Source organism: Wolbachia endosymbiont (group A) of Cydia amplana (assembly GCF_964028495.1).
Taxonomy (GTDB): Bacteria; Pseudomonadota; Alphaproteobacteria; order Rickettsiales; family Anaplasmataceae; genus Wolbachia; species Wolbachia pipientis.
In genome coordinates this window covers 57,672-288,357 of record NZ_OZ034792.1, presented here as the reverse complement: position 1 = coordinate 288,357, position 230,686 = coordinate 57,672, and the positions used below count along the sequence as shown (strand labels likewise).

217 protein-coding genes, 9 tRNA genes, 1 rRNA gene and 3 pseudogenes (1 of these 230 running past the window's edge) are annotated in these 230,686 nt (G+C 34.9%); 103 read left to right on the top strand and 127 right to left on the bottom strand.

What is annotated here, in order from left to right; translation table 11 throughout:
- From ABWU40_RS01435 to ABWU40_RS01400, 8 genes are all read right to left on the bottom strand, one after another.
- Positions 1-400: the 5' portion of a P44/Msp2 family outer membrane protein gene (locus tag ABWU40_RS01435; protein ID WP_141456832.1), read on the bottom strand. 449 nt of this gene lie to the left of the window's left edge; the window shows 400 of its 849 coding nt (coding positions 1-400); its start codon is at positions 398-400; its stop codon lies beyond the left edge, outside the window.
- Positions 401-521: 121 nt separating this feature from the next.
- The gene (locus tag ABWU40_RS01430; RefSeq protein ID WP_155968239.1) at positions 522-2,507 is read right to left on the bottom strand and encodes a type IV secretory system conjugative DNA transfer family protein; all 1,986 of its coding nucleotides are present in this window, start codon (positions 2,505-2,507) and stop codon (positions 522-524) included.
- Between the two features lie 30 nt (positions 2,508-2,537).
- Positions 2,538-3,530: a P-type DNA transfer ATPase VirB11 gene (gene virB11, locus ABWU40_RS01425; RefSeq protein WP_141456834.1), complete on the bottom strand. Its 993-nt coding sequence runs from the start codon at positions 3,528-3,530 to the stop codon at positions 2,538-2,540.
- 1 nt (position 3,531) lies between these two features.
- Positions 3,532-5,028 carry a TrbI/VirB10 family protein gene (locus tag ABWU40_RS01420; RefSeq protein ID WP_353279241.1) on the bottom strand — a complete coding sequence of 499 codons (1,497 nt, stop codon included), beginning with the start codon at positions 5,026-5,028 and terminating at the stop codon, positions 3,532-3,534.
- A 16-nt stretch (positions 5,029-5,044) separates the two neighbouring features.
- Positions 5,045-5,845 carry a P-type conjugative transfer protein VirB9 gene (gene virB9, locus ABWU40_RS01415; protein WP_015588758.1) on the bottom strand — a complete coding sequence of 267 codons (801 nt, stop codon included), beginning with the start codon at positions 5,843-5,845 and terminating at the stop codon, positions 5,045-5,047.
- Positions 5,832-6,512 carry a virB8 family protein gene (locus ABWU40_RS01410; RefSeq protein ID WP_015588757.1) on the bottom strand — a complete coding sequence of 227 codons (681 nt, stop codon included), beginning with the start codon at positions 6,510-6,512 and terminating at the stop codon, positions 5,832-5,834. The genes virB9 (ABWU40_RS01415) and ABWU40_RS01410 overlap by 14 nt, the downstream gene beginning before the upstream one ends.
- Before the next feature lie 72 nt (positions 6,513-6,584).
- A complete protein-coding gene (locus ABWU40_RS01405) occupies positions 6,585-7,667 on the bottom strand; it encodes a GTP cyclohydrolase II (RefSeq protein ID WP_015588756.1) in 1,083 nt (360 codons plus the stop codon).
- A gap of 29 nt (positions 7,668-7,696) precedes the next feature.
- Positions 7,697-7,784, bottom strand: a tRNA-Leu gene (locus tag ABWU40_RS01400).
- 190 nt (positions 7,785-7,974) lie between these two features.
- Between ABWU40_RS01400 and ABWU40_RS01395 the strand changes: the two genes are divergently transcribed.
- The gene (locus ABWU40_RS01395; protein WP_015588755.1) at positions 7,975-9,249 is read left to right on the top strand and encodes a metallophosphoesterase; all 1,275 of its coding nucleotides are present in this window, start codon (positions 7,975-7,977) and stop codon (positions 9,247-9,249) included.
- 27 nt (positions 9,250-9,276) lie between these two features.
- Here the strand turns inward: ABWU40_RS01395 and dnaA are convergent, their stop codons facing one another.
- Positions 9,277-10,659, bottom strand: a complete 1,383-nt coding sequence (dnaA, locus tag ABWU40_RS01390; RefSeq protein WP_010962298.1) for a chromosomal replication initiator protein DnaA — start codon at positions 10,657-10,659, stop codon at positions 9,277-9,279.
- 326 nt (positions 10,660-10,985) lie between these two features.
- On the opposite strand from dnaA, the gene ABWU40_RS01385 reads away from it, so the two are divergent.
- Positions 10,986-11,723, top strand: coding sequence for a glutamine synthetase (locus ABWU40_RS01385; RefSeq protein ID WP_015589514.1), 738 nt, complete (start codon positions 10,986-10,988; stop codon positions 11,721-11,723).
- Positions 11,724-11,726: 3 nt separating this feature from the next.
- Here the strand turns inward: ABWU40_RS01385 and ABWU40_RS01380 are convergent, their stop codons facing one another.
- The gene (locus ABWU40_RS01380) at positions 11,727-12,467 is read right to left on the bottom strand and encodes a hypothetical protein (RefSeq protein WP_353279238.1); all 741 of its coding nucleotides are present in this window, start codon (positions 12,465-12,467) and stop codon (positions 11,727-11,729) included.
- 175 nt (positions 12,468-12,642) lie between these two features.
- On the opposite strand from ABWU40_RS01380, the gene ABWU40_RS01375 reads away from it, so the two are divergent.
- The 5 genes from ABWU40_RS01375 to ubiA all read left to right on the top strand — a co-directional run bounded on the left by ABWU40_RS01375 (position 12,643) and on the right by ubiA (position 20,971).
- Positions 12,643-15,717, top strand: coding sequence for an efflux RND transporter permease subunit (locus ABWU40_RS01375; RefSeq protein ID WP_353279236.1), 3,075 nt, complete (start codon positions 12,643-12,645; stop codon positions 15,715-15,717).
- 88 nt (positions 15,718-15,805) lie between these two features.
- Positions 15,806-17,368, top strand: a complete 1,563-nt coding sequence (nusA, locus tag ABWU40_RS01370) for a transcription termination factor NusA (RefSeq protein WP_015589511.1) — start codon at positions 15,806-15,808, stop codon at positions 17,366-17,368.
- A 9-nt stretch (positions 17,369-17,377) separates the two neighbouring features.
- Positions 17,378-19,702, top strand: coding sequence for a translation initiation factor IF-2 (gene infB, locus ABWU40_RS01365; RefSeq protein ID WP_353279234.1), 2,325 nt, complete (start codon positions 17,378-17,380; stop codon positions 19,700-19,702).
- A gap of 9 nt (positions 19,703-19,711) precedes the next feature.
- Positions 19,712-20,110, top strand: a complete 399-nt coding sequence (locus tag ABWU40_RS01360) for a ribosome-binding factor A (RefSeq protein WP_015589509.1) — start codon at positions 19,712-19,714, stop codon at positions 20,108-20,110.
- Positions 20,111-20,113: 3 nt separating this feature from the next.
- Complete coding sequence (gene ubiA / locus ABWU40_RS01355; protein ID WP_353279232.1) at positions 20,114-20,971, top strand: 4-hydroxybenzoate octaprenyltransferase; 858 nt, start codon at positions 20,114-20,116, stop codon at positions 20,969-20,971.
- 318 nt (positions 20,972-21,289) lie between these two features.
- Here ubiA and ABWU40_RS01350 read toward each other — a convergent pair whose 3' ends face one another.
- The 4 genes from ABWU40_RS01350 to ABWU40_RS01335 all read right to left on the bottom strand — a co-directional run bounded on the left by ABWU40_RS01350 (position 21,290) and on the right by ABWU40_RS01335 (position 24,565).
- Entirely contained in the window at positions 21,290-21,466 is a 177-nt protein-coding gene (locus ABWU40_RS01350) for a hypothetical protein (RefSeq protein WP_179945710.1), read from the bottom strand.
- 290 nt (positions 21,467-21,756) lie between these two features.
- Positions 21,757-23,235, bottom strand: coding sequence for a UbiD family decarboxylase (locus ABWU40_RS01345; RefSeq protein WP_015589507.1), 1,479 nt, complete (start codon positions 23,233-23,235; stop codon positions 21,757-21,759).
- Positions 23,236-23,322: 87 nt separating this feature from the next.
- Entirely contained in the window at positions 23,323-24,402 is a 1,080-nt protein-coding gene (locus ABWU40_RS01340) for a Fic family protein (RefSeq protein WP_141456842.1), read from the bottom strand.
- 10 nt (positions 24,403-24,412) lie between these two features.
- Positions 24,413-24,565 carry a hypothetical protein gene (locus tag ABWU40_RS01335; RefSeq protein WP_007548541.1) on the bottom strand — a complete coding sequence of 51 codons (153 nt, stop codon included), beginning with the start codon at positions 24,563-24,565 and terminating at the stop codon, positions 24,413-24,415.
- 331 nt (positions 24,566-24,896) lie between these two features.
- Between ABWU40_RS01335 and ABWU40_RS01330 the strand changes: the two genes are divergently transcribed.
- The 3 genes from ABWU40_RS01330 to ABWU40_RS01320 all read left to right on the top strand — a co-directional run bounded on the left by ABWU40_RS01330 (position 24,897) and on the right by ABWU40_RS01320 (position 27,719).
- On the top strand, positions 24,897-25,655 hold the full coding sequence (locus ABWU40_RS01330) for a DsbA family protein (RefSeq protein WP_141456844.1): 759 nt from the start codon (positions 24,897-24,899) through the stop codon (positions 25,653-25,655).
- A 220-nt stretch (positions 25,656-25,875) separates the two neighbouring features.
- Positions 25,876-27,069, top strand: a complete 1,194-nt coding sequence (locus ABWU40_RS01325; RefSeq protein ID WP_353279229.1) for a hypothetical protein — start codon at positions 25,876-25,878, stop codon at positions 27,067-27,069.
- Positions 27,070-27,122: 53 nt separating this feature from the next.
- Positions 27,123-27,719, top strand: a complete 597-nt coding sequence (locus ABWU40_RS01320; RefSeq protein ID WP_141456846.1) for a TIGR02217 family protein — start codon at positions 27,123-27,125, stop codon at positions 27,717-27,719.
- Between the two features lie 130 nt (positions 27,720-27,849).
- Here the strand turns inward: ABWU40_RS01320 and ABWU40_RS01315 are convergent, their stop codons facing one another.
- The 4 genes from ABWU40_RS01315 to purE form a co-directional block, all read right to left on the bottom strand.
- Positions 27,850-28,638: a hypothetical protein gene (locus ABWU40_RS01315; protein WP_015589502.1), complete on the bottom strand. Its 789-nt coding sequence runs from the start codon at positions 28,636-28,638 to the stop codon at positions 27,850-27,852.
- 244 nt (positions 28,639-28,882) lie between these two features.
- Complete coding sequence (locus tag ABWU40_RS01310) at positions 28,883-31,537, bottom strand: 2-oxoglutarate dehydrogenase E1 component (protein ID WP_353279227.1); 2,655 nt, start codon at positions 31,535-31,537, stop codon at positions 28,883-28,885.
- Positions 31,538-32,019: 482 nt separating this feature from the next.
- Positions 32,020-33,837, bottom strand: a complete 1,818-nt coding sequence (gene mutL / locus ABWU40_RS01305) for a DNA mismatch repair endonuclease MutL (protein ID WP_141456850.1) — start codon at positions 33,835-33,837, stop codon at positions 32,020-32,022.
- Between the two features lie 7 nt (positions 33,838-33,844).
- Positions 33,845-34,336, bottom strand: coding sequence for a 5-(carboxyamino)imidazole ribonucleotide mutase (purE, locus tag ABWU40_RS01300; protein WP_015589499.1), 492 nt, complete (start codon positions 34,334-34,336; stop codon positions 33,845-33,847).
- Between the two features lie 436 nt (positions 34,337-34,772).
- On the opposite strand from purE, the gene ABWU40_RS01295 reads away from it, so the two are divergent.
- The 9 genes from ABWU40_RS01295 (at position 34,773) to ABWU40_RS01255 (ending at position 40,566) form a co-directional block, all read left to right on the top strand.
- Positions 34,773-35,069, top strand: coding sequence for a helix-turn-helix domain-containing protein (locus ABWU40_RS01295; protein ID WP_012673420.1), 297 nt, complete (start codon positions 34,773-34,775; stop codon positions 35,067-35,069).
- Positions 35,070-35,129: 60 nt separating this feature from the next.
- Entirely contained in the window at positions 35,130-35,537 is a 408-nt protein-coding gene (rpoZ, locus tag ABWU40_RS01290) for a DNA-directed RNA polymerase subunit omega (RefSeq protein ID WP_141456852.1), read from the top strand.
- A gap of 28 nt (positions 35,538-35,565) precedes the next feature.
- Complete coding sequence (locus ABWU40_RS01285; protein ID WP_007548527.1) at positions 35,566-35,811, top strand: monovalent cation/H+ antiporter complex subunit F; 246 nt, start codon at positions 35,566-35,568, stop codon at positions 35,809-35,811.
- 6 nt (positions 35,812-35,817) lie between these two features.
- A complete protein-coding gene (gene mnhG, locus ABWU40_RS01280; protein WP_006279703.1) occupies positions 35,818-36,105 on the top strand; it encodes a monovalent cation/H(+) antiporter subunit G in 288 nt (95 codons plus the stop codon).
- 1 nt (position 36,106) lies between these two features.
- Positions 36,107-36,634, top strand: a complete 528-nt coding sequence (locus ABWU40_RS01275; protein ID WP_015589497.1) for a DUF4040 domain-containing protein — start codon at positions 36,107-36,109, stop codon at positions 36,632-36,634.
- Positions 36,627-37,046 (top strand): Na(+)/H(+) antiporter subunit B, encoded by a 420-nt coding sequence (locus ABWU40_RS01270; RefSeq protein ID WP_006279705.1) that lies wholly within the window; start codon positions 36,627-36,629, stop codon positions 37,044-37,046. Before ABWU40_RS01275 ends, ABWU40_RS01270 begins: the two co-directional genes overlap by 8 nt.
- Positions 37,043-37,354, top strand: a complete 312-nt coding sequence (locus ABWU40_RS01265; RefSeq protein WP_006279706.1) for a cation:proton antiporter subunit C — start codon at positions 37,043-37,045, stop codon at positions 37,352-37,354. Before ABWU40_RS01270 ends, ABWU40_RS01265 begins: the two co-directional genes overlap by 4 nt.
- 138 nt (positions 37,355-37,492) lie before the next feature.
- Positions 37,493-39,445 (top strand): RNA polymerase sigma factor RpoD, encoded by a 1,953-nt coding sequence (gene rpoD / locus ABWU40_RS01260; RefSeq protein WP_353279224.1) that lies wholly within the window; start codon positions 37,493-37,495, stop codon positions 39,443-39,445.
- Between the two features lie 140 nt (positions 39,446-39,585).
- On the top strand, positions 39,586-40,566 hold the full coding sequence (locus tag ABWU40_RS01255) for an SGNH/GDSL hydrolase family protein (RefSeq protein ID WP_010082050.1): 981 nt from the start codon (positions 39,586-39,588) through the stop codon (positions 40,564-40,566).
- A gap of 175 nt (positions 40,567-40,741) precedes the next feature.
- Here ABWU40_RS01255 and ABWU40_RS01250 read toward each other — a convergent pair whose 3' ends face one another.
- From ABWU40_RS01250 to carB, 4 genes are all read right to left on the bottom strand, one after another.
- Positions 40,742-41,125, bottom strand: a complete 384-nt coding sequence (locus tag ABWU40_RS01250) for a hypothetical protein (protein WP_227738574.1) — start codon at positions 41,123-41,125, stop codon at positions 40,742-40,744.
- Positions 41,076-41,336 (bottom strand): IS110 family transposase, encoded by a 261-nt coding sequence (locus ABWU40_RS01245; protein ID WP_010082049.1) that lies wholly within the window; start codon positions 41,334-41,336, stop codon positions 41,076-41,078. Before ABWU40_RS01245 ends, ABWU40_RS01250 begins: the two co-directional genes overlap by 50 nt.
- Complete coding sequence (locus ABWU40_RS01240) at positions 41,333-41,548, bottom strand: hypothetical protein (protein ID WP_006279709.1); 216 nt, start codon at positions 41,546-41,548, stop codon at positions 41,333-41,335. Before ABWU40_RS01240 ends, ABWU40_RS01245 begins: the two co-directional genes overlap by 4 nt.
- A gap of 164 nt (positions 41,549-41,712) precedes the next feature.
- Complete coding sequence (gene carB / locus ABWU40_RS01235; RefSeq protein WP_197907092.1) at positions 41,713-45,168, bottom strand: carbamoyl-phosphate synthase large subunit; 3,456 nt, start codon at positions 45,166-45,168, stop codon at positions 41,713-41,715.
- 138 nt (positions 45,169-45,306) lie between these two features.
- Here carB and ABWU40_RS01230 point away from each other — a divergent pair, with 138 nt between their 5' ends.
- On the top strand, positions 45,307-45,480 hold the full coding sequence (locus tag ABWU40_RS01230; RefSeq protein WP_167471214.1) for a hypothetical protein: 174 nt from the start codon (positions 45,307-45,309) through the stop codon (positions 45,478-45,480).
- Between the two features lie 132 nt (positions 45,481-45,612).
- On the opposite strand, the gene ABWU40_RS01225 is transcribed toward ABWU40_RS01230, so the two are convergent.
- Both ABWU40_RS01225 and ABWU40_RS01220 read right to left on the bottom strand, forming a co-directional pair.
- Entirely contained in the window at positions 45,613-46,368 is a 756-nt protein-coding gene (locus ABWU40_RS01225; protein WP_174516753.1) for an SDR family oxidoreductase, read from the bottom strand.
- Positions 46,355-47,170 (bottom strand): YihY/virulence factor BrkB family protein, encoded by an 816-nt coding sequence (locus ABWU40_RS01220; RefSeq protein WP_141456860.1) that lies wholly within the window; start codon positions 47,168-47,170, stop codon positions 46,355-46,357. Before ABWU40_RS01220 ends, ABWU40_RS01225 begins: the two co-directional genes overlap by 14 nt.
- A gap of 135 nt (positions 47,171-47,305) precedes the next feature.
- On the opposite strand from ABWU40_RS01220, the gene ABWU40_RS01215 reads away from it, so the two are divergent.
- Positions 47,306-47,626 carry a TrbC/VirB2 family protein gene (locus ABWU40_RS01215; RefSeq protein WP_353279221.1) on the top strand — a complete coding sequence of 107 codons (321 nt, stop codon included), beginning with the start codon at positions 47,306-47,308 and terminating at the stop codon, positions 47,624-47,626.
- 809 nt (positions 47,627-48,435) lie between these two features.
- Here ABWU40_RS01215 and recF read toward each other — a convergent pair.
- The 3 genes from recF to ABWU40_RS01200 all read right to left on the bottom strand — a co-directional run bounded on the left by recF (position 48,436) and on the right by ABWU40_RS01200 (position 51,611).
- A complete protein-coding gene (gene recF, locus ABWU40_RS01210; RefSeq protein WP_015589490.1) occupies positions 48,436-49,515 on the bottom strand; it encodes a DNA replication/repair protein RecF in 1,080 nt (359 codons plus the stop codon).
- 16 nt (positions 49,516-49,531) lie between these two features.
- Positions 49,532-49,999, bottom strand: a complete 468-nt coding sequence (gene bcp / locus ABWU40_RS01205) for a thioredoxin-dependent thiol peroxidase (RefSeq protein WP_015589489.1) — start codon at positions 49,997-49,999, stop codon at positions 49,532-49,534.
- Between the two features lie 184 nt (positions 50,000-50,183).
- Entirely contained in the window at positions 50,184-51,611 is a 1,428-nt protein-coding gene (locus ABWU40_RS01200; protein ID WP_015589488.1) for a sensor histidine kinase, read from the bottom strand.
- A 66-nt stretch (positions 51,612-51,677) separates the two neighbouring features.
- On the opposite strand from ABWU40_RS01200, the gene ABWU40_RS01195 reads away from it, so the two are divergent.
- The 4 genes from ABWU40_RS01195 (at position 51,678) to ABWU40_RS01180 (ending at position 54,711) form a co-directional block, all read left to right on the top strand.
- Complete coding sequence (locus ABWU40_RS01195; RefSeq protein WP_353279219.1) at positions 51,678-52,853, top strand: aspartate aminotransferase family protein; 1,176 nt, start codon at positions 51,678-51,680, stop codon at positions 52,851-52,853.
- Between the two features lie 15 nt (positions 52,854-52,868).
- A complete protein-coding gene (gene rimM / locus ABWU40_RS01190) occupies positions 52,869-53,375 on the top strand; it encodes a ribosome maturation factor RimM (protein ID WP_015589486.1) in 507 nt (168 codons plus the stop codon).
- A 62-nt stretch (positions 53,376-53,437) separates the two neighbouring features.
- Complete coding sequence (efp, locus tag ABWU40_RS01185; protein WP_012673415.1) at positions 53,438-54,004, top strand: elongation factor P; 567 nt, start codon at positions 53,438-53,440, stop codon at positions 54,002-54,004.
- An 8-nt stretch (positions 54,005-54,012) separates the two neighbouring features.
- A complete protein-coding gene (locus ABWU40_RS01180; RefSeq protein WP_015589485.1) occupies positions 54,013-54,711 on the top strand; it encodes an inositol monophosphatase family protein in 699 nt (232 codons plus the stop codon).
- Here ABWU40_RS01180 and hemA read toward each other — a convergent pair.
- From hemA to htpG, 3 genes are all read right to left on the bottom strand, one after another.
- Positions 54,703-55,905 carry a 5-aminolevulinate synthase gene (hemA, locus tag ABWU40_RS01175; RefSeq protein WP_141456861.1) on the bottom strand — a complete coding sequence of 401 codons (1,203 nt, stop codon included), beginning with the start codon at positions 55,903-55,905 and terminating at the stop codon, positions 54,703-54,705. The two genes, ABWU40_RS01180 and hemA, sit on opposite strands and share 9 nt — an antisense overlap.
- A 64-nt stretch (positions 55,906-55,969) precedes the next feature.
- Complete coding sequence (locus tag ABWU40_RS01170) at positions 55,970-59,455, bottom strand: hypothetical protein (protein WP_353279216.1); 3,486 nt, start codon at positions 59,453-59,455, stop codon at positions 55,970-55,972.
- Positions 59,456-59,493: 38 nt separating this feature from the next.
- Positions 59,494-61,389, bottom strand: coding sequence for a molecular chaperone HtpG (gene htpG, locus ABWU40_RS01165; RefSeq protein ID WP_141456863.1), 1,896 nt, complete (start codon positions 61,387-61,389; stop codon positions 59,494-59,496).
- 952 nt (positions 61,390-62,341) lie between these two features.
- Here htpG and ABWU40_RS01155 point away from each other — a divergent pair.
- A complete protein-coding gene (locus ABWU40_RS01155; RefSeq protein ID WP_215401836.1) occupies positions 62,342-62,518 on the top strand; it encodes a hypothetical protein in 177 nt (58 codons plus the stop codon).
- Between the two features lie 393 nt (positions 62,519-62,911).
- On the opposite strand, the gene ispH is transcribed toward ABWU40_RS01155, so the two are convergent.
- Entirely contained in the window at positions 62,912-63,841 is a 930-nt protein-coding gene (ispH, locus tag ABWU40_RS01150; RefSeq protein WP_015589482.1) for a 4-hydroxy-3-methylbut-2-enyl diphosphate reductase, read from the bottom strand.
- A 20-nt stretch (positions 63,842-63,861) separates the two neighbouring features.
- Here ispH and ABWU40_RS01145 point away from each other — a divergent pair, with 20 nt between their 5' ends.
- Positions 63,862-65,697 carry a peptidoglycan D,D-transpeptidase FtsI family protein gene (locus tag ABWU40_RS01145; protein WP_141456705.1) on the top strand — a complete coding sequence of 612 codons (1,836 nt, stop codon included), beginning with the start codon at positions 63,862-63,864 and terminating at the stop codon, positions 65,695-65,697.
- A 2-nt stretch (positions 65,698-65,699) separates the two neighbouring features.
- On the opposite strand, the gene ABWU40_RS01140 is transcribed toward ABWU40_RS01145, so the two are convergent.
- The gene (locus ABWU40_RS01140; protein ID WP_039963709.1) at positions 65,700-66,008 is read right to left on the bottom strand and encodes a hypothetical protein; all 309 of its coding nucleotides are present in this window, start codon (positions 66,006-66,008) and stop codon (positions 65,700-65,702) included.
- A gap of 175 nt (positions 66,009-66,183) precedes the next feature.
- Complete coding sequence (gene elbB / locus ABWU40_RS01135) at positions 66,184-66,891, bottom strand: isoprenoid biosynthesis glyoxalase ElbB (RefSeq protein ID WP_022626165.1); 708 nt, start codon at positions 66,889-66,891, stop codon at positions 66,184-66,186.
- A gap of 136 nt (positions 66,892-67,027) precedes the next feature.
- Here elbB and ABWU40_RS01130 point away from each other — a divergent pair, with 136 nt between their 5' ends.
- Complete coding sequence (locus ABWU40_RS01130) at positions 67,028-68,062, top strand: hypothetical protein (protein ID WP_015589478.1); 1,035 nt, start codon at positions 67,028-67,030, stop codon at positions 68,060-68,062.
- Positions 68,063-68,106: 44 nt separating this feature from the next.
- Here the strand turns inward: ABWU40_RS01130 and ABWU40_RS01125 are convergent, their stop codons facing one another.
- The 9 genes from ABWU40_RS01125 to ABWU40_RS01085 all read right to left on the bottom strand — a co-directional run bounded on the left by ABWU40_RS01125 (position 68,107) and on the right by ABWU40_RS01085 (position 77,437).
- On the bottom strand, positions 68,107-68,658 hold the full coding sequence (locus tag ABWU40_RS01125) for a 5-formyltetrahydrofolate cyclo-ligase (RefSeq protein WP_015589477.1): 552 nt from the start codon (positions 68,656-68,658) through the stop codon (positions 68,107-68,109).
- On the bottom strand, positions 68,642-69,262 hold the full coding sequence (locus ABWU40_RS01120) for a hypothetical protein (RefSeq protein ID WP_015589476.1): 621 nt from the start codon (positions 69,260-69,262) through the stop codon (positions 68,642-68,644). The genes ABWU40_RS01125 and ABWU40_RS01120 overlap by 17 nt, the downstream gene beginning before the upstream one ends.
- Positions 69,263-69,365: 103 nt before the next feature.
- The gene (locus tag ABWU40_RS01115; protein ID WP_141456704.1) at positions 69,366-70,511 is read right to left on the bottom strand and encodes a SurA N-terminal domain-containing protein; all 1,146 of its coding nucleotides are present in this window, start codon (positions 70,509-70,511) and stop codon (positions 69,366-69,368) included.
- 176 nt (positions 70,512-70,687) lie between these two features.
- A tRNA-Ser gene (locus ABWU40_RS01110) sits at positions 70,688-70,778 on the bottom strand.
- A 389-nt stretch (positions 70,779-71,167) separates the two neighbouring features.
- A complete protein-coding gene (ppa, locus tag ABWU40_RS01105; protein ID WP_012673395.1) occupies positions 71,168-71,683 on the bottom strand; it encodes an inorganic diphosphatase in 516 nt (171 codons plus the stop codon).
- Positions 71,684-71,745: 62 nt separating this feature from the next.
- Positions 71,746-72,969 carry a hypothetical protein gene (locus ABWU40_RS01100; RefSeq protein ID WP_015589474.1) on the bottom strand — a complete coding sequence of 408 codons (1,224 nt, stop codon included), beginning with the start codon at positions 72,967-72,969 and terminating at the stop codon, positions 71,746-71,748.
- A 640-nt stretch (positions 72,970-73,609) separates the two neighbouring features.
- Positions 73,610-74,713, bottom strand: coding sequence for a tRNA 2-thiouridine(34) synthase MnmA (gene mnmA, locus ABWU40_RS01095; protein ID WP_015589473.1), 1,104 nt, complete (start codon positions 74,711-74,713; stop codon positions 73,610-73,612).
- 202 nt (positions 74,714-74,915) lie between these two features.
- Positions 74,916-75,992 (bottom strand): rod shape-determining protein, encoded by a 1,077-nt coding sequence (locus ABWU40_RS01090; protein WP_141456703.1) that lies wholly within the window; start codon positions 75,990-75,992, stop codon positions 74,916-74,918.
- A 23-nt stretch (positions 75,993-76,015) separates the two neighbouring features.
- Positions 76,016-77,437: a Thermostable carboxypeptidase 1 gene (locus tag ABWU40_RS01085; RefSeq protein ID WP_015589471.1), complete on the bottom strand. Its 1,422-nt coding sequence runs from the start codon at positions 77,435-77,437 to the stop codon at positions 76,016-76,018.
- A gap of 275 nt (positions 77,438-77,712) precedes the next feature.
- Here ABWU40_RS01085 and ABWU40_RS01080 point away from each other — a divergent pair, with 275 nt between their 5' ends.
- The 5 genes from ABWU40_RS01080 (at position 77,713) to ABWU40_RS01060 (ending at position 82,339) form a co-directional block, all read left to right on the top strand.
- On the top strand, positions 77,713-78,192 hold the full coding sequence (locus ABWU40_RS01080; RefSeq protein ID WP_353279214.1) for an OmpA family protein: 480 nt from the start codon (positions 77,713-77,715) through the stop codon (positions 78,190-78,192).
- Between the two features lie 177 nt (positions 78,193-78,369).
- The gene (gene tilS / locus ABWU40_RS01075; RefSeq protein WP_141456701.1) at positions 78,370-79,665 is read left to right on the top strand and encodes a tRNA lysidine(34) synthetase TilS; all 1,296 of its coding nucleotides are present in this window, start codon (positions 78,370-78,372) and stop codon (positions 79,663-79,665) included.
- Positions 79,666-79,677: 12 nt separating this feature from the next.
- Entirely contained in the window at positions 79,678-81,516 is a 1,839-nt protein-coding gene (gene ftsH / locus ABWU40_RS01070; RefSeq protein ID WP_353279211.1) for an ATP-dependent zinc metalloprotease FtsH, read from the top strand.
- Between the two features lie 154 nt (positions 81,517-81,670).
- Positions 81,671-81,874 carry a hypothetical protein gene (locus ABWU40_RS01065; protein WP_264705832.1) on the top strand — a complete coding sequence of 68 codons (204 nt, stop codon included), beginning with the start codon at positions 81,671-81,673 and terminating at the stop codon, positions 81,872-81,874.
- The gene (locus tag ABWU40_RS01060; protein ID WP_353279209.1) at positions 81,875-82,339 is read left to right on the top strand and encodes a hypothetical protein; all 465 of its coding nucleotides are present in this window, start codon (positions 81,875-81,877) and stop codon (positions 82,337-82,339) included.
- On the opposite strand, the gene tmk is transcribed toward ABWU40_RS01060, so the two are convergent.
- A complete protein-coding gene (gene tmk / locus ABWU40_RS01055; RefSeq protein WP_353279420.1) occupies positions 82,332-82,922 on the bottom strand; it encodes a dTMP kinase in 591 nt (196 codons plus the stop codon). The two genes, ABWU40_RS01060 and tmk, sit on opposite strands and share 8 nt — an antisense overlap.
- Before the next feature lie 108 nt (positions 82,923-83,030).
- On the opposite strand from tmk, the gene ABWU40_RS01050 reads away from it, so the two are divergent.
- Both ABWU40_RS01050 and ABWU40_RS01045 read left to right on the top strand, forming a co-directional pair.
- The gene (locus ABWU40_RS01050; RefSeq protein ID WP_015589468.1) at positions 83,031-83,603 is read left to right on the top strand and encodes a thioredoxin family protein; all 573 of its coding nucleotides are present in this window, start codon (positions 83,031-83,033) and stop codon (positions 83,601-83,603) included.
- A 5-nt stretch (positions 83,604-83,608) separates the two neighbouring features.
- On the top strand, positions 83,609-85,327 hold the full coding sequence (locus ABWU40_RS01045; RefSeq protein WP_353279207.1) for a monovalent cation:proton antiporter-2 (CPA2) family protein: 1,719 nt from the start codon (positions 83,609-83,611) through the stop codon (positions 85,325-85,327).
- Positions 85,328-85,357: 30 nt separating this feature from the next.
- On the opposite strand, the gene ABWU40_RS01040 is transcribed toward ABWU40_RS01045, so the two are convergent.
- The 4 genes from ABWU40_RS01040 to ABWU40_RS01025 are packed head-to-tail and all read right to left on the bottom strand — an operon-like array spanning position 85,358 to position 87,636.
- A complete protein-coding gene (locus ABWU40_RS01040; protein WP_015589466.1) occupies positions 85,358-85,975 on the bottom strand; it encodes an SURF1 family protein in 618 nt (205 codons plus the stop codon).
- 1 nt (position 85,976) lies between these two features.
- Complete coding sequence (bfr, locus tag ABWU40_RS01035) at positions 85,977-86,453, bottom strand: bacterioferritin (RefSeq protein ID WP_007549093.1); 477 nt, start codon at positions 86,451-86,453, stop codon at positions 85,977-85,979.
- A 59-nt stretch (positions 86,454-86,512) separates the two neighbouring features.
- Positions 86,513-86,998, bottom strand: a complete 486-nt coding sequence (locus ABWU40_RS01030) for an RDD family protein (RefSeq protein ID WP_015589465.1) — start codon at positions 86,996-86,998, stop codon at positions 86,513-86,515.
- Complete coding sequence (locus ABWU40_RS01025) at positions 86,998-87,636, bottom strand: HAD family hydrolase (RefSeq protein WP_015589464.1); 639 nt, start codon at positions 87,634-87,636, stop codon at positions 86,998-87,000. The genes ABWU40_RS01030 and ABWU40_RS01025 overlap by 1 nt, the downstream gene beginning before the upstream one ends.
- Positions 87,637-87,787: 151 nt before the next feature.
- Between ABWU40_RS01025 and ABWU40_RS01020 the strand changes: the two genes are divergently transcribed.
- The 3 genes from ABWU40_RS01020 (at position 87,788) to ABWU40_RS01010 (ending at position 90,661) form a co-directional block, all read left to right on the top strand.
- Positions 87,788-88,621 (top strand): hypothetical protein, encoded by an 834-nt coding sequence (locus tag ABWU40_RS01020; RefSeq protein ID WP_015589463.1) that lies wholly within the window; start codon positions 87,788-87,790, stop codon positions 88,619-88,621.
- Positions 88,622-89,478: 857 nt separating this feature from the next.
- Complete coding sequence (locus ABWU40_RS01015) at positions 89,479-90,009, top strand: phospholipase D family protein (protein WP_015589462.1); 531 nt, start codon at positions 89,479-89,481, stop codon at positions 90,007-90,009.
- Between the two features lie 109 nt (positions 90,010-90,118).
- Positions 90,119-90,661, top strand: coding sequence for a hypothetical protein (locus ABWU40_RS01010; protein ID WP_006279913.1), 543 nt, complete (start codon positions 90,119-90,121; stop codon positions 90,659-90,661).
- A 338-nt stretch (positions 90,662-90,999) separates the two neighbouring features.
- Here the strand turns inward: ABWU40_RS01010 and rnc are convergent, their stop codons facing one another.
- The 17 genes from rnc to ABWU40_RS00920 form a co-directional block, all read right to left on the bottom strand.
- Entirely contained in the window at positions 91,000-91,698 is a 699-nt protein-coding gene (gene rnc / locus ABWU40_RS01000) for a ribonuclease III (RefSeq protein WP_006279914.1), read from the bottom strand.
- A 187-nt stretch (positions 91,699-91,885) separates the two neighbouring features.
- Positions 91,886-92,962, bottom strand: a complete 1,077-nt coding sequence (locus tag ABWU40_RS00995; RefSeq protein WP_015589461.1) for a quinone-dependent dihydroorotate dehydrogenase — start codon at positions 92,960-92,962, stop codon at positions 91,886-91,888.
- Positions 92,963-93,092: 130 nt separating this feature from the next.
- Positions 93,093-93,164: transfer RNA gene (locus ABWU40_RS00990), tRNA-Cys, on the bottom strand.
- 5 nt (positions 93,165-93,169) lie between these two features.
- A complete protein-coding gene (locus ABWU40_RS00985; protein WP_041573616.1) occupies positions 93,170-94,066 on the bottom strand; it encodes a class I fructose-bisphosphate aldolase in 897 nt (298 codons plus the stop codon).
- A 64-nt stretch (positions 94,067-94,130) separates the two neighbouring features.
- On the bottom strand, positions 94,131-96,437 hold the full coding sequence (locus tag ABWU40_RS00980; protein WP_141456698.1) for an AAA family ATPase: 2,307 nt from the start codon (positions 96,435-96,437) through the stop codon (positions 94,131-94,133).
- A 203-nt stretch (positions 96,438-96,640) separates the two neighbouring features.
- Entirely contained in the window at positions 96,641-97,867 is a 1,227-nt protein-coding gene (locus ABWU40_RS00975) for a DEAD/DEAH box helicase (protein ID WP_015589458.1), read from the bottom strand.
- Between the two features lie 35 nt (positions 97,868-97,902).
- A complete protein-coding gene (locus ABWU40_RS00970) occupies positions 97,903-98,154 on the bottom strand; it encodes a cold-shock protein (RefSeq protein WP_006279919.1) in 252 nt (83 codons plus the stop codon).
- A gap of 174 nt (positions 98,155-98,328) precedes the next feature.
- Positions 98,329-99,663 carry a TldD/PmbA family protein gene (locus tag ABWU40_RS00965; protein WP_010081974.1) on the bottom strand — a complete coding sequence of 445 codons (1,335 nt, stop codon included), beginning with the start codon at positions 99,661-99,663 and terminating at the stop codon, positions 98,329-98,331.
- A gap of 18 nt (positions 99,664-99,681) precedes the next feature.
- Positions 99,682-100,554: an ATP synthase F1 subunit gamma gene (gene atpG, locus ABWU40_RS00960; RefSeq protein ID WP_010081973.1), complete on the bottom strand. Its 873-nt coding sequence runs from the start codon at positions 100,552-100,554 to the stop codon at positions 99,682-99,684.
- 198 nt (positions 100,555-100,752) lie between these two features.
- Positions 100,753-101,973, bottom strand: a complete 1,221-nt coding sequence (locus ABWU40_RS00955) for a hypothetical protein (RefSeq protein WP_007548692.1) — start codon at positions 101,971-101,973, stop codon at positions 100,753-100,755.
- A complete protein-coding gene (locus ABWU40_RS00950; RefSeq protein WP_015589456.1) occupies positions 101,970-102,701 on the bottom strand; it encodes a hypothetical protein in 732 nt (243 codons plus the stop codon). The genes ABWU40_RS00955 and ABWU40_RS00950 overlap by 4 nt, the downstream gene beginning before the upstream one ends.
- The gene (locus ABWU40_RS00945) at positions 102,694-103,923 is read right to left on the bottom strand and encodes a lipoprotein-releasing ABC transporter permease subunit (protein WP_353279204.1); all 1,230 of its coding nucleotides are present in this window, start codon (positions 103,921-103,923) and stop codon (positions 102,694-102,696) included. Before ABWU40_RS00945 ends, ABWU40_RS00950 begins: the two co-directional genes overlap by 8 nt.
- A gap of 133 nt (positions 103,924-104,056) precedes the next feature.
- Positions 104,057-105,346, bottom strand: a complete 1,290-nt coding sequence (locus ABWU40_RS00940; RefSeq protein WP_015589455.1) for a sugar phosphate nucleotidyltransferase — start codon at positions 105,344-105,346, stop codon at positions 104,057-104,059.
- Between the two features lie 112 nt (positions 105,347-105,458).
- Entirely contained in the window at positions 105,459-106,697 is a 1,239-nt protein-coding gene (locus ABWU40_RS00935; RefSeq protein ID WP_141456696.1) for a hypothetical protein, read from the bottom strand.
- Between the two features lie 84 nt (positions 106,698-106,781).
- A complete protein-coding gene (sdhD, locus tag ABWU40_RS00930) occupies positions 106,782-107,138 on the bottom strand; it encodes a succinate dehydrogenase, hydrophobic membrane anchor protein (protein ID WP_010963113.1) in 357 nt (118 codons plus the stop codon).
- A complete protein-coding gene (gene sdhC, locus ABWU40_RS00925) occupies positions 107,135-107,512 on the bottom strand; it encodes a succinate dehydrogenase, cytochrome b556 subunit (RefSeq protein ID WP_015589453.1) in 378 nt (125 codons plus the stop codon). The genes sdhD and sdhC overlap by 4 nt, the downstream gene beginning before the upstream one ends.
- 100 nt (positions 107,513-107,612) lie before the next feature.
- Positions 107,613-109,117 (bottom strand): 16S ribosomal RNA (locus ABWU40_RS00920).
- A 153-nt stretch (positions 109,118-109,270) separates the two neighbouring features.
- On the opposite strand from ABWU40_RS00920, the gene ABWU40_RS00915 reads away from it, so the two are divergent.
- The 4 genes from ABWU40_RS00915 (at position 109,271) to ABWU40_RS00900 (ending at position 111,738) form a co-directional block, all read left to right on the top strand.
- Positions 109,271-109,885, top strand: a complete 615-nt coding sequence (locus ABWU40_RS00915; RefSeq protein WP_353279201.1) for a hypothetical protein — start codon at positions 109,271-109,273, stop codon at positions 109,883-109,885.
- A gap of 511 nt (positions 109,886-110,396) precedes the next feature.
- Positions 110,397-110,573 carry a hypothetical protein gene (locus ABWU40_RS06280; RefSeq protein ID WP_410529688.1) on the top strand — a complete coding sequence of 59 codons (177 nt, stop codon included), beginning with the start codon at positions 110,397-110,399 and terminating at the stop codon, positions 110,571-110,573.
- A 216-nt stretch (positions 110,574-110,789) separates the two neighbouring features.
- Positions 110,790-111,119, top strand: a complete 330-nt coding sequence (locus ABWU40_RS00905) for a transposase (RefSeq protein ID WP_141456678.1) — start codon at positions 110,790-110,792, stop codon at positions 111,117-111,119.
- On the top strand, positions 111,103-111,738 hold the full coding sequence (locus ABWU40_RS00900) for a transposase (RefSeq protein ID WP_081600764.1): 636 nt from the start codon (positions 111,103-111,105) through the stop codon (positions 111,736-111,738). The genes ABWU40_RS00905 and ABWU40_RS00900 overlap by 17 nt, the downstream gene beginning before the upstream one ends.
- 116 nt (positions 111,739-111,854) lie before the next feature.
- Here ABWU40_RS00900 and ABWU40_RS00895 read toward each other — a convergent pair whose 3' ends face one another.
- The 3 genes from ABWU40_RS00895 to ABWU40_RS00885 all read right to left on the bottom strand — a co-directional run bounded on the left by ABWU40_RS00895 (position 111,855) and on the right by ABWU40_RS00885 (position 116,119).
- Positions 111,855-112,706 (bottom strand): ParB/RepB/Spo0J family partition protein, encoded by an 852-nt coding sequence (locus tag ABWU40_RS00895; protein ID WP_006279814.1) that lies wholly within the window; start codon positions 112,704-112,706, stop codon positions 111,855-111,857.
- Positions 112,703-113,545: a ParA family protein gene (locus ABWU40_RS00890; protein ID WP_006280226.1), complete on the bottom strand. Its 843-nt coding sequence runs from the start codon at positions 113,543-113,545 to the stop codon at positions 112,703-112,705. Before ABWU40_RS00890 ends, ABWU40_RS00895 begins: the two co-directional genes overlap by 4 nt.
- A gap of 90 nt (positions 113,546-113,635) precedes the next feature.
- A complete protein-coding gene (locus ABWU40_RS00885; RefSeq protein ID WP_141456695.1) occupies positions 113,636-116,119 on the bottom strand; it encodes a response regulator in 2,484 nt (827 codons plus the stop codon).
- Between the two features lie 160 nt (positions 116,120-116,279).
- On the opposite strand from ABWU40_RS00885, the gene hemF reads away from it, so the two are divergent.
- From hemF to sucD, 8 genes are all read left to right on the top strand, one after another.
- Positions 116,280-117,104, top strand: coding sequence for an oxygen-dependent coproporphyrinogen oxidase (gene hemF / locus ABWU40_RS00880; protein WP_015589449.1), 825 nt, complete (start codon positions 116,280-116,282; stop codon positions 117,102-117,104).
- Between the two features lie 81 nt (positions 117,105-117,185).
- Positions 117,186-118,397 (top strand): ankyrin repeat domain-containing protein, encoded by a 1,212-nt coding sequence (locus tag ABWU40_RS00875; RefSeq protein WP_227738571.1) that lies wholly within the window; start codon positions 117,186-117,188, stop codon positions 118,395-118,397.
- 68 nt (positions 118,398-118,465) lie between these two features.
- A tRNA-Glu gene (locus tag ABWU40_RS00870) sits at positions 118,466-118,537 on the top strand.
- A gap of 28 nt (positions 118,538-118,565) precedes the next feature.
- Positions 118,566-119,252: a 16S rRNA (uracil(1498)-N(3))-methyltransferase gene (locus ABWU40_RS00865; RefSeq protein ID WP_015589447.1), complete on the top strand. Its 687-nt coding sequence runs from the start codon at positions 118,566-118,568 to the stop codon at positions 119,250-119,252.
- Between the two features lie 209 nt (positions 119,253-119,461).
- A tRNA-Pro gene (locus ABWU40_RS00860) sits at positions 119,462-119,535 on the top strand.
- A 199-nt stretch (positions 119,536-119,734) separates the two neighbouring features.
- Positions 119,735-119,935: a 30S ribosomal protein S21 gene (gene rpsU, locus ABWU40_RS00855; protein ID WP_006279819.1), complete on the top strand. Its 201-nt coding sequence runs from the start codon at positions 119,735-119,737 to the stop codon at positions 119,933-119,935.
- A 37-nt stretch (positions 119,936-119,972) separates the two neighbouring features.
- Complete coding sequence (gene sucC / locus ABWU40_RS00850; RefSeq protein WP_015589445.1) at positions 119,973-121,124, top strand: ADP-forming succinate--CoA ligase subunit beta; 1,152 nt, start codon at positions 119,973-119,975, stop codon at positions 121,122-121,124.
- A gap of 3 nt (positions 121,125-121,127) precedes the next feature.
- On the top strand, positions 121,128-122,003 hold the full coding sequence (sucD, locus tag ABWU40_RS00845) for a succinate--CoA ligase subunit alpha (RefSeq protein ID WP_141456694.1): 876 nt from the start codon (positions 121,128-121,130) through the stop codon (positions 122,001-122,003).
- Positions 122,004-122,011: 8 nt separating this feature from the next.
- Here sucD and dapF read toward each other — a convergent pair whose 3' ends face one another.
- Together dapF and ABWU40_RS00835 are read right to left on the bottom strand one after the other, a co-directional pair.
- Positions 122,012-122,800, bottom strand: coding sequence for a diaminopimelate epimerase (gene dapF / locus ABWU40_RS00840; protein ID WP_006279822.1), 789 nt, complete (start codon positions 122,798-122,800; stop codon positions 122,012-122,014).
- A complete protein-coding gene (locus tag ABWU40_RS00835) occupies positions 122,781-123,368 on the bottom strand; it encodes a nitroreductase family protein (protein WP_006279823.1) in 588 nt (195 codons plus the stop codon). The genes dapF and ABWU40_RS00835 overlap by 20 nt, the downstream gene beginning before the upstream one ends.
- An 85-nt stretch (positions 123,369-123,453) precedes the next feature.
- On the opposite strand from ABWU40_RS00835, the gene ABWU40_RS00830 reads away from it, so the two are divergent.
- The 6 genes from ABWU40_RS00830 (at position 123,454) to petA (ending at position 129,771) form a co-directional block, all read left to right on the top strand.
- Complete coding sequence (locus tag ABWU40_RS00830) at positions 123,454-123,981, top strand: biotin transporter BioY (protein ID WP_015589442.1); 528 nt, start codon at positions 123,454-123,456, stop codon at positions 123,979-123,981.
- On the top strand, positions 123,978-124,367 hold the full coding sequence (locus ABWU40_RS00825) for a DUF1284 domain-containing protein (protein WP_006279825.1): 390 nt from the start codon (positions 123,978-123,980) through the stop codon (positions 124,365-124,367). Before ABWU40_RS00830 ends, ABWU40_RS00825 begins: the two co-directional genes overlap by 4 nt.
- Positions 124,368-124,535: 168 nt before the next feature.
- Positions 124,536-125,411, top strand: coding sequence for a tetratricopeptide repeat protein (locus tag ABWU40_RS00820; protein ID WP_353279198.1), 876 nt, complete (start codon positions 124,536-124,538; stop codon positions 125,409-125,411).
- Positions 125,412-126,251: 840 nt separating this feature from the next.
- Positions 126,252-126,324 (top strand) — tRNA-Val (locus tag ABWU40_RS00815).
- A gap of 52 nt (positions 126,325-126,376) precedes the next feature.
- On the top strand, positions 126,377-129,085 hold the full coding sequence (gene gyrA, locus ABWU40_RS00810; protein WP_141456691.1) for a DNA gyrase subunit A: 2,709 nt from the start codon (positions 126,377-126,379) through the stop codon (positions 129,083-129,085).
- 86 nt (positions 129,086-129,171) lie between these two features.
- Positions 129,172-129,771: a ubiquinol-cytochrome c reductase iron-sulfur subunit gene (gene petA / locus ABWU40_RS00805; RefSeq protein ID WP_015589439.1), complete on the top strand. Its 600-nt coding sequence runs from the start codon at positions 129,172-129,174 to the stop codon at positions 129,769-129,771.
- A 9-nt stretch (positions 129,772-129,780) separates the two neighbouring features.
- Here the strand turns inward: petA and priA are convergent, their stop codons facing one another.
- A complete protein-coding gene (gene priA, locus ABWU40_RS00800) occupies positions 129,781-132,123 on the bottom strand; it encodes a primosomal protein N' (protein ID WP_141456690.1) in 2,343 nt (780 codons plus the stop codon).
- 144 nt (positions 132,124-132,267) lie between these two features.
- On the opposite strand from priA, the gene ABWU40_RS00795 reads away from it, so the two are divergent.
- The gene (locus tag ABWU40_RS00795; RefSeq protein ID WP_141456689.1) at positions 132,268-134,052 is read left to right on the top strand and encodes a hypothetical protein; all 1,785 of its coding nucleotides are present in this window, start codon (positions 132,268-132,270) and stop codon (positions 134,050-134,052) included.
- A 72-nt stretch (positions 134,053-134,124) separates the two neighbouring features.
- Here ABWU40_RS00795 and thyX read toward each other — a convergent pair whose 3' ends face one another.
- The 6 genes from thyX to acpP form a co-directional block, all read right to left on the bottom strand.
- Complete coding sequence (gene thyX, locus ABWU40_RS00790; RefSeq protein WP_015589436.1) at positions 134,125-134,979, bottom strand: FAD-dependent thymidylate synthase; 855 nt, start codon at positions 134,977-134,979, stop codon at positions 134,125-134,127.
- A 9-nt stretch (positions 134,980-134,988) separates the two neighbouring features.
- Entirely contained in the window at positions 134,989-136,266 is a 1,278-nt protein-coding gene (gene murA, locus ABWU40_RS00785; RefSeq protein WP_006279833.1) for a UDP-N-acetylglucosamine 1-carboxyvinyltransferase, read from the bottom strand.
- Positions 136,267-136,421: 155 nt separating this feature from the next.
- Entirely contained in the window at positions 136,422-136,865 is a 444-nt protein-coding gene (locus ABWU40_RS00780) for a CPBP family intramembrane glutamic endopeptidase (protein ID WP_231115834.1), read from the bottom strand.
- Positions 136,866-137,368: 503 nt separating this feature from the next.
- The gene (locus tag ABWU40_RS00775; protein WP_255324783.1) at positions 137,369-137,494 is read right to left on the bottom strand and encodes a hypothetical protein; all 126 of its coding nucleotides are present in this window, start codon (positions 137,492-137,494) and stop codon (positions 137,369-137,371) included.
- Between the two features lie 3 nt (positions 137,495-137,497).
- On the bottom strand, positions 137,498-138,769 hold the full coding sequence (fabF, locus tag ABWU40_RS00770; RefSeq protein WP_353279197.1) for a beta-ketoacyl-ACP synthase II: 1,272 nt from the start codon (positions 138,767-138,769) through the stop codon (positions 137,498-137,500).
- 13 nt (positions 138,770-138,782) lie between these two features.
- Positions 138,783-139,007 (bottom strand): acyl carrier protein, encoded by a 225-nt coding sequence (acpP, locus tag ABWU40_RS00765; RefSeq protein WP_213863337.1) that lies wholly within the window; start codon positions 139,005-139,007, stop codon positions 138,783-138,785.
- A gap of 181 nt (positions 139,008-139,188) precedes the next feature.
- Here acpP and ABWU40_RS00760 point away from each other — a divergent pair, with 181 nt between their 5' ends.
- The gene (locus ABWU40_RS00760; protein ID WP_141456688.1) at positions 139,189-139,980 is read left to right on the top strand and encodes a polyprenyl synthetase family protein; all 792 of its coding nucleotides are present in this window, start codon (positions 139,189-139,191) and stop codon (positions 139,978-139,980) included.
- Entirely contained in the window at positions 139,973-140,914 is a 942-nt protein-coding gene (locus ABWU40_RS00755) for an FKBP-type peptidyl-prolyl cis-trans isomerase (protein WP_015589432.1), read from the top strand. Before ABWU40_RS00760 ends, ABWU40_RS00755 begins: the two co-directional genes overlap by 8 nt.
- Positions 140,915-140,982: 68 nt before the next feature.
- Here the strand turns inward: ABWU40_RS00755 and hslU are convergent, their stop codons facing one another.
- Both hslU and hslV read right to left on the bottom strand, forming a co-directional pair.
- A complete protein-coding gene (gene hslU, locus ABWU40_RS00750; RefSeq protein WP_141456687.1) occupies positions 140,983-142,473 on the bottom strand; it encodes an ATP-dependent protease ATPase subunit HslU in 1,491 nt (496 codons plus the stop codon).
- Position 142,474: 1 nt separating this feature from the next.
- The gene (gene hslV / locus ABWU40_RS00745; RefSeq protein WP_006280198.1) at positions 142,475-143,029 is read right to left on the bottom strand and encodes an ATP-dependent protease subunit HslV; all 555 of its coding nucleotides are present in this window, start codon (positions 143,027-143,029) and stop codon (positions 142,475-142,477) included.
- Between the two features lie 115 nt (positions 143,030-143,144).
- On the opposite strand from hslV, the gene gshA reads away from it, so the two are divergent.
- On the top strand, positions 143,145-144,305 hold the full coding sequence (gshA, locus tag ABWU40_RS00740) for a glutamate--cysteine ligase (protein ID WP_015589431.1): 1,161 nt from the start codon (positions 143,145-143,147) through the stop codon (positions 144,303-144,305).
- 3 nt (positions 144,306-144,308) lie between these two features.
- On the opposite strand, the gene ABWU40_RS00735 is transcribed toward gshA, so the two are convergent.
- The 3 genes from ABWU40_RS00735 to ABWU40_RS00725 all read right to left on the bottom strand — a co-directional run bounded on the left by ABWU40_RS00735 (position 144,309) and on the right by ABWU40_RS00725 (position 146,946).
- The gene (locus ABWU40_RS00735) at positions 144,309-145,106 is read right to left on the bottom strand and encodes a hypothetical protein (RefSeq protein ID WP_006280195.1); all 798 of its coding nucleotides are present in this window, start codon (positions 145,104-145,106) and stop codon (positions 144,309-144,311) included.
- Positions 145,107-145,176: 70 nt separating this feature from the next.
- Complete coding sequence (hemH, locus tag ABWU40_RS00730) at positions 145,177-146,124, bottom strand: ferrochelatase (RefSeq protein ID WP_010082099.1); 948 nt, start codon at positions 146,122-146,124, stop codon at positions 145,177-145,179.
- Positions 146,125-146,946: a hypothetical protein gene (locus ABWU40_RS00725; protein WP_015589429.1), complete on the bottom strand. Its 822-nt coding sequence runs from the start codon at positions 146,944-146,946 to the stop codon at positions 146,125-146,127.
- 113 nt (positions 146,947-147,059) lie between these two features.
- Between ABWU40_RS00725 and ndk the strand changes: the two genes are divergently transcribed.
- Positions 147,060-147,479 carry a nucleoside-diphosphate kinase gene (gene ndk, locus ABWU40_RS00720; RefSeq protein WP_015589428.1) on the top strand — a complete coding sequence of 140 codons (420 nt, stop codon included), beginning with the start codon at positions 147,060-147,062 and terminating at the stop codon, positions 147,477-147,479.
- 311 nt (positions 147,480-147,790) lie between these two features.
- On the opposite strand, the gene ABWU40_RS00715 is transcribed toward ndk, so the two are convergent.
- A complete protein-coding gene (locus ABWU40_RS00715; RefSeq protein WP_179945710.1) occupies positions 147,791-147,967 on the bottom strand; it encodes a hypothetical protein in 177 nt (58 codons plus the stop codon).
- 552 nt (positions 147,968-148,519) lie between these two features.
- On the opposite strand from ABWU40_RS00715, the gene recR reads away from it, so the two are divergent.
- Both recR and ABWU40_RS00705 read left to right on the top strand, forming a co-directional pair.
- A complete protein-coding gene (gene recR, locus ABWU40_RS00710) occupies positions 148,520-149,125 on the top strand; it encodes a recombination mediator RecR (RefSeq protein ID WP_010963080.1) in 606 nt (201 codons plus the stop codon).
- Positions 149,126-149,128: 3 nt separating this feature from the next.
- Positions 149,129-150,349, top strand: coding sequence for a P-loop NTPase fold protein (locus ABWU40_RS00705; RefSeq protein ID WP_015589427.1), 1,221 nt, complete (start codon positions 149,129-149,131; stop codon positions 150,347-150,349).
- A gap of 45 nt (positions 150,350-150,394) precedes the next feature.
- On the opposite strand, the gene ABWU40_RS00700 is transcribed toward ABWU40_RS00705, so the two are convergent.
- Both ABWU40_RS00700 and ABWU40_RS00695 read right to left on the bottom strand, forming a co-directional pair.
- Complete coding sequence (locus ABWU40_RS00700; RefSeq protein ID WP_015589426.1) at positions 150,395-151,219, bottom strand: hypothetical protein; 825 nt, start codon at positions 151,217-151,219, stop codon at positions 150,395-150,397.
- Between the two features lie 69 nt (positions 151,220-151,288).
- Complete coding sequence (locus tag ABWU40_RS00695) at positions 151,289-152,617, bottom strand: pyruvate dehydrogenase complex dihydrolipoamide acetyltransferase (RefSeq protein ID WP_141456686.1); 1,329 nt, start codon at positions 152,615-152,617, stop codon at positions 151,289-151,291.
- Positions 152,618-152,687: 70 nt separating this feature from the next.
- Between ABWU40_RS00695 and ABWU40_RS00690 the strand changes: the two genes are divergently transcribed.
- Positions 152,688-153,179, top strand: a complete 492-nt coding sequence (locus ABWU40_RS00690) for an SH3 domain-containing protein (RefSeq protein ID WP_015589424.1) — start codon at positions 152,688-152,690, stop codon at positions 153,177-153,179.
- Between the two features lie 54 nt (positions 153,180-153,233).
- Here the strand turns inward: ABWU40_RS00690 and ABWU40_RS00685 are convergent, their stop codons facing one another.
- The 8 genes from ABWU40_RS00685 to ABWU40_RS00650 all read right to left on the bottom strand — a co-directional run bounded on the left by ABWU40_RS00685 (position 153,234) and on the right by ABWU40_RS00650 (position 162,920).
- Positions 153,234-153,671: a hypothetical protein gene (locus ABWU40_RS00685; RefSeq protein ID WP_242049510.1), complete on the bottom strand. Its 438-nt coding sequence runs from the start codon at positions 153,669-153,671 to the stop codon at positions 153,234-153,236.
- Positions 153,672-153,792: 121 nt separating this feature from the next.
- On the bottom strand, positions 153,793-156,579 hold the full coding sequence (locus tag ABWU40_RS00680; protein WP_141456685.1) for a hypothetical protein: 2,787 nt from the start codon (positions 156,577-156,579) through the stop codon (positions 153,793-153,795).
- Positions 156,560-158,914, bottom strand: coding sequence for a type VI secretion protein (locus ABWU40_RS00675; RefSeq protein WP_141456684.1), 2,355 nt, complete (start codon positions 158,912-158,914; stop codon positions 156,560-156,562). The genes ABWU40_RS00680 and ABWU40_RS00675 overlap by 20 nt, the downstream gene beginning before the upstream one ends.
- Positions 158,915-158,958: 44 nt before the next feature.
- Positions 158,959-159,333: a hypothetical protein gene (locus ABWU40_RS00670; RefSeq protein ID WP_022626145.1), complete on the bottom strand. Its 375-nt coding sequence runs from the start codon at positions 159,331-159,333 to the stop codon at positions 158,959-158,961.
- A gap of 94 nt (positions 159,334-159,427) precedes the next feature.
- Positions 159,428-160,651: a hypothetical protein gene (locus ABWU40_RS00665; protein WP_015589419.1), complete on the bottom strand. Its 1,224-nt coding sequence runs from the start codon at positions 160,649-160,651 to the stop codon at positions 159,428-159,430.
- A gap of 122 nt (positions 160,652-160,773) precedes the next feature.
- Entirely contained in the window at positions 160,774-161,802 is a 1,029-nt protein-coding gene (locus ABWU40_RS00660; protein WP_015589418.1) for an NAD(P)H-dependent flavin oxidoreductase, read from the bottom strand.
- Positions 161,803-161,807: 5 nt separating this feature from the next.
- Positions 161,808-162,329, bottom strand: a complete 522-nt coding sequence (locus ABWU40_RS00655; protein WP_015589417.1) for a cytochrome b — start codon at positions 162,327-162,329, stop codon at positions 161,808-161,810.
- Positions 162,330-162,743: 414 nt separating this feature from the next.
- Positions 162,744-162,920: a hypothetical protein gene (locus ABWU40_RS00650; protein ID WP_182309489.1), complete on the bottom strand. Its 177-nt coding sequence runs from the start codon at positions 162,918-162,920 to the stop codon at positions 162,744-162,746.
- A 509-nt stretch (positions 162,921-163,429) separates the two neighbouring features.
- Between ABWU40_RS00650 and ABWU40_RS00645 the strand changes: the two genes are divergently transcribed.
- The 5 genes from ABWU40_RS00645 (at position 163,430) to ABWU40_RS00625 (ending at position 165,918) form a co-directional block, all read left to right on the top strand.
- Positions 163,430-164,626: a phosphoglycerate kinase gene (locus ABWU40_RS00645; RefSeq protein ID WP_353279196.1), complete on the top strand. Its 1,197-nt coding sequence runs from the start codon at positions 163,430-163,432 to the stop codon at positions 164,624-164,626.
- A 49-nt stretch (positions 164,627-164,675) separates the two neighbouring features.
- A complete protein-coding gene (locus ABWU40_RS00640) occupies positions 164,676-164,963 on the top strand; it encodes a hypothetical protein (protein WP_012673373.1) in 288 nt (95 codons plus the stop codon).
- The gene (locus tag ABWU40_RS00635; RefSeq protein WP_227738569.1) at positions 164,960-165,304 is read left to right on the top strand and encodes an EndoU domain-containing protein; all 345 of its coding nucleotides are present in this window, start codon (positions 164,960-164,962) and stop codon (positions 165,302-165,304) included. Before ABWU40_RS00640 ends, ABWU40_RS00635 begins: the two co-directional genes overlap by 4 nt.
- Complete coding sequence (locus ABWU40_RS00630; protein ID WP_041573545.1) at positions 165,282-165,470, top strand: hypothetical protein; 189 nt, start codon at positions 165,282-165,284, stop codon at positions 165,468-165,470. The genes ABWU40_RS00635 and ABWU40_RS00630 overlap by 23 nt, the downstream gene beginning before the upstream one ends.
- Positions 165,471-165,567: 97 nt before the next feature.
- On the top strand, positions 165,568-165,918 hold the full coding sequence (locus tag ABWU40_RS00625) for a diacylglycerol kinase (RefSeq protein ID WP_007549043.1): 351 nt from the start codon (positions 165,568-165,570) through the stop codon (positions 165,916-165,918).
- A gap of 11 nt (positions 165,919-165,929) precedes the next feature.
- Here ABWU40_RS00625 and ABWU40_RS00620 read toward each other — a convergent pair whose 3' ends face one another.
- The 3 genes from ABWU40_RS00620 to ABWU40_RS00610 form a co-directional block, all read right to left on the bottom strand.
- Positions 165,930-166,874: an RluA family pseudouridine synthase gene (locus ABWU40_RS00620; protein WP_353279417.1), complete on the bottom strand. Its 945-nt coding sequence runs from the start codon at positions 166,872-166,874 to the stop codon at positions 165,930-165,932.
- Positions 166,865-168,562 carry a hypothetical protein gene (locus ABWU40_RS00615; protein WP_141456661.1) on the bottom strand — a complete coding sequence of 566 codons (1,698 nt, stop codon included), beginning with the start codon at positions 168,560-168,562 and terminating at the stop codon, positions 166,865-166,867. Before ABWU40_RS00615 ends, ABWU40_RS00620 begins: the two co-directional genes overlap by 10 nt.
- A gap of 61 nt (positions 168,563-168,623) precedes the next feature.
- On the bottom strand, positions 168,624-170,777 hold the full coding sequence (locus ABWU40_RS00610; RefSeq protein WP_353279195.1) for a ComEC/Rec2 family competence protein: 2,154 nt from the start codon (positions 170,775-170,777) through the stop codon (positions 168,624-168,626).
- Between the two features lie 62 nt (positions 170,778-170,839).
- Here ABWU40_RS00610 and ABWU40_RS00605 point away from each other — a divergent pair.
- Positions 170,840-170,916: transfer RNA gene (locus tag ABWU40_RS00605), tRNA-Met, on the top strand.
- Between the two features lie 3 nt (positions 170,917-170,919).
- Here the strand turns inward: ABWU40_RS00605 and pdxH are convergent.
- Both pdxH and mutM read right to left on the bottom strand, forming a co-directional pair.
- Complete coding sequence (pdxH, locus tag ABWU40_RS00600) at positions 170,920-171,513, bottom strand: pyridoxamine 5'-phosphate oxidase (RefSeq protein WP_015589412.1); 594 nt, start codon at positions 171,511-171,513, stop codon at positions 170,920-170,922.
- A 16-nt stretch (positions 171,514-171,529) separates the two neighbouring features.
- Positions 171,530-172,345 carry a bifunctional DNA-formamidopyrimidine glycosylase/DNA-(apurinic or apyrimidinic site) lyase gene (mutM, locus tag ABWU40_RS00595; RefSeq protein WP_015589411.1) on the bottom strand — a complete coding sequence of 272 codons (816 nt, stop codon included), beginning with the start codon at positions 172,343-172,345 and terminating at the stop codon, positions 171,530-171,532.
- Between the two features lie 247 nt (positions 172,346-172,592).
- On the opposite strand from mutM, the gene ABWU40_RS00590 reads away from it, so the two are divergent.
- A tRNA-Thr gene (locus ABWU40_RS00590) sits at positions 172,593-172,665 on the top strand.
- A 53-nt stretch (positions 172,666-172,718) separates the two neighbouring features.
- On the opposite strand, the gene ABWU40_RS00585 is transcribed toward ABWU40_RS00590, so the two are convergent.
- The 4 genes from ABWU40_RS00585 to ABWU40_RS00570 all read right to left on the bottom strand — a co-directional run bounded on the left by ABWU40_RS00585 (position 172,719) and on the right by ABWU40_RS00570 (position 175,203).
- The gene (locus ABWU40_RS00585) at positions 172,719-174,245 is read right to left on the bottom strand and encodes an acyl-CoA carboxylase subunit beta (protein ID WP_015589410.1); all 1,527 of its coding nucleotides are present in this window, start codon (positions 174,243-174,245) and stop codon (positions 172,719-172,721) included.
- Between the two features lie 107 nt (positions 174,246-174,352).
- Positions 174,353-174,655 carry a hypothetical protein gene (locus ABWU40_RS00580; RefSeq protein WP_231115838.1) on the bottom strand — a complete coding sequence of 101 codons (303 nt, stop codon included), beginning with the start codon at positions 174,653-174,655 and terminating at the stop codon, positions 174,353-174,355.
- A 24-nt stretch (positions 174,656-174,679) separates the two neighbouring features.
- Complete coding sequence (locus ABWU40_RS00575) at positions 174,680-175,036, bottom strand: hypothetical protein (RefSeq protein WP_227738564.1); 357 nt, start codon at positions 175,034-175,036, stop codon at positions 174,680-174,682.
- A 32-nt stretch (positions 175,037-175,068) separates the two neighbouring features.
- Complete coding sequence (locus tag ABWU40_RS00570) at positions 175,069-175,203, bottom strand: hypothetical protein (protein WP_255324782.1); 135 nt, start codon at positions 175,201-175,203, stop codon at positions 175,069-175,071.
- A gap of 154 nt (positions 175,204-175,357) precedes the next feature.
- On the opposite strand from ABWU40_RS00570, the pseudogene ABWU40_RS00565 reads away from it, so the two are divergent.
- Positions 175,358-176,501: pseudogene (locus ABWU40_RS00565) on the top strand (transposase).
- A gap of 189 nt (positions 176,502-176,690) precedes the next feature.
- Here ABWU40_RS00565 and ABWU40_RS00560 read toward each other — a convergent pair.
- The 7 genes from ABWU40_RS00560 to ABWU40_RS00530 form a co-directional block, all read right to left on the bottom strand.
- On the bottom strand, positions 176,691-177,941 hold the full coding sequence (locus ABWU40_RS00560; protein WP_141457306.1) for a citrate synthase: 1,251 nt from the start codon (positions 177,939-177,941) through the stop codon (positions 176,691-176,693).
- A gap of 80 nt (positions 177,942-178,021) precedes the next feature.
- The gene (gene rpsT, locus ABWU40_RS00555) at positions 178,022-178,291 is read right to left on the bottom strand and encodes a 30S ribosomal protein S20 (RefSeq protein WP_012673338.1); all 270 of its coding nucleotides are present in this window, start codon (positions 178,289-178,291) and stop codon (positions 178,022-178,024) included.
- A 51-nt stretch (positions 178,292-178,342) separates the two neighbouring features.
- Positions 178,343-179,068, bottom strand: coding sequence for a lysophospholipid acyltransferase family protein (locus ABWU40_RS00550; RefSeq protein WP_010963063.1), 726 nt, complete (start codon positions 179,066-179,068; stop codon positions 178,343-178,345).
- A 55-nt stretch (positions 179,069-179,123) separates the two neighbouring features.
- Positions 179,124-180,110 (bottom strand): tyrosine recombinase, encoded by a 987-nt coding sequence (locus ABWU40_RS00545; protein WP_353279194.1) that lies wholly within the window; start codon positions 180,108-180,110, stop codon positions 179,124-179,126.
- Positions 180,100-180,270: a hypothetical protein gene (locus tag ABWU40_RS00540; RefSeq protein ID WP_007549057.1), complete on the bottom strand. Its 171-nt coding sequence runs from the start codon at positions 180,268-180,270 to the stop codon at positions 180,100-180,102. The genes ABWU40_RS00545 and ABWU40_RS00540 overlap by 11 nt, the downstream gene beginning before the upstream one ends.
- Positions 180,271-180,475: 205 nt before the next feature.
- On the bottom strand, positions 180,476-181,111 hold the full coding sequence (locus tag ABWU40_RS00535) for a DnaA ATPase domain-containing protein (RefSeq protein ID WP_006280257.1): 636 nt from the start codon (positions 181,109-181,111) through the stop codon (positions 180,476-180,478).
- A gap of 129 nt (positions 181,112-181,240) precedes the next feature.
- Positions 181,241-182,305, bottom strand: coding sequence for an AI-2E family transporter (locus ABWU40_RS00530; RefSeq protein WP_141456664.1), 1,065 nt, complete (start codon positions 182,303-182,305; stop codon positions 181,241-181,243).
- A 263-nt stretch (positions 182,306-182,568) separates the two neighbouring features.
- Here ABWU40_RS00530 and ispD point away from each other — a divergent pair, with 263 nt between their 5' ends.
- Entirely contained in the window at positions 182,569-183,762 is a 1,194-nt protein-coding gene (gene ispD / locus ABWU40_RS00525) for a 2-C-methyl-D-erythritol 4-phosphate cytidylyltransferase (protein ID WP_353279193.1), read from the top strand.
- A gap of 964 nt (positions 183,763-184,726) precedes the next feature.
- Here ispD and ABWU40_RS00520 read toward each other — a convergent pair.
- Positions 184,727-185,791, bottom strand: a complete 1,065-nt coding sequence (locus ABWU40_RS00520; protein WP_141456665.1) for a 5-(carboxyamino)imidazole ribonucleotide synthase — start codon at positions 185,789-185,791, stop codon at positions 184,727-184,729.
- A gap of 99 nt (positions 185,792-185,890) precedes the next feature.
- Between ABWU40_RS00520 and apaG the strand changes: the two genes are divergently transcribed.
- Together apaG and ABWU40_RS00510 are read left to right on the top strand one after the other, a co-directional pair.
- Positions 185,891-186,292, top strand: coding sequence for a Co2+/Mg2+ efflux protein ApaG (apaG, locus tag ABWU40_RS00515; protein WP_179949601.1), 402 nt, complete (start codon positions 185,891-185,893; stop codon positions 186,290-186,292).
- Positions 186,293-186,526: 234 nt separating this feature from the next.
- Positions 186,527-187,420 carry an Rpn family recombination-promoting nuclease/putative transposase gene (locus tag ABWU40_RS00510; RefSeq protein ID WP_015589403.1) on the top strand — a complete coding sequence of 298 codons (894 nt, stop codon included), beginning with the start codon at positions 186,527-186,529 and terminating at the stop codon, positions 187,418-187,420.
- Positions 187,421-187,430: 10 nt separating this feature from the next.
- Here ABWU40_RS00510 and ABWU40_RS00505 read toward each other — a convergent pair whose 3' ends face one another.
- Complete coding sequence (locus ABWU40_RS00505) at positions 187,431-189,029, bottom strand: ABC transporter permease (RefSeq protein ID WP_015589402.1); 1,599 nt, start codon at positions 189,027-189,029, stop codon at positions 187,431-187,433.
- Positions 189,030-189,158: 129 nt separating this feature from the next.
- Here ABWU40_RS00505 and ABWU40_RS00500 point away from each other — a divergent pair, with 129 nt between their 5' ends.
- Entirely contained in the window at positions 189,159-189,965 is an 807-nt protein-coding gene (locus ABWU40_RS00500) for a rhodanese-related sulfurtransferase (RefSeq protein WP_015589401.1), read from the top strand.
- A gap of 41 nt (positions 189,966-190,006) precedes the next feature.
- Here the strand turns inward: ABWU40_RS00500 and ABWU40_RS00495 are convergent, their stop codons facing one another.
- The 3 genes and pseudogenes from ABWU40_RS00495 to terL form a co-directional block, all read right to left on the bottom strand.
- Entirely contained in the window at positions 190,007-191,425 is a 1,419-nt protein-coding gene (locus tag ABWU40_RS00495) for a leucine-rich repeat domain-containing protein (RefSeq protein ID WP_353279192.1), read from the bottom strand.
- A gap of 57 nt (positions 191,426-191,482) precedes the next feature.
- Complete coding sequence (gene topA / locus ABWU40_RS00490; protein ID WP_141456668.1) at positions 191,483-193,933, bottom strand: type I DNA topoisomerase; 2,451 nt, start codon at positions 193,931-193,933, stop codon at positions 191,483-191,485.
- A 294-nt stretch (positions 193,934-194,227) separates the two neighbouring features.
- A pseudogene (terL, locus tag ABWU40_RS00485) lies at positions 194,228-195,679 on the bottom strand (phage terminase large subunit).
- Between the two features lie 486 nt (positions 195,680-196,165).
- Between terL and ABWU40_RS00480 the strand changes: the two are divergent.
- Positions 196,166-196,342 carry a hypothetical protein gene (locus ABWU40_RS00480; protein ID WP_179945710.1) on the top strand — a complete coding sequence of 59 codons (177 nt, stop codon included), beginning with the start codon at positions 196,166-196,168 and terminating at the stop codon, positions 196,340-196,342.
- 417 nt (positions 196,343-196,759) lie between these two features.
- Positions 196,760-196,833: transfer RNA gene (locus ABWU40_RS00475), tRNA-Arg, on the top strand.
- An 8-nt stretch (positions 196,834-196,841) separates the two neighbouring features.
- On the opposite strand, the gene ABWU40_RS00470 is transcribed toward ABWU40_RS00475, so the two are convergent.
- Positions 196,842-197,792, bottom strand: a complete 951-nt coding sequence (locus ABWU40_RS00470; RefSeq protein ID WP_015589397.1) for a complex I NDUFA9 subunit family protein — start codon at positions 197,790-197,792, stop codon at positions 196,842-196,844.
- Between the two features lie 50 nt (positions 197,793-197,842).
- Entirely contained in the window at positions 197,843-199,372 is a 1,530-nt protein-coding gene (locus tag ABWU40_RS00465; protein WP_015589396.1) for a UDP-N-acetylmuramoyl-tripeptide--D-alanyl-D-alanine ligase, read from the bottom strand.
- Positions 199,373-199,555: 183 nt separating this feature from the next.
- Here ABWU40_RS00465 and ABWU40_RS00460 point away from each other — a divergent pair, with 183 nt between their 5' ends.
- From ABWU40_RS00460 to mdh, 7 genes are read left to right on the top strand one after another with little or no spacing between them, the layout of a single operon-like run.
- A complete protein-coding gene (locus ABWU40_RS00460) occupies positions 199,556-200,335 on the top strand; it encodes a hypothetical protein (protein ID WP_015589395.1) in 780 nt (259 codons plus the stop codon).
- 16 nt (positions 200,336-200,351) lie between these two features.
- A complete protein-coding gene (locus ABWU40_RS00455) occupies positions 200,352-200,609 on the top strand; it encodes a hypothetical protein (protein ID WP_006279579.1) in 258 nt (85 codons plus the stop codon).
- 3 nt (positions 200,610-200,612) lie between these two features.
- The gene (locus ABWU40_RS00450) at positions 200,613-200,981 is read left to right on the top strand and encodes an HIT domain-containing protein (protein WP_015589394.1); all 369 of its coding nucleotides are present in this window, start codon (positions 200,613-200,615) and stop codon (positions 200,979-200,981) included.
- 18 nt (positions 200,982-200,999) lie between these two features.
- Entirely contained in the window at positions 201,000-201,353 is a 354-nt protein-coding gene (locus ABWU40_RS00445; RefSeq protein ID WP_006279576.1) for an NADH-quinone oxidoreductase subunit A, read from the top strand.
- Between the two features lie 3 nt (positions 201,354-201,356).
- Positions 201,357-201,863: a NuoB/complex I 20 kDa subunit family protein gene (locus tag ABWU40_RS00440; protein WP_006279574.1), complete on the top strand. Its 507-nt coding sequence runs from the start codon at positions 201,357-201,359 to the stop codon at positions 201,861-201,863.
- Positions 201,856-202,428: an NADH-quinone oxidoreductase subunit C gene (locus tag ABWU40_RS00435; protein ID WP_007548576.1), complete on the top strand. Its 573-nt coding sequence runs from the start codon at positions 201,856-201,858 to the stop codon at positions 202,426-202,428. The genes ABWU40_RS00440 and ABWU40_RS00435 overlap by 8 nt, the downstream gene beginning before the upstream one ends.
- A gap of 3 nt (positions 202,429-202,431) precedes the next feature.
- On the top strand, positions 202,432-203,382 hold the full coding sequence (gene mdh, locus ABWU40_RS00430) for a malate dehydrogenase (protein WP_007548577.1): 951 nt from the start codon (positions 202,432-202,434) through the stop codon (positions 203,380-203,382).
- A gap of 27 nt (positions 203,383-203,409) precedes the next feature.
- Here mdh and ABWU40_RS00425 read toward each other — a convergent pair whose 3' ends face one another.
- From ABWU40_RS00425 to ABWU40_RS00415, 3 genes are read right to left on the bottom strand one after another with little or no spacing between them, the layout of a single operon-like run.
- Entirely contained in the window at positions 203,410-204,177 is a 768-nt protein-coding gene (locus tag ABWU40_RS00425; protein WP_006280340.1) for a TatD family hydrolase, read from the bottom strand.
- Positions 204,174-204,620, bottom strand: coding sequence for an RNA pyrophosphohydrolase (locus ABWU40_RS00420; RefSeq protein WP_007548581.1), 447 nt, complete (start codon positions 204,618-204,620; stop codon positions 204,174-204,176). The genes ABWU40_RS00425 and ABWU40_RS00420 overlap by 4 nt, the downstream gene beginning before the upstream one ends.
- Before the next feature lie 34 nt (positions 204,621-204,654).
- The gene (locus tag ABWU40_RS00415; RefSeq protein ID WP_141456671.1) at positions 204,655-205,272 is read right to left on the bottom strand and encodes an AAA family ATPase; all 618 of its coding nucleotides are present in this window, start codon (positions 205,270-205,272) and stop codon (positions 204,655-204,657) included.
- 173 nt (positions 205,273-205,445) lie between these two features.
- Between ABWU40_RS00415 and rsfS the strand changes: the two genes are divergently transcribed.
- The 8 genes from rsfS to ABWU40_RS00375 all read left to right on the top strand — a co-directional run bounded on the left by rsfS (position 205,446) and on the right by ABWU40_RS00375 (position 212,470).
- Entirely contained in the window at positions 205,446-205,763 is a 318-nt protein-coding gene (rsfS, locus tag ABWU40_RS00410; RefSeq protein WP_141456672.1) for a ribosome silencing factor, read from the top strand.
- The gene (locus tag ABWU40_RS00405; RefSeq protein WP_041573543.1) at positions 205,754-205,993 is read left to right on the top strand and encodes a hypothetical protein; all 240 of its coding nucleotides are present in this window, start codon (positions 205,754-205,756) and stop codon (positions 205,991-205,993) included. Before rsfS ends, ABWU40_RS00405 begins: the two co-directional genes overlap by 10 nt.
- Position 205,994: 1 nt before the next feature.
- Positions 205,995-207,245, top strand: a complete 1,251-nt coding sequence (gene tyrS, locus ABWU40_RS00400) for a tyrosine--tRNA ligase (RefSeq protein WP_007548582.1) — start codon at positions 205,995-205,997, stop codon at positions 207,243-207,245.
- 962 nt (positions 207,246-208,207) lie between these two features.
- Positions 208,208-208,537, top strand: coding sequence for an SWIM zinc finger domain-containing protein (locus tag ABWU40_RS00395; RefSeq protein WP_007548583.1), 330 nt, complete (start codon positions 208,208-208,210; stop codon positions 208,535-208,537).
- 861 nt (positions 208,538-209,398) lie between these two features.
- A complete protein-coding gene (gene ruvA, locus ABWU40_RS00390; protein WP_141456674.1) occupies positions 209,399-209,980 on the top strand; it encodes a Holliday junction branch migration protein RuvA in 582 nt (193 codons plus the stop codon).
- Entirely contained in the window at positions 209,977-210,957 is a 981-nt protein-coding gene (gene ruvB, locus ABWU40_RS00385) for a Holliday junction branch migration DNA helicase RuvB (RefSeq protein WP_015589389.1), read from the top strand. Before ruvA ends, ruvB begins: the two co-directional genes overlap by 4 nt.
- 77 nt (positions 210,958-211,034) lie before the next feature.
- Complete coding sequence (locus tag ABWU40_RS00380) at positions 211,035-211,847, top strand: hypothetical protein (RefSeq protein WP_015589388.1); 813 nt, start codon at positions 211,035-211,037, stop codon at positions 211,845-211,847.
- 116 nt (positions 211,848-211,963) lie between these two features.
- Positions 211,964-212,470 carry a DNA-3-methyladenine glycosylase gene (locus ABWU40_RS00375; protein WP_141456676.1) on the top strand — a complete coding sequence of 169 codons (507 nt, stop codon included), beginning with the start codon at positions 211,964-211,966 and terminating at the stop codon, positions 212,468-212,470.
- A gap of 21 nt (positions 212,471-212,491) precedes the next feature.
- Here ABWU40_RS00375 and purF read toward each other — a convergent pair whose 3' ends face one another.
- Genes purF through ABWU40_RS00360 form a run of 3 tightly spaced genes read right to left on the bottom strand, consistent with a single transcriptional unit; the run spans position 212,492 to position 216,526 of the window.
- Positions 212,492-213,877, bottom strand: a complete 1,386-nt coding sequence (purF, locus tag ABWU40_RS00370; protein ID WP_353279191.1) for an amidophosphoribosyltransferase — start codon at positions 213,875-213,877, stop codon at positions 212,492-212,494.
- Between the two features lie 25 nt (positions 213,878-213,902).
- Positions 213,903-215,006 (bottom strand): rod shape-determining protein RodA, encoded by a 1,104-nt coding sequence (gene rodA / locus ABWU40_RS00365; RefSeq protein ID WP_141456677.1) that lies wholly within the window; start codon positions 215,004-215,006, stop codon positions 213,903-213,905.
- A 53-nt stretch (positions 215,007-215,059) separates the two neighbouring features.
- A complete protein-coding gene (locus tag ABWU40_RS00360) occupies positions 215,060-216,526 on the bottom strand; it encodes a proton-conducting transporter membrane subunit (RefSeq protein ID WP_015589384.1) in 1,467 nt (488 codons plus the stop codon).
- 64 nt (positions 216,527-216,590) lie between these two features.
- Between ABWU40_RS00360 and ABWU40_RS00355 the strand changes: the two genes are divergently transcribed.
- The 3 genes from ABWU40_RS00355 (at position 216,591) to virB9 (ABWU40_RS00345) (ending at position 218,331) form a co-directional block, all read left to right on the top strand.
- Positions 216,591-216,905, top strand: coding sequence for an NADH-ubiquinone oxidoreductase subunit NDUFA12 family protein (locus ABWU40_RS00355; protein WP_007548590.1), 315 nt, complete (start codon positions 216,591-216,593; stop codon positions 216,903-216,905).
- A gap of 2 nt (positions 216,906-216,907) precedes the next feature.
- On the top strand, positions 216,908-217,363 hold the full coding sequence (mlaD, locus tag ABWU40_RS00350; protein WP_007548591.1) for an outer membrane lipid asymmetry maintenance protein MlaD: 456 nt from the start codon (positions 216,908-216,910) through the stop codon (positions 217,361-217,363).
- Between the two features lie 185 nt (positions 217,364-217,548).
- Positions 217,549-218,331, top strand: coding sequence for a P-type conjugative transfer protein VirB9 (gene virB9 / locus ABWU40_RS00345; protein WP_015589382.1), 783 nt, complete (start codon positions 217,549-217,551; stop codon positions 218,329-218,331).
- Between the two features lie 3 nt (positions 218,332-218,334).
- Here virB9 (ABWU40_RS00345) and ABWU40_RS00340 read toward each other — a convergent pair whose 3' ends face one another.
- On the bottom strand, positions 218,335-218,931 hold the full coding sequence (locus tag ABWU40_RS00340) for a ribonuclease HII (RefSeq protein ID WP_015589381.1): 597 nt from the start codon (positions 218,929-218,931) through the stop codon (positions 218,335-218,337).
- Positions 218,932-218,937: 6 nt separating this feature from the next.
- Positions 218,938-219,918 (bottom strand): phospho-N-acetylmuramoyl-pentapeptide-transferase, encoded by a 981-nt coding sequence (mraY, locus tag ABWU40_RS00335; protein WP_007548592.1) that lies wholly within the window; start codon positions 219,916-219,918, stop codon positions 218,938-218,940.
- A 223-nt stretch (positions 219,919-220,141) separates the two neighbouring features.
- On the opposite strand from mraY, the gene ABWU40_RS00330 reads away from it, so the two are divergent.
- From ABWU40_RS00330 to dnaN, 6 genes are all read left to right on the top strand, one after another.
- On the top strand, positions 220,142-220,471 hold the full coding sequence (locus ABWU40_RS00330; RefSeq protein ID WP_141456678.1) for a transposase: 330 nt from the start codon (positions 220,142-220,144) through the stop codon (positions 220,469-220,471).
- On the top strand, positions 220,455-221,090 hold the full coding sequence (locus ABWU40_RS00325) for a transposase (protein ID WP_081600764.1): 636 nt from the start codon (positions 220,455-220,457) through the stop codon (positions 221,088-221,090). The genes ABWU40_RS00330 and ABWU40_RS00325 overlap by 17 nt, the downstream gene beginning before the upstream one ends.
- Positions 221,091-221,470: 380 nt before the next feature.
- Entirely contained in the window at positions 221,471-222,172 is a 702-nt protein-coding gene (locus ABWU40_RS00320) for a P44/Msp2 family outer membrane protein (protein ID WP_353279190.1), read from the top strand.
- A 318-nt stretch (positions 222,173-222,490) separates the two neighbouring features.
- Complete coding sequence (locus tag ABWU40_RS00315) at positions 222,491-223,384, top strand: RNA polymerase factor sigma-32 (RefSeq protein WP_015589362.1); 894 nt, start codon at positions 222,491-222,493, stop codon at positions 223,382-223,384.
- A complete protein-coding gene (locus ABWU40_RS00310) occupies positions 223,377-223,874 on the top strand; it encodes an invasion associated locus B family protein (RefSeq protein WP_015589363.1) in 498 nt (165 codons plus the stop codon). The genes ABWU40_RS00315 and ABWU40_RS00310 overlap by 8 nt, the downstream gene beginning before the upstream one ends.
- A gap of 115 nt (positions 223,875-223,989) precedes the next feature.
- Entirely contained in the window at positions 223,990-225,147 is a 1,158-nt protein-coding gene (dnaN, locus tag ABWU40_RS00305) for a DNA polymerase III subunit beta (RefSeq protein ID WP_041573541.1), read from the top strand.
- 88 nt (positions 225,148-225,235) lie between these two features.
- Here the strand turns inward: dnaN and truA are convergent, their stop codons facing one another.
- The 4 genes and pseudogenes from truA to ABWU40_RS00285 all read right to left on the bottom strand — a co-directional run bounded on the left by truA (position 225,236) and on the right by ABWU40_RS00285 (position 228,808).
- Positions 225,236-225,973, bottom strand: coding sequence for a tRNA pseudouridine(38-40) synthase TruA (gene truA / locus ABWU40_RS00300; protein WP_141457280.1), 738 nt, complete (start codon positions 225,971-225,973; stop codon positions 225,236-225,238).
- Between the two features lie 71 nt (positions 225,974-226,044).
- Positions 226,045-226,167 (bottom strand): annotated as a pseudogene (locus ABWU40_RS00295) (IS630 transposase-related protein); the annotation flags it as partial.
- A gap of 284 nt (positions 226,168-226,451) precedes the next feature.
- Positions 226,452-227,210 carry a cytochrome c1 gene (locus ABWU40_RS00290; RefSeq protein ID WP_010963022.1) on the bottom strand — a complete coding sequence of 253 codons (759 nt, stop codon included), beginning with the start codon at positions 227,208-227,210 and terminating at the stop codon, positions 226,452-226,454.
- Positions 227,211-227,578: 368 nt separating this feature from the next.
- Entirely contained in the window at positions 227,579-228,808 is a 1,230-nt protein-coding gene (locus tag ABWU40_RS00285; protein WP_006280242.1) for a cytochrome b, read from the bottom strand.
- Between the two features lie 342 nt (positions 228,809-229,150).
- Between ABWU40_RS00285 and ABWU40_RS00280 the strand changes: the two genes are divergently transcribed.
- Positions 229,151-230,680, top strand: a complete 1,530-nt coding sequence (locus ABWU40_RS00280; RefSeq protein ID WP_353279189.1) for an N-acetylmuramoyl-L-alanine amidase — start codon at positions 229,151-229,153, stop codon at positions 230,678-230,680.
- Positions 230,681-230,686 lie beyond the last annotated feature (6 nt).

Below are 230,686 nucleotides of genomic sequence, written 5' to 3'. Positions count from 1 at the left end.
TAGGATCCTCACCAGTCTCCTTTAGGTATGAAACAGTTATTTGGCTACTTGTTAAACCAATATTATCCACTTTTACAGAAGAATACATCCCTTCCAATTCAGCCCTATAGCTGTTGTTACCCAATTCTCCTGTGTAACCAAATGCCACATTTGCAGCAAAAGGTGGATTATAATCTCCTTTATACTCACTTAGTGACTGACCTTCTGTGTTCTGAGCACCCCTGTCATTTATAGACAAATTTTTGATACCTGTAGTGCTTGTTTTTAGTACGCTTGTGTTATTTAAATATTGACCGTAATACCTACTACCAAAGTAAAACCCTTCTGTTTCACTTGCAAAAGATTGTTGTGACAACAATAAAGCAAATGCTGTAACCGCTAATGTTTTTTTACTAATCATTACTACTCCCCTAGTTAAAATAGCTAATCTAATACTAATTAATTAAAAATGGCTTAATATGAAAAAGCTAATTATTTGCATAACTTGCACTTTTCTGAGCTAAAAATAGGCAAAGTTAACCTTACTTCTCGTCATTTTTTAATTTATCCTCCTCTTCTTCGTCATCAAACCCATCATCGCTCCTATCCTCATCTTCCTCGTCATCATCTTCAAACTTATCGTCGATATCTTCATCATCAATATCTTCGTCTGCAAATTCATCTGATTCATCATATACTGCATCTTCGGTTTTAGTTTCAGCAGGATAATCAACTGAATTAGGTCCCTCAAGAACATTATTCCCCTCGTTATTAACCTTATCTTTGCTCGCAGCGGCAGAAAGAACTTTGTTTGGGTCATATGGTTCTTGTGTAGGCACACGAGTTTGTTTGAGCAGCCTTCTTGTGAAGGTGGTATCACTGTAGTACAAAATTTTCTTTGATTTAATTGGGTAAGTCGACTCTATTAAAATTATCTGATCGTCACGTGGCAACATAATAACTTCTTGAGGCAATAGCAATGCTCTCTGTATTTCAGAGATATGTAATGACCTTGAAGCAGGATTTAAATCTAAAAATTTAGGCTTATTCAACGATTCTTGTTGTACAGTTTTGTTTCCTATAAGTTGCGATATTAAATTAGCTGTTTCAATATTATTGGCTGCAAAAGTTATTCTGTAAGTCGAGTTTGACAAAAAGGAGTTCATCCCTGCTTCTTCGTATATTCCTTTGAGCTGCTCAGTATCTTGAACAATTAAGAATAACCTAACTCGATAACCACGAAAATATGCAATACCTGTTTGAAATTGCTCCATTTTTCCAAGTGTAGGAAACTCATCCATTAAAAACAATACGCCATAAGGCTCGTCATCCGATGGCAATTTTCTACATAAAAACTCAGTTGCCTGTTGGTAAAAAACCTGCATTAAAGGCCTGAGCCTAGTCAAGTTGTCAGGAGTTAAACCAACATAAACTGTAATTTTCTTCTTTTTAAAATCTAGAATATTAAAATCACTTGACGCAGTTGCAGTATCAATCAATGGGTTTGCCCACAATTCAAGTGATGAGTTCATGGTTGATACAACACCTGACCTTTCTTTATCAGCTTTTTGTAAAAAAGCTGCAATATTCATATATGCTACAGGGTGTAGTATTTTACCCATTGTATCAAGAGCAACAGCAAGATTATAAACCACGTCATCACTACGCATCGTACGCACAACTTCACCAAAAGATTTAACTTTCTCTGGTGCAGCAAGTAAGTATAATACCACTCCAACAAATAAGCTTCTTGCTTCATTCTGCCAAAAGTCTTGTTCAGGCATGATTAGGTTAGCTATTTTCTGCACATCGTCAACCATCTGCCCAGGTTTTTCACTAATCCATTGTAATGGATTGTAACAGTGACTTATTCCATCTGGCTGCGCTGGATTCCATACGTATACTTTTTGTCCTTGTCGTTCTCGCCAACCACTTGTTATTTCATAGTTTTCTAATTTTATGTCGTGTACAATTACCGAGTCAGTCCAAAATAATAAATTAGGAATTACAAAGCCAACACCCTTACCAGAACCTGTAGGTGCAAATAACAATGCATGCTGAAACCCATCAGAAATGAAGTATCCTCTTTTATCTTTACCAAGCAATAATCCCTTTTTGCTTCTTAATCCTGCTTTTCGTATGTCTTTCTCTGATGCCCACTGCGAATCTCCATGAAGTGATTCCTTCTTTTTAAATGGTCGCCACTCAATTATCCTTTCTCTTAAATTCCATAAGATAATCATTAAAACAATGATAGGCAGTGCAGAAGATATAATTAATGTGATTTTGAGCTCAAGGCTATATAACTCTGGATGATGCCAACAATATTGTATATGATCAAAAATCGTTGGCCAAAGAGCTTGAGGGAAAGGCGTCAAACTAGGATTAATTGCCTTAAAATCCACAGCATCCGGACCATCAGCAAACAGAACAAACAATATACCAGATAGATAGAAGCAAAACTCAAGTACGCTAAAAGCTACTACACCTCCTATGAGAATATTACGTAGGTGATTTCCATTACTCATAAACTACTCTTCCTTAACTTATGTATAAATTTAAGCATTTTCGCTCGCAGATCTAGTAAATAATATCTCAGAAATGCTTCTTTTGCCCCCACCGGTTCTTTTTAGCTGAATAACAATATCAATCACATTTCTAATGTATGGTATAATTTGGTCTGGAGGAATGCCAAGGTTTGCTTGCATAACCATCAGTTTTATTTGCTCAAGGGCCATTGTTGGACTATCCGCATGAAGGGTTGATATTGATCCAGGGTGACCAGTATTTATCGCCCTAAGAAAACTAAAAGCTTCCGCTCCACGGAGCTCACCAACTATTATTCTGTCTGGCCTTAAACGTAAGCACGCTTCTATCAAATCTTGAGTGGTTACTTTTGCTCTACCCTGCCCTCCTTTAGAGGCAATTAGATGGACTTTATTGGGATGATCGTTCAAAACGATTTCCCTTGCATCCTCAACAGTAATAATTCTTTCCTCATCTGGAATAGCACGCAAAGTAGCATTAGTAAAAGTAGTCTTACCAGTGGAAGTTCCACCACTAATTATAATATTTTTCTTACTTATTACAGCGTATTCTAAAAACTCTTTTATTTTTTTTTGCCTTAACAGTAAATCCAAATGACGGTCAACTGGATTATCAGTTGCTTCTGTAACAGTTTCAGAAAAAGCCCCCATTTTTTCGTAATCATCGAGTGCTAATTGCATGCTAGAAGGCTTACGAATCGACATGACTACTTTATCAGGCTCACATGCTGGCGGAAATACTATCTGTATACGATAACCATTTGGTAATGTTGCCGAAAGTAACGGCGCTTCTTCGCTAAGCTTTTGTTCTGTAGCTTGAGCAATCAGTCTGCCAAGAGATTTCAAATGGTTAAGATCGAATATTTCTAATTTTTCACACCTTACTTCACCACGATTTTCAATCCATACTTCCTTTGGCTTATTTATTGATATTTCATTTACGCCTTCTTCTTGAAATATGCCCTGTAATGGCTCCAAATATGTATCAAGTGCAGCATAGTTCATTTCATTGATTTAATATTGCCTGTGGAGGAAATACTATATCTTGGTTAACAAATACTTTCAATGCAGTGCCTTGATCAACATAAATAGTTGGTTTTTTATCTGTATATCTGCCCACTATATCTCGCATGTCTTTAGAAAAATCATTGATTGATTTCCCGATTGCTTCATCATAAACAGATTTGCTTCTTTTCTGAGTTTGCCTCAACAGTTGACGTACATCGTCTAAAGTTATACCGATATTGTCACTAGTAATTGCATCAACTCCACTAGCTCCAGAACTTTTTATCACACTTACTATTTCTTCCTTTATTATTCTCAGTAAATCCTGATCACTTTTAGCATCCCGAATTTTTTCAATAGCCCTAAGACCCAATTTCCATTTTTCGTCTCCTACCTTCCCAACTTCAGTTTTTATAGCATCCTCCAATCTCTCAACAATAGCCCCTTTGAGAGAAGAAATATCTATTTCAGTTGCAGTAATAGACTTCACTGCATCCATGGCAGTTAGCGCATCGATAAGATTAGAAGCCTTTTGCCCTATAACAGCCGAACTAATTGAAACACCAGCAAGTGCCACTGAAGAGAATAACGCACTTACTATTTTATTATCAACTATTCCCGCTATCCCTGCTCTACCAAGCTCGTCAGTACTAAGTGATGAGATGGCAACATCTATTCCATGTGGCAGAATCACTCTATTCCAGTTTATATTTACACGAGATTTAGCAACATTCGAGTCAAATGAATAACTACCTATCAATCTTGAGCCTTTAGGTATTAAAACTGTATCACCAGTTTCTGCATAAACATCTCTACTCACCATAGCACGCAGCATTCCTTGCAGATCAGAATTTATTGCAGTTTCAAGAACAGCATCAATAATTTTACCTTGAGTAATCATTAAACCAAGCTTTCCTACTCTGGTAGCTTTGCTCGACTGTGCTGAAGTGTCGGATAAAATAGCATCAGCAGCCTTGTTCTCTCCACTACTACCTGAAATTGTTAACATTTGTGCACTACGTCTGTCTCTAGGATAACCTCCGCCCCCTATTGTAGGAAACGAGGTAGGTAAATTGCTAATAACATTACTAGAAGGAAAATTTGGCTTTGGCAAAATAGGTATATTTGACACAGGGGTTTCTTTTGGTTTCTCTTCTTCTTTTTTAATTTGTTTTATTTCTGGTACGATTTGTGGTGTAGGAAGAGGAGGTAAGGGTGGTAAGGAATCGGTTATTATTCTTTCTGGAACTATTACATTATCTGGAACTTGTTCCAACTTTCCTTTAAATTCTTGAACGTTTTGCTTTGTTTCCTCTTTTTTAATAACTTCTGAATCCTCTTTATGAGAAGGACTAAAATAGAAATAATACACTACACCAACCAGAAGCACTAAAATCATAACCATCAATGCCCTATGACCTTGATTAGAGCCAACTGTTACTACCTTGTTCTCTATTTCTGACTCATCTTCTGAATTGTTACGCCTTTCTTTATTCATATTGCATGTACCACAGCTAAAGTGACCTATTTATAATTTCAACTTCATCATCTTCATAACGCATAAATAGCTTTTTATGTACCCCTTTTATTATAACATAATCATCAAATAACAGCCTTTTACAAGGTTTATCCTCCCCTTCTACAAAAATCTGAGGTATTTTATTATTATTTCTAAATTTTAAATAGGTTAAATAACCATCATCAAATAACTCAATCGGAACTATATCCGCATTACCACCTTCATCAATATATGTATAATTATACTTCGTATCATTTTCTTGTATTATTTTTTCTAGCTTGTCTGTAGTATACTGCATTTGAGTAGGTAAAGAAACCTCATCTAAATCAACATCAAATTCACCTTCTTCTTGAGGATAATAAAAACGTACTACGTAAGATATATCCTTTTCAGCAGAATAATCGTGATCCACTTTCTTAGCATTAGTGTCCAGGTATTTATCGTAGTTTGGCCTTGAGATTAAATCAAAAATGTAATTTCTTTTTTTAGTTGTCGTAATAATCATGTTAGTGCGGCTACTAACTTCAAATGGCATGATAAGCAATTTATTGTCATAAGGATTAATTTTCCAACTTGATGCATCACCAACAGCGATATTTTTAACTTTTTCTCCTTCCGCAAATTCAATATAAGAATAGTAACCCTGACTAAAAACCACCGTAAATACTTCATTAGGGCTATACACAAAAGTCTTTATTCTACTATCTACAGAAATAGGTTCATTATAATTAATGGATGCGTTTAAATTGCTACTTACAAGTAAAACTAAAACTAATAATATCCTATACATATTCATCATCTACTCTATATGAAATAACTTGAAACCCTAATGGGTTAATATATCTTTGCTGATCATTCATTTCAAGCGATGCATATCTATATGACATAATAACTATCTTATTTTTTCTTGTGGAACTTCCATCTTTCCGTATAAATTCCACAAAAAACCTCACCTGAAGAGCATCGTTACCCAATTTTTGAATCGAGCGAATTTTAAATTCATTTTTGGTATCTGAATATAAATTAAAAAGATCATCCATATTCTGCGATCCTATATAATTTCTAAATTCATTATACACATTAGATGAGGAAAACAACCTCACCTTTGTATAATAGTTATAATTATAATGATATGGATCAAAAACCTCCCTTGCTTTTATATACTCTGAAATAAAATAATCGTTCAGCGCTTCATCTGCAGAATACTGCTTTACTGTGACAGGATCAACCAATTGCACTATTCCAGATTTCTTGTCAATTTCTATAACAAATGGCTCAATAGTGCTACTTGTGCTAATTTTAAATATGACTAATATGCTGATAGAGATCGTTGCTAATAATATTAACGCAAATAAAAGTAGAATATTCCTTTGAGCAATAACTGTGCTGTAGCGGTTTGAATTCCAATTTATATCCTTATCTAACGATTCAGTACTTTTCTCTCGCTTAAAAAATCTTAGCATTTTAATATTCTTAAAAATCTTAACTTGTGTTAATAAACATAGCAAATTAACAAAGTAGTTACAACAAAAAAGCTAAAAAACTCTTAACTTATGGCCTAGCTTACCAAACTTTGTCTCCATATATGAATCGTTATATTTATTACGTTCCACAATAAGTGGTAGACACTTTGTAACCTCTATACCACTACTTTCCAATTCTGACAATTTCCTATCATTGTTTGTAAGTAATTGGATTTTGTTAATGTTCAATTTCTTAAGCATTTTAGCTGCAACAACAAAACTCCTTTCATCATCTTCAAAACCCAATATTCTATTTGCATCAACAGTATCAAGGTTATGTTCTCTTTGCATACTGTATGCTCTTAACTTATTAGTTAAACCAATACCTCTTCCATCCTGCATCAAATACAATATAATACCACTTCCAAAGTCAGCTATCATTTGAATTGCTTGATGTAACTGACTTCTGCAATCGCATGATAAGCTATCTAACAAGTCACCCGTATAGCACGAAGAATGAATTCTCACTAATGGTTCGTCATCTTTATCTGGATTGCCAATGATAATTGCATGATGTTCTCTTCCACCACTTTCGGTTCTATAAGATATGATATTTACTTCTTGAGTCTGTTTTAAAAATAATGATGTTTTGCACACTTCATATACATCCTGATTTTCTTGAAAATTATTTATGAATGACGTGTCCAGTGCAATAACGTCATTTTTCTCGCACCAATTTCGCATTTCATGGTTATTCTCAAAAGTCATATCAGCCACTAACGCGTATGGCAATAATTCTGAGAACTTAAGCAAGGCAATAGCACATTCATCTATTGTCTTTGAGCATTGCAACTCTTTTATGCAATCTTCCTTTGAACAGTTTATTAAATAGAGCAGTTCATCAAAATTATTCACCAACAGACGTTTGCTGTTATGTTCTTTATTCTGAGATATGTATTTTACCTTACTTGAAGTTAAAGTAACATATACATTACTTGATGTAAGCTTGTATTGATTAAATAAATCTCTTTCTAAAGCCTCAGCAGCAGCAAACAATAGGTAATTACTTTCATCATATATTACAATTGGCCGACCGCGCCTGATTTCGCTGATAGCTCTTTCTACCTTATTGCTACTCTGATTTCCTATAAACATTTTTACCCATATTAAACAGCGATAAAAACTGGTGCGGCCGAGAAGACTTGAACTTCCAAGGCCTTATGAGCCACAGCGACCTCAACGCTGCGTGTCTACCAATTCCACCACGGCCGCACTATATTCTAGTTTTTATATAATTATTTTAAATTACTTAATCATTTTAGAATTTTTCATCTAGAGTGTCAATCTGATACTAGAATAATTTAGAAATTGTTTGTATAATTTGATTATGAATTTTGTGATTATAAATTTTAATCATTTAAGATAACCTTACTACTAATTTTTAACTTAGGTTTTTATACAAATGAATATAGCTAATATCTTTATTTTTTTAGCTCTCTCTCTTATAACTAGCTTTCATTTCGTCCATGCACAAATATTATACACATGGTCTCAAGTTATCCCAGAAAATAAACTAAGCATACGCGCAATTACGGACAATGACATGTGTCCCATTGTTTATGTTGATGGCGAGGAAACAGAAATGCTGAATCGCAGCTCAATTAACAATGGTGATCATAACGAAACAGTTTGTGAACTGACAGTACAAACAAGTGCCAAAAACATTAGTATTGAGAATCTACGGGTTCCTATATTACCAAAAAAGGTTAATAAAATTGCTTTCATTGGTGACACGGGCTGTAGAATAAATATGTTATTTCAGCAGGAATGTAATTCGGTAGATAGCTGGCCTTTAAAAAAAAATTTAGATTCAATCGCCCTTCATAAACCAGATTTAATTATCCATGTTGGTGATTATCATTATAGACAAACAAAATGTAGAAATACAAAAAAGTGTGGCGATATTTATGGATACAATAAAGAAGTTTGGTACGCTGATTGGTTTGAGCCTGCAAAGGATATTTTATCACAATCCCCTTTCCTTTTTGTTCGTGGAAACCATGAGAGTTGTGATAGAGCTTATGAAGGATGGTTCAGGTATCTAGATTCATACCCCTTTTCGTCTGAAAAATGTGGAAACTTCGTTTCTAGTTGGTCCTTAGATGCTGGACCGATGAAATTTTTTATCTTCGACTCTTCATCCGGTGAGGATATTTTTACAACCCAAAGCACAATTGATGCTTTTGAGAGGCAATTTGATAAATTGATACAAAATAGTTCTGACAAGCCCATGTGGTTTTTAACTCATAAACCGCTTTGGAGATCTCCAAAAAAAGAATTTTTGACATTAAAAAGCCATGGTAATCTTACACAAATCGAAGCTTTTGGAGATAAATTTCCAAGCAATGTTACTACCATAGTTTCTGGCCACATTCATATAGCCCAGATTTTATTAATGGATAATGTTCCAGACCAAATTATAGTTGGAAACGGTGGTGCATCATTACACGCTCAAGATCAAGAATCTGTTTATCAAAATGTAGAATTTGACTATTTAAATGGTAAAAACTACTTAGCACACGAGGTTAGAAACTTTTTTGGCTTTGGCTTTGCAATACTAAATTTAGATGATCACGAATTTACCTTCTATAATCAACACAATAAGGAAATGTATTCTGCGAAGCTAACAGAAGATTTTAAACTTAAACGGATTAAAACTATAGTCGATTCATTTTAGGATTTGTTATTAGCTATTTTAAAAACGCTACTTAAACATTTTTTTTAATCGATTGATTTCATCAGCAAATTTTGAGTCGGTCTTTATAAAATTTTCTACTTGTTTTACTGCATGTATAACAGTAGCATGGTCTCTGCCACCAAAGTTTCTCCCAATATCTGGTAGGCTTTTTTGCGTAAATTTTTTGGCAAAATACATAGCTATTTGTCTTGGCCTTGCAAGACTGCGAAGCCTTCTATTGGATTGCATATCTGCAACCTTTATATTGAAAAATTCAGCTACTTTCTTTTGTATTTCTTCTATTGTGACTGACCTATGATTTGACCTAAGAAGATCGATTAGGGTTTCACTAGCTGATTCTACCGTCATACTTCTTCCAATTAATGAGGTATGGGTAACCTTATTTAATGCTCCTTCTAATTCTCTTATATTAGATTTTATGTTCCTTGCTAAAAACTCTAGGACATCTTTCGGAACATACATATTCATCTGCTCCACTTTTGCCTGCAATATACCAAGCCTTAATTCAAAAGTTGTTTCATTAATATCTGCCACCAACCCCCAACCGAGTCGTGATTTTATTCTTTCTTCCACTCCATCAAGATCACTAGGAGACCTATCAGCTGATATAACCAATTGTTTATTTTGGTCTATCAATGCATTGAAAGTGTGAAAAAATTCTTCTTGTGTACTATCTTTACCACTGATAAATTGCACATCATCTACCATCAATACATCTACTGATCTAAATTGCTCTTTAAATAACATAATATCTTTGCTTCGCAGCGCTGTAATATATTGGTACATGAATTTCTCTGCTGATAAATACACCACTTTTCTTTTTGCTGATGGGGAATTGACTATGTGCCAAGCTATAGCATGCATTAGATGTGTTTTACCAAGTCCCACTCCACCATATAGAAACAAAGGATTGCTGCCTAATATTGGATCTATAGATTCTGCCACACGCTTTGCCGCCGTAAATGCTAATTCATTTGGCTTTCCCACTACAAAATTATCAAAGGTGAACCTTGGATCCAGCGGCGAACCAAGATTATGATTACTTTCCTCTCTGTTTTTTAGTATAACATTAAAATTTGAATTCCTCTCCTCAATTACTTGAATATCAATAGAACGTATACTTTTATCTTCGCTTTGCCATAATGATAATATTTTTTTCATGTAATGAACTGTAATCCACTCTTTTATAAACCTTGTTGACACGGATAAAAGAACTTCCCCATTTCTGCTACTGACAAATTTTAGTGAACTCAGCCAGCTATTATATGTTGCTTCTCCATAAAGATTATAAAGACAATTTTGGATTTTTTCCCAAGTAACATTGTGATCCGTTACTGTAATAATCTGATCAAAAAACATAGTAGAAACCTTAGGGCTAGTTAAGTTCATATACCACACCAAGAAAAAAGCAATAATTAGAAAAATATAAGATAATCAATAGCCTACTGCAAAATGAAAAGCTAATACTACTTAATACATACTAAAAATTATGGTGATTTTTTGATGGGTTGTAAAGGGTATAAAAACATTAAAATTGATCATTTTTATTTCAAAAAAATGAAAAATTTGTAAATGTCGCTTGTATCGAGGATTAGAAGCATGCTATTAAAAACAGTAATACATTATGTATAAATAAGATGTTAAATTTACTGGCAAATAAGTAAAGTATTCATATAAATATAGCTAACCTAATATAGATTTACTGAAGCAAATTTATGATTATATTAAGTAATTTGAGTTGTTATGCTGTATTAGGTATTGAACTAGAGTTTTACATTGAAGGAATAGAAAAAGAATACTTATTTCTGAATAGCATCAAAAATAAAATAGCATCTCTTGAATTTTCTTGCGAGAAGGAGAATTCTACACATCAGTATGAGATAAAAAGTGGTTGTTATACGAACTCCTACAATTTAATTAAGCATTTTGAGTTAGCAAAACAATCACTTACTGAAACAGCACAAAAACTAGGTGGGAATGTTTCTTTTAAAGCAAAGCCTTATTTGGATAGAGCAGGCAGTGCATTAAATGTGCATGTTAATCTCGTGAATTCAAATAACGGTAACTTATTTTATATCAATGAGCAAAAGTACAGTGACTATCTGATTCATAGTATTGGTGGATTATGTGCAATGATGAAAAAACATATGTTGTTTTTTGCTCCAAATGATGATTCATATTTAAGATTTCAGTATCCGGATATTCACACTCCAACTACGATTAGTTGGGGAGTAAATAACAGAACTGCTGCGATAAGAATTCCCTATTTTGGCAACGATTTCAAAAGATGCCGCCTAGAGCACCGCGTTCCCGGAGCAGATTGTGACCTTGAAAAAGTACTCACAGCAATAATTGAAGGTATGGTTTTTGGTATAGAGAACAAAATTGCTCCGCCAAATAGGGTCTACGGCATTGCATCTGATCCTCAATATGAGATGGAGAGGTTAATATAACAACTATCTATCAAATCCTAATCCGTTAAACCCCTTTTGGGTAATTGGCTGTTTTAGCATTTTTTTTACATCATTATCTACATTTTTGCACTGTAATAGCAAGTCTAAAGCAGATAGTTTCTGCGTGCTTTTAGATTCAAGCTCTAGATTGCTTAACACTTGCCCAGGAAGTGGATTACCAGGCACATCGATGTGCTCAGGAAGAGGTTTCATCTGATTCTTTATAGAGCTAGAGTTATTTTGTGTAAGAGTTTTATCATTTAGCATGCTAAGAATAATTTCCTCAGGCACTACCATAGTTTTTGTATAATCAACAGGATTACTATTTTCAGCATCTATAGTCACATGAATTGGTTCGCCAAACGCATTTATAGGACCACCAAGTGATCCTTTCTCCATGCGTTCTTGTGCTCTTTTCCTTATTATTTCTTCTTCTAACTCAGTTTCAGTTTTTTCTGGTTCTTTTGCGGTATCTTTTTCTTCACCTTCATCAACACTGCTATACCCTTCATCTTCTGAAACTTTCTCTCCTGAAACACCAGTAATTTCAGGCTGTTCTTTTTTAGTTCTTATTTTATGAATCAGCGAAAGTAATAAGTAAGTAACTGCAGCAGCAGAAACGATAATGGCTATCTTTGCGGCAATGTGGATTGCTGTTAAAAATATTAAAGCTGATAAAGCTCCAGCTAATCCAGACACAATAACTTTATTTTTGCCTTTTGTTATATTTAGAATTGCCACCATAATAACCTCTCAAATACTGTTCTAGAATTATTATACAGGAATTTTCTTATACTTGCAATTTTGCGAAAATTTTAATTATTTGCATAAAGTTTTAAAGCTACACAAGGATTAATTAATATGCAATGTATCTCGACTATAATATTGTACAAACACACATATTCAGCTAACATTCAACATGCAGAGCTTACTCATAGAACGAAACAGGGCGGTGGTATTATTACTTATAGTAATTTTTATCTTCGGTTCATACGCTTATATAAAAATGCCAAGGGAAAGCAATCCTGATATACAGATTCCTATAATCAGCGTGTTTGTTGGACTTCCTGGGATTTCTGCTCAAGATAGTGAAAAGCTATTAGTGCTTCCTATAGAAAATGAACTAAGATCCATCGAAGGTGTAAGAGAATTGAGAGCTTTTGCAACTAATGATGGTGCTCACATGATACTCGAATTTGGAACAGAGTATGATAATAAAGAAGTGCTCGATAATGTTCGTTCAAAGCTTTCAAACATAAAATCGAAGTTACCTTTTGAAGCGGAATCTCCGATAATCAATGAAATAAACTTGAGCTTATTTCCGATACTCAATGTCGGCTTAATTGGTAATTTGCCAGAAAGAGCCTTAACTGAAATAGCACGCAAGCTAAAGAAAGAAATAGAATCTCTGCCAAATGTTCTCAAAGTTGAAGTGGCGGGTATGCGTAAAGAAACAGTGGAAGTTATAATTGAGCCCACAGTTCTAACAAAATATAACATTCAATCAAACGAAATATTCCAAGCTATATCAAGCAATAATAGACTAGTGGGAGCTGGATCACTGGAAAATGACACCGGTAAATATTCGATTAAAATATCAGGATTACTAAAAGATATAGAAGATATTATGAATATTCCTATTAGATCTCAAGGCGATGCAGTTTTGAGAATAAAAGATATAGCAAAAGTATACCCTAGGTTTGAAGATCACCAAGGGTTTGCTCGCATTAATGGATTACCTAGTGTCGTGCTAGAAATTTCAAAACGTAACGGAAAAAACATAATAGACACAGTAAATCAAGTAAAATACTTAATGGATAAGGCAAAAGATCAATTACCTGAAAATTTAAAAGTGGTGTACTTAAACGACCAGTCAAAAAACGTCCGCGATGTGCTTGATGACTTGGAAAACGGCATAATATTTGCTGTGTTGTTAATATTGATCATAATGATGCTTTCTATGGGAACAAGGATTGCTATTCTTGTGGCACTCTCGATACCCGGTTCCTTTCTCATTGGGATAATAGCTCTTTACTTTATGGGTATAACCTTAAATATCGTTGTGCTCTTCAGTTTAATTATGGCTGTTGGCATGCTGGTTGATGATGCAATTGTGATCAGCGAATATGCCGATAGAAAGATGATCTGCGGAATGGGCAAAGTAGAAGCCTTTCACACTTCAGTTCGTGATATGTTTTATCCGGTCTTATCATCAACGTTAACTAAATTGGCAGTGTTTTTTCCTTTACTACTCTGGCCTGATACTGTGGGAAAATTCATGCAGTATATACCAATTACAATAATTTTAACTTTAACCGGATCGCTCATTATGGCTCTGGTTTTTATACCAACACTTGGTGCAATCTTTGGAAAGCCATCAGTAACTTCAAAGGAAGAAATTGAAAAAATGAATGCTATCGAAAGTGGTGAAATAAAAAATGCTGGGCCTATAATAAGAGCTTACGTACGAATGCTAGAGAAGGTTTTGGATCATCCTAAAAAATTCGTATGTGCTACTGTATTCGTTTTGTTTTCATTTAGTGTGCTGTACTTTACTTTTGGTCCTGGAGTAAAGTTTTTTCCGAAAGTGGATTCAGATAATATTTTAATCAGTGTTAAAGCAAAAGAAAGCTTATCAGCCAAAGCACGAGATCTGATACTCAAAGAAGTGGAAGAACGCATTTTGAGCATTGAAAAAGAAATTCATGTTTCTTATGCTAGATCAGGAGCATTTTCAGACAACGTTATCGCCAGAATACAACTAGAACTTATGGATTGGCGCTTCAGGCGCAAAGCTAAGCACATACTAAATGATATAAGGAGCAGTGTGCAAGACATGAAAGGAATAATAATTAATGTTCAAGAGGAAAAGCCAGGACCGTCGGCTGACAAGCCAATACAAATCAACCTCAGCGGGAGTGCATCCAGTTTGAATTTAGCAGCAGAGAAAATTCTAGAAATTATGAACCAACCTTCATCCGGGTTTATAAATATTCAAGATAGCAGATCAGCACCTGAAATAGAGTGGAATATGAGTGTTGATAAGAATAAGGCTACAAGCTCTGAAGTAAGTGTTGCAACCATTGGCGATTTTATAAAGATGGTTACAAATGGAGTGTTGATTGGAAAATATAGACCAAATAACACGGATGAAGAAATCGATATTGTACTCCGTTTCCCTGGAAAGGATCGCAACATGAAGACTATAGACAATCTTTTTATCAATACAGTTAATGGCCCGTATCCTATGAGCAATATAGTAAAATATGCTCCCGAAAAAAAGGTAAACAAACTAAACAGGATTGATGGATTACGCACAGTGACAATCTCTGCTGACGTTGATACTGGCTATCTTGTTGATGAAAGAGTAAAGTTCATTCAGAATTCTATTGCCCAGGATTGGGACAAGGGAGTAAAAATTGATTTTAAAGGCGACAAAGAAGATCAACAAAAATCAGGAGCATTTTTGTTAAAGGCTTTTATATTAGCGATTACACTAATGATATTGGTATTAGTGACACAGTTTAATAATGTATACCATACATTTATCGTAATGACAGCAGTGTTTTTATCCACAACATGTGTGTTTTTTGTTTTCTTTCTTATCCAACAAGTTTTCGTAGTTGTTATGTGTGGAGTGGGGATAATTGCTTTGGCAGGAATTATAGTAAATAATAACATACTATTGCTTGATGCCTTTCATCACCAAATTAAGGTACACAAAAATGACATCAAGCGATGTGTAATAAACGCTGCAATTTCTCGCGTTAGGCCAATATTGCTTACCGTTGCAACCACAGTTCTTGGTTTAATACCGATGATTACCAGGTTAAATATCAATTTTTTTACGCTACAAATCACATATGATGCTCCATCAAGCCAGTGGTGGGTTGACATTTCAACAACCATAGCAAGTGGAATATTGGCTGCAACGGTTTTAACTTTATTCTTTACTCCTGCGTTGCTTGTTATACAAAAACATGAAAAAACTTGACTTAAATTAGCAATCATTTAACATTTAAGATAGTGTTCTTTGCCCGTTGGAGCTATAATTATAACTAATTACATTGGATTTATTTATTATGATTGCTAATCGTAAAAGCAGTGTTAAGCAGAAAAGTAACAAGAATAACATAGTTGGAAGCCTTGATGTAATAAAAACAGCAGGAGAGCTTTCACTTCAAAAAGGTTTAGATTTTGATGTTGTAATAAAGGCACTAGAAAGTGCTATAGAAGCAGTGGCTCATCAAAAATATGGTAGCAAAAGTAAAATTGTAGTTGATATAGATAGAAACACAGGCAAAGTTACTTCATATAGAAAACTAAAAGTTATTGATGATGAATCAAATGAAAAAGAGAATACCGAGTGTGAATCAATTACGCTTACACAAGCTAAATTAATAAAAGGAGATGCAAAAGTTGGAGATACTGTTAGTGAATTACTCTCTCTTAACACTGATCTTGCTTCAGCAAGAATTGCCCAGCAAAAGATTGCTCAAATAATTAAAGATGAAGAGTCAAAAAAGCAATATGAGGAATTTAAAGATAAGGTGGGAGAAATAAGGTATGGTATTGTTAAACAAGTAGAATATTCAGATCTTATTATAGACATAAATGGCACTAGGGCATATCTTCCATTGCGAAATTTAACTGGTGGTGAATCATTTCGTGAAGGTGATAAGGTTAAAGCTTACATACAGACTGTTAAGCGCTCTGATGATGGACGTCAAATTATTCTTTCTAGGACTCATGAAGGCTTTTTGGAGGCATTATTAAATCAAGAAATACCAGAAATTGCTGACGGATTAGTGACAATTAAAGGTATAGCTAGAGATGCTGGTTCAAGGTCTAAGGTTGCCGTTTTCTCTCCCGACAAGAACATTGATCCAGTAGGTGCTTGTGTTGGAGTTAAGGGAGATAGAATAAAAACTATTATACACGAATTAAATGGTGAAAAAATTGACGTTATAAATTACTCCTCAGATTTGGGTCAATTTGTTATTAAAGCCATTACTCCTGCAGAAGTATCGAAGGTTATTATTGATGAAAATGAAAATTGCATAGAGTTAATAGTTGCTGAAGATCAATTGAGTTTAGCGATAGGAAAAAAGGGCCAGAATGTAAGATTAGCTTCAGAGCTTGTTGGATGGAAAATTGAGATATTAAGCACTCAGCAAGAATCAGAAAGGCGAAGTAAAGAACTTAGTCAATGTTCAGCTTTATTTGCTGAAGCTTTAAACTTAGAAGAGATTATGGGTCAGCTATTGGTAACAGAAGGTTTTTCAAGTGTAGAAGACATATCTAGCGCTTCAATTAAAGAGCTTGCTTCAATAGAGGGCTTTAATGAAGATATTGCAAACGAACTTCACAATAGAGCAAATAAGTACCTGAAAGCAGAAAATGATAGAAAAATAGAAGAGCTAAAAAGTTTAGGTATGGAGGATGATGTAATCAATTTAACTTTATCAATAGACAATAAAATTGCTCTTAGTAAGCATGATATTAAGACTTTAGAGGACATAGCAGATTTATCAAGTTATGAGTTTTGCAGCATACTCTCTTCCTCATCCGATAGCAAAGAAGATCTAAAAGATACAGTAGATTCAATAATCATAGAAGCACGTAAAAAGCTTGGATTAATATAATAAAATAATATGAATAATGAAGATATCAGTGATAAAAAATTAACGCTCCAAGGTTTAAGCAAGCTTAAATTAGACCTCAATTTAAACTCTTCAGCTAGCCCAAGTACTGGAGCTACAGTAGTAAAAAAAAGAAGAAAAAAATCTCATGATGCAGAAGAACATAATTTATTTGACGAGAGTAAATTAGGTTCTTTAACAGAGAAAGAACAAATTTTCCGCATTAATGCTGTGCAGAATGCTGCTTTGCTGAAAGAAAGAAATCAGAGAGAAGAAAAAGAGAAAACAGCAAAAGAAGACAGCAATAAAGAGATTGACGAGAAAAATGAAGCGGACGCTTTATCTAAGGAAATAAATAAGCAAGTTTTAAGTAATACCCACTTAGTTGAACCAAAAGAAGATAGTATTGACCATGAGGACAACGATAAAAAGTCTTTTAAAGTCAACAAAGATATATATTCTAAGCATTCTAAACTGGTAATTGCACAGGCAATAGATGAAAAAACTGAACAACCCCCTGTATTTAAGCAAAGGTTTGGTATAAGAGGTAGAAAGTCAAAGTTTACTAAGGGTAAAAATATATCAAGAGAAGTTATTATACCAGAAAAAATAACTATCAGGGAGTTATCTATTCGCATGGCAGAAGATAGCAAGAGTGTGCTAAAAATGTTCAAAGAAGAAGTCGGTGAGAGTTATAGAGTAGATGATCTGGTGGATCCAGATATAGCATGTGAAATAGTGGAAAAATTTAATCATACGGCTAAACGAGTGAGCGATACCAACAGAGAAAAAGATTTATTTTTTATAGAAGGCAGAGAAAGCCTGCCTAAAAAACCTAAACCACCAATCGTCACTTTTATGGGACACGTCGATCATGGTAAAACCTCATTGCTCGATGCATTTCGTGAATCTAATGTTGCAGAAAGAGAGTCAGGTGGCATAACTCAACACATAGGTGCTTATCAAATAATAACAAAAGATAAGCAAAAAATTACTTTCATTGATACACCAGGACATGAAGCGTTCACTGCGATGCGTGCATGTGGTGCCAATATTACTAATATAGTTGTAATAGTAGTTGCAGCTGACGATGGAATCATGAAACAAACAGTTGAAGCAATAAATCATGCAAAAGCAGCAAATGTTTCTATTATAGTTGCTATTAATAAAATTGATAAATCTGAGCCTGGTGATGTGGAGAAAGTAATGAGTAGCTTACCTCAATATGATCTCATTCCTGAAGAGCTTGGTGGTGATGTTATGATTGTGCCAGTATCAGCAAAAAAGAAAACTAATTTAGATAAACTAGAAGAGACGATTTTGTTAATCGCTGAATTAATGAAGCTAGAAGCAATAGAAGATTGTCGAGCACTTGGATGGGTAATAGAATCCAAAATAGATAAAGCGAAAGGAATATCAGCTACATTGATAGTTGAGGAAGGAACGTTAAAGGTTGGTGATATATTGGTAGTTGGTACAACATACAGTAAAGTACGTAGTATGGTTAATCACCTTGGTCAAAGAGAAAAAGCAGCACTACCCTCCGCTCCAATTGAAATTACTGGTCTAAATGGTGTACCAAATGCTGGAGATAAATTTGTTGTTGTAAATTCTGAAAAGCAGGCGCGTGAAATTGTTGAATACAGGCTAGAGTTAATCAAGAAAAAGAAAGAAGATTTGGGCGACAATAATTTAGATATATTCAGTCGTAATAACAGCGAAACAGAAGAACTATCTGTAGTTTTAAAGTGCGATGTAACTGGTTCTATTGAAGCAATATCAAGTTCAATTGATAAACTCGGTAAAGACCAAGTGAAATTAAATATCCTACACAAAGCAGTAGGAGGGATAACAGATTCAGATGTGCTGCTTGCAGAAGCATCAAGTGCAGTAATTTTAGCTTTTAATGTAAAAGTGGACTCAAAAATAAGGGACTTGGCAAAACAAAAAGGTATAGAAATACATACTTATAACATAATATACGAGCTCATTGACGACATGAGAATGTATTTAACTAAAATGTTAAAGCCTGTTACACGAGAGGTTCGTGTTGGTTCTGCATCTGTAAGGCAAATATTTAATGTATCTAAAGCTGGTAATATCATTGGATGTTATGTAAGTGATGGAGTCATAAAAAAAGATTCTTTAATTAAGGTAGTGCGTGGTGGCAAATTGGTGCATGAAGGAAAGTTAAAAGCAATACGTAGATTTAAAGATGATGTTAAAGAAGTAGGTGTAAACTTTGAATGCGGAGTATCACTAGAGGGTAATATCGATATTAAAGTTGGAGATATTTTGGAAGCTTATCAATTAGTGCAAGAAGAAAGGGTGTTATAGTAGCTGGATATGAAAAAGGAAATTAGAAACCTAAAGATAGCATCGGTATTGCATAGAGCAATATCAAGAATTCTAATGGAAGGTAAGGTGTTCAATAAAAATGTAGCGGTATCTGACGTAAAATTAAGTAAAGATTTGAAAAAAGCAGATGTATATATTGTGTTATCTTCATTGAATATTCAAGTAGCTGACTACTTAGATCCAGAAAAAAGACGCACTGGAGATCCTTCTGAGAATAATTGTGATCTTAACACCGTTGTTAATGAAATGAACCAATCTGCATGGTCAATACGTAAATCTATACTGTGTTATGTTGATTTGCGATTTATACCTGAACTAGTTTTCAAGCCTGACTTAGCGTTCGATAATTTTGTTAATGTAAGCAAAATATTACATAATCACACTTAATTAATGCATTTCAATCGTTACTTTTCATTAATGAGGTTGCACAGTTTAACGGGTTTGTGGCTTGTGCTATTTCCCAGTTTGAGCGGTATTCTTTTAGCCTCAACTTCTCTATCGTATCAGGTTCTTTTTCTCCTTGTTTTGTTTACTATAGGTGCATTTTTAATGAGACCCGCAGGGTGCATAATCAATGATATCTTCGATAGAAAAATAGATGCGCACGTTGAACGAACAAAATATAGGCCACTTGCAAGTGGTGCATTAAACATAAAGCAGGCTTTAGCTTTACTTTCACTGCTACTGTCTATTGACCTGGTAATCTTATTATTAACTAATAAAACTACACTTATACTTGGAATAATCTCAATGTGTATGATAGCTACTTACCCTTTATTAAAGCGGTATGTTTGGTGGCCACAATTGTTCTTAGGGTTTACCTTCAATATGGGATCGCTCATGGGCTCAGCAGCAATAACAAACCAGATCAGTATAGAATCCTTGCTGTTTTATATAGGATGCGTCTTTTGGACACTTAGCTATGACACCATATACGCCCATCAAGATAAAAAAGATGATGAAAAACTCGGGATGAAATCTACCGCATTATATTTTGGTGATACAACAAAATCTTGGTTGAAAAGATTTTATTCAATATCTCTTATGACGTGGCTATATGCTGGTATTTTATCATCATTAAATAACATTTTTTATATTGCTCTACTTGCCGTAGGGTTCATATTTCACCGCCAATACAAAAATTTCAATCCTGACGATCCCAGTCAATGCATGTCCATATTTAAAAATAATTCCTACGTAGGGTTGCTTCTCTTTTTTGGCATCCTTTTAGATAGAATTATCACCTAGGTCTCAAGAGTTTTGGCTCTAATGAAGTCAATAAACTCAGGTACTCGCAGAAACGAAAATTGCTTGACACCCTTCGCCAGCGCCCTTATCATGATAGTGAAGCTATTGTATTTGCTTTCGCCAATCTGCAGATTAAAAGGTAAGGATTACTTAATGTATCGGCGTCTTATGTTCAATTTTTTGCAGTATATAGATACTGTATGTCTTTACAAAACTTCATCTACATCTAGATTTTTATCTAAATAAGCTGAACGCGCTTATAAAGCGTTACAAGACATCAAAAAATGCCAATACTCGACAGAGATAGTAAAAGACTAGCTAACTTGGGGATTCTTTGTCTTTTTTTCTGCTTAGTAAATTTCTTAAACATTTGCAGCGTAAGTTAGTTGCAATTAAAAGCGGCTGAATCTCGCTTGTCAAGCGTTTAAAACATAAAAAACGCCAATATTTTAAAGCGGATAATAACCCCAGGGCTTCTTTTGCCTTTTTTTTCATTTGGTAAATTTCTTAATATTTACAGCTAAACAACAACCGTCATCCCTAAGTATCCCGCTGCTTGTTAGCGGCTGAGATACCGCGAATGAATCGCGGTATGACGGTTCGCGGCAGGATGACGATAAGCTCGTCATCCCACTACTTGTTAGCGGCTAAGAGATACCGCGGCGGTATAGCTATAGGATGACAAAAAAAGGGCACTGTGACGAACTTAAATCACAATTATCAGTTAATGCTAATTACGGCATTATAAAAAACGCCAAACTTTTTTCTGCTTTTATGCAAGAAGTCTAGTCCATATATTCCTCCCACTTTTCCGTGACTTTTCTTACTATTTCCTCACTCATCTCAATTTTCTTTCCCCACTCTCGTTTGGTTTCAGGCGGGATTTTATTTGTCGCATCAAATCCCATTTTACCTCCAAGTCCACTTTCAGGGGAAGCAAAGTCTAAATAATCAATAGGTGCATTTTCTATCATGATTGTATCACGCACAGGGTCCATCCTCGTTGACATTGCCCACATCACTTCCTTCCAATCACGTATATTTATATCATCATCAACAACGATAATAAACTTCGTGTATAAAAATTGCTTTAGAAAGGAAAGTATGCCCATAACAATTCTTTTTGCCTGCCCTGGATAGGATTTTTTTATCGACACTACCGCTATTCTATATGAGCAACCTTCCGGTGGCAGATAAAAGTCCACTATCTCTGGAAATTGATTGATAAGAATGGGCACAAAAATTTCATTGAGTGCTTCACCAAGAATCGATGGTTCATCAGGTGGCTTGCCAGTGAAAGTGCTAAGATATATCGGGTTTTTACGCATAGTAATTGCAGTAATATTAAATTCAGGAAATTGCTCAACAGAATTATAGTAGCCGGTGTGATCTCCGTATGGCCCTTCGTCTTGATATCTATCCAAACTCACATAGCCTTCCAGAACGATTTCCGCGTGAGCTGGTACTTGAAGTGGAATAGTCCTACAATTTACCAGCTCAAGCGGCTTCTTTCGCAGCAGTCCAGCAAATTGGTATTCTGACAATGTTTCTGGCACTGGAGTTACTGCAGCAATAATCGTTGCAGGATCACTACCGATCACAGCAGCAGCAGGAAATTTCATATTTTGTTCCTTCTCTTTCCATCGTTTGTGGTGAGTTGCGCCACCTCTTTGTGCAAGCCAACGCATTAGTGTTGTTTTTTTATCTATAACCTGCATACGATATATTCCAAGATTAAAATTATCTTGCTTTTCTTTCGTGGGTCCTTTTGTTACCACAATCGGCCAGGTGATAAGTGGTGCAGGTTCATTTGGCCAGCATGTTTGAATGGGCAGTAGACTTAGGTCCACTTCATCTCCGGTTAGCACTACCTCTTGACATGGAGCCTTGCTCACGACTTTACTTCGCATCGATAACACGACTTTCAACAAAGGAAACATTTTTATAGCATCCTTAAAGTTTTTTGGCGGCTCAGGCGATTGCAAAAATGCTAAAAGTTTACCAAGATCTCTTAGTTCATCAGGATTTATGTTCAACCCCAATGCAATCCTCTTAATAGTACCAAATAAATTCACCAAAACTGGAATCGAATTTTTGCCATTTTCTGTGATAACATTTTCAAAAATGATCGCTGGCCCTTTGCTTGACAAAACTCTGCGATGAATTTCTGTCATTTCAAGAACTGTTGAAACTTCCTCCTTAATCCTAATCAGATCTTTTTTTTCTTCTAAGGCTTTGATGAAGTCGCGTAAGTTGTTGTACATATTCCAGTTTTTAAAATTTTAAGTTTATATCTAGTTTTCAAGCACTTTATTGAAATTTGACCTATGCACTGTCTAGCGAGCTTTCAGTTAATTTGAGATCAAATCTTCATATTGCTTACTAAGTTTGTATTTCCTTCCTCTATTGGAAAAATCTACAATCTTGATAAACCCCATTTCCACCCACTTTTTACAAAGTTGCGCACTAGTACGAGGCTTAAAATTAAATAGTTCGCCAACCTGACTAGCTGTAATAGCGGAAAACTCCTGGAAGAGCTCAAGAGCTTTGCGTTGTTTAGGATCAAGTTTACGTATAAGATCAGTCTGATCAGTGTGGTATTCTTCTTCATTTATACGTTGTAAAACGTTCTCAAATGAATTTGCCATACCTTCTACGAAATACTCCACCCACTTAGTGATATCTGCTTCAGCTCGTCCCATATAATAATTGTGCGATGGACCTACACTGATTGCCTCATAATAAGCTCCTAGATTCTTAGCATAATATTCTTCCAATGAATAAAGCCCTTTTAGGTCATATCCACCAAGGTGTAAAATTAATGTAGTCAACAATCTTGCAGTACGACCATTACCGTCATAGTAAGGGTGAATTGTTACAAATTGATAATGAGCAATACCTGCAATAATTGGGCAAGGCACTTGCTCACTGTCACGAATCCAATCAATCATACTGCTCATGAGCTTTGGTACATCCTTTGCTTCAGGGGGCATATAAATTATTGCACGTGTACGGCTATCACGAATAACGTTTTGACCATCACGATAAGAGGTTGGCTTCACTTTAGATTTTCCACTCGCCATTACTAGGGCATGAAGCGTTTGAATGGCTTTCTCAGTAATAGGGATCGTTCTCGCTGCCCATTGTTCAACTTGGGTTAAAGCTGCATAATATCCTTTAACCTCATTTTCATCTCTCCTATATTTTGGAAAGTGGCTTTTACCACTTAAAACCTCTTCAATCTGTTTAGGCTCAAGTCGATTTCCTTCAATCATAGTAGAATAGTGTGTGGTATAAAGCCGTGCAGTTTCACGAAGGGACGAGAGCATCGATACAGTGAGTGGCAAATGTAACACTTTTTCTTTTGCTGCTTCAATCCTCATAAGGCAATTAGCAATTTTAGAAGTAATCGTATAATTTGGCATCGGCATAATATCTGCATTACATTACTTCTATATTATGCTGATAAAATGCAGATAATACAACATTTACACGACGCCGACCATAAACAGCAATAAATTCGGCTGATTGAGAAAGAAGTTTGTCTTGTAGAATAGCTATTTCTTTTTCTCTGCCAATTATTGGTTCACTCATATGTTTATTCCGCGGAGTTTGTTGAAATTATACACAGCGGAATAAAATTATCAACTTTGTTTTACCGCCATGTTTACAGCGCGGCGGTAAAAGATAGAGCATCTCATAATTGGCTATTCTGGGGGTAGTTTGGTCACCTACATTATCAAGTCTTCTGATGAACTTTGTGACAATATACCTAATCATTGTACGTAAAGTTTGTATTCGAGGCAAAACTGACTATAAAATACACTTGATATAAATGTTTTTATATATTAACATTAGATGCTTCTTTTAATATATAGATAAATGTGTACTAAAAGTTTTATATTGTAGGTTCTTTAATAAGTATATGTCTAGAATATCGTTTTCATTGATTCTTATACTGGCAGTAGCAAGTTTACCAGTAATAAACAATTGGCTTTCACACCGCGGTCAAACCCTAACCGATGACCAAATAAGTACGAGATTAGATGATTATATCAGTAGAAATTTTGATAAGATCGTAAAAACTCTCAAAGAGGAGTCGATTAAAAGTAGTTACGCTGCTCGAGATAACGCGACTAAAGGTAAAATTTTACAGTACAAAAATGAAATATTCGACTCCGCTTATCCTTACTCAGGAAATGAAAATAGTAGTGTTATAGCTGTAGGCTTCTTTGACTATTCTTGTGGATATTGCAAAGCTATGAAGAATGATATAAAGCAGTTAATTAACGACGGTAAAATTAAGTATATCTTTAGGGATGCTCCAATACTTGGTAATGACTCTTTAAGGGCAGCAAAAAGCGCTTTAGCTGTTTACTTTATTGATAAAGAAAAATATTTCGATTTTCACTATTCTGCTTTAAGTCACAAAGGAGGATTTTCAGACGAAAGCATATTGGATATAGTGAAAAGCATAGGGATTGATGAGGACGATTTTAATGATTCCATAAAAGATAACGCGGACAAAATTGAGCAAATGATAAACAACAGTAGGCTTCTAGTAAGAGATTTGGGAGTAGGTGGTACACCTTTTTTAATAATTGGGGATAGTCTGTTTGTAGGAGCAACTGATTTAAATATACTACGCAAAAAAGTAGATGAATTAAGTCACAAGCAAGGCTAGTTTCAATTTGCCATAAAATTTTATTTTTTTTGCTTGACAACTCAAATGAACCTGAGTATAGTAACTGTGGGTGTGATAAGTAACGGCACGTAGAAGTGACACAGTAGCTCAAGAAAAGCAGGTGATGCCTATAGTCAAGCATAACCTCAGCCTGCAAAGATTGACTAATCCATTAAAAAGTGTTAAACTCAATATATAATTACCATTCTGGAGTTACAATATGAAAGAACCTAATTATACAAGAGAACCAATTGCTCTTTTTCGACAAATCAAAGAAAAGAAAAAATCAAGTAATTTATTGCATAATTTAAAGAGTGCTTATTCTAAAAAACTAAAGATAGGGGCTGCTCTAAAGACAGGGGATTGCTTTTTTGACTCCGTGGCTCAAGGGTTGAATGAGTTAAAACCTGGTCATCGTTTTACCGCAAAATCATTAAGAAAAGATTGTGCAGATTATGCTGAAAACAAAAAGGACTCACGATGGGTTTTTGATGAAATAACAAAAAATATTGCTGAAGGATATGCTGTACCTATGATAGGTTCAAATGGAAATGTAATGAAAGATAACCAGAACAATATTATACCAGACAATATTGCATCTTTTGATAGATATTTAAAAGATATTAGAAGTATGGCTACAGAAGCTAGCCTACCTATATGGGGTCGCCCAGGGATTGAAGGGAGAATGATATGTGATAAGTATGAAGTGGAGCTTGATATTTATTCAATAGAGGAAGATAGTCAAAAAGTTACAGTAACTAAAATTACAGCACATGATGATGATCTAGAAGTTTTTATACAAGGTGTGAATCTTGATCAATTAAAGATAGATAATAGTAAAAAAACTGTAGGAGTAGTGAATTACATGCAACATTTTGTACCACTCCTTAGTGGAATTTCTGAAGATATAAAAGAAGATCAACAAGTTTCTAGTGAAGCAATTCTTGGCACAGGTAAAAGAGTTCCTACTTCTGATCAATCAGAGAAAGAAGTACAACAAGAAATAATTAATATCAACACTAGTGCGCCGGTTTTACAAATTTACACAGATAAAAAAATCCCTTCCTCTCATCAGCAAGAACAAAAAACACAACAAAAAGAAATACAAAAAAAATTAATCAATAGTTACAGGAAAGAGGCTATTTATGTAATAGCTACTGTAATAACAGCTATAGCATTCACAGCATCTGCTATAGCTGCTATCATTACTCAAGCAATTCCTTTTGCATGTCTTGCTGGAACTGCTTTAGTCGCTGCATGTGTTTGTGTATATCAATTAACGCAGAGTCATAAAGACACTAACGAACTGAAAAGCGAGTTAGGAAAAGGTCAAGAAGATAATGCCCACACTTTCTTAGAGAAGGTGGGATTAAAAATGCACGATCTTATTAATAAAGCAATTTCAAAAGTTTAAGATTTTTCCTACTTTATCTACATCAACTCAACTTTATTTCTACAGGAGGGTATATGTCATTCACAGAAATTAGATTTCCAGAAAATATATCTTATGGTTCCGCTGGAGGACCGGAATTTTCCACTGACGTTGTAACAACTCATAACGGTTGTGAACAGCGCAACATCAATTGGTCTCATGCACGCACTAGATACAACATAGCTTACGGGGTCAGATCAAACGAGCAGCTACTAGAACTAATAACATTTTTTCATGCACGAAAAGGTAAAGCAATAGGGTTTCGTTTTAAGGATTGGTCGGATTTTATAGCCATCAACCAAGAGATTGGTATAGGAGATAACAAAAAAACGACTTTTCAGCTAATCAAAACTTATGTAAGTGGGGAAGATAAGCATATACGTATGATCAAAAAGCCAGTACATGGGACAGTAAAGATTTATTTAAATGGTAAAGAAGAGAGTGAATATTCAGTAAATTATTCAACGGGAGAAATAACATTCATGAAACCGCCAGTAAAAGATGCAATAATCACTGCGAGCTTCGAATTTGATGTGCCCGTGCGCTTTGATACAGATTACTTAAACGCTTCTATTGATGACTATGGAAGCAATAGCTGGAATAACATTCCACTAATAGAGGTGAAATTTTAGCTGTAAGCGAGCATAGATCTACATCATAGTAGGGCTACTAGTCACCATCAATTAAAAAAGTTAAGCACCACTGAGGCTCTATATTTAAATGAGCCTTAGTATATGCAATTATTTTAAACTTTATCACCAGCTATATACTACAATGTTGCTGAGCTTTGCTAACATTTACACTTGAAGCTTGGGGAGATTCTAGCTTAGTGCTTTCTCCTTCCTGCAAAATAGAAAGCTTCAACAATTCCTTTAGAGTTGATTTTGCAAGTGTTGTATCATCTTTGTTTAAGATGTAGTCTAGCATGTTGTTTTTCTGTAAGCGATTAACAAAATATCTATCTTCCTCATTAAGAACCTCTATCTTGTTAATACAAGATAATACTAAATCCGAATTCTTTGTTGCTAAAATTCCATTCAAAAAGATATCTAATTTTGTTTTGTCTTCAGTCAAGTCTCTAGCTAACCTATTTCTGATGTTATCATTATCAAGCACAGTGTACTCGAGGTACGAGCAAGGCTCAATAAGTATAAAGTCCTCTAAAGGCACTAGTTCTGGATAGGTGCCAGCGTAATCAAGTATGCCACACTCAGTAATACACCCTCCTTTTCTTATAACACAGCAATTGAGACGACCATGATACATTGATAACAAAGAAAAAAGACGTATTATACTTGTACCTCTATCTTTCATTTCCTCGAAAAGCTTCCTATCATTTATTAATTTGTGCAAAATGTAATCCATAGCAGGACCTGGTTTGCGGAAATGAAACATATTATTCTCTTCAAAAATGGCCTCAGCTAATTCGATAGATTTTTTATCCTCATCTACGAAAGCTTTTTCATTTCTATTTAACTGTATGATCTCAGCTTTGCTATCTCTGCGTAGACCAGTTCTCCTTATTAACATCTCAAATATTTTTGTATTCATATATATCCTATATTAGTTAAAGTAAATATTAATAATGTTTACTTTTTAAATAAAAATAAATGAAAATTTTAATAAAAATTATTTTTTTTTAATAGAATAAAAATCTTTTATATTTGCTTGAGTACCAAAAGGGCTTTATTGGTGTAATGCGTTTTCTATTGCGCCTGGCTGCAGCGCGTGATGCAACCGGATTCAAGTGTCAGCTACTTTTATAGCACCACTTCTGCTTCAATAACTGTAAATACTAAGCGATCTGTCTTAAAATCTCCTCTTGTTGCTGAGCATGGACACTAGCATAACCACATGCAGGAGATGCAGCAGCAGGTCTCGCGATACACTTAGGTCTTTTTGCTTGAATATCGAGATTGGACAACACTTCTTCTATCAATGGGTTGACAAAAAACCATCCTCCCATATTTTTTGGTTCTTCTTGACACCATATAATTTCAGCGTTTTTGTACTTTTCAAGTTCATTACTTAGTTTATCTGCAGGAAACGGATAGAATTGTTCTAAACGTATCACTGCTATATCGTTTATTTTTTGTGTTTCAAGCATTTCAATTATATCGTAATAAACTTTACCGCTGCATATTACAACTTTTCGTACTTTATCACTTGAAACTAAACCTTTTCTACATTCTGGAATCACCGTGAGGAATTTTCCTTCAAAATCGGATAAGTTAGAAACTGCTCTTTTATGACGCAGTAGTGATTTAGGTGTAAACACTACTAAAGGCTTGCGAAAGTCTCTATGCATTTGTCTGCGTAAGACATGGAAGTAATTCGCCGGAGTGGAACAATTAACTACCTGCATATTATCCTCTGCGCAGAGTTGCAAAAATCTCTCTATACGTGCGGAGCTATGCTCAGGTCCCTGTCCTTCATAACCATGAGGCAGCAATAAAACTAGACCGCTTGATCGCAACCACTTTGTTTCTGCAGATGCGATAAACTGGTCGATCATAATTTGTGCACCATTTGCAAAATCACCAAATTGCCCTTCCCAGAGCACCAGTGAATACGGGGAATCAAGACTATATCCATATTCAAAGCCCATTACAGCATACTCTGATAAAGCGCTATCTATGACCTCAAAGTGAGCTTGCTTTTCATTTATATTGTTTAGCGGAATAAACGCTTCTTCTGTTACCTGATCAACAAGCCTTGAATGACGGTGCGAGAAAGTTCCACGACCAGAGTCTTGTCCTGATAAACGCACTCCTATTCCTTCTGTGAGCAGTGATGCAAACGCAAGACTTTCGGCAGTTGCCCAGTCTATATTACTACCGGAATTTATGCTGTCTATTCTGCCATCAAGTATTTTTCTAACCTTATTGTTAATATTAAAGCTACTTGGGATGTTGCTATTTATATGTACACCTAATTTTTTCAACTCATCTGGCGGAACACCAGAATCCGTGTAGTATTCGCTCAAATCGTTCAACTTTGCTCTTCTTAATTTTGACCACACTCCACCGAACCAGTCAGCTTTTTTTGGAGTATAAGCCGCTGATTCAGCAAGACTTTTATCTAATTTTGCCCTGAACTCACTGCGCAATTTATTTACCTCATCACCACTTAATACTTTCTCTGCGATCAACTTCTCTTCATACAGTGTTCCTGGAGTTTTATGCTTTGATATTACCTTATACATGAGTGGCTGAGTGAAATTCGGTTCATCACCTTCATTATGGCCATATTTGCGGTAACATATTATGTCAATCACTACGTCCTTTTTAAATTTCTGCCTATATTCCATCGCCAGACTTGTAGCAAAACTCACAGCTTCTGGGTTATCTCCATTAACTTGAAACACTGGAGCTTCTATTGATTTTGCTACATCAGTACAGTAAAAAGAGGATCGCGCACAACACGGATTAGCAGTAAAACCAACTTGGTTATTAATAACAATGTGCACAATGCCATCTACCTTATAACCTTCAATATTGCTTAAGGTTAGAGTTTCAGCAACCACTCCTTGGCCGATGAAAGCCGCATCACCATGAATTGATATGCCAAGCACAGATCTTATATTCTGTTTTGCTCTTATTCTTCCAGCCAAAACCGGATTTACCGCTTCAAGGTGAGATGGATTAGGGCATAAACTTAAATGTATTTTCTTACCACTGGCAAGTGTTTGATCAGAAGAGTAACCAAGGTGATATTTAACATCACCGGACACCTCAAGACCACCTGGATATGCAAGATTGCCTTGAAATTCAGATAGCATTGCCGCATATTCTTTGCCCATAACTTTGGTTAGAATATTGAGTCGTCCGCGGTGAGCCATGCCAAGAACTATTTCTTCAATACTAAAAGCTGCAGAATCACTAATGATTCTCTCAATTGCAACGATAGCTGATTCCCCACCTTCGATAGAAAAACGTTTATATCCAGGAAATTTCATATGGAGAAATTGCTCGAACATCTCAGATTCAATTAAGTGCCTCAGTATTTCCTTTTTATCTTGTGAACTCAGCGTATAGGTTTGATTTTCGATCTTTTCCTGCAGCCACATCCTCTCCTCATAAGAGGAGATATGCATAAATTCAAAACCGATGTTCTTGCAGTAAATATCTCTATAGATTCCAGCGTCACTTGCCGGATATAGATTCGAATATTTCTGATAATCTACTTCCTTATTCACATTGGGTGATAACGGATTAAGATCCGCAAAAAAATGACCGTAAGATCTGAAAAAATTTGCTAAACTAGAAACTGAATCATCCACCTTAGTTACATGTTGTGCACCGCAGGTCTCCGCTTTATTAACTTCTAAATTGCTTGAAAAAATTCTATACCAATCCTCCCCGATTGATTTATCACCCTGCAAATAACGGCTATACATTTCTTCCACAAATTCTGCATTATCACCATAAAGGCAGCTTAAACTCGACATAATCACTATAAAAAGTATCAAATACTTATAAGTATAACTTAAGTTTTTTAAAAAAGAACTTTTTTAGTTTCTATACGTCATACCGCGATTTAGCTGCTTTTTAATGCAACTAACCTTTAGTCATAAATGTTTAAGAAATTTACTAAACAGAAAAAAAGGCAAAAGAAACCCTAGGGTAGCTAATTATTCACTATCCATTTTTTAAGTTGGCGTTTTTTGATGTTTTAAATAGCGTATTTCAGCTTGTATAGGTAAAAACCTAGAAATTTGATAAAGACATAGAGTGCACATAGTACAAAAAATTAAACATGAGACGCCAGATACGTTGAGTTTTTTTGTCATTTAATCTGTACAGAGAAGATAAATAAATAGCTTCACTTTCATGATAAGGGGGCTGACGGAGTTTGTCAAGGAAGTTTTTTCGTTTAATCCGTTTCTATGAGCTACTTGGATGACGAGGTTACATATTTATGGCAACCTCATTACCTACGCTCAAAAAGTTTTTCAATATCACTGAGTTTCATTTCTATATAAGTTGGTCTTCCGTGGTTGCATTGCCCGGAATATGGGGTTTTTTCCATTTGTCTCAGCAGCTCATTCATTTCATCTAACCTCATTTTTCTACCCGCTCTAATTGATCCATGACAAGCGATAGTGGCCAATATTTTGTTCACTTTATCTTCTACTGGCAATGTATCTTCTATTTCCGTTAATCTATCAATTATGTTAATTAGCATCTCTTTCACATCTATTGCTCCCAAAATTGCAGGGATTTCTTTTACTATCACTTTATTCTCTGATTTGATTTCAATATCAAAACCCATTTCAAATAACTTATCTTTATAGATTTCAATCATCTCCATTCCGGCTTGATTTTTGATTTCAACCGTTTCAGGAAGAAGTAGTTTTTGTCTTTTTATACTTGATTTTTGTTTTAGGCATTCATATACTAATCTCTCGTGGGCTGCATGCTGATCGACTATAATCAATTTGTCCCTTACCTCTGCAATAATATAAGTATTATAGACCTGACAGCGTGCAAAACCGAGCGGGTGGCTCTCTATCAAATCAACTTGCTCTAACACCTTTTTTTCTAGAACCATAGTCTCCGCTTGTGATGGTAATTTCTGTATGCCGGTATAATCAAACGATTTTGACTGTTCTGATAAGCTTTTTACTCTTTCATTTGGAGAAGCAAATTCTTTTATTAGTTGATTTTCAAAAGGACTTGGCCTTCTTTCATTTTGAACATTAGGTTTATCAAAAGGATCTGGCAATGTTGAATCCATTTTCTGGTCATGCGCTAGAAAGGTGCCTATCCTTCTTGACAATGCTTTAATTAATCCTCTTGTCACTATCTCATATATGAGCTTCTTATTCTGAAACCTTACTTCTGACTTATTTGGATGCACATTTACATCTACTTGATCATAAGGTATCTCTAAATGTAACGCTGCGAAAGGATACCTATCGCTTGGAATAAAATCATGATATGCATACCTAACTGCGCCAATAAGTAGATTATCTTTGATTGGCCTTCCATTAACAAACGTATAGATCTGAGTTGACTTACCACGATTGACGGTCGGTTTACAGATGTGTCCCGTAAGTTTAATGCCGTCTTCTTCTTCATTAATCTCCAGAGAACTGCCCTGAAATTCTTCTTCTACTTCACACAATCTATGAAATAACGAAGTCTGCTTAGCGTATTTTAAGAGCTTTTTATTACCTGAATTGAAAGTAAACCCTATATGATAGTTAATCATTGCTAGGTTATTTACAATATCAACAATGCTTTGAGTTTCTGCTCTTTCGGTTTTTAGAAATTTTAGTCTATTTGGAGTGGCAAAAAATAAATCTCGTACTTCAATATGTGTACCTTGTGATAAAGAGTAAGGAGTTTGCTCCCCTATTTTCTCTCCACCCTCATAACTTATAGACCATGCTTCATTTGCTTCTCTTGCCTTAGACGATAATTTTATCCTACTTACTGCTGCTATTGAAGGCAGAGCTTCTCCTCTAAAGCCAAGATGCTTGATTTCTATCAACTCATTGTCGCTCAATTTTGAAGTAGCATGGCGCATAAACGCAAGTTCTAAATCGTTTTTTTCTACTCCGTTACCATCATCTGTCACAATAATAAGGTTACGCCCACCACTTTCTATTTTGATCTCTATTTCTAAACTTCCAGCATCTATTGCATTTTCCACTAATTCCTTTACTACACTTGCTGGCCTTTCTATCACCTCCCCCGCTGCTATACGGTTTATGGTTTTTGTGTCTAAAAGAATTATTGCCATAGATTTATTATGAAACTGGTTTTTCTTTTACTTCTTTGGTCTGTTTCTCTCTCCACTTTTTTAACCTACCTGCAATTTCACTGTTGGAAATTGACAATATAGATACGGCAGTAATGGCAGCATTATATGCTCCATTTTCTCCTATAGACATGGTTGCAACTGGAACACCCTTTGGCATTTGAACTATAGAGAGTAGACTGTCCAGCCCATTTAATTGTTTACTATGCACAGGAACGCCGATAACTGGTAAACAAGTTAGTGACGCAACCATACCAGGTAAATGAGCTGCACCTCCTGCACCAGCTATAATAACCTTAAAACCTTCTTCTTGTGCAGATTTAGCAAAATTGAAGAGCCTTTCTGGTGTTCTATGTGCAGATATTATGAATATGTCATGTGAAACTTCTAATGCTTTTAACATATCGACGGTATGGACCATAGTAGTGTAATCTGACTCACTTCCCATAATAACAGCAATATCTTTTTTTATTTTTGTCATATTCAACACAATTTTACTTACTAACTAAATAATGTTCCAGCTAAAAAGCAACAAATATTTAAATTATATTATAAATATAATATATAGAATTCTCGTTAAAATAGAAATTTTAAAAATTTAAATAAATATTTATATTAAGATATAGAGATATAAACTTCTTATGTAAGATAAATTTATAAAATAATTATTTTTGTATTTCAAGCTTTGTAATCTTAGCTTGTTCTTTCTATAAATGGTTTTTTCAGATAGACTGATGGTAAAATGGTAATTTAAAATTACTAGAAATTTGATAAAAATATTAATATATAATCAACTTAAAGTTTTAAATATTGATATCATATAATTATTGACAAGTTACATGATATTAATATCTTGGTATATTAAATATTATGTTATAATATTTAATAAAGTTAATTGATATGTGAGTGTAAGAATTATGGAAATAATATCGTTAAATAACTTAGACAGTGCAGGAATAAAAACAAAGTTGCTTTATATAATAAATAAAATTGTAGAAAAAAATGCTTGGACTCAGGCTTTTGCAGCTGAGAAACTTGGTATTGATCAGCCAAAGGTATCACAAATTAAAAATGGTAAAATAGATGGTTTTTCTTTAGAGCGATTGTTAGGATTTCTAAAAAAACTTGATCATGAGATAACAATCACGATGACAGAAAGCCAAGAAATAAAATCTGAGGCAGAAAAAGTAAAACATGAAGTTGAATCGCAATAGATACAAAGTTGACAACTTGTTTTTTGTGATATAGTATAAAACTTATTAAGGTAGTATCTTATGGCTGAGTCTATTGTAGAAAAGTGTATAGAACGGGTAAGTAACCGTTTCAAATTGGTTCTGTTGGCAAGTCAAAGAACACATGATTTAAATACAGGGGCAAGTAATCCAATTCAAGCAGCTAAGTTTAAAGGTCATAAAAATACCATAGTTTCCTTACATGAAATAGCAGGAAAACAGGTGGATACTCATGAGCTGTTTAGCCTTTTGGTAGGTAGATGCAAGGAATACATGAAAGCAAATATGAATAATGTTTACAGCAGTAATACAAGTAAGCTAGCGAATTTATTAAATTTTTCTGATAACACAGACCTTGATGCAAGTCAAGAAAGCCAAGATTATGAAGTGGATGGTGAAATAGATGATGAAATAAATGATCAAGATGGCGATGAAGAAGTATCCGTTTAGAAATCTACTGAAGTTACATAGTCTTTAAATGATTTGCATTGCTATCTATACACTGTTGTTCTGTATGAGTGTAATGTTGTGTTGCATAGTGTCTAAGTCAAATGATGTGTACAATAAGGTTTTAGCGTTCAATAATTTCTCAACGCAAGTAGTTGTACTTATAACAGCAATATCAATCATTCTGAATAATTTTTTTTTAATTGATATAGCATTGTTGTATGCTAGCGTTAGCTTTATATCAACTATAGCACTAATGAGATTAATGTTGTTTTGATAATTTATGATAGGATCCATTTTCATATTTTTAGGTATTTGTTTGATAATTATTTCAAATATAGGGGTGATCAGATTTCCTGATTTCTATACTAGGTTACATGCAGCAGGTATTACAGATTCTAGCGGTGCAACGTTATTGTTAATTGGTTTTGCTTTGCAGAATGGATTTTCAATCAATACTGTTAAAATAGTATTATTAATTTTTATAATATGGGTAGCTAACTCAACTAATAGCTATATTTTAGCGCGCACTCATTATAAAGTTAAGAAAAAAACTGTTAAAGAAGGCTAAGGTGTTAGAAATATTAAATGTAGTGTTACTTTTGTTGTTACTAACAGTTACGGTTTTTATAGTTTTCTCGCGACATTTAGTCGTAAGTGCTGTTCTAATGTGTGTATTTAGTTCACTGATTGCGCTTATATACTTAATTATGAATGCACCTGATGTTGCAATTACTGAAGCTTCTGTTGGTGCGGGGCTCAGTACAGTTTTTACGTTTGCAGCACTCTCCTTGATAAAGAATCATAAAGTAAATCTATCTCATAACCCTATAACGCTTTTTTTTATGTTATTTCTGGCTGTATGTTTGTCATATTTTATGATTCAATTGCCAGATTTTGGCAGCCACAATGCTCCGATCCACTTGCATGTTGCTCCTTATTATGTGGAAAATACCGAAAAAGCTACCGGTATTCCTAATATAGTGACAGCTATTTTGGCAAGCTTTCGTGGTTATGACACGTTTGGAGAAACTATAGTAGTTTTTACTGCTGCGCTTTGTATAACGTTGATATTAAAAGAAGAAAAAGAAAATGATTAAAGATCCGATATTAAATGCAGTAACATTTTTGATGATACCTTTTATCATTTTATTTGGTTTATACATACAATTTCACGGTGATTACACTCCGGGTGGAGGTTTTCAAGCAGGAATAATTATTGCCTCCGGGATAATATTATATTCAATGCTATTTGGTGTATCTACAACTCTAAAAGCAATACCTTATTCTGTGATTAGATTGACTAACGTGTTAGGTATTTTAATTTATGGAGGAACGGGCGTTGCAACAACTTTACTTGGCCAAAATTTTTTATCTTATGATATCTTGTTAACCAATAATAGAACCGGTCAAAAATTAGGTATTTTTTTGGTGGAATTAGGTGTAGCATTTACTGTCTGCTCCTCTATGTTAATTATATATATAAATTTTGCTCGTAGGAAAAAACAATGACTTTATATAATTATACGATTATTATTGTATTAATGGTGCTAGGTTTATATATTATTATAAACGATAAAAATTTAATCAAGAAAATGATAGGGGTAAGCGTCTTCCAAGCATCTGTTTTGTTATTTTACATATCTCTAGGATATATAAAAAGTTCCTTGCCTCCTATATTGGTTTCAAATTTTTATTCATATAGCAATCCTATACCCCATGTTTTAATGCTTACTGCTATAGTGGTTGGAATTGCAACATTTTCAGTTGGATTATCCATAGCAGTAAAAATGGAAGAAAAGTATGGAACAATCGATTAAGACAAGTGTACATAAATTAACAGTATCTTAAACTATATGAAGTAACAAATAGCCACAAGTTAAAAGTAAAATTATAGACTTGCTCGTTGTAAGTTTGTTTGTTAATAAGAAATAAAATTATAAACTATAAAGGTAATGATGTCAACTATTAATGATGCAGAAGATAAGAAAAAAATTATCAAAGATCTGGTAACTAAGAGTATAAAAAAGGGTGGTTTTATCACCTTTGATGATATAAATGATAAATTATCAGATGAAAATTTTTCGTCTGACTTTATAGATGATGCTATATCTTTATTGCAGGATTCCGGAATTAATGTGCTTGAAAGTAGCGAAGATAAAGAAGATATTCCTTCCAACAGTGATGATAGTAAACTTGATGATGATGACACATCGCCAAATGTTACTGCAACTTTAGTACAAAATGATGATCCAGTGAGGATTTATTTACAAGACATGAGCTCCGTAAAGCTTTTATCAAGGGCAGATGAAATCGAGATAGCAAAAAAAATTGAATCTGAAAAGCATAACATGTTACGTGCAATAATTGAAACATCAGTAACATTAAAGGTGATAAAAGTATGGCGTGATGATTTAAGTAATGGAGCTCTCTTACTGAGAGAAATTATAGATCTGGATGCAATTTATAACTCTGATTTTAATGTGGTACCCAAAGAAGAAAGTGAAGAGAGTGAAGAAAGTGCTGAAGATGTTGAGGATTCTGAGGATGTTTCTGAAGATGCTGAGTACTGTAGTGATGATGAGAAAGATAGTAAAAAAAGTGATGATGAGAAAGACGGTAATAATGAAGATATAAGTTCAGTCAATTTAAATGTTTCTATTCTTGAAATGGAAAGTGACTTATTGCCAAAGGTCATAGTTGCATTGGATGAGACAATTACTTTAACAAATGAAGCGTTGATATTAAGAAAAAATTCTAAAAATTTCTCTAATGAGCTAGAAAATTTGTATAATCAAATATGGTCTATAGCATTACAAATTAAGTTAAGTGATGCTGCTGTTGCCAGAATTACACAAGAACTTTATAAGATAAATAGATCCATTACGCTTGAAGAGGCTAATCTTATTGCTGAGGCTAGAAAATACGATATCGATAGAGAAAGTTTCTATAAAGTTTATGATGACGTGCTTTTAAAGCACGAATTGAAAAAGATAAGTCTTTTAAAGATCAATGAAAATCAGTCCTCTTTTACAGGTGAATTAAAAAACAAATTTTTAAGGTTTATAGACGATAACTCTGAACATATAGCTGGTACCTTGAACGGTATTAAGCAGCATATACAGGAAGATAACGTACAAGAATTTAAGGAGCTAATCAAGAGAATACAAAAACACGAACGAGAAGTCTCTGAAGCAAAGCAAGAAATGATTAAGGCTAACTTAAGGCTAGTAGTTTCCATTGCTAAGAAGTATTCAAAAAGAGGCCTTGATCTGCTTGATTTGATACAAGAAGGCAATATTGGTCTTATGAAGGCCGTAGATAAGTTTGATTACAAACGTGGATATAAATTTTCAACTTATGGCACTTGGTGGGTAAGACAATCAATCACTAGAGCAATACCTGAGCAGTCTAAAGTAGTTAGAATACCAGTTCATATGGTGGAAATTATCAGTAAAATCAACAGAGCATTAAGAAAGATGACTCATGAGATGGGAAGAGAGCCGACGTTAGAGGAATTGAGTGTAGAACTGACAATGCCACTGGAAAGAATACGCAAAGTTATGAAAATAGCAAGGGATCCAGTAAGTCTTGAAGCTCCAACAGGAAAAGATGATAGTAGTACCTTTGGTGATTGTATAGAAGACAAGCGAGTCTCCAGGCCAGAGGATGCTGCAATACTTGCTGACTTGCGTGGCATTACAACCAATGTTCTTGCAACTTTAACACCAAAGGAAGAAAGAATTTTAAGAATGCGTTTTGGCCTTGGCAAAGATGGGAAGGAACATACCTTAGAAGAAGTAGGAAAAATTTTTAATGTAACACGTGAGAGAATTAGGCAAATAGAGGCAAAAGCACTGCGCAAGTTGAAACATCCAAGCCGTGCTAGAAAACTTAGAGGGTTCTTTTAAGTATACGTGTCAAGTTAAGAAGAAGCTGATTTTGCCCGGAAAAAGTGGAGAGCAAGTTAGGCCAAAGTTGTATAATTTCACCGCTATTTTTCTTTTTCTATGAATCTAATGAAACAACATGCTAATCTACGGTAAATATTATGACAAACAAAAATGACAATTCTAATTCAAAGTATAGAAATTTTTATGTTCTGGGTGATAGCTTATCCGATAATGGCGCAATCATTGGAATTTTAAATAATTTATCCTTTGCAAAAAGCGTAAAATTTGATGATCCTTTTTATCAAGGAAGATCTTTTAGCAATGGCCCTACTGCTGTTGAATATATAGCAAAATATTTAGATTTAGATGAATTTAAACCTGGGTGGAGTTATTCATTTTTTGGGAGATGCCACGAACAGCAAGGTCAGAATTACGCAGTTTCATATGCAACAGCATCTGAAATTTTTGACCCTATTTTTTCTTATTTCTTCAATAAATTTCGTTTAGCTAACCAGCTAGATGCGGTAATTAAACATCATCCAGATATAGGTAAAGAAGATTTATTTTGCATCATAATCGGCGGAAATGATGTTATGGTTGCCACTGCTTATGACGATACTAAAGCGGAAGAAGTGTTGGAACAAGCAGTGAGTGAAATATGTAATGCACTTAAGGTTCTAAATGAACATGGTGTTAAGCATGTAGTTGTTGCAAATGCACCTGAAGTTGGCTCAATACCAGCTTTTAATAGAGATGAAGAAGCAAGGGAACTAGCTACAAAGCTCACGGAGAGTTTCAATGCAAAACTGGCTAAAGGCTTAGATTATATGAAGAAAAGTACAAATCTTGAAATAAAAGCATTTGATCTTAACTCTAAAATGAGAAGTATGTTTAGCGAATACAAGAGCAAAGGTTTAAATTGTCAAGATGCATGCACATCGAACATTGCAGACCAAGTTGGGAGATTTAAAGAAAATATAAAAATACTCTTAAAGTTGATATTTAAAGGGGAACTTGACGTTCACTATAACCCTGGGTGTAGCAAAGAAACACTAAAGGATTATTTCTTTTTTGATTATTTCCATCCAACTGCGGAACTTCATCATGAAGTTGGTAATGAAGTGTATGAGTTGATTTGACACAGTTTTTTTGAACATATCCTTTTAAATAGTAACCAGACTGCATTCTGTGATTTTTAGCAAAACACGATCTTTCATTTGAGCTTTCTTCAATTTAAAATAAATACAGAAAATTGCTGCCTATAGCTAAACTGACTTAGATTTACCGACAATTTGAAAAACCGTCATCCCGCTACTATATAGTTATTGATATATATTTTCTTTTAAGCTCTTGGTTTTGATCGATAAATGTAATCATTTCATCTTCTAAAGTTTTAATTTGATTACGTAAAATTGCAAGAAGTTCCTCTATTTGTTTGATTATAGATGTATCAGTTACCTGTTGGATTTGGGTTTTTTGTATTTTTGCTATTTCTACAAGTTGGTTTCTACGAGATAATTTTTGTTTCAAGCAATCAATATTACCATTACTAACTGTTAAAGGAGTAACACGCATATCTGTATTATTAATATAACGTGAGATGATACTGCAGTCTATTTTATCAGTTTTTGTAGTAATACCAAGGCTTTTAGCATAGTCTCTCCCACCTTGGTTGAATGACGTACACTTCAAAACCATTGCTTAGTAAAGTATAGGCACATAATTTTTCGTATCCACCAGTTGCCTCAAGACCAATTTTGGTTACATTATGCAAACGTAAAAAGTCCAGCATTTCATCAATGGATTGTACATTGTTTTCAAATATTTTATAATGCTCAAGTGGGTGAATGTGGAGATCTAATTTACTTTTGCTAACATCAATGCCAGCAATAATGTTTGATGAATTCATAATTCCTCCGTAATAATAACATATACTGCATTTTCCAGCCTTATATACGAGCCTAAAAGCTCAATCAGTTGTTCGGAACTTTCAGTATAATAAACCAGAGAAGAGAACCTTGCTGAACAACGATTCTTATAATCAAGGGGCGTGACGGTTCCTCTTCTCTGTGTGTCTTTAATATCACTACTTTGATATTTATAAAGACTTGTTCTTAACATATAAGGGAAGTGTCCTCTAGGTAAGATTGTGGAGTATTCGTTGTAGCATTTGGCTGTTCAATTACGCTAGTTGATTCTTTAGGTATACTATTTCCTTCAAAATTTCCATCTTTTTATTATGTTCTCTTTAGCATTTTGAGAGTGAATTATTCTAGTTTTGATATTTAACCGTTTTGTATCTGCTGTAATGATTTCACTTCCAATTTGCTATTCTTTACATATTGAATTGCAAGCACTAACGCTTTACTCCCAGAAGCTGTGGTACTGTAAGCTATATTTTGCAAAATAGCAGTTCTCCTGATATCTTTGCTATCTGAAACTGATTTCACACCTTTTGAGGTATTGATCACTAGATTTATTTTTCCATCTTTGAGCATATCAACTATGTGGGGTCTGCCTTCTCTTACTTTATTTACAGCTTGTGCAGCAATGCCGTTATTGTTCAGATACGAAGCTGTGCCTTTGGTGGCATATATTTCAAAACTCAGTTCTTTCAACATTCGTACAACAGGCAATATATACTCTTTATCATCATCTTTTACTGAAACCAGAGCTGCTCCTTCTGTTGGTAACTTGTATCCTGCAGCCATGTGCACTTTTGCAAGTGCAGCTTCGAAAGATGAGTCGATTCCCATCACTTCTCCTGTTGATTTCATTTCAGGACCAAGTAAAGTATCCACTCCTGCAAAGCGGGTAAATGGAAAAACAGCAGCTTTAACTGCAAAATGATTGAAAGGCTTGTTTTCCTGATTCAATTTTTTACCCAAAATAACCTGAGTGGCAAGCTTTGCAATAGGAATATTGATTACCTTGGAAATAAAAGGAACTGTGCGACTAGCCCTTAAATTCACTTCAAGTATGTATACATCACTAGACCTCTTGCATAACTCGATTTCTGAAGGCAATTTTGTCGTCAAAGCTTGTCTGCGCTCCTCAAATACATTCGAGTATTCTGTGGTGCTCATCTGCACTTTTCCTAAAGATTTCTCATCACAAACAGGTTCTGCAAGAGGTCTATTCTCTTGAACAGCAAACTGAATGTTTATCAGACCTTTCACTTTTAATGCTAATGCTATTCTTTCAGTTTGTAGCTTAATCTCTTTTATTACTTCGTCACTCAATGTATTTGTCGGTATTGAGCATGTTGAATCGCCAGAGTGGATACCAGCTTCTTCAATGTGCTCCATGACCGCTGCAATGAAAACTTTTTCCCCATCACATACAGCATCAACGTCAACCTCAACTGCATTGACTAAAAATTTATCAAGAAGCAGCGATCCGTGTTCAAAAATTTTGGTTTGATTCAAGACATACTCTTTGAAGCTCTGAGTATCGTGTCTAATCGACATAGACTGACCGCCGAGGACATATGATGGCCTGACTACTAGTGGAAACCCCACCTTTTCTGCGTTGGTTAACGCTTCTTCTACTGAATGGCAGATAGAATTTTCAGGTTGTTTTAAATTAAGTTGCAAAGCAAGATTTTTAAATCTCATGCGATCTTCTGCAAGGTCAATAGAATCAAACGAAGTTCCCAGAATTTTGAAACCTCTCTCGTTAAGCACTTTGGCTAACTTTAAAGGTGTTTGACCGCCTATTTGAACTATTACACCAACCAGTGTGCCATTTTCTTGCTCTTTACTTAGTATTTCAAGCACATCCTCTGCAATGAGTGGTGCAAAATATAAACGATCAGCGGTATCGTAGTCAGTTGAGACAGTTTCGGGATTACAGTTGATCATTATTGTTTCATACCCCATTTCTTTGGCGGCAGAAGCTGCATGTACGCATGCATAATCAAACTCAATACCTTGACCAATGCGATTTGGACCACTTCCTAAAATGACAACCTTTTCTCGGTCAGAAATATTCGCCTCACATTCCGTTTTATTTTCAACATCACCCTCATAGCAGCCATACATATAAGCAGTGCTCGATTCAAATTCAGCTGCACAGGTGTCTACGCGTTTATAAACTTGTTTAATGCCAAATTTTTTTCTTATTTCTTCGATTTGTTTTACTCGATCTCCAGCGTGTAACGCTGGCTGGATCCCAGTGTCACGCACTGGGATGACATTAGAGGGTACTGGAATGACAGAGGTAGGTCTATTACTTAACTTTGCTAATCTTGCATCTGAAAATCCCATTTTTTTCATCTCTAACATTTCATATGCAGTCTCAGGAAGGCCGTTTTCCTTGATTTTTTGTTCAGCCAAGATGATTTGCTGTATATTTTGCAGAAACCATAAGTCATATCCTGTAATCGAATTTATTTCTTCTATGCTAATTCCGTGGCGCATTGCGTCAGCAGCAATCAGTAATCTGTTTGGTAGCAATTTTGCTAATTGAGATTTTATGTGATCAATATCAATGTTCTCAGGAAATACTTCATCAAGTCCTGTAAAATCAGTTTCAAGTGAACGGAAAGCTTTCTGTAGTGACTCATTAAAAGTGCGGCCTATAGACATCACTTCTCCCACTGATTTCATGGAGGTTGATAATTCACAATTCGTCCCCTTAAATTTCTCAAACTCAAATCGAGGAATTTTAGTGACGATATAATCAATCACTGGTTCGAATGCTGCTGGTATTATTGGAGCGCAGTCGTTACGTATTTCATCGAGCGAATAGCCGATAGCAAGTTTGGTTACAACTTTTGCAATAGGATAGCCTGTTGCTTTCGAAGCAAGTGCAGAAGAGCGAGAAACCCTTGGATTCATTTCAATTACAACGAGGCTTCCATCTTCTTTAGGATTTACTGCAAACTGAACATTTGCACCGCCGGCACTAACATCAATTTCTCTCAGCACTGCTATAGATGCATTTCTCATTTGTTGATATTCAGCATCACGCAGAGTCAAAGCAGGAGCAACCGTAATACTATCTCCGGTGTGCACTCCCATCGGATCAACATTTTCTATCGAACAGACTATTATGCAGTTATCTTTACAATCGCGGATAACTTCCATTTCATACTCTTTCCAGCCGATAATTGATTCATCTATCTGAACTTCATTTATTGGCGAAATTTTGAGAGCACTTTCTGCGATATTGAAAAACTCCTCTTTATTATATGCTATGCCACTACCTGCACCACCAAGAGTGAATGATGAACGAATGATTGCTGGTAATCCAACGTAATCCAAAGCCTTTTTTATTTGTTCTTGATTTTTTATAATGATACTTTTGGGGTATTTCAGTCCTATTTTATCCATGGATTGGCGGAATAACTCTCTATCCTCTGCTTTTTTTATTGCTTCTCTATTTACCCCTATTAATTCTACGTTGTATTTGTCTAACACTCCATCATCTGCAAGTTTTATTGCACAATTGAGCGCTGTTTGCCCGCCCATTGTTGGCAATATTGCGTCTGGCCTCTCCTTAATTATAATTTTCTCTATGATTTCAGGCAGTACCGGCTCAATATACGTCGCATCAGAAAACTCAGGATCTGTCATTATAGTTGCGGGGTTGGAGTTAACCAAAATGACTTTATAACCTTCGCTTTTTAATACTTTACAGCTTTGCGTTCCGGAATAATCAAACTCGCATGCCTGACCTATAACTATTGGGCCTGCTCCTATTACTAATATAGATTCTATATCTGTGCGTTTCGGCATAATTACAATAACGGTCTCTATTCAAGTAATGTTACCAATCTTTCCTGTATATGTGAATTTTTATTAAACCTATTAGCTAATTACTTTTAGGCTTGACGCATAACTGTACGAACATTGCAATTTGCGTGGCAGATTCCAGTGCTTGACACACAGCTGTACAAACATTCATTTTTGAAGGTAAATTGCACAGCAAATGATGTCATTCAAGTAGCTGACACTGGTTCCTTTATGACGGCAGTGCCCAGAGGTGTCATCCCAGTCTGGGATCCAGAAAACTTAACTTTAAATAAGTGGCTGCATAATAAAGACTAGATTCCAGTGTCAAGCACTGGAATGACACCATAGAGGCACTGGGATGACATCCTTCCTAGTGGAGATTACTCTCAAATCACAATGTTCATACAGTTGTGGGCTTAACGGTATCTTTGCAGATACTATGGTAATTTATTCGGGAGATTTGCTAAGCGGTAAGATTTTTCCTGATATGCCGCAGTCTTCAGAAGCTAATTCCACAAATTTATCTGTTAGTTTATCAGGTGACACCAATTCAGATCCAGGAAATGCCTGCTCACTACCCACAGGTCCTTCCGTGTATACAGCATTTACACATAATTTTGTATGTTTTGTCTCAGATGCATATATCTGCACCATTATTTCTAGTGCAACTTTACTTGCAGCATACGGCATCCAATATGGATAAGAGGAAGGAGAAAGTGTCACTTCTGAGGTCATGAATATCGCTCTTCCAGCATTAGACTTTTTTAGCATTGGATCTAAGTTTTTTAGTAAGTACCAATTGGCAGTAAAATTTGTATTCATTACGTTCTGTAGCTCTTCAATCTCACAGTCATGAATGGGGTTCAGTTTGCCTAAAATTCCAGCACACACAACTAATATATCAAGTGCTCCAGATTCTGATAATTTCAGGCTTTCTATCATGTTTGTCAGTATCTTTACATTCTCAAAGTCTAAAAGATCAAGCTGAATTAGTTTCACAGAGCCTTCTTTAAATTCTTCAAGCTCTTCAATTTCATTATATAGTGGCTTGAGATTATCAAGAGATCTTGAAATCAGAATCACACATGCACCTTCTCTTATAAACCTTTTTGCAACAGCAGAGCCTATTCCACCTGAAGCTCCGGTGATTAAAGCTACTTTACCTTCTAACTTACCCATTTCTTTCTCCTTAGCGAGATCCATTGAAATATTTTAGCTGAAAATTGAATTTTGCTCCATATATAAAAATCAAACTTAGCATATAAAAAAATAGTAATGACACTACCACACCACCTAAACTTCCATATATCAAATCCAGTTGGTCAAAGGAAGCTTTTAAGTATTGCTTAAAAGCTGAAGCAGAAATCGTCCAAAGAATAACAGCTACACAAGATCCAGGAAATACGTCTGATAAATTTTGTTTTACGTTTGGTAACATAAAATATAGCCAAGAGACTACTGTGAAAAGTACAAATTCAATAAGTAAATACCTAGTATAACTTAGCACCTGATAGGAAAAATCAATTAGCATTGGTACTAGTGTAGAAAACACTATAGTTAGAGTTATAATAAGCGTGATTACTAAAAATTGTAATATACTTAGTACTCTTCTTAATATATAAGGCGGCGAAACCGGAACTTTATAGGCCTTATTGAGTATTGTTCTAAGCCCTTCAATTGTCGATGAAGCGGTCCAAACAGCACCTACAATTGCTAAAGTTAGTAAGCTTTGCGGCGGGCCTGATATTATCTCCCTAATACGCGGCATCAAAGATGATAAAATATCCTGTGGCATGTTATCAATGATAAATACCCAGCCAATGTTGTACTGGTCTAAAAAATTTGCGAATGTTGACGCCACAGCCATTAAAACGATGAGAAAAGGAAATATTGATAACAGAATTAAAAATGATAAATACCCTGCATGCTCCACTCCATCATTATGAATTGTGTCAATCAAAGCACGATAAAGGCAATAAACGATGCTGTAAAATTTCTGTAGCACTGTAATATAGACGAACCAAGAAAAGTATTCTAAATGAAATAAAGGATACTTTTAAGCAAAAAATCCTCACCATTTACTTAAATTTAATCAAAGTAAAGGATAATCCAGCATTAAATAGAAATTATCGGAGGCGTAATGAAAAATTTTCTTCTACTTGTGGCTTTAATTCTCTCCTTTGCATTTGATGCAAATGCTACAAATACTTTTGTTGATAAAAATGATATAACATCATCGGTGATATGCAAGATAATAGGCTATACTCACGGCATAGGCGGACCGATGATCACAATAGTGATAATTGGTGCAGCTTTGCTTGCGATATTCGGCAGAATGCCATGGCCAGCGCTTTTTGCACTCGGTGCGTTCACTGCTGTGTTTTTTGGCGCTCCTGTAGTCGTTTCAAAAATAACACCAGGAGGTGTGATTTGTAAAGACGGTGCAGTAGCGGATAAGTAATAGAAATTATTGGAGGCACAAACGTAGTTTTCTTTACTTGAAATTGGTCAAGCTGAACACTTTCAGTGTCTATGAATACCTAATAAATTCTCTTTCTGTAATCATATCAGTTAAAGTTTAGATTCCAGCGTCACGCGCTGGAATGACAAGGCTTATCGTCATGCCGCCGCATACCGTCATACCGCGGTTCATTCGCGGTATCTCATCAGCTAACAAGCAGCGGAATAACGGTTGTCGTTTAGCTATGAATATTAAGAAATTTACCAAATGAAAAAAAAGGCAAAAGAAGCCCCGTGGTTGGCTAATTACTTACATTATACTTTCAAGTATGGCGTTTTTTTATTCTAAACGCTTAATAACCGCGATTCAGCTGCTTTTAAGCCGCAACTAATCTAAATTATAAACATTAAGAAATTTACTGAGCGAAAAAAAAGGCAAAGAAACCCTAGGGTGGCTAGCATTCAAATTCTCCCTTGTCAATTTGACGTTTTTTGCTATCTTAAACGCTTTGTAAGCGCGTTTCAGCTTATATAGGTAGAAACCTAGAAGTTTTATAAAGACATGAGGTGCACATAGTGCAAAAATTCAGCATGATTTACGCCAAATACATTAAGTTTTTTATCATTAATCCACTGCAGAGATTGCGAAGATAAATAAATAGCTTCAGTTTCATGATAAGGGGACTGGCGAAGTTTGTAAAGTAACTTTTGCATTTAATTTAAAGTAAAAAAAACAGAAATGTTTTGGTTTGAGGTTTAATTGCCGGAATTTACAATTGGGAGTTGCCTGTATGAGCTTTGAAAGAGGTACTATTCATTTGATAATTCAAAAAACTTGAAAGAATAAAGATAGCTATTGAAATTATCTTGATTTACATCAGTTATCCAAGTTTGACATTGAATACTTAACACTTCCTCCATTAACGCCTTTCTGTAATGTTTATCCAGATGAGACATTATATCATCAAGTAGAAGAAGTGGTGCCTTATTGTAATGAATACACCTTGCTTTTACACTGGATAAAATAATAGAAAGCAGTAATAACTTTTGTTCTCCAGTGGAGCACAGATTTATTGGTACGTTTCTTTTTTGACAAAAAACCCGGAAATTATCGTTATGCACACCAAGGGTTACTCTACCAGTCAATGAATCTTTTTCTCTGTTTTCCTTTAGACGATTCTGAAAATATTCTGCAGTATCGTCCAAAGTTAGCTGGCTGCTGAATTTCAAACTTGCCTTCGGAAAAAGCTTACTGGAATGGTTATCAATTGTATCTTGTAATATTTTTAAAACAGACGATCGCATATGTAAAATACTAACTGCATTAACGGCCATTATGTTTTCAAGACTAGAGAACCAGTTTTTGTTCAAAATGTTCTCCCTCAATAGTTTACTTCGCTCATGTTTAGCTTTTCTATATTTCATGTAGCAGCAAGTGTAATTTTCTTCAAACAGTGAAACTATACGGTCTAAAAATTTTAATCTGTCACTTGGAGAATTAAGAAGAACATAGTCCATTTGTGGAATCAGCCATATTACATTGGATATCTTATACAGAGATGAATAACTTGATTGCGTTTTTCCATCAATTTGTATTAGTTTCTTATCAAAACTCTTTGCGATACCAATTGAATTAAAATCCGTTCCATTAAAAAAATCATAGTGCACTACCCAATCTTCATTACTGAATCTATTTTGTATCTCACTGGCTTTTGCTTTTTTCATTCCATTGCTTTTAGCAAGCAACGAGATTGCTTCAAGTATATTAGTTTTACCAATACCATTTTCGCCAGTTATTACAACTGAGCTATCATCTGAATCCAGTTCAAAGTTTGAGTGGCTACGAAAATTATGTAATTTCAGCTTTTTTATGTAGCAATGGGTAGCCATTAACCTATTCTTTAGTTTATATTCTCTTTACTTCTTCCAGAACCTCATCAACATGTCCACTAACTTTTACATTTTTCCAGATCTTCACTATTTTACCTTTTTTATCTATTAAAAAAGTAGTGCGTTCTATTCCCATATACTTTTTGCCAAACATACTTTTCTCTACCCAAACACCATATTTTCCCAACATTTCAGCATTCTCATCAGAAACTAAAGAAAACGGCAGAGAGTATTTTGCTTTGAAGTTAGTGTGGCACTTAACACTATCTTTTGATACACCAATTATCACTGTGTCAAGGGAAGAAAAATCATCTATTTTATCTCTAAAGCCTTTTGCTTCCATCGTACAACCCGGAGTATCGTCTTTAGGATAAAAATAAAGAGCTACATTTTTTTTATCAAAAAATTCACTCAGTGATAAATTTTCACCAGAATCTGTTGGTAAACTAAAATCAGGTGCATTATTTCCTACTACTAACTCCATACCTTGCTCCATTAATAACGCTTCTATCTATAGTAGTATATTGTAGTCAGAGTATCAAATTTTATATATAGCTAACACAGATAAGATTCTTGATAGGGGGCTTATTGATAACTGCCTTCTCGGCTTGCCGCTTTTGATAAAGTGTGGTTTTCGTCTGATGTAAGGCCATATCAAATAGATCCTATTAAAAATCAATCGAATCTTCACATGTTTGTTCTTCATAAAAGAAGTTCAATGTTATCGTAGTACCAAGTTTCGCTTCACTTTTAATGTCAAAAGTTCCACCCATTAACTCTACTAATTTCTTGCTTAGCGGTAATCCGATGCCCGTACCTTCGTTTCTATATCCCGAATCTGCTTGGCCAAAAACAGACATAACTTTATATATATCCTGCTGCATTATTCCTATTCCATTGTCATGAAACTCAATGGTTAATAAGTTTTTTTCTATATTTTCTTTTATCACCATTCTTATTAAACCATCTTTAGGAGTAAACTTGATTGAGTTTGATAATAAATTTATTATAACTTGTTTCATTCTCTTGGAATCTGCAATGACTAATAATTGTTTATTAGTCATCTCTTTTTTTAAATTAATCCCTGCTTCTTTTAATTTAGGTAATAGCATATTTACGCATGAATCTATTATTTTGTTCAGGTTAAACTTCACTTTTTCTACTGTTAAACTACTTGATTCAGCTTTAGAAAAATCGAGCACATCATTAATTAAGGCAAGTAAGTGTGTCCCTGCATTATATATATCGTCTGCATACTCCTTGTATTGAGAGTTATCCATTGAACCTAAAGTTTCATTTTTGATCAACTCTGCAAATCCAATAATAGCATTAAGAGGTGTGCGTAATTCATGTGTAACGCTTGCAAAAAACTTTAGCTTGTTTGCATTTTCTTGCTCTAATGCCTCTTTTATCTGCTGTAATTCAATGTTAGTTTTATGTTGCTTGGCCAGCATTTTGGTATTAGAAAAGTGCAAATAGAACATTATTAATATTAAAATTATTAATAATAAGCCTAAAAATATTAAAAATAGGCCATATGCTATAACATAAGAATTATTGTAGCTTCGAAGAATCTTCAAAAAAAACGACGGCTTAGCGCTATTTTCATGGAATATAGGGAAAATAGAAGTTAATGTATTTCCTGTAGTATAAAGTATTTCTTGGTTACTTAATAATTTATCAATTTCATCGTTTGTAAGTAACTGTTCATAATCATAATCTTGAGTGTTAAAATTACTGAATATTATTCTGCCGTTTTGATCATACAGTATTAAGCTGAAATCCTTTACTTTGCTCACTGATTGTAATAATTCAGCACGCAGTTTTACTAGTTGGTTTATGTAGTCAAAATTTTTGTATTTAATGTGATGCTTTTCTATTAGTAAATAATGGTATTTTTTTATTATACCATTTTCTAATACACTTTTTAAGTTTACACTTGAATCACGGTAAGAAGAAAGGAAATTACTCCTTAGTAAATAATTACAATATATCACACTGAATAAAATCATAAAAATTGATGAGAATAATGCGATAACTTTTGTGTATTTGTTTTTTCCCAGTGCAGAAAACATTAATTTACCTATCTTATACATATCCTTACTCATTGCGAAACAACGGCTTTTATGTTATTAATAATAAAATTTAGCATATAATATTTTATGACAATTTCTCCTATTTTGCCAGTTTATTCTCCTATTAACATAAATTTTTCTTATGGTAAAGATATTTACTTGTATGATATTGACGGTAAGCGCTACGTAGATTTTCACTCCGGAATAGCCGTTAGTAGCTTAGGTCACACTAATTCGCGATTAATTAGTGCTCTTAAATTGCAAGGAGAAAAATTATGGCATATATCAAATACCTATAATATACCTGCTGCCAATAATTTTGCAGAAAAATTAATAAACAATAGTTTCGCTGACACTGTATTTTTCTCAAATTCTGGATCAGAGGCAGTAGAATGTGGGCTTAAGATTGCTAGGGTCTATCAAAACGGAAAAGGCAATAAAAACCGTCACAGAATTTTAACATTCCATGGTGCATTTCATGGAAGAACCTTCCTAACTTGTGCTGCAAACGATAAACAGAAATTTTCTGAATTACTGAGTCCCTGTATTGATTGGTGTGATAATATCGAGCCCAATATTGAGAGTGTAAAGAAAGCAATTTCAAGTGATATAGGCGTTATATTAATAGAACCAATACAAGGGCAAGGTGGTATCAAAGTAATGAATGAAGTCTTTATGAAAGAACTAAGAAAGCTGTGTGATGAAAATGACATATTGTTATTTTTTGATTGCGTGCAATGCGGTGCTGGTAGGATAGGAAAATTATTTGCATACGAACATATAGGAGTGGAACCTGATATATGTGCTCTTGCAAAGGGAATAGGCGGCGGGTTTCCGCTAGGGGCTTGTCTTGCGACTGAAAATGCTGCTAAATACATGGCAGTTGGTATGCACGGTTCCACTTTTGGTGGCAATCCGCTTGCAACCTCAGTAGGTAATGCTGTGTTCGAAGAATTGCTCAGTCCTGGCTTTTTGAAAAATGTTGAAATTAGAGGTAAGTATTTAAAAAATAAATTAGAAGACTTAGCAAGTAAATTTCCAATAATAGAAGAAGTGAGAGGGAAAGGGTTAATGCTTGGAATAAAAGTGAAAGCAGACAATCAAAAATTTGCAGAAGAGTTAAGTCATCGTGGTTTACTCACTGTTGGAGTAACATCAGATAACGTTGTGAGAATTTTACCTCCACTAATTATCACTGAAAAAGAGATTGATGAAGGAATTGAGATTCTGGCTCAATATTTATCTGAGAAATCTTCTGATTAGATGCTTGATATTAATATGAACGACAATCTGGTATGCTTAGGAATTATTACCTCTCCTCACGGAATTAAAGGAGCTGTTAAATTAAAAACTTTCACCGAAAAGCCCAAAAATATCTCCTTATATGGTGAGCTAATAAGTGGTGATGAGAATTATAAAATAGACTCAGTATCCATCATAGGTGATAATTTAGTAATAGCTACAATAAGTGGAGTAAATTCCCGTAATGAAGCAGAGCTTTTGAGGAATAAGAAGCTATATATAGAAAGAAGCAAGTTACCAGAGCTAAATGATGAGGATGAATTTTATCAAAGTGACCTTGTAGATATGGAAGTAAGGCTGGAAAGTAATGAATTATATGGCAATGTAAAATCTGTGTATAATTTTGGCTCAGGGGATATATTAGAAATTTTAGTTATCAGCACAAAAAAACGTATTATGCTGTCTTTCACTAAAGAGATATTTCCACATATAAATATAAAGGGGAGGTATATAGTATTAAATATACCAGAATTTATTGACTAATAAAAACTTTGATATTTATATAAAGCTATTTATAATTATAAGATCAAATTGAAAATGTAATTATGGCAGAAAGAGCTAACGATATCAGACCAGGTCAGGTGTTGGAACATAACGGCGGATTATTTTTGGTTGTAGGTATTATGCATACTCAACCTGGTAAAGGTGGTGCATACATACAAGCCGAAATGAAAAACATCAAAACCGGAGCAAAACACTATGAAAGATTTCGTTCTGATGCAACAATCAGAAGGGCAATTTTAGATGAAGAGGAATATGTTTACCTTTTCACTGAAGGAAACATTGTAAATCTTATGCATCCAAGTAATTACGAGCAAATCACTATAAATTTGGACTTATTGGGAGAAAAAAAAATTTATTTACAGGATAACATGAAAATTAAAGTTGTAGCTTATCAAGACAAAATAATTTCTGCGCATGTGCCTGATTATGTTACACTTGCTGTGAAAGAAACAGAGTCTGTTATTAAAGGACAAACTGCTACTGCTTCTTATAAGCCTGCAATTTTGGAAAACGGAATGCGCGTTAACGTGCCTCAGTTTATAAAAGAAGAGGATAAAATTGTAGTATATACTCCAGATGACAGCTATTATGAAAGAGTGAAAGAGTAAAAAGAAGAATGTCCATCTCATCACCACGAATTAATGTGATGCTTGATTCTGTGCGTAGTGCTTCCAGGCAGCTTATGCGCGATTTTAATGAATTACAAATCTCTAATGTTAAATCAGCAGACTTTATCAATAAAACTTATTCAAAATCCAAGCAAACCATATACGATTGCTTGCACGACTACAAACGAGACTATGGGTTTATTTCCGAAGATGATACTGATCAAGAAGTAAAAGATGACACTTATACCTGGTTTATTATGCCTATAGAGGGCAGGGAGAACTTTTCCAGTTGTATGGTTTATTTTGCAGTATCAGTCTGTCTCATTCATAAAAATAAAGTTGTGGCGGCTGTAATTGATGCTCCGGCTCTTAGAGAAACTTTTTGGGCAGAAGAAAAGAAAGGTGCTTTTCTTGAGGACTTTAGATCTCGTCATATAAAAATGCGGGTGAAAAGCCGTGAAGGTGGTCTAATAGATGTAAGTGGTAATTTGTTAAATAAATTGCTGCCTGGCAATAGTAGTGTACGCTCCATCGGTTCAACAATTTTAGGCTTTGCATACCTTGCGGCAGGAAGGCACAGAGGAATAGTTTACTCTAGAGTTAACAAATATAAAACCTTGCTCGGTAGACTTTTTCTACAAGAAAGCGGTGGAAGGCTAACGGAAGACAACGGATTGATTATTGCTGGCGATATTAAATTAGGATAAACAAGCTACAGAGATAGACAACTTTTCGAGAACTTTTACAAGAGATTCTGTCAAATGTTCTATCATTTCATCGGTATGATAAGGTGTAGGGGTAATACGGAAACGCTCAGTTCCTCTTGGAACTGTCGGGTAATTTATATGTTGAACGTATATTCCATACTCATCAAATAATAATTTTGATGCTTTTTTGGATAACTCTGGGTCGCCAATTATTATTGGAATTATATGAGTTTCTGTTAAAATGAAGTTAATTCCTGCATTTCTCAGTGAGTTTTTTACTTTTTCAACGACTTGCTTTTGCTTTTCCCTTTCAATGTTGCTTGATTTTAGGTGTTCAACGCTTGACTTTGCTGCCGCTGCTAAAACAGGCGACATAGCAGTGGTAAAAATAAATCCTGGAGCGGAACTTCTTATTACATCTACCAAGCTCTTTGAAGACGCGATATACCCACCCATCACTCCAAAAGCCTTCGATAGTGTACCTTGAATAACGGTTATTCTATCCATCAGGCCTTCTCTTTCTGCAATTCCACCACCATGTGAACCATACATACCAACTGCGTGCACCTCATCCAAATAGGTAATTGCATTATGTTGATCTGCCAGGTCGCATATTTCTTTAAGCGGAGCTACATCACCATCCATTGAATATACGGATTCAAGTACTATGATTTTTGGTGTCTTTTTGTCTATAGACTTAAGTAGCTGCTCTAGATGATTAACATCATTGTGTTTAAATATATGTTTTGGCCTTTTTCCTGATTTTATGCCTTCTATCATCGAAGAATGGTTCTTCTCGTCTGAAAAAATTACTACGCCCGGAATAACAGACGATAAAGTGCTAAGTGTTGTCTGGTTAGCGAGGTAGCCACAAGCAAAAGTTAAAGCAGCCTCTTTTTTATGCAAACAAGCTAAGGATTTTTCAAGTTCGACAACCTCTTTTGTTGTACCAGATATATTTCTTGTTCCTCCAGCACCAACAGATGAATTTTGGATAGCGGCAATTACACTCTCATTTTGTGACATTCCCAAATAGTTATTACTGCACCAGACGATTACTTCCCTATTTCTTTCATAGTCCATAATGTGGGGGAGCCTACCTGGCAATGACGCAAAGTGCGTAAATTCACGGTAGCGCCCCTCATCTTTTATATCTTTTATTTTATTCAAGAATATTTCTTCGTAGTTTACCAAGTCCTTATTTACCGATAATTAACATAATTATAATAAATTATTAAATGGTAAACTACAATATTTATTATACAGATACGGTAGTAGATGCTTCCTTCGTGTTGAAAGGTTTGTCAACCTTGTTGTTTTCAACTTGGCTTTTAGGTGTACAGCAGTATATAACTGCAGCAGCAACCAGACAACAAGCTCCAACTGCTATTCCTACCGCTAACATTTCCAAGTAAACTGCAACAGCCACCCCTGAAATAATACCAGCTATTGCAAGTGCAGAAGCAGCTATAACAGGCAGCTTACTACTTTTTGTATTTTGTGGAATAGCATTATTTTTGCCTGAATTATTAGGCAACCCGCCATTGGTTTGAGTATCATTCACCTGCTCAGATTTGTTGTTAGCTACTGAAGGCACTGGTTCTGGTGTTGGCACTGGATTCGGTGTTGGTGTTAGGTTCGGCGTTGGCACCGGTGTAGGTGTTGGAATTGGATTCGGTTCTTGCTGCCTGGTGGTAGTTTGAGTACCATCTTCTTGTCCAGGGATTTCGTTAGTTGATGTAGGTACTGGATCTCCTAGAGGACTATTGCCATCATCACTTGAAAAACCTATTAAATCTTTTTCTAGTGCATCATCTTGGTGCTCTTTAGACACGATTTTATCATGCTCACCATCACTCACAAGACTACGTGCTTCTTCAGGCGTAGTTACTGCTGCATTAGCAGAGGCTTCTGTACCTTCAACATCACCACTCGCAGAACTCTGTGGTGAAAGTGGTGGTGAACCTTGTTGATCACCTTTACTTTCAGACTCTACCGGTTGAACAGGAGTTTGTTTATCCTCACCATCAATTGATAACACGGTAGCACTTTTACTTTGAAGAACAAGAGCGTCCTGTGTACTTAAACTTTCAATATCATCCGTTTGTTCTGGAACTGGAGTCTCAGAAACTTTTTGTTGCTCTTGAGTATTAGAAGGCTGTGCCTTAAGTTTTGCACTTTCTTCTGGTACATGTTCAGCAGGTTGAGCATGAGCTTGTTTTTTCTCATCATCAATATTAACAGGAGCTTCGTGACTACTTGTAGTAGCGCTAACATCAGTTACTGATGATACAGCAGCCTTAGCATCAGTTCCAATGCTTTTGATCTTTTTTTCAAGAAAATCTCTAGTTTTTAAGAGTGTGTTTCTCTGATCAATGCATCTTTGCTTCTTAGTAGGACCTGGATTGATAATGTTCTTCTCCTCCTTCTTCTTTTGAATTTCAGCATTTACTTTGTCTATGATACTCTTCAAAATAGGTTCATCTTTTATATTATTCCTTTTTAAGTAACTCTCCATCGTCTTAGGAATGTAGATAGCATTCAACAATTTCTGCTCTGTGCTGTTTTTATTTCTAGACATTTTCTGCTTTGTACTTTTTTTATCTCTAGACATTTTACCCCCCCTATAATCATTATCTATAGCTTCTTCTATTGAAGCCTCTTCATTGTTCATAATATTTTCTCGTCTGTCCACATTTTCTTGTGGTTGTTGACTGCCAGTACTTTCAAGTCCTGGATTTTCTGATAGAATGTCACTTGTTATAACTGGAATTTCTAATTCATCTGCAACGTTATTACTTCTTTTTCGTATTATAAAAGTTCCAGGAGTTTGGCACATTTCATCCCACAAATCTTGACGTTCATGACAGGAATATTTTTGCACATCAATAGAAAATTGCAGAATATTTCTAATTTGCATTAAACTGAATATTAGATCAATATTCTTTTGACGTTTATTGTCTTTTGGATCTTTAGTGTATTCATCATACACTATGCAAGCAGTCTGAACTAATCCATTTACAATACCTGGAAGACGGCTGTTATATTCACGTAAAGCTTCAGATTGCAATAATTTGTTTTCCTTTTCCAGATCTTCTATGCGCTTTTCTATGCTAGATTTAAAAATCTTACACTCCTCTCGAAAAATTATGTTAATTGCATCAATTTCTGTGCATAAGTAACATACTTCCTTGACTAAGGAGCAATCTTCTTGGCCTATTGAGTAGTGTGTTGCATTTTTCAGTATATTCTGTATGACCGGCCTAATCACTTGCTCATTATGTGATACGTTTTGATGGATTTCTTTAGTGTAAAAAAGCACCTCGACTATAACGTCTGTGTTTGTGTATTCAACATTAGACAATGCAATGAGGATTGATTCGTGTATGTTATCAAATTCGTTATTTTTAAATTTTTGATTGAGATAGCCGATAACATCATTGCTGCATTTAGCACATTTTTCACACAAGTGCTCGATAAATGCAATATTACCAGCATCCAATGCAGTTTTCAGAATTAAATCATAAATTTCTTTTCTGCCACGAGCTCCTATGTTTTTCAGGATTTGTTGCCTTAGTATTGTAATAACTTTATCATCTGTAAATGCTTGTTTATATACATCGTAAATGGCATGATCTGCACTATTAGTGTATCGTTTGCACAAGTATTCAATGACAGATATGTGTTCTTGACTTATCGCAGTTTCTAACAAGGTAGCAAAGCTCTTTTTTAATAACTCTTCTGTTGAGGCTTTTTTAGTTAGCTCATTAATATATCTTTCAAATGCATCCAGCACTATCGTGATGAATTCTTCATTTTTGATCAGAGACGCTGTTTCAAGCACACCATACAAAGGATCAGGTTTACTTGTTTTTAACACCTGTCCAAAATCTCTTAAAACGTATTCGACAAAAACTGCATTTAATAATTCTTGCTCTTTTCTTAATGCTGTAGCTGAGAAGAAGTCAATCTTATTAGGTTCGACAAGTTGTATAGCTTGACCTTTTAATCTTCCGTAAACTCCATCGTTACCATGGAATTTTTCTATAAAAGCTTCAATATATTTTTGATTACCAACAAGGAGAGGTAAAAGACTTAAGTTTTCTTCAGCAAAAAGAAAATCCTGATATTGCTCTACTAGCTTGTCATTAGCTGCAATTGCCAATAGTACCAATTCTTTTACTGAATAATCATACTTGAAACCCTCTTGATCAAATTTATATTGTGATAGTACATTTGAATATATATGTTGATGGTTGCTTCTGTTTTGTAACTCCAAATTAAGTTGATTTGAACAGAAATCTTTGAGATTTTCATTATCCAGCGTAATAGACCTGCCTTCATAATCTTCAATATTTTGTACAACCTTGTCTAATTCTTCACAATTATCTTCTTGTATAGCTTGATTTAAGATATTTATAATCTCAGCAAAAGTTAAGTTTTTAGGAATGATACCATATGAATCTTCATCTTTTAACTCTACAGTAAACGACCTATCACAACCATCAGGAAAGTTTGCAAGTATTGCATTCTCTAAACTTAGATCTTCAGGGGATGTACTACATGGAGTAGCTGGTATCTCTTGACTTTCGCTATCTAAAACTTCAAACTCTTCTTCAATACCTGAATCTTCAGAATCTGGTTTTTCAAAACCATGCCAACTTTTGATTAATCTTTCAGAATTTGATTGGCCCTGTGAAGTTGTATCTTGTGATACAAAGTCTCTAAAATTGGAACCAAACATGTTTTACCTCCTAACTAGCAGCTAAGCTAAGTATAGCATTAAACAGAAATCTTGCCAAGCAAATTATTCAGTCTCTTAGCAAAGCTGCTCGCGTCATCCATCTCTTCGCCTTCCACGATGCAAGCTTGGTAAAACAATAAGTGAACCATGTCCTCCAATGTTGGGTTTTCACCACTTTCAGCATAAGATTTCATTATACTCTTTATTACAGGATGCTTAGTGTTAATTTCAAGCACCTTTGGCGTGCGGTAATTTAGCTGCTTTTGTTCACGCAAAAAACGCTCCATGCGAAGATCCATAGCACCTTCATCAACCGCTAGGCATACGGGACTATCAGTCAATTTTTTGGAAATTTTTACGCTTTTTACTGAATCTCCAAGCACTGTGGTAAAATATTGCAGTATAGTTTCCTCAGTTTTTTCTCCATTTGATTTATTTTCTTCATCTGTCTTATCTTCTTCTGAAGAGAATTTTTCCAAATCAACATCTGCACGGGTTACAGACTTGATTTTCTGATCTTTGTATTCATGAATTACACTAGTCCAAAAGTCATCAACTGGATCAACAAATAGGAGCACTTCTAGTCCTTTACTGACGAATCCCTCAAGTTGCGGACTGTTTTTCACTGAATCGAGGCTATTTCCGGTGAGATAATAGATATGTTCCTGCTCAGGCTTCATTCTGCTTATATAATCATCAATGCTGATCAACTTCTCATCACCGGTGCTATTAAATCTGCAAATTGAGAGCAGCGCTTCTCTCTCATCAGTTGGCATAGCTTCGCAAAGACCTTCCTTTAAAACTGCACCAAAATTGGTCCAGAATTTTGTGTACTCCTCTAAATTCTCTTTTGCCTTTTTACCGAGCTCTGATATCGCGCGTTTAGTGAGGGATTTCCTGATTTGCTCAACAACACGATTATTCTGCAACGTTTCTCTGCTGATATTAAGAGGTAAGTCCGGTGAATCAACAATACCTTTCAAGAAACGTAAATACTGCGGTATGATCTGTACATTATCTTCAGTGATAAATACTTTATTTACATATAACTTAACAGAGCAACGTCTATCTGGATGGAATAAATCAAAAGGTTTTATAGAAGGAACATAAAGCAAATTTGTATATTCTATTGCACCTTCATTTTTATTATGCAATATCATCCAGGGCTCCCCGCCAACGTGGGCAACACTGCGGAAAAAATCGTTGTGCTCCTCTTGAGTAACGTCATTTTTTGGCTTAGTCCAAATTGCAGCCTTACTGTTTAACTTTTCACTTTTTCCTTCTTCGTCTATAAATTCAACAGGAAAATTTATGTGATCAGAGTAAGTAGTGACAATATTTTCAACACGAAATTTATCTAAAAACTCGTTTTCTTCAGGATGCATAATGAGCGTAATTTTGGTTCCGCGAGGGACTTGATTATCTGACTTGCTGATTGAATATTCCCCATCTCCTTTGGATTGCCAGATCCAAGACTCCTCTTCTCCAGCTTTTCTCGATTCTACTATTACTTCTGATGCAACCATAAAGCTTGAGTAAAAACCAACACCAAACTTCCCAATCAGCTCCACAGTTTGGCTTGAATCCTTGCTATTCTTAATCGCATCCAAGAACTTTTGCGTACCAGAGCTTGCAATTGTACCAAGATTGTCTATTAAATCCTGTCTATTCATTCCAATGCCATTATCAGTGATATATAGCTCGTTCTTATCTTTATTGGAGCTGATAGTGATTTTTAATTCGTCACTCAAATCTAGCAAATTAGGGTTTAGTTGAGATTCATAGCGCAACTTATCACATGCATCTGATGCATTTGATATTAATTCACGCAGAAAAATGTCTTTATTGGTGTAAAGTGAATGAATCACTATATTCAGTACTTTCCCTACCTCAGCGTCAAATTTTAAATTTTCAGTTTCTTGTACATTATGCATTTTGAGCTCCATTATTTGCCTACTACCCTAATAATTTAAGTATTGAATCACGATCTTTCAAGGTCACGTACACCAAAATTAATGTGGGTGTAGTTATTATGACACCCAATTTATGGGATCTCTTGCATAACAAACTTTTGGCAGCGCATTGGATGAAACGAAAAACTTCCTTGACACCCTTCGCCAGCCCCCTTATCATGAAACTGAAGCTATTTATTTATCTTCGCAATCTCTGCAGTGGATTAATGACAAAAAAACTTAATGTATTTGGCGTAAATCATGCTTAATTTTTTGCACTATGTGCACCTCATGTCTTTATCAAATTTCTAGCTACACAAGCTGAAATACGCTATTTAAAACATCAAAAAACGCCAACTTAAAAAATGGATAGTGAATAATTAGCTACCCTAGGGTTTCTTTGCCTTTTTTTCTGCTTAGTAAATTTCTTAACGTTTATAATTTAGATTAGTTGCGGCTTAAAAGCAGCTAAATCGCGGTTATTAAGTGTTTAGAATAAAAAAACGCCATACTTGAAAGTATAATGTAAGTAATTAGCCAACCATCGGGCTTTTTTTGCCTTTTTTTTCGCTTGGTAAATTTTTTAATACTTAGATTAGTTGCAATTTAAGAGACCAGAAATGGTCAGTGCTTGGCACTGGAATAACGTCCTCCTTTGTTATCCCAGTGCCCAGACACTGGGATCCAGGAAACTTAATTGCAAGTAATGCATTAGATTTGGTGAGTATGGGTTTTATGTTATAGAATGAAACACTTTTGGTGAATTTGTAAAGAAAACTGGATCCCAGTGTTTGGGCACTGGGATGACAGCAGTCCTACGTCATACCGCCGCGAACCGTCATACCGCGATTCATTCGCGGTATCTCTAGATCCCGCTAACAAGCAGCGGGATGACGATTGTCGTTTAGCTATAAATATTTAAGAAATTTACTAAATGAAAAAAAAGGCAAAAGAAGCCCTGAGGTTATTATCCGCTTTAAAATATTGGCGTTTTTTATGTTTTAAACGCTTGACAAGCGAGATTCAGCCGCTTTTAATTGCAACTAACCTACGCTGCAAATGTTTAAGAAATTTACTAAGCAGAAAAAAAGACAAAGAATCCCCGAGTTAGCTAGTCTTTTACTATCTCTGTCGAGTATTAGCATTTTTTGATGTCTTGTAACGCTTTATAAGCGCGTTCAGCTTATTTAGATAAAAATCTAGATGTAGATGAAGTTTTGTAAAGACATACAGTATCTATATACTGCAAAAAATTGAACATAAGACGCCGATACATTAAGTAATCCTTACCTTTTAATCTGCAGATTGGCGAAAGCAAATACAATAGCTTCACTATCATGATAAGGGGGCTGGCGGAGTTTGTCAAGGAAGTTTTTTTGTTTCTATTCCCAATAAAAGTTTGTTATATGGTTATGCAAGAAGTCTAATGAATCGCGGCATGACGTCTTAGCTATAGATGCTGGTCTGTGTGATTTCAAGAGAAGCTTAGTAGATAAGTTGTGTTTTAAACCAGATTCGGTATTTTAAACTGAACATTTTCAATAATACCACCTGGCATAACTGAAATTTTTACACTCAGGTTTACTTTTAGGTAGTCCATTAATTCATCAACTAATATGTCAGGAGCGGAAGCACCTGCAGTGATTCCTATCTTTTCTACGCCCTGGAACCAGCTTTTATTTACACATCTGTAATTATCAATCAAGTAGGCTCTTTTTTCTCTAGCAGTGCACAGATCTAATAAGCGGTTTGAATTTGAGCTATTTTTACTTCCTACAACTAATACCATGTCTACAATTTCAGCTAGCTTTTTAACAGCATTTTGTCTGTTTTGCGTTGCATAGCATATGTCCTTTAAATCTGGACCTGTTATGCTTGGAAACCTGAGCTTCAGGGCAACAATAATTTCATGGGTATCGTCGATGCTTAACGTGGTTTGTGTAACATAAGACAAATTATCTGGATCTTTAACCTTTAAATCATATACATCCTGCAAAGTTTGCACTAAAGTGATAGGATTGTTTACTCTTCCCCTAATTCCCTTAACTTCTGGATGGTTTTCATGCCCAATGAGAATTAATTCTTTACCACTGTTTTCATACCTTTTTGCTTCTTTATGCACTTTGCTAACTAAAGGACATGTTGCATCAATCACTTGAATACCCTTTCTTTTTGCCTCATCTTCTATATTTTTTGATACTCCGTGCGCGCTGAAGATCAGTATTCCTTCATTATCTTCAATTTCCTCGATACTGCTTACAAAAACCACTCCTTGTTTCTTAAAGTCCTCTACTATATATTTATTGTGAACAATTTCGTGTAGCACATAAACTTGGCGCTCGTTTTTATATTTTTCTAAAGTAATAGCTAATATGTCCACAGCTCTTTTTACCCCGGCACAAAAACCTCGTGGTTCAGCTAAGATGATTTCCATTTTTGTCAAATCAAGTAAATATGCAAGCATTACTTAAAAATAAGCTCCGCTCACTGTGTTTCATAGTACCATTATTTATATTTTATATAATAATTATTTTTCGCATATTCTCTTTAACATTTGATCAACCTACTACTTCAGAAAATTTTAGAAAAGATAATATAGTACATAAACAACCTGATATTTTAGATAGAAATGGAGTGGTAATAGCAACAAATGTGCCCACAACATCACTATATATAGATGCAACCAAAGTAAAGAATCCGGACAGTATAGCAGCACAACTGTGTTCTACTTTGCATGACCTCGAATACAAGAACTTATATAGAGTACTTACTTCAGAAAAGAAATTTGCTTGGATAAAGCGGCACTTGACTCCAAAAGAATTACTAGCGATCAAAAACGCTGGTGTACCAGGAGTAAATTTTTATGACGACATAAAGCGTATATATCCTCACAGTAATTTATTTTCACACGTGCTTGGTTACACTGACATAGATGGCAATGGTATTGCAGGAGTTGAGGCGTATATAAGTAAAAACAAACAACATTCTGTTATCCAAGTACCTGATATACAGTTGTATGAATGTTGCAACTTGAAAGCAATTCCTGCACAGCAATTCCCCACACAACAGATCCAGTGCGTGACACTGGGATCCAGATATAAAAATACTGACAAATTACGTGATGAACAACGGATTCCAGAAACATATGTCAAAAACAATGTTTGTGATGAAATTGCGCATAAAACTGGATTCCAGTGTCAGTGCACTGGAATGACACCAGACCAAGCTTCTGCACAATCTTCTGTCATCCGACAGGGATGGTCACGCTCTGCTGATCAATATGTTCAACTATCCTTAGATACACGAGTGCAAAGCATAGTACATGAAGAGCTAACTAAAGCTGTAAGCAGATATCAGGCACTTGGCGGAGTAGGAATTGTTTTAAATGTGAGAAATAGTGAAGTTATCTCGATGGTCAGCCTACCTGATTTTAATCCCAACTTACAGAATAAGGCAGAAGACGTACAAAAGTTTAATCGCGCCAGTCTTGGGGTATATGAGATGGGGTCGGTATTAAAATACTTTACAATAGCCGCAGCGCTTGATGCGAACGCTACAAAAACTAGCGATTTATATGACGTATCAACACCAATCACCATTGGAAAGTATAAAATTCAGGATTTTCATAAATCTAAAATTCCAAAAATTACTGTGCAAGATATATTTGTAAAATCATCCAACATTGGTGCAGCAAAAATTGCAGTCAAACTAGGTATTGAAAAACAGGTAGAATACTTTAAAGCTATGAAGCTATTTTCTCCTTTGAAAATAGAAATACCAGAAAAATCCACACCGATAATCCCGGATAAATGGAGTGAAAACACTTTAATAACAGCATCTTATGGTTATGGCATAGCTGTAACTCCTATACATCTTGCACAAACTGCAGCAGCATTAATCAACAATGGGATATTTCATAACGCAACCTTGATGTTGAATAAAAGAAGTATAGGAGAGCAAATTATCTCAAGAAGAACTTCCAGGGAAATGAGAAAATTATTACGTGCAGCAGTAACAGATGGCACTGGCAGAAAAGCAAAAATAAAGGCATATTCAATAGGAGGAAAAACTGGATCGGCGGAAAAAGTTGTAGATGGTAAATATAGCAAAGATGCAAACATAGCATCATTTATAGGAGTGCTAACTATGCTTGACCCAAGGTACATAGTGCTAATTGCTATTGATGAGCCTCAAGGGATGCACCATACCGGGGGAGTAATTGCTGCGCCTATAGTAAGAAACATTATAAATAGAGTAGCACCTATACTAAATGTTACACCTGAGATGTAAAATTATGATTGCTTTACTATAATTTCAAATTTATCATTACCAAAATCCTTATTAATATACCAAGAACCATCATCTTTAGTTACAAATTCAAGACCTTTAAGGTCTTTTTTTATTGTCTTTCCATTTTGACCATCAATAGCGATATTAATATCGAATGTAATAATGTCTAGATTTATCATAGCTTCTTTCCCGCTGCACGAATTTAGACTGAACTTGCCTAACATGACATCATTAAAACTCACTTCCCCTGTATAGACATCACACTGACCGTCCACACAACACGTAGTTTCAATATAGAAAAGATCTGACATACAAAATACCTTAAAAAAAAGAACTAAACATATATGGCCACTACACCACACCGCTAACAAGTAGTAAAGCGTCGATAAACCTAAGTTACTTTAGCTACGTAGCCATAATACAGCTAGAAATGTAAAATTCAACAGTTAATTGTGTGATTAATAGAGAAGTCTTATTTAGTACACCTTATAGGAATGGCTGTTTAGTTTTTTTGTTAATCTTTTTTACCATGCTGTCAATCATATGCTTTATCCCTTGATATACAGAGTATGTACTTTCGTCGCTACGCATATAAGCAGAACAGGAAAATACATTATGTTCTTCGTCTTCTATTGATAACTCTGTATCGCATTTTATGTGCTCGCCGCCAAGCCTTTCTATCAACTGTTCTCTGTCATCTCCTATAGTTACCTTAACCTTACTTTCTTCTTTACCTATCTTGCTACTTAAAATTGAAACAATGATGGCTGGAGATATGCATATCGCTCCTATTGGCTTTTTTGTAACAAAAAATTCTGAAACTAATCTTTCAAATTCAGGCATTACTGTCACCATGTCTTTACTTTCAGCTAAGTCAGATAAATTTTTCGCAACCCCGTATCCACCAGGTACAACTAGCATGTCAAAATTTTCAGCTTTGGCTTCTTTTAAGTCATATATTTCGCCTCTTGCGATTCTTGCTGCTTCTACAAGTACATTCCTTTTTTCTTTTGTTGCCTCTTTTGTTCTATGATTCATAACTTGTGTGATATTGATATCAGGTGCAAAGCATTTAACATCCACTTCCTGCTGATCAAGCACAAGCAAACTTAAAACCGCTTCTCTTACCTCTGCACCGTCAAGGTGACCACACCCTGATAAGACCACAGCAGCTTTTAATTTTTTTTCACCCATAAAGTACCTTGATTTCATATAATCTAGATATTTTAATACAAATTCTATATTTGGAAAGGGGTATGTTATATCAATTATAATATAATTAATGATTAGTATGTATAATTAGGCATATTTATAATCAACAAAGCTGAATATGGAATCTAGCAATAGTATGTTTTTTGACACTGACTATCCAGAACTAAGAAAAGCTATTTCAGATATAATAGAAAGTATTGCACAATCCTCACAAGAGGGGAAAAAAGAGTTATTTACAACCCTATCAGAACAAGTTAAAGGGATGAACCTCAAAGATTTAGGTTTAGCAATTAATGACCAAGGCTTGCAAAAGGAGGTAAATAAAGAATTATTTATAAAACTCATTGAAGAAGCACTTAAAGATTTAACTTCTGAAAATGTTAACTCAAAAATAATAGAAGAGGCGTTAAAATCTGTTAATCAGCAAGCAATAAGTAATGTTATAAATAATAATAAAGGTCCACTGGACAATCTAGTCAATTATTTTAAATCAGCCTCTGCAAATGAAAAAATAGGAATAGCTTCTGCTGGAATGGTATTAGGAGTAGCATTTTCTCCGCTTATTGTGCTTGCTACATTAATAGCGCTTGTAGCTATTGGAGCACGTTATGTAGGAATAGGTATAGGAAAGGCAGGGGAAAAAATAAAAGAAGGTGCGATTGATGCAGGAAAAGCAGTGAAAAGTTTATCTAAAAATTTAGGGGATAAATTGCCTGAGGTTGGGCCAAAAAAAGATAACTTTAGTAAATTATACAACAGTTTGGCTCAAGAGATTATAGGCTATAATATGTCCGAAGAAGGTGAAAAAATAAAAAACGCCCAGAGTAAAGCAAAGGTCATAGGCATGCTTCAAAATGAAGGGCAGCGATCTGCTATACAAGAGTTAGTAAAGAATGGAACTATTCAAAATTTTTCAGAAGATGACATGAAAAAGCTTAGAGAAAAAGGTACTAGTACTTATGAAAGTGATAAGGAAGCACTTGAGGAACTTATGGAGAAATTTCAATCTAAAATTATGGCCATTGGTGAGGGTAAAATAGAGGAGGTAGAAAAAATTGTTGATGAGAAAGTTGCAGCAATGAAGCCATCTTCTCACTTAGGTATTTCAAGTGCTGCACGAGTTAGTGAAGGAGGAATCACAGGACCAAGTTGATGCATTTTTTTACGCAAAAATTACTATCAGAAAGTGGGGTTACGCTACTCCTTTTTATCCACTTTTTTGAGCAATCCACTTCCACATCTAACACACATCTCAGTGATTATAATATCCAATTTTTGATCATGTTTTTCTACAGGTAAATCTTTACAATATTGTTTCTCATAGGCTACACCTATAAATATTTTTCCAAGTGGCCGCAGTTTTTCTATCATTGTATCATACCAACCACCGCCAAAACCCAATCTATTAAAATGATCATCAAAAGCAATAACAGGAGTAATGATTGTGTCGGGAATTACATCTTCATTTGTTTTGTTCCATTCCTCAAATTTTAGTAACTTATTTTTATTAGGAATTGCTACTTTATAATCTAAATCGAGTAAACTATGCATCAAAGGTACAACATTTATTTCCCCGTCCATTGGAATGTAAGCTGCTATTGTTTTGCCTTTAACGTAGCTTAAGTTCTGATTAAAGAGATTAATAAGGGAATTTGCTGCATAACTGGAATAACTTTCATCAATATCTTTTCTTATAGCTCTATATTGCTCTCTTATTTCCTTTTTGTGCTGTTTAATATCTTTGAACATGATCTATCCATTTTGCAGTAAGTTTTTCTTGTAAACTATTTTGCTTCAAGCGCTCACTTAAAAAGTCAAAGTCAATAAACTCCATATCCTGGTCTTGATTACTGCAGCTATAAACAAAACTTCTTTCTCCTGTTTCCTTATTTATATGTTGCTGAACACATTGAGCACAGATTTCTTTCATCATACACTGCATAGGAGAATTAACTGACGATATTGCTATATGACTTGACTTCAGATATGGCTTTAAAATTGTTTTTCTAGCTTCATTCACAGCTTTCATCATTTTATCAGAACCAATAGTGATAATTTTATCTATAACGTTCAAATTAATACCTAATCTTCCTTGTTGATAAGAGACTATTGCATCAACTATATTACCATGAAAGGATTTATCTTGATCTCTGCTTGTTTCTATCAATCCTTCTTCACATGCCCAAACTACTGCATTTGATGCACGCTCTATCAGTGCTCGTTTAAATACATCACTTAACTTCTTATAGCCAGCGAAGTACAAAACCTTGTTATTATTTTCAAGACATGCCTTCCCTATCGAAAATAACACTGCATTTCCAACTCCACCACCAATTAGCATTATATTCTTCATGTGCTATTTTAACTACATTTGTTCAAATTTTTTGAAATTTTATAGAACAAAGTAATTTATATAGTTCTATACACAAAGACAGAGACAAGGACACTCTCTGACTTCAACTATACCGATAACTGATAGCTGCATTTTTACGCATATCATCTAATAACAAGTTGCTTTGTATCATAATCTTTTGTTGGTACATTTTCTGTTTGATTGCTTCTATACCCGCTACATTACTCTTGATATCACACAACATCATCAACTTTGCAGTGCCATTTTCTCTCAATTCTACTATTTCATTCACACTTGTTTTACTAAATAAAATCTGTAAATCAGGATTTAAATCTCGCATTTTTATTTCAAATTCTTTTGCGTTTGGCAGCTTAAAATTATCTGCTAATTTATCAAAATTTAAACAATTAACTTTTTGCTCCTTGAGATTATCTAATAAACTTTCTGAACCTTCAACCACAATCTGTTTTAATTTTAAAGTGCTTTCCAGCAGTGCATGATTAAGTTGTACTTTATCTATTACTTTTATAACAGAGTAACCTTCACTAAAACTGAATGGACCTGCTATGTCGCTGGTTTCTAATCCTTCTAAAACGTTCTTGAGTTTTCCTTTTAGCTGACTTAAATTAACTGTTGCTTTACGCATCTTTATTGGAGATTCTGGGTTATTACTGTTGCGTAATTTTTTTACTAAATCTTCAGCTATACCATAAACGTCCTTGTCTTTTTGATCAGGAATTATAAACTCTTGGAACGTGATAAGATAATCCGGCTTTTCTGTTTGCCTTTTTACATCATTTACTTCTTTATCGCTTATATTAATAAATGGCACAATTCTTACTTCAATAATTTTGCTCCACAGTAACTGACATTTTATTTGTTTTCTTAAAATACCAAGATCTATATTATGCTTCTCTATGTATTGATCAACTTCATTAGCCTTAAGTTTAAAACTTTGGGTTAAAAATAACATGATAGCATTATCTAACTCCTCGTTGCTCAATTTTATATTCAGCCTCTGCGCTTCATTGATAATGATAATTTCGTCTATTAGCTCCCTAAGAATTTGAGGCTTTGCTCCTTTTTGATCAACACTTTGAGTGCCAAACAATGAATTTATAAAGTTGATGCGTTTTTCGATATCTAAATTTGAAATTGGCTCACCATTTACATCTGCAACAATTTCAATCTCGATTGCAAGCAACCTAAGTGGCAACACTATTAACAGTAAAATTAGTATTTTATGCATATAAGTAAGGTTAATAACCAATTCTATAATAAATACTGAGTCAATGCTAGCCAACTTTTTAATAGTGATCTCAGTGACAATGGAAATAAAAACCATTGCAACAAAATCAGGTACGCTGGTAAATAGGCTAAAAACATGCTAATATAGCGAATTTAGACCGTGCTCAAAACAGTATACGGAAGGAGAGGGATTCGAACCCTCGATACGACTTTTGGGTCGTATAACGGTTTAGCAAACCGCCGCCTTCAGCCGCTCGGCCACCCTTCCAAATTTAGAACCTAAAGATTATATAATACCAAGACCTCTACCACCTGTCTAATGCTTTTAATTGCAATATTTGTATCTGTTCAGATGCATGGCTAATGCTGAAACAAAAATTCCAGTGCTCCCTTTCTTGTCATCCCAGTGCGTGACACTGGGATCCAGGATTTTGATTAGCACTAAGTTGGTGAGCATATAAGTGTTATGTTAAAATATAACGTTTTTACGGAAAGTCTGGATCCCAGTGTCACGCACTGGGATGACATCGTTTACTATGTGCCATATTGCAATGTTCGTACGGTTGTGCGCGGTATAGATTCCGCTAACGAGTAGCGGAATGACGAATTTGTTATTTTTCAAATCGTAGAGCCACTTTAGCTATAAATCAACAAAAACTAATTTCCGCTTTTAATAGAGCTTGCAACAATTTGTTTTGCTTCTTCTACACCAACCCATTCTCCAACTGCTACCGTTTTTCCCTTTTCTAGATCTTTATAATGAGAAAAGAAATGAGTAATTTTATCTAGTAGGCTTTTAGATAAGTCAGAATAGTCCTTTATATTGTCATAATAGCTATCAACACTGGAAACAGGCACAGCTAATATTTTCTCATCTTCTCCTTTTTCATCTTTAGTGAGTAATGCGCCTATTGGACGCACCGATATTAAAACACTAGATGCTAAGGGAAATTGAGTTAGCACCAAAACATCCACAGGATCACCATCACCTGCGCAGGTATTTGGTATAAACCCATAATTGCAAGGATAAGTCATTGAGGTAGACAAAAATCTGTCAACTTGTAACAACCCAAACTCTTTATTAAATTCATACTTTACAGGCTCAGCATTCGCACTTATTTCAATTACCACATTCACCGCATTTGGTCCCGCTGTTATTTTACTTAAATCCATAAATTACCTCTTAACTTAAGATTATACAATATGTACTTTTAAGTTGCTACATTTATGTAGTTCTAAGCTTGTTTTGCATGGAGCGGTCCTAAATTTTCATTCATCATCTTATTGACTGTTGAAAGTGGTGGTTCCTGTGGTGGTTTCAATAATTGAAATAAGGCATATACTATTACAATAGTAAGCACCGCACCAATTATCAGGTTAGTAAGGTTGTCTTGTGGCAAAACATTTTTTATTGAGTTGAGCAATTTTTGCTCCATAAGGAAATAATCAGCAACAGATAACCCAACAGACAATATAAACATACCTAAAATAAGTTTACAGACTGTGTTTTTATAGTCTTTTTCTTTTTTCTTGCTGGTGATAAGATTTGGCCTATATTCATTCTCTTCTGGCAACACTGAGTAGTATATATTCTCAGGGCTCATTACTAATTGTTCAAATTCATCACTATTTTGGTTTTTTAACAGTTGCTCTAGGGTGTTTTTTGTATTTATAGGACATGTTAATCCATCCATTTTCAATGCTTTCTCTTGCCGATCCACATTCTCATGGTCGATTGTATATTTATCTCTACTTGATAATCCGATCATGTGTAGTTTGCTAGCTAAGTGCACTATATAGTTCTCTATTAACTGATTCTCACATATCTCTAGTACTTCTCTTCTTACTGTTTTGTTAGATGGTGAAAGTTCTTTATAGTAACTACCTATGGAAAACAACAATGCAATATCTTTATCTACTTTTATATTATGAATAGAGTAGTAACAGCCAATAACGCACTTATTTAATGCAAATTCTCTGTCATATTTGTTTAATGTATTTCCTTCACTTAGTAACTTTCTAAGACCAATGAGTACTTTATTTTCAAAATCTTCTTCTGTTTTAAATATTGGTTCTCTCTTTGGATTTGCTAAGATGTTAAGTAAATCTAATTTTCTTCCATCTACTACTTCATTTATATATTCATTTAACTCAGATCCTTTAATAACTTCATATATTTTATCTATGACATCTTTAGTATTCAGGTTATTGTTTTCACTTAGAATTTGATAAGCTTGAGCATAAATTAAAAACAGCCCTTGTAGACTAAATTTTAAGTTAAAATATTTATCTAATGGTTCCTCTTTTTTTCTAATGAATTCAGACAAACCAAAATGATTTCTGTGATCCATAAAACGACCTAAGTCAGCATGTTGAAAGCTACCTAAAAAAATAAATAACGTCTCTAATAAATTACCCTTACCAACAATTTTTATTAGTTCTTCAATTTCTTTTATCATTGCTGAAACCTATAATGTTCTACTTTATAGTATAAGGGATACATGGCAAAATAGCAATAAATGTTATTAGACTTCTTGCATAACCTAAACTAAGTAGAAAAAGGTATAGCTATACCGCCGCGGCACTAACAAGAGATCCCGCTAACACGCAGCGGGATGACGAGACTTATCTTTATGCCGCCGCGAACCGTCATACCGCGATTCATTCGCGGTATCTCTTAGCCGCTAACAAGCAGCGGGATGACGGTTGTCGTTTAGCTACAAACATTAAGAAATTTACCAAATGAAAAAAAAGGCAAAAGAAACCCTAGGGTAGCTAGTTATTCACTATCCATTTTTTAAGTTGGCGTTTTTTAATGTTTTAAATGCTTTATAAGCGTATTTCAGCTTGTGTAGGTAAAAACCCAGAAATTTGATAAAGACATAGAGTGCACATAGTGCAAAAAATTAAACATGAGACGCCAGATACGTGAGTTTTTTTGTCATTTAATCTGTACAGAGAAGATAAATAAATAGCTTCAGTTTCATGATAAGGGGGCTGGCGGAGTTTGTCAAGCAAGTTTTTTTGTTTCTATTCCCAATGTTATATGGTTATGCAAGAAGTCTATTGTATGTTTACACTCTGCATTAAAGCTTTTAGTTAAGAGCATATCCATCCACCGCCGATAACTTGCTCATCTTTATACGCTACACAGGCTTGACCTGGACTGATGCCAAAGTAATCGTCGTTTAAAATGACACAGGCTTTATTTTTTTCGTCAGTTGAATGTATTGTTGCTAAACTTCCCGCATGTGATGATCTCAGCTTCACAGTTACTTCCATACCTTCCTTTGGTTGTTCTAACCAATTTAACTCCTTGATCAATATTTTTTTTTGCATTAATACGTTGATCGGACCTACTATAACCTCATTATTTTCTGTATTAATTTTTATCACATAAAGAGGTTCATTGTGTGCGATACCCAAGCCCTTTCTTTGCCCCACTGTAAAATTTACTATGCCACTGTGCTCGCCTAGCACTTTTCCATTAACATCCACTATTTTACCTTTCTGTACAGATTGTGGAGCTAATTTAGCTATTGTTTTACTATAGCTTTCGGAAACAAAGCATATATCTTGACTGTCCGGCTTTTCAGAAATTTGTAAGCCAAAATACTTTGCTAATTTTCTTATATCACTTTTATAGAACCCACCTAGTGGAAATCGCAAAAGCTTCAATTGCTCTTGAGTTGTAGCAAACAAAAAATAACTTTGATCTTTACTTTTATCAATGCTTCTACACAACTTTACCTCACCATTTTTTTCTAACCTTCTCACGTAATGTCCTGTTACGAGCACATCCGCACCAAGATTTTTTGTAACTTGCAATAGATCACGAAATTTTACCGTTTGGTTACATCTCACGCATGGTATGGGAGTTTCCCCACGCATATAGGTACTCGCAAAATCCTCTATTACTTCCTTTTTGAATATTTCCTCATAGTTTAAAATATAGTGAGGAAAGCCAACACTTTCAGCCACACGCTTAGCGTCATAAATATCTTGTCCAGCGCAGCATGCGCCCTTTCTTGCACCATCGGTGCCATAGAGTTGAAGAGTTACACCTATCACCTGGTACCCAAAGTTATATAGCAGTGCTGCAGCAACGGAGCTATCAACTCCCCCGGACATTGCAACAACAGCCTTGGTCTGGTGCGGAGCTTTATCTTTTAGCAGAGGTTCAATTTCAAATTCTTTTAGCATAATCGCCTTAATTTATAAACACAAACTTGGTGTCATGCAAGTAGCTGACACTGGAATCTAGTTTCTATTACACAATTTCATCGAAACAGCATACTTGTTTATAGTCAATTTTTCTGGATCCCAGTGTTGGCTACTTGGATGACATCTTTATGCTTGAGGTAAAATTTGCTATAAAATTCGATGAACTACCTTTAAAAATAATTTAATCCTGCTTAAATAAAACATGGCCAAAATAATCCATGTTTTCAAGCACTTTTCCGCTACCCAGAGCAACACAACAAAGTGGGTCATCTGCAACACGAACTGGTAGTTTTGTTGTTTCACTGATAACTTTGCCCAAGTTACGCAATAATCCGCCGCCACCGGATAAAATTATTCCTTTATCGACTATATCAGAAGAAAGTTCAGGTGGAGTGCTCTCCAGTGCAGTCCTAATAGCAGAAATTATCTGATGTACAGGCTCTATTAAACTCTCTGCAACTTGGTATTCTGATAAAAGCATTTCTTTTGGCATGCCACTCACTAAATCCCTGCCTTTAATTATCATTCCCTCTTTGTTATTTTCACCTGGCAAATTGGCTGAACCTATGCTTTTCTTAATTTTCTCAGCGGTTGTTTCACCGATTAATAATTTATGATTTTCACGAATATATGATTTTATTGCTTCATCCATAATATCGCCACCTACTCTGGCAGAACGTGAATAAACAATTCCACCTAAAGAAATAATTGCAACTTCAGTTGTACCGCCTCCTATATCAACGATCATAGAACCCTCAGGTTCAGTAACCGGGAGCCCAGCTCCGATTGCTGCAGCCATTGGTTCTTCAATTAAAAATACTTCATTTGCACCAGCACTTTCTGCTGCATCTTGTATAGCACGCCTTTCAACTGGCGTGGATCCAGATGGAACGCATATGATAATATTAGGTTTATTAACAGTGAATTTTGTGTTTGCACTGCGTATGAAATATTTTAGCATTTCTTCCGCACTTTTAAAATCAGCAATGACTCCATCTTTTAAGGGCCTTATCGCCTCTATTTCTCCAGGCGTTTTTCCAAGCATCATTTTAGCTTTTTTACCAAAAGCATAAGGAACGTAGCTTCCTTTTTCTTTTATTCTTGCTACAACTGAAGGCTCATCAAGCACTATTCCCTGATTTTTCTGATAAACTAAAGTGTTTGCAGTGCCAAGATCTATAGCAATATCGCTAGCAAATAAACCTTTGAAAGTGAAAAGACTACAAAACTTTTCGGTTAATTTTCGAACAAAATTCATACGCAACTCAAGAAAATCATTTATTAAGACAAATTATACTTTCCAGATAAGTAGCTAATGCAGCACTCAACGTCTAAACCCTTACCTGTTACTTTTTTTAGCAGTTCCAGGCCACACTTTGCACTGTATATATTTTGAGATAACCAACTGATAAGTAAACTAAAATCTCCTTTTATTATAGCACTTAATGATTCGTAATGATTCTTTTTAACGCAAGAGAAAATCTGCACAGCAGCAATTAAAGCAATAATTTTTATAGGAAAGTAGCCCATAACACCGCTTGCCCAATATTCATCTTGAAAATAAGTGTTTAGCTCATTTTCAGCTTTTACTGGAATTTTATAGTGCTTCATACCTTCCAGCCACGCATCATGCAGGTCTTTGACTTCCAATGTACCATTTATTATATCTTGTTCTAACCTAGTTCTCAACATAATATGAGCTAACAGACTAAATTCATCTGCATTTTTTAAAAAAGAAGAAAGGTTTATTTCATTGAAAATCAAGTACAAATTTTCAACACTGCTAACTTTCTCGTTAGTTTTGCCTTTTATAGCAAATTTCTCTTTTATGTGTGGTTGAATGAACTCAATAAATTCTCTGGATGTTCCAATCATCCTTTCCATGAATAACCCTTGAGTTTCATACATAACATGTCTCGTAATTGGGCTACTTATAGAATTTTGCGCTAAACATTTTTGATAAATTGCATAACCACTATGCCGTAAAAGAGAAAATAAACCATAACAAAAGTCAGATTCATCATAATCTATAGGGTAGTAATAAGAAGTACGAACCTCATGCAGTGCGACACCCATTTGCTGTAAACATGACGAGCCAAGTTCAATCTGCTTCTGAGTAGCAACTTTTTGTATATTAGTAACCTTATCCTTTTTCTGCTTTTCAATTATTTTATCTACATTTCCACTAAAGAATTTGCCTACCTTGGGGAATACTTCCCTTATATTCTTTTCTGTGATATCAGAGTCATAGTCAGCAAGCAGTGAGTCGTATTTTGAGCATTTTAATTGCTGCGATTTTATAGAAGCTACTTCGCGAATGAGTGTGATTAAATCAGTAAAACGTTCTTTTAGTTTTTCCAAGTTACTGGCTTCAGAATTGTTTAGCCTCCATAAACTTTGGCATTCAACTTTAGCTTTGGACAAAGATTTTACTAAATCAATAGGAACAGCACTGTTGCTCTTATGTATTCTCTCTATTAACTTTAGCTGCCAAGCATCTGCACTCTTTTTGTTGTCAAGAGCATCTGCTAATGATTCCTTTATTACGTCATGAGAGATAATTTCATGTCTGATTTCTTCTAGAAGACTCATTTGTTCAACTTTGTCCTCTGCATTCAATTGGCTTTGGTTTAGTACTTTTAGCGTATTTTCGATATTCTTTACCCTATATAATACTTCCTCTAAAAACTTATAAGATTTCATATTTGTTCATTATTTTAGAAAACATCTGTTTAACATCGTGATAGATTAATAATAAAGTTAAAAGTATATTTGCTTAAAGTACAATAAAAAATTGTACTTTTTATTCTTTTATTGGATTTTTCTACTCAGAGTCCAGCATATTATAGGAAAATTAATTGTAAGGTTGTAGAAAAAGTATTTAGTATTTTATTTCTCTTGACTATATTACAATATGGAGAGATATTAGCTACTGAAATTAAAGTTACGCACTATTTAAAATTTATGGAGGTTTAGTAATGTGGAGTAGACTGGTTATAATGTGCTGTTTTTGTTTATTACTTACTGGTGTAAGTTCTTGCCCAAAAAAAGGAGCAAATACAACAAATAAAATAAATTCTGTTGTTAAGCAGATAGGTGATAAAAGAGTTTTCTTTGGTTATGATGAATCTAGTATTGATGAAGTAAGTGCAGATGCATTACTTGACGTAATGGAGGTGTTACAAGATAACCCTGACGCGAAGGTTACTTTAACTGGTCACACTGACAACCGTGGTTCTCATGAATATAATCTTGCGCTAGGCGCTAGAAGGGCAGATGCAGCTAAAAAATTTATGGTTAGTTGTACACCCTACATAGAAAACAGAATAAAAACTGCTTCTAAAGGTGAAACTGAGCCTTTGGTTAATGTAAAAGATGATTCTAGAAATTCTAAATATGAAAAAGAGCATGCTAAAAATCGTAGAGTGGAATTTTCATTTTCTGGAATAAAGAAATAGTTTCTTGCATTAAAACCTGGATCCCAGTGTCAAGCACTGGGATGACATAAAGAAAGGGCACTGGGGTAGACAAAAAAGGACAAACTTGTCATATTTCGTTGCTTGTTAGCGGGATCTATATATACCACAAATAAGTCGCTGTATGACGTAGAGACTATCTGGCCATCAAGAGGCATAATGGAATTAGAGTTATTATTTCAAAATGTGGTTAATAGTTTTGCTTTCTATAATAATCAAGTTGCAGTTGCAGTATCAGGTGGTGTAGATAGTATAATCTTACTGCACTTAATGAATAACTGGGCAAAAAAAAACAAGCTTCCACTTCCTATAGCATTAACAGTAAATCATGGGTTACGTTCAGAGTCTCAAAAAGAAGCTGATTTTGTTGTAAGTTATGCAAAGGAACTTGGAGCAAAGGAATCGTTCATATTAAATTGGGAGAAGCAAAATATTAAAGGCAATATTCAGTTACAGGCACGAAAAGCACGGTATAAGTTACTAGCAGAGTGGTGTAAAAATAATAATGTTAAATATTTACTTGTTGCTCATCACAAAGATGATCAAGCAGAAACGTTCTTGTTAAGATTAGAGCGAGGTAGTGGCGTAGATGGATTATCATCAATGGACTACAAGTCTTTCCTAAATGGTATTTATATATTTAGGCCATTGTTAAATTTTAGTCGTAGTGAAATAGAAAAGTACGCTAAGCTTCATCGGTTAAAATGGATCGAAGATAGAAGCAACTATGACTTAAAATACAGGCGAACTTTATACCGTAACTTACTTAAAGCAAGTGATAATCAAGAGATTTTAACAGAGCGAATATGCCTCACAGCCCTTCATATGAAAAGAGCTGCAAAAGCGTTGATGCACTACACACGCCTTGCGTTTAATGACTGCGTTAATGTGCATGATCTTGGTTATATTGAAATTAAACTAAGTGAGTTTTATCAATTGCCAGAGGAAATAGCCTTGAGGCTTCTTCTTTACTCCATAATGGCAATTGCCAGTAAACATTATAAACCAAGGTACAACAGCCTTATCGTAATATTTAATAAAATATTGCAAAAGGATAGTAATGTTAATTGTACACTTTCTAGGTGTAAAATAAGAAAACATGGAGAAAATATCTTGATAATTAGAGAATCGTCAAAGATACAAGAAATTACCTTAAACCTACCTTTAAATGAACCTACTCAATGGGATAACAGATTTAGCTGCACAATACTCGGAAATCAAGAGTGTTCAGTTATCATCGCTCCATTAAAAAAAACACAAAAAGTTCCTGAATTTCTGAAGGATTACAACTGCTGCCCTGAAGTTTTCTATTCTTTGCCTGTAGTGCTAAAAGATGGAAAGGTGCTTGCTTATCCTGATGTAAATTATAACGGAAAAAATACCAATGACGATAAGGTTCAATGCATTATTAATAGCACGATAAAACAAAATTTGGTAAGCTTGATTAGTATTTAGTTAGAAATAGAAATGAAAAAATTTTTAGAAGGCTTATTGATCTGGTTAGTAATTATTGTTCTTATTTCAGTTGCTTATATTCAGTTCAGCGGAAATGTAGGTAAAAGTAAAACAATTATACCTTTTTCGGAATTTTTAACTAGACTAGAAGACAATGATGTAGAAAATATTGTCATAAAAAACCAGAGCATTGAAGGCAAGTTCAGGGACGGTTCAAGTTTCAATTCAAGCGGTGTCATATATAGCGACCTAATAAAAAATTTACATGATAGAAAAGTGAGATTCTCCTTTTCAACTGGAGATTCTGCCATGAACGTAATTGGTGGATTACTTATCTCATGGGTCCCAACATTTATCTTTATTGGCTTCTTGCTATTCTTTCTTAAACAAACACAAGCGGGGGGCAACAGAACTATAAGCTTTGGCAAGTCAAGGGCTAGACTCATGACTAGTGGAAAAAAAGTAACATTTGATGATGTTGCCGGAATTGATGAAGCAAAAGAAGAGCTAGTAGAGATCGTTGATTTTCTTAAACAAAGGCAAAAATTTCAAATATTAGGTGGAAAAATACCAAAAGGGTGCCTTTTGATTGGCTCTCCTGGAACTGGTAAAACTTTACTTGCTCGTGCAATTGCAGGAGAAGCTAATGTGCCATTCTTTAGTATTTCTGGATCTGATTTTGTTGAAATGTTTGTGGGTGTTGGTGCAAGTCGTGTTCGTGATATGTTTGATCAAGGCAAGAAAAATGCTCCTTGTATAATTTTTATAGATGAAATAGATGCGGTGGGTAGACATCGTGGCATTGCTCTTGGTGGCGGCAATGATGAAAGAGAACAAACATTAAATCAGTTATTAGTTGAGATGGATGGCTTTGAGTCTAATGAAGGTGTAATAATAATTGCTGCGACTAACCGTCCGGATGTCTTAGATCCAGCACTGCTTAGACCTGGTCGTTTTGACCGACAGATTACTATTTCTTTACCCGATATAAATGGGCGTGAAAAGATATTAAATACTCATATAAAGAAAATATCAATAGCACCAGATGTAAACGTGAAAACAGTTGCAAGAGGAACACCAGGTTTTTCAGGGGCTGATCTAGCAAATTTGGTGAATGAATCTGCACTTATCGCTGCAAGAAGAAACAAGAAGATTGTTACCATGGATGATTTCGAATATGCACGTGATAAAGTGATGATGGGCGTAGAAAGGCGATCTCTCATTATGACAGAAGAGGAAAAGAGACTGACTGCATACCATGAAGCTGGTCATGCGATGATTGCTGTTAATATGCCTGCTTCTGATCCTATACACAAGGCAACAATTATTCCACGCGGTAGGGCACTCGGTTTAGTTATGAGACTACCAGAAACAGATAGAGTGTCCCTCACAAGAGAAAAGATGCTAGCAGATATAACTGTTGCAATGGGTGGAAGAGTGGCAGAAGAGCTAATTTTTGGCTACGATAAAGTCACAAGCGGTGCATCTTCGGATATAAAACAAGCATCTGATTTATCACGCGCTATGGTAACAAAATGGGGAATGAGTGACAAAATAGGCCCGATCTATCACAATCGCGAACAAACCATACATGGTTCTGAGATAATTTCTGAAGATACGTTAAAACTTATAGATGAAGAAGTGAAGAAAGTTGTATCTTCTTGCTATGAAAAAGCAAAAGACATTTTGACCAAGCATAAGAAAGGCTTAGATCTCATTGCCGAAAATCTACTGGAGTTTGAAACTTTAACAGGAGATGAAATAAAGGACATATTAAATGGAAAAAAAATTGTTAGAGAGGAAAATGAGAAGAATGAGAAAATAAAAAAATCCTCTCTCTATGAGAGTTGACCTCATCTTAAAAATGCTAATCAGCTAACGCTGCAATAAAACATTCAGAATTGTAACTGTCAATATAAATTGTATTAAAATATTCATAATATTGCATTTTCATCACAATAATGCTATCATTCAGTTAGTATTAATGTTTAATGAGGTGTGAGTAATGATTGATATAGCTTCTATTGGTGTAAGTACAGTTATTGATCAGAATTATAGAAGAAAAGCACAATTATGTTTATCAGGATTATTTGTAACTGTGTCAATAGCAACTGTTACCTGGTTTATTTTCCCTGCGTCACAAAATGTATTAGCTCCGTTTTTACTTCCGGCTATGTTCTTGCTCTTCACTTTATCGATGGGTTATTAAATGTTCATATTTAGTTGTGAAGAAAAATCTTTGGTAAAGAATGTTCTTGGTATGGTTGAACCGGCTGAATCGGTAAAGAGAGTGCATTGCCAAGAAAATATTAAGTCCTTATTAGCAGAAGTGAGAAGTACTACGAAAGATAGGTTTCGTAACGTGCTTGTTAATCTTTGTTTTGAAGATCGTAGTAAAGCACACAAACTTGCATTATATGTGAAAGAAATTGACAATATTGTGTCTTCAATAAAAAATAAAGACCTCTTAGACCATTTTGATCAATTTTTTACTATTACTGAAGTAAGCAATAAAAAAAATAGAAGTGAATTAATGAACCTCGCAAGGGCATATAAGATGATAAGTGAAGAAGATCCAGACAAAATACAGGATTTTTTAGCTACTCAAACAAAAAGTTATTCATATGAAATAATGTTACCTGAAATTGATAATTTTCTATCACAAGCTAGGTGATTTTATCAATAATTTCATTGTGTACGTGATTATCATTTTTTGTTTCAATTCCAGTGATAACACTGCACCTAACGGGCTCTTTTATGGCTATTTCCTGAAATCCTTTTCTGACCTTATTGTAAAAATTAACATCCATTTCTTCATATTTATTCTTGTCTTTTGCTCTATTTAACCCAACTTTAACATCAATATCTAGAATAAATGTAATATCTGGACATTTAATTTCTACTAACTTATGTAAGTCCCTTATTAGCCCTAAATCAACACTAAGCCCATATCCTTGGTATGCAATAGTTGAATCAATAAACCGATCACAAATCACTATTTTTCCTTCTGCAAGAGCTGGTAATATTAATTTTTTCATATGTTCGCGCCTCATCGAAATAAGTAGCAAGAGTTCAGAAATAGGATCAATATTATTCGTTAACAACACTCCTCTTATCTTTTCTGCAAAGTTAGTGCCACCTGGTTCTCGAGTCAATACCACATTATTTTCGCCGTTAATTTGCTTAAAATGATTTGCAAGTAGCTTAGATTGTGTTGTTTTACCAGAGCCGTCTATTCCTTCGAAAGTTATGAACATAAGTTTTATAATTATAATACTAAAAAAGAATATGCAAACAGTATACATAGAAACCGTTTGACATTTAAATAATAAGACCGTAAATTACATGTGGTATAATAATAGTCTATGGTTGCTCTGAATACTCCTAAAGTCGATTTTAGTTTTACTGCAAAAGATTTTAATCTTTTGGGAGTAGACAATAAATACTATACATTAAGTGACTGTTGTGGAAAAAATGGTCTTATTGTAATGTTTATATGCAATCACTGTCCTTACGTTCAGTCAATTATTAGTAATCTGGTAAGCGATGTTGATCAATTGAAAAAAGATTATCAGGTAAACACCATTGCAATAATGCCAAATGATGTAAATGAATATCCAGAAGATTCCTTTGAAAATATGATTAATTTTGCCAAGGAAAATAAGTTTACATTTCCATATTTAATTGATAGTACACAGAAAATAGCTAAAGAATACGGGGCTGTTTGCACTCCTGACTTTTTCGGCTTTAATTCCAATTTAAACCTTTGCTATCGTGGACGTTTTAACAACGCAAAAAAAGAAAAGGTTCAAAGCTATGAAGTAGGAAGTAGTGACTTATTTCAAGCTATGAAATTTATTGCAGAAACTGGTAATTCTCCAATTGACCAAAAATCAAGTATTGGCTGCTCAATTAAATGGTCTAATTCTACAGGTTAAATATCATGCACAGTGGCTCTCAGCATTTGTTTGATATTATAATTTTGCTTTCTGCTGCTGTGTTTATAGTCATAGCATTTTGGAAAATGAATATTAGTCCAGTGCTTGGTTACTTCGTTGCAGGTGCAGTTATTGGTTCTCACGGATTTAATCTGATACACTCAGCTGAAGCAATGGATAATCTTGCAGAATTTGGTGTAGTTTTTCTATTATTCATTATAGGCCTTGAATTGACATTTGAACGCCTGATCGCTATGCGTATTCATGTATTTGGGTTCGGTTCTCTTCAAGTTATAGTTACCATGGTAGCAATATGGTGCATCGCTCTTGCTTTCGGAGTGAATACGAATATAGCAACAGTTATTGGTGGTGGGCTTGCGCTATCCTCAACAGCAATAGTGTTGCAGGTTCTGCAAGAAAAAGGTTCTCAAGCAAGTCAGGTTGGTAGATTGTCGATAGCAGTGCTATTAATGCAAGATTTTGCAGTGGTACCATTAATAGTATTGGTACCTTTACTTACTGGCAATTCTGAGCACAGCCTGATAAGCTCATTGGCAGGTTCATTGGTGCAAGCAGCTATTGCATTAGTGCTGATATTTATAACTGGTAGATTATTGCTTAGACCTTTATTTTCGGTTATTGCTAAAATGGAAAGTAATGAGATCTTTATATCAACAACGCTTTTAATAGTATTAGGAGCAGCATTTATTACTGAGCAATTCCATTTATCGTTAGCATTAGGTGCATTTGTTGCTGGATTGTTAGTTGCAGAAACAGAATATAGACACTCAGTAGAACACGCAGTATTGCCATTTAAAGATTTGTTTCTTGGCTTATTTTTCATGACTGTTGGTATGTCCATCAATACCGAACTTTTACTCAATAAGTTACCACTAATTACTTTATTATCGATTATCCTTATCGTTTTAAAAACATCTATTATATATATATTGTGTAGATTTTTTGGGTTTAAGAGTGCACCTGCTATACAAGCTGGGTTACTGCTTTCACAAGGCGGTGAATTTGCGTTTATTTTATTTCGCTTAGCAGATGAGCTAAATGTGCTACCAAGTGAAATCGCTCAAGTACTTATGATGGTAACTACAGTAACCATGGCTTTCACTCCTCTTTTATCAGGGCTTGGAGATTGGATAGCAAACTCATTTAGCACTGAGAAAACAATATTAGATGATGAAGCTGTTGAAACAGATACACAAGATCTTTATAACCATGTGATAGTTGCTGGATTTGGTAGAGTGGGATATATGGTAACAAAAATGCTTACGGCAGAGCATTTAAGTTACGTTGTTGTAGATATTCAATCGAAAATAGTCAAAGAAGGAAAAAGTGATAGTTTTCCTATATATCTTGGAGATGTTACAAGATGTGAAATTTTAAAATCGGTAGGAATAGAAAGAGCTCAAGCTCTCGTTATTTCAATAAAGAATGAAGTTACTATAAAAAAAGTTGTTTCTTTAGTTGCAGCAAATTTTCCGCATGTAAATATTGTAATACGCTTACCAGATCTGAGTAATGTGGAGGTTTATAGAGATCTAGGAGCTAGTAAAATTATTCCTGAAACATCTGAGATAGGATTGCAGCTAGGTGGAGCTGCACTGAGCCTTAGTGGTATTAGCGAAAGTGGAGTTATGTCTTTAAAAAGTAGATTCAGAAAAGGCAATTACAGTATGTTAAAAGAACTTGGTAGTGATAAAGATGAATAACTACTTCTCTAATTTTATGTACAGAAAGCTTCAAGCTTTATTGAGGTTTTGCCTATAGTAAATTACGCACATAATCAACCAAATTAAGGAAAGTGCAAACCAAGTGATTGCATATTCCAAATGCTTCATTGGCTGTATAGCTACTTTGCTGCCAAAATTGTTCGGCCACAATATACACTTCTCTAGCTTAATACCTAACTCATTGGAAATTTCTTCTGTACTCAGGGTAAACCATGTATTCGAAGTAGTATCGTTCTTGATAAACCAATTTTTGCTTTTACTGCTATTGCAATATAAAACTCCACCTGCAGCTACTTTTTCAATTTTTGCTCTTTCCTCTTTTTTTTCTTTAACTATTCCTTTGTTCACTAGCATATAATTTCCAGTAGTAAGTAGCATAGGAGATAACACATGATATCCATATTGCCCTGCAAAAACATATAGTTCTATGTCACTTAGAATCCCATCGATCTTGACATGCCTATAGTTAAATTTTTCAAGGTCGTTATTGGGCAATAGATGAACAACTGGAAGACTCATATTTTTGATAATATTATTCTTCCAGTTCAATCTGAATACTTGCCATAATCCTAATAAAAAAAGGAGCAAGCAAGGTACAATTAAAATAAATACTATTTTTTTTAACACTCTATATTTGTGTTCTTAAATAGTTTTCAACACCCATTAGTTCAATAAGGTCAATCTGTTTCTCAATCCAATGGAAGTGCTCTTCTTCATTTTTTAACATCTCTTCTAATAACATTACACTAACAAAATCTTTTTCTTTCTCAGCGATAGAAATCGTTTCTTTGATATCCTTAATACCTTTTCCCTCTAATTTCAAATTAGCTTCTAAGATTTTCCGTATTGTGTCTTTTGTAAACTTTCCATCATGCTTTGATATTTCGTTTGTATCCTGAAAATTTGGAACTCCTTTAAATAACAAAATTCTTTCTGCCAACTTGTTTGCATGTTCAAGTTCTTCGTTAAGCTCATTTTTTACCTTTTCTGCAAGTCTATTAATTCCATTATTTTTGAGAATCGCAAAATGCAAAAGATACTGGCGTACAGAAGTCAGCTCATTGGTCAATAATTTATTCAAATGTTTTACTATCTCTTCATTCATAATCTTCCCTTAGTTCAATTCATCAGCATAATTTATATGATAACGATAGTTATAGCAACTCATTTAATAGTTCCTTTGATAACAACCGTATTAAATAGCATGTCGTGGTATGTCTGTTTCTTTTTAGAAAAACAAGCAACTAGATACCAGCAGAGAGTGAGCAGCACTATCATTACTTTCAATGCACTCAAGACATTCACTAATACTTCCTGATCTTGCAAAAATTCAGTAAGGATAACTGCTACACTGTTTAACAAAGGAAGAAAAAACTGGGAAGTGCTTCTGTCAAACGCTAAATTCAAGTCTATTTTAGAATTATCTAAATTGATAGTATATATATTCAGTAACTGTTGGCCGGGAGTTGCTTGGGCCTTTGAAGATATAAAATATGTGAAGTAACTACAATTTACACACATGTATGATAGATGTAAGATCAACGGAGAATCCTCTAATAGCAGTATAATTAATAAAGTTGGAATTAATAAAATTGCTACATCTATTAAATACGCGCAAAAGCGCCTTTTTATGCTGGCAATCTCTGTCATTACCTATCTTCTAAATACTTTATTACAAAATCTGTAAGTTTATCAAAATGTTGAAAACATAACAAATCTTCATAACCGCTTATTGATTGACCGTATATAATAGGTAAACAATTGGCATTTTGTGCACACAGAACATCTGTGATGCTATCACCAACGAAAAACACATTTTCTCTATTTATAGGCAACGTACTCTCTTCTAGTGCAAATAGCAGTGGGGTTGCAGATGGTTTATCTTCCGCGGTATCGCATGACCCAACCACTCTTTCAAAGTAAGAATCCAGTTTAAAATAGGTAACTTCTTCACGTAAATTAGTATTTTTCTTATTACTTACTATTGCTAGATAAACATTGTGGCTTTTCAGTGTCTGCAACATTTCCTCTACTCCTTGATTCAGAGCAATGTTTTGTAATAGCGCATTATCTAAGTATTGTTGATATATCTGATTCGCTTTTTTCCACTGATCGCCAAATAAATTGACCATATAGCTCTTTCTCGACTCATGGGAATTTCTATCAGCAGCTTTATTACTATACCCCATTGAGTTTATGGTATGCTTAATAGCATTAAAAATATTATCTTGAGTGTCAACTAAGGTATTATCCCAATCGAATACTACTGCTAATGGGCTGTTTTTCATTTCTATATTGTTATATATTTTAAGTTAATAAATAAATAGCATTTTAATGAAAAAGATATAAATAGGACGCTCTACCACAAGTTATGTTAACTGTTTTTTATATAATTAGCTAATATACTGGTTATATGATATGTTTTAATAGGTAATAGGTATGGCCCAGACATCTCAAGAAAGTGTTGAAAAAAAGTTTAAAGACGTCTTTGAACGTTCTCCAGGTGCTTTTCCAGAAGGTACTTCATTAGAAGAGAAGGTTAATTATATCGCAAAAGGAACAAAGGCTCTAAAAGCTGTGAAAAGTAAGGAGCTTGAGAACAAAATGAAAAACGTTGCAGAATTGAATCAGAAACTTGAAAGTCAAGAAGGACGTGCAGATGAAAAAGCACGTCAAGATTTTGAAAGAATTGCTGAGCTTGACCAACAATATAAAGGGAAGGGCATCTTCACAAGTGAAAAAGTTGCAGAATTAAAAAATGACAAAAAATTTCAAGAAGCAGCTAACACTCTTAGAGAAACTACAACAGAAGGTAAAAGTGTTGAACAGAGTGGACAAAAAAAGACTTCTGAGGCTTCTGTACAAACAGATACACAGCCATCAGAGCACATCGTTAGTCCCTCAGTGAGCAAGAGTTCTGTAAAAGAGAAGCTCAACACTGAGCCGGACAAAAAAGATACCACGCCTCAACCACAAGAAAATCAAAAAGAAGAAGGGTTTTTGAGTCTTCTGAAGCGCTTTGTTAAGAAAATATTAGAAAAACTTTTGGGTGAGGATGAAAAGAGTGTGGAGAATACTCATGACATGAGAGAAGATGCTCAAAGAGATACGTCAAATAACGAAGAGCAACAAAAGAGTAAGCAGCTTGATGAAATTTTAAAGGACAAAAGTGTAAGCGAGGGTTTGAAGCAGGCAACAAAGCTTGAGAACCCGGCAATAACGCCTGTTAATACTCCTAAAGTGAATGAAGTAAACACGGGTCGTGAAAGGTGATCCGCTTTCAAGCTTCATTATACCGCCACGAACCGTCATACCGCCGCGGTATCTCATCCGCTAACAAGTAGCGGGATGACGATTGTCAGGGTGTCATCCCAGTGTCCCTATGATGTCATCCCAGTGCCCTGACTACTTGGATCTAGCAAGCTTTGCTTGCAAATAAGTCTAATACGCGTCGCGTTTTATGCCAAAACACAATTGGAGTTACATGCAAAATAGATCCCAGTGTCAGCTACTCGGATGACAAAAAAAGGAGCACTGGGATGACACCATTTGTTGTATTTAACAAAGTTCGTACTTAGCTTCATGTTAGCTATAAACATTAAGAAATTTACCAAGCGAAAAAAAAGGCAAAAGAAGCCCCAGCTAATATCTATTTTAGAACATTGGCGTTTTTTAAGTCTTAAACACTGCAATTTAGCTGCTTTTAAATGCAACTCACCTTAGTTTAAATGTTTAAGAAATTTACTAAGCAGAAAAAAAGGCAAAAGAAACCCCGTGTTAGCTAGTTGTCACTCCCTAATCCTGCAAATTGGCGTACTATACTGTCTTAAACGACTTATAAGCGCGTTTCAGCTTGTGTAGGTAAAAACCTAGAAATATTGTGAAGACATAAGGTGCACATAGTGCAAAAAATTAAAAATAAGACGCCAACTACGTTGTTTTCTTGCTGTTTAATCTGCACAGATGAAGATAACTGAATACCTTCAGTTTCATGATAAGGGGGCTGGCGGAGTTTGTCAAGTAAGTTTTTTCGTTTCTAACGGTTGTTGCCAAAAACTATGCAAGAAGTCTATTGACAGGTGATTAAATTATAATGTAGCCTATCGCCGTATATCCGGGGGTGGGTTGTTGTGAGGCTTTTTCACTTTTTATTCTTGTTAATGTGTTTTTCTCTGTATTACTATGCGGGTTTTATATTTTCGCCCTGCCCAAAAGCTACGGTTTGCTTTTCACCTGGAGAAGATTGTGCTGTACCGATAATCAACGTAATAGATCAGTCTAAAAAATCTATCTTAGTTCAAGAATATACATTTACTCTTGGAACAGTTGCAAAATCTTTGATTAATGCTAAAGAACGCGGTGTTGATGTGAAAGTCATCTTAGATAAATCGCAACTCTACTCAAAATATAGTGTTATAAATGAATTATTTTCAGGTGGAGTACCAATTTGGATCGATGATAAGCCAAAGATTGCTCATAATAAGATAATGATTGTTGACAATCAAAAAGTCATCACAGGGTCATTTAACCTTAGTAAGACAGCTAAAAAAGGAAATGCTGAAAATTTATTAATTATTACAGATTATCCTGAATTGATTCAGCAGTATGTGAAAAACTGGGAGGCACGAATGTCACAATCTTACAAATACGCTCCCAACTAATCGAGAGCGCTTGCTCAAAATCAGTTTTAAAAACAGCAAGGGAGAGCTTTTTTGATTGATTGGCATAATGATTATGATATAATGAACTAAAAATTTAAGGAATAAAGTAATGGATTATATAAATGATGCTGCCGGTAGCTACACTGCTATTCATGATTTTTTTCAAAACAACGGTGTTGGAGATTACAAAGTTCAATGCAATTATGGTGGGGTGCCGTATGCTACTGATGAGTACGTGCATTCTGGCGATAAATTTTGGAGTAATAATTTCATAGACTCACATTTTGGCAGGGAAATAAAAATGTATCCTCAAAGTGAACTTTTAGCTAAAGAATATGCTGGAAATACGTTGCCAGTTTCAATATCACTAGATAAGGATTTAATAAAAATGAAGGAATGTCAGAAAAAAACGAAATTTGTGGAACTAGAAAGGGAGTCAGGTGATTTAGTGCATGATAAGCAAAAGTATGTAAAGTGTTACACAACAAAGCTATCATATGATGATGTACATATTTACAATAACGATAAAGTTTCAACATTTAGCATAAAATACGACGTGCCAAATGATCCGAAATACAGTTTAAATATAACATTTACAAAGGTTAATGATAATAAACCAGGATTTTGGCAGAAATTTAAAAATATGTTTTAACGTGACCATTCACTGGTTTTTACTCAATCAACCAACAACAGTTAATATCAAATTTTTATAATTAAAAAATATGCTATTTTTTAAAACTTTCATTCTCCTTGACTCTGTCAACTTCACAAAACAACTCTTGGACCAAATGTATCTGGCATAACACCTTTTGGTAACTTGCTACTTCTTTTTTTCCGCATCTCCGACAACAGCCATTGATATTCCACTACATAAGGCTTGATTTTTGGTAGATCAACTTTTTTATGAATAATACTATGCTTCTCCTTAAATTGACCATTTACCCTAAACGCTATTAGCTTCCTTAAAATTTACATTAATGCCTATTTTGCCTAAACTGAAGCGTCTTTTCCAATTTTTTCTAGCATCAACTCAGCAGCTTTTTGTTCAGCAATCTTTTTACTAGAAGCGCATGCAGAAACTTTACCATAATCTTCTATGCAAACTGATATAGTAAATTCAGGATTGTGCGCTGGTCCAGTTTGTTTTACAAGCTCATACTCTGGTAAAGGCAATTTGTTTTTCTGAGTCCACTCTTGCAGTGAGGTTTTAGGATCTTGAGGGGGGTCAAGCATGCCTTTAGCTAGCTTTTCCCAATATTGGATAATAAATTTTTCAACATTTTCAAGCCCGCCATCAATATAAATTGCACCTATTAGTGCTTCAAGCGAGTTTTCTAAATTTTTTAAGTTACATCTCCCTCCATTGCAGCGTTCACTATTATTCATGATGATAAAGCTGCCTAATTTTATTTCTTTAGCAACATTAGCAATGGTGTTGCCACAAACTAAATCCGTCTTTCTTTTTGCCAATGCTCCTTCTTTTTCTTCAGGAAATAGTTTAAACAGTGTGGCAGATACAACCATATTCAAAACACTATCGCCCAAAAACTCTAGTCTTTCGTAGCTTACAATCTGGTTTTTGCTATTCCTTTTATTTACGCTTGGGTGAGTTAGTGCCTCTTCTAATATTGCATAATTTGTAAATTTATAATCAATGATCTTAGATATTGCATCATTCAAACTCTTCATACCCATTATTTAAAAGAATAACACTTCCTACCACACCTTTATACCAAAGAATTAGTTTTGTTTTATTAAAATAATACCAACAACTTCCAAAATATACAGTTTAATAGACTTCTTGCATAACCATTATTTGAATAATGATTCATCGATGTTATTCCAGTGTCGGCTACTTAGGTGACAGAGAAGATGTTTAATGTATACAACCCACCACCTCACTAATGTTACTAAATCCATCTCTCCTTATTAGTTCTGCAAGTTCTAGATTAATTTTGTTTACAACTTGAGGTCCGTGGTATATGAGAGCAGTGTACAACTGCACCAAAGAAGCTCCTGCCTTTATTTTTTTATATGCATCAGCACCACTTGAGATTCCTCCGCATCCTACCAACAATATTTTGCCCTTAGTAAGTTTGTACATATCGCTCAATAACTCGGTTGAAAGTTTAAACAGCGGTTTGCCACTCAACCCACCACTCTCGTTGTGGTGGGAATGTAAGTTATTCCGACTGATCGTAGTGTTGCTCACTGTTAATCCGTCAATCTTATATTCCAACGCAAGCTCAGCGATATTTTCTTTCGTTTGCTGATCTATATCTGGTGAGATTTTTAATATTATTGGTATGGATTTAGAATTATCAATTGATTTCCGGGTTAGAGTTACGGATTTCAACAATTCCAATAATTCTTGCTTATTGTGCAGATTGCGTAAATTAGGCGTGTTTGGGGATGAGATGTTCAGCACTATATAATTGCTTTTTCCATATACTATCTTTATTAAGTCAACATAATCGCTGATTTGGTCCTTTGATGTACTGTTTTTTCCTATGTTGATGCCAAAAATGCAATCATCAAGCTTGGTTTTATCTATTTGTTTAAGAAAGTAGTCTATTCCTTTATTGTTAAATCCCAATCTGTTAATTACCCCTTGATCTTTAATTAACCGAAAAATTCTTGGTTTTTTGTTTCCATATTGTGGATTACGAGTTACAGTACCAGTTTCAATAAATCCAAAACCAAATGAAAGCATAGGCCTTATAACTTCTGCATTCTTGTCAAAACCTGCAGCCAGACCCACGGGGCTTCTGAGCTTATTACCAAAAAAATTCACACTCAAAGATTCTGGTAGCTCTATAGGATTCTTATAAGGTATTTTCTTTAATGCCATAATTGCCAAAGAGTGAGCAACTTCGGGCGGCAGTAAAAACAATAAATCACGTAATATCATTTTGTAAAACACTTTGCTTATTTTTAGTTTATTTTTTACCATGAAACGCTATAAGAGTATAACCATAACTTGAAAAGAAATTGATTTTACTTATGAATAATTTTCTCTATAGGTTACACACTTAAAGCTACTGTTGAATTGAGCAACTTTTACAAGATATAGAAAATGAAAGAGGCCGGGACCGGAATTGAACCGGTATAAAAGGATTTGCAGTCCTCTGCATAAGCCATTCTGCCACCCAGCCGTTTTTTATGTGTAGATATCCATTATATCTTTTAGCATAGATAAAGCTTCCTCCCTTTTGCGTTGGAAAGTGTTACGTCCAATGATTGAACCATTACCACCACCCTGCTTAATTTCTTTCGCTTCATTGCATATGTCATTCACTGATTTCGACTCGCCACCAGAAAAAATTACTATTCTTTTTCCTGCAAAACAAGATCTTTTAACATATTCAATTCTTTTAGGTAATGATTCAATATTTTCTGTTTCTATTTTCTCCCTTTCCAAATATTTAGTTGGAAGTTTTACTTTTATTATATTAGCGCCAAGCAAAGCTGCCATGTGTGCAGCATAGGCAATAACATCAACCGCTGTTTCACCTTCTTTGGAAATTCCTTCACCGCGTGGATAAGACCATAGCACTACTGCAAGCCCATAAGATTTGGCTTCAGCTATGATTCCACGGGCTTCTTCCATCATATCGAAACACTTAGCAGAACCAGGATATATAGTAAATCCGACAGCTAAGCAGCCCAAACGCAGCGCATCTTTCACAGAAGAGGTTATTGCCTGATCAGAGGTTAGATCCTTTGAATGTAAAGAGTTGGAACTATTAAGTTTCAAAATAAGTGGGAGCATTCCAGCATAAGTTGCAGCACCAGCTTCAATCATACCAAGTGGAGCAGCATATGCACTTACTCCCGAATCAACCGCAAGCTGAAAATGATAATGTGGGTCATAAGCATCAGGGTTAACTTCAAAACTTTTAATTGGACCATGCTCAAATCCTTGATCTACTGGCAGAATCACTAACTTGCCAGTACCGCCAAGCTTTCCATGCATGAGAATACGAGTAAGATTTGCTTTTACCCCAGGGTTTTCACTTTCGTAGTAGCTTAGGACTTGTTTTACTTTATCACTTATCACTATAATTCAAATTGAACTTAAGTTATAGATTGTAACAAAGATGAAGTTCAATACAAGGATTTTAAACTATATCAAAAGCAATTTTATTTTCTACTTTATTCATATAGATTCTTAATTTCTTTCCTTTTATTAATTTACGATTCAGTATTTCTTCCGCTAAGTAACTTTTTATCTCTTTTTCAATAAGTCTCTCTATCGGACGTGCTCCCATTTCCTTACTATAACCCATTTGTACAAGATAAGATTTCACTTCATCCTCTACCAAGCAGTTTATGCCTTTTTGTGTCAGTTGCTTTTTCAGTTCTAGGACAAATTTATCCACAATATGCAAAATCACATCCGTACTTAAGTCGGAAAAAGAAATAATCGCATCAAGACGATTACGAAATTCAGGGCTAAAAACCTGTTCTATCGCTTTTTCACTATCACCAATGTTAAAATTTTTATGCCCAAAGCCAACAAAACTTTTGCTGCGTTCAACTGCTCCTGCATTAGTTGTCATAATTAAAATTATATTGGAAAAGTTAACTTTACGTCCGTAAGTGTCTGTAACGCAGCCATAATCCATAATTTGTAGCAATATATTATAGATATCGCTATGAGCCTTTTCAATTTCATCAAGCAGCACAACACTATATTGATTGTTAGATACAGACTCTGTGAGTAATCCACCTTGATCATAACCTACATATCCAGGAGGAGAACCAATCATCCTTGATATCGTATGAGATTCAATATATTCGGACATATCAAAGCGTATAAGATTCATGCCCATGCTTTCTGATAATTGTTTTGCTAGCTCGGTTTTACCAACACCGGTTGGTCCTGCAAAAAGATAATTTGCTAAAGGCTTATTGTAATTTCTCAACCCAGATTTAGCAATTTTAATAGAACTAACAAGAGATTCTATTGCCTGCTCTTGGCCAAAAATCACCTTCTCTAGATTAGCTTTTAAAGATTTTACTTTCTGCAAATCATCAGATTCAGATCCACAAGGCACATTTGTAATTCTAGTAATGGTATTCTTAATATCTCTACTATTTACAATTTTACCCCTGTTTCTTAGCAATTTACAATATGCCCCTGCCTCATCAATAACATCAACCGCTTTATCAGGTAATATTCGCCCAGTAATATACTTATGCGAAAGTTCAGCCGCAGACCTAATGGCATTCTTTGTATAATATACTCCATGATACCCTTCATAGTAGTGCTTTATGCCATCTAGTATCTTTATCGTTTCATTAACAGAAGATTCTTTAACATTAATTTTTTGAAACCTTCTCGCTAGTGCTTTATCTTTTTCAAAACTAGCGCTGTATTCTCTATATGTAGTTGCACCTATACAACGCAGTGTACCTCTTGCAAGCGCAGGTTTGAGTAGGTTACCTGCATCAAGAAAGCTACCACTTGTAGAACCTGCTCCAATGATAGTGTGTATTTCGTCAATAAAAAGGATAGCACCTGGTTTTGCCTCAATTGCTTTTATTATAGATTTTATTCTCTCTTCAAAATCACCTCTGTAGCGTGTCCCTGCAAGGAGTGATCCTAAATCCAAAGCATAAATTATACTGGACCTGAGCGCACTTGGAACACTGCCTTCAATGATCTTGAGTACCAAACCCTCAACTATTGTTGTTTTGCCAACACCTGGGTCTCCAACATATAAAGGGTTGTTTTTTCTACGCCTCAATAATATTTCTATAGTGCGATTTAACTCATAATCACGACCAATAACATAATCTATTTTTTTGCTTCTTGCATAGTCATTTAAATTTTTACAATAACTTTGTAGAATTTCCTCATCTTTTAGTAGCTCACCTTTATTTACTGTAGTAGGAGCGTCATTATTTTTATCAAGTTTTACTTTATGATTGGTGGTGTATTCATCTATATCGCTCAAGTATTTCATATTAGATATATGGTAAATCAAATTGGAATCTTTCGCATTTTGTTTCTGCAATAGATTTTCAACGTATAAGTCTTGCCTAGACAAAATTTCTACTAGAACATTTGCTCCATTTATTTCTTTTTTTCCCAAGCTATGAGCCCGTATTATTGCTCTGTGTATTATGCATTGAAACATTGAGCTAGGTTTAACTCCACTGATAATCAATTCAGAACTGCTTTGTAAAAACCCTTTTATATTATTATTATAATCATTAGCCTTAATATTGCATCTTGATAGAATGTTATCCATACTGATGATTTCATCGGCTCTGATATTACATCTTGATAAAACGTAATTTACATCCACGTCTTTAGTTAACGCCAGCAATAAATGTTCTACTTTCGCATATTTAAGATTAAAATTAGAAGCAATGAATAGTGCTCTATTCAAACTTGCCTCTAAGTTTTTGGAAATCATCTCCTATTCTCTTTAAAAGTGGGAACTCATATATAATGAATAGCACACAATTATTAAAAAATTTGAAATCCAGCAGTTCGCTGTAGCCAATTTGAATCCCACTCTGGATCTACGTCATAGCACCGCAATATCTCAGCATAGATTCCGCTAATGAGTAGCGGAATGACGAGTTTTACGCTTATCAAATTGTAGGTAAATCCTATTTAATACGCTTTTTCTAGTACTCTGCTTTTCTTCTTAAATGCATTGATCTTTTTTCTACCGTATTTAGTCTTTAACGTACTTGGCCTTTTAAAGACCTTTTTGCTGTTACGTTTTTTAAATTGCACACTACAATCAAAATTTAGCTCTCCTTCTTTGTCTGCCAGTACAGGCAGTCTTCTCTTATCTTGAGGTGTAACAAAAGATAGCGCATACCCTTCAGCTCCAGCGCGTGCAGTTCTACCTATACGATGAATATAGTCAGCTTGCGATTGTGGTGCATCATAATTGATAACATGTTGAATGTGGGGAATATCAAGGCCGCGAGAAGCAACATCTGTTGCAACCATGATTTGATTACGGCCACGACGAAAAGAATTAATGACCCTTTCGCGCTTGTGCTGCCTTAAATCACCATGAATTGCTAAAGCGCTATAGTCATCTTTGTGCAATCTGTTAGCTAGCTGATCCGCTCCTCGCTTTGTTTTGACAAAGATAATGATTGATCCTTCGCGCTGACATAGTTGTGTAACAAGCTTTTCATATTTTTCTGATTCTGATGCATAAACAATTTCTTGCTTAATTTTTACAGAAGTTGTAACCTCACAATCAACAGAAATACGTTCTGGTCGATTAAGGTACTTCTCAGCAAGTTTTACTATATCTCCAGGAAGAGTTGCAGAAAACATAAGAGTTTGCCTTATTTTAGGCAAATGCTTCATAATTTCTTCAATCTGAACTCCAAAGCCCATATCAAACATACGATCCGTTTCATCAAGCACAAGAACGCTAACATTGCGAGTAATCAAAGTTTTACGCTCAATATGGTCTATAATACGACCAGGAGTACCTATTACAATTTGTGGTTTTTTCTGAAGCTGATTTAGCTGCCTAAAAATAGGCTCACCACCAATCAACAAAGCGACCCTTAGTGCAGAATTTTGAGATAAGAGTTTTCTTATCTCATTTGTTACCTGATGCGCAAGCTCTCTGGTTGGCACGATGACTAAAGCTGAACCAGTGTTAGGCTCATTCAGCAACTTAGCAACCAACGGAATAGCAAATGCTAAAGTTTTTCCAGTCCCCGTTTGAGCAGATCCGAGAATATCTTTACCTTGTAGCGCTAAGGGAATCGCTTGTATTTGAATCGGAGTTGGGACGAAAAGATTATTTTTATCTAGAGCTTGTCTAAGCGAAGCTGGGAGACCCATCTCATGAAAATTATTCACAATACGTTAATCCTGTTAAAAGACTTCATAATAGATTAATCTTCCAATCTTAAATTTATTGCAGATTTTTTATCTTCTCCGTTTCTACCGCGCTCCTCTTTAACCTCATAACTCACCCTTTCTCCTTTTATTCCCTTCTCTTTATTCTCTCCTTTAAGTGCCTCAGGTCTTATTCCCGAACGTTCCAATGTGCTAATATGTACAAAAACGTCACCCCCTTTACCTTCTGGCTTGATGAAACCATAGCCTTTTTCGGCATTAAACCATTTTACATTACCAAATTCCATTTAAACAACTCCTAAATTATTAACTAACATTACTAATGTGATGAAAAACTTTGAAATTACGATTGAGAATGCTTTAAGCTTAGCTATTGAAACTAAACCTTTATACTCCATAGTCTATTCTTAACATTACATGACAATAATACACAATTGTTGTACTTGATGCAAATAAATTTTTTAATCGTTAAGCGAACCTGCAACCGTCATTTCGCTAACTTTAATCGTTGGTGAATTAAATTGCCCACAAAAAGTTAGATCATCTGCAACGACTAAATTGCTAAACATATCCTTCAAATTGCTAGCAATGGTAATCTCATGTATTGGATACGTTATTTTTCCATTTTCTATAAAAAATCCGGAAGCGCCTTGGCTGTAATCGCCATTGATTAAATTGACACCAAAACCAAATAAATCAGTTACATATATTCCCTCTTTCACTTCCTGAATTAATTCTTCAAACGATACATCACCATTCTCAATGTAGAGGTTACTAGCTGCAGGAATAACTGCAGCATTACTTGCACGAGTTGCACTTCCGGTTGTTTCTGAGTCTAATTTTCTAGCCGAGTATAAGTCTAAAATCCAATTTTGTAATATTCCGTTTTTTACAAATATATTTTTCTTGCTAGTTATCCCTTCTCCATCAAATGGTCTCGATGCTATGCCTCTTGGCAACAATGGATCATCGATAATATTAATTCTATCGTTGAAAATCTGAGCGTTTAAACTACCCCTCAAGAAAGAACTGTTGCTTATAATACTGCTCCCATTTATAGCAGAAGCAAAACTTTTTACTAGCCCTTTTGCTGCTCTTTTTTCAAAAATAACTGGAAATTTACCAGTTTTCATTGTACGTGAATTCAATTGATCAACTGCTCTTTTTGCTGCTTCTTTTCCCATTAACTCTGGCAACTTTAAATCACTAAAATTACATGCTATATCATAATCGTAACCAACCTTCATTTCACTTTCTCTTCCAGCAACAACAGAGACCTGATTAGCAAAGGTTGATTTACTAAACGAGCCAATAAAACCAGAAACAGTCGATAATACTGTATTCACTAAAGCGTATGAAGAAGAGGCTCCTTCAGAATTAGTGATACTCTTATGTGCAAGGGCTGAATTTTCTGCAGCTTCAGCAATTTCTTTTAGGTTATCAACGGTTACAACATTATTATCTGAGATACTTAAATCTGCAGAAGAGATATAATTACTACCATTTACAGCAAAATTAATGCAAGGATCTTCTGGCGCATTCTTTGCCATTTCTACCACTTGGCTTACTGTATCACTCAGATTATTCAAATCGTTTGTAGAAATATACGCAGCTTTGTTTTTACCTGCTATAGCTCTGATTCCTACAGTGCAATTTTTAGATTGTGATATTTGCTCAATTTTTGATAGACGCTGAGAAACTGAAGTCTTATTAGTTTCATATATTGTAACTTCCGCATCTTGATTTTGCTTTTTTATTAGTTTAGTAATATCTGCTGCAATATTTAATATATTCATTTTCTATTCCTTAGATTTCTATAAAGATTCTGCACCACCTATAACTTCAATTAAATCAGTCGTAATCGCTGCTTGACGAGAACGATTATAAAGCAATGCTAATTTGTTCAGTATCTCTTTAGTGTTTCTGTTTGCTGATTCCATAGCAACCATTCTAGCACTATTCTCACTCGTTGCACTTTCAAGTAAAGCAGAGTAAAGAGCAATTACAACGTAATCTTGAACCAAAGATTTTAAAATAAATTCAATATTTTGTGGTTCATACTCATAGCCGTAATCTGTTGTTGGACCAGCCAGAGAGCTATCAATCAAGGATGAGTCTTTACTCCATGGTTTTATTGTTTCCAACATTGGTTTTTGCGTGAAGGTATTATAGAATTTACTATAAAAAACTTTAACTTTATCGTATTTACTTAAATCTATACCATCAACCAAAGCTTCTACGTGCTTTAACGTGATTCCCTTACTATTTTCAATTTTTAAGATACTTTTAGAGTCAAATCTATTTTTACCTACATCAAAAGCTTTTTTACCAAGAAATACAATATCTACTTTTTTGCCATTTGCGATTGACTTATTTACACGCTCTTGACTAAATTTGACAATAGAAGAGTTAAAGTTGCCGCACAAGCCACGATCAGACGCAATAATGAATACTAGGTAAGAACCGTCGTTACTGACATTTAGAATTTTTGCCAGTAATTCTTGATCAACTGATAGCATTAATGAAAAAATAATGTTATGCAGCTTAGATACATATAATTTTGAATTTAATAACTTCTTTTGGCTTTGTAACAACTTTGCTGCAGAAACCATTTGCATTATTTTCGTGGTTTTCTGTACAGACCTAATATTCTTAATTCTTAAGGATAATTCCTTTAAGCTCTTCATTTTGTATACAACCCTGATTTATTAAAATATATAACTGTTAGTGTCTAAAAGCAAGTTTTTTTGACATTAAAACCAAGTCTAGCTAAGAAACTTGCAGGTTTATTGTTTGGAGATAAGGATTATATTAAGAAAGTGCTCTAACTTCAGCAATATCAATGTGAAAGTAGCCTAATGGTAATTTCTACACTTTGTGGAATTTTATAATATATAATAAACACAATTAAAACTATTACAACTTGAACACTTATGATCCCATTGTTCTAGTTCCCTGTTACAATTTTTACATTTCCAGCCTGGATCAGGCAAAGCTTCTGAGCCCATCTTGTTTAGCCAATAAATTACCTTGTCGTGTTCTTGCAATGTAACCTTGAGTTGTATTACAATAAAGTAGATTGACATGTAATTAGCTTTTTTCATAGCAGTGTCTAAATATTGACTTGCAAGATCATATTTACCTGAACTCATTGAGGACAAAGCAAGTAAACAGTAACTAAAATAATAATCAGGGCGTAAGTTGTATAGTCTTTCAGCACCTTTACTATTTAAATTGATGTACATTTTAGCTGACTGAGGAGTAGGATTTACTGTATACTCTGCCTCTAGCACTGCAGAAGCTTTTCTGATTTTTCCAAGTTTAATATATAATTCTGCCTTTAAATAATTGATGGGCTGAAAAATTGCACTATAACGTTGTGCTCTAAATAAAGACTTTATAGCCTCCTTAAAATTTCCTTTACTTTCATATTGCTTTGCTAAAGCGCAATAAAACACTGCAAACATTTCTTTATGATCAAAGGGGAGAAAAATATTGGACTTAACTGCTTCCTTCAACCTCAAAATTGCATTAATCCAATCTTCTTTCAATATGCAATGCTCTATTTGAAAGGGAATAGATAGCATTTTATCGTTAATTGAACTAGAGCAATATTCTATAAATTTTTGAAAGACTACTTTTTCTTGTTTGAGGTGGACAATCAGCTTATTGGCTAGAAGTAGAGCTAAGTTACGATTTTTATTTGCAATATTTGTTAAACCGTTACTGAAAAAGCTGTAATTTCCCGTCTTACCTGAGTTAAAGAGCTTTATTAAAGACAACCTATCGCTCTCCTCACTCAGACTTTTAACTAGCTTTTGGGCATTCTCTATATTGTCTAAGTCTATGCTAAAGAAAGCTTCAAAGAGAAGCAATTCTTCCCTATCCCTTCTTCTATTTCTTATGTTGGCAAATGTTGATGAAATGGAGGAAAAAAAGCGTACAAGTGTAATTAATAAAAATAATAAAACTACACAAGTAAAAATAATGAAATATAGATCAATACTTATAGTGTAATTGCCTAATTCCAATTTTATTACTTCACCACTTACCTTGACCCATATACCAAATAAAAACGAAAAAGCGAAAATTATAAAATAAATCATGAGATATATTGTAATAAGCGATGATATATTGTTGAAATATTCTTAGAAGCTACAATAAAACCATTCAATTTATTCAGCCATGGCTTGAATTCTGAATGCGTTAAATTGCTTACTGTAACAGTTATATTTTGCCAATCATTATCATTTATTGACTCCTCAATTTCTGCGAATTTTACTCTTAATGGATCATTTCGGTCGTCTACCTTTATCCAGTTTGAAATGATTTTTTTAGACAATGTACTTTTGTTGTAATCGATAGTATCAATAGTTTTTTCAAAAGATAACTTCAATTCGTGTAAGGTATTTATCTCTTTCAAATTTTCTAATTCATCTACTGCATTTTCTATCTCTGGATCGTCAAGCTCTGATATCAAAGGCTTTATTGAATTTATATGGTTATCAAATTTTGCTTCTCGCAATAACGAATTCTTCATTTTAACCACAAGTAATAGCAATTTTGCAAGGTTCTTACATCTTGAGTTATTATCACCTTGCTCACATTGAGTATGCTGACTTCTCTTGAGGTCAAATATCTTTTTTTCTATTCTAGATTGATTAACTTCAAGCAACATTCTAAATTCATCCATGTTTTCCGTTAAAGCTTTCACATTGTTTTCACTCTCTTGCTGATTTATTTTTAAAAAGATTATGTTATTTATTGTGATGTAACCGGTAAATAACAATACAATTAAGAACCAACCTATGTACTTTTGCTGAGTATCATTCATAACGTAGTATCTCCGCAGGATCTTGTGCAGCTGCCTGCAACGCAGGAGCAATTGTCGCTAAAAATGATAAGAGTAACGCAAGTGCAGAAATATTTACTACGTCTTGGGGTACTAATATCACTGGCAAACTTGAAAAAAAGTATATCATAGGATCAAACAGCTTGACGTTAGTAATGTTTTCTAAAAACACTCTAATGCTTTCGATATTGAGAGAAAAAACGACACCTATAATACAGCCAAGACAAGTTCCCGTAAAACCGATTAATAGACCACAAGCGCAAAATATACGCATAATGCTTCCACTTGTTGCACCAAATGTACGCATAATTGCAATCGCGGATTTCTTTTCTTGCACTATCATCATTAAATTTGAGATAATATTAAACGCTGCTACAACTATAATCAAAGTGAGAATTAAAAACATCACATTTCTTTCAGTTTTTAAAGCACTAAAATAATGGCTTTGCTGTGATTGCCAACTTTCAGCTTCCATTACTATTTCTTTTTCTATAGCATCTGCCAGCTTATCAGCTCTAGTAACGTCGTCTACAAGTACTTCTATATTTTTTATGCTATTTTTATAATTAAAAAAGGCTTGTGCTGATTTTAGAGGCATATATATCAAGGTATTATCATACTCAAACATACCCATATCAAATATTGCTATAACTTTATATTTTTTCATTCGCGGCATTTCACCAAGTAATGCATCAAATTCTTCAGATGATATAAACGTAATTTCGTCGCCATAGTCAACGTTCAAAGCTTCTGCTAAGCGTGCTCCTATTATTATTCCTTCATCAAATTTTTTTACATCACCTATAATTACATTATTTGTAACGGCAGTACTATCAAGCAAGTCTTTAGTTGATACACCTCGCACTACGCTACCTGCAATTTTACCGTTTGCTACAATAATAACTTGATCATTGGTCATAGGAGTAGCTTTTAATATACCAGGAATTCTCTCAATAGATTTTGAAACTGCGTAGTAATCTGAATTTATGTTCCTATCAAAATAAACATTAATATGGCCATCAATGCCAAGTATTGAGTCAAGCAACTTTGCTCTGAATCCGTTCATCACAGACATCACCACTATTAGTGTTGCAACTCCAAGGGCAATGCCGATAATAGAGAACAAAGTCATTATAGAGCAAAATCTGGCATTTTTCGCTCGCAAATAGCAAGCAGCCATAGTAATTTCAAAGGCAATGGACATTACAAAATATTTTGAGGTTAAACATTATATTTTTGAAACTTCGTATAATTGTAGACTTTTCTTTATTTGAAAACTAGAGATTTTTGCTTCCTTAAATTTAGCAGGCTTATAGAGTATCTTTAACATTAGAATTTCAAAATCTTCCATATACATCATCCAACCTCACTATATCATTATCAGATAAATGCTCTCCTATCTGAAATTCAACTATTTCAAGTGGAGAGCTTATGCTTCTATTTTCAATCCTATGGGAAACTTCCCTTGGGATTTCTATCATATGGTCTTTTGCTATAGCATATTCTTTGTCTTCTAAACTAACATACCCAACTCCTGATAGCACTATATGGTATTCATCTCTATAGTGATGGAATTGCTTAGAAGTGCAGCTTAATGGATTTATAAAAAGATATTTTATAAGAAAATTTTCGCTCATTAAAATTATACTACAAAATCCCCATGGTTTAACTTCTTTCCTTATCACCTTTACTTTCTTAACTTTATGAATAAATGAAATTAGACTTTTGTTTGGTTGCTTACAAGCTCCACCCAATAAATTTTTATTACTTTTTGTCGTTGAAACTGGTTCTTTTTCTCTAATCACATGCTGAAATGACACCGGTTCTTTACTAAACTTCTCACTCAATTCTAAAACTGAATTCCAAGTTCCAACATCCAACCAATCGAAATTAGCTTCTATCATTGCAACGTTTTTTGCTTTCTCCATCACCAAGTAATCAATGGATATGCCTTCAATTCCTGCAAAATCTCGTTGTTTTAAATACAGAAATCTCTCTTGCGGTGTGAAATATTTAAAACATAAATTGTAAAGATTCGGGGCAGATTTTTTAATCTCATCTATGTAGCGTTTTGCTTTAAACACAAATATTCCAGAGTTCCAATAATGATCGTTACTTAACTTACGCTCGGGCTTTTCTGTAAAATCTTTCACTATATGACATTTTTCTTTCTGATCATATACTGCATTTATATAGCCGTATTCAGAATTGAATTCATGAGGCTTAACCCCAAAAGTGACTATAGAGTTAGTTTCAGAGGCTAACTTAGACGCTTTTTGAGTAGAAGCATAAAAACTATTCAAATCACCTATAAAATGGTCTGAAGGCAGAATTAACATTGTCTCGTTTTCATTGCAGAGAAGTGCAGCAATTAATATTGCCGCTGTTGTTCCAATTTTCACTGGTTCGAAAATCACTTTATATTCTTGCAGTGCATGCAATTCCTCCATCACTAATGACTCGTACTGTATATTTGTAGCAATTATGGGCGGCATATAATCGCTTTTTAGCCTCAACAAAGTGTTGTGAAACATAGTGTTCTGACTAAATATTTTCTGAAATTGCTTTGGCTTAGATAAAGGCCAAAGTCTGCTACCACTACCACCACACAATATTACAGGGCGCATTTAGTTAAGATATTAATTAAATAATTAATATCTTATACTGAGGGCAAAATACATGCAAGTTTTTGTTGTGGAATAGTTAATAAAGAAAGTAAATGTTGATTTAAAGTAATTGCTAATGAGAGTGATCATGTGTAGCGCCTTGCCCTTGCTGTGAATTTCTTCTATTTTGTAATTCCTCAACATGACCTTTTCTTTTATCACTTAATATTTCATTACCCTTATTTTGTTCTTCCTCAGGACTCTTTAGTATTTCATTACTCTTGCTAACTTCTTTATCATCCCCTTGTTTCTTTGGCCTTCTAGCGTTAAGCTCATCCCATGTGCCCACTAGTGAATCACGATTCCCATGATCCGGCTTTAGCCTTTCTTCACCTTTAATAACATTAAAGTCACTTTTTGCTTCTTCCAAACATCCTTTCAGTTGGTGTTTCCACATGGTGTAGTAAGCATCACCATATTTTTTCTCATTTGCTACAAACAATAAAATTGGAGCCTTAAGTATAGTAGCTCCCATATTCACTAAATTTTTTATTGCCATTGCAGGAGTAAATAAAAGATAACCAAAAGACTTTGCAATTGGGTTTTGTTCGCTTATTAAATACTTCCCTAACTTTATAGGAAGAGAAGTCAACAATTTAGTACAAACTTTAGCCAAGCTTGTAGCAAAAACGATAGGAACAGATATAAGACTTTTATCTAGCTCTAGATTACCATTCTGATCTCTAATTTCTGAAAAATGGGTGCTTAGCTTTTTGTCATCACTAGTGTATAATAATTCTCCATTTCTTCCTTTTTCATCAACAACTTCCTGAACTTTACCTTCTTTATTTTTCACCTCTTTAGTTAACACAGAAGAGTTAGTTAATTCAAACGGATATTGAGGATTCTTAGTTTTTTGAGCTTCGAAAATTGGCGCGTGTTTTTTCAAATCCATTCTCGAAAAGCCTAATGGCTCAAAGTATGACTTATTTAACCAATCTATAGGAATTTGCTTACCCTGATTGTCTATATAATTGATAGTAAAATAAGATCTATCATTATCTTCATTTTTGGGAACTAAAGATAATCTGAAACTTGGTTGTTTTCTATTCTCATCTTTTTGACCATACAAAAGTTTATAGGTTGGATTTTTATCTTTATCTAGTATAGCATTTCCATGCATATCCCTGTTTTCTATGATTTTAGCAGACTGTACAATTTGATCATAATTTTTTGGATACTGGCATTTCCTTCCATCATACATCATTACCTTTCTAAGGTCTTCGACGTAAACTTGAGATTCAGGTGAAGTAAGCAGACCTTTTGCTTTAAGTGTAAGATCTATTGCTCCCTTTTTTAATGCTTCAAACATATTGTCAAACCAAAATCGCTATAATGCTATAGTTCAATAATAAAACTAGTACACTAATAATATATTAACACAGCACCGGTGATTTTACAAGAAAATATGCCTGTAGAAGATAAAGATTGTAAAAGCGAGGGTTATATAAGTAATGCTTGATAAGTACTTTATGCATGTAATTGTAAAAATCCTCAAAGGTACGCTGTGTATATAATCTTCGCATACTACCTGCATTCCAAGAACTGCGTGCCAAAAAATGCAAAACAACAATACAACAAAAAATAAAAGCTCTAGAGGGTGATTAATAAATTTTTCACTAAAAGACAAAGAGCTATCAGTATAAAATGTGCAAGAAAATGAATAGATAAACCAAGGAAACAGGAACAGTAAAATTACCGCAGAAACACGCTGAACCCACCAATGATGTACTGAATTTCCAGACTGACTCATATAAACATAAATAAAAAAGCCATAGTAGAAAGAAGTAGCGTTACTGTCAGCAGTATAGCACCCCTTGAAACGCCAGTAATTTCTAAATTAAGCCCAACATCCCACAATAAATGACGAATACCATTAAGAAAATGATATACAAAACTTATAAAACATAAGACATAAGCTAATTTAGCAACAGGAGTGAATAATAATGCATTTAAGTACCTTACTATAAGTAACTCAGGAAAGTAAACATGTAATATGAAATACCAAGAAAGTATCATTAATAAAAGGAATAGCAAGATACCAGTCAATCTATGCATAATAGAGAAAAAACTAGTAACTTGTACTTTATATATTTGTAAATGTGGAGAAAGAGGTCTATCACTCATAAAATTCCGTTATCGGGAAATTAAAATAAAGTAGAAGTAAAGACAGCAGTATAGCACATAACAACACCATCATTAAAAATGGTAAATTATGTGCAAAGCCTAAGGAGGTAATCCAGCTGCAGATTCCCCTACTGCTACCTTGTTACGACTTCACCCCAGTCACCGATCCCACTTTAAATAACTCCCTCCTTGCGGTTAGGTCGTTAGCTTCGAGTGAAACCAATTCCCATGGCGTGACGGGCAGTGTGTACAAGACCCGAGAACGTATTCACCGTGGCGTGCTGATCCACGATTACTAGCGATTCCAACTTCATGCACTCGAGTTGCAGAGTACAATCCGAACTGAGATGGCTTTTAAGGGATTAGCTTAGCCTCGCGACTTTGCAGCCCATTGTAGCCACCATTGTAGCACGTGTGTAGCCCACTCCATAAGGGCCATGATGACTTGACATCATCCCCACCTTCCTCCAGTTTATCACTGGCAGTTTCCTTAAAGTCCCCAGCATTACCTGATGGTAACTAAGGATGAGGGTTGCGCTCGTTGCGGGACTTAACCCAACATCTCACGACACGAGCTGACGACAGCCATGCAACACCTGTGTGAAACCCGGCCGAACCGACCCTATCCCTTCGAATAGGTATAATTTCCATGTCAAGGAGTGGTAAGGTTTTTCGCGTTGCATCGAATTAAACCACATGCTCCACCGCTTGTGCGGGTCCCCGTCAATTCCTTTGAGTTTTAATCTTGCGACCGTAGTCCCCAGGCGGAATGTTTAACGCGTTAGCTGTAATACAGAAAGTAAAACTTCCCATATTTAACATTCATCGTTTACAGCGTGGACTACCAGGGTATCTAATCCTGTTTGCTCCCCACGCCTTCGCGCCTCAGCGTCAGATTTGAACCAGATAGACGCCTTCGCCACTGGTGTTCCTCCTAATATTTACGAATTTCACCTCTACACTAGGAATTCCTCTATCCTCTTTCAATCTCTAGATTAGCAGTTTTAAAAGCAATTCCAAGGTTGAGCCTTGGGATTTCACTTTTAACTTACTAATCCGCCTACGCGCCCTTTACGCCCAATAATTCCGAATAACGCTAGCCCTCTCCGTATTACCGCGGCTGCTGGCACGGAGTTAGCCAGGACTTCTTCTGTGAGTACCGTCATTATCTTCCTCACTAAAAGAGCTTTACAACCCAAAGGCCTTCTTCACTCATGCGGCATGGCTGGATCAGGCTTTCGCCCATTGTCCAATATTCCCCACTGCTGCCTCCCGTAGGAGTCTGGACCGTATCTCAGTTCCAGTGTGGCTGATCATCCTCTCAGATCAGCTATAGATCATTGCCTTGGTAGGCTATTACTCCACCAACTAGCTAATCTAATATAGGCTCATCTAATAGCAATAAATTTTTCCCCCGTAGGGCGTATACGGTATTAGTTGCCGTTTCCAACAATTATTCCGTACTACTAGGTAGATTCCTATACATTACTCACCCGTCTGCCACTAAGTTATACCATAGCAGGCTACAATATAACTCCGTTCGACTTGCATGTGTTAGGCCTGCCGCCAGCGTTCATTCTGAGCCAGGATCAAACTCTCAAATTTAGACTTCAACCTATAAAAGGTTGAGGGTACATCGGATAAATCCGACAAAAAATAATTTAGCTTAATACTGCTGTCTTTATTTCTACTTTAGAAATATTTTAATCTCCAACTATTCAAACAACTTTAAGAATATTATTATGTGATATAATCACTATGTCAATATGTTTTTGCAAATCAAAAGCATTAATGTATAAATATATAACTATTTGGAATATTACCATGAAAAAATACATCTTTCTGCTTGCACTCGCGCCAATGTTAGTTGGCATCACATTATACTTATTTCGCAACATTGATAACACAAAACAATCTATAACTGCAGGTGACAAGTTTTACGAAGTATTATTCTTAAAAAAAGATAATAAGCCGCTGCTAGAAGAAATAGATTCAAATTGGGAGTATTTAGCAAATTTTGAACGCGCATTCAATCATATCTCAGATTCAATGCCAACAGACACAGCATCTATTTATAATGATTTGGCAGATGATAAAGATGCTCCTAATGTTTTGCGTGAGTTAGCACAATATTTAGAAGTAATGAGCTTACTTCACTCCAACGGTGAAAAAATAAATAAAGATAAAATTGATAATTTAGAATCAAGTGCAGTGTATCCTTATTCAAGCCAAGAAGCTATTGCTGTAGTAAAGATACACAATAACGACGTTAAGGGTGCAACTGAAATATTGCGTTCCCTATTAAATGATAGAAAATGCCCTATCCTAATCAAAGCTAATGCACAAGAATTACTCAGGATATATGGGAGTTAACTCATTGGACTTTTTGCATAGCTTTTGGCAGCGCATCGGATGAAACGAAAAAACTTACTTGACACCCTTCGCCAGCCCCCTTATCATGATAGTGAAGCTATTGTATTTGCTTTCGCCAATCTGCAGATTAAAAGGTAAGGATTACTTAATGTATCGGCGTCTTATGTTCAATTTTTTGCAGTATATAGATACTGTATGTCTTTACAAAACTTCATCTACATCTAGATTTTTATCTAAATAAGCTGAACGCGCTTATAAAGCGTTACAAGACATCAAAAAATGCCAATACTCGACAGAGATAGTAAAAGACTAGCTAACTCGGGGATTCTTTGTCTTTTTTTCTGCTTAGTAAATTTCTTAAACATTTGCAGCGTAAGTTAGTTGCAATTAAAAGCAGCTTAATCTTGCTTGTCAAGCGTTTAAAACATAAAAAACGCCAATATTTTAAAGCGGATAATAACCTCAGGGCTTCTTTTGCCTTTTTTTTCGTTTGGTAAATTTCTTAATATTTATGGCTAAAGATTGCACGAATGTTGCAATTACAAAAACGATTTCTACTAGGGTGTCATCCCAGTGCGTGACACTGGAATCCAGCCTTTATTATGCAGCCACTTGGTTGAAATTAAGTCTTCTGGATCCCAGTGTCACGCACTGGGATGACACCATTCTTTTTCCTGGATCCAAGTAGTCAGGGCACTGGGATGACAGCTACCCTGACAATCGTCATCCCGCTGCTTGTTAGCGGATACCGCGGCGGTATGACGTAGAAGTTATACTTTTATGCTTACCAACTTAATAAAATTCCTGGATTCCAGTGGGCTTTGTTGCATCGCTCAAGTGAAAAGAACTGGCAGTTACTGACAAAATTCATTATAAATAGCCATTTAACTGTTGAAGAAAAAATATGCCACAAAAAATGAGAGTCAGTAACTGCCATGAATATAACAAATTTCTCCAAGAAAGAGGAAGCATTTTTTGTTATATCAATGACGCCATAGAAAATTGGTACGAGAATTGTCCAAAAATGCAGGGCGGCAACTATATTTATAGTGATAAAGTTGTGATTTTGGTGCATATAATCGTCAGTTTCTTTAGAATTGGTTTAAGACAAACAGTCGGGTTTATAAAAGGGTATTTGCAACAAATAGGAAGAGATTTGGCAGTTATCAGCTATTCACAAGCATCAAGAAGGTTTAAGAAACTTAATATTAAGATAAATGATTGCAGAAAATAATATGGAAGATATCGAAATTGCTATAGACAGTACAGGAATTAGTATATACAACAACACTCCTGGTCACAGCAAGGAAAATAGCACTGACAGAAAATATCGTGGCTATGAGCAAACGAGAAAATTGCACGTAATGTTGAATATAAACAACAAAAAAGCCATAGCTGTAAAATACAGTAACGGTGTCTACTCTGATCACTATGGAGCTTGTGATTTGCTAAAAGAAGTTGATTTTCAGCATGCCATAAAAGCACTATATGCAGATAGAGCATGTGATAGGCACAAGTTTTATAAGTTGTGTAACGAATATGATATAAAGACAAAAATTCCACCAATAAACAATGCGGCAGAACATCCAGAAATAGATTATATGTCTGACAGGAATGCTGCTATTAGGTTAATAAAATTATACGGTGAAGATGGCATGAAAGAATGGAAAAAAGAAGTAAATTATGGGAAAAGATCTTATATTGAAGGGTTTTTCTCAAGATTAAAGCAAATATTCGGATTTAGTTTTAGGAATAAATCTGAGATAAATCGAGAAAAAGAACTGCTAATCAAATGCTATTTGCTTAATAAATTCACTGATATTGGTATGGCTAAATTTGAGATAGTTACATGAATTTACCATAAATCACCATCTCATAAAGTGTGATGCAACAAAGCCATTCCAGTGTCAGCTACTTTCATGACACCAACAGTTGATATTGGTTTGTTGCTTTGCTAGCCAACTACTAGCTATGCCTCAAGTTTCCTATTCAAAATTTTCAATATCAAATCCAATTCATTTGGATTATCATACCGTATCATAACTTTACCCTTAGAATTGTTGTCATTAATTTTGATCTTTAAACCAAGTTGAGAAGATATAGCGCCTTCTATTACTGTCATATCTTGATTTCTAGTATATCTCTGCTCTTTTTGATTGTTGTTTTGATGTAGGTCCTTTATCAGTTTTTCAGTTTGTCTAACGCTTAAGCCCTGAGAAACTATTTTTTCTGCAATACTTTCCGCATTTTCAACATTAATCAACGCTCTTGCATGACCCATAGACAATTTTTTCTCATTGATCATTGTTTTCACCCTATCAGGGAGCAACAACATCCGAATCATATTGGTTATGTGGCTGCGGCTTTTGCCTATAGCTGAAGCTAATTCCTCATGTGTATAGAAAAACTCATCTATCAGTTTTCTGTAAGCTTCACCTTCCTCTATTGGATTAATATCTTGCCTTTGTATGTTTTCAATAATGGATACTTCCAAGCATTCCTTGTCGCTCAGATCTTTTATGATAACCGGTGCACTATCAAGATTTGCAATCTTGCTTGCTCGCCAACGACGTTCTCCAGCTATTATTTCATAACCATCATCATTTGAATCTTTGCGTACCACGATAGGCTGTATAATGCCACTTTTCTTTATCGAATTTGCAAGTTCTCTTAATGACTCCTCGTCAAAATGTTTCCTCGGTTGAAATTTGCTTGGGTGCAGTAATGAAATAGGCAAATGCTCTTGTCGATCTTCTTTATTATCATAATTATCGCCTATGAGGCCGGCAAGACCTCTGCCGAGGCGTCTATCATCCTTCATACTACGCCCTCGCTTACTAGTTTCTTCTCCTTACAACTGCTCGCGTGCTTTTTTAAAATTTCCCTTGCCAAACTTATATATGCTTGTGCACCAGGACACTTAAGATCATACACAATAGCGGGTTTTCCATGAGAAGGCGCTTCTGATAACCGTACGTTACGTGGAATAACAGTCTCATACAATGGGATGATAGTTTTGTATACTTTATCATTTAAATACTGGCAAATATCGTTTTTAATCTGTTCACTGAGTTTGTTGCGCCTGTCATACATTGTTAACACTATCCCTTCTATTGCCAAAAAAGGGTTTAGGTTATTTCTTTTTATCAGCTCTACAGTTTTAACTAAATGGCTTAATCCCTCCAAAGCAAAAAATTCACACTGAAGAGGGACAATAATAGAATTAGCAGCAGTCAAAGCATTTATGGTTAGAAGCCCAAGTGATGGAGGGCAATCGATGATTATATACTCATAATTATCGCGTATCTTCTCTAATGCGCTTTTTAGCACAAATTTTCCTCGCTCAAGTTGCGATAATTCAATTTCTGCAGCTGATAAATCAACTACTGACGAAATTAGTGATAAATTTGGAATTTCCTTTATATTGAAAATTGCCGATTCTATCAATTTATTTTCGCTGCTTAGTAGTATTTTGTATATATTTTTTTCTTCCCTACTACGATAAGAAATCCCGAGCCCGGTGCTAGCATTTCCTTGAGGATCAAGATCTACCAATAAAGTGCTTTTTCCCACAGCAGCAAAGGCTGTCGATAAATTTATACTAGTTGTGGTTTTGCCAACTCCACCCTTTTGATTTACTATTGCAATAATCTTGCTCACGCCTTTTATCTTATGTATAAAATAATTCTATTGTATATATGCAAGAAACTTTTGCATTAGAAAATTTTTTTGTTGTTAACCACACTAAAATTAGACTGTCTTTTTTGCTTTGTGTAACACACTTTGAACCTTGTTTCCTAATTCATTCAGAGTGAATGGTTTTGGCAAAAAGTGAAAATCTTCTATATTGATGTCATCACTCTTTAAAAAAGCATCTTCTGCATACCCAGAAATAAAAATAACGTTGATATTTGGCCTATGGATCAATGCTTCTTTAACTATTTCTGGGCCGCTCACCTCTGGCATGATTACATCAGTGATTATAAGATCTATGTGTTGACTTTTTTTACTGATTATTTCTAGCGCCTCGCTGCCTATGCTTGCTTCTATTACATCAAATCCTTTTCTTTTGAGTGCTTTAGAGATGAATTCCCTTACTGAATCTTCATCTTCGATTAATAAAATTATACCATTACCTTTAATTTCACTTACTACCGGTTTTTCTGTTTCTTCACTATCTTCCTCTCTATCATTTTCATCTGATATGTAAACCATGGGCAAAAATATGCTAAATTTAGTTCCATGATTTACTTTGCTAGCAACATAGATGTATCCTTCAGTTTGTTTAATAATGCCATATACAGTAGAGAGGCCAAGACCTGTACCAGAGGTAATATCTTTGGTAGAAAAAAATGGATCAAAGATCTTTTCAGTTGTATCACTCGTCATTCCACATCCAGTATCAATTACTTCAATCACAACATAATTTCCATGTTCAATCGCTTCCTTGTCTGGAGAAAACATATCCTGAGGTGTAGAATTTAATGAGTCAATCTTTTGATTAAAGGTTCGTATAGTTAATTCTCCGCCCTTTTCCATAGCAGCACTAGCATTGACTGCTAAGTTAAGTATAACTTGCTCTAATTGCCCTTGATCAGCCCTAACAGCACCCAAGTCTCTACCATAATAAATATTAAATTTTATATTTTCACCTATTAATCTTTTTATCATTTCATAAAGATTAGCTATAGTATTATTTACATCAATAATTTTTGGCTGCAAGGTCTGTCTTCTTGAGAAAGCAAGCAATTGTCTTACTAAATTTGATCCACGCTTTGCATTTTGCTGTATCTGTATTATATCTCCAAAAGATGGGTCACCAGCTGAGTGTTGGAGTAAAAGCAAATCGCAAAATCCTATTATCCCAGTCAATATATTGTTGAAATCATGCGCAATACCACCTGCTAACTGCCCTATAGCTTGCATCTTTTGATAATGCTCAAGCTTTATCTCTAGGTTTTTGTGTTCAGTATTGTCAATAAAATAACAAAGTATGAAGATCATTTTATTATGAAGAAACTTATTGAAATATATTTTTATGTTATTACCGCCGTTGAGCTGTACATCAAAGGACGCATTATTTATTCTATTACTCGAAAAATATTCACGTATTTTCACATGATAACTATCCAATATCAATGTAAAGATTGAATTATTATCTGACCCTGCAAGCTTTATTAGTGCCGTATTTTTCTTTACAAAGTTGCCGTTTATGTCACATTGTGCAATAGCAATTGATGAATTTGCAAAACAAGGGTGTAATTGATAATCAACAAGATTTGATTCGGTTGGTGTTATAAAGCCATATATATAGCTATGGTTGTATTTATCACAAAATATAGCAGTGCTCATATAAGCCTTGAATGGAATACCACTTATAGTAAAAAACAAAATTTCATTATCGGTTATTGTATTGTTATACTTAGATTGAGATATAAAATCACTGATTGAGCTACCTTTTTCCAGTTTTTTCAGTTCAAATATGTCTAAAAATCTTTTATTTACAGATAAAATCACTCCTTTGGCATTTGCAATGTAAGTTCCTATACTGTGTTTTTCTATTAACTCTTCATATATCTGCTCCTTGTTTATCTGTGTTGCTTTTAACACAAAATACCCATCTGGCCTTGCTATTGGCACTAATGATAAATTTAAAATCTTATTACTATTTATAGCAATTTGGGGATTATCTGGTATTGGCTCAAAGAGCAAAAGAAAGTTAGATACTCTATTCTTCTTGTTTAAGGAAATGCATACCTGTACAGAAGAGTTATTTTTTAGTGCATGATAGAGTACTTTTTTGTCTGCTTCTGAAACATCTCCTATTTCAAGAATCTTGCCTAACGTAATGTCATCATCTATTATATGATCTTTAAACCTTTCGTAGAACCTTGCATCAGCATAAATAACACCCTCATCTTTATGTAAAATAAGGCAAAATTCTGTATTATGATTTAGTGCATTTGCAAATATTGCATTTTGAAATTCTATAGTATTAAGTAGGTATCTGTAGCGTTTTACATTATACATCATAAAGAGAGTTGTTAGAATGCTAACTAATAAATTAATCTCTATATTAATATGCTGACTATATATATCAAAAAAGTAGAGTATCGATATTGCTACTGGAGGTAAGAGCATAATAACTGCCATCACAACAATTGACATTCCATAATTTCTTAGTATGAAGTCAACCCTGTTCTCTTTTTTGTTATCTATGTATCTTTTACTCATTATTGTTACTTGGCATTGTTGTACATACGAAAATGTTTTATTATATTGATTTAATTATTATAGATTTATTAACGTCTTTGATAGATAATTATCATCCAAATCTAATTAAGTTCCTTAAATATCAGATATAACAATGTTAATAAGCTAGCGAGAGGGTATTATGGAAAAACAAAGAACACAAGCATTTAAATGGTTCTGTGCACTAAGAGATAAGATCATAGAATCTTTCTTATTAATTGAAAAACAATCATCCGCAGAGCCAAAGATCGAAAAGAGAAAGTGGGATCGCCCAGGTGGTGGAGGTGGTGAATCTACAATTATTTTTGGTAATGTTTTTGAAAAAGTTGGAGTAAACGTTTCAAAAGTACACGGAAAATTTGCAGATTCAGCCATCAATGAAATTCCTGGTGCAAGTGAAAGTAACGGAGAGTTCTGGGCAAGCGGTATATCTTTAGTGTCTCATATGCAATCGCCCCTTATCCCTGCAGCGCATATGAACACAAGGCTGATATATACTTCAAAACAATGGTTTGGTGGAGGAATGGATTTTACGCCAATATATAGAAATGAAGAAGATTGCAAGTATATTCATGAATCAATCAAAATGACATGTGATAGATTTGACACCGGATATTATCCAAAATTTAAAGAGCAATGTGACAATTATTTTTTCTTACAACACAGAAAAGAGCCACGTGGCATTGGTGGCATTTTCTATGATAATCTGAGTTCTGGCAACTGGGAAAACGATTTTGAGTTCACAAAAGCAGTAGGTGAAGCCTTTTTGGAAATTTATTCGCACGTCATACGTAAACATATGCAAAAATCTTGGACAAAAGAACAACGAGAAAATCAATTAATAAAACGTGGCAGATATGTAGAATTCAATCTGTTATACGATCGTGGCACAAGGTTTGGTTTAATGACGGACGGCAATCCAGATGCAATTATGATGTCAATGCCACCACTTGTTAAGTGGTTATAGAGAGCTGCTATTAGTAGAAAATAAATCATCATAGTTTAAAATTGCACCATGATAGTGAGCTTTTATATAGGGGGTATAATCATGGGCATAATAGATAATTTTTTAATTAAATCTGTCAAAAACAATGACATAAAAGGTGTTAAACTGACTCTAATTCTCTATGATGCATTAAATAGTTTTAGAAAATTCTTTTCAAAGACTATGTCTCTCAAGAATACAGGATCATTTGATATAAATAATAATCAAGCTTTAAATCAGGCTTTAGGACATGCTACAGATCACAAAATAATGGAATTGCTGATTAATCGTGGAGCTGATATCCACTCAATAGATGAGAATGGAAAGAATGTTATAATTCGTGTTATTGAGAGTTTAGCAGAATCAAAAAATCTAAAATTGGATAGTGAGAAAAACTTACCAGCAGAGATAATTCTTCACCCCACAGTTTCCTTTTTACTAGGAAAAGGCGCAGAGTATTATTCTACAGATGATTTGAATGTTGAAGCTATACAACAAAAACCTCCTAGAACCTCTGAATATGAGCCAATAACTATGTACGCTGAGGTGAACAACAATGTAATACCACCTCAAAAACCTTCTAGAACTTTTGAGTATAAGCCAAAGAGCACTAATTATGATGCTTTGCCTTCAAAAGAGCCAATTTACGCTGAGGTGTATGATGCTAAGGTTAGTAACTCATTAGGGGAGAATGGTTATTTGAGTGTATCAGAAGAATCTATTTATGCTGAAATATATGATTCACATAAAAAATCCACTGAAAATTTATCATTGGAAGATAGTGGTTATTTGAGTATATCAGAAGAACCTATTTATTGCACTATAGATGATCTTTCAGAACAAAAAAAGCCTGCTAGCCTAAAACAGAAAGAGCCAGAACAGTCGTCAGAACCTATTTATGCTAGGGTAGATTTGTCCAAGAAAAGAGCAGAAAGAAAAGCAAAAGACATAAAAGCTAATTCTGGAACTTGCCATGGGTTAGTGCAAGATAAAGTGAATGATTGGCAAGTGAAGCTAAATGAGCTAAGTGCTAATAAGTCGATAAGTCAGCAACAGACTAATGATCAAAAAATTAAGACCAAGGCTGGCTTTAGTGTAGAAGAAATAAGGCAGAAATATGAGCGTAGAGATTCTGGCTACGATTCTGGCTATGATTCCGATACAAAAGTTGAACAACAATTAGAATTAGCTCCTAAATCTGAGATAGGTTCAGTGAGTATTGAGCATGGAGTAATAGGAGGCTGTCGATATAAGATTACTGATATATCCCTCTAACTATGTGATTCAAAATAATTGAATTGACTTTATATATGTAATCGATATAACCTAGTTAGATTCAAGTTGACTCTTTCGTCTAGTGGTTAGGACACCACCCTTTCACGGTGGTAACACGGGTTCAAATCCCGTAAGAGTCACTCAAATAGAATATAATTAAAGTTTTAAATGGGAAAAATTAGGCTTTATGTTGAAGAAGCTTTATCACAAGGCGTGAGTTTAGCACTTAATCCACAACAAAGTCACTATATTTGCAATGTAATGCGGCTTAAGAAGTATGATAATCTCTCTCTTTTTAATGGAAAAGATGGAGAATGGTTAGGAGAAGTAGTTAATATATCGCGTAAATTGACAAAAATTACACTCAAAGAATGTGCCAAACAACAGCAATATGAGGAAAATTTATACCTGTATTGTGCCATGGTAAAAAGTGCTGCTTTGAACAACATAGTAAGACAGGCAACTGAAATGGGAATAACTTGCATTCAATTTATTTCAACGGAACGTACAGTAGTAAAAAACATTAACCTAAGTAGAGCAAAATTACAAGCAATCGAAGCAGCGGAACAATCCGGTAGGATGAGTATACCAGAGATTTTGCCTCCTATTAACTTTTGCGAATTACCTGATTCCCAGAGTAAAAATTTTGTTTTATGTGATGAAACAGGTAAAGCTGATAAAGTGCTGAAAGGTAAGAAAAATGTTGCTATTATTGTTGGCCCTGAAGGTGGTTTTTCATCTTATGAACTTGATCTTGCCGATAAGTTTTGTCAAAAATTGAGTCTAGGAAAAAGAATTTTAAGAGTCGATACCGCTGTGGTTGCTGCACTAACTTTCACCAATTGGTGTAGCTAGATTTTTAAATATGGCTAAGATAAAGAAATCTGGTTCAGTGTTGCGCGCACAAAAACCCTGTAGACTTTCTACGAAGCAGTCTGTTGTTAAAGAGGAGCTAATAAAAAACATATTCTAAGATAATATTAAATCTCATATTATATTTTTTCTAAAGTAAACAAATGAATCTTGCATTTTGCCTGAGTTATTGATACTCTGAGTAAAGAAGTCGGGGCGTAGCGCAGTCTGGTAGCGCATTTGGTTTGGGACCAAAGGGTCGGGAGTTCAAATCTCTCCGCCCCGATGTTAGTATAATTGTAAGAACGCTGTAACATAAGAGTAATCTCCATCAGTAAGCAAGTAGCTGACACTGGAATGACATTATTCACCATGTAAATTATGGCATATTACATTTTAACGCTCAAGTTTATAAAATAATTGACAATGTTAATTTTCTAATTTATAAATAGATTTTGAAATGATTACCGAAGGAGGTATAGAGTTTGATAGAAGTATCAGTCCATTATGGTGATGTAGACAGAGCTCTTCCAGTATTGAAAAAAACAATTCAAAAGGAAGGAAGAGGGTTGAAAATGAAAAAACAATATCATGAAAAAAAATCAGAAAAAAGAGCTAAAAAGAAAGCTGAAGCTAAAAAAAAGAGGTACCAACAAGAGTGCAGAAGGCAGCGTTATGGTTGGTAGTTTGTACTCAGGTTAATAGTTTATCATTGGTTATTTTATGAATATTCACGAATATCAAGCGAAAGAAGTTTTGCATAAATTTAATGTCCCAGTGCCAAAAGGTTTTGTTGCTACATCTGCGGAAGAAGTAAAGACTCAAGTAAGTCAATTAAAATCTGACGTGTTTGTAGTTAAAGCTCAAATTCATGCAGGTGGTAGGGGTAAAGCCGGTGGCGTAAAGCTAGCAAAGTCAGTTGAAGAAGCTCAACAGTTTGTAAAGGACATGATTGGTATGACTTTAGTTACTCATCAAACAGGGCCAAGCGGGCAGCAAGTAAGAAAAGTGTACGTTGAAGAAGGCTCAAGCATTAAGAAAGAGTATTACTTAAGCCTGGTAATCGACCCGAAGCTCAGTAGGCCAATATTCATATTTTCCTCAGAAGGTGGAATGGACATTGAAGAAGTGGCGAAAAATTCTCCTGCAAAAATTGTGAAATTTGATATTGATTCTGCTACAAGTTTTGATAGCAGCAAGTTAAGCAGCAGTTTTGATTTGAGTCCAGAACAAATAGAAAAGATATCGAACATTGCAAAAAAAATATATGATGCGTTTATTGCAACTGACGCGAGCCAAATTGAAATTAATCCACTGGTTGAAACAAATTCTGGAGATTTTATTGCGCTCGATGCGAAAATTAATTTCGATGACAATGCTTTATATCGTCACCCAGAAATTATGGAACTTCGTGATTATGATGAAGAAGTGAAAGAAGAGATAGAGGCTTCAAAATATGGGCTCAGTTACATCAAAATGGATGGCAGTATTGGTTGCATGGTAAACGGTGCAGGTCTTGCTATGGCAACAATGGATATAATAAAATACTACGGAGCAGAGCCTGCTAACTTTTTGGATGTTGGTGGTGGAGCGAGTAAAGAAACTGTAACTGAAGCATTTAAAATCATATTGTCTGATAGCAACGTAAAAGGAATTCTGGTTAACATATTTGGTGGTATAATGCGTTGCGATATTATCGCAAGTGGAATTGTTGCGGCTGCAAAAGAAATGAGCATTAAAGTTCCTCTAGTGGTTAGATTATCAGGTACTAATTTTGAAGAAGGAAAAAAAATCTTAGAAGAGTCAGGATTAAATATTATTGCTGCAGATGAACTGGGTGATGCTGCACAAAAGATAGTAAAAGAGGTAAAATAAAGCATGTCCGTTTTAGTAAACAAAGATACAAGATTAATATGCCAGGGTTTTACTGGTGCACAAGGCACATTTCATTCAGAGCAAGCAATTGATTACGGAACGAAAATGGTGGGAGGTGTAACTCCTGGAAAGGGTGGTAGCACTCACCTTAATTTACCGGTTTTTAATACTGTAGCAGAAGCCAAAGAAAAAACCGGTGCAAATGCTACAGTTATATATGTACCTGCTAAATTTGCTGCTGCTGCAATACTTGAAGCAATAGATGCAAAAATAGAATTGATAATTTGTATTACAGAGGGCATTCCTATACTTGATATGGTGAAAGTTAAGCGTGCGCTTATCGGCTCAAAAAGTCGATTGATTGGTCCCAACTGTCCGGGAATTATTACACCTGAAGAATGCAAAATAGGAATTATGCCTGGCCATATCCATAAGCGTGGACACATAGGAATTATGTCTCGCTCCGGAACTTTAACTTACGAGGCAGTAGCACAAACAACCGCTGTTGGTCTTGGTCAATCCACGTGTATCGGAATTGGGGGGGATCCAATTCATGGTATGACATTTGTTGACTGTATGGAGCTCTTTTTAAAAGATGACGATACTCATGGTATTGTAGTTATTGGTGAAATAGGTGGAAACGAAGAAGAAGATGTATCACATTTTGTGAAAACAGAAAAAACTAAAAAGCCAATCGTTGGTTTTGTAGCAGGCCAAACGGCACCTCCAGGAAGACGTATGGGACACGCTGGAGCAATCATCTCCTCCAGCGGTGGAAGTGCTGGTGCAAAACTAGAAGTTATGCGGAGTGCCGAGATTGCAATTGCTGAAACCCCTGCAGTAATTGGTAAGAAGGTATTGGAAGTAATGCATCACTAGAATTAGGGTCACAAAAACCCTATATCACCGGTCATGAATACGTTATTTGCCCATTCGATTAATAACTTGCCTCCTGGTAAATTTACTGAAGTCTGTTGGGCAACCAGATATCCACGTAGTGTGGATGCAACAAGTGCTGCACAGGCTGCACTACCGCATGATGCAGTAATGCCTGTACCTCTTTCCCAAACTCTTAAAGCTATTTCTCCAGACTTTTCAACTTGTGCAATACTAACATTAATTTTCCGAGGAAATAATGCGTGATTTTCTAGCTTTGGTCCTAAATTTCGCAATGGTATTTCACTTATGTTATCAACAAAAAAAACTATGTGAGGATTGCCAATATTTACTGCAACAGGATCTTTTAGCATTTCAAGCTCTATAGGTAAGTGAAGAGTGTCACACTCAGTAGACAAGGGAATTTCATGCCATTTTAGCAAAGGTTTACCCATGTTAACCTTTATGGATTTATCACCCACTTTAAAACACTCTAAAATGCGTTTGCTTGTTAGCTCAATAATGGAGTATTCAGCACCTTTTTCTGACATTATCAAATATCCAACACAGCGTGCTGCGTTTCCGCACATTTCAGCTCGACTGCCATCAGCATTATAGATATGCATAAAACAGTCTGCAGCATTAGACATTGTTATAATTATCACTTGATCACAACTGCTTTGATCAGCAATTTGTCTATGGTTCCAGTCTAAATTGTTTGTTGAACGTGAGTCTATGATAACGAAATTGTTACCAGTGCCGTGCATTTTGATAAAATTTTCAGAATTTTGGCCACTCATCATAAAAAAATATTTCTTCTATTGGTCTTCTTTTCTTCTTACTTGTTTCAGCACCCTCTTCTTCGTAACCAACCGCTATCACTGACATTACGTTAAAGTCATTGGGTATATTGAACTCTTTCACTATTTTATCTCTATCAAATCCACCCATTTGATGGGCCATTAAGTTCATAACTGCAGCTTGTAACATAAGTCCATAATTTGCTGCACCAGTATCATGATTAGCCCAAAGATTTTCTCCTTTACCTTGTTTACGGAAGTTTTTAGCACTTAAAGATATGATTAACACTTGTGCATCTTTTGCCCATTTTTGATTAGATTCATCAAGGCAATTTAGCAGCTTTTCCCATGCGCTTTGATTGTTCTGTTTGTTGCATATTACGTATCTCCAGGGTTCATCACCAAAACATGAGGGAGTCAGCCTTACAGCTTCCATTAAAATATCCATGTCTTCCTGAGATATTGCTCTTGTAGGATCGTATGAACGTCCGCTGTGTCTTGCTTTCATCAACGATAATAGATCTTGTTTACTCATCATTTTTAATTTAATAGTGCATAAATAATTCATTGTAGCACAATATAAGCAAAATTTAAATTGCAAAACCTCTCATACACATATATTACATTTAATAAGTTATTTTTATTGGGAAGGTATGTTTATAACACAATCTAGCAGCAGATCAACACTGGCTGAAATATTGTCTTGCGTTTTACTTTTATTCTTGATGGCTCAAATAAGCATACCATTGCAGCCTGTGCCTATCACATTGCAAACTTTAGGAGTAATGCTTATTGGGCTTAAATTTAACCGCAGAACAGCATTCTATTCTGTGCTTACATATCTATCACTTGGTGCAGCAGGATTGCCTGTTCTTGCGAATTTTTCTGGTGGTTATCACGCTCTTCTTGGACCAACCGGTGGATATTTAATTGGCTGTTTAGCTGCTGTTATGGTAATGAGCAAAGTAAATGAATTACTGAACTCTAAGTATAAATCATTTGTATGTAATTCTTTAAGTTGTCTGGCTGGTACAGTTGTAATCTTTATTTGTGGTGTTAGTTGGCTTGCTGTTTACTTGGGTCTGGGACAAGCAATAATGGTAGGTGTTTTACCATTTATCCTTCCTGGTTTGATAAAAATTTTTCTACTTGTAGCAGCTTTGCAATATTTGAAAAAATGATAAAATTTCGCCCTCATCATTTCATGTGCACCCTCGCCTTTCGGGGATATGGGTATTCTCAGGGTTTTGTAGAAAATTATAAAAGGATAGCAAGCAAAGTAATTAGTACTCAAATCGAAGTAGTTGGTAACCTTGATAATATCTGTAGTGCTTGTCCAAATCAGACTAAACAAGGTAAATGCACCACACAAGCTAAAGTTTTAGAGCTAGATAGAAGGCATATGGAAATTTTAGGAATTAAAATTGGCGAGACTTTAACTTGGAATGAGGCAGTAAAAAAGATTAGGGAGAAAATGTCTTTAAAGAAATTCGAGTACGCATGTGAGGGGTGCAACTGGCAGCCATATGGAATATGTAAAAATGCCCTTTTAAATCTACAAAGGTAGTTGACAAAATGTTAAGATAAATTGAAGCATTTTTGTGGAAATAAAGCGAAATATGGAAGACAAAAGATAAATGCATTCTGAAAAGCTACACAGCATGTTCGTCCCGCTAATTAATAATATCTTTATTATTGTATGAGATAGGTAATTTAGCATTTATGAATTTGTAATGTGTTACGCATAGCTCAAAGAAATAAGGTTTACTGGTTACACGCTGCAGCCAATGCCACAACACTAGGACCTATGTTTATCTGCATGTTAATTTGCGTTGTGATTTTATGGAGGTCTTCTGTTACCTATGCTAGTGAAAATTTGGAGATACAAAAGGCCTTCGATAGTGTTGTCAAGCATATAAAAGCTGATAAAAAATATAAAGATTTTGATGTTATTGAGAGAAAAAGTGACAAATTTAATATCAAAATTTCGCAGAATTCTGGCAAGAGTTTTGACATATACTCTACTTTAAAAAAAGCAAAAGATTCCTTTGAATCAGGAGATAATGAAGCAGCTATTTCTCTCCTTAATCACATTATCGCAAAGTTTCCTTATCATAAAAATGCTTTAATTGGATTGGGAAATATTTATTACGCTAATAAAGAATACAAAAAAGCTGTAGAGATTTACACAAGACTGTTAAAAGAACACCCTAGTAACCCTTACATATTAAAAAATTTTCTGACGATAATCTCACAATATGATCCTGATCTGGCGTTGAGTGAAATGTTAAAATTGTATGATATACATAAAAATTATGCTCCTTTATTAGCAAATTTAGGTCTGATCTATATGAAAAAGGAGGATTATGTAAAAGGTAAAGAGTATATGATAACTGCTATCTCCCTCGATGAAAACAATATTTTTTATACTTATAATTTAGCTGTTATTCTAGATAAACTTTCAGATTTTCAAAATGCTACAATATTCTACTTAAAGTTGTTAAACATGGCTACAACTTCGAAAGATGTGAGTGAAAAAATACCTTTATACAAAGTGACAGCAAGACTAAAATTTATAAAACTTCACAGCACGCACCCAAAGATTTCATAAAAGCTTATAGCTTACCTAAAGCTAATTTATCGTATCTGTTCAAGGGAGTGGCTAATGTGCAAATATTGAAGCAAAGTGTGTGACACACAGCTGTACGAACATTTGTTTGCAAAGGTAATTTGCACAACAAATGCATAACTGTACGAACATTGTGATTTTGGCCCATCAGGAGGGTGTCATCCCAGTGCTTGACACTGGGATGGCTTTGTTGCATCGCTACTTATGAAAGGCTAACTATAGTTAGGATTATAAGCAACCTATTGAAAATCTTGTTTTTTTGCAATCAATCTGATCAAATTTAAGAATAGTAATTTGTTATTTATATTAATAAATTTAATTCTATTGAAAATAGCTAAAGCATTGAAATTCTTGAATTTTAGCCGGATTGGTAAATGGTAGTGAAATTTCTTTTACTCAAATTTAGGTATTCATTGACCGTTCTTGTTATAAATACCAGAATAATAAGCTACTGATATTCGCTATCTTTTTTATCTTTAATCCATCATAGCTAGCGATGCAACAAAGCCCACTGGGATCCAGGAATTTTATTAAGTTGGCGAGCATAAAAATAGCTGTTTTATGTAAAAATACAACGTTTTAATGATTATGAAAAAGCTGGATTCCAGTGTCAAGCACTGGAATGACACCATTCTTTTTTCTGGATCCCAGTGTCGGCTACTTGGATGACACCATTTATTGTAAGGACTTACCTCACATTTACTCTATGATTATCTTTTTAGATCACCTTGTCTACCTATTTTGCCACTCTGCTGAACGGATACAATTTATTGCTATTTTTGTTTACAATAATAATATTGAGCTATAGAATTAGATCTAAAGGGGCAATTAGCTCAGCTGGTAGAGCATCTCGTTTACACCGAGGAGGTCGGCAGTTCAAGTCTGTCATTGCCCATTTGCTTAACTGAATGTTAGTATTATTAATTACTTCAATTAAAGTATAGAAAATGCAGGATAATATAGTACCAATCTCAATAGTAAAAGAGCTGGAAGATTCTTATCTTTCCTACGCAATGAGCGTTATCATAAGCCGGGCTATACCTGACGTGCGGGATGGATTTAAACCTGTTCACAGGCGCATATTATATGCAATGTCAAGAGCTGGATTCGATGCCGGTAAGCCATATAAAAAGGCAGCTCGTATAGTTGGGGATGTAATGGGGAAATATCACCCACATGGTGATGCAGCTATTTACGATTCCTTGGTTAGAATGGCCCAAGATTTCTCTCTTCTTTTACCACTTGTTGATGGGCAAGGTAACTTTGGTTCGATAGATGGAGATCCACCAGCTTCAATGCGATACACAGAAGCAAGACTTCAAAAAGTGTCGCACTTTTTACTGAATGATATTGATGAAGATACAGTTAATTTTAGGCCAAACTACGATGGAAATGAAACAGAACCAGTTGTGCTGCCTGCAGAGTTTCCGAATCTATTGGTAAACGGTGCAAGTGGTGTTGCAGTTGGTATGGCAACCAATATTCCTTCTCATAATCTTGGAGAAATAATAGATGCTTGTATATTATATGTAAATAATCCTGAAGTTACTTTGGATGAGTTACTTGAAGTGATGCCAGGGCCGGATTTTCCAACTGGGGGAACAATTCTTGGAAGGTCTGGAATAAGATCAGCATTTGCAACTGGTCGTGGATCAATTGTTGTGCAAGGCAAGACTCATATAGAAGATCTGCCACAAGATAGGCAAGCAATAGTGATTGATGAAATACCTTACCAGGTAAATAAAGTAAAATTAATTGAGAAGATAGGTGAGCTTGTAAAAGAAAAAAGAATTGATGGTATAACAGAAATTAGGGATGAGTCCGATAAGTCTGGTATTAGAGTAGTAATTGACCTCAAAAGAAATGCTGAAGCAAGTTTTATACTTAATCAAATATTGGGGCTAACTCCACTAAGAAGTAGTTTTAGTGTTAACACTTTAGTGCTCAATAACAACAGGCCTGCTTTGATGTCATTGAAAGAAATCATAGAGGCCTTTATTGATTTTAGAAAAGAAGTGTTAATCAGGAGAACAGAATTTCGTCTAAGAAAAACGAGAGAAAAAGCTCATATATATATAGGGCTCTACATTGCGGTCCTCAGCATAGATGAAGTGATAAAAATCATCCGCGGTGCAAAAGATCCTGCGGAAGCAAGTAGAGAACTTTTAAATAAAGAATGGAAAACTTCGAATGAAATCAACACTATTATCGAGTTGATTTCAGATAGCGCAAGTTTTTTGAAAGATGGAGTGTATAGATTAACTGAGCTACAAATTAAAGCTATCCTTGATATGAAACTGCAGCGTTTAACAGGCCTTGAAAAAGACAAATTAGAAGCTGAGCTAAGTTCAATGATCAACCTGATAAAAGAATATATCGCTTTTCTTGGCTCAGGAGAGAAGTTGATGAAAGAAATAAAAAACAATCTACAAGAAATAAAGAACAGATTTGCTGTGCCGCGAAAAACTTCAATAGAAGAGTCAGACGCGGACATTGAAGCTGAAGATCTAATTCCACAAGAGGATATGGTGATAACCGTAACTATGAATGGTTATATCAAGCGTGTAAAACTTTCTCACTACAGAACTCAGCGTCGTGGTGGAAAAGGAAAGCTAGGACAGGGATTAAAAGAAGAGGATGTAATCACAGAATTATTTGTTGGAAATACCCATACTAGCTTTTTATTCTTTTCTAACATTGGTCGAGTTTATAGATTAAAAGTTTATAAGTTACCTCTTGCAGAGCCAACCGCACGTGGAAGAGCACTTGTTAACATATTTCCGCTTAGCGATGGTGAAACTATAACTAATATCATGCCATTGCCAAGTGAAAATGACGAAAATCAAAACATAGTTTTTGCTACTGCCTATGGAAACATAAGGCGTAACTCCTTAGCGGACTTTCACTATATTCCAAGCAATGGAAAAATAGCAATAAAGCTCGATGAAGGAGACAAATTAGTATCGGTTAAGGTATGTAATGAAATTGACCATGTTTTACTTTCAACAACGCTTGGAAAAAGTATCAGATTTGTTGTAAGTGATGTGCGTCAATTTAAGAGTCGCAATTCAGATGGCGTAAGAGGTATCAAACTTGTAAAGAATGACAGCGTGATATCCATGACCATATTAAATGGGATAGGTGTAGCAACAGAAACAAAAGAACTTTACTTAAAAGTTCCACTTGCAAAAAGACTGGGGACTGCAATTAATAACTCCATTGATTCTAAATTGGAAAAGACTTTGAATGATTTAGGAATAGATAACGAATTATTCTTAAAACTTGCAGTGAATGAGGAGTTTATATTAACTATTACTGAAAATGGCTTTGGTAAAAGAACTTCTGCGTATGAATATAGAGTAACTAACAGGGGTGGTGTTGGTATCACCAATATTCTTACTACTAGCAGAAACGGTAATGTTGTTGCTAGTTTTCCAGTTGAGCAGGGTGATAATATAATGCTTATTACAGATAAAGGAAAGTTAATTCGCATTTCGGTCAATGAGATTAGAATTGCAGGACGCAGCACTCAAGGAGTCACTCTGTTTAAAACAGAAAGTAGAGAAAAAGTGGTGTCAGTAGCGAAAATTGAAGATCCTGATTCCACTGAAGATAGTATTTTTGAAGTTGAAAACTCTATCTCTTCTCAACCGTAGTACAGGTTAAACAAAAAGCGCAAGTTTTTGTTGATTAATACGCAGTATTTAAATTAAAATATATACTTATGGCTAAGTAAAGATCAATGGACAAAAATTTAACTAAAAATAAAAAACCACTGGCAAACAAAGAGGATAAAAAAACACCTCCTGTTAAAGACCTTACTAAAAATAAGAGTAGGAGAGATTTTATAACATTAACTACATGCGCTATGGCAGGTATAGGAGCTGCAAGCGGACTTTGGCCACTGGTTAAATCTATGAATCCTTCTGCTGAAGTTCTAGCAACTTCCACAGTGGAGGTGAATTTGTCTGGAATTCAGGAAGGACACGGAGTAAAAGTAAAGTGGCAAGGTAAACCAGTATTCATTCGTAGACGCACAAAGCAAGAAATTGAGGCTGCAAGAGCTGTGAATGTGAAGAGCTTGAGGGATCCTCAATTAGATGAGCAGAGAGTATACGAAGGAAAAGACGAATGGTTAATTATGCTTGGAATATGTACACATCTTGGGTGTGTACCGGTTGACCACGCTACAAGAGATGGTAATGGTTGGTTCTGTCCTTGCCACGGTTCATATTATGATACATCAGGCCGAGTGATTGGGGGTCCTGCACCGAAAAATATGGCTGTACCTGATTATTTTTTTCCCAGTGAGAATGTTGTGGTAATTGGCAAGAAGGCTTAACGGAACTCGTTAAAAAAAACTCACAGGATCAACATCTATTATCACTGCAATACTCGAATTCAAGTTACAATTTTTAATCCAATATTTCAGCTTTTTTTGTATAGATAAACTGTGTTTATTGTGTATTTTTAATAATACCCTATGCCGATACTTATTATTTAAAAAATTTATTGCTGCTGGTGATGGGCCAAGAATTTCAAATTCCTTTTTGTCTACACCTACATTTTTTTCCTGGATACAAGTAGTTAAGCTACTTGGATAACAAAGAAGAGATTTTACTATTTCATTCGCTGCTTTTTGTGTTGCAATCTGATTCTTACCACAAATTATAAGCGCTATTAATCTGCTAAATGGTGGCATTTTGGCTTCGCGTCTTGACTTAAGTTCGATTTCATAAAATGAGTCTCTTTTTTGATGCAGCAATGCTTTTATTATTGAACTTTCAGGATTATTAGTTTGCACTATTACCATTCCTTTTTCATTAAACCTTCCTGATCTGCCTGCAACTTGGTGCAATAATTGATAGGTCTTTTCCGCTGCTCTTAAATCAGAATTTTCGAGGCTCAAATCTGCATTTATTACTCCAACCAAAGTTAATTTGGGAAAATTGTGCCCCTTAGCAATTATCTGTGTGCCGATTATAATGTTCACCTCTTCCTTTAACACTAAATCAATGATGTTACTAACCGACTTCTGATCGCTGCTTATCATCGCAGTTTTTGCGTTTGGTATTAATTTCACCATTTCTTCAAGTAACCTTTCAATTCCTATGCCGTAGAGGGACAATGGCTGTTCACTTTGGCAATTAGAGCATTTTTCTGGAAGTTTCAATTGATAAGAGCAGTGGTGGCACAAAAGAGCATTTTTTTTCTTGTGATATGTAAGCCAAACAGCACAATTTAAGCAGGAAATTTTATATCCACACTTTTTACAAATTGCCAGTTGTGCATACCCTCTGCGGTTTAGAAAAAGCATAACCTGCTGTTTTTTCTCTATGGTTTGTTTGATGCTTTCAAAAAGCTCAGAGGAGATCCATTGCTTGTTGTTCCTCATATCTACTACTTTAATGAGTGGCAATTCTGCACCACCAAATCGCTTAGTTAGCTTTACATGATTGTAATTCCCGTTTTTAACATGATGAATCGTTTCAAGCAGTGGAGTAGCTGATGATAAAATAATCGGAATATTTTCAAATTTGGCTAAGATTATCGCCATATCTCGAGCATTATATATAATTCCCTGTTCTTGTTTAAAAGATGAGTCGTGCTCTTCATCAACGATAATCAATTTTAGGTTTTTATAAGGCAAAAAAAGCGCTGACCGTGCACCAATAATTATCTGCGCATTTCCATTTGCTATATTGAGCCAATTATTCCGGCGAGTTTTTGGAGTGAGCCCTGAGTGCCATTCAACTAAGTTTTTTGATATCTGACCGCGAACACGATTTACCAATTGTGAAGTTAAAACAATTTCAGGTAGGAGGATTAAAATTTGTGTATTACCTTCTCCTGATGTCATTTCAACATATTCTGGTGTCATACTAGTACGTGGCAAAGACGGTATGCTAAATGTTACAGTGGGTTTTGCCTTGAGTATAAAGGTGTCATTCCAGTGCTTGACACTGGAATCCAGGAATTTTGATTGTAAATTAGGTATTGGTTTTAAGTTAAAATAAACATTTGTAATGAGGTTATATGAAAAACTGGATCCCAGTGTCAGGCTACTCGGATAACACCCTCTTGGTAGACCCAAATCACAATGTTCGTACAGTTGTGTCTCTGGGCACTGGAATGGTAAAGTCTGAGCAGCATTTGGAACGGCAGTGTAATTCTTAATCAATTGTGCAATCACAGAGAGATAAACTTCGGTTTTTCCAGATCCTGTCTCACCGTCAAGCAAAGTCACTGAATACTCGTTCAAATTGCTTATTATTTTATCACTAGCTATCTGCTGTTCAGGGCTTAATTGGCAACTTATTTCACTTGTTTCCTGCTTTTGTTCAACACAAACCAATTTATCTATGTGATTTACTTTTAACACTCCTCCCATTATCACTTTGGCAAGCATACCAATAGGTATTAAATTGTATTGTGCAACCCACTCTGCAAATGCAATCAATTTTGGTCTAATATTTGGTAAATCGATTTTTTGCTCAATAAATTTTAATTCTCGGTTACTTTTATCACTGTATTTCCAAACTATTCCGATTAAGCGTTTTTTGCCAAATGGCACCACTACGTAATCTCCAAGTAAAATCTCAGTATTTTCCTCAATTGCATATGAAAATAACTGATCAATTGGAAGTGATAGTAATACGTCAACTGTTTTTGCCATAGTGATTGAGTTTAACATTGTTTTAAAGAGCTTGTAACTTTATTAAGCCTGGCAATATAGATGAATCGGTACAGAGAAAATCTTAACGTTTAACACATTTTTCATAGTACAGACCGTATGATTGATAAATAAAATGATTTATAGAATTTGTGGAGGCTACCAATGGTCAACGACAAGATTACTTTGAACTTTGAAATAGAAAAAGGCGAACCTATAGATCGATACTACTTTTCTGCACATATAAAGCTTACAGATGAAAGCAAAAATCTTTTGCGGGAGAAGCTTGGCAGTACAATTCAATTCGATAATCTAGATGATCACTTCAATCTTAACCATGAGAATTTTTATATCTACTACAACAAATATAGTGAGCACAATGGTAGAAGTGAGCTACACGTTAGGGATGATAACGGTAAATATTTAACCTCCAATCTTCCACTTAATTACTATGGATTCTCAATGGAACTATCACCTGACGGAGCGTCAATTGCAGATTATGGTTTTTATCCTCTGTATGCAATCTATAACCCAAATCACTATAATAAAGCAAAGGAAAAAGTATTTGATGATCACGGTGAATTGTCACCAATTGCATCAAATGTGTTAGATAATTTTTTAAGCAACACAAATAGCTTAACCACACAAGATATATTACAAAATGTATTCTCACAACTGCAGAAGAAAGCTGATGAAGAAGCAGAAAGATTGGCAAGAGAAAGAGAAGCAGAAAGACAAAGGGAGGAAGAGTTAAATGAAAAGAACGAGGAGTTAAAAGAACTTGTAGAAAAGGATGAGATTAAAATATTCAAAGTGGTAAAAGGTAATGATTTAGGTAATGGGCATTCAGCAGTAGTTTTACAACTTGATGGGGAAGAAGGTGACAAGATACCTCTCGACTCTAGTAAATACTACATAGCAGAGTATAGACACCACCCAGAATGGGAAGGCGATGAATATTTAAATTTTGTTAGCCCTGATAGTGATATGCTGGTTAATTATGAAAACTTATTTTTTGTGCTCAATCAAAGCTCCTACTCAGACTTTGAAAGTGGGTTTTATTCAGAAAACAGAACCGATCCCCATAATTATGCTAAATATTCAAAGGAACCATATTTGAGTGGTGACCAGCTATCTGAAAAATTATCTAATGAATTGGAGGAAGATAGCAATCAGATAGGTACTGAATTTACAATTGATGATGAGCAAGTAGACGAAGAAGTTGTGGTAGAGAGTGAAGCCAAGTCTGGGGAGAAAGGAACGGTTGGTGAGGATAACGCAAAAAATACTATACAGGAAGAAGAATCTAACTATATAGATCAAATGCAAGCGGATGATAGCAGCAGTTATAAACCAGCTTTGCAAAGCAATCGTGATGATTATGCTGATACGAAAAAAGCTCTGCAGGAAAAATTGCATGGAGATGAAATACACAAGCAAAGTAATGAGAAAGCTCAAAAAGATATAGAAGTAAAAAAAGTAACTGTGGAAACTGACAGTAGCAGTAATAAGACTGAAAAACAAACAAAACCAACAGAAGATGAACAAGAAACTGTTATGGCAAGTGTGATAGAAAATATGGATAAAAATTCTGATATTGAAGCAGAAACTTCTAACAGTGTTGCAAATTCACAACATCCCTTAAAAATAAAGACAGGAAGTCCTCTTGAAGTGGGAAAGTATAAGGTGGAGCTGCAAGTGACATATGATGATGTAAAGAATTTTTATGATACCGTACGTGGTAAATATCATGCTGGCGATGGATATAACTACGAACAAGTAATGGTTTTATATAATGAAATTGTTAGGCCCGCTCACAATCATCATTACGAGCTGTTTACTCTTGATGAAGCACATGTTGCTAATGATCACCTGTTTATCAAGGGTCAGGATTTTGGAACTCTAAATGATTTTAATGAGATGTTCTATAAAAGTGATGAGTTAATGTGATGTAAAAAGCAAGATTCAATCTGGTGAACGAGAGTTAACTGACAGAGGAGATTGACACGTATGCCTTTATCTTTAAGATTGTTTATCAAGTATAGACATCAGCTCGCCCCATTCTCTTTTACCAATATTACTTTCTTCTCTAGTAACGTTTTCCCCTTTAATTAATTTGCGAATTATTTCTAGACCAGTTCTTGAAATACAGGCTGATTCTAGGCAATATTCAACAAAGGCATTGTAGGCCAGTGGAACCCATTTTTTTATTATATCCAGCATAACTTCTGCATAAACTCTGATTTCATATTGGGCATGCTTATCAGCTCTAAGCTTCAAAAAATGAAGGAGATTATGCAGATCTATTTTCCAATAAAATTGCGTGTAGTAATTAAGCATTAGGTTAGTTCTGGCAATTTCTCTTGCAAGCCCCTGCTCAATAAATTTTTCATAATGAGAATATACTAAATTAGAGTCATTTGTTAGAGAATCTATTATTTCCTTTGAGGTATCTGGATCAAAAGCTTCCCCGCTACCTTGTTTATTATTGTCAGATTGTTTTGCAACTTGTTCTGGTTTAGGTGTATAAAATTCATTATCAAGTATTGAATACCTTGCTGAATATTCATTCACATTTGCAGTTCTATGCCTTATCCATTGCCTTGCAACAAAAATTGGAAGTTTCACGTGAAACTTAATTTCACACATTTCAAATGGAGTTGTATGATGATGTCTCATTAAATACTTTATAAGTGCTTCATCCTGACTTATCTGTTTTGTTCCCTTGCCATAAGAAACACGAGCAGCTTGAACTATAGCGCTATCAGAGCCCATATAATCCACTACTCGAATAAATCCATGGTCTAATACCTTATGTTCTTCATATAAGATTGCATCTATTTCTTTTACTATAGTTCGTTTGGTTGCTTCATTCATAAAATATCCTCAAGACGAAATGGAGATATCAGCTCCACATGAATTGAGTTTTTCATGCATTGCTTCATATCCTCTCCATAAATGATGTGAATTGTTTATTATAGTTTCTCCACCGGCTACCAAAGAAGCAAGCACCAAAGCTGCTGTTGATCTTAAGTCAGTAGCATATAGATTAGCTCCAGATAAGCTTTTTATTCCACTTATAGTAGCTTTGCTTTTCTCGATGCTGATATTAGCACCTAACTTTCTCAATTCATCTGCATGTGTAAATCTGTTTTCAAAAATGTTCTCTTCAATTACTGATATCCCATCAGCGATGCACATTGCAGACATCAGTTGTGGTTGCATATCACTGGGAAAATTGGGATATGGATCTGTCGCAACGTTAGCAGACTTAATAGAGCCATTTTTTCTGGAAATAACAATGCCTCCATCATACAGTTCAACCATAGCTCCTATAGTCTCCAACTCATTTGTAATACACCTTATATCAGATAGATTTATTCCTTCCAACTCCAACTTACCACCGGTTATTATAGCAGCTAGTGCATAGGTGCCTGCTTCTATGCGATCTGGTATTATTTTATGAACACATCCATTTAGTGCTTCAACTCCTGTTATTATGACCTTTGTATTATCAATTTCAATATCAGCACCCATTTTCTTCAGAAAATCTATTAAATCAAGAACTTCCGGCTCAGTTGCAGCATTGTTTATTGTTGTCACTCCTTCTGCAAATGTTGCTGCCATTATTACATTTTCTGTTGCGCCAACACTTATTTTCTCAAATGTGATTTCTTTTCCTTGTAGCTTTCCTTTCACTGTTGCAATTATATTATAGCCGTCAATTTCAATTTTAGCTCCCATTTCTTCTAATGCTTTAATATGCATATCAACGGGACGCTTTCCAATGTTGCATCCACCAGGAAATGCTGTTCTCGCTTTGCCAAATCTGCTAAGCATTGGACCCAATATTAGAAAAGAAGTTCTTAGCTTACTTGCGGTTTTATATGGCATCACGTGATTGTTGATATTGCTGCAGTCAATTTTCAAAGTATGGTTCGCTTTATAATTTTTATTGTGCATAAAGTTCACTTCTGCTCCAAGACTTTCAAGCAACTTAGACATTAGATGCACATCAATTAAATCAGGTACATTATGCAAAATTACCGGGGAGCTACTTAATAGACTTGCTGCCATTATTGGTAAAACAGCATTTTTTGAGCCATTAATCTTGATTTTTCCGACCAAAGGTTTGTAGTTATTTCTTATTAATATCTTGTGCATTTAATTAGATATAAAGTATAATTCATTAGTTTATTGAAGTCTTACTAAGTATAATAGATTGACCGTAAAAGGCAAAATTTGCTTTTTCTTCCTCATCATCCCAGTGTCATGCTACCTGCATGACACCTGATGCGAATTGCCCCCGAAATTTTATACTATGAATTACTCAAATGACGCTCTCGAGCTTTATCAAACCAAATAACACCAATTGCAACAATGAAATAACCAGCTGCTCCTAATGTAAGGCGAATTACTGCATCGAAAGTTGACAGAGGAGGAGACGGCATTAGAATGCTCAAAACACTATACACAAGATTATTTGTTGCATGAGCAATAGTTACTGGCCAAATCGAGTTGTCTTTTTCAAACAACCAGGTAAACATTATAGACATTGCACAAATATAAAGGGTATAAGCACAAATAGTCGGGAATGTAAAGCCATCCTTCCACAAAGCTGAGCCAGCAACCACATAAGTTGGTATGTGCCATACTGACCAAATAATACCGACAATAATTGCTCTGATATAAAAATTTGATATTTTGCTTTTAAGATTTTTCAAAAGATAGCCACGCCAACCGATCTCTTCACCAAGAGACATAATGATCCACATCACAAAGGTTGATAATAAAACAAATAACATCACTAATGGACTCAAAACTGCACTCAAATCCTTTACACGGTCTAACGTAAAAGACTCTCGGAAAAATGAAAAACCGCAGTAAATTGACAAAAGACCATTGGAAATTAGCATACTTACCAGAATAAGTATAAACCCTAATAGACAGTTTTTTGGCGAACTAAGTTTAAAAAGATCCCTTACCTTCTGTTTATTATAAATGGTTAGCAAAATTGCAACTGAAGCCGGAACAAATGTTGTTAATAATGTTATGTCTTTGAAAGGTAAGCACCAAGCTATAATGCACGTCAAAAAATATGTAATTACAACAAATAATGTACAATTAATAGTGGTTAAATTCATGCATACGCCCATCAATTCCTTTTCTGCATTATTGATCTTTATTCATAAATTGTCAATAAAATACTTCTTCAGGGATGAATAGAATATTTTTTCTTTTTGAATTGCTATTGATAGTTTAATTTTTATATGTATTCCATTTCACAACCGTTTGTCATCCCAGTGTCACGTGCTGGGATGACAGTAGGAGAGCTGCTTGCATGACAAGAGGAGGGTACTGGAATGACAAGAGGAAGACACTGGGGTGACATCAACTAAACTTGTCCAAATATGAGCGATGCATTAGTGCCACCAAAACCAAACGAATTAGAAAGTGCATATTGAATTTTATGCTCCTGAGCTTTAAACGGTACAAAATTTAAATCACATCCTTCTGAAGGCTTGTGTAAATTTAAGGTTGGTGGAATAATCCCATTATTTAATGCAAGAATACTGAATATTCCCTCAACGCTTCCTGCAGCACCAAGCAAGTGCCCTGTAGAGGATTTAGTTGAAGAAACGGGTATTTTATAAGCGTAATCGCCGAACAACTTTTTCATTGCTATCACTTCGATTTTATCTCCAAGTGGTGTTGAAGTTCCATGTGCATTGATATACCCTACTTGATTGGGATTAATTTGTGCACTATGAAGAGCAAGTTGCATTGCTTTAAATGCGCCTCTTCCTTCTGGATGCGGTGCAGTGATGTGGTGTGCGTCTCCTGTGAGTCCATATCCATTCAGTTCAGCATATATTTTTGCTCCCCTTTTTTTTGCATGTTCGTATTCTTCCAACACCAATATACCTGCTCCTTCACCCATAACAAAACCATCGCGTTCTGCATCCCATGGTCTGGAAGCTTCTTTGGGTTTATCATTGAATTTAGTTGATAACGCTTTCATAGATGCAAAACCTGCAATTCCAACTCTACACAGTGCACTTTCTGCTCCACCTGCAATCATCACATCCGCTTCACCAAGTTTTATAGTTCTTGCTGAGTTTATGATTGCATGCGCACCTGTTGCACATGCGGTTACTGCTGAATCGTTTGGACCTGTAAATTCGTATTTAATAGAAATATGGCCAGATATCAAATTTATTAGACTTGCAGGGACAAAAAATGGACTGACACGTCTGGGCCCTTTTTCCTGCATGGTAATAACATTTTCCTGAATTGACGGAAGACCACCTATACCAGAGCCAATAGTCACACCAACACGTTCCCGATTGATATTTTGGCTTTCCAAAATTAATGAATCATCTACTGCCTGAATAGCTGCTGCAATACCGTAATGGATAAAACGATCTGTCCTTTTTGAGTCTTTCTCAGAAATATAATCTAGTGGATTGAAATGGTGCTCAATGTTGTCTGATTGCAACGGCACCTGCCCTGCAATTTTGCAAGCAAGATCAGAAGAGTCAAATCTATCCGTATTGATTGCTTTTATGCCGGATTCACCTTTTATTAGCCTTAACCAAGTGTTGTCAACATCTGCTGCTAGTGGAGTGATTAAACCAACACCAGTGACTACTACTCTTCTGCTCATTTAACACTAACTATTAGCCTTTTTTATTATTAATGTACTCAACTATTTGCTCCATAGTTTCCATTTTTTGTGCGTCTTCATCTGGAATTTCTATCCCGAACTCTTCTTCTGCCGCCATGATGATTTCAACTGCATCTAAACTGTCCGTACCATGCTCCGAAAGCTTTGAAGAGCTGTTGAATTTCTCTACATCCTTACTAATGTGCTCTAGTATAATCTTTTTCACTTTTTCTTCTATGTCTTCTCTAGTGCTCTTTGCTAGTTCGCTATTCACATTTCTTACCAAAAAAATAACCTATTCTTTGATGTTATAAAAAATTTTTATGTTTGCAATATCTTTTATAACTGGTAAACTACAGCAAAGTTTTCTACTGCCCTAGCTGGCTAGCGTTACGTGCTAAACAATTAACAATTCAAAAATGCTAGACGAAACAACAAAAAATTTGCTTATTGTAGAAGTAAACAAACTCTTACCCGAAAATAGCGAGAATAAGCTTATATCAGCTATGCGTTATATACTCCTTGCTCCTGCAAAACATATACGCTCCTTTTTAGTCATAGCTTCATCGCAAGTGTTTAACGCGGAAGCTAAAAAAGTAATATCAGTTGCTGCAGCAATTGAATTTGTTCATGCTTACTCTCTAATTCACGATGATTTACCGTGCATGGACAACAGTGATACTCGCAGAAGCCAGCTAAGCTGCCATAAAAAATTTGATGAAGCAACAGCAGTGCTTGCCGGAGATGCACTACTTACTCTGGCTTTTGAGGTATTATCTTCGTTAAATGAGAAACGCTGTGAGATCATAAAAGTGCTCTCTCAAGCAATAGGAATTAGGGGAATGGTGGGAGGACAGGCTTTAGATATTGACACAGATTTTAACAAAATAAAAGAAATTCATTTGATGAAAACCGCAAAACTATTTGCAGCTTCATGTGAAATAGGTGCTATAATAGGGGGTGCTACAGATGAACAACGGAGAGCGTTATATAACTACGGGATAAACCTAGGGCTTATCTTTCAAGCTAAGGATGATATTGAAGACTACGAACAAGATAAAACAAATAACCTAATGTCTGTGCTTGGTAAAAGTGAAGTAGAGGACTATATAGACGGCCTCTTTAAACAAGGCTTGGATAATTTGAGTGCGCTTTCAGGGGATACTAATTATTTATATGATTTATTGAATCAAGTAAAGAAAGATGGTTAGAAAAATTATATTACAAATGCTTATTTCCGTAGTAATGATTCTCACTTTAACTTCTGCTTTTGTGTTTACTATTGTCTATATAAACAAAGGTAAACCGGAAAAAAAGGACAAGCTTTATGAGATAAATGCCACGCATGGTGGTTTGATACAGACGATAGCATATTACCTAGTGAAGCCAATACTTGAATCAGCACTTGACCGCTATATTGAAAAGCATGGGCTAACAGAATATTTAGAAGAAATGACGCAGCAAAAAGAAGAGGATTCGATAAATTTTTATGAAATTACTGAAGGCAGTGGCAGCAAGGCTTTTTGTGGCCTGGAAGTCCTATTGCAAATATATAAAATTTCTAATAATAACTCAGCAACACTCCCTAGCAAAGTTTCTGATGTTACTTTGAAAATAGGTCAAGATGACCTAAAAGAAGTGAGTTTAGGGGCAATAGGTATGAAAGAAGGCGGAGAGCGTGTAGTTACTATTGCCAATGAGAACAAAATGAATTTTAATTCTTATTACGTCAAACTGATCGAAGTAAAGGATAAATATCCCGACTCAGTAAATAATCTGATGGTTTTTAATGACTTAATTAACAAGACTGGAAAACAAGTAAGGTGCGGTGATGAGATATCGGTTAAATATAGCGTAAAGGAGCATAATGGGGAATATATAGTCAAAGATCAAACAGTGCAATTTAGGGTTGGCGATAAAAAAATACCACTTGCTATAGAGCTTGGAGTTGTGGGAATGAGAGCTGGTAATAAAAGAACTATTCTTTCTCCGCCTGACCTTTTGACTATTACTGACGATATGTTAATAAAAGACATAGATTATGATGAAAAAAATATCTCAATAATTGACTTAAGCTTAGATGTTAAGCAAGAGGTCGCAGCACACCATTCTACTGTTGAAAAACAGCCTAAAGAATATAGCTGAAATTTTAGGTCTACTGGCTAATCTTCTGAACACTCTCTATACTACTTAAAGTAGGCTTTTCGTTTTTCCTAAAGTATAAACTTAGATAAATCAAGCTGCTTCGAAATTGACTCAAGTTTATCTTTTACATACTTGCTGTCTATAATGAATTTTTCGCTATTTTTCTCAGAAGCAATGAAACTTATTTCATCTAAAAGCTTCTCCATGACAGTGTGAAGCCTTCTTGCGCCTATATTTTCCACTTGCCTATTAACTGTAAACGCTATTTCAGCTATGGTTTTTATACCATCATCAGTGAACTCAAGTGTCACATTTTCTGTTTTCATTAAAGCTATGTACTGCTTTAACAAACTAGATTCTGGTTCCTTTAATATTCTTATTAAATCCTCTTGAGTAAGTGCCTTAAGTTCTACCCTGATCGGTAATCTGCCCTGCAATTCCGGTAAGAGGTCAGATGGTTTAGACTGATGAAAAGCACCAGATGCAATAAATAATATATAGTCTGTTTTTACATGGCCATACTTAGTTGTAACAGTTGTTCCTTCAAGTAATGGTAACAGATCGCGTTGCACTCCTTCTCTGTTTACTTCACCTTTTACTTCTGTACGCGCTGCAATTTTGTCTATTTCATCCAAAAATACTATACCGTCATTACTAACAAGATCAATGGCTTCTTTGATTATCTTATCTTCATCCATTAGCCTTTCACTTTCTTCATTAATTAATATTTCACGCGCTTCTTTTACCTTCACCGTAATAGTTTTTGTTTTTTTGCTCCCGTTAAACATCTTGCCCATTATTTCTGTTACATTCATCACACCAACTTGCCCACCTGGCATGCCTGGTATATCGAAAGTAGGTAACATACTCTTGCTCTCTCTGACGTTAATAGAAACTTCTCCGTCCTCAAACTCTTTATTCCTCAACTTTTCTCTAAAAATTTTTTTACTCTCTTCGGTTGCATTTTCGCCTACCATAGAGTTTACTATTGTTTTCTCAGCTAAAATTAAAGCCTTTTTAGCTAAGGCTTTACGGGCTTTCTCTTTAACTAAAACTATTGCTGCATCAACTAAATCGCGTATTATCGAATCAACGTCACGTCCAACGTACCCTATTTCAGTAAACTTCGTTGCCTCAATTTTTATGAACGGTGCACCGGCAAGTTTTGCTAAGCGACGAGCTATTTCAGTTTTACCAACCCCTGTATGACCGATCATCAATATATTCTTAGGTATGATTTCATCACGCAATGGAAATGGAACCTGATTGCGACGCCAACGATTTCTGAGCGCAATAGCAACAGCACGCTTTGCATCATCCTGTCCGATTATGAATCTGTCCAATTCTTTAACTATCTTCTGTGGTGGCAGGTCATCTAACAAAACTTGAGTGCTGTCATTAACTTGAACATCGCTGTCATTTGAATCAAAACCACTCTTAGTATCTTTATAGAGGTTATCTTTTTCATCGTAGGTGTCACTACTACAAGACCGCCCTTCTGAAAGGGTTATGGGCTGATTGGAAAAATTGGTGCATAAAGTTTTTTGCTTGGAAGACATATCACTCCTCTATCTTTTCAATAACTACATTATGATTTGTATAAACACATATATCGCCAGCTATCTTCATAGCCTTTTTCGCAATTTCCTCTATTGATATTCCTTTAATGTCAATTAAAGCTCTTGCTGCAGATAGAGCAAAATTTCCCCCAGAGCCAATAGCTGCGACTCCATCTTCAGGTTCAAGAACATCACCTGTTCCCGTAATTACTAATGAAATAGATTTATCTGCAACGATCATCATAGCTTCTAATTTCCTCAGATATTTATCCATTCTCCAGTCTTTTGCAAGTTCAACACATGCTCTCATTAATTGCCCTGGGTGCTTGTCAAGTTTAGATTCTAATCTTTCAAAAAGAGTAAATGCGTCGGCTGTTGCCCCGGCAAATCCAGCAATTACGGAATCACCAGAAAGACGCCTAACTTTTTTTGCTCCAGATTTTATAACAGTGTGGCCCAGTGAAACTTGTCCGTCACCTATTACTACTACACTTTTATCTTTTCTAATTGATAATATAGTAGTGCCATACATTTTATTGTTATCGTGTTGAATCATTTTTCTATCACTTTAAATAAGAATCTCATTATACTTTAATCTTTAGTCAAATTTACTAAATATGTTCAACTATAGCTTATAATATAATACCTTCCTTATAACATTTAAAGTGCAGATGCAAAACATAATTCACCCAGATTTGGAAAAAAGTATAAATAATTGGTTCGAAGCAAAATTTAATGGCCTTACATCGCCATTTTATAGCTCTATAGATCTTAGAAACTCTGGCTATAAAATCGTTCCAGTAGACGCTAATTTATTTCCTGCGGGGTTCAATAACTTAAGTGAAGAATCAAGAACGATGGCAGCAAGATTGATAAAAAGCTATTTTAAAAGACATCAATACAAAAAGGTTCTTATAATACCGGAAAATTATACACGCAATAAAATGTATATAGAAAACGTATTTGTTATAGAGAAAATACTACAACTCGCAGGTTTTGAGACTAGAATTGGCCTTTTATATAATGAAGTATACAATTTAATAGAACAGTATGAAACTGTTGTGAAAGAAAACTCTCTGCTAAAGACAACTTCAGGATTTGTGCCTGATGTTATTATACTGAACCGTGATATGACGAGCCACATTCCAGACACGCTGAAAGACGTAAAGCAAGATATAGTACCAAGCCCACTATACGGTTGGCATAGCAGGCAGAAATTTAAGTATTTTGAAATCTATCAAGAATTAGCATCTGAGTTTTGTGGCGAATTTAAAATAGACCCATGGCTAATTTCTGTGCTTACAGAGAGCTGTGATGGAGTTGATTTTGATGATGATTTGTCACTAGGAGCAGTAGCAACTAAAGTTGACCAAATATTATCTCTAGTGCAAAAAAAATATGAGGAATATGAAATAAAAACACAACCTTACGTTTTTATCAAAGCAAGCAATGGCACATATGGGATGGGCATTATAACAGCAACAAGTGGAGAGGAAATATTAAACCTCAATAAAAAAAAGCGTCATAAAATGAAAAAGATAAAAGAAGGAATAGCAATCAATAGCGTTATTATACAAGAAGGTGTACCAACCATTGACATGTTTAAAAGCAGTTCTGCAGAACCGCTAATATACTATATAGGAGATACTCCAACATGTTACTTATACCGATGTAATAGCAGAAAAGATGTATATTCTAGCTTGAATGCCACTGACTGTGAGTTTCATGATGTTAGCCAGGTTGTAGAAGGTAAAATTCTATCACTTTGGAGTATTGTTAGCAAATTAGCAGTACTAGCGTTGGCAGTAGAAATAAAATCTTTTCATCCCTAATTCTTATACCTCTACAGTGCTGTCATTAGAATGACCGTTTATATTATGAACATCATCAAGTTCAGTGGAAGGATCATCATTGACAGGTTGTTGAAACAATTTGTCAAGCTGAACTGCAAGAAATACTGCACTATATATTATGCTGACTGTTACGCTTAAGTTGAAATTATAGATTATACCATTACCTAAGTTTATTGGTATAGTTGGAGTCTCTATCCTTCTTAATATGAAGTTTAATAAACCTAACGACAAAGTTAATGTGCTAATAATAAGGTCCTTCTTACACTCAGCAGACTTTTCAGGATCCTTATTATCCAGATATTCCTTGCATGTATAATAATAGCTTATAGGTTCTGAAATGAACAAAAATAGGATCGTTGAGGTTAAGTTAATATAACTTATTATGTCTGTATTGCTTCCAGTGCAAAAATGGATGATTTTCAACATCATTAGCGCTTCTATGGTGCTGCTTGCAAGATTAGCCGATTTACCCACAATTTTTGCCAGCTCTTTTTTACTCTCAGGGTTTCTGTAATCCTTAATTAGATCCTGTAGAGTAAATGCAGAATGGGCAATGTATAGAATAGATGTCGGAAACTTTACTAGTCGAGCAACATTCCGTATAAGAAAGATATTGGATCTATTATTGTCAATGAACTCGCAGCAAAATTGCAGTGAAATCTTACACAATAGGGCTGTTAAACCTGTTGTGATGCAGATTACCTTCCTGAAATCATGATCATAAATATCATGCACCCTTTGTGCGAGTATGTTAGATTTCTTTTTTAGCTTGTTTGGCATGAAATAGTTAATAACTTCCTGTTATTCTATCACATAAAATCCTAAAAGAAAAGCCCTATGAATCAGGACTTTAAGGGAGATTTATGCACAAATCGGCTAAGCATTTTATAAACAAGGGATCGGTACTGAGAGTTGGCACACGAAAGTAATATCCATCCTTGATAATTGCTTTATATTCTATATCAAGTTCAACTAGAGTTTCTGAATGCTCAGAAACAAAAGATATAGGTGATAGAACTACAGGTACACCATCAGCTTTTGCGCGTAATAGCTCACTTTCAGTGCTTGGCTCTAGCCATTTTACAGGACCAATCTTACTCTGATAACATATTGACCAATCTAAGTTATTGATAGCTAACTTTTCTACTATTAACTCTACGCTTCTTTCTACCTGTGAAGCGTAAGGGTCGCCCTTTTTAATGATACTAAGAGGTAAGCTATGGGCTGAAAATAGGACTCTTGGTTTACCGATTTTTCTAGCCAATTTATAGTACTTAGCTATCAGATTAGTGTGAGCTTCAATAAAATCTTGGTTATCATAATAACGGTGAATCATTTTTGTATTGCATTTTAGGCCATACCGTTTAGCATTTTTTTGCCAATTCTCGATGGATGACAGAGTTGTGGTAGTTGAATATTGTGGATACAGTGGCAGCAGAATTACTTCGTCAGGATCAAACTGTTTTACACTTTCAATAACTTCGTCAGCAAATGGACGCCAATAGCGCATGCAGATGAATACCTTGTGTACATGGTTTCTATTTTCGTTTAATTTTAGTTCTGAAGCATTAGCTTGCATTTTTGTATTCTCTAGAATTGGCGATTTACCTCCAATTTCCTCGTATATTTTTCGTGCAGTATTTTCTCGTTTCGCAGATATAAACTTTGCTAAAAGAAACCGAAAGGGATTCGGTAGATTGATTATTCTCCTGTCATAAAAAAGGTTGAATAAAAAAGGACGGACTGCATTTAGTGAATCAGGCCCGCCAAGATTAAATAAGATAACTGCCTTTTTCACCTACGCACTACTACAACAAGTTACTTCTGGGGTGCCTATAAAATTAGCTACACACTCATCAAATTTAGTTATAGGCACTAAATTTCTTACACTGGCATACAATAAGTGGCCTGATCTCTTCAGGTTACTCTTGGTAGATGTGAAGTTCCAATCGAAAAATGTATCGACAAAAAGACTTGGTACCGTTTCAAGAAGTTCAACAGCAGCTAAAGATAGCATTATACAACTTTGCAGGACATTCAGAAGAACCTTGAGGGGAAAAAGTAAAACTTTAACGAAAAGAGAGGTGCTACTTGTTTCATCCAGTAGTCGCCCTGAGTTAGGCGAATTATACTCGGTGTGTTTTCTATTTTGATCAAAGATAGGAAATTTTATAGTATCTTTCTTAAATTCCGCGTCTATTTCTTTTCTACTATGGTTAGTGATTTTTTCCATTAACTTCTCACGCAGATGAAAAGTTCTGACAATAAAACATGTGGCAATCATTAAGGAAGCACATAAAAGTGCGCATTGCATGAGGCTCATACTGCCTAGCATAGCTGGCAGTGCAAAACAAACAAATGGCACTATGATAGCCATTTCAAGAAATGGAATAGTGTTTCTTTTCATTGCAAAAGCAGCACCTTTTTTTAATTCTGTATTATGATGTAAGCTATATTCCAAAAAGCTTAAAAAGGCCAAATTAAAAGTTAAAAATCCTTTTGTTCCACAAAAAAGTGATGACTTAAAGTTACTTACTAATTTTTTAGTAGTAGATTTAGCTTGTTTTTTAGTGGTAGGCTCAGCTTGTTTAGTAGTGTTATTTTTACAACATTCACCCATACAATACCTCCTTGATGGTTTATTCTTAACTATAAATAAAAAACTACTTTTATCAAATCAAAATTTGCAATAAAATGAATCCATAAATATACAATCTTATATAAGGGAATAATATGGCAATTGAGAAGACACTTTCGATATTAAAACCTGATGCAGTAAAAAATAATATTACAGGCAATATAAATTCCTACATCGAACAATCTGGGCTGAAAATCACAGCACAAAAAATGATGTTACTAACAAAAAAACAAGCAGAGCTGTTTTATGAAATTCATAAAGATAGGCCTTTTTTTGGGGAATTAGTAGAGTTTATGACCTCTGGTTCTGTGGTAGTTCAAGTTTTAGTTGGTGAAAATGCAGTAAGTAAATACAGACAAATCATGGGAGCTACCGATCCAAAGCAGGCAGATAAAGGCACAATCAGGGGTGATTTTGCTGATGATATTAGTGAAAATAGAGTTCACGGCTCAGATAGTCTAGAAAATGCTCGTAAGGAGATAGCTTTCTTTTTTGCTGAATGTGAGTTGGTGTAGTCAACTCAGATTGGCGTCATCCAAGTAGCTGACAACATAGAAACGAAAAAACTTGCTTGACACCCTCCGCCAGCCCCCTTATCATGAAACTGAAGCTATTGTATTTGCTTTCGCCAATCTGCAGATTAAAAGGTAAGGATTACTTAATGTATCGGCGTCTTATGTTCAATTTTTTGCAGTATATAGATACTGTATGTCTTTACAAAACTTCATCTACATCTAGGTTTTTATCTAAATAAGCTGAACGCGCTTATAAAGCGTTACAAGACATCAAAAAATGCCAATACTCGACAGAGATAGTAAAAGACTAGCTAACTCGGGGATTCTTTGTCTTTTTTTCTGCTTAGTAAATTTCTTAAACATTTGCAGCGTAAGTTAGTTGCAATTAAAAGCGGCTGAATCTCGCTTGTCAAGCGTTTAAAACATAAAAAACGCCAATATTTTAAAGCGGATAATAAACCCAGGGCTTCTTTTGCCTTTTTTTTCATTTGGTAAATTTCTTAATGTTTATGGCTAAACGACAACCGTCATCCCGCTGCTTGTTAGCGGGATCTCTTGTTAGCGGCTGAGATACCGCGAATGAATCGCGGTATGACGTAGATTGCTGTCATTCCAGTGCTCCTTTTTTTGTCATCCCAGTGTCTGGACACTGGGATGACAGCTAGCCTGACAACCGTCATCCCGCTACTTGTTAGCGGCCGAGATACCGCGAATGAATCGCGGTATGACGGTTCGCGGCAGTATGACGTAGAGCTCACGTTAGCTATACTTTTATGCTTACAAACTTAATAAAATTCCTGGATCCCAGTGTCTGGGCACTGGGATGACAAAGGAGAGCTACTCGGATGATACCTTTTTCTACTTAGTTTGGGTTATGCAAGAAGTCTATTATAATCAGGCTTTAAGTGTGCGGAAGTAATTTTTTGCGTTAGAGTAAAAAATTTTTTCTATAGCTAATCAAAGTGGATCAAGAGAAACTTACCACTTTCTTTACAAAGGGTTTGATGTTACCATTTAACTGCCTATTCTGAATTTATTGAATGAACGTTAACATAAAGAATCTAGTTCATGCTTTCTCTAAATTGCCAAGTTTAGGGCCATCATCATCACGCAGGTTAGTTATACATTTACTCCAAAACAAAGAAAAAGTTATGCTACCACTTGCATCTTTGATTAAAGAGCTAGCAGATCTTATAATAGAGTGTGAAGTTTGCGGAAATCTAGATACTAAATCACCTTGTTCTATTTGTACTAACCCAAAACGTGACACTAAGTTACTGTGTGTAGTAGAAGAATTGGGTGATTTATGGGCGTTTGAAAAAGGAAATATATATTCAGGTTTATACCATGTTTTGGGGGGCAGATTGTCTGCGATAAATGGCATAGGTCCAAAAGAACTCAACCTTGATACTATTCTGAAAAGAGTGACAGAGTCTAAAATTGAAGAGATAATTATCGCAATTAATCCGACATTAGAGGGTCAAGTTACTGCACAATATATAATTGAATTGCTAAAAAATTTGGATGTGAAAATATCACGTCTTGCTTGCGGCATACCAATGGGCGGAGAAATTGACTATCTTGATGAAGGAACGCTGAGGATAGCACTTACTTCAAGACAAGAATATGAGTTAAATATAAAATAAGACATGTGCTTAAAAAAACTTATATCGCTAATAACATTCAAAAAGAAAGAAATAGCGCCACCACTTAAAGTGGTGGCTTGGGAAAATGACCGTCTAAACTATAAGCAATTTTCAGGTAAATTTAACAATATAATTAAAACAATTGATCAGTCTTTTACAATAATATCTTTGGAAGGATATGATGGATGGGGCAAGACGTTTTTTTTGAAAGAATGGGTAAAAGAGTTAAAACAGCAAAATGAAATTGCAGCTTATTATAGTGCATGGGATATCAATGCATTGGACCAACCACTGCCTTCTTTTTTAAATTTCCTATTTGAAGATTTATTTGTATCGTATAAAGTAAAAAGAAGTGTTATACAACAGTTCAAGAACATAAACCAAGAGCTATTTTCTCTAAACACACTAGGAAAGCTGATCAGTAAATCTCCACTTGCTATGCTTTCAGTATTTCTTGATGCTGCAAAAGAGGCTGATAAAAAAGACATAGGTTTTGTCTTGAGTGAATTAAGTCTTCTCCAAAGAAGAAAAGAGAGTACTAGAGATTTTAAAACACAGTTAGCGGATGTGGTTAATAAAATCAGAAAAGACAAAAACATTTATATAATGGTGGATAATCTTGATGTGTGCCGTCCTAAATTCGTTGTCGATTTTTTGGAATCTATAAAGTATATGCTTGATGTGGAGGGGCTGGTTTTCATTATTCCTGTAAGTAAAGATAAGAGTAATGTACAAAGAGCAATCAGCACAATACTTGGACCAAATTTTGACCTAAAATCTTTTACTGATCTCTCTTTACATTTGCCAAAACAACCGATAGAAAAATTTACAAAAGAACTATTTGAAAATATTAAATTACCGAAAAAGTCAAAAAATTTGATTGTAGATAGTTTTATATTTTATGCAGAAAGCCTGTCACTATCGTTAAAAACAATAGAATACTGCGTAAAAAAAATAAAGCTGTGTCTTCTGAATCACACAAGAGAAGAATTACCTGATCCGAATTTGTTTTCATTTTTGGTAATACTGCAATCGATAAATATTGATATATATGAGGAATTAGGTTTTTCATATCAAAGAGCATTGGAAAAAATTGAAAATGAATATAAATCTTTAGTTCTAAATGGTCAAGAAGAATGGGAAAAACTTAAAACCTCTCTAGAAACTGCTTTTGCAGAGAGGGAGTCAAAAATTAACAAAGCTATAAAGGATATACTATTTTGAAAAGATACCCTACCTTCACATATACAAAGATAGGGTAACATTTGATTAACGCCCTTTTACTATGTCATTACCTTGTTCAAACTTTCTGATTAATTCGCTTACATTGACATTAGATAATTTTTTACCTGCAGATTTGTCATTATGTGAAGCATCAGGTTTACGAAGGTCTTCCTTACTGTTACTCCTAGTAATATTACATCTAACAATGTTTGAATTATTAGACTTATCGCTTACATCTGAAATATTGCTTTTTTCACTACATGAAGACGAATTACTCGACATATTGCCTAAGCTAAAGAGCTTTTTACCTTGATAGATTGGATTCCAATCAAGTGGATTATAAGTTTTTTTGCTAGTCTCAACCTTTTGGTTATTTTGCTGTTTAGGAGAAAAACCAAGTTTTTCTCTTTCTTTCTTGCTTAGCGTTTTGAGAAATTTTACGGTTTCTAATTCATCAGTTGCTTGTACTTTATGTAAATCAAAGCTTTTTTGATGGTTATCCTGCTTAACATTTTCCATCATTTTATCTTTTATTGTTCTATCCTCATCATCAGAAGTGCTGCTACTAATATCACTGATACCACTATCCCCTGAATTGCGGCGTTGTTTGTTAGGAGTGCTATGAATGTTGTCTTCCATGAGTTTTTGCATTGTTGGGCCAAATGTTCTTCCAAGATTGCTACTCACTGTTTCATTACTATCATTTGCTTGAGAATGAGGTACATTTCGCTCAAAAATTGCTTTTATTCCAGCAAATTTAGCTTGGGAAGATTTCGGAGGAACAGGTGGGGCAACCATGCCTTTTGAGTTAATCTTTCCTTCATTTTGAGGAAAAATTTTTGGATTATTTTTTTCTACTGTAGTATTCATTTTTTTACCTCTAAACCTATTAACTAATAAAAGTATAAACTTAGAGGTATTAATTTTGTAATAACAATGCTAATAGATTACCGCAGTTTCAATAAGCATCACCAGAGGATTCTCTATATAATGCTTAAAGGCATTTAAAAACTTTGCTCCGAGTGCCCCATCAACTGCTCTATGGTCAACAGAGAGCGTTACTGTCATTATTTCTGCTGTTTCTATTTTCTCATTCATAACAATTGGTTGTTTTTTAGATGCACCAACTGCCATAATGCAAGATTGCGGCGGATTGATTATAGCACTGAAGGCTTTTATACCAAACATCCCTAAGTTGGAGATAGTAAACCCTCCTCCTTGAAACTCTTCAGGTTTCAATTTTCCAGATCTTGCTCTGCTTACTAAATCTTTCACTTCTTTTGATATAGATAAAATACCCTTTTTATCAGCATTTTTTACTATAGGAGTAATTAGCCCATCTTCAAGTGCCACAGCGATTGAGATATCTACATTCGAGTATTTAAGTATTTTATTATCTATCCACGAAGAATTTATATCAGGAAATTTTTTCATGCTAAAAGCCACAGCTTTGATAATTAAGTCATTGATTGTTACTTTATTGTTTTCATCTGCTGAGTTAATCTCGTTTTTTAACGATATTAACTTATCAACCTGGCAGTCTACAGTTAAATAAAAATGTGGAACATTCTGTTTGGATTCAGTCAGGCGCTGTGCTATCACTTGGCGTATGTTGCTTACTTCAACTATCTCAGGACTTTCAGTATGTATACCACTGCCTAAAAACTCCAACACATCAGCCTTAATTATGCGACCGTATGGTCCTGTACCTTTTAATTGCTGCACATTAACCCCTTCATTTTGAGCTATTTTCTTAGCTAATGGGCTTATTTTTATTCTACCTTCTGTTGTCTTAGTATCTTCTTCTTTTCTAGATCCCAGTGTCAAGCACTGGGATGACATTGAGAGGTTGGATTCCAGCGTCACGCGCTGGAATGACACCGAAGAATGACTTATTGGCTTTCCGTTTAAATCTTGGTGTTCTGATTTTTGATTATCAACAGCACATTTTGTCACTTCCTTTTTAACTGCACTATTGATGGAAGTTGAGGTATAGTTGTTAAGTGCATTTTCATCCTCCCCTTCTTCCAGCATTAAAGCTATTGGTTGATTTACAGGCACGCCACTTGTTCCTTCTGTTACTAAAATTTTTGCTACAACTCCTTCATCTACAGATTCAAACTCCATTATGGCTTTATCAGTCTCTATCTCAGCAATTACGTCGCCTACTTCAACTTTGTCTTGTTCTTTTTTATGCCACTTTACAATTTTTCCTCCAGTTTTGCTCATTGTCGGTGAAAGAGCAGGCATTAATATTTCTATAGGCATTGATTTTGCATTTAAAGATCTATTCAATTTTTAATTTACTCTTTATCTTATGTCAACCTAATCGTGAATTATGATGAATAAGTCTGTTACACTATCCCTCACGTTATCCCAGTGCGTGACACTGGGATCTTGGTTCAGTACTATTATCCTATTGTTTTTATTATTTAGCCATAGCTTGTTTGCTAACAACTTTGTTTCAACCAAATCAAATAAGATCAACATGAGAACGGGGCCAGGGTTTCACTATCCTGTAAAATGGATATACACTTGCAAAAATCTGCCCCTGAAAGTGATAGAAGAGTTTGAGAGTTGGAAAAAGGTCTGCGATATAGATGAAGACTGCGGATGGATAAAAGGCAATCTTCTTAGTGATAAGCGCTACGCGATTGTAAAAGAAGATACTTATGGATATCAAAAACAGAGTGTAGACAGCAAGATTACTATAAAAATAGACAAATTTGTTGTAATGAAAATAGAAAAGTGTAACGAAGAGTGGTGTTTTCTTTCTACCCCAAAACGCAAAGCATGGGTACAAAAAAAACATATATATGGGGTTGATTAGGTTGACAAAAGATCTGAATTAACACTAGTTTCTAGGCCTTCTGTAGCATGCTCTTCATGTGAAGCAGAGGATGGCACTGACTTCTTCATGCTCTGGAGACTGTACAGGGCTATCACAGAAACTCCTTAACATCTCCTCAGCGGATGAATCTAAAATTTGTACAATAGACTTTTCACTTTGTTCTCTTAGCGATTGATCCACTCTAGAAATCAACTCAGAAAACTCGCTACCTGATTTTTCAGCTTCACTTTTTATTTTACTTTCTATGCTTGCAATATTACCTTGTTCAATTTCTTCTTTTGTTATGTTGAACGAATTTGCAGCATCTTGATATCCAATCTTGCAATTTCCACAACCAATTATGCAAAAAGCAATGGAATTAGATATTTCGCTTGCAGCCCACTTATGTATAGCGTAAGCCAAATAATTGTCATGGTATTTAATGCTAAATTGTTGTTCTATTAGCTCAGAAATTTTATTCTTTAGAGACATAAAGTACCCTCCTTACATTCGTTATACCTTTTTGTTAAGATACAGCAATTACACCATTTACTACATGCTTTACTTTAATTAATTATTAAAACGAGAGCATAATTTTCAGAGTTATATCTTTTTACCTTAACAATTCTTTTTTGAGTTCCTCTTCAATCATCTTAGTTAAACTCGTGTCAAACTCACTCCTCGAAAAATCCCTAACCTCCCCGGGATCATATCGATTTCCTATCATTTTTTCAATAGCATCATTTATTATGTTTATGTCAAATCCCTTTATAATAGGCGTTACCTTCACCTGCCCTGCAGAGCCTTTACCATAAATTCTTTTGCTTTTATCAATGCAACCACCTGCACCAGGTTTACTGCTTCTAAAACCCTTGCTACACTTTACTGTTTCATGCTTGATTTCACCATTTTCTATATATATTATTTTATTATCTTCAGTAACCCGCAATCCTGTTGTTGTGGTTTTTTCTTTTAATTTTACACTATCATCAATTATTGGTTCGGTATAATCCTTATACTCATATATTTTATAGATGCCTCCGCCTCCCATAGTGATTAAATCCTTGCACTCTTGTTTACCTAAACGACACTTTCTTATAAAAATAGGACCCCCATCCTTATCTGTATATTCCTTTTCCCTGTTACCTCCTCCCTGTTCAACTTTAATGTTAATTATAGGATAATCAAGATCAATTTCCAATTCAGCTTTAATATAATCTCCTGGCATTCCTACTCTACTTTCAGTGGAATTAGGTGTGTAAGTGTAAGGTGTATCTTTTATGTGACCTGCTTCACCACATCCCCACACTTCTATTTCAACACGGCTAGATGTTATTTGTGAGCCATCCACATCATAATCTCCACTTCCAAAAACATGGGACTTTTCGCTCTTTTTTTCCGGTTCTTGTTTCTCTTTTTCCAGTTGTTTCTCGATTATCTCTTTTAACTTCTCTTTGAGACCTTCTAAATCGAACCTACACAATTTATCAGCGTAAAAGACCTCCGTTCTGTTTGCTTTAATTGGTGCTTCTTGTTGTGTGACAACGCCATTTGTATTTTGTGAAATCTTTGTATAAAAAGGTTGAGTGTTTTCTTTGTCTACATATCGTGTTGAACGGCTGCATGTTCCAGTAAAGCAGATACAACCATCATCACCTTGATTACATTTTTCTCTATGCTCTACATCCGTCAATTTGTATACTACTTTCAGTCCTTTACTAGATTTAAATGTATCGTCTATCTCATCATTTCTTTTTACACAGTAACTGCATTCTCTCTTCTTCTGCTCATTTTCATCAGGGAAGAAAACATACCCTTGTTTATTGAATATTATTTTATCTAACTCACTCTGATCTCTGTTTAAGAGATCGGCTCTTTTATTTTCCTTGCTTGGAAGATAATAGAACTGATTTGATTCCTTGGAGTAAACAGCATTGTATTTAGTATATCTTGTTCCCATTAATTTTAGTGGTATTATTTTATTTTCTCTTTTAAGAACAAACTCCTCTGGTTCTGGCTGCCATCCAGAAAGACAAAGCATTTTACTGTTAGAATTTCCTTTATACTTTACTTCTATTTCCGGCTGCCCAGAGTTATTAAATTCACATTGAATAGATTTGTCTTTTAACTTTTTCTCAAAATCATTAAAACTATAAAAACTTCCGCCTTTAGAACATTTAATTTGCACATCAGGAACATAGCCATATTCTTTCAGAACTTTAAATTGTTGCGGATTACTTTCTAATATACCTTCTATAATATTATCAATATTACTATCAGTTGTTTTTGCTACTATTGCTGGTTTTACTACTTTTAAAGATAGGGGGCCAATGTTTATAGGATGGTTGAGGTCAGTATTAACATTAAAAGTACAGGAACCATTACTATAGGTTCCATGTGCTTTAGCACAAGTGCTCTCACTCATCTTCATTTCTACTTTCAATGTATTTTTATTTACTATCTCCACTATCTCAGGTTCTGGAGCAGGTGGTGCAGGAAAACAGCGGACGAACTGTGGATTTTGTTCATTTATACTTTGAGTTCCAAGGTATTCAGCACAGAGCTGGCCCTTTTTTCTATAGGTTTTGAAGTAATAGTGAGTATCCTTATCTGTAACAGTATATGAGTGATTTGGAATGTTCTCATTATTTGAAACAACGTGTGGAAAACCTAACTCTTTTCTTTCCTCCAGTCCGCTAATTATCACCCCAACTCTTGGATCGAAGTAATCATTATCTTCATTTGTTATAGGAACAATTCTAACTTGTGGAGGTGACATCGCAAGTTGTTCACAGAATGGAGGGGGGCTAGGTGCAAGTGGCACAGGAGCACATTTTACTGCCGTTTGGTAGCAGGTATCACAGACTTTTTCCATCTCCCCAGGACGGAAAATATTCTCACCCGAAAATACTCTAGAACCCCATGAAGAAATTCCTGACATACAAGCCCCTTTTTGACTGCAAGCACATATTTTAGGAGAGTTAGCGAATCTTCTTTTTTCCTCATCAGTAACACCGTCTGCCCATTCCCATTTAAGACCCCGAGCAATTTCTCCTCCAGCTTTTGTTTTATCTCCTTCCCAGTCGATAAAAGCTGCAGCAGAAACTCCAGCTCCTGTACCTTGCGTTCCATATATCTGGCGGCAGGATTCCCCACTTTGTAAGTCATAACAATAACTTTGTCCATCATAAGCACATACTCTAATTTTGGGATTAAAGTAACCATCAACTCCTTGATCTTTTATTGCTTGCACCTTAATTTCCTTTACCCAATCTCCACCAACTATTGCTTCCAACCAAGTATTACTTTCTACAAATGTTGGACAATCAGCATATCCTTGATACGAAAGACCAAGTATCAAAAAAAATATCAATAAGAAATTAAGCCTTACACTTCTCATAAAATACCGGTAACCACTCATTAACTTCTTCTCCTTTTTCCTTTATTGCCTCGTACATATACTTTATCGTCTCTTTGTTAGCTGAAAGTACATGTATTTCTTGCATATTCTTTAAATCTAAATTTAAAGTTACTAATCCTTTATACTGTTTTATCAAAAATAAACCTTCCTGCGTTGGCGTCTGCAGAATTATATTCAGCTCCTCTTTTGATAAAGAAAATGCTTTCATGTATAATCTATTTGCATTGACGTTCGGCATCAAGATTCTTGTATCAACATGTTTATCTAAATATTGAGTAAATTTGCTAGCAAATGCGAGATTTAAATTTTCAGTACTTAGGATTACTACAACATTTAGTTCCGTCATTCTTTGCATCCAGTTATCAAACTCTTTCTCTGTAGGAAAAATATTACTTATCTCCCATGCTTCATCCAAAACAAGTATTGCAGGCGAGCCATCACATTTTGCCTCAAAAGAATATAAAAAATAGTAAAGTATCACGGACATACATTCCTTTTGTTTTGTAAGGTTTGCGGTGTTGAGAGATATAATTTTTGTTTCCCAGTCAATATCTGATTCATTACCATCTTGAAATAAGTAAGCAAAGTCACCATCGTCACACCATCTACTTATCTTACCCCCAAGGAGCAAGAGCACCTCAGAAATTTGTGAAATAGAACGTGATTCCTTGGGTATAGCAAATATAGAATCCACAATTTTTCTTATCTTTTCTTCTACGTCCACCAAGCTCGTATCGGCTACCATTCTTCTGATCAGTTCAACCAACATATTGCGATTGGAAGCACTATCTTCAATGTTTAGTGGATTAAATTTTAGGCTTTTGTCCTTATATTTTGGATCGATTATGTAATATTTACCACTCACTGCTTTAGTAAAAATTATTGATTTTCCAGTGTTATCCAATATGACAATTCTTGGGTTAAACTTTCTTGATTCTGATAATAGAAAATTAATGAGTGAAGTTCTGCCTGAATTTGGAGCTCCGAGTATCGTAGTATGGCCATTATTTCTTTTTCCATGAAAATTAAAGAAGTAAGGATTTCCTTTTTTTGAGAAAAAAATCATTACCGCTTCTTTCCACCTTCTTCCTTTTAATGTACCTGACGTAAAATCGTGCAGCATAGCAAAGCTGCAAGCGTATTTTGTTAAGATATTTTTCGGTTGCGTAATAAAAGCAAAATTGCCTGGAAGTTGTGCCCAAAAATGACTTTCCATATGTAAATCAGTTCTAAACATCATGAAGCCAACTAATGACATTATAGAAGATAAATCACTAATACTTTCAGCTAACTTATTCCTATCATCTGCAAATATTGTAAAAATAATTTTCTGTTGGCAGAAGTCTATACTAGAGGTCTTTTCAAGCTCTATTATTTCTTCAATTCCTGAGCTTTTAAGTAAGGTATTATCCTCACTAATTTGCAGCATGTTGATTTGTTTTTTAAATTCTTTTATTGCTTTGTTATTACTAGTAAATATCATTATTTCTGTAATGATAAATTCAGATTCAAGCTGCAAGCATCTATCTATATTACCTAAAGAGATTTCCCGGTATTCTTTTATGCTGAAAATAGAGCCAAATTTCTGTTGATTTTCAAATATTGTTTGAAACGTATTGAAACCAAAAGCTATTTTAAAATTTCTAATATATTGCGACAGGTCCCTTTCATGTATTGGATAATCTTTGTGCGTTAATGTAACAATATAGTGGAGAAATTCTATCATTTCAGAATATATTTTACCTTCACTAAACCTTAGACTCAGTTTTTTAGCTCCAAAAGGTCCTAAATCATTTTGAATTACGTCAGTTATCTTTTGCAACTCCTGATGGCTTTCTTGTAAAGACAACTTATGCTTATTCTTTATTCTATTGAAAAAAAACGAATTATTAGTATGCTTGCCAAAATCGCTAAACAATATTACAATGTATAGTTCATTTATATACTGTAATTTACTATCAGTTAGTTTATTAAACCACGTTGAATGTAGGTTGTCAGAGAAGTCTTCAGTTTTATTCCATTTCAAGCTCAGTTTATTGCGCTTTCTAACGGTATGAATCCAAACGGTAAAACACAGGCTATTAATATTTTTTGATATGCTTTTTCTAATTTCAGTTCTGAGGTCGCTGTAGTTATCAACAGAAGAATAATCTTCTAACTTGATTATTTTTAACAATTCTCCCTGTTTTGTTAGTATGGTTTCTTCATCGTAATGACAAGCATAAGGAACAAAATCTAAATCAATGCTTTCTAGTAATGCTAAGTTGTTCTTTTTTTTAAGCTTAGAGTTAACTGTTGGTACTTTTAACTGCATATGCGTATTCAATAAAGATAATTAAAAAAGATAAAAATACTATCTTAATTTTTATCTTTTTTTTCGCTATCGGATTGTAATTTTATATCTTTTGCAAAGTTAAATTTTTCTTTTAAGTAGTCTGTTGCCTTTTCTGTACTACCGAACATCAGGACCAGTACACCAAACATTATCATAAAAAAGATTAGACCTCTGAACACTACTGCAAGTATCACTGCAGCTATACACAACCCTATGATTGTTGAAGGACTCATATTTTCTACAGTATCTTTAACTGAAAATGAAGAAATAAAATTTTTTACCGTTTCTTGTATACCCTTTAATTCATCACTCGCCGAACTTGCTTCGCTAGAATATGATGCAAAAATGAAACTTAATAAGGCTATAAAAACCAAAACTTTATTCAATTGAATGCGCATCAACTAAACACCTTTTAAACATTCCTCAAATATAACAACTTTTATATCAATAGGCAAGAACTGAATTCACTTATCCACTACAAGTAACACATATTTAATTTTTACCGCTGTGAACATGCTGTAAGCTCTTATCATCAACAAGAGGACTCACATTAATGGATGTTAATTTACTTGATAGGAAGTTTGAATGCAATTCAGCTACTGCTGCTATAGCAAGCACTGCAACCATAGCAAGTAGTCCTGCTCCTATCAATCCTGATGTCATTGCTCCTGCAACAATGCACCCTATTGTGGAGAGAGCACAACCTGCTACAAGTGCAACGTGAAGATTTCTGTTATTGGGTTGGTTTTTAAGTAGGATATCTTTCTTAACTTGATCTGGATTTGCTTGACCATCTGAGTTTTCATTTTCTTGCATTTTTGGCTCTTTTTTTACAGTCTGCTCTGGCTGCACTTGAGTCTCGTTTTCTTTTGGGGATTCCAAATTTGATTCTAATAACTCAGTTTTTTCTCCACCCTCTGGTTGTAAGCCATTATCTCCTTCAACAGAGCTCAATGTTGAGTTTAAACTTTCCTCAGATGAAGTGCTTGTTACTAAAGTTAAACTGCTCCTTCTGCTACTTACTGGTGATTTCAAACTTTCTTTACTCGTTCTAGGTGAGTCTATTCCACTATCTGAGTCATTGCCACTACTGAGTTTAGAAGTTTTCTTCTCCTCTATTTCTTTCACAACCTTGCTATATTTTTCAAACACTTCCTCTGCAACATCTGAATTACTAAGTATTTTATTATCACCACTTTTTTTCTCAGCTACATTCAAGGGTGTTTCTTGTGTGTTGTTTTGCTCTTCAATATGTTTTAGCTGCATTTGATCTTCAATATTTTCTTCAACAGCATTTGGTATTGAGCTTACACTGCTGCTCCTGTTAGTAATATCCAAAATTGTTTTTACTATTTTTCCTCTTATTGTTTGTGGTCTTTGTGATTGTTCTCTTTCATTGTTAAATACTGTAGGTACAGCTAGTTCTTCTGATTTTATTACTTCATCTTTCAATGCAGGAAGAAAGTTTTCGATATAATACTTATAATGTTTTTGATATTCCTCTTGTTTTTCTGGTGATTTTTCTAATTGTTCTCTCAGCGATTTTTCTAATTCAGTTAATACCTCAGGACTAGCTCCTTCCTTGAACAACTCTATGCATTTTTTGATAGTTCCATCTCCCTTTTGTGGGCTTCCATATTTATGATTTTCTTTTGTTACCTTTTTGTATATAGTGTCGTGCAATTGTTGGTTAATATCTTTTTTAGAACTTAGCATAGACTCCTCCATACATAACAAAATGTATAGATACCTCTTTAGCGTTAATTTTACATTAAAACTGGGCAATTATGCCATATTATAAATAATTGCGGCAACTTGCTTATTGGAAGGTCGCTTAACTATTTGCTTTCTGGGCTTTCTACTTCTACAGATTTGCTATTAATATGATTCTTTGCTTGTTGAACTAACATATTCACTACTTCTTTTACAGGCTTTTCCCTATCAACCATGCCAACACTTTGGCCAGCCATTAGAGATCCTGTTTCAACATCTCCATCAATTACTGCTCTTCTTAAAGCTCCAGCCCAGAATTTTTCTATTTCAAGCTGCCCATCTTCTTTTGAGATCTGGCCCTTTTGGTATTCATCAATAACTTCTTTTTGACGCTTCATGAAGTCATCACTTGCTTTGTTGGCTATAGCTCTTACAGGAATTACAGGAAAATCAGCACTTATCTGTACAGAAGGTATTGCATTACGTGCGGCCGATTTAATAAACACTTCCTTAAAATTTTTGTGGGCAATTGACTCATTAGTGCAGACAAATAATGTGCCTATTTGACAGCCACTTGCTCCCATTTCTAAGTAATTAACTATCACTTCGCCTCTGCCTATTCCACCTGCAACAAACACTGGTATTTGTTCATTTTTAAAATGAGGCAATATCTCTTGTGCAAGAACAGAAGTGCTCACTGGACCTATATGCCCACCTGCTTCCATTCCTTCTATTATTAATGCATCTACTCCCATTTTTACTAACCTTTTCGCAAGGCTTAATGCTGGTGCAAAGCACATAACTTTAATGCCTGCACCCTTGATTTTTTCTATATTAGGCTTTGTTGGCAGTCCACCGGCAAGCACTATATGGCTCACTTTCGTTTCAATACACACATCTATCAACTCACTCAACTTTGGGTGCATAGTAATTAGGTTTACACCAAATGGCTTGTTAGTTAATTTTTGTGTCTCTATGATTTCTTTTTCCAGTAAGTCTGGGAACATTGCACCACATGCAATCACACCAAAACCACCAGCGTTTGAGATTGCTGAGACCAAGTTTCTCTCTGAAACCCAGCTCATAGCACCACCCATTATAGCAAACTCACTGCCAAGAAAATCTGTTCCTTTTTTCCAGAGGCTACTTAACATATAACCTATATCATACGTTTAAAAATGTTTTGCTTATCTATAAATGTGTGCTTCAAAGCGCCAAGTATATGTAAGATTATAAAGAGTACCATAAAATATGCAAGCATCGAATGTAGCTCGTTAGCCGTGTTAGCTAGATCTTTGTTTTGATTAATCAACAAAGGGATATGGAAAAAATATTTGATCTGTTTGCCAGAAGCAGAAGACATGACATAGCCAGATAGTGGCATTAGCACCATTAAAGAATACAAACCAAAGTGCACTGCTTTACTTATATTGATTACAAACCGAGAAAAATTTGCTGGAAGTGGTGGAACATAAGTAAAGACGCGAAAAAATATGCGTACTATGATTAATCCAAGAATAGTGATACCGCAAGCCTTATGAATAGCGTATATGTTGAACTTAATTTCATTGCTAAGTGGTAAGCTTTTCATATAAAGTCCAGAGCAAAGCATACCGATAATAAAAACAGCCATCAACCAATGGATAACTCTTAAACCTAGGCTATATTTATTGTCTTCCATTTTGATTACTCTAAAGTAGCATTTATATAATAGAAAAACTATTTTTCAATCAAAATTATTAAAGCAATTTAGATTTACCAACAATGTAGCTATACAAATTCGACCCAGCCGGAAGTCAAGGGCACCTAAATCAAGAAACGGATTAAACGAAAAACTTACTTGACACCCTTCGCCAGCCCCCTTATCATGATAGTGAAGCTATTGTATTTGCTTTCGCCAATCTGCAGATTAAAAGGTAAGGATTACTTAATGTATCGGCGTCTTATGTTCAATTTTTTGCAGTATATAGATACTGTATGTCTTTACAAAACTTCATCTACATCTAGATTTTTATCTAAATAAGCTGAACGCGCTTATAAAGCGTTACAAGACATCAAAAAATGTCAATACTCGACAGAGATAGTAAAAGACTAGCTAACTCGGGGATTCTTTGTCTTTTTTTCTGCTTAGTAAATTTCTTAAACATTTGCAGCGTAGGTTAGTTGCAATTAAAAGCGGCTGAATCTCGCTTGTCAAGCGTTTAAAACATAAAAAACGCCAATATTTTAAAGCGGATAATAACCCCAGGGTTTCTTTTGCCTTTTTTTTCATTTGGTAAATTTCTTAATATTTATGGCTAAACAACAACCGTCATCCCGCTACGTGTTAGCGGGATCTATGTTAAGGTATAGTAGGGGATCTATGTTAAGAGATACCGCGAATGAATCGCGGTATGACGGTGTAGATGATGGTTAAGTAATTCGTCATCCCGCTGCTTGTTAGCGGGATCTCTTGTTAGCGCCGCGGCGGTATGACGGTTCGTGGCGGTATGACGGTTAAGCAATTTGTCATCCCACTACGTGTTAGCGGGATCTATGCTTTGAGATACCGCGAATGAATCGCGGTATGACGGTGTAGATGATGGTTAAGTAATTCGTCATCCCGCTACGTGTTAGCGGGATCTCTTGTTAGCGCCGCAGCGGTATGACGGTTCGTGGCGGCATGACGATAAGGTTCCAGTGTCAAGCGTTTGGCATGCAAATTTCCTTAAACGTTCGTAAGCTTAAAACTTTACTTTAGATCAAACTGCTGTATAGTGACTTTATAGCTTTAGTTTTACAATGAGTATACCTAGTATAGAAAATTGTGATCTTCACAATAAAGCCGTCTTACTCAGAGTTGACTTCAATGTTCCTATAAAAGATGGAGAAATTCGTGACGTCACTCGTATTTTGAGAGCATTGCCTACTATTCAGTATTTAGTGAATGCGAGTGCAAAGATTATTATTATATCACATTTTGGACGCCCAAAGGCCAGAGACAATAATCTGTCGCTAAAAAATGTAATTGACACTTTATCGCAGTTACTAAATAAAAAAGTGAAATTCATTGACGATTGCTTTGGTGAAAAAGTACAAAGAGCAGTAAGTGTTATGGATGCAGGAGATATAATATTACTAGAGAATCTAAGATTTTATAAAGAGGAAGAGCAAAGTGACTCAAATTTTGCCAAACAACTAGCATCTCTAGCGGATATATATGTAAATGATGCATTTTCTTGCTCTCACAGAGCTAACGCTTCTATTTCACGCATTACAGAATTTTTACCTTCTTATGCGGGATTTTGCTTGCAAGATGAGCTAAAGTATCTTGAAAAAGCTGTATCATTTAAAGCTAAACCTATTACTGCGATAGTTGGGGGAGCTAAAATATCAACTAAAATAAAAGTGCTTATGAAGCTAACAGAAAAGGTTGATTACCTAGTTCTAGGTGGTGCAATAGCCAATAATTTTTTGTCATTTAGCAAAGTAAATATAGGGAAATCTTTCTTTCAAAATGGTGTTGACGACCTTCTACATAATATTGTTGAAACAGCAAATAAAAACAATTGCAAAATAGTTGTGCCAGAAGACGTTCTGGTTGCAGTAAACTCTGATTACAGCACTAGTATTTCAAGAAGAACTGAGTCCATTTTGGACGGTGATATAATTTTGGATATCGGACCACAAACTTTGAGTACAATAAGCAGTATAATAGCAAGCAGTAAGACTCTGCTGTGGAATGGACCTATTGGTGTTTTTGAACATTCAGCTTTTGCAAGTGGTACAATAGGGGTAATGAAAATCGTAAGTGACTTAACGCACAAAGGAAAGTTAACCAGCATAATAGGGGGAGGCGATAGTCTATCTGCAATAAGCGCTGCAGGCCTTACCGATAAGGATTTTACATATGTTTCCACTGGTGGAGGAGCATTTTTAGATTGGTTAAGTGGCGATGAAATGCCGGGAGTTGCTGCTCTGCAAAAACGATTAGATTAAAACTTTTTTAAATTATTTCTTATAGGCTAGCTTTTTTGTGAACGTGATTATGTCGAAGACAGTTAAACTAATTTTGTGTTTAATAATACCAATAATAGGATTTATTTTTTATATTAAGGATCATTATTTTCACACCGGCTATGTAGAAGAAAATGTTGAAGTCAATTTTGAACCATTTTTCAGTTCACAACCAGCCACCGTTTCAGAATTAACTGACTTCGATAGAGGAGTGTTGAAAGTTTGTGGAGATTGGGGAGCACATCCAGATAAAGAAGATTTCAAAATTTTACTTAGTTGTCCGCAGCATCAAGAAGTAGTGAAAGGAATATATAAGTGATTACGCCAGATGCGGATTTGGAGTTACTTAAAGATGAACTGGCTAACATTTGGTTTACAAATAGTGAAAGTGAAAAAGAAACTATAGGGTTTGGACATATTTTTTGTGGTGAGCCAAACGATAAACTAGGTGGTATGCATTTTGTAGGTAGATATGTTGAAGCTCAAGAAGATAAATGGGCAGGTGCAATTTGGAATGATAAGTCCCTATGCAATAAATCAGATATTAAGCCGCCAGTTTATACATTTGGAATGAAATATTTAGGTAAGGATGGGGAAGTGAAAGTTAAATGCCCAAATGGATACGCATATAACCTTCATGCCGATAATTTCTGCAACTAAGGCGTTTAAGGAATTAGGAAAAGATGGAATGTGTCTATATGAAATGGAAGATGACGATTATCAATCAGTGTTTGTAAGAAAGAATGATGCTATACTCACGTTCTATCCTGACTTAACACCAAAATGTGATGATAAGAGTACTTATTGTAGTTGCGGTAAATCTTAATTTCAAAACCAATAGGGTAAACAAATGATAAAAATGCTATAGGGTGTAGCAAATCCAAATGAGTTAAAATTTTGATTAAAGGGTTTTGTGAATAATAATGAAGAAGGGCATTATTCGTCTAATAAAAGCAATTCAATACTCTTGTGAAGGAATAAAATCAGCTTTTATATCAGAAATTGCGTTCAGACAGGAGTTACTGCTTTTTATAGTATGTGTCTCAATTTTGTTTGTTTTGGATGTAAGTAATCTAGAACGTGCAGTAATGATAAGCAGCCTATTCCTGGTGTTAATTGTGGAAATTGTTAACACTGCTTTTGAAACGACAATTGAGCGTATTTCCAGTGAACAACACATACTTTCAAAAAAGGTGAAAGATCTAGGTAGTGCAGCAGTTTTTCTTTCATTAATTAACTTCCTGATAACATGGATGATAATATTGATAGGTTAATACGAATGTTATTAAGATATGTTGTCAAACTCACCAATTAAAGTTTTTATATCTTGCGGTAAATCAGAGACAAATTCCATGTATCCCTTACTTTTGGGGTGATATAAGCCCAGTGTATAAGCATGTAGTGCTTGTCTATTGAAATTACGAATAAAACTAGAGTTTTTAGCATATTTTGTGCTTTTACTACTATTTTTTCCATAAACTTGATCACCAACTATGGAATGTCCTATGTGGCTCATGTGGACTCGAATTTGGTGTGTTCTGCCTGTCTCTAAAGTGCATTTAACGAGGCTTACTTGTCCTATAACTTTTTGCACTAAATAGTGAGTGATTGCTAATTTGCCTGTGATTTTTGTTACACACATCATTTCTTTATTACCGCGTTTGGGAGCAATGTTAGTTTTTATCGTGCCTTGCTGAGAAGATAATGTTCCCCAAACTACTGCTAAGTATTCCCGCTTTATTTTGCGATTCGATAACAATTCAGACAAAAAACTATGGGCTGCTTCATTTTTTGCAATTACCATTAGCCCACTAGTATCTTTATCGAGTCTATGAACAATTCCTGGTCTTACATTAAGGTGAGCGATAACTGCGTTCAAAAGCGTATCATTGTTTGTCCCACCACCTGGGTGCACTGTTAATCCACTTTGTTTACTCAGAACTATAATATCCTCATCTTCATAGACGATATCAAGTTTTATGTCATAATTAGGCTCAATTGATGTGGATATGTCAGGTTGAACGAGATGTACTATATACTCTTCACCTGGTTTTACTATGTGATCATTATTAATTATCGGTATGCCAAGTAATTTCACCTGCTCATTTTGTATCAATCTTTGAGCTTTACTGCGTGATATGTTGCATTTTTCAGCTATATAGGTGTCTAACCTTAATTTCTCTTTATCATTATTAACACTTAAGGTTATTATTGAGTGATCTATAGTGATTTACCCCGCGCCATTTCCCATGCTGCTTGAACATTTGGGTCTGTAAACATTGTTGCACTAGACTCAATTTGCAGATCACCTTGTTTTTTAATATGGCAAATTGTTTGAGAGCCATCTTTCCAGTAGATTGTAACTTTATTATCAAAATCTCGTAATGTTGCCTCAACCTTTTTTTCTTTATTATCTTTTTCTTCCAGCTTAATAGATTCTAATAAATAATATAGAAAGTCACTTGGTTTGCCGTTGATTTTTTCTTTCCATTCATCTGTTTTTTCTTGTTCAGATTTTTTTTGCTCTAACTTTTCCTTCTTTTGCTGCAGCTTATTTTGTTCTGCTTCCAGCTCTAACTTTCTAACTGTGTCACGTAGTTCTTTGACTTTATTTTCTAATACTAATAATTTATTAGTATTATTTCCATTGTTAGCTTCTAAATCAGGCGTACTTGGTTGAGCTTGCTTCTTTTTTATTTCTTCTAATTCATTCCTTACTACGTTTAATTGCTTCTTCAATTCCGTTTTTTCCTTCTCTGTATCCTCTTTTAACTTTTTTAGCATGCTAAGGAACTCGTTATTATTAGACTGCGTAGTTGATTGAAGCCAGCCTACAAAGCGGCTTGGTTCAAATCGTTCAATTTTATCTTCAGCAATTTTAATAGCATTCTCTAACCTAGAAAAAGTACCTTCAATATCTAGTGAATGTGCTTTTTTTGTCAATTCTTTAGTGTTATTTAAAACTTCTGAAATTTCTGCATGTAGCCAATCTAAATCTTTTTTGATGTCTTCTCTGATTTTTTTTAGGTGATCAAGCGTTTCTTTAATGTTAATATTTGCAGGCTTTAAAAGACTATTATCAAGTAAATCGCAAGCTTTTTTAAGGTTACTGTCAAATGAGTTGCAAAGCGGACTAAGTAGTTTTTTCATTAGAGATATTAGTTCATTTTCCCTTTTACCAAGCTTATTTTCTACTACTGATACAATCATGCCCTTTCCAGACCAGTATGGAAATAGAAGACCTAAAGAACTGTGTTTTCTAATAGTATGATTTTCATGATCCACGCTATTACTTATTAGATTGCTAAGTGTTGATATGATGCATAAAAGAATAGCGACTAATAAAGCTATTAATATTATTGGAGCATTAATGGATTGTGATATTGCTGAAACTACTATAATAGTACCAAATACATATGATCCAGTAAACAAGAGAATCCTATTTCTATTTTCTGCTTCTATATCTTCTAGTATTTCTCTCTGCGTCTTAGAAATTGGTAAAACTATTGAAAGCTTTTCCCCCTTTTTATCTAAATTTGTTACAATTTCAATTTTTTCGGCTTCTTGAACAATCTGGCTGTACTGTTCATCAACTTGATAGTTTCCTACTTTTTTATCTATCTCATTCTCTTTTATTTTTTGTGTATTTATAAAGTTTATAACAGCAGTAAATAAGAGAACTATAAGAGGAATAAAGGCAAGAGGTGCTGGCGTGAACGCAAACCCAGCAATACTTACTGTAACAGGCTGAATAGAAAAGGCAGTAAATGCTATAAGAGTAGCAATGGTACTTGCTATCGATATAGTACCAGAATACTTTCTTATAGAGCTCAAAATTCTACTGGGCTGGTCAGAAAGTTTTCTAAATCCTAAAAAATCAAAATAGTCTTTGAAAGGATCTTGAGTGTCTGTAACCATAACATTTTTCTAGTTTAAACTTATTTAGGTATACATTAACCAAACCTTAAAATCAAGTTTCTTAATTTTTCAACATGTGCCAAGGCCTATTGGAGCGCACTGTATTAATCTTTACGTAACGATTTGTTAACCAAACAGAATGTGTGCCATACGTTTCTAGATCAGCATGTTTAATAATTTTAGCGTTGCAAGCTGAATAGTCAAACTCACTTAATTGAATTGTTAAATCAACTTTATCACAATTTTCTGAAATATCTTCTTTTTTATAAGCTAGCAGCACTAATTTATTATTTCCTTTATTATATATGCAGCCATACTTTAGTCTTTTATCTGGATTGCTATATTTTGTATGATTCAAAATTTGGTTCTGTCCGTTTTGCTTTGCCCACGTTTTGATAACAAAATTTCTGCTTTTTCTAGTGAGAGAATATAGTAAGTTATCACTCTCCTTTGCAGCAACATTATCAGCATTTATTAGGATGTCGGGGGTTTTATATGCAGCGCTAAAGCAAATACCTAGTACAATAAAAAAAAATCCCAAAAAACGCCAATTTCTTTCCCACAAGCACAGCCACAATAACCCAAATGTTATTATAATAATTGATGAGGCAGGAAAAGTACGAATGGGAATAACCAAATACTGAAGACTAGCGATAGCGTTTGTTATATACAAAATGCTGTCAATTGGGCGCTCTATAAGTGGCGCTATAATCCACTCAATACCCAAAGGAATCAAAAAAACATAGATTATTCCAAGTGGAATAATAATTAATGTAACTATCGGTATAGCAACTAAATTTGTGATAATGCTACTAATTGAAAAATAATTAAAATTATATATCGTATACGGAACAGTTGCTAAACTTGCTATTACTGAGCTGATCATTATCGACACAAAATATTTCATTATTTTTATTTTGAATAATTTGTTGGCATTGATCTGATAACTGGCAACCAGTGCCAAAACAGCAGAAAATGACATCTGAAAGCCAGGCTTTAAAATTGCTTCTGGTTCTACTGAGAGTATCACTGAAGCAGCAAACGCAATTGCTATTAACCCTCGATATTTTCTCTCTATCATTATTGCAACGAGTACTAAAATCACCATGATGTAGGCACGCTGAGCAGAAATTTCCATACCGGTAATCAACAAATAAAACGTGGTTGGCAAGATAGTAAGGAATGCAGATATTTTCTTGGTGTTATACTTAAGAGTCAAAGTTTCAGATATTGCGAATAAATTACGAAACACTACAAAAAACAGACCAGCAACGAATGATAAATGCAAACCAGATATGGCAAACAAATGTGCTATACCTGAATCTCGTATCGCGTCCATAGTTTTTTGATCTATGCCATCTTTTTTACCGATCAGTAATGCAGAGATTATATCCGCATGTGGTTTCTTGATATTTTGCTGCAGGTTTTCATAAATGTATTGACGGAAAGATTCTATATATTCTTGAAATTTCCTTGCTTCAGCCTTTTTGTGCAGGGCTATTTTGCTTGTTGCAAAGCCTGTTGCACTTATTTTCTGGTAATATGCTATTCTTGCAAAATCGTATGCATACTCCGAGGGCGCAATCTTTAGAGGGAAGAGTTTTGCTGATAATTTTACTTGATCGCCTATTTTAATGCCTTTTTCCACTTTGGTTCTAACTGATATTCTGATGTTATCTAGAGCTCTATCCGGTGTCATTCCAGCGCGTGACGCTGGAATCCATATCTTTTTTTTCTGGATCCCAGTATCAAGTACTGGGATGACAAAAGGGGGCGCTGGGATGACAGGAGAGGATTTTGAGATAGTAGGGGATTTTTCAACAGAAAGCAGAAATTGTTTATATGAGCCCCTGTCGTTAATATCCTTCACTGTGGCAACGATATCTTTTACATATCTCTCTTTATCAAGAATTTGAGTATCAACTAAAGCTGTTCTTAATTTACTAGCTGTAAATCCTATGAGCACTGCAATTAAAGCGATACACAATATCGCGTACCTTTTATACAATATTGCAATCAAAATTAGTGTGGGTAAAAGCAAAAGAAAAATAGATATGCAGCTTGGTTCAAAACTTAGGGAAAAATAGGTTAGAATTCCTACACACTGAAAAACAGGAAACCACAGTATCAAGTTATATTGTTCATTGCGCAGATTGTTACGTATATAACTAACTATTATGTCAAGAAAAGTTAATAAGTGTGTCGATATTTGCATGTGGTGAAATTTTATTTTTCTTTTTTCATTATTTGTATATATAATAACTAAATAAGCAACGACGCGGGATGGAGCAGCTCGGTAGCTCGTCAGGCTCATAACCTGAAGGTCGTAGGTTCAAATCCTACTCCCGCAACCATTTTTAAGGATATAGTTGTTCCACTTTCCAATCGCTTCCCTCAACAAGAGTGTATCTAAATCTAATATGCTTCCTATATTCACCTTCTTGCCAAAATTCAATTACTTTTGGGATTACGCAAAATCCCACCCAAAAATCAGGACGAGGGACCTTTTGATCATAAAATTCTTTATTCTTCAATTCAATAGCTTGCTCAAAATCTTGCCAATCTTTCAGAATGCTCGATTGTTTTGAGCACCATGCGCTAATTTGACTATCACGTGCTCGAGAAGAGAAGTATTTGTCAGTTCTTTCATCGTTTAGAAGTTTAACCTCTCCTTCAATTCTTACCTGCCTAGAAAATTCTATCCAGTGAAACACTAACGCAGCTTTGGGGTTCTCAGTCAATTCTTTCCCTTTTTTACTGTTTACGTTAGTGAAAAACACAAAACCTTCTTTGCTATATTCCTTTAGTAATACCACTCTTGCAGATGGAATACAGTCTTTGCTACAAGTTGCTAGCGTCATTGCAGTTGGTTGTTCACACGGAGAATTAAGTACTGCTTTGTACCACTTTGAAAACAAATCAAATGGATCTTTTTCAAGTGAAAATATCATATCAAAAAATAAAATCTTAATTCTGGCACGCGTTGCAAAAATAAGTGCTACGGCCATTTTGTCGTATAAGTGTTATGATATTATTGCAAATCTTGCAAGGTTTTTGAACTTTACCATATACGTAAAAGTTATTTTGAAAGTATCCAGCAGATCCAGATGGCTGTGCATAATCTTTCAGTGTTGAACCGCCTGCAGCAATTGCATCACTCAGAGTATTTTTTATTTCAGCAGCAAGTTTTTCGCACTCTCTATAGGTCAAGTTTTTTGCTGACCTGAGTGGTGATATACAGGCTCTAAACAAGCTCTCAGAAGCATATATGTTGCCTACGCCAACTATTGATTTATTGTCCATTAACGCTGATTTGATATTCACTTTTTTGTTTTTCAGCAACTCCTGTAAATAGTCTCCACTGAATTCATCCGTGAGGGGCTCTATTCCAAAATCGCTAAAAAAATCCGTTTCTTGTTCTTTATTTAAAACGATAACTAATCCAAATCTTCTTGGGTCATTAAAAATTATTGAAGTATTGTCAGAAAATAAAAATACCACGTGATCATGCTTATTCCGCATTTGATCGTGGTCAGCATATATAAGCTTTCCGCTCATGCCAAGATGTATGATTACAGCCACACTACCATCTGTATTCCAGATGGTATACTTACCTCTACGCTTGATGTTGCGTATGACTTTGCCCTTTAGCATATCATCAATATTTTTTGTTATTGGGGCACGTAAATTCCAATTATTCACTATAACATTACTGATTTGCTTGTTTTTAATTTTATCAAGCAAAAAATTAGAGATTACTTCCACTTCCGGTAGTTCTGGCATGATACCTCCTTCAAAACTTAAGTTTCTGATGGTAATTTTGTCGTTCTCAAATACATTCGAGTATTCTGCGGTGCTTTCTCCTAAAAATTCCTCACCACAAACGAGTTTTGAAAGGGTTCTCTGTCTACTCTGTTGCTGCTTTTTTCTTTTCAAAATATTTTGCTTTAAAGCTTTCGCTAATCTTTTTTTCTCCTCTTCTTTTTCCTTATTCTTTTTTGTGTTATTCATTATCATAATATATAAACTTGCCGTTGTAGCTCAGGTGGTAGAGTACGTCATTGGTAATGACGAGGTCCCAAGTTCGAGTCTTGGTAACGGCACACTGATTATACTTATAATATTGCATAACTTGTAAGCAAGGCTTAGAAGAAAGTTACAGAGGTAAGTTGTCATGCTTTTTCCATATCCTTTCTACCTTCTTGTTTTTGAGTAGCTCTAATGCTTTACAAAAGTGATACCTTGTTTTACTTGGCACTATAATGTCATCAATGTATCCATATGATGCAGCAAAAAATGGGTTAGCAAATTTTTCTTTATATTCTTTAATTAACGTTTGCTGATCTTTTTCGTGTCGAAATATAATCTCAACTGCACTTTCAGGGCCCATCACAGCTATTTCAGCAGTTGGCCAGGCATAATTTATATCACCTTTTAGATGTTTCGAATTCATAACAATGTATGCACCACCATACGCTTTTCTAGTGATAAGGCTAATTTTCGGCACGGTCGCTTCAGCGTAAGCGTAAAGCAGTTTCGCTCCGTGTTGTATTATATTATTGTATTCTTGATTTGTACCCGGCAAAAATCCTGGAACATCAATAAGTGTGATGATCGGAATGTTAAATGCGTCACAAAACCTTACAAACCTCGCAGCTTTTCTTGAAGAATCAATATCCAAACATCCTGCAAGGTGCATAGGTTGATTTGCAACAATACCGACAGTATTTCCTCCAATTCTACCAAAACCAGTTATGATATTACGAGCAAAATCAGGTTTCAGTTCAAAGAAATTCCTTTCATCACAAACTTTTTCAATGAGTTCATACATATCATAAGGAGTATTAGGATTGGTAGGAATTAGAGTGTTTAAGGATTCATCAATGTCGTCAACATCATTACAGATTGGTGCAGATTTTGGTGATTCTTGATTATTTGCTGGTAAGAAAGTAAAGAATTCACGCATTTTTAGCAGCATTTCAACATCATTATTGAATGCAAAATCCGCTACTCCTGTTTTGCTTGTATGAATTTTTGCTCCACCGAGGTCTTCGAAACTTACATCTTCGTAGGTAACCTTTTTTACTACATCTGGCCCGGTTATAAACATATATGAACTGTTTTTCACCATGAAAGTAAAGTCAGTTAATGCTGGGGAATAAACTGCACCTCCTGCACATGGGCCCATAATTAAAGAAATTTGTGGTATAACACCCGATGCATTTACGTTTCTTTGAAAAATTTCTCCATAACCAGCAAGAGAATTTACTCCTTCCTGAATTCTGGCTCCACCAGAATCATTTAGTCCGATAATTGGAACTCTGGCATTAATTGCCATATCCATAATTTTGCATATTTTTTTTGCATGTGACGCACCAAGTGAACCACCAAAGACAGTAAAATCCTGAGAATAAACAAAAACTTTTCTGCCATAAATAGTACCATGACCAATCACTACCCCATCACCTAAAAAATTAGCATTTTGCATGCCAAAATCATTTGCATGATGTTTTACGAATTTATCGTATTCTGCAAAAGAACTTTCATCGAGCAATATACTGAGCCTTTCTCTAGCAGTTAATTTCCCTTTTTCATGTTGTTTGGTAATCCTGTCAGAACCGCCTCCTTTTTCAGCTTCTAGTGCTTTGGTTTTTAGATTTTCTAGTATTTTAAAGTCTTGCATACAATAAAGTAGTTTTCAAATTAGTTGTAGACTTTATTAAGTTTACAAACCCTACTAACTATACACATACACTATTGCTATATGCAACAATGTATGTATGATAATTGTTAATGCTCTGGTGATTCATGGTCACTACTTTGAAAATGTTGCGATGTGTCAACACTTTTCATATTAGAAAGAGGTGGACTAACTGCACTGCTTTTTGTTTGTGCAAAACTTTTAGCAGCTTCAACAACCTTGCTTATACGAGGTTCTTTTTCTAGCTCTTTTAGGTACTTTGAGAAGATTTCACAACTTTTGTCATCCATATGTACCATTATTTTACCAAAACTTTCAGCTTTTTCAGAAGATAAAATCATTTCGATCTTTTCATCGCCTACCCTAAAGGTCATTTTTACTTTGCCTTGCATATCATGATATTGCCAGCTTTTTATTCAGATTAGATTATCTCCTTCTCCTATTCGCAATGCACCATATTCTAAGTCCTTAAATTCCGGGGAGTTCATAAATTTTGCAGGAGTGATCACACTTTTTTCTGGACACTGTACATAATAAAATTTATTATCTCTTTCTACTACAATTTCTTTTTTTTTGTCATTTTCAATACTATCACTTACAATTTGTTTTAGACGTGACAAATATTCGCCGCGTTCTTTCAGTATATCTTCTGGCAATAATCTCCGAACTTCTTGGCTCACATCAGTGCCTGTTGAAACTAGATTAAACATTTCTAACATAAGAGGCCGTAGTTTTTCTTTTCCAGTCTCAGTAACATTTTTATCTTGCTCCATGAGGTGGTATAAGATCAGTATCGAATAATCTATTATTGATGACTTTTTTCTCCTTGGAATACATCAACACTAAACATGACCTTGTGCTTTTTTGCATCGTCTATAGATTTTTGAAGTCTCTTTGCTATGTTTTCGATAGCTTCATCATTAGGTAAGTGTTCAGGCAATGGCGTCAACTTAAGGAAAAATATCAGCGATAGTGTATAAAATTTCTCTCTAAATTTTTTATCATTAAATTATCCAAAGAGTGCAAGGGACAGCACTTTTGTTTCTGTTTTATTTCAACAAAGAAGTCTAAAATGTGTCCTTTTTAGGTGAAATATGCAAAAAGGAAAAAACCTTATTCTACAAATTAAAAATATAATATACTCGAAAACTTTTCAGAAAATCCATTGTGTTGAGTTTTACACGAACAAGAAAACTTCCTTTTTCGACAGTATTTTCTATGATTTTAAAGTTAGTTAAAAAAAGTTTGGGAATAGAATGTGAACTTATGGAGCCATTGACATGTACCCTCAAAGCAAGCTTTTTCTAAAGCAAGGTATAAGATTTGCCATACAGGCTTTCAAGAATTTAAGCATCCAAACAGCCTATCAGGATGAACCTGAGTTGGAGAGGCTATAGACTTATTGCAGCAGATGGTTCTGGTATGAGATTACCCAGCTCTGGGGAAATTGTATCCGAGTTTGAACCAAATGGAACAACAGGCACCATTGGCAATTTGTTTGTTGATTTGTGTACTTCGCTAATTTGTAGTGCTCGTCTTGCAGCTTGGAATATAGGTGAACAAACGTTGGCGGCAGAGCAATTACCCGAAGTTATCACTCAAATGCGTTTATTAAATCAAGAGAAATTATTATTTATCTATGATCGTCTTCAGTAAAATTCATTCAGCAGCATTATGATTTGGAAGTAGATTTTATTTTTCGCTTGCAAAAAAGAAATTATAGTAAGCTATGGGAACGCTGGCGAATTAGATTTTGATTTTATATTAGAAAATGAAAAGCTAAAAAATAAAATGAAAGGACAGAAAGTAAGAGTTATAGTGCTGACATTAGCCAACTGAGAAACAGAGTTTTTGACCGAGACTTTGGAGCAAAGCTTATGTGTTAAGGTGGCACATAGAGGAGTGCTATAAACGACTCAAAGTAGGAGCAGAGTTAGAGAATTTTTCTGGAGAGGCTGTATTACAAGAATTTTGGGCAAACTTGGTCATGTGCAATATATTATCGCTTCATATATGTGATGCACAAGGGCCTTGGAACCCAGATCAAATTACTGAGTATCGTTTAAATTTTTCAGTTTTATTTGGTGTAATGAGGCAGAAACTCTATCAGGTACTTATTGCGCCAAAAAACTTTCAAGCCCTTTTTAAGTATACGCGCTAAAGTTAAAATCCGACCGGGACAGCCGCAATAAAGTAGATAAGCCTAAACGCCATCATGTCTTTAGGAGAGTTTGCTAATGAAAGTTCTTAAGTTGACGCCATTGGCTGAACGGATACGGAATGACACCATCCTTTTTTCTGGATTCCAGACTGGAATGACACCTCTGGACACTTCCGTCGTAAAGGAACCAGTGTCAGCTACTCGGATGACACCTTTTTTCTACTTAGTTTGGGTTATGCAAGAAGTCTAATGAAGTGAAAATAAATTTATTTACCAAAATAGAGTTGCCTTGGTCTACAGATCTTAGTTTCTTTATCATTTATCATTTCATACCACTGAGTAACCCAACCAGTGGTTCTTGCAAGTGCAAAAATAGGCGTGAACATATTTGAGGGGATATCAATAGCATTCATTATTATACCTGAGTAAAAATCAACATTTGGATATAACTTACGCACGATAAAATATTCATCCTTTAAAGCTATTTCTTCAAGTTTTTTTGCAATTTTAAGCAGTTCATTATTTTGTTCTAGTTTACTTAGAACCTCATGGCAAGCGCCTTTCAATATACGCGCGCGCGGATCATAATTTTTATAAACACGATGTCCAAATCCCATCAATTTAAATGGATCTTTATCATCTTTAGCTTTTTCGATGAATTTATCTATATCTCCACTTTGCTCTATCTCTTTTAGCATATTTATAACTGCCTCATTAGCTCCACCATGTGCTGGTCCCCAAAGTGTAGCAACTCCTGCAGAGAGGCTTGCAAACAGATTAGAACCAGCCGATCCCACCAATCTGACAGCCGCCGTAGAAGCATTCTGTTCATGATCAGCATGGAGAGTAAATATTTTATCCAGAGCTTTTGCAAAAAGGGCGCTTTTATCATTATCAACAGCATCGCCAAATATCATCTTTAAGAAATTTTCACTGTAACTTAATTCATTGTTAGCATTTATGAATTCCTGATTGTTGATATGCCTATAAATCATTGCAATAATTGTGGAAACTTGCGCTATTGGAGAAATTCCAAAATCTAGGTCTTCACCATTGACATTGTTGCCATGCTTTTCATGATAAGATGCTGACAAACTTGCAAAACATGCAACTAAGATTGACATAGGGTGAGCAGTTTTTGGAAATGCTTTAATTACATTTGTAACTTGCTCTGATACTTTGGATGATTCTTGTATTTTGAGAAGAAATTTTTTGTGTTGCTCTGAACTGGGTAATTCACCATAGAGCAATAAATAAATCACAGCAGTAAAATTATTATTCTCTGCCAAATCAGCTATATTATGTCCCCTATATCTAAGAACTCCTTCATCTCCATCAATGAATGTAATTGTAGAAGAGCATGAAGCTGTAGAAACAAACCCTGGATCGTAAGTGAATAATCCTGTCATCTTATATAAATCCTTGATATTTAACACATCAGGACCTGTTGTTCCGCTTAATACAGGTAGCTCGATTTTTAATCCATTACTTAGTTCTAATAGCACTTTTTTATCCATCACTTAAGCTACTTAAATTTTATACAGAATATACAAACTGAGGAGTATATATTAATACAGTTAACTTTACATTAACCGTATTAAGCGGTCATCAATGCTTTTACTTTTGCATTTAAGCGACTTATTTTACGCGCAGCAGTATTCCTATGAATAACACCTTTATTCACACACTTGTGTAAATTAGATTCAGCATTCCGAAATGCCAGAACAACATTTTCTTTGTCGCCAGACTTGATTATATCAACCAATTTTCTAATAGAGGTGCGAGTTTTACTTTTCCGCATCTTATTTATTAAAGTGCGCTTTGCTATTACCTTTATCATTTTTTTAGCACTCTTATGATTTGCCATATATTAATACCTAAAATACTGTACTTTTCTTTTAATTATAAAGTTTTTTTGTTAATTTGCAATATCAGTTTTTCCTATGGTTAATCTACTGCTTCTCTCTTCAATAATTTTTTCTAAACTTTGCAAGAATTCATTTTTGTTTAACCCAGGATATATTGGGGGCAATATTTCTATTACTGCCTTTCCGGGATTCTTTCTCAGAGAAAGTATGCTTTTTGGCCAAAACAAACCAGTGTTTAAAGCAACCGGTAACACAGGAACAGATAATACGCTATATAAAGCAGCAATACCTGGTTGATATTTTATATTTTGGTTTATAGTTGTTCTTGTACCTTCAGGAAATATTATTATGCTTCTATTTTCTTTTATACGCATTTTTGCTAGTTTGATTATATGGCGTATAGAACTGATACCATCTGAACGGTTAATAAAAATCATTTTCAGCGCTATAAGATGCAAACCAATGAATGGAATCCATTTCAATTCACGTTTTAAAATAAAAACCGCTTTTCTAAATAGTAGTATAAAAATAAATGTTTCAAATGGAGATTGGTGTTTAGATGCAATGATAAAAGGTTGCTTAGGGATGTTTTCCATTCCCCTCACTTCATATTTAATGCCACATAATAAACGCAGCATGAATAATACAACTCTCACCGAACAGACGAGGAAAATGGTTATTACACACTCAGAAAAGAAAATTACAGGGAGAGTAATGAAAGTATAGAATACCTCCCATAATATAAGAAAGAAATTAAACAATAAACTTGAAATCACAAACTCACATAAATTTATTTAAATTTAACTTTATTACAAATTAAAAACAATAAATTTAATTATTGATCATCTGAGTAATAGGATGCGAATCAGCTAATTTGTCCTTTAACTTTTCGTTAGCAATATGAGTATATATTTGTGTTGTAGAAAGGTTAGTATGGCCAAGAACTTTCTGTATCAACACAATATTTGCTCCGCTATTTAGTAGATGGGTAGCAAAAGAATGCCTAATCACGTGTGGAGAGATCTTATTTTCATCAATATTGCATTTTCTTGCCAACTCCTTCATTAATTGACCGAGCCTCTGCCTTGTAATTGGTTTATTAGGTTTATCACCTGGGAATAGCCAATCGGATTCCTTTTCTTTAGAGATCAGATTATCACGAACTGATAAATAATTTCTAAGGCTCTGCAATGCTTGTTCATTAAAAAGAATTTGCCTCTCTCTACCACTTTTTCCTTTTATTATTATATAGCATTCTTTGTTATTACTGTTTATTAAATGTGACACTTCACATAATTTCATACTAATTAGTTCAGAAATACGCATTCCAGAAGAGTAAAGGATATCTAAAATCGCACATAGCCTTTTACTGCTTATCTCTTTATTCGATTCGCTTGCTGATTTTCTCACTGTGTCCATTAGCAAAAATATTTCTTCGACACTTAAATACTTAGGCAAAGGACGAGAAACTTTTGGATTCTTTAATTCAGCATCATTAGCCGGCGCTGGATTAAAATCTATTATTCCGTCATTAAATAGACACTTGTAAAAATTTTTCATAGCGGATATTTTTCTTGATATAGAGCTACTTTTATATTTTTTTTGTGTACATAAAGATTTCGCATAATCTTTAATATTGGTTTTGTTTACACCAACCAAGGTAGTGCCGCTTTCCAATAAAAATTCTTCAAACTGGTGTAAATCCGAACGATAACTTTCCAGAGTATTTTGTGCAGCGAACCTCTCTGAAGCTAAAGCATCTATGTAATATGTTATGTAAAGATTTTCTTTTTTATTTTGCGACTGTTTATTTTTCATTATCAGTTCCTATATTTATTTCTTTGGCTATAATTTGATTAGAAGTGTTCCCTGTGTTTCTTATGAGAAAATATGAGACAAATAAAGCATTTATCAATAGAGTGAACATCACAAATTTTTGCTTTAACCTTTTTCTTAAATTTAATCTTACTCTTATCATAGTTAAATTATAACGTTAAATCTATAAAAAACACCTTATAAAGTGAGCTCTACTATAAATATAGAATACTTCTTAGCTGTATCTATCTATATTTATTATAACATAACATTGATTATAATTCTAACATGGACAGATAGAGATTCCAATTACGTTAGTGTTATGGGTGTTAATAAATTTTTAATATACACCTTTACAAAAGAAGAAATCAAATGGCATCTTTTTTTAATAAAGTGCTAATAAAAGGAACGGTCACATTTGACCCTATAGATTCATTATCTATCTTTTCTATAATTTTATCAATGCTATAGAAAGAACGTTCTATTCTTGCTAAAATATAATTAATCACTTTTAAATCAATTTTTAACTGTTTATCTGAAAATCGTTTTATTAGCATAATTCTTAATAATTCCTCGCTTGCAGGCAAAATTTTTACGCTGATAGTTGATAATATTCGAGAACTTAAATCTCTTAGTTTGAAGTTAAGCTTTTTTGGTGAAATTGAAGAAGTGATTAGCAGCCTCTTGTCGTTTTCTTTCATGTAATTGTAACAATGTAATAACATTGCTTCATCTTTAATGTTTTGTACGTCTTCTAAAATAAAAGCATCGCTATACCTAATCTCGCTTACGAAGTTATTCACATTGATAAAGATTGCATCGTTTATTGATTGCCAAATATGAGCAAGATGAGTTTTACCGGAGCTTTTAGGTCCAAAAAGAATCAGACATTTCCAAGATAAATCATTAACTACCGAATTATATACGTGCTTATTTTCATCTAAGATGATGTAATTTTGCCGGCTATAATCAGCTTGATTGTTGTTAAATAAATTTAATTGCACGTTGAACCTCTTACGTAACCTCTTTCTGGTAGTAATTTTTGCGCAGAAATTTACTTACGCTCCTCAAATGTGTCAGGTATTCTGGGCTCATTTCTCCTCTTACCATAAATTGATTATGCAAAAGGTCTGTTAGCCGTTTTTATAAAGCTCACTTTTAAAATATTTATTGATTGCATATTCTACTGATACATTGAACATTGCTATTATTGGAATAAAAAGTAATATACCTGTAAATCCAAAATATGAAGCGCATATAGTAATTCCCAGAATAATTACAGTTGGATGTATATGAACTTTTTTTCCTATTAATAAAGGAACTAATATATTTGAATCTATTAATTGTCCAACACCAAATAATAGCAAAACGGCAGCACTTTCAAACCATCCACTAAATTGAGTGATAGCGCTCAAAAACCCAATAATGGTATATAATAATGGCCCTACGTAAGGTATGAACGTTAACATTCCTGATAAAATTCCAATAACAATAGAGTGTTCCAATCCGATTATGCTCAGGCTCACAGAGTAAAAGACCATCATGACAATACATACATTTACCTGCCCCTTTAGATAATTAGATATAATGAAATCCACTTTGGAAAAATAATCTGCAATTTTTCCTCTGTAAGGAATAGGGATTAATTTATTAGCTTTTTCTATAATTAAAGGCCAATCACGTAATATGTAGAAAAACACTACAGGAGTAATCACCATTAATGATACCGTGTTAAAGCTTGAACTTAACACTTGGATTATAAAGTTACTAGCAATATCAAGAGCATTCATGAAATAAGATACATAGTTGCTGTAATTTTCTGCTAGATTTTTAGATAAGTGATCAAATAAGCTATCCTCGATTTTTATATTAAGAAATTCTAATACAGAGGGGATTACTTTAAGCTTTAATGAAGGCACTTTACTCACTAAGAAATTTAATATTGAAGTAATTTGAACATATATAATAGGTAAAACAAATGTTATGACTAGTATAAAAGCTATTAATAAAATAAGTATTATAAAAATTACAGAACATGAACGCGGTATTCTATACTTTTCAAACTTAACTACTAGCGGATTAAACAAATATGCAATAATAATAGATATTAAACATGGAAAAATCATAGGACGCATCAGGAATAACATCCCTATTATAAAAAGCAGTATGAAACAAATAGTTATATGACGTTTTTGCATGTGTTTAGCATAGCTAATTTACTGAAAAATATGCAATTTATTTTTCCTATGTTGAAAGTATTTTACGATTTGTAATACTATCGTTTTTTACTAAAATTTAGTTGTTTAATCCGCAGGCAAAGATAGATTTTGAGCTCTCTAAATATCTCTTTTGCTATTATAATTATGCTAGTTAATAGGGGAAGTAACTTTTATATGATGTCAGAAATTTTATTTTTCGGAAAGAATCTTGGATAGAGAGGAAAGCTTCTACAAAAAGAAATATGTGCGCTAAGAAATACAAAATAGCAGCATTAATAGTTGCAGCGGGAGTAGGCAGTAGATGCAATTCTACGATTCCTAAGCAATATATAAAACTGGCAGGTAAATCTGTTTTATTTCATACAATTAAAAGATTTCTGGCTAACCAATATATAGATTACATAAGAATAGCAATTAATAGAGACCATGAAAGTTTCTATGAGAAAGCTATATCACTAATTACAGACACTAAATTACTAAGCCCTGTATACGGAGGAGAAAACAGGCAAAGTTCAGTTAAACTAGGGCTTGAAAGCTTACAAAAAGTTAACCCAGATTTTGTAGTTATACACGATGCTTGTAGGCCTTTTGTGTCAGATGTTCTGATAGATAACTTGGTTGAATCTATGATTGATGATCAATATACAGGAGTAGTTCCAGCAATAGAAGTTGAAGACACTATGTCATTGGTGAGTAATAGTTTTATTGAATCTACGATTTCAAGAGGAAAGCTCAGAGCCATACAAACCCCTCAAATTTTTAATTTCAAAGAATTATTATCATGCCATCAATCAGTCAAAGAATTTACTGACGATTCATCACTAATGGTAGAGCACAAAAAACATGTTGCGATTATTAAAGGTGAGAAAAGCAATTTTAAGTTAACCACAAAAGAGGATATCAATATGGCAAAGCTTCTTTTTGAAGAGCCAAAATTTCGTGTCGGAGCCGGTTATGATATACATAAGTTCATTAAAGTTCAAAACGGTGCTGAAAGCTTTATAAAAATTTGCGGTGTGAAAATTGAACACAACATGGCAATAGAAGCGCACTCTGATGGTGATGTTGCAATACATGCAATCGTTGATGCAATACTCGGAGCACTGGGATATGGCGACATAGGAGAGCACTTTCCTCCTAGTTCCTCTGAATGGAAAGATTGCAATTCATCTCACTTCCTTGACTTTGCTGCTAAAAAAGCAAAAGAAAAAGGGTACAGCGTATCTAATTTAGATATTACTATAGTTTGTGAAGAGCCTAAAATATCGCCTTACAAAGTAGAAATGAAGAAATTCATATCAAAAGCATTAGAAATTGATGATGAATTTGTAAATATCAAAGCAACCACTGCAGAAAAATTAGGTTCTCTTGGAAGAAATGAAGGAATAGCTGTACATGCTTCTGTGTTATTGCATACAAACTTTTATTGGAAATAGAAACGAAAAACTTCCTTGACAAACTCCGCCAGCCCCCTTATCATGAAACTGAAGCTATTTATTTATCTTCTCTGTACAGATTAAATGACAAAAAAACTCACGTATCTGGCGTCTCATGTTTAATTTTTTGCACTATGTGCACCTTATGTCTTTATCAAATTTCTGGGTTTTTACCTACACAAGCTGAAATACGCTTATAAAGCATTTAAAACATTAAAAAACGCCAACTTAAAAAATGGATAGTGAATAATTAGCTACCCTAGGGTTTCTTTTGCCTTTTTTTCTGTTTAGTAAATTTCTTAACGTTTATAATTTAGATTAGTTGCAGCTTAAAAGCAGCTAAATCGCGGTTATTAAGTGTTTAGAATAAAAAAACGCCATACTTGAAAGTATAATGTAAGTAATTAGCCAACCACGGGGCTTCTTTTGTCTTTTTTTTCGTTTGGTAAATTTTTTAATGTTTGTGGCTAAACGACAACCGTCATCCCGCTGCTTGTTAGCGGGATCTAGAGATACCGCGGCGGCATGACGTAGGACTGCTGTCATTCAAGTAGCTGACGCTGGAATCCAGCCTTGCTGTAATCTCATCAAGAACGTTGTGTTTTAACATAAGATCAGCCACTTTTATGCTTACCAACTTAATAAAATTCCTGGATCCAAGTAGTCAGGCTACTCGGATGACACCTTCATAAAGTGAAATGAGATCCCGCTAACAAGCAGCGGGATGACGAGAAAGGGGCTACTCGGATGACACCCTCATAAAGTAAAATGAGATCCCGCTAACAAGCAGCGGAATGACGGGAAAAGAGGTGCTGGGATGACACCTTCACAAAGTGAAATGAGATCCCGCTAACAAGCAGCGGGATGACGGGAAAAGAGGTGCTAGAATGACACCGTTTACTATGTAACATCTCATCATATCACAATGTTCGTACAGTTGTGGCGGTATAACGTAGAAAAACTGTTAACTTAAATCTATATTGACATGTCCCATTTTACGCTTATCTCTAACCTCTTTTTTCCCGTATATGGTTAAACTAGCTTTTTCGTTGCTCAAATACTTATGAGAATCATATATATCATTACCTATTATATTTTTCGTCATACAAGGAAAGCGTAATACTACTTCCTGCATAGGTAGCCCGCATATTATCCTAACCAGCTGTTCAAATTGACTAACGTTACATGCATCCAAGCTCCAGTGGCAAGAATTGTGAGGTCTGGGAGCTAGTTCATTAACTAACAATTCGTTATCTTTAGTAACAAAAAATTCAATAGCCAGAATTCCTATTACATCAAGCGCATTTGCTATTTTCTTTGCAGCTCGTTGTACCTCTTGAGTTAATTTGCTATCTATTTTAGCTGGCACTGTTGAAGTATCAAGTATTCCATCAACGTGGTAATTTTCTGCTATAGGAAAAAAAGCTACTTTACCGTTTTTATCTCTTGCAACGACTATTGAAACCTCTTTCAGTAAATCAACACTTGCTTCAAGAATGTACTCTGTATTCCAATCAAAGGAAGCAAATTGCTTCACTTCAGAATCATTCTCAAGCACATATTGCCCTTTTCCATCATAACCCATTTCTGTTGTTTTCAGCCTTGTTGGATAGCCAAAAGCTCTACTGCTTTCCAGTAGCTCATTATAATTTTGTATACTTTTGTATTCAGCAGTTTTTATACTCAAGCTTCTAATGAAATCTTTCTCTCTAAGCCTATTTTGCGCAATGTGTAACGCTTTTTTACCCGGATAAAAATTTACATCGATATTAATTGCACTACATGGAATATTTTCAGACTCAATAGTGACCAAATCCACACTCTGTGCAAAAGATTCAAGCGCTTTCTTATCAGAGAAATCTGCTATTGTGAAATCATCAGCAACAGAGCAAGCCGGATCGTCTTTAGCACTGGCAAAAACATGTGTTTTTTGTCCAAGTTTTGTTGCAGCGATAGCAGTCATTTTACCTAATTGTCCACCACCTATTATTCCTATTACTTTTTTGCTAAGCGCATCTGGTTCATTCATACTATAAATTGATATTTCCTAATTAGAGTATACTTGAAAAATCTATGAAAAAAGTATATAATTAGGATACTATCTTTTTATCATGAATATTCTATAATGATTCTAGAATACACACTAACTACCAACTTTGTTGAAGTTACAGTTTTACCAATTTATATTGAAGAGCAATCCATTCCTTATGAAAATTGCTATGTATGGATGTATAACGTTAAGATAAAAAACAAAAGCCAATCAACTATTCAATTGTTAAGTCGTCATTGGCAAATAATAGATTATAAGGGAAAAGTAAATGAAATTGCCGGAGTTGGTGTTATCGGAGAACAACCTGTGATAAAATCTGGAGAGGTATTCAAATACACAAGTGGAACATACTTAAATGCACCGTCAGGAATAATGCAGGGTAAGTATGAATTTCTGAATGAAGAAAGCATAAAAATTTTTGAGGTTATGATACCACCCTTTTCTTTGGATAGTTCATACGTCAAAACTAGACCCCATTAACTATCAAAATAGTTTATTTGTAACCAGACTGCATTCTGTGATTTTTAGCAAAGCACGATACACAATCGTCATCCCGCTACTTGTTAGCGGGATCTATGCTAAGATACCGCGAATGAATCGCGGTATGACGGTTCGTGGCGGTTATGACGTGTTAGCTATAGCTATCTTCAAAAATATGGTTGAATAATTGTTAATAATAGTGTATAATTATTAATATTTTTAAGCACTTTGGCTATGGCTCTTTCAAAATTTCTCGATCCTCGCAATGATTTGTGTTTCAAAAAAATCTTTGGAACGGAAAAAAATAAGAATATCCTGACCCACTTTTTGAACGATATTTTAGGGTTTACTGAGATAAATGCAATACAAGAAGTTGAGTTTCTTAGCACTATTATGGATCCCGAAGTTGCCTCTGATAAACAAAGTATTGTTGATGTTCTCTGCAAGGATTCTCACGGAAATAGATATATAGCAGAAATGCAGCTCGCTAGAGACAAGGGCTTTGAAAAGCGCGCACAACTCTATGCTGCTAAAGCCTACTCAAGACAATTAGATAAATCTGGCAACTACATTGATTTAAAGAAAGTCTTCTTTATTGCTATATCAAATTGTAACTTACTTCCTGAAGAAGTTGATTATATTTCTACTCACAATATACGTGATATAAAAACTAACGGCCATTACTTAAAAGATTTTCAGTTTGTCTTTATTGAGTTGCCTAAATTCGCAAAAAATAAAGTAGAGCAGTTAGAAAGTATAGTAGAAAGGTGGTGTTTCTTTTTTAAATACGCAGAAGAAACAACAGAAGAGGACTTAAAAGAGATAGCAGAAAAAGCGCCAATAATAAAGCTAGCATATGATGAATTAGACAAGTTTCGTTGGAACGAAAAAGATTTAGTAGCCTATGAAGAAAGGATAATGGATCTACGCAAAGAAGAAGCTATTCTTGAATACAGACTTGATCTTGCTGAAGAGAAAGGTATACAAAAAGGTATAGAGAAAGGGAAAATTGAAGGGAAAATTGAAGTCGCAAAAGCAATGCTGGCTAATAATGTTGATGTCAACACTATTGTTAAGTTTACTGGCCTTTCTATTAGTGAGATTGAAGAATTAAGTGGAAATCTGTGAACAGTTACGTTTATTTTTTATCCTTATCATCAAGTGTAAATAAGGTTATTGTAGAGATTAAGCCTATTATAACTATTATTAACGAAAATGGGGCAGCTTCTCTATAGCGCTCATCGCTTACAAGTTCATATATTCTAGTTGATATAGTTTCAAAATTAAATGGTCTTATAATGAGTGTTGCTGTGAGCTCTTTGATAGTATCCATAAATACGAGCAAAAATCCCGATAATATACTCTTCTTGATGAGAGGGATATGAACATTCAAACATGTGGAAATAGGTCCGTGACCCATGGTATATGCAGTCCACTCAATTTCATTTGGTGTTTTTTTGAGCCCTGACTCTACCGCCTTGAAAGATATAGCAAAAAAACGGAATAAATATGAGTAAACTAATGCGCCAATAGTTCCTACTAAGCTAATTTCCACAACATATTGAGTAATGAAAGAGGATATTCTGCTTAAAAATATTATTATACTAATTGCGATAATTGCATTTGGAATTGCGTAGCCTAAAGAAATGAGACGCGCTATATTGTTGATTACCTTATTTTTACGCGCCGTATATCCAATCATTATTGCAATGCTAATTGAGATTAATGCGGTGATAAATGATAAACTAATGCTATTTGCTATTATGTTATAGAATCTTGCTTCGTATATGAAAAACCCCTTCTCTATGCTCCAATATATGAGCGGAATCATTGGCAAAATAAAACCTATTAATATCGGCAATACACACATAAGATAAGCAAAGATCAACGGTATAGCGCCACTTATACTCCGTTTATTGTGATAATCTGAATTGGTATTGATTGAAGAGTAAGATATTCCTTTTTTTTGTAGTTTTTTTTCGATAGCTATTAGTATCACAACGAAAATTAATTCTGCAACTGCTAAAACAGTAGTTGAATATTTGTCATGCAGTAAAAACCAGGTGCGATATATTCCCGTCGTAAAAGTATCGATAGCAAGAAACTGTGGTGTGCCGAAATCTGTAATTACTTCCATTAGTACCAAAGACAACCCAGCTATAATCGATGGGCGTATGGAGGGTATGATGACAGAAAACAGGCTCTTCAATGAGGAGAACCCAAGTGTTGATGCAATAGTGACTGAGTTACTAACATTCTTTAGACTTGAGCGGACTAACATATAAACGTATGGATATAAACTAAATCCCATTACTAATATTCCACCACCTAGGGATTTTATTTCAGGAAACCAATAGTCACCTTTGCTCCACTCTAAAATGTCTCTTAATGAGCTCTGCACTGGACCTGAAAATTCTAGTGTATTTACATAGACGAACGCTACTATATATCCAGGAATCGATATCGGAAAGAACAAAGCAATCTCAAAAATTTTACTTCCAGGAAATGAAAAAAATGTGGTGAGCCACGCTGGAATTACTCCAAATATGAAAGATATTCCCCCCACTCCTATCATCAAAATTAACGTACTCAGTATATATTCAGGGAAAAGTGTGCTGATTACCCATCCGGAATTTGCTGTATCTGTAAATAGAATTGATATTAATGATAATATTGGACAGACGAATAATATACTTACTAGAAATAAGAATATATTTTTAAATACTCTTAAAAACATTAATTTGAATCTATATTTTATATTAAAATGTTATATGTAAAAACTGAAGATATCCAGTAATTAACAGCCGTACTATTGAATATCTTTATAATTTTGTATATCATGTTTTTAGTTGATAAGTGAATAATCATGAGCTTCGTCATTGCAACTTTCTATCATTTTGTAGAACTTTCTAATTATTATGACATGAAAGACGAAATAAAAGCTACATGCAACAACGTTGAGTTAAAGGGCACTATACTCCTTGCAGAAGAGGGTGTTAATGCAACAATATCTGGTGAAAGAAACGCAATTGATAAAATATTCGATTTTCTACGTTCTGATTATAGGCTAAGGGACCTTACATGGAAAGAGAGTGCAGCAGAATATCAACCATTTAGCAAGATGAAGGTAAAATTAAAAAGAGAGATTGTGAATCTTGGTGTAAGCAATCTTGATATTTCCCTGAAGGGTAAATATGTTGATCCAGAGCATTGGGATGATTTTACTTCTCAACCTGACGTTTTAGTAATAGATACACGAAACGAGTATGAAGTGAAATTAGGCAAGTTTAAGAATGCAATTAATCCACACACACAATGTTTCCGTGAGTTTCCTCAGTGGACAGAGTCATTTTCTGAGAGTAAAGACCTGAAAGTAGCTATGTACTGCACTGGTGGAATTAGATGCGAAAAATCAACAGCGTACATGAAAAATCTTGGATTTAACGATGTGTACCACCTGAAAGGCGGCATTCTTTCTTACCTCGAAAAAACTCATAATAAAAATGATAATTGGGAAGGTGAGTGTTTTGTTTTTGATGATAGAATTGCTGTTGATAACTCACTTACTCCAAGCAACACAATAAAATGCATACTCTGCTCAAATCAAGTTTCAACTGATAAACTGAAATCAGTTCCACGTGGCCAGGTGGTTTGTTTCAACTGTAAACTTTAGCATTAGAAAAAAGCTCCTGTACTAGAATTTAACACGGATCTTCAACAACTCCTTCGTGGTTGCATATTGTTTAATTCAGTGCTTTCAAGATATGTACTCACAGCATAACCCACCCCAGCTCCGAGTAACGCGCCAACCACAGCAGATGCAATAAACGCTGCAACAGAAACACCAACAGGAGTTAAAGCAGCAGCCCCTAAACAATATGCTGCAACTAGACCAATAACTAAACCAACTGTTGCTCCACAAATATAGTATTTGCTACTGCTTTTAAGTTTTTCTTGCGAGTTTGATACCTCATCCTGCAATTTTACGTTTGCACCTTTACCGCTAATCTTGTAACCAATTATATTAAGTGAAGGAAGATTTTTTTTGAGTTTATCTAATTCTTTTGCAACTTCATTGCTAATCTTGCAACCAATTAAATTGAGTGAAGTAAGATTTGTAAGTTTGGTTAATTCTTTTGCAACTTCAACACCAATATTGCACCCAGCTAAATGAAGTGAAGTAAGATTTTTGAGCTTAGCTAATTCTTTTACAATTTCAACACTAATCTCGCACCCAGCTAAATGAAGTGAAGTAAGATTTGTAAGTTTGGTTAATTCTTTTGCAGCTCCAACACTAATCTCGCACCCAGCTAAATGAAGTGAAGTAAGATTTGTAAGTTTGGTTAATTCTTTTGCAACTCCAACACTAATCTTGCACTTACCTAAATGAAGTGAAGTAAGATTTGTAAGTTTGGTTAATTCTTTTGCAACTTCAACACCAATATTGCACCCAGCTAAATGAAGTGAAGTAAGATTTTTGAGCTTAGCTAATTCTTTTACAATTTCAACACTAATCTCGCACCCAGCTAAATGAAGTGAAGTAAGATTTGTAAGTTTGGTTAATTCTTTTGCAACTCCAACACTAATCTCGCACCCAGCTAAATGAAGTGAAGTAAGATTTGTAAGTTTGGTTAATTCTTTTGCAACTCCAACACCAATATTGCACCCAGCTAAATGAAGTGAAGTAAGATTTTTGAGCTTAGCTAATTCTTTTACAATTTCAACACTAATCTCGCACCCAGCTAAATGAAGTGAAGTAAGATTTGTAAGTTTGGTTAATTCTTTTGCAACTCCAACACTAATCTCGCACCCAGCTAAATGAAGTGAAGTAAGATTTGTAAGTTTGGTTAATTCTTTTGCAACTCCAACACTAATCTTGCACTTACCTAAATGAAGTGAAGTAAGATTTGTAAGTTTGGCTAATTCTTTTGCATCTTTAACACTAATCTTGCACTTACCTAAATGAAGTGAAGTAAGATTTATAAGCTCAGCTAATTCTTTTACAATTTCAACACTAATCTTGCACTCAGTTAAATCAAGTCTTGTGATATTTGGTATGCCTACTAACTTACTTACATCCGTGTAATCTAACCTACATAAAGCTGGAGTGTCGCCCTGTGTGTAAAATATCATTTATCCCACCGCATTATTAGAGTATATTTTAACTTTACCTAATATTTCAATAAAAGTCTACTTCTTATTCTTAATCAACTCTAAAGCCTTCTCCAGATCTATACTTTCAATATCTGCACTCTTGCCCAAAGCAACGTTTGTTTTACCGCATTTTATATAGAATCCGTACCTACCGTTGCAGATAAAAACTTCTTTTCCCTTTTCATTAACCCCGAGAGATTTTAACTCTTTGCATGGACTGTTTGCAATAATTTGTACAACTTCGCTCAATTCTCTATTCAGCACCTCTTTGGAGCTTTTCTTAAGAGAAAAGTATCTACCATCATAGAAAATATAGTACCCAAATCGCCCAAGGCCTATTTTTACTTCCTTTCCGGTTTCAGGGTGTTCTCCGATTACTTTTGGCAAGGAAAGTAACTGAGTAGCGGTGCTCAGATCAATCTCATTAACATTTATATCTTTTGGTATGGAAACCGTTTTTTTCTTTTTTAACTCGTTATTAAACTCCAGATAAAGTCCAAAAGGACCCTTTTTGATCATCACTTCTTGGTTTGTTATATCATCTATACCTAAACTTTTTGGATATTCTGAATTGTCGTTACTGCCCGTAATTTCTTTTGTATGGTTGCATTCAGGATAATTAGAACATCCAAGGAACACCCCGGCTTTTCCAAAGTTCAATTTCAATATGCCATCAGAGCAAGCAGGGCATTTTGTATTCACCTCTTTTTTTCCTTCTTCTGAACAAAACCAATCGATTACCAAATCGTGAATGCCGCTGAAAACTTCATCATGCGTCATTTGCTTGACAGAGTTTACATGACCAAAAAATGGCACCCAAAAGTGGCCTAATTCTTTTTTCCAATCTGCATGTCCATTTGAAATTAAATCAAGCTTCTCTTCCATTTGTGCTGTGAAATCATACTCTACACAACGCTGAAAAAAAGTTTCTAAAAATATAGTAACGATTTTACCGCGGCTGCTTGGAATAAACCTTTTGCTATCCAATGAAACGTACTCACGATCTTGTAATACCGAAATAATTGTTGCATAAGTTGATGGTCGACCTATACCGATTTCTTCCATTTTTTTTACGATACTTGCTTCACTATAACGAGGTGGCGGTTGAGTGAAATGTTGTTTTGGCTCAACTGAAATCAGCTTACACGCTTCCCCTTCCTTCATGGCAGGTAGCAGGCCTTCATTTTCGGCTTCTATGTTATCTTGGTAGACTCTATAAAAACCATCAAAGAATATACTTGATCCACTTGCTCGCAGAATTACTTTCTGGTCAGTAGAACTAATTTCGACTACCACTTGATCAAGAATCGCCGACTCCATTTGACTTGCAATGGTCCTTTTCCAGATTAAATCATACAATTTAAATTGCTCTGGCGTTAAGTAATCCTTAATACTACCCGGCGTTCTATTGATATCAGTTGGACGAATTGCTTCATGTGCTTCTTGAGCATTTTTGACCTTTTTTACATATTTACGAGGAGACTGCGGTAAATATTTATCACCATATAATGACTTAATTGACCCTCTAATTGAGTTTATAGCCTCATCTGCAATATGAAACCCATCTGTACGCATGTAAGTTATCAACCCTACAGTTTCACCACCAATATCGATACCTTCATATAAATTTTGCGCTATGCGCATAACACTTTTCACATTAAAATACAGTTTATTCACTGCATCTTGCTGAAGACTTGAAGTAATAAACGGAGGAAGCGGGTTTCTCTTAACTTGCTTGCGTTCTACTGTGCTTACAGCATATTGCCTTGATTCAATCTCCCTGACTAAGTTCTTTGCTTCTTCTTCATTCTTAATATCAAATTTTTCTAGCTTTTTATTGTCATAGTGGCTTAGCATAGCAAAAAAAGCCTCATCTTTGCTATTTTGCATTTCTGCTTTTATGCTCCAATACTCCTGTGTTATAAATTTACTAATTTCATCTTCTCGTTCGCATATAATCTTTAATGCAACAGACTGCACTCGCCCTGCAGACTTGCTTCCCGACAATTTTGTCCACAGCAGTGGTGACAAACTAAATCCAACTAGATAATCCAAAGCTCTACGTGCTTGTTGTGCACGCACTAAATCCATATTAATTTCACGTGGATTTTTTATTGCTTCTTGTACTGCTCTTTTTGTTATCTCATTAAAGACTACTCTATAAATGTTGTTTTCATTACTGATTGCTTTCTTTTCTTTTAATGTCTCTATCACATGCCAAGCCATTGCTTCCCCTTCTCTGTCTGGGTCTGTTGCAAGATATATATCTGATGTTTTGCTTGCGGCTTTTACTAGCTCTTTTATATACTTTTCTGCTTTTTCAATGGTTTCATACTTTATAGCAAAATCATTATCCGGATCGACAGAACCGTTTTTTGCTGGAAGATCCCTCACATGTCCAAAGGATGCAGCTACTTTGAACTCTTTACTCAAATATTTACCTATTGTCTTTGCTTTCGCAGGTGATTCAACTATTAATAATGCCATATTGTTAATTATTTTAGTACTTAAAGATAATATGTTGAGAAATATACAATGAAAAGTAAAAAAATATTTTAATGGTTCTTGTGAATTTTACAAAGTAGACGGTGTCATGAAAGTAGCTGACACTGGAATGACAGCAGTCCTACGTCATACCGCGATTCATTCGCGGTATCTCATCAGCTAACAAGCAGCAGTTCTACGTCATACCGCCGTGGTATCTTTTAGCATAGATCCCGCTAACAAGCAGCGGGATGACGGTTGTCTCCTAGCTGTCATCCCAGTACTGGTAGACTCAAATCACAATGCTCGTATAACTGCAACCCTGGAGGTACTGTTTCTCACCCACTGCAAATATTGCACGGTACTGTCCACTTGGTCGTCGTGGCGCGTTTCAGGAAACATTAAAATCTCATACTCAAAATCGTTCAGCCATACTGCTTGATGTGGCAGAAAAACCTTGCCAGACTCTATAATCGGAACAATTTGATGAAATCGAGTGAGCTTGTCATCATGTGGCACTATTTCAATAATCGGTAAATCACTGTTTGTCTTTAGCTCTTGCACCAATTGTTGACCACTTGTTTTTGCTTCGATTAAAATTGCGTGTGGCGTCCATCTTGCAGCTAGTGACAAAACCTGTTCTTTAAGCTTTGGATACTCAAGCTTTGCGCGATATACGTCGAGTAAATAGAATTTATTATCTATTTTTGCTCAGGTGGTGCAGACACTAAAGTTGCTCATGTTACTTGTTGAAACCGCAGTATCCCAACTTTGTGTTATATGCGAGAGATTATCAGGAAATTTTTTATAGCGTTTCAACCACTCTGGTTTAATTATACCACTTGAAAGCGGCAGAGGGTTTTGTTGATATTGAGCAGCAAAAGCGTAACTCCCAAGTTCAGCTTTTATTATCTCAACTTCTTCTTTTCCTCCATCGAGGGGATATAACAACTGACCTTCTTCTCTTGAATATAATATCCTTACAGGTGACGCTGGTTTATTATATAATCGCCTGGTCGCACAGTGCTGAGCTACTCGGATGATAGGAACGGGAGGTATTGGCTTTTTGATTGAATAAATAACCTGCTTATTTTCAGAAATCATTGGCAAACAAATATGATGCCATATGTTTTTTGGCTTGGAGAGAAGGTGTCCAGTTAAGTCCTCCTGGTGTAGCCTGTGCATTACAAGAACGATGACTCCTTTTTTTCTATCGTTCAGCCTGGTTACTAAAGTCTGATCAAACCAGTTTGTGGCACGCTTTCTAAGCGTTTCACTCAAAGCTTGAGCAGAACTGAGCGGATCGTCCACAATGATAAAATCACCACCTTCACCAGTTAGTGTTCCACCAACTGATGTTGCGATTCTGTATCCTCTCTGCACTGTTTGAAATTTATATTTTGTATTCTGGTCTTTGGATAGTTCTATCTCTGGAAATAGCGCTCTATACCAACTAGACTGCATCACGCACCTGGTGTCGAGCGAGTGCTTTTCGCTGAGCCGCTGAGAATAACTTGCAACTATTATTCTCGCAGTTGGTTGGTTTCCCAGTATCCATGCGGGCCACGCAACGCTTATGCACATGGACTTCATCGAGCGCGGAGGCATATTGAATATTATTCGTTTCACTTCACCAGCGCTCGCTGCTTCCAGCCTATCTGCTATGACTTTTATATACTGATAATCGTTATACTCACACCCCGGCACTACCGTTTGAAAGCACAGTTCAATGAATTTTAGAAAGTTCATGATATAATGTTGAAACCAACGCGTGACGCTGGGATGACAAAAAAAGGAGCACTGAAGGCTATAGGTGAGACGTCGCGGTATCTCTAGATCCCGCTAACAAGCAGCGGGATGATGAATTACTATGCCGCCGCGAACCGTCATACCGCCGCGGTATCTCAGCCGCTAACAAGTAGCGGAATGACAACAATCCTACGTCATACCGCCGCGGCGCTAACAAGAGATCCCGCTAACAAGCAGCGGGATGACGAATTACTTAACCATCATCTACACCGTCATACCGCGATTCATTCGCGGTATCTCAAAGCATAGATCCCCTACTATACCTTAACATAGATCCCGCTAACAAGCAGCGGGATGACGAATTACTTAACCATCATCTACACCGTCATACCGCGATTCATTCGCGGTATCTCAAAGCATAGATCCCGCTAACACGTAGCGGGATGACGGTTGTTGTTTAGCCATAAATATTAAGAAATTTACCAAATGAAAAAAAAGGCAAAAGAAGCCCTGGGTTTATTATCCGCTTTAAAATATTGGCGTTTTTTATGTTTTAAACGCTTGACAAGCGAGATTCAGCCGCTTTTAATTGCAACTAACTTACGCTGCAAATGTTTAAGAAATTTACTAAGCAGAAAAAAAGACAAAGAATCCCCGAGTTAGCTAGTCTTTTACTATCTCTGTCGAGTATTGGCATTTTTTGATGTCTTGTAACGCTTTATAAGCGCGTTCAGCTTATTTAGATAAAAATCTAGATGTAGATGAAGTTTTGTAAAGACATACAGTATCTATATACTGCAAAAAATTGAACATAAGACGCCGATACATTAAGTAATCCTTACCTTTTAATCTGCAGATTGGCGAAAGCAAATACAATAGCTTCACTATCATGATAAGGGCGCTGGCGAAGGGTGTCAAGTAAGTTTCTATATAATATTTTCTAAAATAAATAGACTTCTCGCATCCAATTTTGGCAGCGCGCGACACACAACTGCAATGACAAGGTGTCGCAAGATAAACATCATATTCACACGAAGTACTTGACTTCACTTGTACTAAGAAGCATTTTATATATGTTGTGTGCCCGTAGCTCAGCTGGATAGAGCAACAGCCTTCTAAGCTGTGGGTCGTAGGTTCGAATCCCACCGGGCACACTCTTTTATCAATACTTTCTATAAATCTTCAAGTACTCTGGCACCACATTTTCAATTGCTAATGGTCGAACCTTCATTGTTTCAAGGTCAACTGACTTTTCGATTGAACTATTCATCATAACTTTCACCTGATCTTGAGTAAGCATAGGGTTCGTATCTCCGGTTATTGGTTTTAGCAGCATAGAAATAATTTTATTTTCTAAAAAGAAAGCTATTAACTTTGCCATTGGAAAAGATACATTGACCAACAAACACTTTCTGTTAGTAACATTCAGAATAAACTTCAATAAGCTTTTGAAAGAGTAAACCTTTGGTCCACCCATGTTATAAATTTTCTTGTCTTGCTTATTAAAACTGATAATACGATATACCACTTCAGCTAAGTCTGTTACACATATTGGCTGAAATTTAGTTGTTCCATTGCCAATTAGTGGTAAGAAAGGAAGAATAGTTGCTAATCTTGCAAATTTATTAAAGAAGTTGTCTTCTTTACCAAATACAAGGCTTGGCCTAATTATTATTGCTTCTTGAAATGCTGAAGTTACAGCTTTTTCACCTTCCAATTTACTTTTGGCATATTTTGACAACTTGCTATTTTCTATTCCCATAGCAGAAAAATGTATCATCATAGGTACATTTTTCATTTTTGCAGCTTTTGCTATCCTTTCAGCTATTTTAACGTGAACAGCGTAAAAATCGTGCTTTTTTGCTTCATATAATATTCCCACTAAGTTTATAGCTACATCACATTCTTCCATACCATCCAGAACTGATTTTTCATCAAAAAAATCGCCTTTAAATATTGATATTTGTCCTAAATTGCCACACAATTTTAAACAAGCAGCTTTTTCCTGATTACGAGTGAATATCTTTATTAAATATCCTTCTGCTGCCAAGCGTCTTACGATGTGTTTCCCTATAAACCCCGTTCCACCAAAAATAATTACACGTTTTGTCACAATTAAAGTTCCTAATAATTTGTTACTGTAAATTAATACAATGATTTCGCTTAATATTTTATTACGAATTCCCGTACAATAAGATCCATTTTCATTCCTCGTGAGCCTTTAACTAGAATTGCGTCATTATTCTGAATAATGTTAGCTAAATCACTTTTCAATTGATTAGAATCATTAAAATGCGTGCCTCTTATATTATCTGGCAAAAGCTCATGCAATTCTAACATAAATTTACCAACTGTATAAACTTTATCTATATTATTTTCTGTGATAATCTTAACCAAATCTGTATGAAACTCTATGCTTTCATCACCAAGTTCCAACATATCACCAAGCAAAGCTACTTTTCTCTGATTAGAATATGTACTCAAAGTTTTTATTGCAGTTTTCATCGAAGCAGGGCTGGCGTTATAGGAGTCATCAATTAAATGTATATATTTTCTATTGTATTTGATCTTATGAATATTGCCTCTACCTTTCGCTACACTAAAATTCTTAAGTGCAAGTGGTAATTTTGATAAATCAAGTCCGAGGCTTTGCACAACTGCTGCAACAGCAAGTAGCGAATAAGCAAAATGCTCACCTTGTACACGTAAATTACAGTTTATAATTTGATTATCACTCAGCCTGATTTTTAAACTTAATCTATTAGCAACTCGGTTTGATGTCATTCCAGCGCGTGACGCTGGAATCCAGTCTTTATTATACAACCGTCTGATATGCTCATTTGCAATTGAACTTCCTGGATCCAAGTAGTCAAGCACTGGGATGACAGAAGATAGTGCTGAAATGACAGAAGATTCATCGTTTCTTATTAAGTTTAGTAAACAAACTTCAGCATTTTTATCTTTACCGAAGCTTATTACATTTCTATTGGCGTGTGATGAGAGATAATCATAATATTTATTATCTCTGCTTAAAACCAAAGTACCGTTATTTTTCATACCATACAGAATTTCTAACTTCGCTTGTGCAACGTCAAATAGTGATGAAAAATTTTCAGTATGTGCAGGTTCGATGTTGGTAATAACTGCAATATTTGGATTACTAATCTTTGATAATTCTTTTATTTCACCAGCTTTATTCATTCCCATTTCAAGGATTAAGTACTGGCAGTTTTTTGGAGCTTTTAGAATTGTCAAAGGCAACCCTATATTATTATTTAAGTTACCTTCGTTTGCATGGGACACTCCATATTGCGATAAAACAGTGTGTAGCATATCCTTTGTAGTGGTTTTTCCGACACTGCCTGTAACTGCAATAACTTTAGCGTCAATAAGAACATTTCTAATGTAGTATGATGCCATATCGTGCAAAGCTTTCAGGGTATCTTGTACAATAATGAGAGGGAAATTTTTATATTTACCCTCACTTACTATTGCAGCGACAGCCCCTTTTAAAAACGCTTCATGCAAAAAATTATGGCCATCAAAATTCCTTCCCTTGAGTGCAATAAATAAATCACCTTTTTTTATGCTTCTTGTGTCCGTTGAAATATTTGAGCTATGTATCCAATTACAACCATTTACGTCTCTTCCGCCAGTTGCATCAATGATATTATTTGTGTTCCATTTAAACATAATTTAGAGTATTCTTTATAATAAATTGAACAATAAAAGTAGCGAGAATACTACATGTTTTAGACAATGTGCAAATAATGGTTGCAATCCCTATAATTCTATCTTATAATGGATATAGAAGTTTAAATTTTTTCGTCTATAATTAAAATGTATTTAGTTATAGAAAGTACCTTGGAGGTATGTATGTTAACAAGAGAAAATGAAAAATCTACTTCTATACTAGCTAAAGTTGGTAATGCAGCTTCGGGAGTAGGGAGTTTTCTGGGTAGAGGTGTAAAAGTCCTAGTCAAGGGTGCAATATACCCTATATGGCCAAAGAATTGGTTTAAGTCCTGGGATGAAATGCGGCACGACATAAAAAATGGCGGGCGTTCTATTATTGGCAACCCACATGAAGAATATGATCCACCCATAAAAACCACACAAGCTAGTAAGGATCTTGGCGTACAAATAACAGAGCAAAAGAAAGGGACAGGAAAGGTAAGTTTTTTAGCATCAAGGACTCTTACGGGAGATATACCTTATTTGAGCCCAGAGCAATTAGATAAAATAAAAAAAGATTTACCGAATGTAACTATTTTTAGAGAAGAAAATAAAATTGTAATTGAAGTTGATGTTAAAAAAATAATTGAAGACATTAAAACTGACTCTAAAAATAAAGGAAAGAGTCCAGAGGAGATAAAAAAGCTTGCTCTTCAAGGAATTGCTGATAGCATTAATGGCGACCTTAAGAAGCTGGCAGGAATTACTGGTGGAGAATTTAAAATTCATACAGACTTAAAATTGCTGAATGGTATTGCAGAAAAATTGTATAAGGAATATGATAATCAAAAGCAGTCATCAGACAAAGTTGTGAAGTCTGATGTTGGTCAGCCTTCAGAAACTATAGCTTCAGGTGAGAAAAAATGGGCGCAAGAAGCTATAAAGCCAGGTAAGTCGCAAAGTTGTGGAATGCAAAAATAAGTTATAGGGGAGTATTATGAGTGAAGCTAAAAAAATAGAGGAAAGACATCATAGTCTAACTGTTCCTGGGGATATGTATCACTTACAACCAGGAGTTATTACTGGAAAAAGGGTAAGTGGAATAGAACCCTTTTTGAAAGAACAGCAGGACATGGTAAAAGTAAGGGAACTTGTAAGCTCTTTAAATCTTGAAGATGCTTCTGGTGAAGCGATAAAACCACTATCTACACCTAATGTAGAGAAAAACGAAGAAAGAGGGAAAGGTCGCTCTTAAAATATGAGCAATGAAGTTTATGATAGCGATAACATCTTTGCTCAAATATTAAGAGGTGAGTTACCTTGTGAGAAGGTACATGAAAATGAAAATGTACTAGCTTTTCATGATAAGTACCCTGACGCACCAGTTCATATTTTAGTTATACCAAAAAATCAATATATTTCATATGATGATTTCATTCTAAAAGCTCCTGAAGAGGAAATAGCGGATTTCTTCAAAACTGTAAGAGAGATAGCACACAAATATAATCTAGAAAAAACAGGATATAGATTAGTCACTAACTACGGTGAAAATGGAGAGCAGGTTGTACCACACTTTCACGTGCATATTTTAGGTGGTAAAAAGTTAGGAAAGCATGTAAACTCATAGTGTTATATGTTTTGTTAAATGAGCGAATATTTAACCATAGTAATCTTTATCTGCGTATCAATTGTAGTATCTTTTGCTTTAGGTATATTGCCTATGTTTCTTGCAGTGAGTAAGCCAGATGGTGAAAAGCTTTCCACATATGAGTGTGGCTTCAATCCACTATCCAGTGCAAGAAAAAATTTTGACATTAAATTTTATCTAGTTTCAATATTATTTATAATATTTGACTTAGAAATTGCTTTTCTTTTTCCTTGGGCTGTTTCTTTATCTAAGATAAGCTATGGTGGATTTTGGTCTATGATGGTATTTCTTGCAATACTCACTATAGGTTTTATCTATGAATGGTGTAAAGGTGCATTAGAGTGGGAGTAGTTTATGACAAATCAAATTCTATCTAATGATGACTGGGGTCGTTATAAAAAAGAAGGGTTTCTTGTCACTAAATTTGGTGATTTAACAGATTATGTAATGAATTGGGCAAGGTCTGGTTCATTGTGGCCAATGACATTTGGTCTTGCATGTTGCGCAGTTGAGATGATGCATACTGCATCCAGCCGTTATGATCTTGATAGATATGGTATAATGTTTCGTGCAAGCCCACGTCAATCAGATGTGATGATTGTTGCTGGCACACTAACTAATAAAATGGCAGCAGCATTGCGCAAGGTTTATGATCAAATGGCAGACCCGAAGTATGTTATTTCCATGGGAAGTTGTGCAAATGGTGGTGGTTATTACCATTACTCTTATTCAGTGGTCCGAGGCTGTGATAGAATTGTGCCAGTTGACGTGTATGTCCCTGGATGCCCACCAACCGCTGAGGCGTTGCTATATGGAATGCTATGCCTACAAAACAAAATAAAACGGACTCGGAATGGATAAAACTGCAAAGTATATACAAAAAAAGACCAAATGCGAGTGCATTCAAAAAGATGATGGCATTATTGTAATATATTCAACTTTAGATGAAATTGAAAAGCACCTATTCTTTCTACGTGATGATGAAAAGTGTAGGTTTGAACTATTAGTTGATATTTTTGGGGTTGACTATCCAAATAGAGAGAAGCGTTTCGAGCTAATATACAATCTGCTCAGCATTGTGCATAATATTAGAGTACACATAAAGCTTCAGTTATGTGAAAGCGACATGCCTCCAAGTGTAGCGAAGATATTTAGTACGGCTTTGTGGTTTGAGCGTGAAGTGTTTGATATGTATGGAATAGAGTTTTCTGATCACCCTGATTTGCGTAGGATTCTAACAGACTATGGATTCAAAGGTCATCCAATGTTAAAAGATTTCCCTCTCACTGGTTATGAGGAAGTAAGATATGATATAGAGACAAAAAAGGTTGTGTATAATCCTATAGATTTACCGCAAGATTTTCGTATGTTTGATAGCTTATCGCCTTGGGAAGGTAAAACCATAAAAGTAAATACAAAGGAGTAGAAAATGACAGTACAAAGAAAAAAAATATCTTTAATCGGTGCAGGAAATATCGGTGGAACTCTCACCCATATGATTGCACTAAGGGAACTCGGTGATGTTGTTTTACTTGATATTAGTGATGGAATACCACAAGGTAAAGCACTCGACATAGCAGAATCATCCCCTATTGATGGATTTAATGTCAATATTACTGGCACAAATAGGTATGAAGATATAAAAAACTCCGATGCAATTATAATAACCGCTGGCATCGCTAGAAAACCTGGAATGAGCAGGGATGACCTCCTGCAAACCAATGCTAAAGTAATGAAGGAGGTTGGCGAAAATATTAAAAAATATTCTCCAAACGCGTTTGTAATAGTGGTTACCAACCCTTTGGATGCCATGGTTTCAGTGGTGCATAAATTTTCAAACCTTCCAACTAATATGATTGTTGGCATGGCAGGAGTGCTTGATTCTTCCCGTTTTCGTTACTTTCTTGCAAGTGAGTTAAATATCTCAGTTGAAGATATATCTGCTTTTGTGCTTGGAGGACATGGCGACACTATGGTACCACTAATCAATTGTGCTTCAGTTGCTGGAGTTCCACTTACTCAAATTATCGATATGGGTCTTATCACACAGAAAAAAGTCGATGAAATAGTTGAACGCACTCGCAATGGCGGTAAAGAAATAGTTGATCTGCTTAAGTCTGGATCTGCATACTACGCTCCTGCATCTTCAGCTATATGCATGTTAGAATCATATTTAAAAGATAAGAGGCGCATATTACCATGTGCTGCTTACCTTAATGGTGAATATGGTGTAGAAGAGTTGTTTATTGGTGTTCCTGTAATTATTGGAAAAAACGGAATTGAAAAGATCCTAGAAGTTAAAATGAATGATAGTGAACAAGAAATGTTTAATAAGTCTGTAAACTCGGTGAGAGAGCTGGTGAAATCTTTAGGTTCATAAGCAAATTAATGGTTTTATAGAACTTCTTTATAGCTCAAACAGCCTAAAAAAGTTGCTTGTGGTTACCTTCGCTACTTGTTCTGGTGACTCATTCCACAACTCTGCCAAACAATCAACAACGTATTTCACCATTGCTGGTTCATTCTTTTTTCCCCTATAAGGCTCAGGTGATAGATATGGTGCATCAGTTTCGACTAAAACACGCTCGCGTGGTACATTTTGTGCAATTTCTCTGAGTAAGCTCGCATTTTTAAAAGTAATAATTCCAGAAAATGAAATACATAACCCCAAATCTATAGATTGATAAGCAAGTTCTTTAGAGGAAGCAAAGCAGTGCATTACTCCACTAAAAGCACCGGCTTTCATTTCTGACCTTAACATATCGATCATCTCATTATCAGCGCTTCTTGTGTGAATAACTAAAGGTAGTCCAGTTATTCTTGACGCTTCTATATGTAATGCAAAACTTTTTTTCTGATTGTCTTTGTTGTCAGATTTATAAAAATCTAACCCGGTTTCACCGATACTAATTACCTTTTGGTTCTTGGTAAATTCAACTAATTCATCAACATGTATACACTCACCATTTTCTATAGCAGCATCAAGCGGATGTATACCAACAGAGGAGTAGACCTGATCATAGGATGAAGAAATTTTTAATAACTTAGGAACATCGTCAATGCTTACGCATATGTTATGCAAAACCTTTACACCATTTTGCTCTGCCCTTGAAATTACTTTTGGTATTTCATCGTCAGAAAAATAAATCAAGTGGCAATGAGAATCTACTATCATGAGCTTATTGTTGAGGCTTTTATTATAGAAGAAAACTCTTCTATCACTGTTTTATAAACTTCTTTTTTAAATGATATAGCACTGGCTACTAAACTATCTATACCTTGCCAACGCCACTCTTTGAACTCTGGATGACCAGTATAATTAATATCAATGTCCTCATCCTCTCCGCAAAACTTCATTAAGAACCACCTTTGCTTTTGACCAGAATATTTTCCATTCCAGCATATTGGTATAACTTCTTCAGGCAAGTTGTAGTATATCCAATCCTTGCTTTTAGTTATAACCTTTACTTTATTAGTACCAACCTCCTCTAGCAACTCACGTAACGCTGCTTGTTCCAGTTCCTCACCATCATCAACACCTCCTTGTGGCATCTGCCAGTAAGAATCGCTATCAAAGCGTTTTCCAATAAAGGCATGTCCTTGTCTGTTAAATAGCATTATGCCAACACAAGGACGGTACTTATCTTTCTGCTCAACCACGAGTACGCTCTGTTTTTAAATGATTTGTTACAGAAGTTTTAATTAATTTTCCATTTTTTTCTTTCTTCATCTCTTCAACAATTTTCTTTGCAACTTCCTTTGCACTCAAGTTCGAGTTATCAATTTCAAGCGAACCCTCAGGTATAAATAGCCTTTTCCCTTCAATTTTCTTTATAGCAAAATCCGGATCAGTAATTTTATTTTCCTGATATCTCTCTTCTGATTGGACACGTCTTACTAGTTTTTCATTATTACAATGTAATACTACAGAAAAAATTTCCATGTCCATTTTTTTACTTAAATTTACCACTGAGTTATATAATCTTTGGTCATAGGGATCACCCTCTATCAATTCATTTGTAAATATATAATGTTTTGATTTTACGTAGTGTTTTTCCAGTATTGCTAATACATTTTCCCTAACTGCAAAAATTTTTTCCCATAGGTCATCTGGAACTTCAGCGTTTTGTAATTTAACAATATCAAATATAATATTATTGAATAGATTATTGCTTACTATCACCGCATCAATGATTTTACACAGTTCCTTTGCAGTAGTAAACTTACCACTACCTGGAAAGCCGATTAAGTAGATGAGAGTCTTGCCCATAATGAATACTAGTAAAAAGCTATTCTCAATTATACATAAAAGTATATACATTGTACATGCTAAAAACATGATGATAAAATAGATGCAGGTAACACCTTTTTAACGGTTGAAAATAGTTCATATTTAGAAATTTTGAGTATATAATTATAAATGAATCATATAACCTGTAAACAATGCTTAGCGATATGAAATCGATAAGAAGTACAATTGAAGAGATAATAGATCAAAATAAAGGTCATGATATAGTAACTTTTGATGTGCAGAATAAAACCGTTATTGCAAAATATATGATTATTGCATCTGGTGATTCAAGCCGTCACGTTAAAGCTTTAGCTGAGCACGTAATAAAAAGCCTCAAGCCACATGATAAAATAGATGTAGAAGGTATGGATGAAGGCAATTGGGTGGTTTTGAATTTTCAAGGCATAATAGTTCACATATTCAGGCCGGAAGTAAGGGAGTATTATAAAATAGAAGAGTTATGGAATTGATTATCCAGATAGCTGGTACACAATTGCACAAACGTTGTAATTTTGAAGGCAACTCCTGCACAGGTAGTGGTGTCATGAAAGTAGCTGACACTGGAATCCAGTTTTTCATGCAATTTCATCGAAAACGTTGTATAGTGTGCTTGTTTATAATTAAGTTCCAGTGTCTGGGCACTGGCTTCTCTATTAGGGTTACCTTCAGCATTAATGACAGGATAGACTGGGGTTTATAAAATGAAACACGCATCTGAATTTTTAAATTTCATCCAAGAAAGAGGGTACCTATACCAATGCACAAACATTGAAGGACTAGATCAATTATTATTGCAGAGCAATTATATAGTTGCATACATTGGGTTTGATTGCACAGCACCAAGTCTTCATGCTGGTCACCTAATTCAGATTATGATGCTCTGTCACCTACAAAAATTTGGTTATAAGCCGATAGTCTTACTTGGAGGTGGCACAACAAAAATTGGTGACCCATCCTTCAAAGATAAAGCAAGAAGCATCTTGCCTGTAGAGAACATCAATCAAAATACATCCAGTATAAGGAGAATATTAGAGAAAATGGTGTCTTTTAATGACAGCAAGACTGGTGCAATGATAGTAAATAACGCAGATTGGTTGGATAACATAAAATACATAGATTTTTTGCGTGATATAGGAGCTTATTTTTCTGTAAATCGTATGCTAAGTTTTGATAGTGTGAAAACCAGGCTGGATAGAGAGCAAACCTTAAGCTTTCTGGAATTTAATTACATGCTATTGCAAGCTTACGACTTTATTGAATTAAACAAAAAATATGATTGTCGTCTGCAGATTGGAGGGTCAGACCAGTGGGGAAATATAGTAAACGGAATTGAACTTGGAAAAAAGTTGAATTTACCTGAGCTATTTGGCCTTACCATGCCTCTTTTATTAAATGCACAAGGAAAAAAAATGGGCAAAACTGAAAGTGGAGCAGTGTGGCTTGATGATAATATGCTAAAGCCTTACGACTACTGGCAATATTTTCGCAACGTTGATGATCAAGATGTTGGACGTTTTTTAAGATTGCTCACTGATGTGCCAATTGATGAGATTAGAAAATTAGAGTCTTTAAAGGATCAAGAAATAAATGAAGCAAAAAAGGTCTTGGCAACAGAAGTGACAAAAATATGTCATGGTGACAAAGAAGCGGAACTTGCACAATTTGCTGCAATTTCTGCTTTTGAGAATGAAGATAGCTCACTACTTCCTGATTACATCATAAAAAAAGAACAAGTTGCAAGCGGCATATCCTTAGTAGACCTACTACATGACACCGGTTTTGAACCTTCAAAAGGCGCTGCAAAGCGTTTAATACAGGGCAACGGATGCAAGATTAATGATAATGTTGTAAACAATATTGATCATGTAATAAATTTCGAAAGCTTTAAAGATCAGCCATTTATAAAATTATCTGCAGGAAAGAAACGCCATATAAAAGTTGTGGTAGATTAGGTCTCGAAGTAAGAAAACAAATTTTATACAAGTGAGAAATTAGATATGGAGCAAATTTTCAAAATTCGAGAATTATGTATAAAACAACTGGAAAGATAGTAGAAAGCGAAATTCTATTATATATAGCTAAAGTGGCTTAGGTTTACCTACAATTTGAAAAACAACAAATTCGTCATTCCGCTACTCATTAGCGGAATCTATACCGCGAATGAATCCATAACTGTACGGACATTGCAATTTGGGCCTACCAGGAGGGCAATGCCTCTTATCCAAGTACCCTCTTCTTGTCATCCCAGTGTCAAGCACTGGGATGGCTTTGTTGCATCGCTAGCTATAATGGATTAAAGATAAAAAAGGTGGAGAATATCAGTAGCTTATTATTCTGGTATTTATAACAAGAACGGTCAGTGAATACCTAAATTTGAGTAAAGAAATTTCACTACCACTCACTAATCCGGCTAAAATTCAAGAATTTCAATGCTTTAGCTATTTTCAATAGAATTAAATTTATTAATATAAATAATAAATTACTATTCTTAAATTTGATCAGATTGATTGCAAAAAAACAAGATTTTCAATAGGTTGCTTATAATCCTAATTATAGTTAGCCTTTCATAAGTAGCGATGCAACAAAGCCCACTGGGATCCAGGAATTTTATTAAGTTGGTAAGTATAAAAGTAGCCGTTTTATGTTAAAACACAACGTTCTTGATGAGATTACGGCAAGGCTGGATTCCAGTGTCAGCTACTTTCATGACACCATTTGCTGTGCAATTTACCTTCAAAAATGAATGTTCATACAGTTATGGAATGAATCGCGGTATGACGTAGGGAAACCTTTCTTGAGTTAGCTATAGCACTATAAAATTGTCCGCAGGGCCATATAAAAGTTGTGGTGAGTTAATAAATTTTTATGGAAGAAAGGATATATTAGAAAATTGAGGGTTTTAAAGGAGGTAAAAATGAGACTGTATTATAAAGATATCACAGGTCTTATCAAAGAACCCTACCGCTCCAGAGGAAGGGATTATTTTGACAAAAGAAAGGTACAGATTATATCTGTTAATGAATCTCAAGCTAAATCAAAGGTAGTTGGATCAAATGTATATCGAGTAACACTAAAGCACGATGGTCCTCTTTTGAGTGGAACATGTTCCTGTCCTGCATTTGTGTATTATGGTCCATGTAAGCATATGGCTGCAACAGGTTTTGCTTTGGTTGCACTTGATAGAAAGGAGTATCGATCGTCTGCGCGCCCAGATGAACAGACTCTCTTTGAAAGGTTTTACTAAGAAAAACAAAGCAAGAGCTAATTTCAATAATTACTCGTTCCAGTAAACATTATCCTGAGATTTTTGAAGAACTAGAGGATAAAGAATATGAGCAATTTATTCAAAGTGAACTTTCAAAATCCGAGAATTATGTATAAAACAACCGGAAAGATGGTGAGATCAGGTAATCTATGGCTAAGACGTCATACCGCCGCGGTATCTCTTAGCCGCTAACACATAGCGGAATGACGAGATGCCACCACGAACCGTCATACCGCGCGATTCATCCGCGGTATCTCTTAGCATAGATCCCGCTAACAAGCAGCGGGATGACGGTTGTCGTTTAGCTATAAACATTAAGAAATTTACCAAACGAAAAAAAGGCAAAAAAAGCCCCATGATTGGCTAATTACTTACATTATACTTTCAAGTATGGCGTTTTTTTATTCTAAACACTTAATAACCGCGATTCAGCTACTTTTAAACCGCAACTAATCTAAATTATAAACGTTAAGAAATTTACTAAACAGAAAAAAAGGCAAAAGAAACCCTAGGGTAGCTAGTTATTCACTATCCATTTTTTAAGTTGGCGTTTTTTTATGTTTTAAACGCTTTATAAGCGCGTTTCAGCTTATGTAGGTAGAAATTTTATAAGACATAAGGTGCACATAGTGCAAAAAATTAAACATGATACGCCAGATACGTGAGTTTTTTTGTCATTTAATCTGTACAGAGAAGATAAATAAATAGCTTCAGTGTTTATGATAAGGGGGCTGGCGGAGTTTGTCAAGTGGTTTTTTAGCCACGTTTCCCTGTTATAATGTTCGTTTGCTTGACCTAAGATCCGGGAGTATTTAAACTGAACTCTATATAGTGTTAAAAATGATAGGAAATCTAAGCGGAATAGTTGATGAAGTGCGCAGTGATCACATAATCCTGAATGTGAATGATGTTGGCTATATGGTGTATCTTTCAGCCAAAACTTTAAGTGCTTGTGCAATTGGAAGTAGAATCAAATTACTTATCGAAACCTATGCAAATAACAGAGAAAACACTACTCAGCTATATGGTTTTATAAGCGAAGAAGAACAGCAGTGCTTGAGGTTGCTTGTCAAAGTAAGCGGCGTTAGCTATAAAACTGCAATGTCAATTTTGAGTAAATTAACTCCAGAACAGCTATTTTTGGCAATTATGAATGAGGATAAAGTAGCACTCAAGATGAGTGGACTTGGCCTGAAACTCATAAATCGAATCATCACTGAATTGAGTGGCAAAGTGAGTAAACTAGAAATAAATAACAATAACTTTAATCCAATTAATGAAGATGCCCTTTCAGCATTGATCAATCTTGGATATGAAAAAGTGAAAGCTTATGATACGATAAAGAAAATACAAGACAAATCGTCAAATCTGGACACTAAGGATATTATTCGCATAGCGCTTAAGGAGCTTTCAATACTATGAAATCAATATCGTGCGGTAAAGAATATACTGAAGATGTGCGCAATATCAACATCAGGCCTGAGCAACTTGATGATTTTGTCGGGCAAAAAGACTTAATACAAAATTTAAAAGTGTTTATAAACGCTGCACAGACGAGAACTGAAGCCTTAGATCACGTCTTATTATACGGTCCTCCAGGACTTGGCAAAACAACTTTAGCACAAATTGTCTCTAAAGAATTAAGGGTCAGCTTCCGCGCAACTTCTGGTCCATTGCTCAGTAAAGCTGGAGATTTGGCCGCAGTGCTTACCACTTTAAATGCAAAAGATGTCCTATTTATCGACGAAATCCATAGATTAAATCGCAGCATCGAAGAAGTTTTATATACTGCTATGGAAGATTTTTGCTTGGACATATTAGTAGGTGAAGGTCCATCTACTCGCACTTTAAGGATAGATCTACCACCATTTACGCTAATTGGAGCAACTACACGGCTTGGATTACTTTCTGCGCCACTCAGAGATCGTTTTGGCATTCCTTTGCATCTTGAGTTTTATTCTTTTGAGGAGCTAGTCGATATTATAAAAAGAGGCGCAAGAGTTCTTTCTGCTGAAATTGAAGAGGGTGCTGCACGGGAAATTGCCTGCCGTGCGCGCGGTACTCCAAGAATTGCTTTGAGGTTACTCAGAAGAATAAGGGATTTTGTTGAAGTGAAAGATGATAAAAAAATCACTTATGAAGTCGCTGATTCTGTATTACTAAAATTAGGTGTAGATAAAATGGGACTCAATAAACTTGATATGAATTATCTAAGATTTTTATTCAACACTTCAGGCCCTGTTGGAATTGACACCATATCTATTGCGCTATCCGAAGATGTTGGCAATATTGAAGAAACAGTAGAACCTTATTTAATCAAAATTAGTTTTGTAAAGCGCACACCAAGAGGGCGCGTTCTAACCGATCAAGCAAAGGAGTATTTGAGCTTTCAACATTAAACGTCATAATTTATATTGACTAATTGAGATAATGCTCGTATGTTGACATTTGTGTATTAAGGATAATGGAGGCATATATGTTAGATAGTAATGAAACTGTATCTTTGATTGTTGATCAAAATATTGCTGCTGGTAGCGTATCTGGGTCAATACCGAATAAGGATAAATGTAGGTACGTCACTCTTGATGATGAAGAAACATGGAAGAGGTTCTTTGTAGATCAGAACAACCCTTCTACGAATACTACTAATAAAGTAATAGTGAAACCTCATGTTCATAAGAATAGCGATGGTATGTATAGATATACTGCTGAGGAGACCAAATATCATGGTCGGGAAATTGTAGGCAAAGCTGCTAAACAAATTGAAGAAGAGATATCTAAAAATATTGATGCAAAGCTTATAAAATTAAGAGAAACTAAAAATATAGATAACAGTGTTAAGCCTGTCATAAGAATTGCGCTGAACGATTATATAAAAGAAGTAAACTTGCATGATATTCTAAGTGGTAATATGTGCAAAAAGTACGATGTAAAGACAGTTACGTTGCTACTACCTGACCAAAAAACAAGGGGGGTACGTTGCCAAATTGATAAGGATGGGGCAAGAATTTATGAAGTGGCTAATGGATCATATCAAATGGCTCTAAAGTGGTATGTTGATGGACAAGAATGCAAAATTAAAATCCTCATTAGTGATGATGGTACTATAAAGCCCATCGAGGGTAATGGCGTAACTGAAGAACAGTTACGTGCAAACCAAGAAGTAAAAGTGGGAAGGCAATATGAAGCAAAGCCTTTACATGAAGCATTAGCATCACAATTGCCACAAACACAATTACAACAAAGTTCTGAAGAAGTAAAATCTTGGAGCAACTTTCAACAGATGTAACAGAGAGCACAACACAAAAGCATCAAGCTCCTGCTGCTCAAATGAGTAAGTAAGAAAAAACAAAAGTAATAATTAGTATAAGTTGCTTGCACCTGCAAGTAACTTATACTCTTATAATGAGCAACATAATACTACCAAGAAATTTCTACGAGCGGCCGACCTTAACTGTAGCTGGAGAGTTATTGGGAAAAGTCCTTAAATTTTCTAACTTTAGTGGAGTAATAACCGAAGTTGAAGCCTATATAGGAATGAATGACCCAGCTTGTCACGCGGCAAGAGGCTATACTAATCGAACTTCAGTAATGTTTGGTATGCCGGGATTTTCGTACGTATATTTTATATATGGGATGTACTATTGTCTAAATATTGTAACAGAAGCAGAAGGATTCCCAGCAGCAGTGTTAATACGAGGATTAAAGCTCATTGAACCGCTTGAAGCAAATTTAGGTGGGCCAGGAATATTGTGTAAAAGATTAAATATTACAAAAGAACATAACAAACAGGACCTTACTATAAGCCACAAATTTTGTGTTTATGAATCTCACCTCAAACCAGATTATATTTGCACCCCGAGAATCGGAATTAGTAAAGGCCAAGAGAAATTTTGGCGGTTTAAGATCTGAGCTCCAGTGATCTTACGTAGATTATTTGCCAATCGGATAATCACCAGTGAAACAAGCATCACAATATTGTGGTGTAGCATTGTTACGCACCTCTCCTTTAACAGCCTGATATAGTCCATCAATACTCAAGAAGGCTAGGCTATCTACTCCTATAACTTCCTTAATTTCCTCTACAGATTTATTTGCAGCAATTAAATCTTTGCACTCTGGTGTATCTATTCCATAAAAACAAGAATGCTTAATTGGTGGGCTTGAAATTTTGAGGTGAATCTCTTTTACTCCTGCATCCTTTAGCATAACTATTATATTTGTTAACGTACTACCACGCACTATACTATCATCTATTAAAATTATGTTTTTACCTTTCAAAGTGTGCTTATTAGCATTGAATTTTAATTTTATTCTAACTTTACGTGCTTCAGCGGTTGGTTGTATAAAAGTTCTTCCTATGTAATGATTACGAATTATTCCCAGTTCCATAGGTAATCCTGAATGCTTTGCATATCCAATAGCTGCAGGTATTCCAGAATCAGGTATTGGTACAACCATATCTACATTGTTTTTTGGTGGGCTCTCTTCTGCAAGTATTTTTCCTATTTCTTTTCTTATATCATATATGGACCTATTCTCCATTATGCTATCTGGTCTTGAAAAATAAACGTATTCAAAAATACAAAAACTTGATTTTTGCTGTGGGAAAGGAAATGCTGAAGCTAGATTACCATTTCGATCAATGGTGACTAACTCACCTGGTTCTATTTCTCTAACAAACTCTGCATTTACTATATCAAGAGCACAAGTTTCAGATGCAAGAACGTAAGAACCGTTTAACTTTCCTAAAACAAGAGGCCTGATTCCAGACGGATCACGTACTCCAATAACTACTTCTTGATTGATTGCCACAAAAGAATAAGCACCTTGTATTTGCTTTAATGCATATATAAAACTCTCTAAGAAGCTATCTTTTTCACCGCTTGCTGTCAGATGCACTACTACTTCTGTATCAATATCTGACTGAAAAACGCACTCTTGTTTAATTAATTGTTTGCGTATCGGAGAAATATTAATTAAATTACCATTATGTGCTATGGCAAAATCCCCAAATTTGCCACTTTTGCCAAACATGGGCTGCACTCCAAATTTACTACCACTTGTTGAGTATCGAACATGACCTATTGCACAATCTCCAGGTAAGGATTTCTTTATTTCATCTATATCATCAAATACGCTGCTCACTTGACCTTGAAAGTGATAAGAGTGCAGCTTATCGTTGTTACTGGTTGCTACGCCAAAAGACTCTTGACCTCTATGCTGCAAAGCGTGGAGAGCAAGTATAGAGTTAAAAGCAGCACTTTGGTTGCAACTTATGCCAAATACCCCACACTCCTCACGCATTTCATCTAGCATAAAAACTATTAAGTAAAGTTTAATTTTACTTTAGCATAGGTAAAATACAAGCATTTTGTTGTTCATCTGCTTTTATTGCCAGCAATAATCCTATGCATATCAAGCTTGCAGCAGTTGTACTTCCTCCATAGGAAAGAAATGGCAATGGGTCGCCTATCACAGGTAAGAGGCCCATTGTCATTCCGATGTTTATAAAAAAATGAGCGCTAAAAAAGGCGAAAATGCCGATAGATACCGACTTAGAAAAATAATTTTTCGACCTATAAGCGATAGAGAAAATTATGCCAAGTAATGAGGTATAAAGCAAAATTAAAGCCATGCTACCTAAAAAGCCCCACTCCTCACTCAGCACTGCAAAAGCAAAATCTGTACGCTTTTCCGGCAAAAATCCAAGTTGAGTTTGACTTCCGTTAACAAAGCCCTTACCAAGCAAACCTCCTGAACCAATAGCTATCTGAGATTGCTGCGCATTATAACCTATCCCAAGTGGATCCACTGATGAATCCAAAAACGACAATATCCTTTGCTTGTGATAAGGACGTAAAAAAGGCCAAATAGCCGGTACTGCAAAAATGCCAAGCGTTCCACATATTACCGAATGAGATCTTTTTATTATTGCTGTGAATATAATTGATATCCCTATAAATAACATTATCACAGCTGTGCCTAAATTAGGTTGCTTTAACACCAAGAACACGGGTAAGAAAATAATTATAAGTGCCTTAAGCAATATTTTAAATTCCATCATTTTATATACACTCTGCTTATCAAAATAGCGAGCAAGCGCAAGTATTAAGCCTACTTTTGCAAATTCTGATGGCTGCAAACTAATTGATCCAATTCTTATCCACCTTGTTGCACCCATTATGTGTGAGCCAAAAAAATTTACTGCTAATAGCGAAATCGCTGCTGCTATATAAAAAAAGTAGGCGTACTTCAAGTAAAAATCTAGCTCTATGAATGACATAGCTATAGCGAATAGGAAAAAGAAGGAGAATATGACCAGTTGGTGAATCGCAAATGGCACCCACTTTCCTCCAGCAGAAGAGTATTGAACAACAATGCCAACGCAAAACAGCGCTATCACGTTAATGACTAACAACCAATGAATCTTCTTCAGCCTATCCACAATAAAGACCTTATAACCTTAAAGTATAGTAAAATATGAAACAAAGATAAAAATCAAAAAACCAACTTCTCAACTACTAACCGAATTGAAGTACTATATATTCCAGTTACTACTGTTAAAGCTGCCATAAACAATAGACAGAAAAGCATAGGAAATGGCACATCATTAATTTTGTCCGGTGTCATTCCAGTGCGTGACGTTGCATCATTTTCAAAATACATTTTCTCTACCATCTTCCACATATATATCAATGCAAGGAAAGAGCCAGCAGCAAATGTTACAAGGGAAATCCACGCATGAGATTCGATAATTGCTTTCATTATATACCACTTGCTTATAAAGCCATTTGTTAAAGGCATACCGATTAATGCTAAACTGAATAGAGTGAACGCAAGTGCTGTATAAGGCATTGATTTCTTGAGTCCCGATAAATTCTCTATTTTTGTTGTATCAAATTTGTAAGAAATACATCCTGCAGCCATAAATAAAGATGTTTTTATTATGCTGTGGTTTACTATGTGAAGAATTGCTGCAAATACACCTGTTTTTGAGTTAAAACTCAGTGCTAAAATTATATAACCAATTTGGCTAATACTAGAGTGAGCAAGCAGTCTTTTTATGTCTTTTGCGGTTATTGCAAATATCGACCCAAATACAATAGCGCAAAGTGCGAGGATAATTATCACATTGTCCAGTAGCGGCTTAAACAAGAAAAAATTTTGATGAAAAACAGTATAAAAGATTCTGATGAAAACATATATCATCACTTTTGTCACTGTGCCTGAAAAGAATATGCTAATGAAACTTGGCGCCTCACTATATGCATTAACCAGCCACCTGCTTAATGGAAACAGTGCCATTTTGATTGAGAGACCAACAAAAATGAACAACGTGCCAAGTTTTATGATGTTGTTATCGTATAATGGAACTATTCTTTCAGCCATGTCAGACATATTGAGCGTTCCAGTCATTGAATACAAGAGCCCGATGCCAAATAAATAAAATGTTGCACCTATTGTTCCACTAATTAGACATTCAAATGCTGCAACCAAGGCTTTTTTATCCCTTCCCATTGAAACTAATACATAAGAAGAAAGAGATGAAATTTCCAAGAAAACGTAAAGGTTAAATATGTCGTTTGTTACTAGAATCCCGAGCAGTCCGCTTAAGCACAGTAGAAATAGAGAGTAAAAACCAGTGATTTTGTTTTTGCTAATCTCTTTTTCGTTAATATAAAAGCTATAAAGCACACTAATCAGCGCTATAAAATTCACTAGGGTTAGAATTAAGGAATTTAACACGTCGATTCTTAACTCTATTCCATACGGAGGAGCCCAATTTCCAAGGTGATAAGTTATAATTTCACCTTTATATGTTTTAATGAGTAGTATTGATGAAATGATAAGAGTGATTGTTGTTGCAATAAAAGAAATAAACCAAGATACCTTGTGTTTCTTGGCAAGAAAGCAAAACATTGATGCAATTATTGGGATAATAACTTGTAAGATTGGTAATTGCATTAAATTGTTGTTAATATATCGTTAAAGTATTAGTATATATAATACTTTTTGTTTTAATACCCTTATGTTATCTAAAATTTGTAATGCAATAAAACGCCTATTACGAAGAGAAGATAAATTTGTAGGAAGAGATGAAAATGGAAATTCTTACTATGAATCAAGTAAAGGAAAAAGGTGGGTTATGTATAGCAGTGTTTCTGAGCCTACAACAGTGCCTCCGGAATGGCATATATGGCTTCACTATACTGATAATGTAGTACCAGTTAATAATAAAAAAAGAAAAGTAAAACATACTCCTAATTTAACGGGTACAAAAGATGCATACTATCCAAACCAAAAAGTGAAAAATTACTATAAAAGCTGGAGTCCTGATAACTAAAGATGCGAAGGTCAAATATACTTGAAATAACCGCTGGATTATTTGTATTAATTTTTACTATTTTTCTGATTTTCTTTGCTATTGATAAGCTATCTTACATAAAGAAAAACTATAAGGATTGCTATAAAATATATGGTCTTTTTGCTAACGCTAACGGTATAGGAGTTGGTGATAGTGTCAAGATCTCTGGTGTAGATGTTGGAAGCATAACTGGTGTATCACTTGACAAAGCTACCTACGTAGCACGAATCGATATGTGTATAAGCAAAGACATAAAATTGCCAATTGATAGTTCAGCTCTGATCACTAGCAGTGGAGTTGTTGGCAGTAAATTTGTTAATATATCACCTGGATCAGATATTAAACTAATCTTGCATGGTGGTAAAATAGAGTATACTCAAGCTGAAGCAAACATGGGTGGAATAATGGACAGAATTCTTGGTATGTTTACGAAGTGAAAATGGCAGGATTCCAAGTGTACCCGTTCAGGTGAAGCCTCCTGTAGTTCTAAAGTATTTAAGGAGTTTACCTTATTTCTTGCCTTTTCTACCGCTTGCTTTGGGGTTTATAGTATAGAAAGTGCCTTAACAGTTGCAGTGCATGTCTATTAATGATAAAATGAAGATTAATTCATTTTGATATTATGATTGGTTTACTGTTTGCCGTACTATTGTTCCTCTGTGGTAGTGATGCACTTGCAAAACAGGAGCCACGTTCAATAGCTGGAGATAATCACATAAAGGTAATAAATTATAACCCACAGGCTATACATAAGTATACGGGTTTTTATGGTTATCAGTCCAGTATATTGTTTGAACCAGGGGAGATAATACAAAACCTTTCAATGGGTGATTCAACTGGTTGGCAACTTCTTCCTCAAGGTAACAGATTGTTTATTAAGCCCATAGATGATATTGCTGATACTAATGCAACTATAATTACCAATAAAAGAGTTTATTACTTTGAACTTCATGCTGAAGAAGCAACTGGACTAGATGATCCAAGATTAGCATATGAAGTAAGGTTTCTTTATCCACTATTTAGCAGTGATGAGATTTACACAACAAATAACGGTGATATCTTCGAACAAGCTAGTCATACCATTATTCCTGATATCAATGATATTGAAGTTGTAAAGAAGGGATTAAATTTTAATTATTCCATCTCGCACGTCAAAGGTAGTCAGTCAATAATACCAATTAAGGTTTTTGATGACGGAAAATTTACATATCTACAATTCAATAAAATAAACTCTGATTTTCCGGCAGTTTTTATGGTTGATTCTGCAGGATATGAGTCTTTAGTAAATTTCCGTACAGTTGATAACTACCTGATAATCGAAAGGGTAAGTTCAGTGTTTACCTTAAGGAATGGATCGAGTACAGTTTGCCTATTTAATGAAACCATACCTTTCAAAAAAGGGTAAAGGCTATAATGCCCGAGATATGGGTGCAAAATTTTTTCTATGATGTTCTGTAATTCCATAAAGGCCAATAGCGTTAAGGTGCTCTTTTGTCCCATATCCTTTATTTTTATACCAATTATATTCAGGATGCTTATTGTGCAATTCTTGCATAAGCCGATCTCTCGTAACTTTTGCAACGATTGAAGCTGCTGCAATTGATGTACTCAAATTATCACCATTTACTATGGATTTCACTTGCCATTTCACTTCAGGTGGTTGATTACCATCAACTAGCACATAATCTAATTCTAGGTCCAAGTCTATCAACGCACGTTTCATTGAAAGTTTTGTTGCTTGCAAGATATTGTATGAATTTATTTCTTCTACGCTTGCCATTCCTATACCAAATTTTGCAACGGATATTATTTTTTCATATAGGACTTGCCTACATTGAGGAGTCAACTTTTTCGAGTCGTTGATTCCATCAATAATTGTATTTCTATCAATAAACACTACGGCTGCGGATATTACTGGACCAGCTAGCGGACCTCTTCCAACTTCATCCACTCCTGCTATCACTCCTGATAATTTATTTTCTAATGTAAAGTCTGGGTATTTCATAGGTTTTTATAATAAGAAAGTTATAGTAAAAACTGAACAGATAATAGAAATTATCCAAAATTTCATAACGATTACATTTTCTGACCATCCCTTCTTTTCAAAGTGATGATGCATTGGTGCCATAAGGAAAACTCTTTTTCCTTCTCCATATTTAAACTTTGTATATTTAAAATATGATATCTGAATAATAACAGATAGAGTCTCTATTACAAAAATTATTCCAATAACGGCAAAAAGCATTTCTCTTTTAATTAGGACACTAGTTAACCCTAAGGCTGCGCCTACCGACAAGCTACCAACATCACCCATAAATATTTTTGCTGGATGTGTGTTAAACCACAAGAAACTTAGAATAGCTCCTATAAATGCAATGCAGAATAAAGTAATATTCATATCTGCTTGAGTTATATATGCAATTAGCCCCAAAAAAGCAAAGGAAGTGATGACTTGAGTTGCAGCAAGGCCATCCAAACCATCTGTGAGATTCACAGCATTAGAAGAGCCGACAATTACAAACGCAGCAAACGGAACATATAGATAGCCAAAATCTATTATTACTCCTTTAAATAGGGACGTTTTTGTAAAACATTCAGCAGAGTATAGCTTAAGTATAAACACACCAACCAGAGCAACAATAAACTGAATAAGTATTTTGGTTTTTGCACTTAAACCTCGATAGTGATTTGTCTTCAATTTTAAATAATCATCAATAAATCCAAGTAGAGCAAAAAATAGAGTTATCAATATCAGCAGCAAAATTTCTGGTGTTAACTGAACCCAGAGTAAAATTGGTAATAAAGAAGAAGTCAGTATTATTATTCCGCCCATAGGTGGTACATTCTTTTTTGTTATTAAATGACTTTCTGGTCCACATGATCTAATTGGTTGCCCATCTTTGCTTATTTTTTTTAGAAGCTTTATAAAATAGGGAAAAAGAATAAACCCAAAAACAAATGAGGTAAAAAATACTTTTGTAGCTAAGATCATCTGCTTACTTAAATTGACTGAGTGTCATACCACCTATAGCTAATAAAGTCAATTTCTGTCATCCTATAGCCTGACCCACAACTGTACGAACATTGTGATTTGGGCCCATCAGTAGGGTGTCATCCCAGTCTGGAATGGCTTTGTTGCATCGCTCAAGTGAAAAGAACTGGCAGTTACTGACAAAATTCATTATAAATAGCCATTTAACTGTTGAAGAAAAAATATGCCACAAAAAATGAGAGTCAGTAACTGCCATGAATATAACAAATTTCTCCAAGAAAGAGGAAGCATTTTTTGTTATATCAATGACGCCATAGAAAATTGGTACGAGAATTGTCCAAAAATGCAGGGCGGCAACTATATTTATAGTGATAAAGTTGTGATTTTGGTGCATATAATCGTCAGTTTCTTTAGAATTGGTTTAAGACAAACAGTCGGGTTTATAAAAGGGTATTTGCAACAAATAGGAAGAGATTTGGCAGTTATCAGCTATTCACAAGCATCAAGAAGGTTTAAGAAACTTAATATTAAGATAAATGATTGCAGAAAATAATATGGAAGATATCGAAATTGCTATAGACAGTACAGGAATTAGTATATACAACAACACTCCTGGTCACAGCAAGGAAAATAGCACTGACAGAAAATATCGTGGCTATGAGCAAACGAGAAAATTGCACGTAATGTTGAATATAAACAACAAAAAAGCCATAGCTGTAAAATACAGTAACGGTGTCTACTCTGATCACTATGGAGCTTGTGATTTGCTAAAAGAAGTTGATTTTCAGCATGCCATAAAAGCACTATATGCAGATAGAGCATGTGATAGGCACAAGTTTTATAAGTTGTGTAACGAATATGATATAAAGACAAAAATTCCACCAATAAACAATGCGGCAGAACATCCAGAAATAGATTATATGTCTGACAGGAATGCTGCTATTAGGTTAATAAAATTATACGGTGAAGATGGCATGAAAGAATGGAAAAAAGAAGTAAATTATGGGAAAAGATCTTATATTGAAGGGTTTTTCTCAAGATTAAAGCAAATATTCGGATTTAGTTTTAGGAATAAATCTGAGATAAATCGAGAAAAAGAACTGCTAATCAAATGCTATTTGCTTAATAAATTCACTGATATTGGTATGGCTAAATTTGAGATAGTTACATGAATTTACCATAAATCACCATCTCATAAAGTGTGATGCAACAAAGCCATCCCAGTGTCATGCTACTTGGATGACAAGAAGAGGGTACTTGGATAAGAGGCATTGCCCTCCTGGTAGGCCCAAATTGCAATGTTCGTACAGTTGTGGATTTCTCATCCGCTAACAAGCAGCGAGATGACGAGGTCTTTCGATAGTAAATCTTACCTGTGTTAGCTATACCAAAAAATCAAAAGTCGTATTTATTCATTAATAAAATCTTTGTCTTCTCCTAAAAATTAGTTAAAATGTAGAATATTTTGTGTTATTAAGTTAGCACTTGACTTAACTTTAGTTGTTACTTAGACTGCTAAAGTGGAATTTTAATTTTTTTTACGAGGACAATTATGCATTATAAAAAGTTTTTTTCAGCAGCCGCTTTAGCAACGTTGCTAAGTTTATCAAACTCTGCTTTTTCAGATCCTGTTGGTCCAATAAGTGATGAAGAAACTAGCTACTACGTTCGTTTGCAATACAACGGTGAAATTTTACCTCTTTTCACAAAAGTTGATGGTGCTACAGGTACTAAAAAGAAGACTGCGGATACTGATACAACTACTGACCTTTATAAAGCTTCTTTTATGGCTGGTGGTGGTGCATTTGGTTACAAAATGGACGACATCAGAGTTGATGTTGAAGGGCTTTATTCGCAGCTAAGCAAGGATACACTTGATGTAGCTCCTACTCCAGCAATTGCAGACAGTTTAACAGCATTTTCAGGATTAGTTAACGTTTATTACGATATAGCAATTGAAGATATGCCTATCACTCCATATGTTGGTGTTGGTGTTGGTGCAGCGTATATTAGCACACCTTTGGCAACCGCTGTGAGTAGTCAAAATGGTAAATTTGCTTTTGCTGGTCAAGCAAGAGCTGGTGTCAGCTATGACATAACTCCAGAAATCAAACTCTACGCTGGAGCTCGTTATTTCGGTTCTTTTGGTGCTCATTTTGATAAAGATGCTGCTGCAGCAAGCAAAGACAAGGGGGAACTCAAAGTTCTTTACAGCACTGTTGGTGCAGAAGCTGGAGTAGCGTTTAATTTCTAGTCTATCTCAGTCTTGTTATCCCAGTGGGTTTTTTCTTGTCATCCAAGTAGCATGACACTGGGATCTAGAAAAAAGAAATGTGGATTCCAGTGTCAAGGCACTGGAATAACACTATTTGCTATGTGTTTAAGCTATAACGTTTACCATTGTACTGGTAGAATATCATCTAAAGTTACATAATGTTATCCAATTAGCTAACACTGCGGCCTACTGTCTCCAAGAAATTAGATGGAAAATTTGTACTTTTTTCAAATCAAAGCTTGAATTTTTGCTGGAAAATCAATATATTATATGCATGAAGTTTTAATTTAAGTTGTTATGTTGACCCCAATGGCAAGCTTATGTGTCGATAGCAGAACCAATCTCATGCAATATATTGCTAGGGTGCGAAAATTTCCCATGCTGTCTCAAGAGGAAGAAGTACAACTAGCAAAAAATTGGAACCAATACAAGGATATTTCTTCTGCTCATAAATTGATTACCAGCCATTTGAATTTGGTAGTGAAAATTGCAATGAAATTCAAAAATTATGGACTATTGTTGATGGACCTGGTCATGGAAGGGAATATGGGTTTAATGCATGCAGTAAAAAAGTTTAATCCTGATTTAGGGTTTCGTTTTTCAACTTATGCAGTGTGGTGGATTGAAGCTTCAATAAAAGACTTTATATTGAAATCTTGGTCATTTGTGAAAATAGGCACAACGCAAGCACAAAGAAGATTATTTTTTAGTTTACGTAAAATAAAAAAAAGAATTTTACAGTATACAAACAGAGAAACTTTAAATAATGAAGAAATAAAAGCAATATCTAATGAGCTTTCTGTATCCGAAGGAGACATTATACAGATGAATTACCGTTTGGCTTGTAAGGATCAGTCGCTAAACGATTGCATAAAAATAGGTGATGACTCTAAAAGGGAGCTACAAGATATGATCCCATGTAACTTGGTCAGTCAAGAAGTAACTTACCAAAATCATGAAGAGAAAGAATTAAAAGAAACAATTTTAAACAATGCACTAGCAAGTCTCAACGAAAGGGCGAGAGACATTTTTATCAGTAGATATTTGTCTGAAAACACTCAAACTCTGGATGAACTTAGTAAAAAATATTGTGTTTCAAGAGAAAGAATAAGGCAGTTGGCTGAGCAGGCGATGGCTAAGGTAAAACAATATATACAATCAGAAAGTTTGAAATTTGGTTTGCATGCGTAGTTTTTTTATATTTCTAATATTTTTTTCAATAGGCGCTTTTGCATCAGTTAGTGATGTGCAATTGAAGGAAAAATATAAAGATTGGCTCGTGTATACTGCATTGGAAGATGGAGAGAAGGTATGTTATATTGTATCCTATCCTAAAAAAAAAAGCGAACATTATACAACCAACCGAAAGCCATATGTAATGGTTAGTTATGTTGATAAAAAAGCAGATGAGGTAAGCGTTACCTCTGGTTTTCAGTATGATAAGGAGCCTGTAGCTCTCAATATCGACAAAAAAATTAAATATACACTGCCTATAATACAGGGAAGTTTTGCGTGGGCAGAGCATACAAAAATAGATCAAGATCTCATTCTAAAAATGAAGCAGGGATTATCAATGGTAGTGAATGGGAAAACAAAAACAGTGACCATTGATGATACTTATTCCCTACTTGGGTTTCAAAAAGCGTATCAAAAAATGCATGATTCATGCCATACAAAGTAAATTATTGTAACAGAATACCCAGCTATAGTATAAAATAGACTACTCTTTCAATGAATAGCACTTTACTTTATATGGAATGCGGATATCATTTAAAATATATTTTTGAGAGTTAGTAATGTCAGAGGTTGCAGGTGTAGACACAGAAATCAAAAAGCAAAATTCTGTGTGCGAGCAGATGCGTTTTAGCGTGAGCCGCACAAGTCTTTTAAATACATTATCCAGAGTAAGTGGAGTGGTCGAAAGGCGTAATGCAATAGATGTTTTGGCATGTATAAATATCAAAGCACAACATGGCAGCATAAAATTAATGGCAACTGATCTTGACATTTCAATGTTTGCCTCACTTGCTGCAACCGTATTAACAGAAGGAGAAGTAAAAATTTCAGCGCATACTTTACATGACATAGTGAAGAAGTTACCCGCTGATTTGGATGTCAATTTTGAAGTAAACAACCAAGGAAAATTATTGATGTCTTGCGGAAATGCAAACTTTTCTTTACCGAATGTAGTTTCAAGCAGTTTTCCTGCTCTTGAAGAAGACAATTATAAATATGATTTTACTCTACTCAATACGGACCTGATAGACTTATTAACCAAAACAAAATTTGCTGTATCACTAGATGATACAAGGTATAATTTAAATGGAATATATCTACATACAGATGAGCAGTTTCTGTACTGTGTTGCAACTGATGGCCATCGTTTATCGTGTATAAAGAGGCCAAAGCCTGGAAATATCAATGGCGAATTCGGTGTGATCATTCCACGTAAAACTGTTATGGAGTTGTTAAAAATATTGGACGATTGTAATGAAATTAAAGTAAAACTCTCAGACAGAAAAATCAAGTTTACATGCGGTGAATATATTCTAATATCAAAATTAATAGATGGAACTTTTCCAAATTATAAAGCAGTTATTCCAGCATCTCAAGATAAGCATATGATTATTGAAAGTAAAAAACTTTCAGATGTTATAGATCGAGTTTCCGTTGTTGTATCTGATAAAGTAAAATCCATTAAATTCTCACTACAAGAAAAGCTGCTAACTCTGCATTCAAACTCCCAAGAGTGCAGTGATGCAACTGAATCCATAGAAGTGGACTACAATGAAGCCCCTATAGAAATAGGGTTCAACTCGCGTTATTTGCTTGATGTTCTATCTTGCATAAAAAATAAATGTAAGTTTAGCTTAGCCGATGGTAATAGTGCTACAATTATCACTGATGAAGATGATTCAAATGTATTATATGTAGTGATGCCAATGAGAACTTAAACTCGTCATCTCGCTGCTTGTTAGCGAGATCTGGAGATACTGCGGCGGTATGACACTTATTTCACTAAGAACGTTACTTTTTATTAAATTAGTAATCTATCTTTACCAAATACAAGCCAAAAGGCGGCGCGGTAACCCCAGCAGCACTTCTTTTGCATTGGCTTAATATATGTAGCATTTCTTGCGGATTGGTTCTATTTTTTCCAAATTCAACTAAAGTACCCGCAATAATCCTCACTTGGTTATGTAAAAAGGAAATAGCAGATATTTTGATGTGTATATGATTCCCGTTTTGTACTATATCGATATCATCAATTGTTCTTATCGGATTTGCGGCGTGACAATCTTTTGAACGAAAACTTGAAAGGTCATGTTTTCCAAGTAGATGTTTAGCAGCTTCACGCATAATATTTACATCAAGTGGGTTAAACACTTGCCATACATAACCCGTCTCCAGAGCGGCAGGAGCATAGCGATTAACTATTCTGTATTCGTAATATCTTTTTTTTGCTGAAAACCGTGCGTGAAACGCATCATCTACAACTTCTGTATTAAGCACAACTATAGGAATTGATTTTAAATGATAATTTATTGCGTTTCTTATTCTATAAAGCTCACATTCCTTTTCCATATCAAAATGAGCAACTTGTCCTAAAGCATGAACCCCAGCATCGGTCCTTCCACCACAGTACAAGGCAATTTTCTCACCACTAAAATTAAATATAGCATTTTCTATCTTCTCCTGGATTGAGTTAGCAGAGTGTTGCTGTTTTTGCCAACCAGAGAAACTACTACCATTATATTCTACCGTTATTTTGTATCGCACTGCATTACATCAAGCTCTATCTAAAATAGTCATTTTCTATCTTAACATAATTTATGGTCAAGCCTACAGTGCTGCCACTCCCATAAAGTAGTTCGTCCAATCTTAAATCTTGCTGCCACTGCTTCTCTGCTTTCTCCTTCGTCTAGCGCCTCCATTGCTTTTTTTCTTAAATCATAACTATATGCTGCTGGCATTCAACCTCCTTATCATTATCTATCCTTATCACATCCGGACTTCTATGAAAAGAGCTATAAATCGTGAAAAAGAACTGCTCATTAAGTGCTATTTGCTTAATAAATTTACTGACATTGGTATGGCTAAATTCGAAATGGCTACATGAATTTATCGTAAATTATTACCGTATAAGGTACGATGCGACAAAGCCATCCCAGTGTCAGCTACTCGGATGACACCGTCATAAAGGAACCAGTGTTAGCTACTTGGATGACAACCATTGTGCTTGAGGCAAAATTGACTATCACTTCTTTTTATAGAGCTTGCTCCAAACTTTGTTGTTAGTTAATACAAAAAACACTGTTAAAATTATAAAATACGCCACTACTTTTAATCCAAGTTTATGCCGGCGCTCTAATTCTGGCTCTGCTGCCCATTGTAAAAAATTTATCACATCATACGCCATATTTTCAACTGTGGCTTGCCTTGCACCATCATATTCCACCATTCCTTCAGAAAGTGGTGGCGCCATAGCTAATCTGCCTGTTGGAAAATACGAATTAAAATATAAATCATTTTCATCGTGTTCGCCGTTTTGATAGCCTGTTAACAATGAATAGACATAATTTGCACCATCATGCCTTGCTTTAATAATTAATGATAAGTCTGGTGGGACTGCACCATTGTTGCTTGCTGCAGCTGCTTCTTTTGTATCAAAAGGCGCAATAAAATAATCCGAAGGTACTCCAGGTCTGTCAAACATTTCACCCAAATCATTCGGACCATCTTTAACTTGATAAGAAGCTGCTATTTGTTTTACATCTTCTTCAGAAAAACCGACATCTTGCAAATTACGAAATGCTACCCTATTCATTGAATGACAAGCAGCACAGACTTCTTTATACACTTTATAGCCACGCTGAATTGACTCTCTATCGAAAGATCCGACAATTCCATCAAATTTCCAGTCTATTTTCTTATTTGGTGATGATTTAAATTCTTCTGCAGATATAAGACTAGATAGAAATAACATGCAGAAGATTGCAAATACATTAGATCCCATGCATAACCACTGTTTTAGTAAATTTCGAATTGATGTCATGCAAGTAGCTGACACTGGAATCCAGCTTATTTCATCACTGACATTATGGTTATCATGCACTCCTAGAATCTGTTGTCCATTGCATGATTTGTAAGTATTTTTATACCTGGATCCCAGTGTCAAGCACTGGGATGACAACGGAAGATAGTGGAATGACACTGTGTGTTGTATACAACGTTCATACAATTGTGTACATGATGCTGGAATCCATTTATTTTTTTTCTGGATCCCAGTGTCAAGTACTGGGATGACAAAAGAGGGCTCTGGGATGACAGAAGAGAGCTCTGGGATGACAGAGAATTTTGTAAGAGATCTGCTTTGAATTGACATCACCTCATCTCCGGCACAGAATCACTTAAGGTTTTTGGTGGTTCTTTTGGCTTTTCATACTTACTAAGCAGTGGTAAAACTATCACAAAGTATGCAAAGTAATAAAGAGTAGATAGCCTACTCATAGTGATGTAAGGCTCTTTTACCTCTTGTCCTCCAAGCCAGGCAAGAAGTACAAAATTTATTGCAAAAACCCAAAAAAATTTCTTAAACACCGGGCGATAAGCACCACTTTTAACTTTTGATTTATCAAGCCAAGGTAACAAAAACCACACTAAAATAGACGCAAACATGGTAAGCACACCAGTAAGTTTATCTGGAATTGAACGTAGCATTGCATAAAAAGGTAAAAAATACCACTCTGGCACTATATGTACCGGAGTGACCATAGAATCAGCTTCTATATAATTGTCTGGATGCCCAAGATAATTGGGAGCATAGAAAACAAATGCGAACAAAACTACAAAAAACAGACCAAAAGTTATGCAATCCTTGACTATATAATAAGGATAGAGAGGGATGGTATCCTTATCTGATTTTACCTCCACTCCACTTGGGTTACCAGAGCCAAACCTATGCAGAGCTATCACATGAAGCATAGCTAAAGCAATAATAACAAAAGGCAGAAGATAATGCAGAGCGAAAAAACGGTTAAGTGTTGGGTTATCCACTGAAAAACCACCCCATAACCATATAACTATTTTATTGCCAATTAAAGGTATAGCAGAAAATAAGTTGGTTATAACTGTTGCACCCCAGAAACTCATTTGTCCCCAAGGCAATACATATCCCATAAAGGCAGTTGCCATCATTGCAAAAAATATAAATATTCCAATAAACCACACCATCTCTCTCGGTCTTTTATAAGATCCGTAATATAATCCACGCATTATATGAACATAGACTACCATAAAGAAGAGCGATGCTCCAACAGCGTGAGTGTAGCGTATTAACCACCCGTAATTCACATCCCGCATTATGCGCTCTACACTATTAAACGCATAATCAACATGCGGAGTGTAGTGCATAGCAAGAAATATACCTGTTATTATTTGTAAAATCAGCGCTATACCAGCCAAAGAGCCAAAGTTCCAAGCATAATTTAAGTTTTTTGGCACTTGGTAAGAAGCAGTGTGTCTTAGAAAAGAAAATATAGGCAATCTATATTCTATCCATCCTAATATGCCTTTTTCTTCTTTTATTGTTTCTTTTTTGTTATCTTCCTGCATAACTTAAACCTTTCTGAACACATGTCCATTGCTACTTTTATCTTATTTTTTTATTGTAGCAACTTATCCTTTACGCACAAATAAAAACTTTAAAGCAATATTAATTACCTCTTCAGCAACCTGTCACGTGCTGCGTTTAATTTTTGTGCAAAATATTCCGAGCCTCCTTTATCTGGGTGAACTAATTTCATTAAATTTTGATTGCTTTATTGATTTCATTTTGGTTCGCTCCAGAATCTATTCCTAGCACTTTAAATGCTCCATCTCTGAACATGTTACTACTACCAGACTAGTATGATTTTGTCTTGTAAATTTATTCAACAACCCTATTCTAACTATATAATGAAAAATTATCTACAAAGTGTTTATGAAGATGGTATGAAAATCCAACTATCTAAAGTCAACAAATATTTATTAGTTTTACTGATTACTGTCTCAGCATTTCTCATATCTGGGCAAGTATCCAGTTCAAGCAATATCGAGAATGATTTTCAAGATTTACAAGAAAAATTACCATTATTGAAAGATCAGGATTTGTTATTTTTAGATCCAGCTTCAGCTTTAAATTATGGTGATAGGGCAGGTAAAAAAGTGTTAATGGTTATAGTTCACCATACTGAAACATCAACACTAAAAGGTACAAAAGATACGCTGAATGCTAGAGGATTGTCAGTTCATTTTATTGTCGATAGGGATGGCAGCATCACCTTAATGGTTCCATTAGAGAAAGAAGCATGGCATGCTGGTATTAGTTATGCAAGAGTTAAGGTAGATAGTAAGCTTGAAGAGTTACGGAAGCTAAACAACTATTCTGTAGGTATTGAAATTGTAAACACAGGACTTGAGCCTTTTCCGGAAGAGCAAATGAGATCTGTTAAAGAGCTGATTTTATACCTTATGGAGCGTTTTAAAATTAAAAGGGATATGATATTTAGTCATTCTGAAATAGGAACTATAGTGTATGATCCAGAGCTTGGCTATACAATGCGTAAACCAGATCCACACAAATTGTTTGATTGGGAGTTATTAGAGAAAAATGAAATTGGATTGCACATAAGTGACAGAATAAACCCTAAAGATGCTAAACACAAAATGGGCAAAACATTGTATAAAGCAGGTGATAGAAATGAAGGTATTTTGAAATTAAAACAAAGGCTGAACAGATTTTTCTATAAGATAGAACCTTGGAATGATAAGAAAGGTAATGTAATTTTTCCTGATAATAATGCTGATTACTCAGATGAGTTTGATGAGAATTTTGTATGGGTTATTTATCAGTTTTCAATACATAATTTACCAAGAGAAATTAGAAAAGATCTACCTCTTAAACTAGAACAAGCAGATATATTTCCTGAATTCTTTAGTGAATATAGTCATGGCATTTCTTCTAGTTATCTAACCTTTAGTGAAAAAATTAAATCGACTCTACAACCATGTTTAAGCAAAGTAGATTATGAGAATTTATTATCTTCTCTTGCACAATATGAGAATAACATTTCTCCTGATGCATCTACCACTTTAATGTACAAAATTAAGTTATACTATGATTCTTATTTAAGATATCGCATATGGTCTTCACTCTATAAACCATTTAAGCTTAATGTATTGGAAGAGTTAGAGATTTTAAAGAGTGGAGTGTTATCTTTAAAATCACTAGATAGCTCTAAAGCTGCAGAAGTTTCCAGTTTAATTGATAGCTTTAAAGTAGATATTTCTTTAGAATTTCAGGGTTTTGAAAAACAGTGGTTTCAGGAGTTTAAGAATGCTTGGAGACAAGAATTTATACCTTCCCTGGAAGAACAGATAACATGGACTGAACTACATGAAGCAATATTGGAGTATTTAGAAAAAGCAAAGGAAGAAATTCGTTAAACGAAA

Coding starts and splice junctions, on each gene's coding strand:
- ABWU40_RS01140 (WP_039963709.1), bottom strand. CDS start 66,008: ATGTCAGATCTTTTCTATATTGAAACTACGTGTTGTGTGGACGGTCAG.
- ABWU40_RS01250 (WP_227738574.1), bottom strand. CDS start 41,125: ATGGTTTTGAAGTGTACGTCATTCAACCAAGGTGGGAGAGACTATGCT.
- ABWU40_RS00630 (WP_041573545.1), top strand. CDS start 165,282: ATGCCGATAATTTCTGCAACTAAGGCGTTTAAGGAATTAGGAAAAGAT.
- ABWU40_RS00775 (WP_255324783.1), bottom strand. CDS start 137,494: ATGTCACCCCAGTGTCTTCCTCTTGTCATTCCAGTACCCTCCTCTTGT.
- ABWU40_RS00285 (WP_006280242.1), bottom strand. CDS start 228,808: ATGCAGGAAGATAACAAAAAAGAAACAATAAAAGAAGAAAAAGGCATA.
- ABWU40_RS01050 (WP_015589468.1), top strand. CDS start 83,031: ATGGTTGCTCTGAATACTCCTAAAGTCGATTTTAGTTTTACTGCAAAA.
- purF (WP_353279191.1), bottom strand. CDS start 213,877: ATGCTAGATGAAATGCGTGAGGAGTGTGGGGTATTTGGCATAAGTTGC.
- htpG (WP_141456863.1), bottom strand. CDS start 61,389: ATGCATAATGTACAAGAAACTGAAAATTTAAAATTTGACGCTGAGGTA.
- efp (WP_012673415.1), top strand. CDS start 53,438: ATGGCAGAAAGAGCTAACGATATCAGACCAGGTCAGGTGTTGGAACAT.
- carB (WP_197907092.1), bottom strand. CDS start 45,168: ATGCCGAAACGCACAGATATAGAATCTATATTAGTAATAGGAGCAGGC.
- ABWU40_RS01255 (WP_010082050.1), top strand. CDS start 39,586: ATGACAAACAAAAATGACAATTCTAATTCAAAGTATAGAAATTTTTAT.
- rnc (WP_006279914.1), bottom strand. CDS start 91,698: ATGAAGAGTTTGAATGATGCAATATCTAAGATCATTGATTATAAATTT.
- ABWU40_RS00915 (WP_353279201.1), top strand. CDS start 109,271: ATGTCAATATGTTTTTGCAAATCAAAAGCATTAATGTATAAATATATA.
- ispD (WP_353279193.1), top strand. CDS start 182,569: ATGTGCGCTAAGAAATACAAAATAGCAGCATTAATAGTTGCAGCGGGA.
- atpG (WP_010081973.1), bottom strand. CDS start 100,554: ATGAAGAGCTTAAAGGAATTATCCTTAAGAATTAAGAATATTAGGTCT.
- mnhG (WP_006279703.1), top strand. CDS start 35,818: ATGATAGGATCCATTTTCATATTTTTAGGTATTTGTTTGATAATTATT.
- ABWU40_RS00685 (WP_242049510.1), bottom strand. CDS start 153,671: ATGTCTCTAAAGAATAAAATTTCTGAGCTAATAGAACAACAATTTAGC.
- ABWU40_RS00755 (WP_015589432.1), top strand. CDS start 139,973: ATGGTTAGAAAAATTATATTACAAATGCTTATTTCCGTAGTAATGATT.
- mdh (WP_007548577.1), top strand. CDS start 202,432: ATGACAGTACAAAGAAAAAAAATATCTTTAATCGGTGCAGGAAATATC.
- ABWU40_RS00585 (WP_015589410.1), bottom strand. CDS start 174,245: ATGCAAGACTTTAAAATACTAGAAAATCTAAAAACCAAAGCACTAGAA.
- recR (WP_010963080.1), top strand. CDS start 148,520: ATGAACGTTAACATAAAGAATCTAGTTCATGCTTTCTCTAAATTGCCA.
- ABWU40_RS01170 (WP_353279216.1), bottom strand. CDS start 59,455: ATGTTTGGTTCCAATTTTAGAGACTTTGTATCACAAGATACAACTTCA.
- tyrS (WP_007548582.1), top strand. CDS start 205,995: ATGAAACACGCATCTGAATTTTTAAATTTCATCCAAGAAAGAGGGTAC.
- murA (WP_006279833.1), bottom strand. CDS start 136,266: ATGCACAAGATATTAATAAGAAATAACTACAAACCTTTGGTCGGAAAA.
- ABWU40_RS00715 (WP_179945710.1), bottom strand. CDS start 147,967: ATGAAAAAAAAGGCAAAAGAAGCCCTGGGTTTATTATCCGCTTTAAAA.
- ABWU40_RS00885 (WP_141456695.1), bottom strand. CDS start 116,119: ATGAGTAAAAGATACATAGATAACAAAAAAGAGAACAGGGTTGACTTC.
- ABWU40_RS00645 (WP_353279196.1), top strand. CDS start 163,430: ATGAGTATACCTAGTATAGAAAATTGTGATCTTCACAATAAAGCCGTC.
- sucD (WP_141456694.1), top strand. CDS start 121,128: ATGTCCGTTTTAGTAAACAAAGATACAAGATTAATATGCCAGGGTTTT.
- hslU (WP_141456687.1), bottom strand. CDS start 142,473: ATGTCTTCCAAGCAAAAAACTTTATGCACCAATTTTTCCAATCAGCCC.
- ndk (WP_015589428.1), top strand. CDS start 147,060: ATGGCAATTGAGAAGACACTTTCGATATTAAAACCTGATGCAGTAAAA.
- ABWU40_RS01395 (WP_015588755.1), top strand. CDS start 7,975: ATGAATATAGCTAATATCTTTATTTTTTTAGCTCTCTCTCTTATAACT.
- sdhC (WP_015589453.1), bottom strand. CDS start 107,512: ATGAGTGATAGACCTCTTTCTCCACATTTACAAATATATAAAGTACAA.
- ABWU40_RS00445 (WP_006279576.1), top strand. CDS start 201,000: ATGAGCGAATATTTAACCATAGTAATCTTTATCTGCGTATCAATTGTA.
- ABWU40_RS01085 (WP_015589471.1), bottom strand. CDS start 77,437: ATGAAATCTTATAAGTTTTTAGAGGAAGTATTATATAGGGTAAAGAAT.
- ABWU40_RS00290 (WP_010963022.1), bottom strand. CDS start 227,210: ATGGGATCTAATGTATTTGCAATCTTCTGCATGTTATTTCTATCTAGT.
- ABWU40_RS00455 (WP_006279579.1), top strand. CDS start 200,352: ATGAGTGAAGCTAAAAAAATAGAGGAAAGACATCATAGTCTAACTGTT.
- ABWU40_RS01180 (WP_015589485.1), top strand. CDS start 54,013: ATGTCCATCTCATCACCACGAATTAATGTGATGCTTGATTCTGTGCGT.
- dapF (WP_006279822.1), bottom strand. CDS start 122,800: ATGAGTGGCCAAAATTCTGAAAATTTTATCAAAATGCACGGCACTGGT.
- ABWU40_RS01155 (WP_215401836.1), top strand. CDS start 62,342: ATGAAAAAAAAGGCAAAAGAAGCCCTGAGGTTATTATCCGCTTTAAAA.
- ABWU40_RS01045 (WP_353279207.1), top strand. CDS start 83,609: ATGCACAGTGGCTCTCAGCATTTGTTTGATATTATAATTTTGCTTTCT.
- ABWU40_RS00460 (WP_015589395.1), top strand. CDS start 199,556: ATGTTAACAAGAGAAAATGAAAAATCTACTTCTATACTAGCTAAAGTT.
- ppa (WP_012673395.1), bottom strand. CDS start 71,683: ATGGATTTAAGTAAAATAACAGCGGGACCAAATGCGGTGAATGTGGTA.
- ABWU40_RS00610 (WP_353279195.1), bottom strand. CDS start 170,777: ATGCAAATATCGACACACTTATTAACTTTTCTTGACATAATAGTTAGT.
- ABWU40_RS00965 (WP_010081974.1), bottom strand. CDS start 99,663: ATGAATATATTAAATATTGCAGCAGATATTACTAAACTAATAAAAAAG.
- ABWU40_RS00405 (WP_041573543.1), top strand. CDS start 205,754: ATGGAATTGATTATCCAGATAGCTGGTACACAATTGCACAAACGTTGT.
- dnaN (WP_041573541.1), top strand. CDS start 223,990: ATGTCAGAGGTTGCAGGTGTAGACACAGAAATCAAAAAGCAAAATTCT.
- ABWU40_RS01380 (WP_353279238.1), bottom strand. CDS start 12,467: ATGGTGGCAATTCTAAATATAACAAAAGGCAAAAATAAAGTTATTGTG.
- ABWU40_RS01065 (WP_264705832.1), top strand. CDS start 81,671: ATGATTGATATAGCTTCTATTGGTGTAAGTACAGTTATTGATCAGAAT.
- hslV (WP_006280198.1), bottom strand. CDS start 143,029: ATGATTCAACACGATAACAATAAAATGTATGGCACTACTATATTATCA.
- ABWU40_RS00725 (WP_015589429.1), bottom strand. CDS start 146,946: ATGGGTGAATGTTGTAAAAATAACACTACTAAACAAGCTGAGCCTACC.
- petA (WP_015589439.1), top strand. CDS start 129,172: ATGGACAAAAATTTAACTAAAAATAAAAAACCACTGGCAAACAAAGAG.
- ABWU40_RS01225 (WP_174516753.1), bottom strand. CDS start 46,368: ATGGATCTCGCTAAGGAGAAAGAAATGGGTAAGTTAGAAGGTAAAGTA.
- ABWU40_RS00695 (WP_141456686.1), bottom strand. CDS start 152,617: ATGCCTATAGAAATATTAATGCCTGCTCTTTCACCGACAATGAGCAAA.
- ABWU40_RS00895 (WP_006279814.1), bottom strand. CDS start 112,706: ATGAAGGATGATAGACGCCTCGGCAGAGGTCTTGCCGGCCTCATAGGC.
- ABWU40_RS01030 (WP_015589465.1), bottom strand. CDS start 86,998: ATGACAGAGATTGCCAGCATAAAAAGGCGCTTTTGCGCGTATTTAATA.
- ABWU40_RS01145 (WP_141456705.1), top strand. CDS start 63,862: ATGCAAGCATTACTTAAAAATAAGCTCCGCTCACTGTGTTTCATAGTA.
- ABWU40_RS00945 (WP_353279204.1), bottom strand. CDS start 103,923: ATGTCCATTGCCTTTGAAATTACTATGGCTGCTTGCTATTTGCGAGCG.
- ABWU40_RS01315 (WP_015589502.1), bottom strand. CDS start 28,638: ATGAATACAAAAATATTTGAGATGTTAATAAGGAGAACTGGTCTACGC.
- ABWU40_RS01385 (WP_015589514.1), top strand. CDS start 10,986: ATGATTATATTAAGTAATTTGAGTTGTTATGCTGTATTAGGTATTGAA.
- ABWU40_RS00310 (WP_015589363.1), top strand. CDS start 223,377: ATGCGTAGTTTTTTTATATTTCTAATATTTTTTTCAATAGGCGCTTTT.
- ABWU40_RS01270 (WP_006279705.1), top strand. CDS start 36,627: ATGATTAAAGATCCGATATTAAATGCAGTAACATTTTTGATGATACCT.
- infB (WP_353279234.1), top strand. CDS start 17,378: ATGAATAATGAAGATATCAGTGATAAAAAATTAACGCTCCAAGGTTTA.
- ispH (WP_015589482.1), bottom strand. CDS start 63,841: ATGGAAATCATCTTAGCTGAACCACGAGGTTTTTGTGCCGGGGTAAAA.
- ABWU40_RS00380 (WP_015589388.1), top strand. CDS start 211,035: ATGTTAGATAGTAATGAAACTGTATCTTTGATTGTTGATCAAAATATT.
- virB11 (WP_141456834.1), bottom strand. CDS start 3,530: ATGAACTATGCTGCACTTGATACATATTTGGAGCCATTACAGGGCATA.
- gshA (WP_015589431.1), top strand. CDS start 143,145: ATGCAAAACATAATTCACCCAGATTTGGAAAAAAGTATAAATAATTGG.
- ABWU40_RS00420 (WP_007548581.1), bottom strand. CDS start 204,620: ATGCTATTTAACAGACAAGGACATGCCTTTATTGGAAAACGCTTTGAT.
- ABWU40_RS00660 (WP_015589418.1), bottom strand. CDS start 161,802: ATGTTAAGTAGCCTCTGGAAAAAAGGAACAGATTTTCTTGGCAGTGAG.
- ABWU40_RS01125 (WP_015589477.1), bottom strand. CDS start 68,658: ATGTTCAAAGATATTAAACAGCACAAAAAGGAAATAAGAGAGCAATAT.
- ABWU40_RS00760 (WP_141456688.1), top strand. CDS start 139,189: ATGCTAGACGAAACAACAAAAAATTTGCTTATTGTAGAAGTAAACAAA.
- ABWU40_RS00940 (WP_015589455.1), bottom strand. CDS start 105,346: ATGCGCCCTGTAATATTGTGTGGTGGTAGTGGTAGCAGACTTTGGCCT.
- ABWU40_RS00640 (WP_012673373.1), top strand. CDS start 164,676: ATGTCGAAGACAGTTAAACTAATTTTGTGTTTAATAATACCAATAATA.
- ABWU40_RS00530 (WP_141456664.1), bottom strand. CDS start 182,305: ATGCAAAAACGTCATATAACTATTTGTTTCATACTGCTTTTTATAATA.
- ABWU40_RS00510 (WP_015589403.1), top strand. CDS start 186,527: ATGGCTCTTTCAAAATTTCTCGATCCTCGCAATGATTTGTGTTTCAAA.
- ABWU40_RS00865 (WP_015589447.1), top strand. CDS start 118,566: ATGGGAAAAATTAGGCTTTATGTTGAAGAAGCTTTATCACAAGGCGTG.
- ABWU40_RS01025 (WP_015589464.1), bottom strand. CDS start 87,636: ATGAAAAACAGCCCATTAGCAGTAGTATTCGATTGGGATAATACCTTA.
- ABWU40_RS00395 (WP_007548583.1), top strand. CDS start 208,208: ATGAGACTGTATTATAAAGATATCACAGGTCTTATCAAAGAACCCTAC.
- ABWU40_RS00355 (WP_007548590.1), top strand. CDS start 216,591: ATGTTATCTAAAATTTGTAATGCAATAAAACGCCTATTACGAAGAGAA.
- rpsT (WP_012673338.1), bottom strand. CDS start 178,291: ATGGCAAATCATAAGAGTGCTAAAAAAATGATAAAGGTAATAGCAAAG.
- ABWU40_RS00900 (WP_081600764.1), top strand. CDS start 111,103: ATGATTGCAGAAAATAATATGGAAGATATCGAAATTGCTATAGACAGT.
- ABWU40_RS00415 (WP_141456671.1), bottom strand. CDS start 205,272: ATGGGCAAGACTCTCATCTACTTAATCGGCTTTCCAGGTAGTGGTAAG.
- ABWU40_RS01240 (WP_006279709.1), bottom strand. CDS start 41,548: ATGTTAAGAACAAGTCTTTATAAATATCAAAGTAGTGATATTAAAGAC.
- mraY (WP_007548592.1), bottom strand. CDS start 219,918: ATGATCTTAGCTACAAAAGTATTTTTTACCTCATTTGTTTTTGGGTTT.
- virB9 (WP_015588758.1), bottom strand. CDS start 5,845: ATGAATATGTATAGGATATTATTAGTTTTAGTTTTACTTGTAAGTAGC.
- mutL (WP_141456850.1), bottom strand. CDS start 33,837: ATGGCAATAATTCTTTTAGACACAAAAACCATAAACCGTATAGCAGCG.
- ABWU40_RS00625 (WP_007549043.1), top strand. CDS start 165,568: ATGAAGAAGGGCATTATTCGTCTAATAAAAGCAATTCAATACTCTTGT.
- ABWU40_RS06280 (WP_410529688.1), top strand. CDS start 110,397: ATGGCTAAAGATTGCACGAATGTTGCAATTACAAAAACGATTTCTACT.
- ABWU40_RS01200 (WP_015589488.1), bottom strand. CDS start 51,611: ATGTATAAGATAGGTAAATTAATGTTTTCTGCACTGGGAAAAAACAAA.
- ABWU40_RS00540 (WP_007549057.1), bottom strand. CDS start 180,270: ATGATAAGAGTAAGATTAAATTTAAGAAAAAGGTTAAAGCAAAAATTT.
- ABWU40_RS00905 (WP_141456678.1), top strand. CDS start 110,790: ATGCCACAAAAAATGAGAGTCAGTAACTGCCATGAATATAACAAATTT.
- dnaA (WP_010962298.1), bottom strand. CDS start 10,659: ATGAACTTAACTAGCCCTAAGGTTTCTACTATGTTTTTTGATCAGATT.
- ABWU40_RS01310 (WP_353279227.1), bottom strand. CDS start 31,537: ATGTCGAGTTTAAGCTGCCTTTATGGTGATAATGCAGAATTTGTGGAA.
- ABWU40_RS00935 (WP_141456696.1), bottom strand. CDS start 106,697: ATGTTTGAAGCATTAAAAAAGGGAGCAATAGATCTTACACTTAAAGCA.
- ABWU40_RS01335 (WP_007548541.1), bottom strand. CDS start 24,565: ATGAGTGAACCAATAATTGGCAGAGAAAAAGAAATAGCTATTCTACAA.
- ABWU40_RS00450 (WP_015589394.1), top strand. CDS start 200,613: ATGAGCAATGAAGTTTATGATAGCGATAACATCTTTGCTCAAATATTA.
- ABWU40_RS01350 (WP_179945710.1), bottom strand. CDS start 21,466: ATGAAAAAAAAGGCAAAAGAAGCCCTGGGGTTATTATCCGCTTTAAAA.
- ABWU40_RS01080 (WP_353279214.1), top strand. CDS start 77,713: ATGTGGAGTAGACTGGTTATAATGTGCTGTTTTTGTTTATTACTTACT.
- ABWU40_RS00360 (WP_015589384.1), bottom strand. CDS start 216,526: ATGCAATTACCAATCTTACAAGTTATTATCCCAATAATTGCATCAATG.
- ubiA (WP_353279232.1), top strand. CDS start 20,114: ATGCATTTCAATCGTTACTTTTCATTAATGAGGTTGCACAGTTTAACG.
- ABWU40_RS00795 (WP_141456689.1), top strand. CDS start 132,268: ATGGTCAACGACAAGATTACTTTGAACTTTGAAATAGAAAAAGGCGAA.
- ABWU40_RS00375 (WP_141456676.1), top strand. CDS start 211,964: ATGAGCAACATAATACTACCAAGAAATTTCTACGAGCGGCCGACCTTA.
- ABWU40_RS00665 (WP_015589419.1), bottom strand. CDS start 160,651: ATGCTAAGTTCTAAAAAAGATATTAACCAACAATTGCACGACACTATA.
- ABWU40_RS00690 (WP_015589424.1), top strand. CDS start 152,688: ATGATGAATAAGTCTGTTACACTATCCCTCACGTTATCCCAGTGCGTG.
- ABWU40_RS01245 (WP_010082049.1), bottom strand. CDS start 41,336: ATGAATTCATCAAACATTATTGCTGGCATTGATGTTAGCAAAAGTAAA.
- ABWU40_RS00545 (WP_353279194.1), bottom strand. CDS start 180,110: ATGAAAAATAAACAGTCGCAAAATAAAAAAGAAAATCTTTACATAACA.
- ABWU40_RS01320 (WP_141456846.1), top strand. CDS start 27,123: ATGTCATTCACAGAAATTAGATTTCCAGAAAATATATCTTATGGTTCC.
- ABWU40_RS00505 (WP_015589402.1), bottom strand. CDS start 189,029: ATGTTTTTAAGAGTATTTAAAAATATATTCTTATTTCTAGTAAGTATA.
- sucC (WP_015589445.1), top strand. CDS start 119,973: ATGAATATTCACGAATATCAAGCGAAAGAAGTTTTGCATAAATTTAAT.
- ABWU40_RS00830 (WP_015589442.1), top strand. CDS start 123,454: ATGTTTATAACACAATCTAGCAGCAGATCAACACTGGCTGAAATATTG.
- ruvB (WP_015589389.1), top strand. CDS start 209,977: ATGAAATCAATATCGTGCGGTAAAGAATATACTGAAGATGTGCGCAAT.
- ABWU40_RS00955 (WP_007548692.1), bottom strand. CDS start 101,973: ATGATTTATTTTATAATTTTCGCTTTTTCGTTTTTATTTGGTATATGG.
- ABWU40_RS01340 (WP_141456842.1), bottom strand. CDS start 24,402: ATGCCGATGCCAAATTATACGATTACTTCTAAAATTGCTAATTGCCTT.
- ABWU40_RS01285 (WP_007548527.1), top strand. CDS start 35,566: ATGATTTGCATTGCTATCTATACACTGTTGTTCTGTATGAGTGTAATG.
- ABWU40_RS01100 (WP_015589474.1), bottom strand. CDS start 72,969: ATGATAAAAGAAATTGAAGAACTAATAAAAATTGTTGGTAAGGGTAAT.
- ABWU40_RS01295 (WP_012673420.1), top strand. CDS start 34,773: ATGGAAATAATATCGTTAAATAACTTAGACAGTGCAGGAATAAAAACA.
- ABWU40_RS00495 (WP_353279192.1), bottom strand. CDS start 191,425: ATGATATTTTACACACAGGGCGACACTCCAGCTTTATGTAGGTTAGAT.
- ABWU40_RS00650 (WP_182309489.1), bottom strand. CDS start 162,920: ATGAAAAAAAAGGCAAAAGAAACCCTGGGGTTATTATCCGCTTTAAAA.
- ABWU40_RS01215 (WP_353279221.1), top strand. CDS start 47,306: ATGAAAAATTTTCTTCTACTTGTGGCTTTAATTCTCTCCTTTGCATTT.
- ABWU40_RS01405 (WP_015588756.1), bottom strand. CDS start 7,667: ATGTTTATAGGAAATCAGAGTAGCAATAAGGTAGAAAGAGCTATCAGC.
- ABWU40_RS01430 (WP_155968239.1), bottom strand. CDS start 2,507: ATGAGTAATGGAAATCACCTACGTAATATTCTCATAGGAGGTGTAGTA.
- ABWU40_RS00835 (WP_006279823.1), bottom strand. CDS start 123,368: ATGAATTATTTATGCACTATTAAATTAAAAATGATGAGTAAACAAGAT.
- ABWU40_RS00735 (WP_006280195.1), bottom strand. CDS start 145,106: ATGCCAAACAAGCTAAAAAAGAAATCTAACATACTCGCACAAAGGGTG.
- ABWU40_RS00330 (WP_141456678.1), top strand. CDS start 220,142: ATGCCACAAAAAATGAGAGTCAGTAACTGCCATGAATATAACAAATTT.
- rpoZ (WP_141456852.1), top strand. CDS start 35,130: ATGGCTGAGTCTATTGTAGAAAAGTGTATAGAACGGGTAAGTAACCGT.
- hemF (WP_015589449.1), top strand. CDS start 116,280: ATGGAAAAACAAAGAACACAAGCATTTAAATGGTTCTGTGCACTAAGA.
- ABWU40_RS00440 (WP_006279574.1), top strand. CDS start 201,357: ATGACAAATCAAATTCTATCTAATGATGACTGGGGTCGTTATAAAAAA.
- ABWU40_RS00340 (WP_015589381.1), bottom strand. CDS start 218,931: ATGAAATACCCAGACTTTACATTAGAAAATAAATTATCAGGAGTGATA.
- ABWU40_RS01120 (WP_015589476.1), bottom strand. CDS start 69,262: ATGAAGAATATAATGCTAATTGGTGGTGGAGTTGGAAATGCAGTGTTA.
- thyX (WP_015589436.1), bottom strand. CDS start 134,979: ATGAATGAAGCAACCAAACGAACTATAGTAAAAGAAATAGATGCAATC.
- topA (WP_141456668.1), bottom strand. CDS start 193,933: ATGGCATTATTAATAGTTGAATCACCTGCGAAAGCAAAGACAATAGGT.
- ABWU40_RS00325 (WP_081600764.1), top strand. CDS start 220,455: ATGATTGCAGAAAATAATATGGAAGATATCGAAATTGCTATAGACAGT.
- tmk (WP_353279420.1), bottom strand. CDS start 82,922: ATGTTCATAACTTTCGAAGGAATAGACGGCTCTGGTAAAACAACACAA.
- rimM (WP_015589486.1), top strand. CDS start 52,869: ATGAACGACAATCTGGTATGCTTAGGAATTATTACCTCTCCTCACGGA.
- ABWU40_RS01330 (WP_141456844.1), top strand. CDS start 24,897: ATGTCTAGAATATCGTTTTCATTGATTCTTATACTGGCAGTAGCAAGT.
- mlaD (WP_007548591.1), top strand. CDS start 216,908: ATGCGAAGGTCAAATATACTTGAAATAACCGCTGGATTATTTGTATTA.
- ABWU40_RS00655 (WP_015589417.1), bottom strand. CDS start 162,329: ATGGAAGACAATAAATATAGCCTAGGTTTAAGAGTTATCCATTGGTTG.
- ABWU40_RS01265 (WP_006279706.1), top strand. CDS start 37,043: ATGACTTTATATAATTATACGATTATTATTGTATTAATGGTGCTAGGT.
- rpoD (WP_353279224.1), top strand. CDS start 37,493: ATGTCAACTATTAATGATGCAGAAGATAAGAAAAAAATTATCAAAGAT.
- rsfS (WP_141456672.1), top strand. CDS start 205,446: ATGCTTAGCGATATGAAATCGATAAGAAGTACAATTGAAGAGATAATA.
- bcp (WP_015589489.1), bottom strand. CDS start 49,999: ATGGAGTTAGTAGTAGGAAATAATGCACCTGATTTTAGTTTACCAACA.
- ABWU40_RS00465 (WP_015589396.1), bottom strand. CDS start 199,372: ATGTTTAAATGGAACACAAATAATATCATTGATGCAACTGGCGGAAGA.
- ABWU40_RS01090 (WP_141456703.1), bottom strand. CDS start 75,992: ATGAATTTTGTTCGAAAATTAACCGAAAAGTTTTGTAGTCTTTTCACT.
- ABWU40_RS00875 (WP_227738571.1), top strand. CDS start 117,186: ATGGGCATAATAGATAATTTTTTAATTAAATCTGTCAAAAACAATGAC.
- ABWU40_RS00480 (WP_179945710.1), top strand. CDS start 196,166: ATGAAAAAAAAGGCAAAAGAAGCCCTGGGTTTATTATCCGCTTTAAAA.
- ABWU40_RS00575 (WP_227738564.1), bottom strand. CDS start 175,036: ATGGAGCAAGATAAAAATGTTACTGAGACTGGAAAAGAAAAACTACGG.
- ABWU40_RS01360 (WP_015589509.1), top strand. CDS start 19,712: ATGAAAAAGGAAATTAGAAACCTAAAGATAGCATCGGTATTGCATAGA.
- ABWU40_RS00670 (WP_022626145.1), bottom strand. CDS start 159,333: ATGCGCATTCAATTGAATAAAGTTTTGGTTTTTATAGCCTTATTAAGT.
- ABWU40_RS00435 (WP_007548576.1), top strand. CDS start 201,856: ATGGATAAAACTGCAAAGTATATACAAAAAAAGACCAAATGCGAGTGC.
- ABWU40_RS00560 (WP_141457306.1), bottom strand. CDS start 177,941: ATGGATAAAAAAGTGCTATTAGAACTAAGTAATGGATTAAAAATCGAG.
- ABWU40_RS00615 (WP_141456661.1), bottom strand. CDS start 168,562: ATGGTTACAGACACTCAAGATCCTTTCAAAGACTATTTTGATTTTTTA.
- ABWU40_RS01020 (WP_015589463.1), top strand. CDS start 87,788: ATGGCCCAGACATCTCAAGAAAGTGTTGAAAAAAAGTTTAAAGACGTC.
- ABWU40_RS00780 (WP_231115834.1), bottom strand. CDS start 136,865: ATGTCTCTTGGTGAAGAGATCGGTTGGCGTGGCTATCTTTTGAAAAAT.
- ABWU40_RS01115 (WP_141456704.1), bottom strand. CDS start 70,511: ATGCATAAAATACTAATTTTACTGTTAATAGTGTTGCCACTTAGGTTG.
- priA (WP_141456690.1), bottom strand. CDS start 132,123: ATGTTAAACTCAATCACTATGGCAAAAACAGTTGACGTATTACTATCA.
- ABWU40_RS01060 (WP_353279209.1), top strand. CDS start 81,875: ATGTTCATATTTAGTTGTGAAGAAAAATCTTTGGTAAAGAATGTTCTT.
- ABWU40_RS00580 (WP_231115838.1), bottom strand. CDS start 174,655: ATGCAAGGCAAAGTAAAAATGACCTTTAGGGTAGGCGATGAAAAGATC.
- virB9 (WP_015589382.1), top strand. CDS start 217,549: ATGATTGGTTTACTGTTTGCCGTACTATTGTTCCTCTGTGGTAGTGAT.
- bfr (WP_007549093.1), bottom strand. CDS start 86,453: ATGAATGAAGAGATAGTAAAACATTTGAATAAATTATTGACCAATGAG.
- ruvA (WP_141456674.1), top strand. CDS start 209,399: ATGATAGGAAATCTAAGCGGAATAGTTGATGAAGTGCGCAGTGATCAC.
- ABWU40_RS00980 (WP_141456698.1), bottom strand. CDS start 96,437: ATGATTTCCAAAAACTTAGAGGCAAGTTTGAATAGAGCACTATTCATT.
- tilS (WP_141456701.1), top strand. CDS start 78,370: ATGGAATTAGAGTTATTATTTCAAAATGTGGTTAATAGTTTTGCTTTC.
- ABWU40_RS00680 (WP_141456685.1), bottom strand. CDS start 156,579: ATGAGAAGTGTAAGGCTTAATTTCTTATTGATATTTTTTTTGATACTT.
- ABWU40_RS00675 (WP_141456684.1), bottom strand. CDS start 158,914: ATGCAGTTAAAAGTACCAACAGTTAACTCTAAGCTTAAAAAAAAGAAC.
- purE (WP_015589499.1), bottom strand. CDS start 34,336: ATGACAAAAATAAAAAAAGATATTGCTGTTATTATGGGAAGTGAGTCA.
- ABWU40_RS01130 (WP_015589478.1), top strand. CDS start 67,028: ATGGAATCTAGCAATAGTATGTTTTTTGACACTGACTATCCAGAACTA.
- recF (WP_015589490.1), bottom strand. CDS start 49,515: ATGGCTACCCATTGCTACATAAAAAAGCTGAAATTACATAATTTTCGT.
- ABWU40_RS00280 (WP_353279189.1), top strand. CDS start 229,151: ATGAAAAATTATCTACAAAGTGTTTATGAAGATGGTATGAAAATCCAA.
- ABWU40_RS00520 (WP_141456665.1), bottom strand. CDS start 185,791: ATGAATGAACCAGATGCGCTTAGCAAAAAAGTAATAGGAATAATAGGT.
- mutM (WP_015589411.1), bottom strand. CDS start 172,345: ATGCCAGAACTACCGGAAGTGGAAGTAATCTCTAATTTTTTGCTTGAT.
- ABWU40_RS01420 (WP_353279241.1), bottom strand. CDS start 5,028: ATGAATAAAGAAAGGCGTAACAATTCAGAAGATGAGTCAGAAATAGAG.
- ABWU40_RS01010 (WP_006279913.1), top strand. CDS start 90,119: ATGGATTATATAAATGATGCTGCCGGTAGCTACACTGCTATTCATGAT.
- ABWU40_RS00700 (WP_015589426.1), bottom strand. CDS start 151,219: ATGAATACTACAGTAGAAAAAAATAATCCAAAAATTTTTCCTCAAAAT.
- ABWU40_RS00320 (WP_353279190.1), top strand. CDS start 221,471: ATGCATTATAAAAAGTTTTTTTCAGCAGCCGCTTTAGCAACGTTGCTA.
- mnmA (WP_015589473.1), bottom strand. CDS start 74,713: ATGCTAAAAGAATTTGAAATTGAACCTCTGCTAAAAGATAAAGCTCCG.
- ABWU40_RS01345 (WP_015589507.1), bottom strand. CDS start 23,235: ATGTACAACAACTTACGCGACTTCATCAAAGCCTTAGAAGAAAAAAAA.
- ftsH (WP_353279211.1), top strand. CDS start 79,678: ATGAAAAAATTTTTAGAAGGCTTATTGATCTGGTTAGTAATTATTGTT.
- ABWU40_RS01375 (WP_353279236.1), top strand. CDS start 12,643: ATGCAGAGCTTACTCATAGAACGAAACAGGGCGGTGGTATTATTACTT.
- gyrA (WP_141456691.1), top strand. CDS start 126,377: ATGCAGGATAATATAGTACCAATCTCAATAGTAAAAGAGCTGGAAGAT.
- ABWU40_RS01325 (WP_353279229.1), top strand. CDS start 25,876: ATGAAAGAACCTAATTATACAAGAGAACCAATTGCTCTTTTTCGACAA.
- sdhD (WP_010963113.1), bottom strand. CDS start 107,138: ATGAGTCAGTCTGGAAATTCAGTACATCATTGGTGGGTTCAGCGTGTT.
- ABWU40_RS00315 (WP_015589362.1), top strand. CDS start 222,491: ATGTTGACCCCAATGGCAAGCTTATGTGTCGATAGCAGAACCAATCTC.
- ABWU40_RS00950 (WP_015589456.1), bottom strand. CDS start 102,701: ATGAATGATACTCAGCAAAAGTACATAGGTTGGTTCTTAATTGTATTG.
- elbB (WP_022626165.1), bottom strand. CDS start 66,891: ATGGGTGAAAAAAAATTAAAAGCTGCTGTGGTCTTATCAGGGTGTGGT.
- ABWU40_RS00970 (WP_006279919.1), bottom strand. CDS start 98,154: ATGGAATTTGGTAATGTAAAATGGTTTAATGCCGAAAAAGGCTATGGT.
- ABWU40_RS00995 (WP_015589461.1), bottom strand. CDS start 92,962: ATGGTAAAAAATAAACTAAAAATAAGCAAAGTGTTTTACAAAATGATA.
- ABWU40_RS00500 (WP_015589401.1), top strand. CDS start 189,159: ATGAGCTTCGTCATTGCAACTTTCTATCATTTTGTAGAACTTTCTAAT.
- ABWU40_RS01195 (WP_353279219.1), top strand. CDS start 51,678: ATGACAATTTCTCCTATTTTGCCAGTTTATTCTCCTATTAACATAAAT.
- ABWU40_RS01410 (WP_015588757.1), bottom strand. CDS start 6,512: ATGCTAAGATTTTTTAAGCGAGAGAAAAGTACTGAATCGTTAGATAAG.
- ABWU40_RS00705 (WP_015589427.1), top strand. CDS start 149,129: ATGTGCTTAAAAAAACTTATATCGCTAATAACATTCAAAAAGAAAGAA.
- fabF (WP_353279197.1), bottom strand. CDS start 138,769: ATGAGCAGAAGAGTAGTAGTCACTGGTGTTGGTTTAATCACTCCACTA.
- ABWU40_RS00825 (WP_006279825.1), top strand. CDS start 123,978: ATGATAAAATTTCGCCCTCATCATTTCATGTGCACCCTCGCCTTTCGG.
- nusA (WP_015589511.1), top strand. CDS start 15,806: ATGATTGCTAATCGTAAAAGCAGTGTTAAGCAGAAAAGTAACAAGAAT.
- pdxH (WP_015589412.1), bottom strand. CDS start 171,513: ATGATATTTTCACTTGAAAAAGATCCATTTGATTTGTTTTCAAAGTGG.
- ABWU40_RS00425 (WP_006280340.1), bottom strand. CDS start 204,177: ATGATAGTAGATTCTCATTGCCACTTGATTTATTTTTCTGACGATGAA.